Annotated in this window: 230 protein-coding genes, 1 tRNA gene, 1 other RNA gene, 2 pseudogenes and 1 riboswitch (2 of these 235 cut by a window edge); of the genes and pseudogenes, 97 read left to right on the top strand and 137 right to left on the bottom strand. The window is 64.0% G+C overall.

Annotated features, from left to right (window positions below):
- The 4 genes from FJ972_RS06330 to FJ972_RS06315 all read left to right on the top strand — a co-directional run.
- Positions 1-884, top strand: the 3' portion of a protein-coding gene (locus FJ972_RS06330) for a phosphoglycerate kinase (RefSeq protein WP_140500542.1). The gene continues 313 nt to the left of window position 1, outside the view; the window shows 884 of its 1197 coding nt (coding positions 314-1197); its start codon lies beyond the left edge, outside the window; it ends in the stop codon at positions 882-884.
- A 125-nt stretch (positions 885-1009) separates the two neighbouring features.
- Positions 1010-2035, top strand: coding sequence for a class I fructose-bisphosphate aldolase (locus FJ972_RS06325; protein ID WP_140525464.1), 1026 nt, complete (start codon positions 1010-1012; stop codon positions 2033-2035).
- Positions 2036-2202: 167 nt separating this feature from the next.
- Entirely contained in the window at positions 2203-2934 is a 732-nt protein-coding gene (locus FJ972_RS06320; RefSeq protein WP_140517874.1) for a DUF899 domain-containing protein, read from the top strand.
- Between the two features lie 98 nt (positions 2935-3032).
- Complete coding sequence (locus tag FJ972_RS06315) at positions 3033-3749, top strand: SGNH/GDSL hydrolase family protein (RefSeq protein WP_140500537.1); 717 nt, start codon at positions 3033-3035, stop codon at positions 3747-3749.
- An 81-nt stretch (positions 3750-3830) separates the two neighbouring features.
- On the opposite strand, the gene FJ972_RS06310 is transcribed toward FJ972_RS06315, so the two are convergent.
- Together FJ972_RS06310 and FJ972_RS06305 are read right to left on the bottom strand one after the other, a co-directional pair.
- Entirely contained in the window at positions 3831-4010 is a 180-nt protein-coding gene (locus FJ972_RS06310; protein WP_181165425.1) for a hypothetical protein, read from the bottom strand.
- Positions 4011-4107: 97 nt separating this feature from the next.
- Positions 4108-5055: a ring-cleaving dioxygenase gene (locus tag FJ972_RS06305; RefSeq protein ID WP_140525463.1), complete on the bottom strand. Its 948-nt coding sequence runs from the start codon at positions 5053-5055 to the stop codon at positions 4108-4110.
- A gap of 309 nt (positions 5056-5364) precedes the next feature.
- Here FJ972_RS06305 and FJ972_RS06300 point away from each other — a divergent pair, with 309 nt between their 5' ends.
- The 4 genes and pseudogenes from FJ972_RS06300 to FJ972_RS06285 all read left to right on the top strand — a co-directional run bounded on the left by FJ972_RS06300 (position 5365) and on the right by FJ972_RS06285 (position 7507).
- On the top strand, positions 5365-5532 hold the full coding sequence (locus FJ972_RS06300; RefSeq protein WP_140500534.1) for a hypothetical protein: 168 nt from the start codon (positions 5365-5367) through the stop codon (positions 5530-5532).
- 83 nt (positions 5533-5615) lie between these two features.
- Positions 5616-6206, top strand: coding sequence for a DJ-1/PfpI family protein (locus FJ972_RS06295; RefSeq protein WP_140525462.1), 591 nt, complete (start codon positions 5616-5618; stop codon positions 6204-6206).
- Between the two features lie 55 nt (positions 6207-6261).
- Positions 6262-6705, top strand: a complete 444-nt coding sequence (locus tag FJ972_RS06290) for a hypothetical protein (RefSeq protein WP_224655904.1) — start codon at positions 6262-6264, stop codon at positions 6703-6705.
- Between the two features lie 80 nt (positions 6706-6785).
- Positions 6786-7507, top strand: a pseudogene (locus FJ972_RS06285) (helix-turn-helix transcriptional regulator).
- 62 nt (positions 7508-7569) lie between these two features.
- Here the strand turns inward: FJ972_RS06285 and FJ972_RS06280 are convergent.
- The 3 genes from FJ972_RS06280 to FJ972_RS06270 form a co-directional block, all read right to left on the bottom strand.
- Complete coding sequence (locus FJ972_RS06280) at positions 7570-8262, bottom strand: DUF1013 domain-containing protein (protein WP_140517606.1); 693 nt, start codon at positions 8260-8262, stop codon at positions 7570-7572.
- A gap of 324 nt (positions 8263-8586) precedes the next feature.
- On the bottom strand, positions 8587-8727 hold the full coding sequence (locus FJ972_RS06275; protein ID WP_140500528.1) for a DUF1127 domain-containing protein: 141 nt from the start codon (positions 8725-8727) through the stop codon (positions 8587-8589).
- A gap of 195 nt (positions 8728-8922) precedes the next feature.
- Positions 8923-9933 (bottom strand): NAD(P)H-quinone oxidoreductase, encoded by a 1011-nt coding sequence (locus FJ972_RS06270; protein WP_140525762.1) that lies wholly within the window; start codon positions 9931-9933, stop codon positions 8923-8925.
- Positions 9934-10054: 121 nt separating this feature from the next.
- Between FJ972_RS06270 and FJ972_RS06265 the strand changes: the two genes are divergently transcribed.
- The 3 genes from FJ972_RS06265 (at position 10055) to FJ972_RS06255 (ending at position 11876) form a co-directional block, all read left to right on the top strand.
- On the top strand, positions 10055-10249 hold the full coding sequence (locus FJ972_RS06265; protein WP_140500525.1) for a DUF1192 domain-containing protein: 195 nt from the start codon (positions 10055-10057) through the stop codon (positions 10247-10249).
- An 84-nt stretch (positions 10250-10333) separates the two neighbouring features.
- Positions 10334-11581 (top strand): MFS transporter, encoded by a 1248-nt coding sequence (locus FJ972_RS06260; RefSeq protein WP_140500523.1) that lies wholly within the window; start codon positions 10334-10336, stop codon positions 11579-11581.
- A gap of 31 nt (positions 11582-11612) precedes the next feature.
- Entirely contained in the window at positions 11613-11876 is a 264-nt protein-coding gene (locus tag FJ972_RS06255; protein WP_140500522.1) for an ArsR/SmtB family transcription factor, read from the top strand.
- Positions 11877-11911: 35 nt separating this feature from the next.
- Here FJ972_RS06255 and FJ972_RS06250 read toward each other — a convergent pair whose 3' ends face one another.
- Together FJ972_RS06250 and FJ972_RS06245 are read right to left on the bottom strand one after the other, a co-directional pair.
- Positions 11912-12568, bottom strand: coding sequence for a glutathione S-transferase family protein (locus tag FJ972_RS06250; protein ID WP_140517605.1), 657 nt, complete (start codon positions 12566-12568; stop codon positions 11912-11914).
- A gap of 50 nt (positions 12569-12618) precedes the next feature.
- Positions 12619-13503, bottom strand: coding sequence for an alpha/beta fold hydrolase (locus FJ972_RS06245; protein ID WP_140517604.1), 885 nt, complete (start codon positions 13501-13503; stop codon positions 12619-12621).
- An 89-nt stretch (positions 13504-13592) separates the two neighbouring features.
- Between FJ972_RS06245 and FJ972_RS06240 the strand changes: the two genes are divergently transcribed.
- The 3 genes from FJ972_RS06240 (at position 13593) to FJ972_RS06230 (ending at position 15045) form a co-directional block, all read left to right on the top strand.
- Positions 13593-14114 carry a winged helix-turn-helix transcriptional regulator gene (locus FJ972_RS06240; RefSeq protein ID WP_140525761.1) on the top strand — a complete coding sequence of 174 codons (522 nt, stop codon included), beginning with the start codon at positions 13593-13595 and terminating at the stop codon, positions 14112-14114.
- Positions 14115-14190: 76 nt separating this feature from the next.
- A complete protein-coding gene (locus FJ972_RS06235) occupies positions 14191-14424 on the top strand; it encodes a hypothetical protein (RefSeq protein WP_140500515.1) in 234 nt (77 codons plus the stop codon).
- Positions 14425-14613: 189 nt separating this feature from the next.
- A complete protein-coding gene (locus tag FJ972_RS06230; RefSeq protein ID WP_140525760.1) occupies positions 14614-15045 on the top strand; it encodes a GlcG/HbpS family heme-binding protein in 432 nt (143 codons plus the stop codon).
- 2 nt (positions 15046-15047) lie between these two features.
- Here the strand turns inward: FJ972_RS06230 and FJ972_RS06225 are convergent, their stop codons facing one another.
- The 8 genes from FJ972_RS06225 to FJ972_RS06190 all read right to left on the bottom strand — a co-directional run bounded on the left by FJ972_RS06225 (position 15048) and on the right by FJ972_RS06190 (position 20834).
- Positions 15048-15449 carry a hypothetical protein gene (locus FJ972_RS06225; protein WP_140500511.1) on the bottom strand — a complete coding sequence of 134 codons (402 nt, stop codon included), beginning with the start codon at positions 15447-15449 and terminating at the stop codon, positions 15048-15050.
- A gap of 180 nt (positions 15450-15629) precedes the next feature.
- A complete protein-coding gene (locus FJ972_RS06220) occupies positions 15630-16583 on the bottom strand; it encodes an agmatinase (RefSeq protein ID WP_140525759.1) in 954 nt (317 codons plus the stop codon).
- 31 nt (positions 16584-16614) lie between these two features.
- Positions 16615-17289: an amino acid ABC transporter permease gene (locus FJ972_RS06215; protein WP_140658565.1), complete on the bottom strand. Its 675-nt coding sequence runs from the start codon at positions 17287-17289 to the stop codon at positions 16615-16617.
- On the bottom strand, positions 17286-17945 hold the full coding sequence (locus tag FJ972_RS06210; protein ID WP_140525757.1) for an amino acid ABC transporter permease: 660 nt from the start codon (positions 17943-17945) through the stop codon (positions 17286-17288). Before FJ972_RS06210 ends, FJ972_RS06215 begins: the two co-directional genes overlap by 4 nt.
- Before the next feature lie 101 nt (positions 17946-18046).
- Positions 18047-18904 (bottom strand): transporter substrate-binding domain-containing protein, encoded by an 858-nt coding sequence (locus tag FJ972_RS06205; protein WP_140517600.1) that lies wholly within the window; start codon positions 18902-18904, stop codon positions 18047-18049.
- Positions 18905-18906: 2 nt separating this feature from the next.
- The gene (locus FJ972_RS06200; RefSeq protein WP_140500504.1) at positions 18907-19401 is read right to left on the bottom strand and encodes an Lrp/AsnC family transcriptional regulator; all 495 of its coding nucleotides are present in this window, start codon (positions 19399-19401) and stop codon (positions 18907-18909) included.
- A 346-nt stretch (positions 19402-19747) separates the two neighbouring features.
- Positions 19748-19930 (bottom strand): 50S ribosomal protein L32, encoded by a 183-nt coding sequence (gene rpmF, locus FJ972_RS06195; RefSeq protein ID WP_008834724.1) that lies wholly within the window; start codon positions 19928-19930, stop codon positions 19748-19750.
- A 142-nt stretch (positions 19931-20072) separates the two neighbouring features.
- Complete coding sequence (locus tag FJ972_RS06190) at positions 20073-20834, bottom strand: transglycosylase domain-containing protein (RefSeq protein ID WP_140500502.1); 762 nt, start codon at positions 20832-20834, stop codon at positions 20073-20075.
- Between the two features lie 78 nt (positions 20835-20912).
- Between FJ972_RS06190 and FJ972_RS06185 the strand changes: the two genes are divergently transcribed.
- From FJ972_RS06185 to FJ972_RS06165, 5 genes are all read left to right on the top strand, one after another.
- Positions 20913-21830: a polyprenyl synthetase family protein gene (locus tag FJ972_RS06185; protein ID WP_140525756.1), complete on the top strand. Its 918-nt coding sequence runs from the start codon at positions 20913-20915 to the stop codon at positions 21828-21830.
- Between the two features lie 70 nt (positions 21831-21900).
- Positions 21901-22656: an SDR family oxidoreductase gene (locus FJ972_RS06180; protein WP_140525755.1), complete on the top strand. Its 756-nt coding sequence runs from the start codon at positions 21901-21903 to the stop codon at positions 22654-22656.
- A 207-nt stretch (positions 22657-22863) separates the two neighbouring features.
- Positions 22864-23082 carry a hypothetical protein gene (locus FJ972_RS06175; RefSeq protein WP_140525754.1) on the top strand — a complete coding sequence of 73 codons (219 nt, stop codon included), beginning with the start codon at positions 22864-22866 and terminating at the stop codon, positions 23080-23082.
- A 13-nt stretch (positions 23083-23095) separates the two neighbouring features.
- Complete coding sequence (locus FJ972_RS06170; RefSeq protein ID WP_140525753.1) at positions 23096-23338, top strand: hypothetical protein; 243 nt, start codon at positions 23096-23098, stop codon at positions 23336-23338.
- A 178-nt stretch (positions 23339-23516) separates the two neighbouring features.
- Positions 23517-25856: a response regulator gene (locus FJ972_RS06165; RefSeq protein ID WP_140525752.1), complete on the top strand. Its 2340-nt coding sequence runs from the start codon at positions 23517-23519 to the stop codon at positions 25854-25856.
- Here the strand turns inward: FJ972_RS06165 and FJ972_RS06160 are convergent, their stop codons facing one another.
- The 4 genes from FJ972_RS06160 to FJ972_RS06145 form a co-directional block, all read right to left on the bottom strand.
- Complete coding sequence (locus FJ972_RS06160; protein ID WP_224619784.1) at positions 25857-26669, bottom strand: Stf0 family sulfotransferase; 813 nt, start codon at positions 26667-26669, stop codon at positions 25857-25859.
- A gap of 64 nt (positions 26670-26733) precedes the next feature.
- Complete coding sequence (locus tag FJ972_RS06155) at positions 26734-27582, bottom strand: lytic transglycosylase domain-containing protein (RefSeq protein ID WP_140525751.1); 849 nt, start codon at positions 27580-27582, stop codon at positions 26734-26736.
- Positions 27583-27587: 5 nt separating this feature from the next.
- Complete coding sequence (gene ispG, locus FJ972_RS06150) at positions 27588-28838, bottom strand: flavodoxin-dependent (E)-4-hydroxy-3-methylbut-2-enyl-diphosphate synthase (RefSeq protein ID WP_140517596.1); 1251 nt, start codon at positions 28836-28838, stop codon at positions 27588-27590.
- A gap of 569 nt (positions 28839-29407) precedes the next feature.
- On the bottom strand, positions 29408-29587 hold the full coding sequence (locus FJ972_RS06145; RefSeq protein ID WP_097571999.1) for a YdcH family protein: 180 nt from the start codon (positions 29585-29587) through the stop codon (positions 29408-29410).
- A 240-nt stretch (positions 29588-29827) separates the two neighbouring features.
- On the opposite strand from FJ972_RS06145, the gene FJ972_RS06140 reads away from it, so the two are divergent.
- Positions 29828-30031, top strand: a complete 204-nt coding sequence (locus tag FJ972_RS06140) for a YdcH family protein (protein ID WP_140500489.1) — start codon at positions 29828-29830, stop codon at positions 30029-30031.
- 2 nt (positions 30032-30033) lie between these two features.
- Here the strand turns inward: FJ972_RS06140 and FJ972_RS06135 are convergent, their stop codons facing one another.
- The gene (locus tag FJ972_RS06135) at positions 30034-30828 is read right to left on the bottom strand and encodes an IclR family transcriptional regulator (protein WP_140500488.1); all 795 of its coding nucleotides are present in this window, start codon (positions 30826-30828) and stop codon (positions 30034-30036) included.
- Positions 30829-30957: 129 nt separating this feature from the next.
- Between FJ972_RS06135 and FJ972_RS06130 the strand changes: the two genes are divergently transcribed.
- The 13 genes from FJ972_RS06130 (at position 30958) to FJ972_RS06070 (ending at position 41635) form a co-directional block, all read left to right on the top strand.
- Entirely contained in the window at positions 30958-31839 is an 882-nt protein-coding gene (locus FJ972_RS06130; RefSeq protein WP_140500486.1) for a transporter substrate-binding domain-containing protein, read from the top strand.
- 90 nt (positions 31840-31929) lie between these two features.
- Positions 31930-32595, top strand: coding sequence for an amino acid ABC transporter permease (locus FJ972_RS06125; RefSeq protein ID WP_140500485.1), 666 nt, complete (start codon positions 31930-31932; stop codon positions 32593-32595).
- Position 32596: 1 nt separating this feature from the next.
- Positions 32597-33247, top strand: coding sequence for an amino acid ABC transporter permease (locus tag FJ972_RS06120; protein WP_140500483.1), 651 nt, complete (start codon positions 32597-32599; stop codon positions 33245-33247).
- A gap of 2 nt (positions 33248-33249) precedes the next feature.
- Entirely contained in the window at positions 33250-34044 is a 795-nt protein-coding gene (locus FJ972_RS06115) for an amino acid ABC transporter ATP-binding protein (RefSeq protein WP_140525750.1), read from the top strand.
- A gap of 38 nt (positions 34045-34082) precedes the next feature.
- Positions 34083-34544 carry a RidA family protein gene (locus FJ972_RS06110; protein WP_140525749.1) on the top strand — a complete coding sequence of 154 codons (462 nt, stop codon included), beginning with the start codon at positions 34083-34085 and terminating at the stop codon, positions 34542-34544.
- Positions 34545-34568: 24 nt separating this feature from the next.
- Positions 34569-35774 (top strand): aminotransferase class V-fold PLP-dependent enzyme, encoded by a 1206-nt coding sequence (locus FJ972_RS06105; protein WP_140525748.1) that lies wholly within the window; start codon positions 34569-34571, stop codon positions 35772-35774.
- Positions 35775-36176: 402 nt separating this feature from the next.
- Positions 36177-36716, top strand: a complete 540-nt coding sequence (locus FJ972_RS06100) for a sigma-70 family RNA polymerase sigma factor (RefSeq protein ID WP_140525747.1) — start codon at positions 36177-36179, stop codon at positions 36714-36716.
- Entirely contained in the window at positions 36713-37609 is an 897-nt protein-coding gene (locus FJ972_RS06095; protein WP_140517591.1) for an anti-sigma factor family protein, read from the top strand. The genes FJ972_RS06100 and FJ972_RS06095 overlap by 4 nt, the downstream gene beginning before the upstream one ends.
- A 94-nt stretch (positions 37610-37703) precedes the next feature.
- Positions 37704-38201, top strand: a complete 498-nt coding sequence (purE, locus tag FJ972_RS06090) for a 5-(carboxyamino)imidazole ribonucleotide mutase (protein ID WP_140517590.1) — start codon at positions 37704-37706, stop codon at positions 38199-38201.
- On the top strand, positions 38198-39274 hold the full coding sequence (locus FJ972_RS06085) for a 5-(carboxyamino)imidazole ribonucleotide synthase (RefSeq protein WP_140500470.1): 1077 nt from the start codon (positions 38198-38200) through the stop codon (positions 39272-39274). The genes purE and FJ972_RS06085 overlap by 4 nt, the downstream gene beginning before the upstream one ends.
- 274 nt (positions 39275-39548) lie before the next feature.
- Positions 39549-39674, top strand: coding sequence for a type B 50S ribosomal protein L36 (gene ykgO, locus FJ972_RS06080; protein ID WP_125004464.1), 126 nt, complete (start codon positions 39549-39551; stop codon positions 39672-39674).
- 108 nt (positions 39675-39782) lie between these two features.
- On the top strand, positions 39783-40421 hold the full coding sequence (locus FJ972_RS06075; protein ID WP_140500468.1) for a tetratricopeptide repeat protein: 639 nt from the start codon (positions 39783-39785) through the stop codon (positions 40419-40421).
- 146 nt (positions 40422-40567) lie between these two features.
- The gene (locus FJ972_RS06070; RefSeq protein WP_140525075.1) at positions 40568-41635 is read left to right on the top strand and encodes an alpha/beta fold hydrolase; all 1068 of its coding nucleotides are present in this window, start codon (positions 40568-40570) and stop codon (positions 41633-41635) included.
- Positions 41636-42163: 528 nt separating this feature from the next.
- On the opposite strand, the gene pyk is transcribed toward FJ972_RS06070, so the two are convergent.
- Both pyk and FJ972_RS06055 read right to left on the bottom strand, forming a co-directional pair.
- On the bottom strand, positions 42164-43597 hold the full coding sequence (gene pyk / locus FJ972_RS06060) for a pyruvate kinase (protein WP_140493391.1): 1434 nt from the start codon (positions 43595-43597) through the stop codon (positions 42164-42166).
- Entirely contained in the window at positions 43594-44058 is a 465-nt protein-coding gene (locus tag FJ972_RS06055) for a DUF1036 domain-containing protein (protein ID WP_404928014.1), read from the bottom strand. Before FJ972_RS06055 ends, pyk begins: the two co-directional genes overlap by 4 nt.
- Positions 44059-44328: 270 nt before the next feature.
- Here FJ972_RS06055 and FJ972_RS06050 point away from each other — a divergent pair, with 270 nt between their 5' ends.
- The 3 genes from FJ972_RS06050 (at position 44329) to FJ972_RS06040 (ending at position 46757) form a co-directional block, all read left to right on the top strand.
- Positions 44329-45126: an N-formylglutamate amidohydrolase gene (locus tag FJ972_RS06050; RefSeq protein ID WP_140525074.1), complete on the top strand. Its 798-nt coding sequence runs from the start codon at positions 44329-44331 to the stop codon at positions 45124-45126.
- A gap of 10 nt (positions 45127-45136) precedes the next feature.
- On the top strand, positions 45137-45445 hold the full coding sequence (locus tag FJ972_RS06045) for a DUF1244 domain-containing protein (RefSeq protein WP_140517585.1): 309 nt from the start codon (positions 45137-45139) through the stop codon (positions 45443-45445).
- A gap of 130 nt (positions 45446-45575) precedes the next feature.
- Positions 45576-46757: an MFS transporter gene (locus FJ972_RS06040; RefSeq protein WP_140525073.1), complete on the top strand. Its 1182-nt coding sequence runs from the start codon at positions 45576-45578 to the stop codon at positions 46755-46757.
- On the opposite strand, the gene FJ972_RS06035 is transcribed toward FJ972_RS06040, so the two are convergent.
- Positions 46715-47629 (bottom strand): LysR family transcriptional regulator, encoded by a 915-nt coding sequence (locus FJ972_RS06035; protein ID WP_140525072.1) that lies wholly within the window; start codon positions 47627-47629, stop codon positions 46715-46717. The genes FJ972_RS06040 and FJ972_RS06035 overlap by 43 nt on opposite strands.
- A 116-nt stretch (positions 47630-47745) precedes the next feature.
- Here FJ972_RS06035 and FJ972_RS06030 point away from each other — a divergent pair, with 116 nt between their 5' ends.
- Both FJ972_RS06030 and FJ972_RS06025 read left to right on the top strand, forming a co-directional pair.
- Positions 47746-47955 (top strand): DUF680 domain-containing protein, encoded by a 210-nt coding sequence (locus FJ972_RS06030; RefSeq protein WP_140493372.1) that lies wholly within the window; start codon positions 47746-47748, stop codon positions 47953-47955.
- A 68-nt stretch (positions 47956-48023) separates the two neighbouring features.
- Positions 48024-48983 (top strand): SDR family oxidoreductase, encoded by a 960-nt coding sequence (locus tag FJ972_RS06025; protein WP_140525071.1) that lies wholly within the window; start codon positions 48024-48026, stop codon positions 48981-48983.
- A 56-nt stretch (positions 48984-49039) separates the two neighbouring features.
- On the opposite strand, the gene FJ972_RS06020 is transcribed toward FJ972_RS06025, so the two are convergent.
- From FJ972_RS06020 to FJ972_RS06000, 5 genes are all read right to left on the bottom strand, one after another.
- Entirely contained in the window at positions 49040-49198 is a 159-nt protein-coding gene (locus FJ972_RS06020; RefSeq protein ID WP_140493366.1) for a DUF3309 family protein, read from the bottom strand.
- A 97-nt stretch (positions 49199-49295) separates the two neighbouring features.
- Complete coding sequence (locus FJ972_RS06015) at positions 49296-52472, bottom strand: efflux RND transporter permease subunit (RefSeq protein ID WP_140525070.1); 3177 nt, start codon at positions 52470-52472, stop codon at positions 49296-49298.
- A gap of 75 nt (positions 52473-52547) precedes the next feature.
- Positions 52548-53723, bottom strand: a complete 1176-nt coding sequence (locus FJ972_RS06010; RefSeq protein WP_140525069.1) for an efflux RND transporter periplasmic adaptor subunit — start codon at positions 53721-53723, stop codon at positions 52548-52550.
- A gap of 773 nt (positions 53724-54496) precedes the next feature.
- Entirely contained in the window at positions 54497-55627 is a 1131-nt protein-coding gene (locus FJ972_RS06005) for a patatin-like phospholipase family protein (RefSeq protein ID WP_140525068.1), read from the bottom strand.
- A 212-nt stretch (positions 55628-55839) separates the two neighbouring features.
- The gene (locus FJ972_RS06000; RefSeq protein ID WP_140525067.1) at positions 55840-56928 is read right to left on the bottom strand and encodes a citrate synthase/methylcitrate synthase; all 1089 of its coding nucleotides are present in this window, start codon (positions 56926-56928) and stop codon (positions 55840-55842) included.
- A gap of 91 nt (positions 56929-57019) precedes the next feature.
- Between FJ972_RS06000 and FJ972_RS05995 the strand changes: the two genes are divergently transcribed.
- A complete protein-coding gene (locus tag FJ972_RS05995; protein ID WP_140525066.1) occupies positions 57020-58162 on the top strand; it encodes a citrate synthase in 1143 nt (380 codons plus the stop codon).
- Positions 58163-58186: 24 nt separating this feature from the next.
- On the opposite strand, the gene phaR is transcribed toward FJ972_RS05995, so the two are convergent.
- Together phaR and FJ972_RS05985 are read right to left on the bottom strand one after the other, a co-directional pair.
- A complete protein-coding gene (gene phaR, locus FJ972_RS05990; RefSeq protein WP_140493348.1) occupies positions 58187-58795 on the bottom strand; it encodes a polyhydroxyalkanoate synthesis repressor PhaR in 609 nt (202 codons plus the stop codon).
- Positions 58796-58912: 117 nt separating this feature from the next.
- Positions 58913-59110: a hypothetical protein gene (locus FJ972_RS05985; RefSeq protein ID WP_140493345.1), complete on the bottom strand. Its 198-nt coding sequence runs from the start codon at positions 59108-59110 to the stop codon at positions 58913-58915.
- Here FJ972_RS05985 and FJ972_RS05980 point away from each other — a divergent pair.
- The 6 genes from FJ972_RS05980 (at position 59091) to FJ972_RS05955 (ending at position 67055) form a co-directional block, all read left to right on the top strand.
- A complete protein-coding gene (locus FJ972_RS05980) occupies positions 59091-60275 on the top strand; it encodes an acetyl-CoA C-acetyltransferase (RefSeq protein ID WP_140493342.1) in 1185 nt (394 codons plus the stop codon). The two genes, FJ972_RS05985 and FJ972_RS05980, sit on opposite strands and share 20 nt — an antisense overlap.
- A 119-nt stretch (positions 60276-60394) precedes the next feature.
- Positions 60395-61120 carry an acetoacetyl-CoA reductase gene (gene phbB / locus FJ972_RS05975; protein ID WP_140493339.1) on the top strand — a complete coding sequence of 242 codons (726 nt, stop codon included), beginning with the start codon at positions 60395-60397 and terminating at the stop codon, positions 61118-61120.
- A 718-nt stretch (positions 61121-61838) separates the two neighbouring features.
- Entirely contained in the window at positions 61839-65153 is a 3315-nt protein-coding gene (locus FJ972_RS05970; RefSeq protein ID WP_140525065.1) for a helicase-related protein, read from the top strand.
- Between the two features lie 14 nt (positions 65154-65167).
- Positions 65168-65563: an RNA-binding S4 domain-containing protein gene (locus FJ972_RS05965; RefSeq protein ID WP_224518929.1), complete on the top strand. Its 396-nt coding sequence runs from the start codon at positions 65168-65170 to the stop codon at positions 65561-65563.
- A gap of 204 nt (positions 65564-65767) precedes the next feature.
- Positions 65768-66106, top strand: a complete 339-nt coding sequence (gene fdxA, locus FJ972_RS05960; RefSeq protein ID WP_140493333.1) for a ferredoxin FdxA — start codon at positions 65768-65770, stop codon at positions 66104-66106.
- Positions 66107-66473: 367 nt separating this feature from the next.
- Positions 66474-67055, top strand: a complete 582-nt coding sequence (locus tag FJ972_RS05955) for a CarD family transcriptional regulator (protein ID WP_006327799.1) — start codon at positions 66474-66476, stop codon at positions 67053-67055.
- Positions 67056-67156: 101 nt separating this feature from the next.
- On the opposite strand, the gene FJ972_RS05950 is transcribed toward FJ972_RS05955, so the two are convergent.
- The 4 genes from FJ972_RS05950 to FJ972_RS05935 form a co-directional block, all read right to left on the bottom strand.
- On the bottom strand, positions 67157-68068 hold the full coding sequence (locus tag FJ972_RS05950; protein WP_140525064.1) for a patatin-like phospholipase family protein: 912 nt from the start codon (positions 68066-68068) through the stop codon (positions 67157-67159).
- Between the two features lie 111 nt (positions 68069-68179).
- Positions 68180-68971, bottom strand: coding sequence for an amino acid ABC transporter ATP-binding protein (locus FJ972_RS05945; RefSeq protein WP_140517572.1), 792 nt, complete (start codon positions 68969-68971; stop codon positions 68180-68182).
- A complete protein-coding gene (locus FJ972_RS05940) occupies positions 68968-69648 on the bottom strand; it encodes an ABC transporter permease subunit (protein WP_140517571.1) in 681 nt (226 codons plus the stop codon). The genes FJ972_RS05945 and FJ972_RS05940 overlap by 4 nt, the downstream gene beginning before the upstream one ends.
- 108 nt (positions 69649-69756) lie before the next feature.
- Positions 69757-70530, bottom strand: a complete 774-nt coding sequence (locus tag FJ972_RS05935) for an amino acid ABC transporter substrate-binding protein (protein WP_140493318.1) — start codon at positions 70528-70530, stop codon at positions 69757-69759.
- Positions 70531-70852: 322 nt separating this feature from the next.
- On the opposite strand from FJ972_RS05935, the gene FJ972_RS05930 reads away from it, so the two are divergent.
- A complete protein-coding gene (locus FJ972_RS05930; protein ID WP_140493315.1) occupies positions 70853-71719 on the top strand; it encodes an RNA polymerase factor sigma-32 in 867 nt (288 codons plus the stop codon).
- A gap of 70 nt (positions 71720-71789) precedes the next feature.
- Here the strand turns inward: FJ972_RS05930 and FJ972_RS05925 are convergent, their stop codons facing one another.
- From FJ972_RS05925 to thiB, 4 genes are all read right to left on the bottom strand, one after another.
- Positions 71790-73253 carry a M48 family metalloprotease gene (locus tag FJ972_RS05925; RefSeq protein WP_140493312.1) on the bottom strand — a complete coding sequence of 488 codons (1464 nt, stop codon included), beginning with the start codon at positions 73251-73253 and terminating at the stop codon, positions 71790-71792.
- Between the two features lie 257 nt (positions 73254-73510).
- A complete protein-coding gene (thiQ, locus tag FJ972_RS05920) occupies positions 73511-74293 on the bottom strand; it encodes a thiamine ABC transporter ATP-binding protein (protein ID WP_140525063.1) in 783 nt (260 codons plus the stop codon).
- Positions 74293-75906: a thiamine/thiamine pyrophosphate ABC transporter permease gene (gene thiP, locus FJ972_RS05915; protein WP_140525062.1), complete on the bottom strand. Its 1614-nt coding sequence runs from the start codon at positions 75904-75906 to the stop codon at positions 74293-74295. The genes thiQ and thiP overlap by 1 nt, the downstream gene beginning before the upstream one ends.
- Positions 75907-76143: 237 nt before the next feature.
- Positions 76144-77142: a thiamine ABC transporter substrate binding subunit gene (gene thiB / locus FJ972_RS05910; protein ID WP_140525060.1), complete on the bottom strand. Its 999-nt coding sequence runs from the start codon at positions 77140-77142 to the stop codon at positions 76144-76146.
- 42 nt (positions 77143-77184) lie between these two features.
- Positions 77185-77299, bottom strand: a riboswitch (TPP riboswitch).
- Positions 77300-77387: 88 nt separating this feature from the next.
- On the opposite strand from thiB, the gene FJ972_RS05905 reads away from it, so the two are divergent.
- The 4 genes from FJ972_RS05905 to FJ972_RS05890 are packed head-to-tail and all read left to right on the top strand — an operon-like array spanning position 77388 to position 80299.
- Positions 77388-78032: a thiamine diphosphokinase gene (locus FJ972_RS05905; protein ID WP_140525059.1), complete on the top strand. Its 645-nt coding sequence runs from the start codon at positions 77388-77390 to the stop codon at positions 78030-78032.
- Between the two features lies 1 nt (position 78033).
- Entirely contained in the window at positions 78034-79851 is a 1818-nt protein-coding gene (locus tag FJ972_RS05900) for an ABC-F family ATP-binding cassette domain-containing protein (protein WP_140525058.1), read from the top strand.
- A gap of 44 nt (positions 79852-79895) precedes the next feature.
- A complete protein-coding gene (locus FJ972_RS05895; RefSeq protein ID WP_140525057.1) occupies positions 79896-80117 on the top strand; it encodes a type II toxin-antitoxin system CcdA family antitoxin in 222 nt (73 codons plus the stop codon).
- A 20-nt stretch (positions 80118-80137) separates the two neighbouring features.
- Positions 80138-80299 carry a CcdB family protein gene (locus FJ972_RS05890; protein ID WP_319023023.1) on the top strand — a complete coding sequence of 54 codons (162 nt, stop codon included), beginning with the start codon at positions 80138-80140 and terminating at the stop codon, positions 80297-80299.
- 106 nt (positions 80300-80405) lie between these two features.
- Here FJ972_RS05890 and FJ972_RS05885 read toward each other — a convergent pair whose 3' ends face one another.
- Together FJ972_RS05885 and FJ972_RS05880 are read right to left on the bottom strand one after the other, a co-directional pair.
- Positions 80406-82091: a hypothetical protein gene (locus FJ972_RS05885; RefSeq protein WP_140525056.1), complete on the bottom strand. Its 1686-nt coding sequence runs from the start codon at positions 82089-82091 to the stop codon at positions 80406-80408.
- A gap of 74 nt (positions 82092-82165) precedes the next feature.
- Positions 82166-83464 (bottom strand): adenylosuccinate synthase, encoded by a 1299-nt coding sequence (locus FJ972_RS05880; RefSeq protein ID WP_140493285.1) that lies wholly within the window; start codon positions 83462-83464, stop codon positions 82166-82168.
- Positions 83465-83678: 214 nt separating this feature from the next.
- Between FJ972_RS05880 and FJ972_RS05875 the strand changes: the two genes are divergently transcribed.
- The gene (locus tag FJ972_RS05875) at positions 83679-84581 is read left to right on the top strand and encodes a DMT family transporter (protein WP_140525055.1); all 903 of its coding nucleotides are present in this window, start codon (positions 83679-83681) and stop codon (positions 84579-84581) included.
- Positions 84582-84722: 141 nt separating this feature from the next.
- Here the strand turns inward: FJ972_RS05875 and serA are convergent, their stop codons facing one another.
- The 5 genes from serA to glmM form a co-directional block, all read right to left on the bottom strand.
- Positions 84723-86321 (bottom strand): phosphoglycerate dehydrogenase, encoded by a 1599-nt coding sequence (serA, locus tag FJ972_RS05870; protein ID WP_140493279.1) that lies wholly within the window; start codon positions 86319-86321, stop codon positions 84723-84725.
- A 156-nt stretch (positions 86322-86477) separates the two neighbouring features.
- Positions 86478-87653: a phosphoserine transaminase gene (locus tag FJ972_RS05865; protein ID WP_140525054.1), complete on the bottom strand. Its 1176-nt coding sequence runs from the start codon at positions 87651-87653 to the stop codon at positions 86478-86480.
- A 202-nt stretch (positions 87654-87855) separates the two neighbouring features.
- Positions 87856-88620: an outer membrane protein gene (locus FJ972_RS05860; RefSeq protein WP_140525053.1), complete on the bottom strand. Its 765-nt coding sequence runs from the start codon at positions 88618-88620 to the stop codon at positions 87856-87858.
- Positions 88621-88804: 184 nt separating this feature from the next.
- Positions 88805-89638 (bottom strand): outer membrane protein, encoded by an 834-nt coding sequence (locus FJ972_RS05855; protein WP_140493269.1) that lies wholly within the window; start codon positions 89636-89638, stop codon positions 88805-88807.
- Positions 89639-89885: 247 nt separating this feature from the next.
- Positions 89886-91238 carry a phosphoglucosamine mutase gene (gene glmM / locus FJ972_RS05850; protein ID WP_140493266.1) on the bottom strand — a complete coding sequence of 451 codons (1353 nt, stop codon included), beginning with the start codon at positions 91236-91238 and terminating at the stop codon, positions 89886-89888.
- Between the two features lie 368 nt (positions 91239-91606).
- On the opposite strand from glmM, the gene FJ972_RS05845 reads away from it, so the two are divergent.
- On the top strand, positions 91607-92473 hold the full coding sequence (locus FJ972_RS05845) for a hypothetical protein (RefSeq protein WP_140493263.1): 867 nt from the start codon (positions 91607-91609) through the stop codon (positions 92471-92473).
- Between the two features lie 485 nt (positions 92474-92958).
- Here FJ972_RS05845 and ftsH read toward each other — a convergent pair whose 3' ends face one another.
- From ftsH to ybgC, 11 genes are all read right to left on the bottom strand, one after another.
- Complete coding sequence (gene ftsH / locus FJ972_RS05840) at positions 92959-94884, bottom strand: ATP-dependent zinc metalloprotease FtsH (protein WP_140493260.1); 1926 nt, start codon at positions 94882-94884, stop codon at positions 92959-92961.
- A gap of 133 nt (positions 94885-95017) precedes the next feature.
- Positions 95018-96376 (bottom strand): tRNA lysidine(34) synthetase TilS, encoded by a 1359-nt coding sequence (gene tilS / locus FJ972_RS05835; protein ID WP_140525052.1) that lies wholly within the window; start codon positions 96374-96376, stop codon positions 95018-95020.
- Between the two features lie 58 nt (positions 96377-96434).
- Positions 96435-97556 carry a tol-pal system protein YbgF gene (ybgF, locus tag FJ972_RS05830; protein ID WP_140525051.1) on the bottom strand — a complete coding sequence of 374 codons (1122 nt, stop codon included), beginning with the start codon at positions 97554-97556 and terminating at the stop codon, positions 96435-96437.
- A 212-nt stretch (positions 97557-97768) separates the two neighbouring features.
- A complete protein-coding gene (gene pal / locus FJ972_RS05825; protein WP_140493251.1) occupies positions 97769-98275 on the bottom strand; it encodes a peptidoglycan-associated lipoprotein Pal in 507 nt (168 codons plus the stop codon).
- Between the two features lie 221 nt (positions 98276-98496).
- Complete coding sequence (locus FJ972_RS30105; protein WP_246672548.1) at positions 98497-98640, bottom strand: four helix bundle protein; 144 nt, start codon at positions 98638-98640, stop codon at positions 98497-98499.
- On the bottom strand, positions 98619-98738 hold the full coding sequence (locus tag FJ972_RS30100) for a hypothetical protein (protein ID WP_246672549.1): 120 nt from the start codon (positions 98736-98738) through the stop codon (positions 98619-98621). Before FJ972_RS30100 ends, FJ972_RS30105 begins: the two co-directional genes overlap by 22 nt.
- A gap of 168 nt (positions 98739-98906) precedes the next feature.
- Positions 98907-100217: a Tol-Pal system beta propeller repeat protein TolB gene (gene tolB / locus FJ972_RS05815; RefSeq protein ID WP_140493245.1), complete on the bottom strand. Its 1311-nt coding sequence runs from the start codon at positions 100215-100217 to the stop codon at positions 98907-98909.
- A 41-nt stretch (positions 100218-100258) separates the two neighbouring features.
- Positions 100259-101413 carry an energy transducer TonB gene (locus tag FJ972_RS05810; protein ID WP_140493242.1) on the bottom strand — a complete coding sequence of 385 codons (1155 nt, stop codon included), beginning with the start codon at positions 101411-101413 and terminating at the stop codon, positions 100259-100261.
- 7 nt (positions 101414-101420) lie between these two features.
- Positions 101421-101873 (bottom strand): protein TolR, encoded by a 453-nt coding sequence (gene tolR / locus FJ972_RS05805; RefSeq protein WP_140493239.1) that lies wholly within the window; start codon positions 101871-101873, stop codon positions 101421-101423.
- 11 nt (positions 101874-101884) lie between these two features.
- Positions 101885-102595 carry a protein TolQ gene (gene tolQ, locus FJ972_RS05800; RefSeq protein ID WP_140493236.1) on the bottom strand — a complete coding sequence of 237 codons (711 nt, stop codon included), beginning with the start codon at positions 102593-102595 and terminating at the stop codon, positions 101885-101887.
- Between the two features lie 267 nt (positions 102596-102862).
- Entirely contained in the window at positions 102863-103333 is a 471-nt protein-coding gene (gene ybgC / locus FJ972_RS05795; protein ID WP_140493226.1) for a tol-pal system-associated acyl-CoA thioesterase, read from the bottom strand.
- A 57-nt stretch (positions 103334-103390) separates the two neighbouring features.
- Here ybgC and FJ972_RS05790 point away from each other — a divergent pair, with 57 nt between their 5' ends.
- Positions 103391-104659, top strand: a complete 1269-nt coding sequence (locus FJ972_RS05790; protein ID WP_140525050.1) for a glycoside hydrolase family 5 protein — start codon at positions 103391-103393, stop codon at positions 104657-104659.
- Between the two features lie 107 nt (positions 104660-104766).
- On the opposite strand, the gene ruvB is transcribed toward FJ972_RS05790, so the two are convergent.
- The 7 genes from ruvB to FJ972_RS05755 form a co-directional block, all read right to left on the bottom strand.
- Entirely contained in the window at positions 104767-105804 is a 1038-nt protein-coding gene (gene ruvB / locus FJ972_RS05785; protein ID WP_140493220.1) for a Holliday junction branch migration DNA helicase RuvB, read from the bottom strand.
- A 43-nt stretch (positions 105805-105847) separates the two neighbouring features.
- Positions 105848-106468 (bottom strand): Holliday junction branch migration protein RuvA, encoded by a 621-nt coding sequence (ruvA, locus tag FJ972_RS05780; RefSeq protein WP_140525049.1) that lies wholly within the window; start codon positions 106466-106468, stop codon positions 105848-105850.
- Positions 106469-106495: 27 nt separating this feature from the next.
- Positions 106496-106915, bottom strand: coding sequence for a type II toxin-antitoxin system VapC family toxin (locus tag FJ972_RS05775; protein ID WP_140493214.1), 420 nt, complete (start codon positions 106913-106915; stop codon positions 106496-106498).
- Positions 106893-107162, bottom strand: a complete 270-nt coding sequence (locus tag FJ972_RS05770; protein ID WP_140493211.1) for an AbrB/MazE/SpoVT family DNA-binding domain-containing protein — start codon at positions 107160-107162, stop codon at positions 106893-106895. The genes FJ972_RS05775 and FJ972_RS05770 overlap by 23 nt, the downstream gene beginning before the upstream one ends.
- A gap of 55 nt (positions 107163-107217) precedes the next feature.
- Positions 107218-107727, bottom strand: a complete 510-nt coding sequence (gene ruvC, locus FJ972_RS05765) for a crossover junction endodeoxyribonuclease RuvC (RefSeq protein ID WP_140525048.1) — start codon at positions 107725-107727, stop codon at positions 107218-107220.
- A 93-nt stretch (positions 107728-107820) separates the two neighbouring features.
- Positions 107821-108354 carry a DUF1465 family protein gene (locus FJ972_RS05760; protein ID WP_140525047.1) on the bottom strand — a complete coding sequence of 178 codons (534 nt, stop codon included), beginning with the start codon at positions 108352-108354 and terminating at the stop codon, positions 107821-107823.
- Positions 108355-108737: 383 nt separating this feature from the next.
- The gene (locus FJ972_RS05755) at positions 108738-109118 is read right to left on the bottom strand and encodes a cbb3-type cytochrome c oxidase subunit I (RefSeq protein WP_140493202.1); all 381 of its coding nucleotides are present in this window, start codon (positions 109116-109118) and stop codon (positions 108738-108740) included.
- 321 nt (positions 109119-109439) lie between these two features.
- Between FJ972_RS05755 and FJ972_RS05750 the strand changes: the two genes are divergently transcribed.
- Entirely contained in the window at positions 109440-109991 is a 552-nt protein-coding gene (locus FJ972_RS05750; protein ID WP_140525046.1) for a DUF2269 family protein, read from the top strand.
- Positions 109992-110012: 21 nt separating this feature from the next.
- Here the strand turns inward: FJ972_RS05750 and FJ972_RS05745 are convergent, their stop codons facing one another.
- From FJ972_RS05745 to FJ972_RS05735, 3 genes are all read right to left on the bottom strand, one after another.
- Entirely contained in the window at positions 110013-110783 is a 771-nt protein-coding gene (locus FJ972_RS05745) for a sulfite exporter TauE/SafE family protein (protein ID WP_140493196.1), read from the bottom strand.
- 116 nt (positions 110784-110899) lie between these two features.
- Positions 110900-111628 (bottom strand): class I SAM-dependent methyltransferase, encoded by a 729-nt coding sequence (locus FJ972_RS05740; protein ID WP_140525045.1) that lies wholly within the window; start codon positions 111626-111628, stop codon positions 110900-110902.
- 87 nt (positions 111629-111715) lie between these two features.
- Positions 111716-112156: an Lrp/AsnC family transcriptional regulator gene (locus FJ972_RS05735; protein ID WP_140525044.1), complete on the bottom strand. Its 441-nt coding sequence runs from the start codon at positions 112154-112156 to the stop codon at positions 111716-111718.
- Between the two features lie 130 nt (positions 112157-112286).
- Here FJ972_RS05735 and FJ972_RS05730 point away from each other — a divergent pair, with 130 nt between their 5' ends.
- The 11 genes from FJ972_RS05730 to FJ972_RS05680 all read left to right on the top strand — a co-directional run bounded on the left by FJ972_RS05730 (position 112287) and on the right by FJ972_RS05680 (position 120760).
- On the top strand, positions 112287-113192 hold the full coding sequence (locus FJ972_RS05730; RefSeq protein ID WP_140525043.1) for a DMT family transporter: 906 nt from the start codon (positions 112287-112289) through the stop codon (positions 113190-113192).
- A 131-nt stretch (positions 113193-113323) separates the two neighbouring features.
- Positions 113324-113971 (top strand): thiamine phosphate synthase, encoded by a 648-nt coding sequence (locus FJ972_RS05725; RefSeq protein WP_140493183.1) that lies wholly within the window; start codon positions 113324-113326, stop codon positions 113969-113971.
- 1 nt (position 113972) lies between these two features.
- Complete coding sequence (locus FJ972_RS05720; protein WP_140493180.1) at positions 113973-115013, top strand: tetratricopeptide repeat protein; 1041 nt, start codon at positions 113973-113975, stop codon at positions 115011-115013.
- Positions 115014-115049: 36 nt separating this feature from the next.
- A complete protein-coding gene (locus tag FJ972_RS05715) occupies positions 115050-115223 on the top strand; it encodes a hypothetical protein (RefSeq protein ID WP_181165380.1) in 174 nt (57 codons plus the stop codon).
- A 1-nt stretch (position 115224) separates the two neighbouring features.
- Entirely contained in the window at positions 115225-115542 is a 318-nt protein-coding gene (locus FJ972_RS05710) for a UBP-type zinc finger domain-containing protein (RefSeq protein ID WP_140525042.1), read from the top strand.
- 112 nt (positions 115543-115654) lie between these two features.
- Entirely contained in the window at positions 115655-116221 is a 567-nt protein-coding gene (efp, locus tag FJ972_RS05705) for an elongation factor P (RefSeq protein ID WP_140493174.1), read from the top strand.
- An 87-nt stretch (positions 116222-116308) separates the two neighbouring features.
- Positions 116309-117109: an inositol monophosphatase family protein gene (locus FJ972_RS05700; protein ID WP_140493170.1), complete on the top strand. Its 801-nt coding sequence runs from the start codon at positions 116309-116311 to the stop codon at positions 117107-117109.
- Positions 117110-117233: 124 nt separating this feature from the next.
- On the top strand, positions 117234-117920 hold the full coding sequence (gene trhA / locus FJ972_RS05695; RefSeq protein WP_140493526.1) for a PAQR family membrane homeostasis protein TrhA: 687 nt from the start codon (positions 117234-117236) through the stop codon (positions 117918-117920).
- Positions 117921-118025: 105 nt separating this feature from the next.
- Complete coding sequence (locus tag FJ972_RS05690; protein ID WP_140493167.1) at positions 118026-119051, top strand: MotA/TolQ/ExbB proton channel family protein; 1026 nt, start codon at positions 118026-118028, stop codon at positions 119049-119051.
- A gap of 1 nt (position 119052) precedes the next feature.
- Positions 119053-120084: a peptidoglycan -binding protein gene (locus tag FJ972_RS05685; RefSeq protein ID WP_140493164.1), complete on the top strand. Its 1032-nt coding sequence runs from the start codon at positions 119053-119055 to the stop codon at positions 120082-120084.
- Positions 120085-120334: 250 nt separating this feature from the next.
- Complete coding sequence (locus FJ972_RS05680) at positions 120335-120760, top strand: hypothetical protein (RefSeq protein WP_140493161.1); 426 nt, start codon at positions 120335-120337, stop codon at positions 120758-120760.
- Between the two features lie 77 nt (positions 120761-120837).
- Here FJ972_RS05680 and FJ972_RS05675 read toward each other — a convergent pair whose 3' ends face one another.
- On the bottom strand, positions 120838-121191 hold the full coding sequence (locus FJ972_RS05675) for a DUF1304 domain-containing protein (RefSeq protein ID WP_140493158.1): 354 nt from the start codon (positions 121189-121191) through the stop codon (positions 120838-120840).
- Between the two features lie 142 nt (positions 121192-121333).
- Here FJ972_RS05675 and FJ972_RS05670 point away from each other — a divergent pair, with 142 nt between their 5' ends.
- Positions 121334-122821, top strand: a complete 1488-nt coding sequence (locus FJ972_RS05670; RefSeq protein ID WP_140525040.1) for a carboxypeptidase M32 — start codon at positions 121334-121336, stop codon at positions 122819-122821.
- Between the two features lie 18 nt (positions 122822-122839).
- Here the strand turns inward: FJ972_RS05670 and FJ972_RS05665 are convergent, their stop codons facing one another.
- Positions 122840-124639: an ABC transporter transmembrane domain-containing protein gene (locus FJ972_RS05665; RefSeq protein ID WP_140493152.1), complete on the bottom strand. Its 1800-nt coding sequence runs from the start codon at positions 124637-124639 to the stop codon at positions 122840-122842.
- Between the two features lie 208 nt (positions 124640-124847).
- Here FJ972_RS05665 and rpmE point away from each other — a divergent pair, with 208 nt between their 5' ends.
- On the top strand, positions 124848-125069 hold the full coding sequence (gene rpmE / locus FJ972_RS05660; RefSeq protein WP_006327661.1) for a 50S ribosomal protein L31: 222 nt from the start codon (positions 124848-124850) through the stop codon (positions 125067-125069).
- A 210-nt stretch (positions 125070-125279) separates the two neighbouring features.
- Here rpmE and FJ972_RS05655 read toward each other — a convergent pair whose 3' ends face one another.
- Entirely contained in the window at positions 125280-125915 is a 636-nt protein-coding gene (locus FJ972_RS05655) for a TetR/AcrR family transcriptional regulator (RefSeq protein ID WP_140517544.1), read from the bottom strand.
- Positions 125916-126136: 221 nt separating this feature from the next.
- Between FJ972_RS05655 and FJ972_RS05650 the strand changes: the two genes are divergently transcribed.
- Entirely contained in the window at positions 126137-126616 is a 480-nt protein-coding gene (locus FJ972_RS05650; protein ID WP_181170859.1) for a DUF1772 domain-containing protein, read from the top strand.
- A gap of 63 nt (positions 126617-126679) precedes the next feature.
- A complete protein-coding gene (locus FJ972_RS05645; RefSeq protein ID WP_181165385.1) occupies positions 126680-126841 on the top strand; it encodes a hypothetical protein in 162 nt (53 codons plus the stop codon).
- A 21-nt stretch (positions 126842-126862) separates the two neighbouring features.
- On the opposite strand, the gene FJ972_RS05640 is transcribed toward FJ972_RS05645, so the two are convergent.
- From FJ972_RS05640 to FJ972_RS05630, 3 genes are all read right to left on the bottom strand, one after another.
- Entirely contained in the window at positions 126863-127159 is a 297-nt protein-coding gene (locus tag FJ972_RS05640) for a SelT/SelW/SelH family protein (RefSeq protein ID WP_140493146.1), read from the bottom strand.
- A gap of 12 nt (positions 127160-127171) precedes the next feature.
- Positions 127172-127921, bottom strand: coding sequence for a YebC/PmpR family DNA-binding transcriptional regulator (locus tag FJ972_RS05635; protein ID WP_140525039.1), 750 nt, complete (start codon positions 127919-127921; stop codon positions 127172-127174).
- A gap of 211 nt (positions 127922-128132) precedes the next feature.
- The gene (locus tag FJ972_RS05630; protein WP_140525038.1) at positions 128133-128456 is read right to left on the bottom strand and encodes an ArsR/SmtB family transcription factor; all 324 of its coding nucleotides are present in this window, start codon (positions 128454-128456) and stop codon (positions 128133-128135) included.
- Between the two features lie 51 nt (positions 128457-128507).
- Between FJ972_RS05630 and FJ972_RS05625 the strand changes: the two genes are divergently transcribed.
- From FJ972_RS05625 to FJ972_RS05615, 3 genes are all read left to right on the top strand, one after another.
- Positions 128508-128990, top strand: coding sequence for an SRPBCC domain-containing protein (locus FJ972_RS05625; RefSeq protein WP_140493137.1), 483 nt, complete (start codon positions 128508-128510; stop codon positions 128988-128990).
- A gap of 38 nt (positions 128991-129028) precedes the next feature.
- On the top strand, positions 129029-129397 hold the full coding sequence (locus FJ972_RS05620) for a VOC family protein (RefSeq protein WP_140525079.1): 369 nt from the start codon (positions 129029-129031) through the stop codon (positions 129395-129397).
- 218 nt (positions 129398-129615) lie between these two features.
- Entirely contained in the window at positions 129616-130083 is a 468-nt protein-coding gene (locus tag FJ972_RS05615; protein WP_140525037.1) for an SRPBCC family protein, read from the top strand.
- 6 nt (positions 130084-130089) lie between these two features.
- Here FJ972_RS05615 and FJ972_RS05610 read toward each other — a convergent pair whose 3' ends face one another.
- The 6 genes from FJ972_RS05610 to ssrS form a co-directional block, all read right to left on the bottom strand.
- Positions 130090-130377, bottom strand: a complete 288-nt coding sequence (locus tag FJ972_RS05610) for a BrnA antitoxin family protein (RefSeq protein ID WP_140525036.1) — start codon at positions 130375-130377, stop codon at positions 130090-130092.
- Positions 130358-130645: a BrnT family toxin gene (locus FJ972_RS05605; protein WP_140525035.1), complete on the bottom strand. Its 288-nt coding sequence runs from the start codon at positions 130643-130645 to the stop codon at positions 130358-130360. Before FJ972_RS05605 ends, FJ972_RS05610 begins: the two co-directional genes overlap by 20 nt.
- 80 nt (positions 130646-130725) lie before the next feature.
- A complete protein-coding gene (locus tag FJ972_RS05600; protein WP_140525034.1) occupies positions 130726-131493 on the bottom strand; it encodes a TerC family protein in 768 nt (255 codons plus the stop codon).
- 70 nt (positions 131494-131563) lie between these two features.
- Positions 131564-132388, bottom strand: coding sequence for a YmdB family metallophosphoesterase (locus tag FJ972_RS05595; RefSeq protein WP_140493122.1), 825 nt, complete (start codon positions 132386-132388; stop codon positions 131564-131566).
- Between the two features lie 61 nt (positions 132389-132449).
- The gene (locus tag FJ972_RS05590; protein ID WP_140525033.1) at positions 132450-133037 is read right to left on the bottom strand and encodes a 5-formyltetrahydrofolate cyclo-ligase; all 588 of its coding nucleotides are present in this window, start codon (positions 133035-133037) and stop codon (positions 132450-132452) included.
- A 95-nt stretch (positions 133038-133132) separates the two neighbouring features.
- Positions 133133-133287: non-coding RNA, 6S RNA (ssrS, locus tag FJ972_RS05585), on the bottom strand.
- Positions 133288-133446: 159 nt separating this feature from the next.
- Here ssrS and FJ972_RS05580 point away from each other — a divergent pair.
- Positions 133447-134286: an AAA family ATPase gene (locus FJ972_RS05580; RefSeq protein WP_140493116.1), complete on the top strand. Its 840-nt coding sequence runs from the start codon at positions 133447-133449 to the stop codon at positions 134284-134286.
- Between the two features lie 40 nt (positions 134287-134326).
- On the opposite strand, the gene FJ972_RS05575 is transcribed toward FJ972_RS05580, so the two are convergent.
- Positions 134327-135889 (bottom strand): MFS transporter, encoded by a 1563-nt coding sequence (locus FJ972_RS05575; protein WP_224704225.1) that lies wholly within the window; start codon positions 135887-135889, stop codon positions 134327-134329.
- A 143-nt stretch (positions 135890-136032) separates the two neighbouring features.
- Here FJ972_RS05575 and FJ972_RS05570 point away from each other — a divergent pair, with 143 nt between their 5' ends.
- From FJ972_RS05570 to msrB, 5 genes are all read left to right on the top strand, one after another.
- The gene (locus FJ972_RS05570; protein ID WP_140525031.1) at positions 136033-136896 is read left to right on the top strand and encodes a LysR family transcriptional regulator; all 864 of its coding nucleotides are present in this window, start codon (positions 136033-136035) and stop codon (positions 136894-136896) included.
- A gap of 65 nt (positions 136897-136961) precedes the next feature.
- Positions 136962-137408: a GNAT family N-acetyltransferase gene (locus FJ972_RS05565; protein ID WP_140525030.1), complete on the top strand. Its 447-nt coding sequence runs from the start codon at positions 136962-136964 to the stop codon at positions 137406-137408.
- A gap of 7 nt (positions 137409-137415) precedes the next feature.
- Positions 137416-138606: a vWA domain-containing protein gene (locus tag FJ972_RS05560; RefSeq protein ID WP_140525029.1), complete on the top strand. Its 1191-nt coding sequence runs from the start codon at positions 137416-137418 to the stop codon at positions 138604-138606.
- Positions 138607-138630: 24 nt separating this feature from the next.
- Complete coding sequence (locus FJ972_RS05555; protein WP_140525028.1) at positions 138631-139428, top strand: MBL fold metallo-hydrolase; 798 nt, start codon at positions 138631-138633, stop codon at positions 139426-139428.
- A gap of 113 nt (positions 139429-139541) precedes the next feature.
- A complete protein-coding gene (gene msrB, locus FJ972_RS05550; RefSeq protein WP_140525027.1) occupies positions 139542-139943 on the top strand; it encodes a peptide-methionine (R)-S-oxide reductase MsrB in 402 nt (133 codons plus the stop codon).
- Between the two features lie 63 nt (positions 139944-140006).
- On the opposite strand, the gene FJ972_RS05545 is transcribed toward msrB, so the two are convergent.
- The 13 genes from FJ972_RS05545 to FJ972_RS05485 form a co-directional block, all read right to left on the bottom strand.
- Positions 140007-140306 (bottom strand): hypothetical protein, encoded by a 300-nt coding sequence (locus FJ972_RS05545; RefSeq protein WP_140525026.1) that lies wholly within the window; start codon positions 140304-140306, stop codon positions 140007-140009.
- 7 nt (positions 140307-140313) lie between these two features.
- Positions 140314-140754 carry a hypothetical protein gene (locus FJ972_RS05540; RefSeq protein ID WP_140525025.1) on the bottom strand — a complete coding sequence of 147 codons (441 nt, stop codon included), beginning with the start codon at positions 140752-140754 and terminating at the stop codon, positions 140314-140316.
- A 32-nt stretch (positions 140755-140786) separates the two neighbouring features.
- The gene (locus FJ972_RS05535) at positions 140787-141047 is read right to left on the bottom strand and encodes a DUF2312 domain-containing protein (RefSeq protein WP_140493089.1); all 261 of its coding nucleotides are present in this window, start codon (positions 141045-141047) and stop codon (positions 140787-140789) included.
- A gap of 165 nt (positions 141048-141212) precedes the next feature.
- A complete protein-coding gene (gene pyc, locus FJ972_RS05530) occupies positions 141213-144671 on the bottom strand; it encodes a pyruvate carboxylase (protein ID WP_226880506.1) in 3459 nt (1152 codons plus the stop codon).
- Positions 144672-144943: 272 nt separating this feature from the next.
- Positions 144944-146062 carry a branched-chain amino acid ABC transporter substrate-binding protein gene (locus FJ972_RS05525; protein WP_140493083.1) on the bottom strand — a complete coding sequence of 373 codons (1119 nt, stop codon included), beginning with the start codon at positions 146060-146062 and terminating at the stop codon, positions 144944-144946.
- A 137-nt stretch (positions 146063-146199) separates the two neighbouring features.
- On the bottom strand, positions 146200-146547 hold the full coding sequence (locus FJ972_RS05520) for a DUF6867 family protein (RefSeq protein ID WP_140493080.1): 348 nt from the start codon (positions 146545-146547) through the stop codon (positions 146200-146202).
- A gap of 17 nt (positions 146548-146564) precedes the next feature.
- Positions 146565-147293 carry an ABC transporter ATP-binding protein gene (locus tag FJ972_RS05515; protein WP_140493077.1) on the bottom strand — a complete coding sequence of 243 codons (729 nt, stop codon included), beginning with the start codon at positions 147291-147293 and terminating at the stop codon, positions 146565-146567.
- Positions 147293-148795 (bottom strand): ATP-binding cassette domain-containing protein, encoded by a 1503-nt coding sequence (locus FJ972_RS05510; protein ID WP_140493073.1) that lies wholly within the window; start codon positions 148793-148795, stop codon positions 147293-147295. The genes FJ972_RS05515 and FJ972_RS05510 overlap by 1 nt, the downstream gene beginning before the upstream one ends.
- The gene (gene livM, locus FJ972_RS05505) at positions 148795-150345 is read right to left on the bottom strand and encodes a high-affinity branched-chain amino acid ABC transporter permease LivM (RefSeq protein ID WP_404928016.1); all 1551 of its coding nucleotides are present in this window, start codon (positions 150343-150345) and stop codon (positions 148795-148797) included. Before livM ends, FJ972_RS05510 begins: the two co-directional genes overlap by 1 nt.
- Before the next feature lie 52 nt (positions 150346-150397).
- Positions 150398-151300: a branched-chain amino acid ABC transporter permease gene (locus FJ972_RS05500; protein ID WP_140493067.1), complete on the bottom strand. Its 903-nt coding sequence runs from the start codon at positions 151298-151300 to the stop codon at positions 150398-150400.
- 335 nt (positions 151301-151635) lie between these two features.
- Complete coding sequence (locus FJ972_RS05495; protein WP_140525023.1) at positions 151636-152637, bottom strand: 4-hydroxyproline epimerase; 1002 nt, start codon at positions 152635-152637, stop codon at positions 151636-151638.
- A gap of 16 nt (positions 152638-152653) precedes the next feature.
- A complete protein-coding gene (locus tag FJ972_RS05490; RefSeq protein WP_181173481.1) occupies positions 152654-153946 on the bottom strand; it encodes an NAD(P)/FAD-dependent oxidoreductase in 1293 nt (430 codons plus the stop codon).
- A gap of 48 nt (positions 153947-153994) precedes the next feature.
- Positions 153995-154888, bottom strand: coding sequence for a dihydrodipicolinate synthase family protein (locus tag FJ972_RS05485; RefSeq protein ID WP_140517527.1), 894 nt, complete (start codon positions 154886-154888; stop codon positions 153995-153997).
- A gap of 116 nt (positions 154889-155004) precedes the next feature.
- Here FJ972_RS05485 and FJ972_RS05480 point away from each other — a divergent pair, with 116 nt between their 5' ends.
- Complete coding sequence (locus tag FJ972_RS05480) at positions 155005-155649, top strand: GntR family transcriptional regulator (protein WP_224518934.1); 645 nt, start codon at positions 155005-155007, stop codon at positions 155647-155649.
- Positions 155650-155734: 85 nt separating this feature from the next.
- Here FJ972_RS05480 and FJ972_RS05475 read toward each other — a convergent pair whose 3' ends face one another.
- Together FJ972_RS05475 and FJ972_RS05470 are read right to left on the bottom strand one after the other, a co-directional pair.
- Positions 155735-156034: a hypothetical protein gene (locus FJ972_RS05475; protein ID WP_140517526.1), complete on the bottom strand. Its 300-nt coding sequence runs from the start codon at positions 156032-156034 to the stop codon at positions 155735-155737.
- 341 nt (positions 156035-156375) lie between these two features.
- Positions 156376-157872 carry a CoA-acylating methylmalonate-semialdehyde dehydrogenase gene (locus FJ972_RS05470; protein ID WP_140517525.1) on the bottom strand — a complete coding sequence of 499 codons (1497 nt, stop codon included), beginning with the start codon at positions 157870-157872 and terminating at the stop codon, positions 156376-156378.
- Between the two features lie 351 nt (positions 157873-158223).
- Between FJ972_RS05470 and FJ972_RS05465 the strand changes: the two genes are divergently transcribed.
- Complete coding sequence (locus FJ972_RS05465) at positions 158224-159105, top strand: LysR family transcriptional regulator (protein WP_140525022.1); 882 nt, start codon at positions 158224-158226, stop codon at positions 159103-159105.
- Between the two features lie 224 nt (positions 159106-159329).
- Here FJ972_RS05465 and FJ972_RS05460 read toward each other — a convergent pair whose 3' ends face one another.
- The 10 genes and pseudogenes from FJ972_RS05460 to rsfS form a co-directional block, all read right to left on the bottom strand.
- A complete protein-coding gene (locus FJ972_RS05460) occupies positions 159330-160586 on the bottom strand; it encodes a D-amino acid dehydrogenase (RefSeq protein ID WP_140525021.1) in 1257 nt (418 codons plus the stop codon).
- A 123-nt stretch (positions 160587-160709) separates the two neighbouring features.
- Positions 160710-161297 carry a nucleoside-diphosphate kinase gene (locus tag FJ972_RS05455; RefSeq protein WP_140525020.1) on the bottom strand — a complete coding sequence of 196 codons (588 nt, stop codon included), beginning with the start codon at positions 161295-161297 and terminating at the stop codon, positions 160710-160712.
- Positions 161266-161688 (bottom strand): nucleoside diphosphate kinase regulator, encoded by a 423-nt coding sequence (gene rnk, locus FJ972_RS05450; RefSeq protein ID WP_140493045.1) that lies wholly within the window; start codon positions 161686-161688, stop codon positions 161266-161268. Before rnk ends, FJ972_RS05455 begins: the two co-directional genes overlap by 32 nt.
- A gap of 275 nt (positions 161689-161963) precedes the next feature.
- The gene (gene alr, locus FJ972_RS05445; protein ID WP_140517520.1) at positions 161964-163103 is read right to left on the bottom strand and encodes an alanine racemase; all 1140 of its coding nucleotides are present in this window, start codon (positions 163101-163103) and stop codon (positions 161964-161966) included.
- A gap of 92 nt (positions 163104-163195) precedes the next feature.
- A pseudogene (locus FJ972_RS05440) lies at positions 163196-163719 on the bottom strand (RNA pyrophosphohydrolase).
- Between the two features lie 30 nt (positions 163720-163749).
- On the bottom strand, positions 163750-164925 hold the full coding sequence (locus FJ972_RS05435; RefSeq protein ID WP_140525019.1) for a divergent polysaccharide deacetylase family protein: 1176 nt from the start codon (positions 164923-164925) through the stop codon (positions 163750-163752).
- A 198-nt stretch (positions 164926-165123) separates the two neighbouring features.
- Positions 165124-166455, bottom strand: coding sequence for a S41 family peptidase (locus tag FJ972_RS05430; RefSeq protein WP_181165202.1), 1332 nt, complete (start codon positions 166453-166455; stop codon positions 165124-165126).
- A gap of 1 nt (position 166456) precedes the next feature.
- A complete protein-coding gene (locus tag FJ972_RS05425) occupies positions 166457-167836 on the bottom strand; it encodes a murein hydrolase activator EnvC family protein (protein WP_140525018.1) in 1380 nt (459 codons plus the stop codon).
- Between the two features lie 167 nt (positions 167837-168003).
- Positions 168004-168486 (bottom strand): 23S rRNA (pseudouridine(1915)-N(3))-methyltransferase RlmH, encoded by a 483-nt coding sequence (rlmH, locus tag FJ972_RS05420; RefSeq protein ID WP_140525017.1) that lies wholly within the window; start codon positions 168484-168486, stop codon positions 168004-168006.
- 84 nt (positions 168487-168570) lie between these two features.
- Positions 168571-168951 carry a ribosome silencing factor gene (rsfS, locus tag FJ972_RS05415; RefSeq protein WP_413466337.1) on the bottom strand — a complete coding sequence of 127 codons (381 nt, stop codon included), beginning with the start codon at positions 168949-168951 and terminating at the stop codon, positions 168571-168573.
- A gap of 239 nt (positions 168952-169190) precedes the next feature.
- On the opposite strand from rsfS, the gene FJ972_RS05410 reads away from it, so the two are divergent.
- Positions 169191-170042, top strand: coding sequence for a mechanosensitive ion channel family protein (locus FJ972_RS05410; RefSeq protein WP_140525015.1), 852 nt, complete (start codon positions 169191-169193; stop codon positions 170040-170042).
- Here the strand turns inward: FJ972_RS05410 and FJ972_RS05405 are convergent, their stop codons facing one another.
- The 5 genes from FJ972_RS05405 to obgE form a co-directional block, all read right to left on the bottom strand.
- The gene (locus FJ972_RS05405; protein ID WP_140517515.1) at positions 170043-171341 is read right to left on the bottom strand and encodes an MFS transporter; all 1299 of its coding nucleotides are present in this window, start codon (positions 171339-171341) and stop codon (positions 170043-170045) included. It abuts the gene before it with no gap.
- Between the two features lie 101 nt (positions 171342-171442).
- Positions 171443-172030 carry a nicotinate-nucleotide adenylyltransferase gene (locus FJ972_RS05400; protein ID WP_140525077.1) on the bottom strand — a complete coding sequence of 196 codons (588 nt, stop codon included), beginning with the start codon at positions 172028-172030 and terminating at the stop codon, positions 171443-171445.
- Positions 172031-172278: 248 nt separating this feature from the next.
- Entirely contained in the window at positions 172279-173565 is a 1287-nt protein-coding gene (locus FJ972_RS05395; RefSeq protein ID WP_140525013.1) for a glutamate-5-semialdehyde dehydrogenase, read from the bottom strand.
- A 3-nt stretch (positions 173566-173568) separates the two neighbouring features.
- Positions 173569-174708 (bottom strand): glutamate 5-kinase, encoded by a 1140-nt coding sequence (proB, locus tag FJ972_RS05390; protein ID WP_140525076.1) that lies wholly within the window; start codon positions 174706-174708, stop codon positions 173569-173571.
- A 7-nt stretch (positions 174709-174715) separates the two neighbouring features.
- Entirely contained in the window at positions 174716-175747 is a 1032-nt protein-coding gene (obgE, locus tag FJ972_RS05385; protein WP_140493021.1) for a GTPase ObgE, read from the bottom strand.
- A 129-nt stretch (positions 175748-175876) separates the two neighbouring features.
- On the opposite strand from obgE, the gene FJ972_RS05380 reads away from it, so the two are divergent.
- Positions 175877-176746, top strand: a complete 870-nt coding sequence (locus FJ972_RS05380) for an endonuclease/exonuclease/phosphatase family protein (RefSeq protein ID WP_140525012.1) — start codon at positions 175877-175879, stop codon at positions 176744-176746.
- 194 nt (positions 176747-176940) lie between these two features.
- On the opposite strand, the gene FJ972_RS05375 is transcribed toward FJ972_RS05380, so the two are convergent.
- The 3 genes from FJ972_RS05375 to FJ972_RS05365 all read right to left on the bottom strand — a co-directional run bounded on the left by FJ972_RS05375 (position 176941) and on the right by FJ972_RS05365 (position 178704).
- Positions 176941-177528 carry a GNAT family N-acetyltransferase gene (locus FJ972_RS05375; protein WP_181173480.1) on the bottom strand — a complete coding sequence of 196 codons (588 nt, stop codon included), beginning with the start codon at positions 177526-177528 and terminating at the stop codon, positions 176941-176943.
- A gap of 137 nt (positions 177529-177665) precedes the next feature.
- Positions 177666-177935 (bottom strand): 50S ribosomal protein L27, encoded by a 270-nt coding sequence (rpmA, locus tag FJ972_RS05370; protein ID WP_140493012.1) that lies wholly within the window; start codon positions 177933-177935, stop codon positions 177666-177668.
- A 100-nt stretch (positions 177936-178035) separates the two neighbouring features.
- Positions 178036-178704: a 50S ribosomal protein L21 gene (locus FJ972_RS05365; RefSeq protein WP_140525010.1), complete on the bottom strand. Its 669-nt coding sequence runs from the start codon at positions 178702-178704 to the stop codon at positions 178036-178038.
- 574 nt (positions 178705-179278) lie between these two features.
- Between FJ972_RS05365 and FJ972_RS05360 the strand changes: the two genes are divergently transcribed.
- Positions 179279-179368 (top strand) — tRNA-Ser (locus tag FJ972_RS05360).
- 79 nt (positions 179369-179447) lie between these two features.
- On the opposite strand, the gene recQ is transcribed toward FJ972_RS05360, so the two are convergent.
- A complete protein-coding gene (gene recQ / locus FJ972_RS05355; RefSeq protein WP_140525009.1) occupies positions 179448-181289 on the bottom strand; it encodes a DNA helicase RecQ in 1842 nt (613 codons plus the stop codon).
- Positions 181290-181479: 190 nt separating this feature from the next.
- Between recQ and FJ972_RS05350 the strand changes: the two genes are divergently transcribed.
- Positions 181480-182901 (top strand): coniferyl aldehyde dehydrogenase, encoded by a 1422-nt coding sequence (locus tag FJ972_RS05350; protein ID WP_140525008.1) that lies wholly within the window; start codon positions 181480-181482, stop codon positions 182899-182901.
- A 238-nt stretch (positions 182902-183139) separates the two neighbouring features.
- Here the strand turns inward: FJ972_RS05350 and FJ972_RS05345 are convergent, their stop codons facing one another.
- The 7 genes from FJ972_RS05345 to FJ972_RS05315 all read right to left on the bottom strand — a co-directional run bounded on the left by FJ972_RS05345 (position 183140) and on the right by FJ972_RS05315 (position 188798).
- Positions 183140-183478 (bottom strand): cupin domain-containing protein, encoded by a 339-nt coding sequence (locus FJ972_RS05345; protein ID WP_140525007.1) that lies wholly within the window; start codon positions 183476-183478, stop codon positions 183140-183142.
- A gap of 10 nt (positions 183479-183488) precedes the next feature.
- A complete protein-coding gene (gene kduD, locus FJ972_RS05340; RefSeq protein ID WP_140525006.1) occupies positions 183489-184253 on the bottom strand; it encodes a 2-dehydro-3-deoxy-D-gluconate 5-dehydrogenase KduD in 765 nt (254 codons plus the stop codon).
- Positions 184250-185101, bottom strand: coding sequence for a 5-dehydro-4-deoxy-D-glucuronate isomerase (kduI, locus tag FJ972_RS05335; RefSeq protein ID WP_140525005.1), 852 nt, complete (start codon positions 185099-185101; stop codon positions 184250-184252). Before kduI ends, kduD begins: the two co-directional genes overlap by 4 nt.
- A gap of 22 nt (positions 185102-185123) precedes the next feature.
- Entirely contained in the window at positions 185124-185900 is a 777-nt protein-coding gene (locus FJ972_RS05330; RefSeq protein ID WP_140525004.1) for a FadR/GntR family transcriptional regulator, read from the bottom strand.
- 8 nt (positions 185901-185908) lie between these two features.
- Positions 185909-187189, bottom strand: coding sequence for a TRAP transporter large permease (locus FJ972_RS05325; protein ID WP_140525003.1), 1281 nt, complete (start codon positions 187187-187189; stop codon positions 185909-185911).
- Positions 187190-187741 (bottom strand): TRAP transporter small permease, encoded by a 552-nt coding sequence (locus tag FJ972_RS05320; RefSeq protein WP_140493500.1) that lies wholly within the window; start codon positions 187739-187741, stop codon positions 187190-187192.
- Between the two features lie 79 nt (positions 187742-187820).
- The gene (locus FJ972_RS05315) at positions 187821-188798 is read right to left on the bottom strand and encodes a TRAP transporter substrate-binding protein (RefSeq protein WP_140525002.1); all 978 of its coding nucleotides are present in this window, start codon (positions 188796-188798) and stop codon (positions 187821-187823) included.
- Positions 188799-189162: 364 nt separating this feature from the next.
- On the opposite strand from FJ972_RS05315, the gene FJ972_RS05310 reads away from it, so the two are divergent.
- Complete coding sequence (locus FJ972_RS05310) at positions 189163-190653, top strand: mannitol dehydrogenase family protein (RefSeq protein WP_140525001.1); 1491 nt, start codon at positions 189163-189165, stop codon at positions 190651-190653.
- 53 nt (positions 190654-190706) lie between these two features.
- On the opposite strand, the gene FJ972_RS05305 is transcribed toward FJ972_RS05310, so the two are convergent.
- The 7 genes from FJ972_RS05305 to FJ972_RS05275 form a co-directional block, all read right to left on the bottom strand.
- A complete protein-coding gene (locus FJ972_RS05305; RefSeq protein WP_140492977.1) occupies positions 190707-191114 on the bottom strand; it encodes a F0F1 ATP synthase subunit epsilon in 408 nt (135 codons plus the stop codon).
- Between the two features lie 114 nt (positions 191115-191228).
- Positions 191229-192815 (bottom strand): F0F1 ATP synthase subunit beta, encoded by a 1587-nt coding sequence (gene atpD, locus FJ972_RS05300; RefSeq protein ID WP_181165201.1) that lies wholly within the window; start codon positions 192813-192815, stop codon positions 191229-191231.
- 70 nt (positions 192816-192885) lie between these two features.
- Positions 192886-193770: a F0F1 ATP synthase subunit gamma gene (locus FJ972_RS05295; RefSeq protein ID WP_140492974.1), complete on the bottom strand. Its 885-nt coding sequence runs from the start codon at positions 193768-193770 to the stop codon at positions 192886-192888.
- Between the two features lie 46 nt (positions 193771-193816).
- Positions 193817-195346, bottom strand: a complete 1530-nt coding sequence (gene atpA, locus FJ972_RS05290; protein ID WP_140492971.1) for a F0F1 ATP synthase subunit alpha — start codon at positions 195344-195346, stop codon at positions 193817-193819.
- A complete protein-coding gene (locus FJ972_RS05285) occupies positions 195346-195906 on the bottom strand; it encodes a F0F1 ATP synthase subunit delta (protein WP_140492968.1) in 561 nt (186 codons plus the stop codon). The genes atpA and FJ972_RS05285 overlap by 1 nt, the downstream gene beginning before the upstream one ends.
- 235 nt (positions 195907-196141) lie before the next feature.
- Positions 196142-196537, bottom strand: a complete 396-nt coding sequence (locus FJ972_RS05280) for a DUF4345 family protein (RefSeq protein WP_140518245.1) — start codon at positions 196535-196537, stop codon at positions 196142-196144.
- 95 nt (positions 196538-196632) lie between these two features.
- Positions 196633-197328 carry an aspartate/glutamate racemase family protein gene (locus tag FJ972_RS05275; protein ID WP_140525000.1) on the bottom strand — a complete coding sequence of 232 codons (696 nt, stop codon included), beginning with the start codon at positions 197326-197328 and terminating at the stop codon, positions 196633-196635.
- 62 nt (positions 197329-197390) lie between these two features.
- Here FJ972_RS05275 and FJ972_RS05270 point away from each other — a divergent pair, with 62 nt between their 5' ends.
- Positions 197391-197564 carry a type II toxin-antitoxin system Phd/YefM family antitoxin gene (locus FJ972_RS05270; protein WP_140524999.1) on the top strand — a complete coding sequence of 58 codons (174 nt, stop codon included), beginning with the start codon at positions 197391-197393 and terminating at the stop codon, positions 197562-197564.
- A 38-nt stretch (positions 197565-197602) separates the two neighbouring features.
- Here FJ972_RS05270 and FJ972_RS05265 read toward each other — a convergent pair whose 3' ends face one another.
- Positions 197603-199786: a primosomal protein N' gene (locus FJ972_RS05265; RefSeq protein ID WP_140524998.1), complete on the bottom strand. Its 2184-nt coding sequence runs from the start codon at positions 199784-199786 to the stop codon at positions 197603-197605.
- 90 nt (positions 199787-199876) lie between these two features.
- Here FJ972_RS05265 and fsa point away from each other — a divergent pair, with 90 nt between their 5' ends.
- Positions 199877-200533, top strand: a complete 657-nt coding sequence (gene fsa / locus FJ972_RS05260) for a fructose-6-phosphate aldolase (protein WP_140518241.1) — start codon at positions 199877-199879, stop codon at positions 200531-200533.
- 73 nt (positions 200534-200606) lie between these two features.
- On the opposite strand, the gene FJ972_RS05255 is transcribed toward fsa, so the two are convergent.
- The 3 genes from FJ972_RS05255 to leuS all read right to left on the bottom strand — a co-directional run bounded on the left by FJ972_RS05255 (position 200607) and on the right by leuS (position 206621).
- On the bottom strand, positions 200607-203168 hold the full coding sequence (locus FJ972_RS05255) for a DNA translocase FtsK (protein ID WP_140524997.1): 2562 nt from the start codon (positions 203166-203168) through the stop codon (positions 200607-200609).
- A 263-nt stretch (positions 203169-203431) separates the two neighbouring features.
- Entirely contained in the window at positions 203432-204010 is a 579-nt protein-coding gene (gene lptE / locus FJ972_RS05250; protein WP_140518239.1) for an LPS assembly lipoprotein LptE, read from the bottom strand.
- Positions 203997-206621, bottom strand: coding sequence for a leucine--tRNA ligase (leuS, locus tag FJ972_RS05245; protein ID WP_140524996.1), 2625 nt, complete (start codon positions 206619-206621; stop codon positions 203997-203999). Before leuS ends, lptE begins: the two co-directional genes overlap by 14 nt.
- A gap of 153 nt (positions 206622-206774) precedes the next feature.
- Here leuS and FJ972_RS05240 point away from each other — a divergent pair, with 153 nt between their 5' ends.
- From FJ972_RS05240 to FJ972_RS05230, 3 genes are all read left to right on the top strand, one after another.
- On the top strand, positions 206775-207437 hold the full coding sequence (locus FJ972_RS05240; RefSeq protein WP_140524995.1) for a YggS family pyridoxal phosphate-dependent enzyme: 663 nt from the start codon (positions 206775-206777) through the stop codon (positions 207435-207437).
- A gap of 100 nt (positions 207438-207537) precedes the next feature.
- On the top strand, positions 207538-207792 hold the full coding sequence (locus FJ972_RS05235; protein ID WP_140524994.1) for a type II toxin-antitoxin system Phd/YefM family antitoxin: 255 nt from the start codon (positions 207538-207540) through the stop codon (positions 207790-207792).
- Positions 207793-207909: 117 nt separating this feature from the next.
- Entirely contained in the window at positions 207910-208959 is a 1050-nt protein-coding gene (locus FJ972_RS05230; protein ID WP_140524993.1) for an aldo/keto reductase, read from the top strand.
- Between the two features lie 154 nt (positions 208960-209113).
- Here FJ972_RS05230 and FJ972_RS05225 read toward each other — a convergent pair whose 3' ends face one another.
- Positions 209114-210019, bottom strand: coding sequence for a LysR family transcriptional regulator (locus FJ972_RS05225; RefSeq protein ID WP_140492931.1), 906 nt, complete (start codon positions 210017-210019; stop codon positions 209114-209116).
- Between the two features lie 124 nt (positions 210020-210143).
- On the opposite strand from FJ972_RS05225, the gene FJ972_RS05220 reads away from it, so the two are divergent.
- Positions 210144-211325 (top strand): MFS transporter, encoded by a 1182-nt coding sequence (locus tag FJ972_RS05220; RefSeq protein WP_140524992.1) that lies wholly within the window; start codon positions 210144-210146, stop codon positions 211323-211325.
- 58 nt (positions 211326-211383) lie between these two features.
- The gene (locus FJ972_RS05215; protein ID WP_140492924.1) at positions 211384-212418 is read left to right on the top strand and encodes an aldo/keto reductase; all 1035 of its coding nucleotides are present in this window, start codon (positions 211384-211386) and stop codon (positions 212416-212418) included.
- A 232-nt stretch (positions 212419-212650) separates the two neighbouring features.
- Here FJ972_RS05215 and FJ972_RS05210 read toward each other — a convergent pair whose 3' ends face one another.
- On the bottom strand, positions 212651-212923 hold the full coding sequence (locus FJ972_RS05210) for an usg protein (protein ID WP_140492921.1): 273 nt from the start codon (positions 212921-212923) through the stop codon (positions 212651-212653).
- A gap of 304 nt (positions 212924-213227) precedes the next feature.
- On the opposite strand from FJ972_RS05210, the gene acs reads away from it, so the two are divergent.
- Positions 213228-215183 carry an acetate--CoA ligase gene (acs, locus tag FJ972_RS05205; RefSeq protein WP_140524991.1) on the top strand — a complete coding sequence of 652 codons (1956 nt, stop codon included), beginning with the start codon at positions 213228-213230 and terminating at the stop codon, positions 215181-215183.
- 8 nt (positions 215184-215191) lie between these two features.
- Positions 215192-215932, top strand: a complete 741-nt coding sequence (locus FJ972_RS05200; RefSeq protein WP_140524990.1) for an MOSC domain-containing protein — start codon at positions 215192-215194, stop codon at positions 215930-215932.
- On the opposite strand, the gene FJ972_RS05195 is transcribed toward FJ972_RS05200, so the two are convergent.
- The 3 genes from FJ972_RS05195 to FJ972_RS05185 all read right to left on the bottom strand — a co-directional run bounded on the left by FJ972_RS05195 (position 215933) and on the right by FJ972_RS05185 (position 220202).
- Positions 215933-217195, bottom strand: coding sequence for an SAM-dependent methyltransferase (locus FJ972_RS05195; RefSeq protein WP_140524989.1), 1263 nt, complete (start codon positions 217193-217195; stop codon positions 215933-215935).
- A gap of 367 nt (positions 217196-217562) precedes the next feature.
- Positions 217563-219041 (bottom strand): TadE/TadG family type IV pilus assembly protein, encoded by a 1479-nt coding sequence (locus FJ972_RS05190; RefSeq protein WP_140524988.1) that lies wholly within the window; start codon positions 219039-219041, stop codon positions 217563-217565.
- Positions 219042-219332: 291 nt separating this feature from the next.
- Positions 219333-220202, bottom strand: coding sequence for a transglutaminase-like domain-containing protein (locus FJ972_RS05185; protein WP_140524987.1), 870 nt, complete (start codon positions 220200-220202; stop codon positions 219333-219335).
- A gap of 213 nt (positions 220203-220415) precedes the next feature.
- On the opposite strand from FJ972_RS05185, the gene FJ972_RS05180 reads away from it, so the two are divergent.
- On the top strand, positions 220416-221090 hold the full coding sequence (locus FJ972_RS05180; RefSeq protein WP_140492904.1) for an HAD-IA family hydrolase: 675 nt from the start codon (positions 220416-220418) through the stop codon (positions 221088-221090).
- Between the two features lie 60 nt (positions 221091-221150).
- Here the strand turns inward: FJ972_RS05180 and FJ972_RS05175 are convergent, their stop codons facing one another.
- Positions 221151-221369 carry a DUF1674 domain-containing protein gene (locus tag FJ972_RS05175; protein ID WP_140524986.1) on the bottom strand — a complete coding sequence of 73 codons (219 nt, stop codon included), beginning with the start codon at positions 221367-221369 and terminating at the stop codon, positions 221151-221153.
- Positions 221370-221494: 125 nt separating this feature from the next.
- Here FJ972_RS05175 and htpX point away from each other — a divergent pair, with 125 nt between their 5' ends.
- Together htpX and FJ972_RS05165 are read left to right on the top strand one after the other, a co-directional pair.
- Entirely contained in the window at positions 221495-222508 is a 1014-nt protein-coding gene (htpX, locus tag FJ972_RS05170; protein ID WP_140524985.1) for a zinc metalloprotease HtpX, read from the top strand.
- A protein-coding gene (locus FJ972_RS05165; RefSeq protein WP_140518223.1) for an RsmB/NOP family class I SAM-dependent RNA methyltransferase crosses the window boundary here: on the top strand, positions 222466-222689 show its beginning. Its footprint extends 1198 nt past the window's final position; 224 of the gene's 1422 nt are visible here — the first part of the coding sequence; the start codon lies at positions 222466-222468; its stop codon lies off the right edge, out of view. The genes htpX and FJ972_RS05165 overlap by 43 nt, the downstream gene beginning before the upstream one ends.

The raw sequence follows: 222689 nt of genomic DNA, 5'->3' as shown, positions 1-222689 counted from the left end.
TCGCCGCCATGAACAAGGGCGACGTGCTGCTGCTCGAGAACACCCGCTTCTACAAGGCCGAGGAGAAGAACGACCCGGCCTTCACCGAACGGCTCGCCGCCAATGGCGATATCTTCGTCAACGACGCCTTCTCCGCTGCCCACCGGGCGCATTCCTCGACCGAGGGACTGGCGCATCTGTTGCCAGCCTTTGCCGGCCGCACCATGCAAGCCGAACTGGAAGCGCTGGAGAAGGGCCTTGGAAATCCTGTTCGCCCGGTGGTCGCCATCGTCGGCGGCGCCAAGGTCTCGACCAAGATCGACCTGCTGATGAACCTGGTCAAGAAAGTCGACGCGCTGGTCATCGGCGGCGGCATGGCCAACACCTTTCTCGCCGCACGCGGCACCGATGTCGGCAAGTCGCTGTGCGAGCACGACCTCGCCGCTACCGCCAAGCAGATCATGATCGAGGCGGCCGAGGCCGGCTGCGCCATCATCCTGCCCGTCGACGGCGTCGTGGCGAAGGAATTCAAGGGGGGCGCGGCCAGCGAAACCGTGGCCATCGCCGACGTGCCTGCGGATGGCATGATCCTCGATGTCGGCGAAAAGACCGTGAGGGCCGTTGCCGACTGGATCGACCGTGCCGCGACCTTGGTCTGGAACGGGCCGCTCGGCGCGTTCGAGATCGAACCCTTCGATCGCGCGACGATGGCGGCAGCCAGGCATGCGGCGGCGCGCACCAAGGCCGGCAAGCTGGTTTCGGTGGCCGGTGGCGGCGATACCGTGGCGGCGCTCAACCAGGCCGGGGTTGCCGACGATTTCACCTATGTCTCGACTGCCGGCGGCGCCTTCCTCGAATGGATGGAAGGCAAGCCGCTGCCGGGCGTCGACGTGCTCAAGCATTGAGACGATCAACTCGAGGCGAGCGCGCGGCGTTGCCGGGACTTTCGATCGATTGGAGCTTTCCGGCGTCATTCCTTTGGCGGTAGTGTTCTGTCAGGCGCAGAACAACACCGTCAAGGAGAAGCACGATGAGCGAACGTCTTGAAGACATTGCCGCCGCGATGGTGGCCAACGGCAAGGGCCTGCTGGCCGCCGACGAAAGCTCGGGCACCATCAAGAAGCGCTTCGACGTCATCGGCGTCGAATCGACTGCGGACAGCCGGCGCGACTACCGCGAGATGATGTTCCGCACCAGCGATGCCATGACCAGGTATATTTCCGGCGTCATCCTTTACGACGAGACTATTCGGCAGAAAGCGGCCGATGGCACGCCGCTGGTCGATATCATCAAGGCTTCAGGCACCATCCCCGGAATCAAGGTCGATGCCGGCGCCAAGCCCCTGGCCGGCTTTCCCGGCGACACGGTCACCGAGGGCCTCGACGGCCTGCGCGAGCGGCTCGCCGACTATTACAAGCTCGGCGCCCGCTTCGCCAAATGGCGTGCCGTGATCGACATCGACAAGGCAAAGGGCGTGCCGTCGGTCACCTCGATCAGCGCGAACACCCATGCGCTCGCCCGCTATGCGGCCCTTTGCCAGGAAGCCGGCATCGTGCCGATCGTCGAGCCGGAAGTGCTGATGGACGGCGCCCACGACATCGACACGTGCTATGAAATCTCGAGGGCGACGCTGACGAAGCTCTACGACGAGCTCTACGCGGCCCGGGTGGTGCTCGAGGGCACGATCCTGAAGCCCAACATGGTGCTGGCGGGCAGGAAGTCGGGCGCGGTGAGCAGCCCTGAAGAGGTCGCGGAAAAGACCATAAAACTGTTCCGTGAGGCCGTGCCGGCGGCGGTGCCGGGCATCGCCTTCCTCTCCGGCGGCCAGGAGGACGAGGAAGCGACCGCCAACCTCAACGCCATCAACGCCATCGGCCCGCATCCGTGGAAGCTGACCTTCTCCTATGGCCGCGCCCTGCAGGCTGCCCCGCAGAAGGCCTGGAGCGGCAAGGCATCCAATGTTGCCGCGGGTCAGGCCGCCTTCACCCACCGTGCCCACATGAACCATCTGGCGGCGCTTGGACAATGGAAGCCGAGCCTGGAGCAGGCTGCCTGACCACGGTTTTCCGTCTCTATCGGACCCGGGCCATGCGCCCGGGTTTTGCTGCGCTCCGCCGGACTTGGGATGAAGCGCCTCCATCCCTATTTCTCTCCAGCGCAGCCGGCGCGATGTCGGCTCATGCCCGTCCCGAACGTCCTTGGGATGAAGCCAGGGAGAGGTTCATGCATCGCAACAAGGTCGTTTCACGCGAGGATTGGTTCCGGGCACACAAAGCGCATCTGGCGCGCGAGAAGGAATTGACGCGATTTCGCGAGCGCATCGCGGCGGAACGGCGCGAACTGCCTTGGCTGAAGGTGAGAAAGGACTACGTCTTCGAAACCGAGCAGGGTCCAAGATGCCTGGCCGAACTGTTCGCCGGCCGCAGCCAACTGATCGTCTATCATTTCGTGTTCGGGCCCGGCTCGACCCATCATTGCGAAAGCTGTGCGTTCGTCGCCGACCACATGGACGGTGCCAATCAGCATCTGAGACACCATGACGTGTCGCTTGTCGCGGTGTCACGCGCGCCGCTCGCCGAGCTGCTGCCCTACCGAGAGCGCATGGGTTGGAAATTCGACTGGGTCTCATCCTATGCCTCGGACTTCAACTTCGACATGCAGGTGTCGTTCACCGACAAGCAGATCGCATCCGGTGAAGCGATCTACAACTTCGAGACGCCCGTTCTGAAATCGAAAGACCTGCCGGGCACCACCGTGTTCTACCGGGACGAGACCGGCGACATCTTCCTGACCTTCATGTCGCGCGCCCGCGGCAGCGAACAGCTGATCGGCGCCTATCAATATCTCGACCTTGCGCCGAAAGGCCGCGACGAGACCGGGCCTTATAGAACCTTGATGGACTGGGTGCGGCTGCATGACCAGTATGGAAACAGGTCGCAAGCGGACAGGGCTTAGGCATTCAGCGATCCCATCGAACATTGGACGCTTGAAGGCGTCCGCCACCGGTGCAAGGATCGTTCACCTCCGGCGCAACATGCGTTAATTGCTGCTCGATGCGACGCTTTCCGGCTCTCCTCACCTGGCTCGCCTTCCCTGTCTATGTCTGGCAAGGGCTTGGCGTACGCCGACGCACCTCGCGCATGCTGCCCGCGCAAGGCCCGGTCATGCATGAGATCGCCGGCGGCCAGCCGGCGGTCTGGCTGCTGGTGCTGGGCGATTCCTCCGCCGCCTCGGTCGGCATCGAAAAATCCGAGAATGGCCTGGCCGCGCAGCTGGCCGTCCTGATCTCGCAGCGAACCGGCCGCGCCGTGCGCTGGCGCGCCGCCGGGTTCAATTCGGCGACGTCGGGGCAGATCCGCGACCACGTCCTGCCCAATCTCTCGGCCGATCCGTGGACGCATATCGTGCTCGCCATTGGCACCAACGACACCAAGAATTTCCACTCCGTGCCCCGCTTCAAGAGGGCGTTCGGCGGTCTGCTCTACGCCCTGCGCGCTAAATGGCCTGAGGCCCGCGTGGTGTGGTCTCCTGTGCTGGAGTTCACGCAAGCGCCAGCCATGCCGCCGCTGCTCGGCAAGATCCTGGAAATTCGCGCCGGTGAGATGAACCGGATGGGCAAACGTCTTTGCCTCGAACGCGGTGCGGTGCCGGCGCCGCGCTTGCCGATCACCAATCCCGAAGCCGGCTTCGCCTCGGACGGATTTCATGCATCGGAAGCCGGTTACCGGGCCTGGGCCGAGCACCTCGTCGGCTGCGTGATCGAAGAGTGATTGCCGCCGGCTCGTGCCGGCCCGATATTCCATCCTGCGCATTCCAGGCGGGAAACCGCCAGACACCTTCCTGGAACTGCGCTACGTCCAATGTCCAAGCACGGCCGTTATCGAAATGGCCGCCATGGCCAGGAGCGCCAGCTTCCAGAAGTCGCTGCGCCGTTTCAGCCCCGGCCAGCCGAGCGGCTTGATCAACTGGATGACCATGATGCCAAGGATGACGAGGGCGAGGAGTTTCGACATGCCGCCTTTGACCAGCATCGCGGTCGGCTGTCAAAGCGCGTCGTTCGTCGCTCGAAAAAAATAGGCGCCGCGATCCGGACTGGAACGCGGCGCCAGCCTTTGATCGGAGAACGATCTACTTCAGCGGCTTGAGGCCGGCCTCGATCGAAGCGCGCTTCGATTCCAGGAATGGCGGCAGGGCCAACTTTTCGCCCAGCGTCTCCAGCGGTTCGTCGGCGGTGAACCCCGGCCCGTCAGTGGCGATCTCGAACAGGATGCCATTCGGCTCGCGGAAATAGAGGGAGCGGAAATAATAGCGCTCGACCTCGCCGCTCGACGGCAGACGGAATTCGGCGAGCCGCGCCGTCCATTGATGCAGCGTCTCCTGGTCCGGCGCCCTGAAGGCGACGTGATGAACCGCACCGGCACCTTGCCTTGCCGGCGCCAGTCCCGGCTGCACCAGGACGTGCAATTCCGCCGCCGGCCCACCCTCGCCCATTTCAAAGACCTGAACCTGGCCCTCCGGCGAGGCATAGTCTCGGACCTTGCGCATGTTCATCACTTGCGTCACCACTGCTTCGGTATTGGTGAGGTCGGGAACGCTGATGACGATCGGCCCGAGCCCGCGGATCTGGTGTTCGACCGGCACGGGGCTTTGCGCCCAGGGGCGGCTGTCGCCCTTGCCGTCATCGCTGACGAGGCGCAGACGCTGGCCCTCGGGGTCCTCGAAATCCAGGCTGGCGTAGCCACCGATGTCGGCAATCTCACTCGTGACGACATTTTCGTCAGTCAAGTGTTGCTTCCACCAGGCAAGGCTGTCCTGGCCACCAACCCTGAGGCTGGTCCGGACAATGCTGTGGGTGCCGCGTCGCTCGCGGCCGACCGGCCAGTCGAAGAAAGTAAGGTCGGTGCCCGGCGTCGCTTCGCCATCGGCATAGAAGAGGTGGTAGGCTGAGGTATCGTCCTGGTTCACCGTCTTCTTGACCAGCCGCAAACCCAGCACCCTTGTATAGAAATGAAGATTTCCACGCGCATTGGCGGTGATGGCGGTCAGATGGTGAATTCCTGTCAGTTGAAGGCTCATGGTCGTCTCCCTGTTTTGGGGAAGAATTTTCTCCCTCCATATCAGAACTTCGGATCCCTGGCTGGAGACCACGTATCCTGACAGTCCGTCGCCAAACGCTGAACAATGGATCATGACCAAGCATTGCATTAGTGAACAATCTCGGCCTTCTAAACCTGCTTCGGGCCGCGGTCTGATGCAGTGAAAACGGTACCTTCACAGGGATAACGCACCGATCGCAACTATTATCAAGGCCCTGCCATCCTCCTGACAGACTGCTGTCAGGAGGGGTGTGCGATACTGTCTTCATTCACAGAGAGGAGACTAGCCATGACCGGTTCCACCATTCTGCGCGGCATGCAGCACTATGTCGGCAAGATTCGTACGATGCGCAACGAGATCCGCACCCAGCGGTTCATCAACTCGCTGCCGGCGGACATTCGCAAGGATATCGGCTGGCCGGACATGTATGCCGAACGTCGCCTTCGCGACAATTGAGACGAATTTTTCGGCAAAGCGGTTGGATGTAGGCGCCCAACGCCCAGATGATAAGTCCGGCACGCGAGGGGCGGAGCGAGCGTATGCCCAAGCAGAAGACAATCGGCCTTCTTTTCATAGACGGCTTCGCCGACTGGGAATATGGCCTGCTGGCGGCCTCGGCGGTCGAATGGTTCGGCGCCCGCGCGGTTTCGCTGACACCCGATGGCACGCCGGTGAGCGGGATCAGCGGTTTCCGGCTGACGCCCGACCGCTCGGCCGGCGCCGATGAAAATGCCGATCTCGATGCAATCGCCGTCATTGGCTCCGACCGATGGGCGGGCGAGGCGCCGCCCGAGGTGGCGGAATTGCTCAGGGATGTTGCGATGCGGGATGGTGTCGTCGGCGGTATCTGCGCTGGAACGCTGGCGCTGGCCCGGGCCGGCATGTTCGAGAAGGCGAGGCACACCAGCAATGGCCGTGACTGGATCAACCGCCACATTGCTGGCTATGCCGGCGATCACAATTATCAGGACGTGCCGCATGCCGTGTCCGATGGCAAGATCGTTTCCGCGCCAGGTTCGGCGCCCGGCACCTTCGCGCTGGCTTTCCTGAAGACGCTCTATCCTGAACGAAACGGCGAACTTGCCGAGATGCGGACGCTGTTCGCCAGGGAGTATGCTGAACCCTCCTGACAGAATGGTGTCAGGAGCGCCATGCCATAGATGCGAGCGGTGAACAGGACGAGCGATGAAGAGCTGGACCGACAGATTGAACACGCCGGGGGTCAACGGCATCAGACCGGCCCCGCGCACGGTGGCAGATGGAGTCGAAGACCAGACGACGCTGGTGCCGACGGCGCAACAGGTCGACGAATTCATCCGCTCGATTCCCGAAGGCGTCGAGATGGACGTTCGCGTGCTGCGCACGGCGCTTCCCTTTGAACGTGGCGCCGAAGTGACATGCCCGGTCGCGATCGGCTATCATCGGCGTACCGTTGCCGAAGCAGCCATTGAGTATCTCGGGCGCGGCATGACGCTGAGCGATGTCGCGCCTTTCTGGCGCGAGCTCGATGCCAATGACGCCGACAACGAGGAAATTGTCCTTCGGCGCGGAATTTGTGGCCGCGCAGCGCAAGTGCGAAGGCTTGAAACCATGATGCATGCCGCCGAGTGTTCTGCGGTTTCGGAATAAAGGCATGCGCAAGAACACGATGCATGCAGCCCAACCGGTTTTGGGCGACATGCATAGGAACAACATCGAGGGACCATACGATGCGACGCGCCGACAGGCTCTTCCAGATCGTGCAGCATTTGCGCGGTGGCCGTCTGGTCACCGCGCAGAAGCTTGGCACATGGCTCGAGGTTTCCGAGCGAACCATCTATCGCGACATAGCCGACCTTCAGTCGACCGGAGTGCCGATCGATGGGGAAGCGGGCGTCGGCTACATGATGAGGGAGGGTTTCGACCTTCCACCGCTGATGTTCACGCGTGACGAGATCGTGGCGCTGGTCGCCGGCGCCCGCATGGTGCGTGCCTTTGGCGGTGCGGCCATGGCCCGGGCCGCTGATGAGGCTTTGGTCAAGATCGGCGCGGTGCTGCCCGATGCCGAAAAGGACCGTATCGCTCGCACCGAGATCCACACGCCGATGTGGGTGTGGTGAGCGATGCCGCGCGCGAGGCGATCGACCTGATCGAGCGCGCCATCGAGAAGCGCCAGGTGCTGACCATCGACTATTCGGACGAAGCCGGCCGCGGCACCGCCCGCGACATCAGGCCCTTGGGCCTTTGGTTCTGGGGCAAGGTGTGGACGCTGGTCGCCTGGTGCGAGATGCGCGACGATTTCCGCGCCTTCCGCATCGATCGCATCGCCTCGGTGGTCATCGCAGGCCGCGTCTTCAAGCCGGAGCGCGGCAAGCAGCTCGCCGATTTTTACCGGGCGGTGGAACGCAGCGAGGATTACGGCATGGCGCCGGACCGTGCGGCGCGAAGCTGAGGTCTCCCAACCCGTAAAAAAGCCCGCTCGAAGCGGGCTTTTCGGTCGAGTTCGCGAGAATTCTACTCCTCGTCGTTATCCCTGTCCTTCGACTTCAGAGCCGAGAGCTTGGCGAACACGGCGTTGGCGTCGAGTTCGGCATCCTCGTCCTTCGGCTTTTCGGGAGCCGGAACCAGGCGCTCGGTCAGCGCCGCCGGCAGCAATGTGTCGCCGACCGGCTGTGCCTGCTCGCGGCCGCGCGATGCGCGGTTGACTTCCATGTCAAGATCGATCTGCGAGGCGAGACCGAGCGTCACCGGGTCCATCGGCTGCAGGTTGGCAGAGTTCCAGTGCTTGCGCTCGCGGATCTGCTCGATCGTGGACTTGGTGGTGCCGACGAGGCGCGAGATCTGCGCGTCCTTCAATTCGGGATGGTTGCGCACTAACCAGAGAATGGCGTTCGGTCGGTCCTGACGCTTCGACAGCGGGGTGTAGCGCGGCCCCTTGCGCTTGGATTCCGGCACCCGCACCTTGGGGTCCGAAAGCTTCAACCGCTGGTTCGGATCCTTCTCGGCACGCGCGATCTCGTCGCGGGTCAACTGGCCGGTCATGATCGGATCCATGCCCTTGATGCCTTGCGCCGATTCGCCGTCGGCGATCGCCTTGACCTCGAGCGGATGCAGCCCGCAGAACTGTGCTATCTGCTCGAAGGAAAGCGCGGTGTTGTCGACCAGCCAGACAGCGGTCGCCTTTGGCATCAGCAGCGTATTGGCCATTTTAAAAATCCTTCTCGTTCGCCCGCGTTCCCGCGCGGGCGGTGGTTTAGAGCCACCAAAATGGGAAATTCGCAGGTTATATAACCGCTCTCCGGCGGTTCCGCAATGTTTTTGGGAAGGCGTTTTTGGGAACGCCCGTCGATCTGGCAACCACACCGGGGCAGATCAATCGCGGGCGGCATGAAAATGGTGCCGCGAATATGTTTGGGGTCCAGAAAGACAAAACCCGCCGGACAGGTCCGGCGGGTTCGGAACCGGCGACGAGCAAGCGTCTGCGGCGGCTCTGCTTTGCGACCCCGCCTTGCGGCGGGGCGGTTCTTGAAGTCAGATCGCCTGGCGGGCGATCTTTTCGATGTCGGCGCGGTTGATGCCGAGATCGCTGAGCTGGCGCGCGTTGAGGCGGTTCAGTTCGCGCACGGTCTCGTTGTACATACGCCAGTTACGGAAAGCGCGGATCGGGTTCATGTCAGTCCTCCAAATGGGGTGTCCGTTTCGATGATGCTCAAATAGTCATCATCGAGCGGCACTTGAATGGCTGATTTTGCATAGCAATGATGCAAATGCTGCATTGCACCATTAAGCTTTTGTTCAGCTTGCAGGCAGGGGCCGGGTCGCGGGTATGAGCCCGCCTCGGCCAGCCGGGCATCGGCAATGTTGCCGTCAGCCGACGTCGAGCACGATCTTGCCGATATGATCGCCTTCCTCCATACGCTCATGCGCCCGCCAGGCATCGGCAAGCGGGAAGATCATGTCCATGACGGGCGCGATCCGGCGCGTGCCGAGCAACGGCCACACCTGCGCTTCGAGCGCGGCTGCCAGCGCCGCCTTGAACTCGACGGTGCGCGGCCTCAGTGTCGAACCGGTATGAACAAGCCGCTTGACCATGATTTTCGAGAAATCGGCGCTCGCCACCGCGCCGCCTTGCAGGGCGATCTGGACGATCCGGCCCTCGACCGCCGCGGCCTCGTAGTTGCGCGCCACATAGTCGCCGCCGACCATGTCGAGGATGACGTCGGCACCCTTGCCGCCCGTCGCTTCCTTGACCGCCGCGACGAAATCCTCCTCGCGGTAGTTGATCGCCCGGTCGGCTCCGAGCTTCAGGCAGGCATCGCATTTCTCCTTGTTGCCGGCCGTAGTGATGACATAGGCACCGAAGGCCGATGCAAGCTGGATCGCCGTTGTGCCGATACCCGAAGAGCCGCCATGAACCAGCAGCGTTTCGCCTTTCTTCAAGCCGCCGCGCTCGAACACATTGTGCCAGACGGTGAAATAGTTTTCCGGCACGGCCGCCGCTTCCGTGTGGGTGAAGCCGGCCGGCAGCGGCAGCACGCTGCCGGCATGAACCTTGACATATTCGGCGTAGCCGCCGCCGGGAGTGAGCGCGCAGACGCGCTCGCCAAGGCGCCAGCGAGAGATCTCGTCGCCGAGCGCGGCCACTTCGCCCGACGCCTCCAGGCCCGGCAGGTCCGACGCACCGGGCGGCGGCGGATAGGCGCCCTTGCGCTGCTGCACGTCGGGCCTGTTGACGCCGGCGGCGCGCACCTTGATCAATATCTCGCCGGGACCGGGCACAGGCACATCGCGCGTCTCCGGTTTCAGCACCCTGGGCCCACCCGGCTCGGAGATCGCGATGGCCGTCATCCTTGCCGGAATTTTAGATCCGCTCGCCATGAAATCTCCCGTCTTTCCTCGCCGCATTCTTGCCGGCTGTTTGCATCGACGCCCCTGCCCTATGTATGCTCATTGGCAAATCAGGCAAATGGCCAATCGGTATGGCGGAGGAGGAGCACAAATGGCGATCTTCGACGACGAACCCAAGAAGAAGGCGCGTCCGCACGAGATCGGGCAGGACCTGTCGCTGCTCTCCGTCGGCGAGTTGTCGGAACGGATCGGCATCCTGCGTGACGAGATCGCCCGGTTGGAGGCTGAACTCAAGTCGAAGGACAGCACCAAATCCGCGGCCGAGGCGCTGTTCCGCCGCGGATAAGGCCGAAAAGACCCGCCTCCGAAAAGCCCGAATGCGACTGTCTTCAGACTCTGCGTCTCTCCTCGATTTCAGCCGGATCAAAAAATGCTCGCAGCCTACAGACCGATCCTTTCGCTGCTTCGGGGCACCGCCTTCCTTTTGGCAGCGTCGGGATTGCACGGCTTGCTGTTGCCGCTGCGCGGCCAGGTGGAAGGCTTCTCCACCGCATCGCTTGGCCTGATGGGCACAGCCTGGGCCGGCGGCTTCGTCACCGGCTGCTTCTTTGCACCACGTATCGTGCGCCGTGCCGGCCACGTGCGCGCCTTCGGCGCCTTCGCCGCGTCCGGCGCCATCGTTGCGCTGCTCACCGGACTGGTCATCGACGAATATGTCTGGATCCTGTTGCGCGCCTTCACCGGCTTCACCATGGCCGGCGCCTTCATGGTCATCGAAAGCTGGCTGAACGAAAAGGCCACCAACGAGAATCGCGGCACCGTTTTCGGCCTCTATATGATGGTCACCTATGCCTCGATCATGGGCGGGCAGATGATCGTCGCCGGCGGCGACGTGAAATCGGCCTCACTCTTCATGATCACCGGCATCCTGTTCTGCCTGTCACTGATCCCGACCGCGGTATCGACCGCCTCGCACCCCAAGCCGCTCCAGGACGTCAAGCTCGACGTCAAGGGGCTCTACGCCAACTCGCCGGTCTCGGCCATCGCTTGCGTCCTCATCGGCATCGCCAACGGCGCATGGGGCACGCTTGGCGCCGTCTATGGCGCCCGCATCGGCATCTCCACCGCTGAGATCGCCTTGATGATGAGCCTGGTGGTGGTGGCGGGTGCCGCCATGCAGCTTCCGGCCGGGCGTTTCTCCGACAAGACCGACCGGCGCTTCGTGCTGGCGGGTGCCGCTTTCGGCGCTGCGCTGTTCGCGCTCTTGATCTTCCTGTTCGAGCCGCGCTCCGGCGTCTTCGTCATCGTCTTCACCGCCGCCTACGGTGCTTTCGCCTATACGCTCTATTCGATCGCCGTGGCGCATGCCAACGACCACGCCAGTGCCGAGGACTTCGTCAAGGTTTCGGGCGGCCTGCTGCTGCTCTATGGCTTCGGCACCATGATCGGACCCTTGCTGGCGGCCGCCCTGATGGGCTGGATGCGTCCGGAGGGCCTGTTTCTGGCGACCGCCTTCGCGCATCTTTCCCTGGCAGGCTACACGCTGCTGCGCATCAGCCGCCGCGCGCCGGTGCCGATCGAGGACCGCGACGCCTTCAAGACGCAGCCCGCCGACCGTTCGGTGACGCCGGAAGCATTGCGGCTTGACCCACGAAGAAAAGCAGAAGCAAACGGTTGAGATTCGAAGAACTTTGCCCCACAAATGAGGCATGATGCTTTCCGACGCCTTCATGGCGATCGCCGATCCCAACCGGCGCCATCTCCTGGAAGAACTTCGACGCGGTCCCAAAACCGTCAATCAACTGGCAGCCGGGCTGCCGGTCTCACGTCCGGCCGTATCGCAGCATCTGAAGGTGTTGCTCGATGCCGGCCTTGTCCACGCCAAGGCCGAAGGCACGCGGCGCGTCTATACGGTGAGCAATGCCGGCTTCCTGAAACTCAACATCTGGCTCGACCAATTTTGGGAGACTTGATCGTTCCTGTTCAAACGACCGGTCACGCACCACGATCAGCCATCATTATAGGGGAAGAGCTTGAAATAGGGCTGCGCCTCCTCAATCACCTGGGCGAAGGCCGGCCGCTGCAACAGCCGGTCATGGTAGCGACTCACGGCAGGATATCTGTCGCCGAATGGCTCGACCTTGTTGGCGTAGAACAGGGCCGGCGAGGCCGCGCAATCGGCCATGGTGAAGGCGTCGCCCACAGCCCAGTTCCTCGACGCCATCTCCTGCTCGATGATCGCATAGGAATTGCGCAACTGGTCGCGCGCCTGTTCGACGCCGAACGGATCGGTCCTACGTTCCGGGCGCAGCCGGTCCCCGACGATCTTCTGCATCGGTTCCTGCACATAGAGATCGTAAAAGCGATCGGCCTGGCGAACCGCGATTGCGAGGTCGATATCGGCGGGGACGAGGTCGACCGGTCCGGGATAGTGCGCGGCCAGATACTCGATGACGAGGGTCGACTCCAGCACGGTGCGGTCGCGCGCATCGTCACGCAAAGCGGGCATCTTGCCCCAGGGCGCTATCTTCAGGAAGGCCGCTCGCGACTGCTCGTCGCCGAGATCGACGATGACGGACGCGAACGGCGTGCCGTTCTCGTAGAGCGCGATCAGCGGCTTCCAGCAAAACGAGGCCAGCGGATGATAGTGAAGCGTCAGGGACATTTTTGCTCACCTGTCTCGGGGTTCACGTCGTCTAGTACCGAAATGTTTACTTAACTATTGCCCAAACTTGTGGCGTCAGGACCGCGCTTTGAGTGCCAATCGGCCCGGATATGAGCAACGATGCCGGTGACGATCACATCCCAATCGTCCGGATGCAGTTCGTGGCCACCGCCTTCAACCCGGAGGAGTTTCGCGCCGGCGACCGCCCCGGCCAGCGCTTCGCCATGCTCGACCGGAAAGATGGGATCGGCCGTACCATGGATTACCAGCAGCGGCGCGTTCATCTCGTGCAGTCGGCCCCTCCATCGATCACTATCGCCCTTGAGCAGGAAATGATTGGTCGCGCTGAGCAGGCCGCCGGAGCGATCATAGTCCCGCTCGATGAAGGCTCTCATGCGGCCCTCGTCGAAGGGATGCGCTGTGCTGGCGATCGCCTTGGCATCTTTGATCATGAAGTCCATGACCTGGCGGCGATCCGACCAGTCAATGTGCGCGCCTTCAGCCGAATGTTTGATATAGGCATCGCTGGTCTGCGGCAGGTTCGAGGTGTCCACTCCCATCGGCGAGCTGCTGATCACGGTCAGCGACGCGACGCGGGACGGATGCTTGAGCACCACGAGCTGCGTGATCATGCCGCCCATCGACATGCCGGCGATATGCGCCTTGTCGAGGCCGTGGCTGTCGAGAACGCCGATCGCATCGTCGGCCATGTCGTCGAACGTGTAGGGCGGCTCTCCCGGCGGATATTTGGTCGAGCGGCCGGTATCTCGATTATCATAGCGGATTACGAACAGTCCCGCGGCGGCGAGTTTCCGGCAAAACGCCTCCGGCCACCACAGCATTGAGGCCATCGCTCCCATGATCAGCAGCAGAGCGGGGTCGGCGGGGTCGCCAAAGGCTTCGGATATGATAGTGGGGCGTCCAGTCTTCGTCATCGCGTGGCCTCCTCATCTGCTTGCATTCTGCAATCGGTTGCACCATAATAAAACCGATACAATAATGCAACCGGTTTTGGAGAAGTCGAATGAACATCGATCGCCGCTCGGGTTGCCCGATCAATCTCTCGCTGGAAGTGTTCGGCGACCGCTGGAGCCTGATCATCCTTCGCGACATGATTTTTGGCGGCAGGCGCCATTTTCGCGAGTTGCTCAACGGGTCGATGGAAGGCATTGCTTCCAACATACTGGCCGACCGGCTGAAGCGGCTGATGGATCTGGGCATGCTGACCAAGGCCGACGATCCTTCGCACAAGCAGAAGGCGATCTACAGCCTGACCGAAATGGCGATCACCCTGGTGCCGATCCTGGCCCATCTCGGCGCCTGGGGCCGCGTCTGGCTGCCGGTCAGCGAGGAATTGTCGATCCGGGCCGAGCTTCTGGAAAAGGGCGGGCCGCCGCTATGGGAGAAATTCATGGATGAGTTGCGCCACGAGCATCTCGGCACGCCCCTCGATGCAGCGTCCGGCCCCTCTGTACGCGCGACCCTGAAGGCCGCCTATGAGGCCGTGCTCGCCAGCAAGGCTCTCGGCGCCAATCCGGCCGCGTGACCAACTATTTTCCCCGTTGAATGGCCGGCTCTGCTACAAGAGGCCGAAAATCACGTCACGAGATTGGAACAGACTCTTGGTTGAGAACTCTAGGGATACTGCCCGCGCGCGCGCCGATCTGCGCTTCAAGAAGCAGGAGGAAGCGGCCACGGTCCGACAGAAGGCGATGGCCGAGTATGTCGCCGAGAGCGATGCCCGCAAGGTCAAGACCGACAAGCTGCGGGCGCTGCGGCTGGCCAAGGAAGCCGAAGACCTTGCCAACGCGCCGGCAGTGCCCGCCAAGAAGCCCGCCCGCGCCAAGAAGAAGTAGCACGCCGCTCCCGGTTGCTTCGTTGCCGGCCCTGAGCCGGTGGCCGTTGACCGCATTTGGTGGATCGCGGCATAGGCGCGATCCGGATCGGCGCGTTCACCCCGCTTTCCACGAAGCAATTTCAACCGGAACCTGGATTGCCTCGTTCGGCTGGCTGCCGATGATATCCGTTTCAAACAGGAGATCGCCATGACCGCACTGCCGCTCGACAAAGCCCTCGAGATCATCGACGCCGCCTTCGCCAAGGGCGCGGAGCTCAAGCTCAGGCCGCTCGGCGTCTCGGTGCTCGACGCCGGCGGCCATCTCGTCGCCTTCCAGCGCCAGGACGGCGCCTCGTTCCTGCGCCCGCAAATGTCCGCCGGCAAGGCTTATGGCGCGCTCGCCATCGGCATGGGCTCGCGCCGCGTCGAGGCCTTCGCCAAGGAGCGCCCGCATCTCATGACCGGCATCTCCGACGTCTCGGGCGGACGCGTGTTGCCGGTCGTGGGCGGCGTGCTGATCCGCGACAAGGCAGGCAGCATCATAGGCGCCGTCGGCATTTCCGGCGACAGCTCGGACAATGACGAAGCCGCCGCCATCACCGGCATCGAGGCCGCCGGCTTCACCGCCGATCCGGGCTAAGGCTAATTCAGGTTGATATCCCTGCTCGCCGACCGCATCGACACCGAGAAGCCGGCGAGCACGTCGAACAGCGCGATGATCATCAGCGTGAAGAAGACCGAGTGCGCGGCGCCCTTGACCAGCAGGAACTCGACCAGGAAGGCCACGAAGACCAGCGTCGACAACAGATGGTCCATGATCGAGGCGTTCGTAGTGCGCGCCGATTTCACGATCTCGACGAAGAGGAAGATGAGCCCGATCAGCACCATAAGGTCGCCGAGCGTCATCGAGAACACCCCGCCGGACATCATGCCGACGGAAAAGACCTCGCTTGCCCAGGGATCGTCACCGCTGCCGAATATTCCGAGCAGCCCGAGATTGTAGAGGACAAAGGGCACGATCAGCAGCGGGACGGCACCGAACATCTGGCGTCTCCATTTGGGGGCACCCCTTTGTAGAGTGCGCAACCGGCACGCCGTCAAGAATTTTCGCAGCACGCCCCAAACACGCTAGAAGACCGAATGCAACAACGATGTCAGCCGGTTGTCCGGCCGACATCTTTGAAATCGAGCCGCGGGATGCGTGACCGCGCACCCCGCTCGCGATCAGCGCTTGAAGTAGCCGGCGCGCACGGCCGCGCCGATGACGTTGAGGATGATATGGCCGGCCGTCATCGAGGTGATCTCGTTGACATCGCGCGCCGGCGCGATCTCGACGATATCCATGCCGACCAGCCTTCCTTTGCCGACCAGCCCCTTGATGAGTTCAATCGTCTGCCGGTAGCTGACGCCGCCCGGCTGTGGCCCCTCGACCGCCGGCATCACCGCCGGATCGAGGCCGTCGGCATCGATGGTGAGATAGTAGCGGCCGCCGTCGGGAATTCGCTTCAGGAGCGCCGCGGTGCCGATGTCCTGCCATTCATTGGTGGTGATGATGTTGGCGCCATAGGCGCGGGCGGCCTCGACCTCCTCGGTGCGCGCGCTGCCCTGGCCGCGAACGCCGACTTGGAAAATGTCCTTGATATGCGTCATTTCCGAGGCCCGGCGGATGGTGCTGGAATAGCCCTCCTTGACCCCGTTGACGTTGTCACGCCAGTCGAGATGGGCATCGAGCTGAACCAGCGTGATCGGACCCTCGCCGTCAAGCGCCCGGAAGATCGGGATCGGAATGCCGTGGTCGCCGCCGATTGTGATCGGCAGTGCGCCCGCGGCGCGGATCTTGCGAATCGCCGCTTCGGCTCTGCCGTAGTGCCCGACATGATCGGCCGCCGCGCCGGGAACATCGCCGACGTCTACCACCTTGATGTCCTTGCCGTCGAAGACTGGCCCACCGATGTCGAAATCATAGCGGTCGAGCGCCTGGCTGATCCGCTGCGAGGCGCGCCGCACCGCGGTCGGCGCATTGGTCTGGTCGTTGATCAGCTCGTCGATCGTGTAGGGATCGCCATAGGGCATGCCGATGATGGCGACATCGGCCTTCAGCGTGTCGAGGTCCTCGACCATCGGGAAGTTCATGAATGTCTGGAAGACATCGCGCGGCGCGGTGGTGAGTTTGGACATGGGGTCTCCTCTGCGTTGAAGCTTTTTTGGATCAGGCGCCACGGCGGGCTGCGAGATGGGGCTGCAGCCTATGCTCCAGGCTGCGCGAGATCGCTGCCACGAAGGCCGTCAGCCCCCAGTACAGCAATGCGATGGCGGTGAAGATCTCCACCGGCGAGAAGGTGCGGCCAATGATGTTCTGGGCCATGTAGGTGAGTTCCGGTACGGTGATCGCCGACAGGATCGCCGATTCCTTGATCAGCGTAATGGTGAGATTGGTGGCCGCGGGCAGGATGTAGCCGAGCACCTGCGGAACCAGTATCTTACGGAAGATAGTCAGGTAGCGCAGCCCCAGCGCGTAGCCGGCCTCGACCTGGCCGTACGAAATCGACTGGATCGCGCCCCTGATGATCTCGGCCGAATAGGCGCTGGCATAGGCTGACAGCGCGCCGATCGAAACGACCACGGGCGAGAGCCTGACACCGAACATCGGCAAGGCGTAGAACAAAAGGAATATCTGGATCAGGAACGGGATATTGCGGAATATTTCGACATAGGCCGAGACGATCGCCGTCGGCACCCGCCCGCCGCGCAGCCGGATAAGCGCCAGCACGGTGCCGAGCGCGAAGCCGAACGGCAATGCGACAGCGCACATCAGCACCGTGTTGCCGAAGCCCTTGGCGAGGATCTGCCAGTTGTCCGCTATGACGGAAAAATCGAAGCTCATGCGCGTGCGCCTCGCGCCTTGAGTTCCAGATGCCTGGTCAGCAGGCTGCATGATAGCAGCACGACGAAATACAGCACCGCCGCGATGCAGAAGGCCTCGACCGGCCGGTAGGTGACGTTCATGATGTTCTGCGCGGTGCGGGTCAGTTCCACCACCGCGATCACCGACAGGATCGAGGATGCCTTCACCAGCATGGTGAACTCGTTGACCATCGGCGGGACAATGGCGCGGAAGAGCTGCGGCAGGATGACCTTGAACCAGGTCACGGCAGGCTTCAGCCCGAGCGCCTTGGCCGCCTCGTACTGGCCGGCGGGAATGCGCGTCAGTCCGGCGCGCAGGATTTCGGCGACGAAGGCCGCGCTGTTGAAGCTGAGCGCCAGCACGCCGGCCAGGAGCGGCGGCAGGTCGATACCGACGAGGCCCGGCAGCACGTAGTAGACCATGAAGATCTGCACGATCAGCGGCGTGCCTCGGATGAAGCTGGTGTAGACCGCGCCGATCCAGCGGATCACGCGCCAGCGCGACCTGCCACATGCGAGCAGGCCGAAGCCGATCAATGTCCCCACCAGAAACCCCAGCGCCGAGACGCTCAGCGTGATGCCGGCGCCGGCCAGGAATTCCGGCAGGAAGGTCAGCGTCTTTGAAAAATGGAACATTTTTCAGCTCGAATGATCCCTGGACGTCCGGGCCATCCGAGACCGGCGCGTCCAATGACTGGAACCACCGGTCCGGCAGCGCCGGGCGCCTGGTTGGGGGCTTAGAGCGCGCCAGGCGGCAGATAACCCTCGTCGGGCGTCTTCATCTCGAACCCGAACCATTTGAGCTGAAGCTCCTTCAGCTTGCCGCTGTCCTTCAAGTCGCCGATTTTGGCGTTGATGAAGGCGCGCAGATCCTTGTCCTCCGGCCGCACCACCCAGGAGAGATAGGAGAATTCGCCGATCGAGCCGACGACCTTGTAGGTATCGGGAACGTTCTTCATCAGAACGGCCGCCGAAGGCGAGGCGATGACGATGGCGTCGACCTGGCCGGAGGCCAGAGCGACATGGGTCTCGGGGAAGGAGGTGAACAGCTTCATCTCGCCGACACCCTTGCCGCCTTTATCCTTGAGCTCCTTGTCATAGGCCTCGATGATGGGCTGCACGGAGGAGGCGAGTTGCGTGGCCACCACCATGCCGTTGATGTCCTCCGGCTTCTTGATGCGCTCCTCGTCGACGCGCACGACGACGACGTTCTCGAACGAACCGGTCGGCCGCGTATAGGCGTATTTCGCCGCCCGCTCGGCGTTGATGCCGGTCGAGGTCGCCATCAGGTCGAACTTCTTGGCCAGCAGCCCTGGCAGCAAGCCTTGGAAAGGCAGGTTGAGCTGGTCGAGCTTCACGCCGAGCTGGCTGACCACATAGTCGAGAATGTCCTTGTTATAGCCGACGATCTGGCCGTCGCGGACGAATTCGAACGGCTCGAACGCGGCCTCGGTTCCGACGAGGATGGTGCCGCGCTGCTTGATTTGGTCGACCAGCCCATCGGCATGGGCGGTGGCAGCGAACGGCAGGAGGAGCGGCGCGGCGGCAAGAAGGGTCAGGACGCGGCGGCGCGAAGCGGAAAGAAACTCACCCATTGTTACCCTCTTTTTTCTTCGGTTTTGCTGTGCTGGTAAGCCCGGCCGCTATGCTTGAAGACGCGACCGATCATGTAGCTCTCGGAATCCTTGATCCCGGGAACGTTGGCCAGTTCACTGACGAGGAAATCGTGCAGGCTGGTCGTGGATGGCAAAGTGAGCTGGATGATGATGTCGAACGGCCCGGTCATGGCGTAGACGCTGTCGACGAACGAGTATTCCGACAGTTTTCGAGCAACGCTGATGATGTGCTCGCGGTCGACGTCGAGCCCGACAATGGCCGCAATGCCGACATCGCTGCGCAAAGGGCGCACGACCGCCTGGATGCAGATATCCGGGTCCTCGAGCACACGGGCCATTTTCCGCCGCACCGTCGCTTCGGTGACGCCGATGCGCTTGGCGATATCCACACTCGACATCCGCCCATCGACTTTGAGTTGGGAAAGGACGGCCTGCTCGGTATCGTCGAGATCACTTGTGCTGACGAAATCCCACATCGAATTCCCAATCTGTGTCGATTTCCGACTATAAATTCAAAAATCGCATAAGAAACCGTCTATGGCAATCCCACAGATTGCGAAAAACACCAGCGACGCTGCCTCCGGCGATTGCCGCGCATCGGGCTCACGGTTCGATCATTGGGAAAAGTCGTGTCGACCGAGTCGAAGGCGATGTGCGGTATGCAATCGGCCATGCCTCGAGGATGCACGATGAGGCGGCGTCCGGGCCGATCGGAGATCAAGGCCTGGAGACGCAGCTACGCTGTCGGTCGTCGGTCCCGCCAGACGCAAAAAGACCGGCCAGCGGCCGGTCTTTTTAGCTCAAACATCAGGAAAGCTGGTCTCAGCTTTCCTTGGGCGTCAGCACCTGGCGGCCGCGATACATGCCGGTCTTCAGGTCGATATGGTGCGGGCGGCGCATTTCGCCGGAGTTCTTGTCCTCGACATAGGTCGGGGCCTTGAGGGCGTCTGCCGAGCGGCGCATGCCGCGCTTGGACGGAGAGGTTTTTCGTTTCGGAACGGCCATGGATATGCTCCACTACATGGTCAAAAGCCCCGCCCGCCCTCGTGAAAGGGCCGTGTCAGGGGCCGGAATCTGAGAAAGTCGGGTGCCTATACACGCCCGGTGCCGTTTTGGCCAGCGCTGCCCGCGAATTTTTTTATGTCGGCTACTGGAGGCAGCCGACATAAGCGCCGGATCGGCCGGCGCGCCGCTCGATCAGGTTGGCCAGCCTCCTCAGCCCCGGCCCGGGCTTGGCCGGGTTGCGGGCGATCGGATTTGGCAAGCTGACGGCAAGCAGCGCGGCCTGACGGCGCGACAGCTGTTTTGCCGAAATACCGAAATGGTGCCGCGCCGCCGCCTCGATGCCGTATATGCCCGGCCCCCACTCGGCGATGTTGAGGTAGATTTCCATGATGCGCCGCTTCGACATCACCGCGTCGAGATACACGGCCAGCGGCAACTCGACCACTTTACGAACCGTGCCCAGCGGACGAGACCACAAAAACAGGTTCTTCACCGTCTGCATGGTGATGGTCGAGGCGCCGCGCGTCCCCTCGCCGGCCAGCGCGTCGTCGACGACACCCCGCAATTCGCCGAGGTCGACGCCGCGATGGAAACAGAACTGTCCGTCCTCCGACATGATCACCGAATTGGCCAGCACCGGTGCCACGTCGTCGATCGACACCCAGCGGCGGTCATAGCCGGAGAAGGTGGCAAGATCCTTCAGCATCAGCGTCGACACCGGATGCACGAAAGACGGCAGATAGAGAAAGGTCAGCACCGTAGGGATAAGCGCCAGCACGGCAGCCACGACGATACCGCGCCGGACCCAGCGTTTGAGAGCACGACGGTTCACGCCACGGGATCTCGTCGCCATGTCCAGCTTTTCGGTTTCATGATCGACGATCGGTTCCGCCAAGTCGCCCAACCCGTGTCTCTCCCTCCCCCGGCATAATGGCGCTTGTCTTCTTGCGCAACGTCTGAGTGTCGGCTACCGGTCCGGGCCATGACGAATGACGATGAAATGGCGTTCGAAACGGCGCTCGTCGCACGGGCCGCCGCCGTCGAGACGTTGCTGCGGCGATTGCTCGACGACCGCGCGCTCACGGGCGAGATCGCGCGGCCCGAGCGCCTTATGGCGGCGATGCGGCACGGCGTGCTCAACGGCGGTAAGCGCCTGCGCCCCTTTCTGGTGATGGAAAGCGCGGCCCTGTTTTCCGCCGACGGCGAAGCGGCACTGCGCGTGGCGGCCGCACTGGAATGCCTGCACTGCTATTCGCTGATCCATGACGACCTGCCGGCGATGGACGACGACGATCTGCGCCGCGGCCAGCCTACCGTGCACAGGGCCTTCGACGAGGCGACTGCCATCCTCGCCGGCGACGCCCTGCTGACGCTTGCCTTCGACATCCTCGCCGACGAGACTACGGCGCTGCCGGCGGAGCGGCGGGCCGCCCTTGTGCTGGCGCTCGCCCGCGCCGCCGGGGCCGGCGGCATGGTCGGCGGCCAGACGCTGGACCTCGAGGCCGAGCGCATCGCGCCGGACGAGGCCGGGATCATCCGGCTGCAGGCGATGAAGACCGGTGCGCTGATCCGCTTTGCCTGCGAGGCGGGCGCGGTCGTCGCCGGCGTGCCTGCCGGGGATCGCGAAAGACTGGCCGAGTTCGGCTCGGCGATCGGGCTTGCCTTCCAGCTTGCCGACGATCTTCTCGATTTGACCGCGGATGCCGCACAGATGGGCAAGGCGACGGGCAAGGACGCCGCCGCCGGCAAGGCAACGCTGGTGGCGCTGCACGGGGAGGCATGGGCACGCGCCCAGTTGCATGGCCTTGTCCATCAGGCGCATGCGCTGCTCGAACCCTATGGCGAGCAGGCCGGCCTGCTGAAGGCAGCCGCGACCTTCGTGGCGACGCGCAACAATTGAGATCGGGGCAGACCCCGAGGCTTGGCGTGAAGGTTTCTGTTTAACGGGCCAATCGGGAGGATCAGGTTCGATGTCGACCAAATTGTTCGATCTCAGCGGGCGCACCGCCCTCGTAACCGGCTCCTCGCAAGGCATAGGCTTCGCCTTGGCCAAGGGTTTGGCCGAAGCCGGCGCCAGGGTGATCCTTAACGGCCGTGACGAGGCAAGGCTCGCCACCGCGATCAGGCAGATTCCCGGAGCGGAAAAGCTGGCCTTCGATGCTACCGATCATGAAGCGGTTCGCTCGGCGGTCGACGGTTTCGAACTGGACGGCGGAGCGATCGACATTTTGGTGAACAATGCCGGCATGCAATTCCGCGCGCCGCTCGAGGAGTTTCCCGCCGATGCGTTCGAGCGCCTGCTGCAGACCAACGTCGCCAGCGTCTTCCATGTCGGCCAGGCCGTGGCGCGCCATATGATCAGGCGCGGCCGCGGCAAGATCATCAACATCGCCAGCGTGCAGACCGCGCTCGCCCGTCCGGGCATCGCGCCCTACACGGCGACGAAAGGCGCGGTCGGCAACCTGACCAAGGGCATGGCTACGGATTGGGCCAAACATGGCCTGCAATGCAATGCCGTTGCACCCGGCTATTTCGATACGCCGCTCAACGCTGCCCTTGTCGCCGACCCTGCGTTCAGCACCTGGCTGCAAAAGCGCACGCCAGCCGGCCGCTGGGGAAAGGTCGAGGAACTGGTCGGCGCCTGCGTCTTCCTGGCCAGCGAGGCCTCCTCTTTCGTAAACGGCCATATTCTCTATGTGGACGGCGGCATCACAGCGTCGATCTGATCCGCCGCGCCGAACAGGCAGGCGCGCCAAATGCTGCCCGATCGATAGCCGGTTGACGCGGAGCTGACATCACTCGTGGCAGCATTCCGCTGTTTGGAGATACGCGGCTGCGGTGGTCTCACTCCCGGCCAGAGCGTTTGGGGACCTTGCGTTTCGGGAACAATTGCACCCGTCGCGACGTTCGGGACCAGAAGCAGGAGGCAACCCATGAACGACAACAAGCATCGCAAACAGCCGAGGCCAAGCGATCGCGACTTGCGCAACGATCCCGGCATCGGCGCATCCAAAGGCACCATCAAGGGTGGCGACATTCTTGACGACGACGAGGAACTCGATGGCGAAAATACCTTTCGGGGCGATGTCGAGAACGACACCACCTCGCAAGGCGGTGTGAACCCCGACCAGACCGGCCGGACGAACAAATAGAGGGAGATATCCCATGACCGGCAAGAAGACCCACGAACAGCAGGTGCAAATCATCGAGGAGCGGGTGAACACCAAGAATGCGGACAAGAATTTCAACGCCGAGGACGAACTGAAGCGGTCGAAGCGGGAAAGAACGGCTCGCCAGCAGGGCCAGTCGCTCCGGGGCGGCGACGTCGATCTGGTCGATGCCGATGACCGTGAAATGCTTCGCGGCTCGAACCAGGAATCCCGGCATCACAAACGGCCCGCGGATTGAAATAATATCCGAAGCTTGACCGTCCCTTGAAGTGGCCGCGGCCCTTCATCTCGGCGCAGCCGGCAGGCTACATGGGAGGCTGCGGGAATCCGAAATTCTCGGTCGCCAGAACGAAATCTTAATGTAAATCAAGCGTAATCCCGACCGTTAAAATAATGCGTATGTGTTGGGGTTGCGCATGCCGGAATATTCTTCCTTCATACGGTCCATCCGGAGCCGTTATCTCTCAGGATTGCTGATCTTCGCGTTGGCTTCGCTGGCGATCATGCTCGCACTTGATCGCGTCAATTCCTTCCGCCACCAGATCGATACACTGAGCAGCAACCTTGTCATCTTTACCCGCGATCTGCGCAACGCGACCAGCTTCGCCGAGACGACGGGAACCGCCTGGCGAGCGGAGACGCGCGATGCGCTGACCGCGTCGGCGCGCGGCCATTCGGAACGCCTGACCAGCGAGATTGGGACGCTTGCGGCCCAGATCGCCGCATTGCGTCCACGCCTGTCGGCAAAGACGATCAACGAGCTCGAATCCGCTTCGGTCAATGGCGACCTGTTCTGGTCTCCGCGCGACATGATTCGAAACTTCAACCTGATGTCGGTGGCGCAGAAGGTCGATGAGTGGAGCTATCGCGAAATCCGCAACCAGAACGACCTGTTTGCCCAGCCGATGCTGGTCCGCGTCCGCACCGCCATGGACGACGAGCGCCATTTGGCCGATGCCTCCAGTGACCGGCTGCTGCTGTGGGCGAGCGGATTGCTGTTCGCGGTGCTCTCCATCGCCGCTTTCTGGATCTTCCGGCCGATGGAGCAAGCCATCCGCCGCGCCTTCGCCGAATCCGCCGAGTCGCTGTTCAAGGCCGAGGCGGCCGACCGCGCCAAATCGGAATTCCTCGCCAATATGAGCCACGAAATCCGCACGCCGATGAATGGCGTGCTCGGCATGGCCGAGCTGCTGGCCAAGACCGAACTGACCGCGCGCCAGAAGACCTTCACCGACGTCATCGTCAAATCCGGCAACGCGCTGCTCACCATCATCAACGACATCCTCGATTTCTCCAAGATCAATGCCGGCCAGCTCACGCTCGACCCGGCGCCGTTCCGCCTTGCCGAGGCGGTCGAGGATGTGGCCACGCTCGTCTCCGCCCATGTCGCAGAAAAGAACCTCGAACTGATCGTGCGCGTCGACCCGCGCCTGCCGGCCTACGTCGTCGGCGACGCCGGGCGGTTCCGCCAGATTGTCACCAACCTGCTCGGCAACGCGGTGAAGTTCACCGAGAAGGGCCATGTGCTGATCGACGTCGGCGGCGAAACCGTCAACGACGTCGTCCAGCTCAAGTTGCGCGTCGAGGACACCGGCATCGGCATCCCGGCCGAAAAGTTGCAGAACGTGTTCGAAAAATTCGCCCAGGTCGACGGCTCCTCGACCCGCCGTCACGAGGGCACCGGCCTTGGTCTCGCCATCGCCGCCCGCCTCGTCGACCTGATGGCCGGCAAGATTGGCGTCGAGAGCGAGATCGGCCGCGGCTCCGTATTCTGGTTCGCGGTGCCCCTGCCCGTGCATCGTGCCGGGGCTCGCGACGAGATCGTGCCGGTCGACGTCACCGGCGCCCGCGTTCTGGTCATCGACGACAATCCGGTCAACCGCGAGATCCTGCTCGAACAGCTCAGGAGCTGGAGCTTCGACTGCGCCGCCGCCGAAAGCGGTGCGGTCGGCCTGGCTTTCCTCGACCGCGCCTGCCAGCTGGGGGCCGCCGTCGATTGCATCATCCTCGATTACCAGATGCCCGGTATGAACGGCGCCGATGTCGCGAAAGCCATCGCCGCCGACAGCCGGCTGTCGGCCATACCGGTCGTGCTCCTGACCTCGGTCGACCAGGTCGATTTCGGCAAGATGATCATTGATTTCGGCATTGCCGCGCACCTGACCAAGCCGGCGCGCTCCGCGGTCCTGCTCGGCACCGTCATCTCGGTCGTCCAGAAAGCCCGCTCGCAGGTCGGCAGGGCGCAGTTCGTTCGCGAACCTGTACCGGCGCTGCCGCAGGCGGCGCCGCCCGCCTTTACCGTCATCCGCGGCCCGGCAATGCCGGCCGTCCCCGTGCCGGAACCGACGGTCGCGCCGAACGGTCCGATCGACATCCTCATCGCCGAGGACAACGAGGTGAACCAGTTGGTGTTCGGCCAGATTCTCAACGGGTTGGGCTTGAGCTATCGCATAGCCGGCAACGGCCGCACGGCGGTCGAGATGTACCGCTCGTTGCGCCCGAGGCTGATCCTGATGGACGTCTCCATGCCGGAGATGAACGGTTACGAGGCGACCCGCGCCATCCGGGCGACGGAGGCCTCGGATGGCAGCCACATTCCGATCATCGGCGTCACCGCGCATGCGCTGAAGGGCGACCGCGACAAGTGCATCGAAGCCGGCATGGACGACTATCTGCCGAAGCCGGTTTCACCCGACCGCCTCGGCGCCAAGATAGGCACCTGGCTCAGCGAAACGGTGGTGGCGAAGACGGCATAGCTATACCGTCGACGCCTCGGACGCCGCATCCAGATGATAACGGCGCATCCAGTCGAGGCTTGTCTCGTCGGCAAGCCTTGCGACGCCGGGTCTTATATCCCCAGCATCCGGTGCCTGAACCCCCAAGGCGTCGCAAACGGACGCCAACGTTGCAACCGGATCGCTCGACAGGCGCTCATAGCCGATCCGCAGCGGGATTACCTCTTGCTCCGCGAACCACATGTTCCAGGCAGTGTCATAACCATCGAGCCCGGCAACCTCATCCTTGATCCGCCCGAAATCATATCGAGGTTCTCCGGGAGGTCCCACCCTTTCCAGTTCGGTGCCATCGGGAGCGACATGCCAAAGGCCGGTTTGCTGCGCCTTGACCAGCGATACGGCCTGCGCAAGCTTGTCCTCGCGTGACAGATGTATGTAGAGAACACGGCCAAAAGCCCTCTCGAAACGAGCTTTATCCGAGACAAGCCCCGGGAAAATCCGGTCGAGTATCGCTGAAAGCTCATCCAGATTCTCTCGCATCAGGCGCAGGCCGAAAATGCCGGTCCCACCCTTGCCGGCGGCGATGGCCGCATTGAGATAGGCGGCATTGAATTCGAGTTCGCCCATCGTGTCGCGGCCGGGCAGCCCCCACTCTTCGGCCCATTCGGGCACGTCCTGCCGCCGATAGAACGAATGAGGATCGCCCGCCGCCTTCGTGGAGGCCAGGAGCTTGCACAGCAAAGTGCTTCCGGTCCTGGGCGTGCCGCAGATAACATATGCGTCGACCATCCTGCGGCCCTCATTGCTCGTTGAAGGCAGGGCAATGCCGGCCAATCCAGGGTCGCCTATAGCCGCGGCCGTCATTTTTATCGCCCCTTCACCCGCAACGACACACCCGCTATCGGTTGCGCACCACCACGCATGCCCCGCCGACACTTTGCAGTTTCTGGCAGATAGCGCCGGCGGCGGCACGGTCGTCGACCCCGATCCTGACCGCGTAGATGCCGCGCCGGCCGATCGGCGTGCGCACCCGGCTGACCACCGGATCATGCCCGCCTAGCAGGGCCGGGAAGCGGCCTCTCACCCTGAGCCACTGGTTGATCGCGGCGCTGCGGCGGAAATTGCCGGCCACCTGGATTCCCCAGGGCTTTATGTTGATGGAAGCCATCGCCACCGTCCGCGACATGATCACCGGGAGCTTACGGCAGGCCGCGACGAAATCGGATTTCGCGTCGAGCGGTCGCACGCTTCCGGCATAGGCGCGGTCGGCGAACTTATCGACCGGCTCGCCCATGATGTCGAAGACATAGCTTTCGGTTTCCATCGGCAGGAAGCCGCCCGAGCCCAGCCAGCGCGAGACCCGGTTTTCGCCGGCATTGTAGGCGGCGGCCGCCAGGCCGAGATTGCCATAGCTGGTCTTCATCTCGGCGAGGTATTTCGCCGAGGCCGGGATCGCCTGGTTGATGTCGAAGGAATTGGCGAGCCCGCGCATCTTGGCGGTCCCCGGCATGAACTGGGCGATTCCTTCGGCGCCAACCGGACTGACGGCGTTGGGATCGAACCGACTTTCCTTCCAGATCAGCCGGGCGAAGAAATCCCTGGGCAGACCGTTCTGGTCGGCATGGGCCTGGATCAGGTTGCAGACCTTGTCGATCAGCCGCTGCTTGGCCGATTGCGGCGGATCGGCCTGGGCCAAGGTGGGCCACCCGCACAGCAGGATCAGCGCCACCGGGAGGAAGCGCAGCATTCGACCTACTCTGCCGCGGCCTTGCCGCGACCAAATCGTTGTTCGATATAGTCGGCGACCATCTTTTCGAAATCCTGCGCGATCGACGGTCCGCGCAGCGTCGCCGCCTTCTTGCCGTCGACGAAAACGGGCGCCGTCGGCGTCTCGCCGGTGCCTGGCAGCGAAATGCCGATATCGGCATGTTTGGACTCGCCCGGGCCGTTGACGATGCAGCCCATCACGGCGACCTTGAGGTTCTCGACCCCTGGGTATTTCTCACGCCACGCCGGCATGTTCTTCCTGAGATCGGCCTGGATGTTCTGGGCCAGTTCCTGGAACACGGTCGAGGTTGTGCGGCCGCAGCCGGGGCAAGCGGCGACGATCGGCACGAATTGCCTGAAGCCCATGGTCTGCAGCAATTCCTGCGACACCTGCACCTCGCGCGTGCGATCGCCGTTCGGCTCCGGCGTCAGCGATATGCGGATGGTGTCGCCGATGCCTTGCTGCAACAGGATGCCCATGGCGGCGGATGAGGCGACGATGCCTTTCGAGCCCATGCCGGCTTCGGTGAGGCCGAGATGCAGCGCATGGTCGGAACGGCTGGCGAGCTCGGTGTAAACGGCTATCAGGTCCTGCACGCCGCTGACCTTGGCCGAGAGGATGATCTTGTCGCGGCCAAGGCCGATCTCCTCGGCCATCTCGGCCGAGAGGATCGCCGACTGCACGATCGCCTCGCGCGTCACTTGCTGTGCAGTTAACGGAAAGCCGCGAGCCTGGTTGTCGTCCATCAGCCGGGTCAGGAGTTCCTGGTCGAGCGAGCCCCAGTTGACGCCGATGCGCACCGGCTTGTCATGTTTGATCGCCATCTCGACGATTGCCGCGAACTGCCGGTCCTTCTTGTCCTTGAAGCCGACATTGCCGGGATTGATGCGGTATTTGGCCAGCGCCTCGGCGCAGGCCGGATGATCGGCCAGGAGCTTGTGACCAATATAGTGGAAGTCGCCGACGATGGGCACGTTGATACCGAGCCGCGCCAGCCGCTCCCGGATGCGCGGCACGGCGGCGGCGCTTTCATCGCGGTCTACGGTGATGCGCACGATCTCGGAGCCGGCGCGATGCAGCGCCGCGACCTGGGCGACCGTCTGGTCGACATCGGCGGTATCCGTATTGGTCATCGACTGCACGACGACGGGAGCACCGCCGCCAACCACCACGCCGCCCACATCGACGCCAACCGAGGTGCGGCGCGGGAAGGGAAAGGAATAATATCCGGTCATGCCGGCAGCCTTTAATCTCTGGAGCGCCGCGCGTCCACTTGGACGCACAAAAGCGCGCTCCGGGCCGATGCGCTGAAGTCCGGGCATGAGGTGGAGGAGCAAAGATGGCTTGTCAATGGCGACAGGTCGCCACTGGCCGCAATCGATGCCGCCGCCGGTTGCTCGGCGCCCGACTTTTATCGCTCGCTTGCGTCGGCCAATCGGCTACCTGGCGATTGGCAGGCCCCATCGCTTTGTCTTTCCCGGAACGAGTCCGTCATTTCGGGGAGGAGCAAGGAGAAGAGCGACGCAGCGCAGTCCCAGAAACCAAGCCCTGACCTCAGAGCGCCGCGGCAAGGCGGAATTCTGCTCCGCTGCACTCTTCGGTCAAGGGTTATGGCATAGATTAAAGGAGGGGCCCGCGCCGAGCTTCGTCCCTGCTCGTCCTGGGACTAGGAAGTCGGAAGGCCTCTGCCTGGTACGAATATCTGTGATGGTCGACCTGAAACCGAAGATCAAAACCACCAGTCCGGCGGCAATTGCCGCCGGCAGGAAAGACCCGAATGGTGAGCGGTTATGTCAGTGGGGCATCAATGCGTCGTGGGTTTGGCCCTCAGTTTTTCAATCTCGTCCTTGATTGCCAGCTTGCGTCGCTTGAGATTCACGATTTCCAGGTCGTCCACCGACGGGTGATTCATCGCGTCATCGAGCTCGCGTTCGATGTCGCCGTGTTTCCGCTGCAACTCATCAAGATGGGATGCAAGAGACATGATTGGTTCTCCCTTTCATGATTTCCTCGATTGCAGCCGCCAAAGGCGCGTCCACCGCAGGCTCGCTCTGTGACGGCACAATGACAGTGTGCCACCTTCGCGCAGCGATGTCGAATGATCCGTGGTAGCATTCCACGACAACGTGAAATGTGATATGGGCTGCGCGCCGGTGGCAGAGAGTGCCACCCCCCGCCCAATCAGGCCCAGCTTTGGGCGCCGCAGACGTGCAGACGGTAGAGAATGTCCGATCAGGAACAGGCCGATATTCGCCTCGAATTTTCCCGGCTGAAGCAGGAACACGCCGATTTCGACGCCGCGATCAATGCGATGATCGCCATGAACTGCGACCCGCTGCAGATCCAGCGCATGAAGAAGAAGAAGCTTGCGCTGAAGGATCGGCTGATGAAGCTGGAAGACAGGATCATCCCGGACATCATCGCCTGACTTCAGGTCCAGGCCGCGATCGAAAGCCGCGCCGCGCGTTCGCGCAACAGGGCCAGGAGTTCGCCTGTCTTCTCCTGCGACGTGTCGATGGGCACCACCAGGCACATCGTCGCCTCGACGGTGCCGGGTGCTGAAAACACCGGCGCGGCGAGGCATTTCGTATAGGCGTCGACGAGCCCCGAAGTGATGCAATAGCCGGTGGCTCGCGCCGTCGCTATGTCGGCGATGAAATCGTCCAGACGCAATCTGCGGCCATCGGGCAGCATAAGGTCGTCTTCCGATATCATGGCTTCGATCCGGGCCTGTTCGAGGCCGGCGAGCAGCAGCCTGCCTGACGCGGTCCAGGGCAGCGGGATCTGCAATCCGGTGGCGGAGCTGATGCGGAACGGCCGGGTGCCCGGGCTCGAGTGGACGATCGTGTAGCGGCCGCTCTGCAGCATGCACAGTTCGGAGGTCTCACCGGTCTCGCGCGACAGGTTGTCGACCTCCTGGCGTCCTCGCCTCAAGAGGTCGTTGCCGCGCACATAATCCATTCCATAGAGATAGAGCTTCTTACCGAAATAGACGCGGTTGCCGTCGCCGGCCATCTCCAGGAGGCCCGCATCGACCAGCGATCGCACCAGTGTGTAGGTGGTCGAACGCGGCGCGTTGACCCCCTTGGCGAGGTCGCCGATACCGATGGCGCGCTGCGTCGAATGAAGGAACTCCAGAATCTCGAGCACCCGGTTGAGGCCCTTCTCCCGAGAGACCGAAATCTTTGCGTCCGCTGAGACCGCCAAGGCGCTGCCATCTTGCATTGTCGATTCCTGATGTTAGTATCTGTCTTGTACAGGATACACTCGTCCCTTGTAAGAGACAATTTCTGTAACGATCCGGGTGCGCGTATTGCCTGTGCGTAGGGGAACACAACACGAAAGGAGGTCGCTGTGGACGACACATCCAAAAGGCGTGATTTTCTGAAACTGGGCATGGCCGGACTGGCAACGGCCGGCGTCATGAGCGCGGCGGCAACGGTCGACGTCCAGAAGGCGGCGGCGCAGGCTGCGCCCGATAGCTTGCTACGCACCGTGCTGGAGCGCGGCAAATTGATTGTCGGCACCGGAAGCACCAATGCGCCATGGCATTTCGAGAACGATGCCGGCGAACTCGTCGGCATGGACATCACCATGGGGCGCATCCTGGCAAAGGGCTTGTTCGATGACCCGGCCAAGGTCGAGTTTGTCATGCAGGACCCGGCGCAGCGCATTCCGAACGTGACGACGAACAAGGTCGACATCACCATCCAGTTCATGACCATGACCGCGCAGCGCTCGCAGCTGATCAACTTCTCCAGGCCCTACTACGTCGAGGGCGTCGCCTTGCTGACTTTGCCCGGCGCCGAGAACAAGACCTTCGACAAGCTGCTTGCCGCAGGCTCCGCGACGCGCGTTTCCATCCTGCAGAATGTCGACGCCGAATCTTCGGTGCATTTTGCCTTGCCGGAGGCGCAGGTGATGCAGATCGATACACAGGCCAACGTGCTGCAGGCATTGGAATCCAAGCGTGCCGATGCCGCTGCCGTCGACCTCTCCACCGTGCGCTGGCTCGCCTCGCGCAATCCGGACAAATACTTCGATGCCGGCAAGAGCTGGTACTCGATGCTTTATGGCGCGGCGCTCCGGCAAGGCGATCTCGATTGGCTGACCTTCGTCAACCAGACCTTCACCATCGCCATGTTCGGCCATGAAACGGCGCTCTATGACGCCGCGTTCAAGGACTATTTCGGGCAGGAGCCGCCGGCGCGCCACCCCGGCTTCCCGGTTATCTGACGTCATCGGCGGAAGGGCGCCGACCCTTCCGCCTTTTTTCCTGGCGACGCGGCCAGCTTTGCGTCACATCGGGAGCACTGAGGCCGACGCATGGGTTATGCGCTCAATTTCAACCTGATCTGGCGGCATTTCGACAAGCTGTGGGGCGGTCTGCTGCTCAGCCTGGAGCTCGCCGTCATCTCGATCGCCATCGGCATCGTCATCGGCCTGGTCCTGGCGGTCTGGTACGTGTCGGCCGGACGCATGGTGCGCGGCATCATTGCCGCCTATGTCGAATTCATCCGAAACGTGCCGCTGATCCTGCTCGTCTATCTCGTCTTCTACGGTCTGCCGACCGTGGTCGACATCGCCTACAGCGCGCAAACCTCGTTCGTCGCCACGCTGGCGCTCTACAGCGGCGCCTATCTGGTCGAGGTGTTCCGCTCCGGTCTCGAAGCGGTGCCGCGCGGCCAGCTAGACGCCGGCAAGGCGATCGGCCTGACGCCTTGGCAAAGGCTGCTCCATGTGCGCCTGCCGACCATGCTGCGCATCACGCTGCCGGCGCTTTCCAACACTTTCATATCGCTGTTCAAGGACACCTCCGTCGCTTCGGTCATCTCGGTGCCCGAACTGACCTTCGGCGCGCAATGGATCAACTTCAACACCTTCCGCATCGTCGAGGTCTATCTCGTCGTGACGGCGATGTATCTGCTGACCGGCTACGCCCTGCTTTACGCGCTCCGGCTCGTCGAACGCTGGTTCAAGGTGGTGCACTAGCATGCTTGGCCAGATCGCCTACGCCTTGCCTTTCCTGGCTCAGGGTTTTGCGCTGACGCTTTGGGTGTCGCTGCTGGTCGTGACGTTCTCGCTCGTCGCCGGTGTCGTCCTTGGCGTCGGCCTGGTCTATGGCCCGGCGCCGGCGCGCTGGGCGGTGCGCATCTTCAGCGACACTATTCGCGGCATACCGATCCTGGTGCTCATCTTCTTCGTTTACTACGGGATGCCGGCCGTCGGGCTTCACCTGCCGTCCTTCTGGGCTGCCGTGCTGGCGCTGACCTTGTTCAAGACAGCCCAGGTCGTCGAATATCTCCGGGGCGCCGTCGGCTCCATCCCGAAGGGACAATCGGAGGCGGCAATGGCGATCGGCCTGACCTTCCGCCAGCGGCTGGCCCATGTCATTTTTCCGCAAGCGTTCAGGCGTTTCCTGCCGCCCTGGATCAATGGCGTCACCGACGCGGTCAAGGGCAGCGCGCTGGTCTCGCTGCTCGGCATCACCGATCTCATGCAGGCCATCAACCAGGTCATCGGCCGCACCTATGAGGCCATGCCGCTCTACATCCTTGGCGCCCTCATCTACTTCGCCGTCAACTATGCGCTTTCGCTTGCCAGCAGGCGGCTGGAGCGGCGTTTCTCCTTCATCCGGGAATAGCAATGTCCACAAGCTCGAACGATGCCCCGGCCCTTCTCGACATCCGCGATGTGTCCAAATCCTTTGGCGCCGTCCAGGTCCTGCGCTCGGTCAGCCTGCGCGTGGCGCGCGGCGAGGTGGTGACGGTCATCGGGCCCTCGGGCAGCGGCAAGACCACGCTGCTGCGCTGCGTCAACTTCCTGGAGAGCTATGACAGCGGGTCCATCCGCATCGACGGCAAGGAGGTCGGCTTCCGAGAAACCGGAGCCCGCCAGCGCCGCAGCGAACGCGACCTTGCCGCGATGCGCGCCGAGACCGGCATGGTGTTCCAGAGCTTCAACCTGTTTCCGCATCTCACCGCCGCCGGCAACATCATGCTCGGCCTCACCAAGGTGCGCGGCAAAAGCACCGTGGAGGCGCGCACGATTGCCGAACACTGGCTCGGCCGCGTCGGTCTTGCCCATAAGGCCGACAGCCTGCCGGCGGAGCTCTCCGGCGGCCAGCAGCAGCGCGTCGGAATTGCGCGCGCCGTGGCCATGGGGCCGAAAATCCTGCTGCTCGACGAGATAACCTCCGCCCTCGATCCGGAACTCGTCGGCGAGGTGCTTGAAGTGGTGCGCAGCCTCGCCGAGGACGGCATGACGATGGTGATGGTCACGCATGAGATGGCCTTTGCCCGCGACGCCTCGAGCCGCATCGTCTTCATGGCCGATGGCGGCGTCGGCGCCGTCGGCCCGCCGAAGGAGATCCTTGCTGCGGACGCCGACAATGAGCGTCTGCGCAATTTCCTGGCGCGCTTCCGCGCCTCGCACTTCTGACATCGGATGGTTGACACCATCCCAAGGAGCCTTCTTCCATGACGCCTTACACCAGGCTCGCCGAACTCGGCCTCACATTGCCCGAGCCGCCGACGCCCATCGCCAACTTCGTTACCCATGCCGAGAGCGGCCGGCTGATCTTCCTGTCCGGCCAGGGACCGCTGCGGGCCGACGGCTCGCTCTGCACCGGGAAGGTGGGCGAGGATGTGACGGTGGAGGAGGCTTATCAGCATGCCCGCCTCACCGGCCTCAACCTGCTTGCCGTCATGCATGCTGCCGCCGGCGATCTCGGCCGCATCGTGCGCGTCGTCAAGCTGCTCGGCTTCGTCAACGCCACGCCGACCTTCAGCGACCACCCCAAAGTGGTGAATGGCTGCTCCGATCTTTTCGCCGACGTTTTCGCCACGATCGGCGGGCATGCCCGCTCGGCGATCGGCGTCGGCTCCTTGCCGGGAAACATCACCGTCGAAATCGAAGCGGTCGTCGAGATCGCTGCCTGATCTGTCATCCACGGGATTGCTCACATGAAAACATATTCAGACACCGGCTCCAACACCACGATCCGCGAACGGCTCGGCCTTCGCCCGATCATCAACGTCTCCGGCACGATGACGGCGCTCGGCGCGTCGATCATCGTGCCTGAAGCGATCAGCGCCATGTCGGAAATGGCATCGCAATGGGTGGAAATGGACGATCTGCAGCGCGCCGCAAGCGCCGTCGTCGCGCGCCTCACCGGTGGCGAGGCCGGCTTCATCACCGCCTGCTGTGCCAGCGGCATCACCATGGCGATCGCCGGCGCGATGACGGAAACCAACCTGCTCGCCATCGAACGCCTGCCGGACGACACCGGCGACCTCAAGTCGGAGGTGATCATCCAGCTTGGCCACATCGTCAACTACGGCGCCCCGATCGACCAGTCGGTCCGCGTCGCCGGCGCCAAGGTGGTGCCCGCCGGCACGGTCAGCGTCACGCAGGACTATCATGTGCGCGACGCGATCAACGAGCGAACGGCGGCAGGGCTCTATGTCGTCGCGCATCACACGGTTCAATACGGCATGCTGTCGCTGGAGGAGTTCTGCGAAATCTGCCACGCCAGGGGCGTGCCGGTGATCGTCGACGCGGCTTCCGAATATGACCTGCGCGGCTTCCTGGCGCGTGGCGCCGACATCGTCATCTACAGCGGCCACAAATTCCTGAGCGGCCCGACCAGCGGCATCGTCACCGGACGCAAGGATCTGGTGCGCGCCGCCTATCTGCAGAACCGCGGCGTCGCCCGCGCCATGAAGGTCGGCAAGGAAAGCATCGCCGGCACCATGGCCGCGCTCGAGGCATGGGAGAAGCGCGACCACGCCGGCATCCGCCGGCGCGAAGAGGCCGCCCTCAACCTTTGGAAGGATGCTCTGCAGGGTATCCCGGGCATTGGCGCGGAGATCATTCCCGACCCGACCTCCAACCCGCTCGACCGCCTGCAGGTCTTCGTGCTGCCGGAAAGCCGCTTCACCGCCGCCGGCCTTGCCTCGGCGCTTGCCGGTGGATCGCCGCCCATCATCGTGCGCAATCACGAGGTCGAACGCGGCCATTTCTTCCTCGACCCCTGCAATCTTCATCCCGGAGAGGCGGAAATCGTCGCCGAACGGCTGCGCGCCCTGTTGACCGCGAAGGACCGGCCCGCCGACGCCATGAAGATTGCTCGCAAGGTCTCTTCCGGCGCCTTGCGCTGGCCGGATTGAGCGCCAAGCGGACCAACGAACCCAAAGCACCGGCTGATCACGTGACTGTGAACAGCCGGATGCGTACGCGGCGGGAATAAATCTCGGCCGCAACGGGTCTCCTCGACATAGGCCGCCACAGGCGTTGAGGAGATCCGCATGTCCGTCATCATGAACACGACAGCGAACATGGCCGCGGCGTCGGCCGCCATGTGCTGGAGCGCATGACCTCAACCGGCCTCTCTCCCATGATGCACGGCTTTCCCATTGCGCTTGACACTGGTGACGCAGATGAATTCACTTTCGCCACGGCAGGCGGCTTTGCCTGTTGCCGAGGGTTTCGCCCGCACGGGCGGGGCGAGACCGCCGGTATTGCTTGAAAGCGCACGGCCTGTTCCTCGTGGAGTATCGGATGGTGCTGCTTTGAGCGAGAAGGCCGGAGCCGAGCGCTTCAGCGAGGTGGTGCTGCCTCATCTCGGTGACGCGCTGGCGCTTGCCCGCTGGTTGACCGGCAATGACGCCGATGCCGAGGACGTCGTGCAGGACGCCTGCATAAAGGCGCATACGGGCATATCAGGCTATGCCGGCGGCAATGCCCGCGCCTGGCTGCTGACCATCGTGCGCAACACCGCCTATACCTGGATGTCGCGCAACCGGCCGCGCGGCATGTTGGCCGTCGGTGATCTCGGCGATCTCGACGAGATGGCGGCGGCACACGGCATCAGCGTGCCGGACGAATATGGTCCGGAGGCAAGCCTGATCGCCAAGGCCGACACGGTGGCGCTTGAAACGGCGATAGCAGCCCTGCCGCAGCCGTTTCGCGAGACGCTTGTGCTGCGCGACATCAGCGGCCTCAGCTATCGCGAGATAGCGGCCATGCTCGGCGTGCCGATGGGCACGGTGATGTCCAGGCTGGCTCGCGCGCGGAGCCTGCTTATGTCTGACCTGGGGAGAGCGCCATGACCATGCATGACGATGGACTGCCCAATGATCCGGAAGGCATCAGGCTGATGATCCACGCCCTCGTCGATGGCGAACTTGATGCAGCGGCCGCGCTTGCGGTGGAGCGGCGCATTGCGGCCGATCCGCGGCTTGCCTCGGAGCATGCCCGCATCGTGGCCTTGCGGGGCGCGGTCAGCCGCCTGCCGCGCCCAGATGTCGGCGACGCCTTTCGCGCGCGCATCGCGGCCATTGGCACTGCGGCCACCGCGCAGCCGGAGTCAGGCGAAACGGCCAAGCCGCAGCAGGGCCGGCCGGCGCTCCCGGGGGTGCTTGCCCCGGGCGGGAGAGGCCAGAGGCGAAACGCCGATACGCGGCTGTCGCCAAGTCGAGCGCGCCGCTTCGGTTCGTTCGACTGGCGCGCTCTTGCCGCCTCGATCATGATCAGCGCGGTGCTGGCCAGCGGGGCAACGCAATGGGTGATGGTCAACGGCGCGTCCGACAGCTTCGCCGCGGCGGTCGCCAGCGGCCATCGCCGCAGCCTGCTTGCCGCCAGCCCGATCGATATCGTCTCGTCGGACCGCCACACGGTAAAGCCCTGGCTCGACGCCCGGATCGGCGTGTCGCCGCCGGCACCGGATCTTGCCAAGGACGGTTTTGCGCTGATCGGCGGCCGGGTCGAGGTGATTTCCGGCCGCCCGGTGCCGGCACTTGTCTACCGCCACCGCGAGCATCTGATCACGCTGGTCGCCGAACCGCAGCAGGGCGGCAAGGTCAGCGAGCCTGACGATCTTTCCTCGGGCGGCTTTTCGCTGGTGCAGTGGAGCGACGGCGCCTTCTCCTACTGGGCGATCTCCGACATGGAGCGGCCCGAACTCGACGATTTCGTTGCCCGCTTCCGCAAGGCTGCAGCATAGGCCGATTTCCCGGCCGGACCCCGGCAATGCCCCGCATCCTTGCCGCCGCCGCCGAATTCCGCTAAGGCGCGCCTTTGTCGCCGGGAGCAGAAGCTTGGACGATCAACGCGCCGACGTCGCCATTATCATGGGCAGCCAGTCCGACTGGGCGACCATGCGCCATGCCGCCGAGACACTGGAGGCGCTTGGCATCCCGCACAAACGGCTGATCGTCTCGGCGCACCGCACTCCCGACCGGCTCTACGCCTTCGCCAAGGGCGCCAAGGCCGCCGGCTACAAGGTCATCATCGCCGGTGCCGGCGGTGCGGCGCACCTGCCCGGCATGACGGCGGCGATGACACCGCTGCCGGTGTTCGGCGTGCCGGTGGAATCCAAGGCCCTGTCGGGACAGGATTCGCTGCTGTCCATCGTCCAGATGCCGGCCGGCATTCCGGTGGGAACGCTGGCCATCGGCAAGGCCGGTGCGGCCAATGCGGCTCTGTTGGCCGCCGCCGTGCTGGCGCTCAACGACGACAAGCTTGCCGGGCGGCTCGATGCCTGGCGCGCCTCGCAGACCGCCAAGGTCGCGGCCGAACCCACGGACACGCAATGAGCCTGCCCGCCGGATCGACCATCGGCATCATCGGCGGCGGCCAGCTCGGCCGCATGCTGGCAATGGCGGCCGCTCGCCTCGGCTACCGCACCGTGGTGCTGGAGCCGCAGCCGGATTGCCCCGCGGCACAGGTCGCCAACCGTCAGGTCACGGCCGCCTACGATGACCCCGCCGCGCTTGCCGAATTGGCCGAGGCAAGTGCCGTCGTCACCTATGAATTCGAGAACGTTCCGGTTGCCGCCGCCGAGGCGCTCGCCGCAAAGGTGCCGGTCTATCCGCCTGCGCGCGCGCTTGATGTGGCGCAGGACCGGGTGACCGAAAAGACATTTCTCAACGGCATCGGCATTGCCACGGCGGATTTCCGCGCGGTCGACAATGACGGCGAGCTGACCGCAGCGCTGAAATCCTTTGGCGGCAGCGGCATATTGAAGACGCGGCGCATGGGCTATGACGGCAAGGGCCAGCGCGTCTTCCGTGACATGCAAGCCGGCGGCTTCGCCGGCACCTGCGAGGCCATGGGCAGCGTGCCGCTGGTCCTCGAGGCCTTCGTTTCCTTTGAGCGCGAAGTCTCCGTCATCGCCGCGCGCGGCATCGATGGCGTCGTCGCCGCCTACGATCCGGCCGAGAACGTCCACCGCAACGGCATTCTCCACACATCGACCGTGCCGGCCGCGATCGCGCCCCGGACAGCCGAGGCGGCCCGGACAGCGGCGGTGAAGATCCTGTCGGCGCTCGACTATGTCGGCGTCATCGGCGTCGAGTTCTTCGTGCTGGCCGATGGCTCGCTGCTGGCCAACGAGATCGCGCCGCGCGTCCACAATTCAGGCCACTGGACGGAAGCCGCCTGCACCGTTTCGCAGTTCGAGCAGCATATCCGCGCCGTGGCCGGCCTGCCGCTCGGCGACCCGCGACACCATTCCGACTGCGTGATGGAGAACCTGATCGGCGACAATATCTCGCGCGTTCCGGAATTGCTGGCGGAGCCCGACCTGATGCTGCATCTCTACGGCAAGGCCGCAGCGCGGCCCGGCCGCAAGATGGGCCATTTCACCCGGATCAGCCGCCGCGCCTGACAGCAATCTCGACGCCGCGAGCTACCGGGCAGGAAAACTCGGCGCATGGCGTTCTCAAGTCACGTGGCGACCACCACATCATACCAGCCGGTGCCGAGCCATTGGCCGATTGCGGATATTTGACGACACCGGGCATTCATCTCCGCTACCGGGCATGCTTGCGGTTGACACGGACAAGGCTCCTCGTTTATGAGCCACCCACAGTTCAAAGGCGCGTCTTCTGGCGCGCCTTAAAATTTCGACCCGGACCGGGTCCACACCGACAGGCAAGACCATGAAGATCAAGAATTCGCTCAAGGCGCTGAAGGCGCGTCATCGCGACAACCGTCTGGTTCGCCGCAAGGGCCGCGTCTACATCATCAACAAGACCGCCCCCCGCTATAAGGCGCGCCAGGGCTGAGCTTCGTCGCGAGGCTTTTGCCTCCGCAGTTGGTGTTTATCGTCGGTCCGCCGGCCGTTCACGCTAAAATCAGTTTGACGTTCCGCCGCCCGCGACTAGATTCGGGCGATGCGGATTCTTTTTGCATTTTTGACGGTCCTTCTCTTTTGCAGCGCCATCTCGTTGCCGGCGCGGGCCGATGATCGGGCGGTCGTGCAAGCGGCCCCGGAGCCGGCGCCTCCGGATGCCCAGCCAGTGCCGCAAGCCGCGCCTCCCGCAATGAACAGGGAAGCCCGCCTCGACAAGCTGTTTGCCGATCTCAAGCGCGAGCGCAACGAAAAGGCGGCAGAGCGTATCGCCGGCATCATCTGGAGCGAATGGTCCCAGTCGGGCAGCGCCTCGATCGACCTGATGATGCAATGGTCGCAGAAGGCGCTCGAGAACCAGAAATTCGACGTAGCGCTCGATTTCCTCGACCAGGTGGTCACCTTGCAGCCGGCCTATGCCGAGGGCTGGAACCGGCGCGCCACGGTGCATTTCATGATGAAGAACTACGGCAAGTCGATGTCCGACATCGACCATACGTTGCAACTCGAACCACGCCATTTCGGCGCGCTGTCGGGCCTGGCACAGATCATGACCGTGACCGGACGCAAGCAATCGGCGCTCGAGGCCTGGCAGAAGGTCCTTGCCATCTATCCGATGCTGCGCAGCGCCCAGGATCAAGTCGGCACGCTTTCGGAAGAGCTCGCCGGCGAAGGCATTTGATATTTTAAGGCAGTAGGGAAATAGGGCAGTAAGGCAGTAGGAAAGAGATCGCCCGGAAATACTTGCCCTACTCCCCTATTCCCCTATTCCCCTATTCCCCTACTCCCCTACTCCCCTACTCCCCTACTCCCTCTCGTATATCCCACATGAACCTGCTCTATGCCGTCTTCGCCTTCCTTCTGGCGCTCGTCTTTGGCTTTGTCGGCATCACCCGCGTCGGCTCCTGGCTGATCGAGCGCCGCAACCCGGCCGTCGGCGAATTCATCGACATCGATGGCGCGCGCATCCATTATGTCCACGTTCCTGGCCACGCCAAGGCCGACCTGCCGCCTGTTGTCTTCATCCACGGCGCCAGCGCCAATCTCAGGGATCAGATGCTGCCGCTCAGGCCGTTGCTCGAAGGGCGCGCCGAATTGCTGTTCTTCGACCGGCCGGGATTCGGTTGGTCGGGACGCGGGCCCGGCAACAAGGAGGATCCGTGGTCGCAGGCCGACACCGTCGCCGCGCTGATGGACCATCTCGGCATGAAGCAGGCTATCATCGTCGGCCATTCCTTCGGTGGCGCGGTGACGACCGCCTTCGGCCGCGAGCATGCCGACAAGACGCTCGGGCTGGTATTCCTGGCACCGGCAACCCATCCGTGGCCCGGCGGCGCAACCGCCTGGTACTACGACCTGACCACCATTCCGGTGATCGGCCGGCTGTTCTCCGAAACGCTGAGCTATCCGGCAGGAATGCTGCGGATCGCCGACGCTACGACCTGCGTCTTCTCGCCCAACAAAGTGCCGGACAATTATGTCGCCGAGGCCTCGATCCCGCTGGTGCTGAGACCGTCGGCCTTCCGCGCAAATGCCAGCGATGTCGCCGGCCTCTACCGCTATGCGCTTGGGGCCGCGCCGCGCTACGCCGAGATCAAGGCGCCGACCGTGGTCATCTCGGGCGATCGAGACAAGGTCGTCTACGCCCATATCCATTCGGTCGGCCTCGAGCGCAACATTGCCGGCGCCGAACTGGTCTGGGTGCGCAATCTCGGCCACAAGCCGGACTGGATCGCGTCTGATCTGGTCGTTGGCGCCATCGAGAAGGCCGCCGGCAGGAGCGTGGATCTGGAGGCGATGGCAAGGGCGGTGGAAGCGCGGATCGCCGGCGATGCCTATGGCGTCGGCAAATGCGCCGACCTCAAGGAACCCGAAGCGGAGTTGGCGCCGACCTGATGTGCGTCTTCCGAAAACGGTCGTCGAAAAACGGTATCGGGGCCAGAGCGGCATGTACGTCCTGAAACACGGCATAAAGAAAAATCCCGAAAAATTCTGGGCGCTGCCGATCGCATCTTCTTCGGTTACGGCGCCTGCCCCATCCTTGCGGGCGTCTTTCTTAGTTATCCTCCCCTGGACGGATTTTACGGCGAGCGGATCATTCCAAGCGGGAACCATTACGGAAACCATATCTATGTGACCAACGGCGTGATCGCCTTCGACTACCATGGCTATTCCAGCCGCGAACGGCTTCTGGAACACCACAAACGAGGATGGGTTCGCACAGCGCCGACTGGCACTGCACGCTGGAAAAGGTCGATTTCGATCTGCTCGACACTGCCGAACTTAATCGGCGAAAGATGCGGGGACCGGATCAACATCTGCAAGATCCCATACCCCGCGCGTCGCTTGCTTCAGCGCATTGACCACGCCGCAGCGGCAACAAGAGCTCTCAAGATCGCAACGCGGTGAAGCCCTGGGGCGGGCTTATCGGGTGCCCAAGTCCGATCCGACATAGGCGATGCGCAGCATATTGGTCGAACCGGGCGTCCTTAGCGGCACGCCGGCGGTGATGATGACGCGGTCGCCGGGCTTGCCGAATTCCTCTTCAAGCGCGATGCGGCAGGCGCGATCGACCATGTCGTCGAGATCGGTGGCATCGGGGGAGACGACGCAGTGCGTGCCCCACAGCAGCGACAGCCGCCGCGCCGTGTTGACGATCGGCGACAGGGCCACGATCGGCACCTGCGGGCGCTCGCGCGCGGCGCGCAGGCCCGTGGTGCCGGAAGCCGTGTAGGTGATGATCGCCGACAGTTTCAGCGTCTCGGCGATTTCGCGGGCCGCCAGCGAGATCGCATCGGCGCCGGTTGCTTCAGGCTCGGAACGCTGGGCGTTGATGATGCCTGCATAGGTCGGATCGGTTTCCACCTTGGTGGCGATGCGGTTCATCATCGCCACCGCTTCCACCGGATAGGCGCCCGCGGCCGATTCGGCCGAAAGCATGATGGCGTCGGCGCCTTCGAAGACGGCGATCGAAACGTCGGAGACTTCCGCGCGGGTCGGCACGGGCGCGGTGATCATCGATTCCAGCATCTGCGTGGCGACCACCACCGGCTTGCCGGCGCGGCGCGCTGCGCGCGTGATCTGCTTCTGGATCCCGGGCACGGCTTCCAGCGGCATCTCGACGCCGAGATCGCCGCGCGCGACCATCAGCGCGTCTGAGAGTTCAATGATTTCGGCCAGACGGGCAACCGCCTGCGGCTTCTCGATCTTGGCCATGATCAGCGCCCGGCCGCGTGCGATCTTGCGCGCTTCGGCCAGGTCCTCCGGCCGCTGCACGAAGGACAGCGCTATCCAGTCGACGCCGGTGGCGAGCACCGCGTCGAGATCCCTGCGGTCCTTCTCGGTCAGCGCGCCGACCGGCAGGTCGGTATCGGGCAGGCTGACGCCCTTTCTGTCGGAAATCGTGGTGCCGGCAACGACGGTGCAGACGATCGCCTTGCCGTTGGCCTTCACCGCTTTCAGCTCCAGCTTTCCGTCGTCGATCAGCAGCCGGTGGCCGGCCTCGACCGAACTCAGGATTTCGGGATGCGGCAGATAGACCCTGGCCGCGGTGCCGGGCTCGGGATTGTCGTCGAGCGTGAAGGTCTGGCCGACGGTCAGCACCTCCTTGCCGTTGGCGAACTTGCCGACGCGCAGCTTGGGTCCTTGCAGGTCGGCAAGGATGCCGATCGGCCTTCCGACCGTCTCCTCGACGGCGCGGATGCGTCCGACCAGCGTGCGCATCAACTCGTGATCGGTATGGCTCATGTTGATGCGGAACACATCGGCGCCCGCTTCGAACAGCTTCTTCAGCATTTCCTCGGAAGAGGAGGCCGGACCGATGGTGGCTAGGATCTTGACCTTGCGGCTGCGTCTCATTGACTGTTTGTTCCCGGGGCGGCTGGCGCGCCTCCCGTTGCGGGGTCGTCGGTTAGCTGGACCATCCAGCTTGCCTGCTCGCCCGTGTCGTATTCCTGGAATCCGGCGCGCTGGAAGCCCCGGGCGACGCAATCGGTGACGCCGGCGATCTTGAACTCTTTTTCAGCCACGCACATGTTGATCGGGCCGTCCCAGCGTCCGCCGCGTTCGGCGTCTTCTGCATAAAGATAGTAAAACCTTGATGACAGCGGCCCTTCGATCAGCGTCTTGCAACTCGATCCTTCGATGTGCCACCAGCCCTCGGTGATCCAGCCGGCCTTGGCACGATAGCCGATGCCGACGCCGACCAGGTTTTGCGTCGCGTTGCAGACGCGGAAATCAGCGCGGGCGGGCGAGGCCGCAACCATCGCGGACAAACCCACGGCGAGCGTCAGGAGCGGCATGGCGAAGGCGAAGCGCACGCGCCGCCCGCCGGCGGAACTCATCCTGAAACCCCTCAAGAACCACATCAGCATCTCTCTGCGCCCCTTTTCGGAAAAGTCCGGGCGCATGTCAACGCGCCGTTTTGTCCAATTCCAATCGATTTAAGAAGGCTCCCGGCGCGCGATCCGTCGCCCCTTGCCAGATTTCAGCGGAAACCTTGGCCAAACAACGGCATTGCGCCCGCGTCGTCTTCGTGGAAAGACGATAGCATCCTCCCCGGAAGCCAGCGAACAGACCATTTCCCGCCAATGACCCGATCCACAGTTTTCGCGCCTTTCGACGTCGTCGAGGGCGACCGCAAGCGGGGCATGGTGCTGTTGGCCGACCATGCCCGCCGCGACCTGCCTGAAGACTATGGCAGCCTTGGCCTGCCGGCGGCCGCATTCGACCGTCACATCGCCTATGACATCGGCGTCGAGGCGGTGACGCGCGAACTCGCTGCCTTGCTCGATGTGCCAGCGGTGCTCGCCAATTTTTCGCGGCTGCTGATCGATCCCAATCGTGGTGAGGATGATCCAACGCTGATCCGTCAGCTCTATGACGGCACCGTCGTGACGGGAAACTATCCACTCGCCCCGGAGGAGCGCGAAAGGCGGCTTGACCGCTTCTACCGGCCCTATCACGACGCCGTCGGCGCCATGATCGCCTCGGTCGCGCAGGCTTCCGGCAAGGCACCCTTCATCTTCTCCGTGCATTCCTTCACGCCGGTCATGCAGGGCAGGCAGCGGCCGTGGCATGTCGGCGTACTGTGGGACCGCGACGACCGCGTGGCGCGGCCGCTGATCGACATGTTGGCCGCTGACAAAAACCTCGTTGTCGGCGACAACGAGCCCTATGACGGCGCGCTGCGGGGCGACACCATGTTCAGGCACGCCATCGTCAACGGCTATGCCCACGCGCTGATCGAAATCCGCCAGGACCTGATCGCGACCGACGGGGATGCGCTTTCGTGGGCTGAGCGTCTGGCGCCGATCGTTGACGCGATCGATCGCCGTCCCGATATACACCAAGTGAAGATGTTCGGCTCACGCACCGGGCCGTTATGAGGAGGTTTCGATGACCGAACTCAGCGACGAACAGAAACGTGACTTCGAGGCCGCCGCCTTTCGCAGGCTGGTGGCGCATTTGCGTGAGCGCGGCGACGTGCAGAACATCGATTTGATGAATCTCGCCGGCTTCTGCCGCAACTGCCTGTCGAACTGGTATCGCGAGGCCGCGGAAGCCGAAGGCGTCGATCTCAGCAAGGACCAGTCGCGCGAGATCGTCTACGGCATGCCTTACGCGCAATGGCAGGCGCTGCACCAGACCGAAGCCTCCGACGCCAAGAAGGCCGAATTCGAGGCCAGGCGACCCAGAGACCACTAGGTGGTCTCTCACGTCCTCGATTACCCTTGAGCGCTCGGTTTGGCCCAAATGCTTCCCGAGCGCAGCGCTTGACTGGAAATTGAATCGATCTAATTTGCCGCGCAAAGTCACTTTCTAACCGGATTCGCCTATGAACGCGTCGAATGCAATGCAGACCGCCATTCGCGGCCGCTGGGCCGTGGCGGCCATCTTCCTCGCCAATGGCTTCCTGACCGGCAGCTGGGCGCCGCAGATCCCGGTGTTCCTGACCCGCCTGGACATTTCCAAGTTCACTCTGGGGCTTTTGATCCTGCTGTTCGGCGCCGGCGCCGTCTCCGCCATGACCTGGTGCGGTCACCTGATTTCGAAACACGGCTCGCGCACCGTGCTGCGCTGGTTTGGCCTCTGCGGTAGCCTCGGCCTGCTGGTCGTGGCGCTGGCGCCCAACGTGCCGCTGGCTGCCGTCGCCATGTTCATCTTTGGCGGCTCCATCGGCGGCATGGATGTCGCCATGAACGCCAATGCGGTGGTGGTCGAGCGGCGGCTGTCGCGCGCGATCATGTCCTCCTCGCATGGCTTCTGGAGCCTCGGCGGTTTCGCCGGCGGTGCCCTTGGCGGCTTTGCCATCCAGAATTACGGCCACCTCGCCCACGCCGCGGTCGTGACGGCGCTTGCCTTAGCGGCGATCGCGGCGGCGGTGCCCTATATCGTCGCCGAGGGCAGGCCGCAGGCTGCCGAGCATCATAAATTCACCTTGCCGGGAAACCCGCTGGTCTACCTCGTGGGCCTGATGGCGCTGCTGACGATGGTCTCTGAAGGCGCCGTACTCGACTGGGCAGCGCTTTATCTCAGGCAGGAACTCGGCGCCGATCTCGCCATTGCCGGTCTCGCCTACGCCGCCTTTTCCGGTGTCATGGCGATCATGCGTTTCTTCGGCGACGGCGTGCGCAATCGTTTCGGGGCCGTGACGACGTTGCGCGGTTCGGCGATCATCGCTGCCGCCGGCATGCTGATCGCAGGCCTGTCGCCCTCACCGTGGCTTGCCATCTCCGCCTTCGCTCTGTGCGGCTTCGGCATCGCCAATATGGTGCCGATCATCTTTTCGGCCGGCGGCAACCAGGAAGGCATGTCGTCGGGCACCGGCATGAGCGTGGTCACCACTATGGGCTATTCCGGCATCCTCGTGGCGCCCTCCGCGATCGGCTTTGTCGCCGAGCATTCCAGCTTCGGCCCGATCTTCGTCGCCATGTCGGGCCTGCTGATCGTCGTCCTGCTGATGGCCGGATTGGCTCACCGCGCCGAATTCGCTCCCGACGCGGCGCCGGCCGAATAGCGTTTCAGTTCCTCGTTAAGGAAATCCGCCACGCGTCGGATGCGCACGCTGGTGCGCACGTCGCGATGCATGGCCAGCCACACCGGCAGCTTGGGCAGCGGCAGGCCCGGCAGCACATCCTCCACCAGGGGGTCCCGCTTGGCCAGCGGCTCCTGGCCGAGGCCGATGCCGATTCCCGCCCGCACCGCCTCCCAAAGCACGATCTGGTTGTCGGCCCGGAAGCGAAAACTGTTCCGCGTGACCGATATGCCGAAATGCGTAAAGCCTCGGATCATCTCGTCGCTCCGGTCGAAGCCGATCAGCGCGTGGTCGAGCAGGTCGGCCGGCTCGCGCGGGCGGCCGCACCGGTCGAGATAGGCTAGGGAAGCACAGGCGCAGAGCGCGATATCGCAGACCTTGCGCGCCACCAACTCGTTCTGTGTCGGCTTGACCATGCGGATGGCGATGTCGGCATCCCGGCGCAGCAGGTTCTCGACCTGGTTGGAAGCGACGATCTCGACCTCGATGCCGGGCTCCTCGATGCCGAGCCGCGCCATCATGTCGGGCAGCACATAGGCCGCCACCACCTCGCTGGCGGCGATGCGCACCGTCCCTTCGATCGCTTCGACCGAACCCAGCGCCAGCCGTGAAAAAGCGCTCGCCTGCTCGCTCACCGCCTTGCCGCGCTCTAACAGAGTGGCCCCGGCTTCCGTCAGCGCGTAGCCGCTTCGCCCGCGCCGGAAAAGGGTGACGCCGAGCGCCTGTTCTAGTTCCGAGATGTGGCGGCCAAGCGTCGGCTGACTTGCCGACAGCTTTCTCGCCGCGGCCGACAGGCTGCCGGTCTCAGCGACCGTGACGAAGCTTTTGATCAGGTTCCAGTCGATGTCAGCCATTCACAACTGAATATCAGAACTGCACACATGGTCAATTTCAATTCATTGGTGAGGCAATCATATTCGGCCTGCAAACATCGATACGCCCTGCAACAAGCCAATCAGGAGTAACCCAAATGACCAAGATTGCACTCACCGCCGCTGCCCTCCTCATCGCCGCCAACGCCGCTTTCGCAAGCAGCGACAAGTTCGGCTCGAACAATGCCAGCCAGACGCCTGTCGCCAGCAAAGACAAGACGATCACCACATCGATCGAGAAGTCGAATGCAATCATCCGGAAGCCGGTCGTCCAGGGCAGCAACCGCGACCTCTTCGGCAACCGCTGAACAGACGCCGAGATATCCCCAAGGCGGTGGGCTTGTCCCGTCGCTTCACAGCAAACAGGAGACGAAGAATGACCAAGATTGCAATCCTCGGCGCCAATGGCCGGCTCGGCCGCGTGGTCGCCAAGGCCTTCATCGACGCGGGCTATGATGTCCGCGCCATCACCCGCACCGGCAAGGTGCCGGCTGAGCTTGCAGGCGCGACGGCCGTCGCCGGCGATGCGCTGGACCGCGAGTCTCTGATCCGCGCGACGCAGGGCGTCGACATCATTTTCAACGGCCTGAACCCGATCTACACCGACTGGGGCAAGTGCCTGCCGATGGCCGAGAATGTCATGACCGCCTGCCGAGCCAACGGCACGCTGCATCTCTTCCCCGGCACCGTCTACAATTATGGCTCGCCGATGCCGGCGGTGATCACGGAAGACACGCCGTTCCATCCGACGACCGAGAAAGGGCGGATCCGCTGCGCCATGGAGGAGCTGTTCCGCCGTGAAGCTGAGGCGGGTCGGGTGCGCACGATCATTCTGCGCGCCGGCGATTTCTTCGGCGGCACCGGCAACGGCTCCTGGTTCGACCTCGTCGTCGCCGCCAAGATGAGCAAGGGCATCTACACTGCGCCCGGCCCGGCCGATCTGGTGCATGAATGGGCCTATCTGCCGGATTTCGCTGTCGGTTTCGTCGCACTGGCGCGCAATCTCGACAAGCTCGGCTCTTACGAGGCGCTGAATTTTCCGGGCCATGCCGTCACCGACATCGAGATCAAGACGGCCGCCGAAAAGGCGCTCGGACGCAAGCTTAAACTAAGCTTCATGCCCTGGTGGGTGCTGCGCGCCGGCAGCCCGTTCGTGGCGATGTGGCGCGAGATCGTCTCGATGTCCTATCTGCGTTTCGAGGCGCACCGGCTGGCCTCGGCGCGGCTGAACGAGATCATCGGTGAAATCCCGCACACCCCTCTGAACCAGGCGGTGCACGAAGCCTTGCAGGATATCGGCGTCGCCGTCGCGCCGGCCTGGCACCAAGCAGCGTGATTGCCGAGCGTGCCGAAAAGACGGGAACGGCGGGCCCGGCCGCAGATCGTTGCCGGTCAGATCCGGCCCATCAGAAGCAGGATAAGCACCACGACGAGGACGACGCCGACGATGCCCGACGGCCCGTAGCCCCAGGAGCGCGAATGCGGCCATGCCGGCACCGCGCCGATCAGGATCAGGATCAGGATGATGATGAGAATCGTGCTGATCGTCATTTTAGAGCCCTCGCCGTCTGGTTGAATCCGAGGGAACAATGCAAAAGGCCGCCCGGTAGTTCCCGGGCGGCCTTTTGACCTGCCTTGCGAAACCGCTCTATTCGGCGGCCTTCGGGAAGGCGACTGCCGGCTCGGCGTCGCCATCGGCCGCTGGCTCCTGCGGCGAGATCTCTCGCTTGCCGCGTCGCAACAGCCGGCTGAACCACCCTCGCCGCGCGCCGGGCTTGACCTTGGCGCGGGTGAACACCATCAGCATCGACGGCGTCACCACCAGCGTCAGCACGGTGGCGAAGGACAGGCCGAACACGATCGCCGACGACAGCGAAATCCACCACTGCGTCGAAGGCGCGTTGATCGTCGTCTCATGATGGAAGATCTCGAGACCGAGGCCGAAGGCGATCGGCAGCACGCCCAAGATAGCCGAAACCGCCGTCAGCACCACCGGGCGGGCACGCTCGCGGCAGGTCTGCAGCACCGCTTCCATCTTGTCCCAGCCCTCCTCGCGCAGCCGGTCATAGGTGTCGATCAGCACGATATTGTTGTTGACCACCACGCCGGCCAGCGCGATGACGCCGATGCCCGACATGACGATGCCGAACGCTTCGCCTGTCAGAAGCAGGCCCAGGAACACGCCGATCGTCGCCATGACCACGCAGGACAGCACCAGCCAGACGCTGGTGAACTTGTTGAACTGCGCCAGCAGCACCAGGAAGATCAGGAAGATCGCCGCGCCGAAGGCCTTGCTGAGGAAGGCGCTCGCTTCCGCGCTGTCTTCGTTGGAACCGGCGAGCTTCCAGCGGATGCCGCTGCCGAGGTCCATGTCCGAGACCGCCTTGGTCACCTGCTCCTGTACAGCTGCGACCTGCGCTCCGGCGGCGACATTGGCCTGCACGACGACGGTGCGCGCGCCGTCGATGCGGTTGAGAATGCCGACCGTCGGCTCGGGCTTGCGCACGACGAAGTTCGAGATCGGCACCGACCCTTGCGACGTCTGCACTCTGAGTTCGTCGAGCGTCGACAGCGTGCGCCGGTCTTCCGGCAGGCGCAGGCGGATGTCGACGGCATCGTCCGCGCCCGCCGGCCGGTATTCCGACAGCTTCAAGCCGTTGGTCACCAGCTGCACCACGGTGCCGACCGAGGTCGGGCTGATGCCGTATTGGGCGGCCTTGGCGCGGTCGACCTCGAGCGCCCAGTCGACGCCGGGCGGCGGCAGGCCGTCCGAAATGTCGATGACGTTGGGCACCTTGGCGATCCGCGCCGCCACTTCGCGCGCCTTGTCGTCGAGCCCGGCGGGATCGGCGGCCGAAAGCCTGATCTGGATCGGCTTGCCGGTCGGCGGGCCGGCCTCCGGCACGCGCACCTCGACATCGACGCCGGGAATGCCGGCCATGACGCCGCGCAGGTCGCTGAGGATCTGGTTGGCGGATTTGCGCTCGCGCCAGTCGACGAACTCGTACTGGATCACGCCGACGACGTCCTCGGGAATGTCCTGGCCGCCGCCCTGAGTCTTGCCGGCGCGTGTATAGACCGATTTTACGCCCGGCCAGCCGAGCAGCCTGTTCTCCGCCGTCCTGGTGGCGGCATCCATCTCGGCCAGCGAAAGATTGCCGCGCGCATGCACGTAGAGCAGGCCGTAGTCCGGCTCGACGCTGGGGAAGAACTCGACGCCGGCGCCGTATTTCGAATAGGCGTAGCCGACGCCGAACAGCAGCGCCACGGTGAGCACCAGGACGGTGATCGGGAAGCGCACCGCCTGCTTGACGATGGCCATGTACCAGCCGTCGCGGTTGTCGTCCTCGTGATGCTTCGGCGCCTTGGCGAAGATCGCGCCCAGCGTCGGCGCGAACACCAGCGCATAGAGCATCGAGGCCGACAGCGTGACGATCAGCGTGATCGGCATGTATTTCATGAAGTCGCCGATGATGCCGGGCCAGAACAGCAGCGGCGAGAACGCGGCGATGCGCGTCATCGTCGCCGCGATGACCGGGCCGGCCATGCGCTTGGCGGCGAGCGCGAAGGCATCCGCCTTCGGCATGCCTTCGCTCATGCGCCGCTCGGCGAACTCGGTGACGATGATGGCGTCGTCGACCAGCATGCCGACAGCCAGGATGAGGCTGAACAGCACGATCATGTTGATCGTGTAGCCCATCATGGCAAGCAGCAATATGCCGATGAGGAAGGACGATGGTATGGCCAGCCCGATGAGCAGCGAGGCGCGGCCCGACAGCGCGTAGAGAATGACGATGAACACCAGGATCACGGCGATCATGACGTGGTTCTGGAGGTCACCCAAGAGCTGGTTGACGAAGACCGACTTGTCCTGCGTGTAGGTGACATGCATGCCTTCGGGCATCGTCTTGATGAAGGTGTCGGACACCTCCCTGACATGGTTCAGCGTGTCGATCAGGTTGGCGCCGATGCGCTTCTTCACCTCGATGGCGATGGCCGGCTTGCCGTCGAGGCGAGTGACCGTCTCGGCGTCCTTGAAGGTCGAGCGTATGGTGGCGATGTCCTTGGCCTGCACCACGGCGTTGGGTGTGGCGACGACCGGCAGGTTGGCCACGTCCTCGGGCGTCTCGATCAGCGACGGCACCTTGACCGCGTATTTGCCTTCCGAGCCTTCGAGATTGCCGGCGGCGACCAGGCTGTTGGAGGCGCCGACGCCTTGCATCAGCTGGTCGAGCTGCAGCCCGTAGGAGGACAGCTTCACCGGATCGATGACCACTTCGACCAGATCGTCGCGCGCGCCCTGCAGCGAGCCTTCCAGCACGCCCGGTACCTCTTCGATACGGTCGCGCAGTTCGCGCGCAGCCGCCGTCAGCAAGCGCTCCGGCACGTCGCCCGACAGAGTGACGACGAGGACCGGAAACTCGGAAACGTTGACCTCGTTGACCGTCGGCTCCTCGGCCGCCTGCGGCAGGTCGGCCTTGGCGTCCTGCACCTTGCTGCGCGTGTCCTGGAGCGCCGTGGCCAGATTGGTTTGCGGCTGGAACTCGACAAGCACGTAGCCGCCGCCCTGGAAGGCGGCCGAGCGCATCTCCTTGAGGCCCTTCAGGCTCTTCAGCTTGCTTTCCATCGGCCGCAGGAGAAGGCGTTCCGAATCCTCCGGCGAAATGCCCTGGTAGATCAGGCTGATATACATCATCGGGATCGGAACGTCGGGTTCCGCTTCCTTGGGCGTCGACTGATAGGCGACCCAGCCCGCCGCCAGCAGGAACAGCAGGGCGGATATTGTGAGGCGGGCATTGTGGATTGCGAGTCTGACGATATCCATGACTTGATGCCTGCTGTTTCTTCGGAAGCGGCGAACTGGCGGGAGGCGCCGGAGATCCCGACGCCGGGCTTTGCGCTACTGCGTACCGGCGGTGGCTTCGCCGATCAGCTTGTTGATGGTCGCCTGGTCGGCCTCGACGGGCTTGACGATATCGCCTTCCTTCACCAGTTCCTGGCCGGCGACAATGATGCGCGCATCTTTCGGAATTCCGCCGAGCACGAGACCGTTCGGCGTGTCGTCCACCAGGTCGATCGGGTAGAAGGCCACCTTGTCGTCGCTGCCGACGGCGCGGATGCCGAGATCACCCTTGTCACCCAGCGTCACCACCGAACGCGGCAGCAGAACCGCATCGGTCGGCTCGGCGCTGAGCGTGATCTCGGCCGTCATACCGGCGGGGATGCTGCCATCCGCATTGGGGATCGCCACTTCGACACGGAAGGTGCGGGTCTGGGAGGAGGCGTCGCGGCTGATATACCGCACGGTGCCGGTGACCTTCTGGTCGTTGACCAGGCGCACATTGGCCTCTTCGCCGATCTTGATGTAGCGCAGGTCGCGTTCGCTGATTTCGCCGCGGGCGATCACCGGATCGAGCTTGAGGATGGTCGCCACCTCGCCGCCTTGCATGACCGAGCTGCCGAGTTCCACCGGCACCCTGTCGATGACGCCGTCGAACGGCGCCTTGACCTCGTTGCGGTCGAGCTCGGCCTGCGCGGTCTCCAGCATTGATTGCGCCGAGGTCAAATTCGAGCGCGCCGTGTCGAGCTGCAGCTTCGGCAGATTGCCGGTCTTGGCCAGCCGTTCGGCGGCGTCGAGCTCGGCCCTGCGTTGCGCCAGCAACTGCTTGGCGTTGTCGACATTCGAGATTTTCTCTTCGGCCGCCAGCATCAGAACCAGATCGCCCGTCTTGACGTGCTGGCCTTGGCTGACCGGCAGTTTGTCGATGACACCGGCGACGCGCGTTGCCAGCACCGCGCGCTTGTCGGCCTCGGTCAGCCCCGAAATGCGGATAGCGCGCGCATAGGTCTTGCGCGGCGGCGTCACCACCGCGACGGTGCGCGGCGCGGCTTTCGGCTCGGCTTGCGCCGTGTTCGGCTTGCCGGCCTCCGGCGTCTTGGCCTTTTCGGCCTCTGCCGCCCTCTGGGCGTCGGCGGCGGCACTGCCAACGGATGAAAACTCGCCCGTCGCCATCCAGGCGGCGAAACCGATGAGCACAACAACGGCAGCAAGCTTGTGAAACCTGATTTTCGGCATCGTCGTTTTTTCCACTGCGGGGTTTGGCCGGGACTGCGTCCTCCTCGAGGAGCGCGTCGCCGATATGGGTGCGCGCCAGGCCGTGTTCAAATTGCCGTGATCGGCGAAGCGCGCTTCTACATCAAGTTTGCAACGCAATATAGTCGGAAAGTTGCAGCAGCATTGCGAAGCTGGACAGAGTATAGCCCTCGCGAAGCATTTTTTTGCCCAAATAGGGTGCGGCTTTAGCGGGGCTCGTTGGCGACCGATGATCGGCCGTTGAAGGCCCGGTGCGGCCGGGCCTGCGTCTGCTCTCGGAGGCACGACGCCGGCGCGAGGCGATTTTCAACCCCACGCGGGTTTCGAGCACGATGATAACCTCGGCCTGACGGACCATCCCGGCGTGCGACATTTCACGCAACACACTGGAATTGCTTGAAGAACTGACCGTTCAACTCTGATCCAGATCGTCGTTCCCTGGTCAAGCCGGATGCTCCAGGAGCGAGGACGGGTCGCCTCGATGCGTCTGCTCCATCGCGTTCCGCCGTCTAGGCTTGAGACATGATATAGCCTCGAACAAAACGCCTGCTGGTGCTGTTCGTGGCAGTATTCCTCGCCCGCCAGTCACCGTTCCGGATACGGTCGAGGGATGGCGCCCAACAGCGGCGCCCGCACGACACTGGCAGCAGGCGTCAGCATGATGATGCGCGCCTCACACGCGATGGTTGTTGCTGGCGCCGGAAGGAACTTGCTGGCACCGCGCGGCAGATCACGCCCGTGTGACGGATGCGGGTTCAGGCCCGGCGACGCTCCGCTTCGGGGTTCTTGCGCGCGGCCAGGAATTCCTTCACCCGTCGGCCAGGTGCCGGACCCCGCACCGGCTTGAAGCCGTCGTCGAACTCGCCGGAGAGGTCGAGCGTCGGCCGCTTGCCGACGGCATCGTAGTTCTCCTCCAGCCAGTCGCTGGCGGCGGTGCGGCCAAGATCGCGCAGATAGGCCAGGAATGCCCATTCGGCATTGACCTTCGATGATGCCGACAGGTCCTTGAAGGCCTCATCGGCGTCGATGCGGTGCATGCGGATGTCCCGGTACTCGCCCCGCGGCAGGCGGCCGGCGGCGATCAGTTCCTTGACGAAGGCGATCGAACGGAATTCGCGCAGCAGCCCGGCGTTGAAGGTGATCTCGTCGATGCGGTTCTGGATCTCATTGGCGCTTTTGGGCGTTCCCTCGCGCACGACCGGATTGATCTGCACCAAAAGCACGTCCTCGGTGGCAGCCGTCTTGAAGAACGGATAGAGCGCCGGATTGCCGCCATAACCGCCATCCCAATAGGGCACGCCCTTGATCTCGACGGCGCGGAACAGTTGCGGCAGGCAGGCCGAGGCCATCACTGTGTCGAGGTCGATCTCGCCATCGGAAAACACCCGCAACTGCCCTGTCTCGACATTGGTGGCCGAGATGAACAGTTCCATCGACTTGCAGGCGCGTACATTGTCGAAATCGATCCCCTGCGCGACCACGTCGCGCAGCGGATTGAGGCCGAGCGGGTTGGCGACATAGGGCGAGAACACGCGCGACATGGTGTCGAAGAAGACATAACCCGGCGTGTTCTCGATCGACCAATTGCCCCAGGCGACGTCCCACGGCATGCGCTGCACCGGGCTGAACCGGCCCTTCGCCGCCACCGCATGCCAGAAGTCGTCGAGCTTCTTGCGCGCGCCTTCGACGCCGCCGCGAACGAAGCCGTCGGCCAGCGCCACCGCGTTCATCGCGCCCGCGCTTGTGCCGGACACCGCTGCGATCTCCAGCCGGCCATCCTCCAGAAGCCGGTCGAGCACGCCCCAGGAAAAAGCCCCGTGGGAACCGCCGCCCTGAAGCGCGATGTTGATCTTCTTTACTTCCTCCGCCTTGCCGTTCTTCGTCATGCGTTCCTGTCGATCCCGGTGCCTGGCTTATTGCGTGCCCGGGAATCGGGACGTCAGCGTCACGGCAGACCTATGTTGCAGTGCAGCATATAAGGACGCACCAAGGCAAGAACACGAGCACGGTCGCGTGATGGCATGAAATTTCGATCATGCGGAAACGCCCTCCGCCTTGTGGCGGAGGGCGCGGTGTATCTTCCAAACAGGTTTGATGCTCAGGCGACGAGGTCCGGCATCGGTCCGACATAGCGCGACAGCGGCCGGATCAGCCGTCCCGTCGTCTGCTGCTCGCGCGCATGCGCGACCCAACCGGCGACGCGCCCGGCCGCGAAGACATTGCTGAAGGCTTGGCTGGGAAAACCCGCCGCTTCCAGCACCAACGCGGTGTAGAACTCGACATTGGTCTGCAGCGAGCGCTGCGGCTTGGCAATCCGAAGCACATCGAGCGCAGCCTGTTCGACTGTCTCGGCGAAGGCCAGCCGGCGACCGGTCTCGCCCTCCCCGCCGAGTTGCCGCACCACCGCCTTCAGCACATCGGCGCGCGGATCGCGCACGCGGTAGATGCGGTGGCCGAAGCCCATGATGCGTTCACCACGCGCGATCTCGCCGCGCAGCCAGCCGGCGGTGTCGCCATGCGCCTGGATGGCGTCGAGCATCTCGATGACAGGGCCGGGCGCGCCGCCATGCAGTGGGCCCTTGAGCGCCCCGAGGCCAGCCAGCACCGACGATGTCAGCCCGGCCTGCGTCGAAGCGACGATGCGCGTGGCGAAGGTCGAGGCATTGAGGCCGTGGTCGCAGACGGTCACGAGGTAAGTGTCGAGTGCCTTTGCCAGAACCGGCGTCGGCACGGAACCGTCGAGCATCCTCAGCATATCGGCGGCATGATCGGCCTTCCCATCCGGCGCGACCGGCTGCTCGCCGTGCAGCAGGCGCAAGAGCGCCGGCGTCAGCACGGCGGGCGCCGCGATCAGCCCAAGCGCGTCCGTCAGCGTCTCGCCGTCCGGCAGCAGCGCCATGCCGGCGCGCATGGCGCTATAGACGTCGAGCGGCGCCAGCAGGGGCAGGCAAGGCAAGAGCCGGTCGAACACCTCGACGCGCGCCTGGCCCAGTCTCGCGGCCAGTTCCGCGTCTCCGGGAACGTCGTCGAAGAAGCCGTCGAGAAGCAGGCGAACGACCTGCGGATAGTTCCATCGCCCGGCCAGTTCCGGCAGGGAGTACCCCCGGATCGTCAAGCGGCCGCCCAGCCCATCCACGTCGGACAGCACCGTTTCCGCCGCCACCACATCATCGAGCCCGTTCGCCATGGCTTAGTCTCCTTGAGCTTTTTCGACATCAAGGATAAGGATGGGCAACACGCGCATCAATCTTGATCAATAGAATCAACATGGGACCGACATGTCCGAATGGCTGTCGCGGGACGAGGCACTGGAACGGCTCAAGGTGCGGCCGCAGACGCTCTACGCCTATGTCAGTCGCGGGCGCATCGGCATGCGCCCGGACAGTGCCGATCCACGCCGCAGCCAATATCGCGCCGACGATATCGCGGCCCTGATGATGCGAAGAGAGCGCGGACGCAGCCCATCGGCCATCGCCGAAAGCGCCATCGCCTGGGGCGAACCCTCGCTCGTCACCTCGATCTCGACCGTTTCGCACGGCCACCTTGTCTATCGGGGCCGCGACGCCGTTGCGCTGTCCGAACATGCCACGCTCGAAGAGACCGCCGCCGTGCTGTGGGCCCTGCCTGAGCCGGTGAGTTTCGAGGCTCCGGCCTCGGATCAATCCCAACAACTCGGCCGAGCCCCGGCCTTCATGCAACTTGCCATGCTCGCCGGCCAGGCGCGGCCTTCACTAGGGCGCGGCGCCGCCTCGCTGTGCGCCGACGCCGCGCGCGCGATCGGCGTGCTGGCCGGCGCTCTTGGCGCCTCGGCGGGATCAGATCCGGTGCACATGCGGTTGGCGCGAGGCTGGTCGGTGGATGAAGGCGGGGCGCAGGCTATCCGGCGCGCCCTTGTGCTGCTTGCCGATCACGAACTCAACGCATCGACCTTCGCGGCGCGCGTCGCGGCCTCGACCGGAGCCTCGCCCGCCGCCTGCCTGCTCGCCGGTCTGGCGACACTTTCCGGTCCGCGGCACGGTGGCGCCGGCGAGGCGGTGATGCAACTCGCGGACGATGCGGCGCGGCACGGCGCCGATGCGGCGATCCGGCGCTGGCTCGGCCATGACAGGCCTTTGCCAGCGTTCGGCCATCCGCTCTATCCCGAAGGCGATCCCCGCGCCACGGCGCTTTTGGCGGCCATCGACAACACCGACAGAACATTGCGATCGCTGGAAATCGCCGCCATTGCCGCGACCGGCGCCCGCCCGAACGTCGACTTTGCCCTGGCCGTTCTGACGCGCAGCCTCGACCTGCCGCGCGATGCGCCGTTCCAGCTGTTCGCGCTTGGACGCAGCGTTGGCTGGGCCGCCCACATGGTCGAACAGGCAATGAGCGGCGGCAGCATCAGGCCGCGCGGTCGCTACGAGGGATTATTGCCGTAGGATCGGAAGAAAAGCGCTGCGCGCTCACGACATGGTGTCGAGCTTGCGCTGCATGGCCGCGATCTGGTCCTTCAACTGCTGCAGATCGTCGGGTTTTTCCGGCGTTTCCTTCCTGGCCGGTTCGGCGGGGGCCGCCGCAGGTGCCGAGCCTGCCGGCGGGAAAGGCGTGAACAGCCGCATGGCATTCTGGAACATTTCCATGTTGCGGCGCGTCTGCTCCTCCAGCGCCTTGATCGGCGTGGCCATCTTCATCATGTCGAGTGGTGACTTGCCGATGGCGCCCTTCATCTGCTCGCGGAAGCGCTCCTGTTCCTTGGAGAAGGCGATCATCGACTGTTCGAGGAAGCTCGGCACGATCATCTGCATCTGGTCGCCGTAGAAGGCGATCAACTGGCGCAGGAACGGGATCGGCAGCATGTTCTGCCCGTCCTTGTTCTCCAATTCGAAGATGATCTGGGTCAGAACCGGATGCGTGATGTCGTCGCCGGTCTTGGCGTCCTGCACCGTGAACTCTTCGCCCTTCTTGACCATTTCGGCCAGGTCCTCGAGCGTCACATAGGTGCTGGTGCCGGTGTTGTAGAGCCGGCGATTGGCATATTTCTTGATGACGATCGGATCGTCTTTCGCAGCCATCTGCATCCTCCCCGGACACCGGCGCGCCTGAGTAAGCCGCCGGTAACGATTGCGCCCGTTCAAAGGATATGCGCAAAAGCGTCACAATTCCAAGCAGTTTGTGCAGTGCGGGATTAATTATCGCTGCATGGCCGGTGAAATATGCTGCGCAGCAGCGGACAGCTTGATGTCGCGGCCATGCGCAGCTTGCTTGCGACGCATGGGTGCCCTGCCGATTTCCGGTTTGACTCGGGGTTGGGAAAGGGCAAGAAAAGTCTTCAATGACAGAACATCAGCTTGAAGTTTGGAGAACAGAATGCCCGCTTCCAATGCCATCGTCGTCGCCAGCGCGGCGCGCACACCGGTCGGTTCCTTCAACGGCGCTTTCGCCGCCACCCCGGCTCACGAGCTTGGCGCCGTCGTCGTAAGGGAATTGTTGTCGCGCGCCGGCGTCGAGGCGGCCGAAGTCGACGAGGTCATTCTTGGCCAGGTGCTGACCGCGGCCCAAGGGCAGAACCCCGCCCGCCAGGCTTCGATCCTCGCCGGGCTGCCCAGGGAGACCACCGCCTGGGGCCTCAACCAGGTGTGCGGCTCGGGCCTGCGCGCCATCGCGCTCGGCATGCAGCAGATCGCCACCGGCGATGCCAAGGTGGTTGTCGCCGGCGGCCAGGAATCGATGTCGATGTCGCCGCACGCCCAGCATCTGCGCGCTGGCGTCAAGATGGGCGACTACAAGATGATCGACACCATGATCAAGGATGGACTGTGGGATGCCTTTAATGGCTATCACATGGGCAACACGGCCGAGAACGTCGCCCGCCAGTTCCAGATCACCCGCGAGGACCAGGACCAGTTCGCGCTGGCCTCGCAGAACAAGGCCGAGGCCGCGCAGAAGGCCGGCCGGTTCAAGGACGAGATCGTCGCCTTCACCATCAAGGGCAAGAAGGGCGATACAATTGTCGACCAGGACGAATACATCCGCCATGGCGCGACGCTGGATGCCATGACCAAACTGAAGCCGGCCTTCGACAAGGACGGCACTGTGACCGCCGCCAATGCCTCCGGCATCAACGACGGCGCCGCCGGCGCGCTTTTGATGAGCGAAGCGGAAGCTGCCAGGCGGGGCATCACCCCGCTGGCGCGCATCGTCTCCTGGGCGACCGCGGGCGTTGACCCGGCGATCATGGGCACCGGTCCGATTCCCGCCTCGCGAAAAGCGCTGGAAAAGGCCGGCTGGTCGGTCGGCGATCTCGACCTGATCGAGGCCAACGAGGCTTTCGCCGCGCAGGCCTGCGCGGTCAACAAGGACATGGGCTGGGATCCCTCGATCGTCAACGTCAATGGTGGCGCCATCGCCATCGGTCATCCGATCGGCGCCTCTGGCGCGCGCATTTTCAACACGCTGGTCCACGAGATGCGCCGAAGAGGTGCCAAGAAGGGTCTCTCCACCCTGTGCATCGGCGGCGGCATGGGCGTCGCCATGTGCGTCGAAGCGCTCTAAAAGAGAAGTGAATGGGGAGTAGCGAATAGGGAAGAACGGCGTCGGCGCAATGGGATATCTGATCCCTACTCGTCATTCGCTACTCCCTGTTCACTCTCCCAACCAAAGGGAGGGAGCGCATGACCAAGGTTGCAATCGTCACGGGCGGATCGCGCGGCATCGGCGCGGCAATATCGATGGCGCTGAAGGAAGCCGGCTATTCGGTTGCCGCCAACTACGCCGGCAATGATGAGGCGGCGAGCAAGTTCACGGCCACAACCGGCATCAAGACCTACAAATGGTCGGTCGCCGACTACGACGCCTGCGCCGCCGGCATCAAGCAGGTCGAGGCCGATCTGGGCCCGGTCGCGGTGCTGGTCAACAATGCCGGCATCACGCGCGACGCCATGTTCCACAAGCTGACGCGTGAGCAGTGGAAGGAGGTCATCGACACCAATCTCTCCGGCGTTTTCAACATGACGCATCCGCTGTGGAGCGGCATGCGCGACCGCAAGTTCGGCCGCGTCATCACCATCTCCTCCATCAATGGCCAGAAGGGCCAGGCCGGCCAGGTCAACTACTCCGCGGCCAAGGCCGGCGACATCGGTTTCTCGAAGGCTCTGGCCCAGGAAGGAGCCCGCGCGGGCATCACCGTCAACATCATCTGCCCAGGCTATATCGCCACCGAAATGGTCCGGGCGATCGATGAGAAGGTGCTCAACGAACGCATCATCCCGCTAATCCCGGTCGGGCGCCTCGGCGAGCCGGAGGAGATCGCGCGCTGCGTCGTCTTCCTCGCCTCCGAGGACGCCGGCTTCATCACGGGATCGACCATCACCGCCAATGGCGGCCAGTACTTCGCCTGAGGTCTCGCCGGGCTGCCGGCTTCCCGGTGCCGATTGAAGGAGGGCTCGTTCGCCATCCGCTTCGGATGTCCGTGACGCCGTCCGATGACGGCTGTCGGCCTACTGTTCCAATCCGGCACGCAAAGGTTAATCGCGGCAGCGGGTATTGTGCAAAACTGCCTGGATAAGCTGTGCATTGTCGGTGGAAAACCTATGCGTAACACTACATCTTGTCGTGAACAAACAGGGAAAATCCCGACATCGCCGATTCGTCGCCCTTTCGTTCCATGTTTGGCCGCAATGTTAACGAGAGCAGTTGCAATCGCCTGTCAAACTGTTAATTTCTATTAAGAAAGTTCAACAATTTCATAAGCTTGGATGAAGCAAGGCGGGCTGCCACACGGCTTTGCCAGCGAAAGTTAACGGCGGCTCTCGCCTAGCATGAAACGGGCCAATTCCGTGATTCAGCATGTGGTAAGGATCATCAGCCAAAACTCCACATCTAGCCGTGAACAAAACCTGAATCCGGGCGAGTCAGCGATTCGTCGCCGATTCGTTCCAGACTCGTTCCAACCCTTAATCAGCAGCCGAACCGAAGCTCGACGGAGGTGACTTCGAACCGCCAGCGGAACATTCCGCTTTCGCTTCGCGCCTGAAATCCCTATGTGTCGCCTGTCATACGCGCCACCCGAGGCGTGCTCCCGACAATGAGAGGCCAGAAAGCCTTATTTCCGAGCCGATGAACATCCATCCGAAACCCACCGAGCCGCTGATCCTATCGGGTCGCGACGTGACTGCCGTGCTTGGGCCGACCAACACAGGCAAGACCCATCTCGCCATCGAGCGCATGGTGGCGCATGAAAGCGGCATCATCGGCCTGCCGCTCAGGCTCTTGGCGCGAGAGGTCTACACCCGCGTCTGCGAAAAGGTCGGTGCCCACAAGGTGGCGCTCATCACCGGCGAGGAGAAGATCCAGCCGCCAGGCGCCAGATATTCGGTCTGTACCGTCGAAGCCATGCCGCGCGAGACCGATGCCGCCTTCGTCGCCATCGACGAGGTGCAGCTTGCGGGGGACCTCGAGCGCGGCCACATCTTCACCGACCGCATCCTGCATCTGCGCGGCCGCCAGGAGACGCTGCTGCTCGGCGCCGCCACCATGCACGGCATCTTGCAGCGCCTGTTGAAAGGCGTCTCGGTGGTGACACGACCGCGGCTGTCACATCTGGCCTATGCCGGTTCGAAGAAGCTGACCCGCTTGCCCCGGCGCACAGCGATCGTCGCCTTCTCCGCCGACGAGGTCTATGCCATCGCCGAACTGATCCGCCGCCAGCAGGGCGGTGCGGCCGTCGTGCTTGGCGCGCTCTCGCCCCGCACCCGCAACGCCCAGGTGGCGCTGTTTCAGTCGGGCGACGTCGACTATCTCGTCGCCACCGATGCCATCGGCATGGGCCTTAACCTCGATCTCGACCATGTCGCCTTCGCCCAGAACCGCAAGTTCGACGGCTATCAGTATCGCAACCTGACGGCGGCCGAACTTGGCCAGATCGCCGGGCGCGCCGGCCGGCACCTGCGCGACGGCACCTTTGGCGTCACCGGCCAGGTCGACCCGCTGGACGAGGAATTGGTCAAGAAGATCGAAAGCCACGACTTCGACCCCGTGAAGGTTCTGCAGTGGCGCACAGCGCGTTTCAATTTCGCCAGCCTCGACGCGCTGAAGCGCTCGATCGAGACCAATGCCCCGGTGGAAGGCCTGACCCGTGCGCTGCCGGCAGTCGATGCGCAGGCGCTTGAGCACCTGTCGCGTGACGAGGACATCAGGGCGCTCGCCACCGACGCAAGGCGCGTCGCGCTGCTGTGGGAGGCCTGCGCGCTCCCCGACTACCGCAAGATAGCGCCGGCCCAGCACGCCGACCTCATTGCGTCGATCTACATGGACCTCGCCAGGCATGGCCATGTCGACGAGAATTACATGGCCGAGCAGGTGCGCCGCGCCGACACCACCGAGGGCGACATCGATACGCTGTCGCATCGCATCGCCCAGATCCGCACCTGGACATTCGTGTCGAACCGGCCCGGCTGGCTGGCCGATCAGGCACACTGGCAGGAAAAGACGCGCGAAATCGAAGACAGATTGTCGGATGCGCTGCATGAGCGGTTGACGAAACGCTTCGTAGACCGCAGGACTTCCGTCCTCATGCGGCGCCTTAGAGAAAATACCATGCCTGAAGCCGAAATAAGCCCAACCGGAACCGTCCTCGTCGAAGGCCACCATGTCGGCGAGTTGCAGGGGTTCCGTTTCACCGCCGATCAGAGCGCTGGCGGCGAAGACGCCAAGGCCGTGCGCGCGGCCGCCCAGAAGGCGCTGGCGGCGGAGTTCGAGGCACGCGCCGAACGCTTCGGCGCATGCGCCAATGGCGACATCGCGCTCGGTTCCGACGGCACGCTGCGCTGGATCGGCGCGCCGATCGGCACTCTGGTTGCCGGTGAAGACGCGCTGAAGCCGCGCCTGGTGCTTTTGGCCGACGAACAGCTGACCGGCCCGGCGCGTGACAAGGTCGCCGCGCGCGCCGAGCGCTTCGTCAATTTCCAGATCGAATCCCTGCTGAAGCCGCTGGTCGATTTAAAGAATGCCGAGCAGATATCGGGTATCGGCCGCGGCATTGCCTTCCAGCTGGTCGAGAATTTCGGCCTTATCAATCGTCGCGACATCGCCGAGGAGATGAAGTCGCTCGACCAGGAAGGCCGCGCGGCATTGCGCCGGCTGGGCGTGCGCTTCGGCGCCTATCATGTCTTCGTGCCGGCGCTGATCAAGCCGGCGCCCGCGGGATTGGTGACGTTGCTGTGGGCGCTGAAAAACGATGGCAAGGACAAGCTCGGCTTCGGCGACGTCGTCCATGCGCTGGCATCGGGCCGCACCTCGGTGGTCATCGATCCGGCTTTCGACAAGGCCTTCTACAAGCTTGCGGGCTACCGAAATCTCGGCCGCCGCGCCGTGCGCATCGACATTCTGGAACGGCTGGCCGACCTGATCCGCCCGGCGACCAACTGGAAGCCCGGCCTCGGCCAGCGTCCGGATGGCGCCTATGATGGCCAGTCTTTCATGGTGACGCCGCCGATGATGTCGATTCTCGGCGCCACGGCCGACGACATGGAAGAAATCCTGAAAGGTCTTGGCTATCGTGCCGAGCCGAAGCCGGCGGCCGAAATCAAGGCACGGCTGGAAGCGCAGGACAATGCCGCCCGGGAAGCCGTGGCGGCCAAGCTGGCAGCGGAAGAGGCCGCGCGCACCGAGCAGGCCAAGGCGGCGGAGGCGGCTGCGACGGACACGCCTGAGGAGACATCAGCGGAAGATCCGGAAACTGCGACTGCCCAGACCGCCGTCGAAATTCCTGCTGAACCCATTGCGGAACCGGCCGAAACTGTTGCGGAAGAACAACCCGAAGCTCCAGCCGAAGCTACGGAAGAGGTTGCGTCTGTAGCAGAAGCCGTGCCTGAGACTCCTGCCGCCGAAAGCGCCGACGCTCTCACTTCCCCCTCGACGGGGGAGATCGCGGAGCGAGGCGAGGAGGGGGACAGCGCCGACGCTCCCCAACAGGGACCCGCTGCGGAAGCCGAAGAGCCTAAGCCGATCCTGTTGTGGCGGCAGGGCCGCTTCGACCAGCGGCCTCGTCACCGTCACCACGAGAACCGCGCCCGGCCGCGCAACGGCCAGGCGGCGCGCTCCGATGCCCCGGCGGATGCCGCTGTCGGCCAGCCCGGCACCCGGCCCGCCCATGAAGGGCGCCGCGATGGCGCCGGCAAGCCGCGTTTCGATCGCTCGAAGTTCAAGCCCAGGCCGCAAGGCGAAGGCGGGGAACGGCGGGAGGGAAAGCCGCAGGGCGAGCGTTCTGACCGCCGTGAGGGCCGGCCGGGCGGCAGTCCGGAAGGCAAGGGCGGCCCGCAAGGCGGCAAACCCTCGTTTCAGGCAAAACCGCGCGAGGAGCGCCCGGTGCGCTTCGATCCCGACTCTCCCTTCGCCAAGCTCGCCGCTTTGCGCGACCAGCTGAAGAAATAGCCGCACAGGATCCGATGGTCGCCCCGATGGCCACCGACCGCCAGCGTATCGACAAATGGCTGTTCTTCTCGCGCGCGGTGAAATCGCGCTCGCTGGCCGCCAAACTGGTCGTGGCCGGCCGGGTGCGCATCAATCGCGACAAAGCAGCGCAGGCCTCCGACCTGGTCAAGCCTGGCGACGTCCTGACCATCACGCTGGAGCGGCGCATCTTCATCTGGAAGGTGCTCGATGCGGGAAGCCGGCGCGGCCCCGCCGTGGAGGCACGCACGCTCTACGAAGACATGTCGCCGCCTGCCGCACCGACGGGCGAGGCGCCTCCCGACGCGATCCCAGGGCTGCGCGAGGCCGGAAGCGGCCGCCCCACGAAGAAGGAGCGCCGCGAGACCGACCGCTTGCTTGGCGACGACTGACCGCCGGTGCACGGAGGCATGTATGTTCTTCCACGCCGCCGACACAACGGTCCGAGCACATGACCGATGCCCGCCATTGCCGAGCCGTTGGAATTCCATTCCGGCAATGCCGGCATGGCCGGAATGGCCGCCCTTGCAAGCGGGCGCCAAAGGCGTTACCTCACGGAAAAAGCCAACAAAAACGGGACGTCCCGGAGCAGATCGATGACCTATGTCGTGACCGACAATTGCATCAAATGCAAATATATGGACTGCATCGAGGTCTGTCCGGTCGACTGTTTCTACGAGGGCGAGAACATGCTCGTCATCCATCCCGACGAGTGCATTGACTGCGGTGTCTGCGAACCGGAATGCCCCGCCGACGCGATCAAGCCCGATACTGAGTCGGGCCTCGACAAATGGCTGCAGATAAACACCGAATACGCTGAGAAATGGCCTAATATCACCGCCAAGAAGGAGCCGCCGGCCGACGCCAAGGCCTTCGATGGCGAGGCCGGCAAGTTCGAGAAATATTTCTCGGCTGAACCCGGAGAAGGCGACTGACAGCGCTGCCGTTTCAACCGGCATGACGCGGCGTAAGAGGTACGGCCTATTAACCGCCTTGACAGGCGGCGTGAACCTGTGGCCTTCGCTTATGCAGCAAAACCTTGATTCTTCCGACTTTTTGTGTTACATGAGCGAAACATGCCGGTGACACAACGTCGATTTATGGCGCTAACGCCCCAAATCACTGAAAGGTGAAAATCCCATATCGGACCAGAGCGATCTGGGCCAGGCGATCGCAATCGTGCGGTTTGCCGGTCCCGGCTTTTCCGGTGGGTTCATCTGTTGTGCGGCTAATGATCGGTAACCCGATCGCGCGAGTTCAGCCGGCACCGCCGCCGGCCCACAACAAGGAGTTCAGGGCGTAATGGCAACGATCACCCCGCAGAAGAAGTCCACCGCTGCACGTCACGGTTTCAAGACCGGCGAGTACATCGTCTATCCGGCGCATGGTGTCGGCCAGATCGTCTCGATCGACGAGCAGGAAGTGGCCGGGCACAAGCTGGAACTGTTCGTCATCGATTTCCAGAAGGACAAGATGCGCCTCAAGGTGCCGGTCGCCAAGGCAACCTCGATCGGCATGCGCAAGCTGTCGGAAGAGGATTATGTCGAACGCGCACTGAAGGTCGTGCAAGGCCGCGCCCGCGTCAAGCGCACCATGTGGTCGCGTCGCGCGCAGGAATATGATGCCAAGATCAATTCCGGCGACCTAATCTCGATCTCGGAAGTTGTTCGCGACCTCTACCGCGCCGACAACCAGCCGGAGCAGTCCTATTCCGAACGCCAGCTCTACGAAGCCGCGCTCGACCGCATGGCCCGCGAGATCGCCGCTGTCAACCGCATGTCGGAAACCGAAGCCGTGCGTTTGATCGAGGTCAATCTCAACAAGGGCCCTAAGCGCGGCGCCAAGGCCGACAATGAGGAAGCCGAGCAGGAAGAAGCTGCCTGAGGCCTTGCGCCTTTTGAGTTTTTGAAAAACCCGGTCTTGCGCCGGGTTTTTTGTTGCAGGCAATATTTGGAAAGTTGGTGCACGCCCTCGGCGTGCAATCGTCACAGGAACGTTACGCGGGTCGCTTCCTTCTTGCCTTGGGCGAAACCGGCACGGGCCGCGGGGATGCGGGTCGCCAGATCCATCTGGTTGGTGCCCATTGCGGCGCGGGAATCGACGTCAGGCGTGATCACCACCACCCGGCTGCCCTGCTGGCGCAGGGCTTCGACCTCGCTTGCAAGGTCCGCGCCCGGCGGTCTGCGCAGGCCCTCGAACTGGCCTTCCGGTAGCGGCCCGCTCCGTCCGCTGAACGGCGAGAGCACGATCACGTTCGCATAGCCCGAGGCAAGGTCGGCATTATCGGCGGAGCGCACGCCACCGGAGATGTAGCGGACGCCATTGATGCTGTGCGTGGGCCCCGCACCGGGCAGCGCGGTGCTCGCGGTGGCCGCGTCAACCAGATCGACGCCGGAATCGCGGTCGAACGCAGCCAGTTCACCGGTAAGCGCGTCGACGGCCACCAAGATCATCGGCCTTTCCGGCCATTCATGGCGAGGCAATCTGGCGGCGACCAGCGCGCGCCGCTGTTTGGCCACTTCCGGTCCGAATTTGACATCGCTCTCCAAACCGAATGCCCCCATCGCCCGTTGCAGATCGGCTGCCGAGATAGCGGCGGCGGAGATGGCACGCATCCGCTCGAACACACTATCCATCGAAGCGAACGGCGGTTGCTGGCGGCTCTGTCCGGCCGGTTGAACCGGCAGCGGGGACAGCACCGCGGCCAGCAGCTCGCCCGGCGGTATGCCGCTGCGCACCTGCACTGCCGCATTGGCGCCTGCCGAGGTTCCGATCACCAGATCGGCGGCCTCGGTCAGATCGACACCAGTGTCGGCGAGGCCCGCGATGATGCCGATCAGCCAGGCATTTCCGGCGGCCCCGCCACCACCGAGAACAAGAGCAACGTTGCGAACCATCGGCCCCACTATTGCAGCGCATGGACACGCCCGTCCATCGAAATAGAAACACCGTGCCTGACGGCGGCTCACGAGGATAAATGCCCGGCAGGGAGCAAGCGCAGCGCAGGCCTAGGACGAGAAATTGCCGCCTTCTCCCCCACCCTCCTTCTCCGCCATTTCCTGCTTTAGCGTCGCGATGAACCGTCTTGTCCGTTCGCGCTCCGGATTGCCGAACAGCACCGCCGCGGGGCCCTTTTCGACGACAATGCCGGCCTCGAGGAACACCACCTCGCGAGCGATCTTTGAAGCAAGCCGCAGATCGTGCGTGGCCATCACCATCGTCGTCCCCTCGCTGGCGAGCCGGCCGAGCACGTCGACGACTTCCTGCGCCAGTTCCGGGTCGAGCGCGGAGGTCGGCTCGTCGCACAAAAGCACCTTTGGCGACGGCGCCAGCGCCCGGGCGATCGCTACCCGCTGCTGCTGGCCGCCCGACAGCGTTGCCGGCCAGGCATCGACCTTGTGCGCCATGCCGACCTTTTCCAGCAGCGCGAGCGCCCGTTCGCGCGCCCGTGCCTGGGGCCACTTCAGCACCGTCACCAGCCCTTCCATGACGTTCTCGATCGCGGTGCGATGCGGGAACAGTTGGAAGTTCTGGAACACCATGCCGGTCTGCAGCCGCAGCCGCTGAATGTCCCGGGCCGCCACCTTCGCTCCCGGATGGAACTCCAGCGCCTGATCGCCGATACGCACTGTGCCCGAAGTTGGGATCTCAAGCAGGTTGATGCAGCGCAGCAGCGTACTTTTGCCACCACCCGAAGGACCGACCAGCGCGGTGACGCTGCCTTCGGCAATGGCAACCGTCACGCCCTTCAGCACGAGATTGTCGCCGAAGCGCTTTTCGATGTTGGCAAGGTCGATCACGAGCGCGCCTCCAGGAACCCGCCATAGCGATTGAGCCGCGCCTCCAGCCGCGTCTGCAAGGCCGACAGCACCGAACTCATCGCCAGATAGAGGATCGCCGCCTCGACATAGAGGATCAGCGGCTCATAGGTGGTGGCGACGATGCGCTGCGCGGCCTGGAACATTTCCGGCACGGTGATGGCGGCGGCCAGCGACGTGTCCTTGACCAGCGAGATGAAGGTGTTGGAGAGCGGCGGCACCGCCACGCGCCCAGCCTGCGGCAAGATGGTGCGGCGCATCGCCTGGCTCCAGGTCATGCCGATCGAATAGGCCGCCTCCCATTGCCCCTTTGGCACCGCGCCTATCGCCGCGCGAATGATTTCCGACGAATAGGCGCCGATATTGAGCGTGAAGCCGATCAACGCCGCGGGGAACGCGTCAAGCAGGATGCCGACCGAGGGCAGGCCGTAGAAGATCAGGAACAGCTGCACCAAGAGCGGCGTGCCGCGGAATATCCACACGTAGAAGCGCGCCACCGCGACCAGGGGCATTGGCCCGAAGAGCCGGATCAGCGCGGTTCCGAGACCGACGCTCAAGCCAAGCACAAAGGACAGGAGCGTCAGCGGTACGGTGAAGATCAACGCGGCCCATAGCAGCGAAGGCAGCGATTCCAGCATGAGTTGCAGCCAGTGCGGCACGAAAGGCTCCTTCTTGCGACTGCCGTATATCACGCGAAAGGCGGCGGGCCGTCAAAACGGTCCGCCGCCGGGCGATGTCGCGCGGGCCGCCAACGGCCCGGCCGTAAATTACTTCGAAACGTCCTGGCCGAAATACTTGTCTGCGATCTTCTGATAGGTGCCGTCTGCCTTGATGTCGGCCAGCGCCTTGTTGATCGCGGCAACCAGTTCCGGGTCGCCCTTGCGAACGATGACGCCGGAATAGTCGGCGTTCTCTTCCTGGGCCGCGATCTTCACATTGGCATCCGGCTTGTGCTTCTTGAAGTCGAGGAAGGACAGGCTGTCATTGATGGTTGCGTCGGCGCGGCCGGTCAGAAGCAGCTGGATCGACTGGTCGAACCCGTCGGTGCCGACCAGTTCGGCGCCGTTGGCCTCGGCCAGTTTGCCGAAATTCGAAGTCAGCGACTGCGCCGACTTCTTGCCCTTGAGATCGGCGAAACTCTTGATGTCGGTATTGTCGCCGCGCACGATCAGCACTGCCTTGGAGGCGATGTAGGGGTCGGAGAAATCGTATTTCGCCTTGCGGGCGTCGGTGATGCCGACTTCGTTGATGACCGCGTCATAGCGATTGGCATCGAGGCCCGCGATCAGCCCGTCCCATTTGCCCTCGAGGAACTCTACCTTCACGCCGAGCTTGTCGCCGATCGCCTTGGCGATTTCGACATCGAAGCCGACCAGCGCTCCGCCGGCATCATGATAGGTAAAGGGTGCGTAGGTGCCCTCCGTGCCGACCTTGATGACGCCGGCCTGCTTGATCTGGTCGAGATTGGCGCCGGCATAGCCTGCGGTAACAGCCAGAACCTGCAAAGTTCCGGCGACGATGAGCGACTTGAGCCATTTCATTTTTCTGTGATCCCGTCCTGGCCTGATATCCGGCATGGTGTGTGAGCGCTGGAAATTGACAGATGTGAGTTGAAAAAATAAGGAATGAGATTTCAAAAACATCCATTATTCGGAATCGGATTCTACCACTGACGTTTCTGGCGGTGCCTCGAACCCGCCCGGAGTTTTTTCGCGCAGCCTCCACGCCGCGCCGCCGGCGGCGGAACCTTTCCCGCGCATGGCACGTTTTGCGTTCGTTGTAGGGCAGGACGCCGTCATTTCAAGTCGAGCGGCTGCCGGGTTTCGAAATGACATCCGTATCGCCAGAGCCAGGGAGTGCCTCATGATGGAAGACACGGCAGGACGGATCATGGTCCGCGCGGCAATGAGGGCTCCCTATCTCGAACGCGACGAGGAGTTGCGGCTGGCGCTGCGCTGGAAAAAGGACAACGACCAGAACGCGCTGCACAGCATCACCGTGGCGCATATGCGCCTGGTCATTTCCATGGCCTCCAAATTCCGTCATTACGGCCTGCCGCTTGGCGATCTGGTCCAGGAGGGCCATGTCGGCCTGCTCGAGGCCGCGGCCCGTTTCGAGCCGGAGCGCGAAGTGCGGTTTTCGACCTATGCGACCTGGTGGATCCGGGCCTCGATGCAGGACTACATCCTGCGCAACTGGTCGATCGTGCGCGGCGGCACCAGCTCGGCGCAAAAGGCTCTGTTCTTCAACCTGCGGCGCCTGCGCGCCCGGCTGGCGAACGGCGCCGCGGAGCCGCTGTCGAACAGGACGTTGTACCGCGAGGTTTCAGCGGCCCTCGGCGTCTCCGAAGCCGATGTCGCGCTGATGGATTCGCGGCTCTCGGCGCCCGACTCCTCCCTCAATGTCCCGCTTGCCGACGATGGGGGCGCGACCGAGCGGATGGACTTCCTCGTGTCGGACGATCCCTTGCCCGACGAGGTCGTCAGCGACACCATCGATATCGAACGCCGCTCGATATGGCTGAAGGCGGCGCTTGCCGCACTCAACGCGCGTGAGCTGCGCATCATCGAGGAGCGTCGGCTGAGCGACGAGGGCGCGACGCTCGAAGCGCTCGGCGAGACGCTTGGCATTTCCAAGGAACGCGTGCGCCAGATCGAGGCCCGCGCCATGGAAAAGCTGAAAGTGGCGCTGGTGAAGCAGAACCCGGAATTCCTCGCCACCGCCGCCTAAGTGGGAAAGTGTGTAACGGTTCCCGTCCGGGAATTGCGAAAACGGGAGAGCGAGTTAGCGCCGACAATAGCTATTTGTCGGTGACGATCTTGACCTTGTCGCCGGCCGAAACCGCAGCCCCCGGCGACAGCGCGTTGAGCACCCGGAACAGGTCGAGTTTGCGGTCGACGCCGACCATCTGCGCCGAAAGCGAACCCATCGTCTGCCCCGGCTGGACGGTGACCACGCGGATATGCAGCGGCTTCAGCGCCGCCTTTTCGGCGGCACTCAGAATGCGGAACGAGCCGCTGACGGAACGCGCCACGGTGTCGAGCGACGTGCTGGCGGATGGTGCCGCCGTCAGCAGCCGGTAGACCTGGCCGCCGGCGCGGATTACCGCGATATCGAACTGCCAGCCTTCGGCGCCTGCATGCGCCGTCGCCGCCTCGTTGCCGTTGATCGTTTCCTGCCTGACGCTCGCGTCGTCGAGACCGGCCACCCAGCCGCTCCTGATATAATCGGTCAGCGCACGGTTCTTGTCGATCGACACGCCGTCGAAGCGGATCGCAATGTCGCCCGGCCCGGTCGCCGTCACGGCGGCGGCCGAATTGTCGATGATGAAGCCCTCCGGCACCGAGAAGGACACGCCCAGGCCCGGATGCAGAAAGGTCTCGCCGCGCACATACCCTTCTTCCGGCGTGTCGCCGTAGAGCAGGCCGTCTATCCCGGCGAGGAAGGCGTCGCGATCGCGGGTGCCGACGCCCGGCGGGCCGAACTGGCGGGCATGGCGTTGCGCAAGGTCGATACGCTGCGGCGTATTGGGATGCGTTGCCAGGAAATCGAGGCTGGCGTCGGTGGCGCCGCTGATCGAGCGGAAATCGGTGTAGGCCGACATGGACTGCAAGAAGCGGCCGGCGGCGTAAGGATCGTAGCCGGCTTCGCCGATCGACTTGATGCCGATCGCGTCGGCTTCCAGTTCCTGGTTGCGCGAAAACTGCGCCAGTCTCAGCTTGCCGCGGATCAGCGCCGCCTTGGCGGTCGGGCTGTCGCCGAGCACGTCGGAAACAACCTTGGTGGCGAGCCCCTCCTCGGCCTCGAGCTGCTGGCGCTGCAGGCCGTGGTTGGCGGTGACGTGGCCCATCTCATGCGCGATGACGGCGGCGAGCTCGGCCGAATCATTGGCCAGGGCCAGCAGGCCGCGCGTGACGTAGAGGTAGCCGCCCGGCAGTGCGAAGGCATTGACGTTGGGCGAATTGAGGATGGTGATACGATAGGTCTGGGTCGGGTTGGCCGACACCACCGTCAGGCTGCCTACGACCTTGGCGACCATGCGCTCGAGCTTGGGATCGGAGTATTCGCCGCCATAGGTCGCCAGGATGCGTGGATGCTGCGCCTTGGCCAGTTCGGCCAATTTGTTATTGGCCGCGACATTGTCGACCGTGATCGGTTTGTCGGAAGGCTGGAAGCCGGATTCCTGGACTTCCGGAGGTGTGAACATCTGGCAGCTTGCCAGGGCCACGACAAAGCCGGCCAGCGCCAGAAAGCGCGCCAGCATTTTCCCTCTTGGTCTTTCCGTGCCGGTCGGCAGAACGGCTTCCTTTCGGGTCTGGCGCATGCCCGCGAAAATCGGGGCGATCCTCGCAAGGGCTCATGCGCAAATCAAAGCATTACAGCATCCACGCCATACCAACGCGCGGCGGATGCCGCAGGCAAATCACGGCCTGCACCGGACCGGTACAGGGCGGACCTAGCCACACTACCTCTGTCAAGGCAAGCAATCGCCCCGTCGCCAGGAGCCGGTTTGAGCGTAAATTATGTCCGCTTCCGGGCAATATCTCGTGATCCAGCCTCCCAGGCGCTTGTGCCAACATAGCGCCGGAAAACTTCAGGACCAGCCCCGGCAAAGAAATCATCCGCCTTGCCCTTGGCGGCAACCATGCCGTTGTCGAGGAACACCACCTCCTCACAAATACGGCGTGCGTCCTGTGGCTGGTGCGTAACGAACAGCAGCGTCATGCCCCGCTCGGCATGCACGTCGGCGACAAGATCGAGCATGTCGTCGCGCAAGGCCGGTCCGAGTGAAGCGAAAGGCTCGTCCAGAAGAAGCACCGGGCGGTTGCGAACCAGCACGCGCGCCAATGCGACACGCTGGCGTTCGCCTCCCGAAAGTTCGCGCGGCAGGCGTCTTTCCTTGCCCGCGAGGCCGGTGCGCGCGATCGCCTCCGCGATGTCAGCGCCGTCGGCCTCGGTCAGCCGCAGCGAGGGCGAGCGGCCGAGCCCGACATTCTCTTCGACCGAAAGATGGGCAAAAAGATTGTTTTCCTGGAACACCATCGACACGGGCCGCGCCGAAGGCGGCGCCGCGCCGACATCGGCGCCGCCGATCAGCACGCGGCCAGCCTGCGGCGTCTCGAAGCCCGCCACCAGATTGAGCAGCGTCGACTTGCCCGAGCCGCTCGGCCCCATGATGGCGGTAATTTTCGACGCGGCGAAATCGACATCGAAAACGAGCGGCGCGTCGCCGTAGCTGAACGAGACCGTGTCCAGCCGCACCTCGGCTCCCCTTGTCGCACCATTGGTGGCGCCCGCAGCCATCAGTCTCGTTCTCCCCTTCCCAGCCCGCTCGCCGCCACCACAAGCGCAAGGCAGACCAGACCGAGCAGCAGCGCCAGGCCGGCGGCGTCCTCGGTACGGTAGCTGCCCATGCGCGCCAGGAGAAGGTAGGGCAAGGTCTGCACGGAATCACTGCCGAACAATGCGATGACGCCGAGATCGCCAAGCGACAGCGCCATGGCAAACGCGAAGGCGGTGGCCAGCGGCCGTCGCAGCGAGGGCCAGTCGACCAGCCGCAACCGGGCCCAGCCCGCTATTCCCAGAAGCGCGCAGAGCCGCTCATGGCGCTCGCTCGCCGCATCATAGGCGGGGCGGATGGCACGGATGGCGAAAGGCATCGCCATGACTGCATTGACAGTGACGACCATGACCGGGGCTATGGCAAAGACATCGCCGACATGGCGCAGCAGAAGGAACCAGCCGGCGCCGATGACGATGGGCGGCACGACCAGGACGAAGCCGGCACCGGTGTCGGTGGCGTGTTCGAGCACGGTCCGCGGACCGGAGCGGCGCTTCAGGGCCAGCACGCGGCGCGCCATGGTGAGCGAAAGCGACAGCGCAACCGACAGCAGCGCCGACAGGAAAGCCAGCACGGCGCTGGTCAGCGTCGCCTGCCGCACCGCCGCTTCGCCGGCGAGACGACCGAGGTCGGCGCCGAGGCCTGACATCACCGTCGCCGTCATCGGCCCGGCGACGAACAAAAGGGCCAGCACGACGAGCGCGGCATTCAGCGCGGTCTCGGTCCTGCCGGCCGAGACGTAGCGGCGCGGCGCCACCGGCAGATTGGCGTCACCGGTGGTGTTGGCGCCGAGCCGCGTCAACGCCAGCACCACGACAAAGGTCAGCGCGATCTGCAGCAGCGTCAGCGCCACCGCCCGCGCGGGATCGAAATCGAAACGCAGCGCCTGGTAGATGCCGACCTCCAGCGTCGTCGCGCCGGGGCCACCGCCCAGCGTCAACACGATCGTGAAGGATGTGATGCAGAGCATGAACACCAGGCCGGCGACGCCCGGCAGAGCGGCGCGCAGTGTCGGCCACTCGATCAGCCGGAAAGCCGGTGCGGCACCCATGCCGAGCTGGCTCGCCAGCCGCCATTGGTCGGCTTGGATGGTTTGCAGCGCTTCGAGGAACAGCCGCGTGGCCAGCGGCAGGTTGAAGAAGACATGAGCAACGAGGATGCCGGAGAGGCCATAGATGCCCGGCCAATTGTAACCGCCGACGGCACCAAGAAAGCCGGCGAAATAGCCGGCGCGGCCATAGAGCGCCAGGATGCCGAGCGCCGCCACGATCGCCGGCAGCGCCAACGGCAGGGCGAAGAGCTGGAGGATGAAGCCGCGGCCGGGAAAGTGCGGATGCCGCGACAGCGCGCGAGCCACGAACAGGGCCGGCGCCACCGACAGCAGCGTCGAAAGCGCCGCCTGCCACAACGTAAAGCGCACGACGCGCAGGAGATAAGCATCGAAGGCTGCCCAGGCTCCGGAGAAATCGTTCGCGCCTTCGAAAAGAAGACCCGCAAACGCGCCGCCGATCAGCAGCGCGATCGCCGCAAGCGCGAGGATGCCGGCGGAGATGCGGGGGTCAGACGCGCGCTGCACGCTGCGCCACCCAAAGGACCTTTAGCGAGCGTCGCGTTCCTTCGCGCCCCCCTCTGTCCTGCCGGACATCTCCCCCACTTGGGGGGAGATTGGCTGCTTCAGCGCTCCACCCTCTCCTGTGACGTCGCCAATTGGCGAAAGCCGTCGTGACGGCCAATCTCCCCCCTTGTGGGGGAGATGTCCGGCAGGACAGAGGGGGGCGCCGTAGAGCACTCATCATTCGATCATACGACCAAACTACTTGCTCATCACCGCCAGCCATTCATCCACCCATGCCTTGCGGTTGGCCGCGACCTCCTCGGGGCTGAACAGCAAGGTCTTGGTCGGTTTGACCAGTCTGTCGAAGGCGGGATTGAGCGGCTTGTCCGTCTTGCCGGCCGGGAACATCCAGTTGGTCTCGGGGATGGCATCCTGGAATTTCGGCCCCGTCATGAAGGCAATGAACTTTTCCGCCAGCGGATTTTTGGCTCCCGTCGTGGTGATGCCGGCGACCTCGATCTGCAGATATTCGCCCTCCTCGAAGGAAGCGGCCTGGTAGCGCTCGGTGTTCTCGGCAACCATGTGGTAGGCGGGCGAGGTCGTGTAGGACAACACCATCGGCACCTCGCCCTTGGTGAACAGGCCGTAGGCCTCGCTCCAGCCCGGCGTCACGGTCAAGACCTTTGCCTTGAGCTTGGCCCAGGCCTCCGGCGCCTTGTCGCCATAGACCGACTTCACCCACAACAGCAGGCCGAGGCCCGGCGTCGATGTGCGCGGATCCTGGATGACGATCTTGTCGTCGGCACTGCCCTCGACCAATTCCTTCAGGCTCTTGGGCGGCGTCTTCAGCTTCTGCGTGTCATAGACGACGGCGAAATAGCCATAGTCGTACGGGACAAAGATGTCGTCGTTCCAGCCGCCCGGCACATTGAGCCCGGTCACGGCGCCATGCGGCGCAAACAGGCCAGTGGCCTTGGCATCGGCGGTGAGATTGGTGTCGAGGCCAAGCACGATGTCGGCCTTAGTCGCGGCCCCTTCCAGCTTGACGCGGTTGAGCAGCGCGACGCCGTCGGCAACCGAGACGAAGTCGACATCGCAGCCGCATTCGGCCTCGAATTCCTTCTTCACCACCGGGCCGGGGCCCCAGTCGGCGGTAAAGCTCTCATAAGTGTAGACGGTGAGCTTGTCCTTGGCTAAGGCCGGCCCGGACAGAACCACGACCATTGCAGAGACAAGGGCGTATAAAAGCGTGCGCATCGGCGCCTCCTTCGTTCGGGTTAAAGGAATTGAGGCGTCGGACTGTCCGAAACGTCTAATCCCTCCGCCGGTACAAACCGGATCAGGTTCAGCGGGTTGGCGAGACTGCCTCTCAGCCGGTCCGCGAATATCGCGTCCGGCACCCCGTTAGAGCGCCTCGACACATAGGCCCGGCCGGTGAACCGCGCAAGTGGCTGTTTGCCGGCCTTCCGTTTCCGCTGTCGGGCTGGTAAGGGCCACACGATATGAGCACATTCACCATCCTGCTTGGCGGCGACCTCATCCGCACGCCACGGCTCGACCGTCAGGTCGAGGGGACCCGCGTCATCGCCGCCGATGCCGGCATCGGCCATGCGAGGACGCTCGGCCTTGTGCCGGAACTGTGGGTCGGCGATTTCGATTCCGTGCCCGCCGGCCTGCCGGATGAGTTGGCCGCCGTGCCGCGCCGAACCTTCCCGGCAGAGAAGGACGCCACCGATGGCGAACTCGCGATATCGGCCGCCCTGGAGCGCGGCGCGACCAGCCTCGTGCTTGCCGGCGCCTTCGGCGGCAAACGCGCCGACCATGCCTTCCTGCACATGGCGCTCGCCCTGCGGCTGGCCGGGGCCGGGACAAAGGTGCTGTTGACCAGCGGCGCGCAGGAAGGCGTGCCCCTGGCGCACGGCACGGTCCACTTCGACTATACAGACGGCACCCTGTTCTCGATCCTGGGTTTTTCCGAGCTTGCCGGGCTGACCGTCGCCGGCGCGAAATGGCCGCTTGACCGCGTCAAGGTCGCGTTCGGCTCATCGCTGACCATCTCTAATGAGGTCAAGGGCAGGCTCGAGATCGCGCTGGGAGCGGGGCGCGCGCTGCTGCTCGCCCATCCCTATCCCTTGCCAGAAAGCTGACATGGCGCCGCCTCTTCTCAATCTCGACGGAATAAAACTGACGTTCGGCGGCACGCCCCTGCTCGACGGCGCCGACTTGGCTGCGTCGGCAGGCGACAAGATCGCGCTGGTCGGCCGCAACGGGTCCGGCAAGTCGACGCTGCTCAAGATCGCCGCCGGCCTGATCGAGCCGCAGGACGGCGAGGTGTTCCGCCAGCCATCGGCGACCGTCCGCTATCTGCCGCAAATGCCCGACATGGACGGCTTCGCAACCGTGCGCGCCTATGTCGAGGCCGGGCTCGGTCCCGCCGACGATCCTTATCGCGCCAGCTACCTGATGGAGCACCTCGGCCTCTCGGGCGAGGAGCAGCCGGGCGACCTCTCCGGCGGCGAGGCCAGGCGCGCCGCCCTTGCCCGCGTCATGGCGCCCGAGCCTGATATCCTGCTGCTCGATGAGCCGACCAACCACCTCGATCTCTCGGTGATCGAATGGCTGGAAGAGGAACTCGTCCGCACCTCCTCGGCCCTCATCGTCATCTCGCACGACCGCCGTTTCCTTGAGCGCGTCTCGCGCGCCACCGTGTGGCTCGACCGGGGCCAGACGCGCCGGCTGGATAAGGGCTTCGGCCATTTCGAGGAATGGCGCGACCAGGTGCTTGAGGAAGAAGAGCGCGAACAGCACAAGCTCGGCCGCCAGATCGTGCGCGAGGAACACTGGCTGCGTTATGGCGTGACGGCGCGGCGCAAGCGCAACATGCGCCGCCTGGGCGAATTGCAGACCATGCGCCAGCGTTTTCGCGGCCATCGCGGCGCCGAAGGCACCGCGACCATGGTGGCCAGCGACGCCGCCGAATCCGGCAAGCTGGTGATCGAGGCCAGGAACATCGAGAAGAGCTTTGGCGACCTCACCGTGGTCAAGGGGTTCTCGACCCGCATCCAACGCGGCGACCGCGTCGGCCTCGTCGGGCCGAACGGCGCCGGCAAGACGACGCTTCTGAAGATGCTGACCGGAGAATTGCAGCCGGATGCCGGTTCGGTGCGGCTCGGCACCAATCTGGAGATCGCCACGCTCGACCAGAAGCGCGAGGCGGTCGATCCGCAGGAGACGCTGGCTCAGTATCTCACCGACGGGCGCGGCGAGAACCTTGTCATCAATGGCGAGCAGCGCCACGTCGTCTCCTACATGAAGGATTTCCTGTTCAAACCGGAACAGGCGCGCACGCCGGTGCGCGAGCTGTCCGGCGGCGAACGCGCGAGGCTGATCCTGGCGCGTGTGCTGGCGCGGCCGGCCAACCTTCTGGTGCTCGACGAGCCCACCAACGATCTCGACATGGAGACGCTGGAGTTGCTGCAGGAACTGGTCGCCGGCTTTGCCGGTACGGTCATCCTGGTCAGCCACGACCGCGATTTCCTCGACCGCACCGTCACCAGCATCATCGCGCCGGACGGCGGCGGCCGCTGGGTCGAATATGCCGGCGGCTATTCCGACATGCTGGCGCAGCGCGGCGGTACCAGGCTCGACGACCGCAAGGCGCGCGCGAAGGCGGATGCAAGCGAGGCCCCGACGGCCAAGGCGGACAGCGCCACCGCCAAAGCCCCGGCAAAAAAACTCTCGTTCAAGCAGAAATTCGCGCTGGAATCGCTGCCCAAGAAGATCGAGGCGGTCACAGCCTCGATCTCGCGGCTGGAGAACAACATCGCCGATCCCGCCTATTACGAGCGCGATCCGGCCTCGTTCCAGAAGACCATCGCCGCCCTCGACAAGGAGCGCGCGACACTGGCGGCACTGGAGGAAGAGTGGCTCGAACTGGAGATGTTGCGCGAGGAGATGGAGGGGTGAGGATGGTATGCGCTACGTTATGCGCTTAAAAGAGGGCTGTCTCCGTGCTTCAATCGACGACAAAACCTCAGCGAAAGTCTGTCAATACATCCATTGACGCTCAGCTGATCAAAGACGCCAAAGCGTCGGGTATCAATCTCTCGCGCGCCGCCGAGGCGGGTATTGCGAAGGCCATCGCGGCGGAAAAAACGCGTCGGTGGCAAGAGGAGAACTTTGAGGCGATTGTGAGCTCCAACGCCTATGTCGAGCGGAACGGGTTGCCATAGGCCACACGCCCGCTGTTTTGATGGCCCGTTACGATCTCCATCGGAATGCCGGAGGCAGTGGTTACCTTGTCGATGTTCAGTCCGACCTTCTTGAGAGGCTGAACACGAGAGTCGTCATTCCGTTGATGCCGCCCGACACAGCCCCCGTTCCTGGCCGCCGGCTCTGCCTTGATGGCCACTGAATTGCCGGATGCCGAGGGAAATCTCTCCAAGCACCACGACGACATCGTCGCCGCGCTCGACATGCTGTTCCAAGGCTTCTGACCGGAGCCGACCGTTGCCGTCGGCTCAGCCCGCCGTCTTCGCCTGCCAAGCCTTGATCGCCTCGTCGAACACCTTCTCGCCGGGAATGCCTTTTTCCATCGTCAGCAACGCTCGTCGTCCGGTCTTGTAGACGACCGGCACGTCGATCCAGTCCTGTCCCCGAAGCAACGTCAGGTTGGCGTCCTCGTCGGCCTTGGTGTCGTTGAGCGCGACGAGGAAGAAGCCGTCGGCGATCTTGGCCGGAATGCCGATCAGCGGGCTGCCGGCATCCTGCTCGGAACTCTTCATGGCCACGCGCAGGATGTTGTCGACGCCGCCGCCTTCGAACCCGTCGGGCGTCAGGAAGATCATCTCGATGATGTGGCTGGCCGGCAGAGTCTGGTCAGTGTTGCGGCGAATGGTCATGCGCAACTGGATGTCCTTGCCGGGAATGGTTGCCTCGGCGCGGATCGCCGGCTCAGGCGGCAGGTCGCCGCCGGGCGATTCCTGCACCAGCGACCAGACGATGTTGCCCGGCTCGGCCGAACCCTGCGCGGTGCTGGTGCGCTCCTCATAGAAGATCGCCTTCTGGCCGACCGGCAGAGAGGTTTGCGTCGGCGCACCGGCAGGCGAGGGCGGCGTGGCGGCGTTGTCAGCCGGCGCCGCGGGTGCGGTCCCATTGGCGGGTGGCGCCGCCGGCGCAGCGCCCGGTGCAGGGGGCGTGGTCCCGGCGGGCGCGCCTGCGGCCGGCGTGCCTCCTGCCGGAGCCGACAAGGCCGGGGTGGTCGTGGCTGAAGGCGGCGTCGTCAGCGCCGCGACGGACTCGCCCTCGCCCACGCCGCTCTGTCCGCCGGCCGGGCCAGGATCGACCTCGCTTCCTTGCGGTGTCAGTCTTTGAGTGAACTTCGGTGTCCCTTCGGGCTCGGCACCGCTAGCCGCAGGTGCCGGGGGCGTTGCCGCCGCATCGCTCGCCGGCTTGGCGGGTGTCGATTTGACCGGCTCGGTCGTCGCGACCTTGCTGCCGCCGCCCAGACCCAGCATCTTGCCGAAGGCATCCTTGTTCAGCCAGATGCCATAGCCGCCGCCGGCAATGACCAGCAACGCAACGGCAGCGGCAATCAGCCCGCCATAGCTGCGCTTGCGTTCAGCCGGACGCAAGCGCTGGAAAGTGTCGGCGGCCGCAGCCTCTTCGTCGCTCGCAAAGACATCGGCATGCTCGTCGTCCTGACCCACATCCATGCCAGGCTGAGCCCTGTCGTCGAACTCCGGGGCCGGCTGCACCGGTACGGGCTTTTGCCAGTTCGGCTCGACCTCGGCGGCAGGCGATGCAGGCCTGGAGATGTCGGGCGCCGGAGCGGGGGGCGCCGGCTTGTAGGGTTCAGCCTTCGAGGCGGGCGCTGCCGGCCAGGCCGGCTCCGCCTTTACCGGCTGTTTGGTATGGTTCGACTGGTTCTTGTTGCGATCGATGGAGGAAAATATGTGCTCCAGTTCGGCAAGCGGATCGGTCTCCGGCACGCTTTTGGCATATTCGCGCTCGAGCCTCGATATGGCGTCTTCCAGGCCGCGCTTCTGCCTTTCGGCTTCCGACGGCGAAAGCGGCGGCTCGCGCTCGGCAATCTTCTTTGCAATCGTCGAGCGCGCTTTGTCGTAGACTTTGGCCCGCAGCTCCGGCGTAGGATCGCCAAAATTGTTTATCGTATCCCTCAGAGCAGAAACGAAATCTTTCGCCATGCGTCAGTCGACCTGTATTGTGCTCCGGACCGGCCTCCGCAAATCAGCCGTAACGCCCGGAAAGGCTTGAGAAACTAGTCTTGAAACGGATCGGTCACAAGTATCGTGTCGTCCCGTTCCGGGCTGGTGGAGAGGAGCGCGACCGGCGCGCCGATCAACTCCTCGATATGGCGGACATATTTGACGGCCTGGGCCGGAAGGTCGTTCCAGCTGCGCGCGCCGGCGGTGGTGCCTTTCCACCCCTCCAGCGTCTCGTAGATTGGCTCGACGCGGGCCTGCGCGCCCTGGCTGGCGGGTAGATAGTCGATCGTCTCGCCGTCGAGGCGGTAGCCGGTACAGACCTTGATCTCGTCCAGCCCGTCAAGCACATCGAGCTTGGTCAGGGCGATGCCCTTGATGCCGTTGACGGCGACGGCCTGGCGCACCAGCACCGCGTCGAACCAGCCGCAGCGGCGCTTGCGGCCGGTGACGACGCCGAATTCATGGCCGCGCGTGCCGAGGAATTCACCGATCTCGTTCTGCTGCTCGGTCGGGAACGGACCTTCGCCGACGCGCGTCGTATAGGCCTTGGTGATGCCAAGCACATAGCCGATGGCGCCCGGGCCCACGCCGGCACCGGCTGCCGCCTGGCCGGCGACGGTGTTGGACGAGGTGACAAACGGATAGGTGCCATGATCGATGTCGAGCAGCGTGCCTTGCGCGCCCTCGAACAGGATGCGCTCGCCGGCCCGGCGCTTGTCGTCGAGCACCTTCCAGACCCGGTCCATGTAGGGCAGGATTTCGCCGGCGACCGAGGTCAGCTCTTGCATGACCGCGTCATGCGTGGCTTCGGCATGGCCAAGGCCGCGACGCAGTGCATTGTGATGCGTCAACAGCCTGTCGACCTTCAAGGGTAGTGTTTCCAAATCCGCCAGATCCATCACCCGCACCGCGCGCCGGCCCACCTTGTCCTCATAGGCGGGGCCGATACCGCGGCGGGTCGTGCCAATCTTGGTCCCGGAATTTGAGGCGGCGTCCTCGCGGAAGCCGTCCAGTTCCCGGTGCAGGGACAGGATAAGCGCTGTGTTTTCGGCTATTTTCAGGCGCTCCGGCGTTACCTCGACGCCTTGCCCCTTGAGCTTCGCCACTTCGGCGACGAATGCGTGCGGATCGAAGACGACGCCATTGCCAATGATGGACAGCTTGCCCTGCCGCACGACGCCCGACGGCAACAGCGACAGCTTGTAGACCTTGCCGTCGACGACCAGCGTGTGGCCGGCATTGTGGCCGCCCTGGAAACGCACCACGACATCGGCGCGCTCCGACAGCCAGTCGACGATCTTGCCCTTGCCTTCGTCACCCCATTGCGAGCCGACGACCACCACATTGGCCATGTTTCTTTTCCTTCGAGGCGCCGCCGCGCGGCTTGGATACGGTTCGAAACGACAGGCCTCTATAACGTCAAGAGCAGGCCGATGCGACCTTTCTTTGCCGCCGAAAATGGGCTGAGGCACAACAATTTTCAGCTTTGACATCATTTACTTGTCCAGGCGCGGGCAATAGGCCGGCGGGCACGCCCCATTCACCTCCTCCCCGCTGCGACCCGCCATGCACCGAAGCGCCTACATGTTCCTGCTGCTCACCACCTTGCTGTGGGGCGGCAACTCGGTGGCCGGCAAGCTGGCGGTCGATCACGTCTCACCGATGACGCTGGTCTTCCTGCGCTGGGTGTTGGCGGTGGCGATCCTGCTGCCGATCGGCTGGAATGCGCTGAAAAGAGATTGGCCCGTGGTGCGCAGGCACTGGTTCGTGCTCGCCGCGCTTGGCGCCAGCGGCTTCACCTTGTTCAACACGATCTTCTATACGGCGCTCAATTACACGACCGCGATCAACGTTTCGATCGAGCAGGCGGCGATGCCTATCCTGATCATCGTAGCCAATTTCATCTTCTTCCGCCTGCGCGTGAACTGGGCGCAGATCGCGGGCGTGGTGCTGACGATCTTCGGCGTCATCCTGACCGCCTGCCACGGCGATCCGCGCCGGCTGTTGACATTGGAGCTCAATTTCGGCGACGCCATCATGCTGGTCGCGGTCATTCTCTACAGTGGCTATTCGGTCGGGTTGCGGCTGAAGCCGGCCATGCAATGGCAGAGCCTGATGCTGGCCATGTCGCTCGCCGCGCTCATCACCTCGCTGCCGTTCTTCCTATGGGAAATCGTGGCCGGCAAGGTCATCGTTCCCGACGCGCGCGGCTGGGCGGTGATCGTCTATACCGCGATCGGCGCCTCGGTCGTCTCGCAGATATTCTACATCAGGGGCAATGAGCTGATCGGCGCCAACCGGGCCGGCCTGTTCATCAACCTGGTGCCGATCTTCGGCACCCTGCTTTCGGTGCTGATCGTCGGCGAGACATTCCAGCTCTACCAGGCGTTGGCGCTCGTCCTCGTGCTGGGCGGCATCGCGCTTGCCGAATATAGCGGCCGCAAGGCAGCCATGCCGAGGCGCCAGTAAACTCACTTCGCGCCCCGATCGTCAGCCTTGAGGAGAGCGTCGGCTCGCCCGGCAATTCGCAGGACTACTGCAATTCCTTGCGCACCGCCGCCACGTCGTCGGACGAGACTGCCGGGGCGGCATTGCCCCAGCAGACAAGCCCTACACGCTGCCGACCTCGAACTGCAGCCGCTTGGCCGAATCGATCGATTTGTGCGCCCGCACCTGCTCCAGCACTTTTTCCGGAAACGGTGCGTCGAGATAGAGCAGCGCGATGGCATCGCCCCCCGGCCGGTTGCGGCCGAGCTGGAAGTTGGCGATGTTGACGCCGTTCTCGCCGCACACCGTGCCGAGCAGGCCGATAATGCCCGGCGCGTCGGCATTGGTCGTGTAGAGCATGTGCTGGCCGACCTCGGCATCGAGATTGATGCCCTTGATCTGGATGAAGCGCGGCTTGCCGTCGGAGAAGCAAGTGCCGGCGATCGAGCGCGTCATATGCTCGGTCTTGACCGTCAGCTTGATATAGCCGTCGAACACGCCCGATTTGTCGCGCTTGACCTCGGCGACGATGATGCCGCGCTCCTTCACCATGATCGGCGCCGACACCATGTTGACGTCGGCGACCTGCGGCCTGATCAGCCCGGCAAGGGCCGCGCTGATCAGCGCGCGCGTATTCATCGTCGCGGTCGAGCCGTCGAACAGGATTTCCACCTCCTTGATCGGGTCCTCGGTGACCTGGCCGACAAAGGCGCCAAGCACTTCGGCGAGCTTGACGAAGGGCTTGAGCCGCGGCGCTTCCTCCGCGGTGATCGACGGCATGTTGATGGCGTTGGAGACGGCGCCCTTGATCAGGTAGTCGGCCATCTGTTCGGCGACCTGCAGCGCGACGTTCTCTTGCGCCTCCGCCGTCGAGGCGCCGAGATGGGGGGTGGCCACCACATTCTCCATGCCGAACAATGCGTTCTGTTCGGCCGGCTCGGCCTCGAACACGTCGATGCCGGCGCCGGCCACCTTGCCGCTTTTCAGCGCCGCCACCAGGTCGGCTTCGACGACCAGCCCGCCACGGGCGCAGTTGATGATGCGCACGCCGTCCTTCATTTTGGCGATCGCGGCGGCATCGATGATGTTGCGCGTCTTGTCGGTCAGCGGCGTGTGCAGCGTGATGAAGTCCGCGCGCGCGAAGAGCTCGTCCAGTTCAACCTTGTCGACGCCAAGTTCCTCGGCGCGTTTGTCCGACAGGAACGGATCGAAGGCGACGACATGCATCTTCAGGCCGACGCCGCGCGTGGCGACGATCGAGCCGATATTGCCGCAGCCGATGACGCCGAGCGTCTTGCCGGTGATCTCGACGCCCATGAAGCGGTTCTTTTCCCATTTGCCTGCATGCGTCGAGGCGTTGGCTTCCGGGATCTGGCGGGCGAGCGCGAAGATCATTGCTACCGTATGCTCGGCCGTCGTGATCGAATTGCCGAACGGCGTGTTCATCACGATAATGCCCTTGCGGCTGGCCGCCGGTATGTCGACATTGTCGACGCCGATACCGGCCCGGCCGACGACCTTGAGCCTGGTGGCGGCATTGATCAGCTTCTCGGTAACCTTGGTCGCCGAGCGGATGGCGAGGCCGTCATACTGGTCAATCACTTCAAGCAGCTTCTCCTTGTCCTTGCCGAGATCTGGAAGATAGTCGACCTCGATGCCGCGATCCCTAAAGATCTGAACAGCGGTGGTGGAAAGTTTATCCGAGACGAGAACGCGAGGCATGGGATTGGTCCTTGTTGCTTACCCCACCCGCCTTCGCTTCGCTCAGGCACCTTCTCCACGGGGGAGAAGGTCGGGCGCCGATCTTTCTCCCCTTGTGGGAGAAGGTGGCCGCGAAGCGGCCGGATGAGGGCTGTTCCAGAAAATAACTGTTGAGTTTCAGGCCGCCGCTTTCAGCGACGCCTTCTGGCCGGCGAAGGCCCAGTCGAGCCAGGGCAGCAGAGCTTCGAGATCGGAGGTCTCGACCGTTGCGCCGCACCAGATGCGCAGGCCAGGCGGCGCGTCGCGATAGGAACCGATGTCATAGGCGACACCTTCCTTGTCGAGCGCTGAAACCAGACCCTTGGCGAAGGCCGCCTGTGCGTCGGCGTCGAGTGCAGCGACTTGTCCGTCGGTGAAGGACAGGCAGACGGACGTGTTCGACCGCGTCGCCGGCTCTACGGCGAGATGGCCAAGCCAGGAGGATTTCGCGACGAAACGGTCGAGCACGGCCGCGTTGGCGTCGGCCCTGGCGACCAGCGCATCGAGGCCGCCGATCGATTTCGCCCAGCTGAGCGCGTCGAGATAGTCCTCGACGCACAGCATCGACGGCGTGTTGATGGTTTCGCCCTTGAAGATGCCTTCGATCAATTTGCCGCCCGAGGTCAGGCGGAAGATCTTCGGCAGCGGCCATGCAGGCTTATAGCTCTCCAGCCGCTCGACGGCGCGGGGCGACAGGATCAGCATGCCATGCGCGCCTTCGCCGCCCAGCACCTTCTGCCAGGAGAAGGTCACGACATCGAGTTTCTCGAAGTCGAGCTTCTGCGCGAAGGCGGCCGATGTCGCGTCGCAGATGGTCAGACCCTTGCGATCGGCCGGGATGAAATCGCCGTTCGGCACGCGCACGCCCGAGGTCGTGCCGTTCCAGGTGAAGACCACGTCGCGGTCGAAATCGATCTTGCCGAGATCCGGCAGTTCGCCGTAACCGGCCTCGAGCTTGCGCACATCGGCAAGCTTCAACTGCTTGACCACGTCGGTGATCCAGCCGGAGCCGAAACTCTCCCAGGCGACCATGTCGACGCCGCGCTCGCCCAGCAGCGACCAAAGCGCCATCTCGACGGCGCCTGTGTCGGACGCCGGCACGATGCCGATGCGGTAGTCGGCAGGAACCTGGAGAATTTCGCGCGTCAGCGCGATCGCCTGTTCGAGCTTGGTCTTGCCGATCTTGGCGCGATGGGAACGGCCGAGCGCGGCAGCTTTCAGCGCCTCGACCGACCAGCCGGGACGTTTCGCGCAGGGACCTGAGGAAAAATTGGGGTTTGCCGGACGGAATCCGGGCTTCGTATGCGTCGTCATCGTGGTCTATCCTTCCAGATAGTGGCCCCTCGTTGGGGAGGGGTGGCCCACGGACGGCGATATGCGCTCGGGCTTCGGGCGTCAAGGGGAAAGTTTTTGTCGCGGGCAGGATACTGGCGACCCGCGATCAGGATCTCGTGAGCTTCAAACGCAAACGGCGGACCGAAGAGATCCGCCGCCAGGGTTCATGTATGCCAGCCTACTACCAGAGATCGTAGCGTAGCCCGAGCTTAACCTGATGATTGCTGATTCCCTTGTGGACCGGAAACGAGGTCAGGCTCTCGGCCGTCACATATTCGGCGTCGGGCGCCGAGAAATACTGATAGCCGAGATCGACGGAAACATTCTTCGACACCTGATAGGCAAGGCCGGCATTCAGCGTGTAAGCGAAGGAATACTTGGTCTTGTCGTCACTCAGTCCGAAGTCGTCGGTTGGATCGCCATTGTCGGTGAAATAGCTCGCCGAGAGCTTGTGCGTGCTCCTGACGATGCCGATGCCGGCGCCGAGATAGGGTGTTATGCCGACATAGGTTCCAAGGTCGACATAGCCGTTGAGCATGCCTGAAAAGGCATAGTTCTTCAGGGACGCCGACGCCAGGGTCGCCTCTGCCGCGGTCGCTGAATCGTCATAGCCAATGCGGATCTTGTTGCCGGGCAGGTAACCCAGATTGAGATCGGCACGCAGATAATCGTTGAAGTGGTAGCCGAAGCCGATGCTGGCGAAGACCGGGTCTTCCTCGTTGTCGAAGCTCGCCGGCGTGAAGGCGAAATCCTCATTCTTGAAGCTCTTCTCTACCAGGTAGGAGACATCGCCGCGCAGATACCAGCCCGAGCCGACCTCGACCGGCACGTAGTCGGGCGCCTGGTCGACATAGACCGGGGGCTCATAGTCGGCGGCCAGCGCAGGCGTCAGCGGCATGATGGCGAATGTGGCAAGCACCGGCGCCATACGCGATGTGAGTTTCATGATCCCCTGCTCCCGATTTCGGCGCCACCAGACGGCAGCCATCGTTTCAGGAAGCATTGTTAACCATAGTGGTTAAGTCGGGGTTAAGGCTAACAGAGCGTTAGCGAATGATTTTCGGGCAGCCAGACAAGCGAAAACCGCCCGGCTGATGCCGGGCGGTTTCGGACCGTTGGATGGTCGGATGTTACTTGGTGTAGATCGGCTCGGGTTCGGGCTGATAGGCCACCGTCGGCGCGGCGCAACCGTTGTTGCCGCCGAACTGGTACCGCAGGCCGCCGCGCACCTCATGCGTGTCGATGCCGCGGTCGAAGCCCGGCCCGGCGCTGCTGATATCCCACTCGAACATGCGGCCACCCTGGATGTGGCTGTAGCGATAGCCCGCGTCCAGGATCAGCTTGTCGGTCAGGCAGTAGGAAGCGCCGGCCATGAGCGCGTAGGCAAAGCGCCAGCTTTTCGCACCGGGGTTGAACTCGGTGGTGTTCGGGTCCCTGACATCGTCCCATCTGACATGCGCGCCGCCGATGCCGGCGCCGACATAGGGCGTGATGCCGTGATAGGTGCCGAGATCGACATAGGCGTTGGCCAGCAGCAGCAAGGCGCTCATTTTCGACACTTCGGTCGACGTCGAGAAAGCGTCCGAGGTTCCGCCGTCGAAGTTCGACTTGAACCAGTAATCGGCGGTCAAATCCGTACGAAAATGATCGTTGATCTTGTAGCCGACGCCGGCGCCGAGCGAGAAGCCGCCCTTGAGCTTGCCGAAATCGAAGCTCCTGTCGCCGGGAATGACGTTACAATTACAGGGATCGATGGTGTAGGTCGTGTAATCGATGCCGCGCACTTTCGACTTGTGGTAGTCGAGATCGCCGCGAATGTACCAGCCGCCGACATCGACTGGCTGCTCGTATACCGGCGGCGGCGCCTCTTCGACCACCGGCTCCGGAAGGTCGGCCGCGAACACCGGCCATGCCAGGCCCGCGAACAGCGCGGCGAACAGGGCCTTTCTTGCTGTATTGAACATGCTTGTCACCCCTAGAAACCCTCGGAACAGCGGTCGCGTCCGAATGAGATTGGCTTTCAGGCGTGGATAATGAATTGCAAAGGTTAAAAGGCATTTAACCCTGTCTATTAACCACGAATCTCGAGCATTTGAGGAATTCGGATGGTTCCATGTGTCTCGAGCCAGTTCCGCAGGCAAACAAAAGCCCGCCGGACGGGCGGGCTTCGAAGCAATCAGAGCGGCGTCGGCCCTCCGGATGCTCCTGAGATTAGGCGGCGCTGCGTGTTTCCGAGATGACCTCGACGATGTCGTTGACGACGGCCTCGACCAGCTGCGGGTCGTCGCCCTCGGCCATGACACGGATCAGCGGCTCGGTGCCGGACGGCCGGATGACGAGCCGCCCCGCCTTGCCGAGGCGTTGACGGGCGTCCTCGATCGCAGCCTTGACCGGAGCTTCCTCGAGCGGCTTGCCGCCGGCGATGCGGACGTTCTTGAGGAGTTGCGGCACCGGCTCGAACTTCTTCGACAATTCGCTGACCGGCCGGCCCTGCCGCTTGATGCAGGCCAGCACCTGCAGCGCCGAAACCAGGCCGTCGCCCGTGGTCGAGAAGTCCGACAGCACGATGTGGCCCGACTGCTCGCCGCCGACATTGAGCCCGTGCGCGCGCATATGCTCGACGACATAGCGGTCGCCGACCTTGGTGCGGTGCAATTGCAGCTTCATGTCGCCGAGGAAGCGTTCGAGGCCGAGATTGGACATGACCGTCGAAACGACGCCACCGCCGGCAAGCCGCCCGCTCTGGTGCCAGGACTCGGCGATCATTGCCATGATCTGGTCGCCGTCGACGATCGCGCCGTTCTCGTCAACGATGACGACACGGTCGGCATCGCCGTCGAGCGCGATGCCGATGTCGGCGCGCACCTCGTGCACTTTCTTCTGCAGGCCTGCCGGATGGGTCGAGCCGCATTCCTTGTTGATGTTGAAGCCGTTGGGCTCGACATTGATGGCCACCACTTCGGCGCCCAGCTCCCAAAGCGCCTCGGGGGCAACCTTGTAGGCGGCGCCATTGGCGCAATCGACGACGATCCTCAAACCTGAAAGCGACATCGAACGCGGCAAGGTGCGCTTTGCAAACTCGATGTAGCGGTCATGCACGCCATCGACGCGCTTGGCGCGACCAAGTCCGTCGGAATCGGCGAGTGCCAGTTCGATATCCTTGTCCAGCATGCTCTCGATGCGCTCTTCGATCTCGTCGGAGAGCTTGTAGCCGTCGGGACCGAATAGCTTGATGCCATTGTCGTAATAAGGATTGTGCGAGGCCGAGATCATGACGCCGATATCGGCGCGCAGCGAACGCACCAACATGGCGACCGCCGGCGTCGGGATGGGGCCGAGCAGGAACACGTCCATGCCGGCGGCGCAGAGGCCCGCCACCATGGCGTTCTCGATCATGTAGCCGGAAAGTCTGGTGTCCTTGCCGAGCACCACACGGTGACGATGGCTGCCGCGCTGGAAGGACAGGCCGGCCGCCATGCCGACCCTCATCGCGATTTCCGCCGTCATTGGAAACTTGTTGGCGCGCCCGCGAATACCGTCCGTGCCGAAATAATTTCCTGCCATGCTAGTCAGTGTCCCCGGTGGTTCTTGCCCGGTACGTCATGCCATAATTGGCCGGCGCACTACGATCACATTTCGTGATTATCTGTTACCAATCCTTTAGAAAACCCTTGTTGTGCATTGCACACAGACTGGCGCAACCTAGCGTGATGGCGCTGCCTCGCCACAATATACCATGCCTGTGGACCATTCGACATGGATTTACCCACAAATTCTTGTCTTCCAGCCGGCAACAGGCAACGATTTCATCACCTTGCCGGCAGAAGCCGGGTTTCGGCGATGTATACGCCACTTAGCATCTGGCGCAACCGACCGTTGAGCGTTATTGATTTGCTGGGACGTATAATGGGCTGCTGCAACGGAGAAACGCTATGCTCATCCACCGACTTGCCACTTTGACCGGCCTTGCGGTCGCGACGTTATTCCTGGCCGCGCCAGCCAACGCGCTGACGATGGCCGAGTGCAGCACGAAGTATAACGCGGCCAAGGACGCGGGGACACTTGCCGGCCAGACCTGGAACCAGTTCCGCAAGGCGCAGTGCGGCACTGATGCCGCCGCGACAGCCAAGCCCGACGCCAAGGCAGCGGACACCAAGGCGGCCGATACGAAGCCGGCCAAGGCGACCAAGGCTGCGGCCGCCGCCGACGACGGAGCCAAAGGCCTGACCGCAAAGGAATGCAGCACCAAGTACCAGGCGGCCAAGGCCGCCGGCACGCTCAACGGCATGAAGTGGAACGACTTCCGCAAGAGCGAATGCGCCACCGGCGCGTCCGCTGCCGCCGGCGCATCCGCTGCCGCCGCCACCAAACCGGCGACCACCAAGGCGGCGACCACGGCTGCGGCGACCGACAGCTCGGGCAAGGGCCTGAGCATGGCCGACTGCAGCAGCAAGTACCAGGCTGCCAAGACCGCCAATACGCTCAACGGCATGAAGTGGAACGACTTCCGGAAGGCCGAATGCGGCGCCAGCGCCTCGGACGATGACACCGTCCCGGCTCCAACAGAGGCGACCTACACCAAGGAGCCGGCAAAGCCGACTGTCGCTGCGCCGAAGGGCGTGAGTTTCCCGACCGCAATCTCGCCGAAATTCGCCACCGAAACCCCGGCCAAGGCCCGCATGCATACCTGCCTCCAGCAGTACTATGCCAACAAGGACGCCAACACGCTTGGCGGCTTGAAGTGGATCCAGAAGGGCGGCGGCTTCTACAGCCTGTGCAATGCCAAGCTGAAGAGCTGAGCGACAGCACTATTTGAGGAAAGTAAGGCCCGCGAGCCGCAGGGTTCGCGGGCTTTTTTGCCCGCAGCTTCAGCAGGAATCCCCGCTGACGAGAGGCGCGTTGCCGGCGACGCTGCAAACTCCCCTCGTGGGGGAGATGGCCGGCAGGCCAGAAGGGGGGGGCACGAAGGATCGTTGCCTGCTCCCGGCCAGGTTGCCTCGCATTCACGAAAAGCTGGGCGAGGGTGGCTCGAGGAATCGTCGAACGGCAAGAGAGATCCTCCCCCGCAGCCCGGAAGGCCTAACTCGATTTGTCGGCGGACGCTGCCCCCGCTGAGCTGCCCGGCATCTTCCACAAAGTGGGAAGATTGGCTGCTGCCACGCCGGCTTCCGCCAATCGCCTAACCAACCTTGCAGGCGCAGGCCACGGAGAAACTCAGCAGCCTGCCCCAAACAAAAACGCCGCGGTCGAACCGCGGCGTTTCTCAATTTGTTCTTGGCCGAGTTCAGCTCGACGGCTGCGGTTCCATGCCGCCCTCGGGCTCGGGACCCTTTTTGCGGCGGCCCGACTTCGGCACGGCCGAACCACGGCTCGGCGGCGTGTCGTCGCCGAGATCGCGCGCGGGCTTCTCGCCGGCGATCAGCTGCTTGATCTCGTCGCCCGACAGCGTCTCGTATTCGAGCAGGCCCTGCGCCAGCGCGATCCATTCCTTCTTCTTCTTGGTCAGCACCGACCTCGCGGTCGAATAGGCCTCGTCGATCAGGCGCCGCACCTCGGCGTCGATGATCTGCGCGGTTTCTTCCGAGATGTTCTGCGTGCGCGCCACCGAATGGCCGAGGAACACTTCCTCCTGGTTGTCGCCATAAGCGACATGGCCGAGCTTGTCGGAAAAGCCCCAGCGCGTGACCATGGCGCGCGCCAGCTTGGTCGCCTGCTCGATATCGGAGGAAGCGCCCGACGTGATGTTCTCCTTGCCGAACTTGAACTCCTCGGCGACGCGGCCGCCCATCATGATGGCAAGCCGTGAGATCATGTACTTGTAGCTCATCGAATAGCGGTCGCCTTCCGGCAACTGCATGACCATGCCGAGCGCGCGGCCGCGCGGAATGATTGTCGCCTTGTGCAGCGGATCGGCCGACGGCACGTTGAGCGCCAGTATGGCGTGACCGGCCTCGTGATAGGCGGTCAACTCCTTCTCGGCCTGGGTCATGGCCGAGGAGCGGCGCTCGGCGCCCATCATGATCTTGTCCTTGGCGTCCTCGAACTCGGCCATGGTCACGAGGCGCTTGTTACGCCGCGCCGCCATCAGGGCGGCCTCGTTGACGAGGTTCATCAGATCGGCGCCGGAGAAGCCCGGCGTGCCGCGGGAGACGACCTTGAGGTCGACATTGGGCGCCAGCGGCACGTTGCGCACATGCACTTTCAGGATCTTCTCGCGTCCGACGATGTCGGGGTTCGGCACCACCACCTGGCGGTCGAAACGGCCGGGCCTCAGCAGCGCCGGGTCGAGCACGTCGGGCCGGTTGGTGGCGGCGATCAGGATGATGCTTTCGTTGGACTCGAAGCCGTCCATCTCGACCAGCAGCTGATTTAGCGTCTGCTCGCGCTCATCATTACCGCCGCCGAGACCCGCGCCGCGGTGACGGCCGACCGCGTCGATTTCGTCGATGAAGATGATGCAGGGCGCGTTCTTCTTGGCCTGGTCGAACATGTCGCGCACGCGGCTGGCGCCGACGCCGACGAACATCTCGACGAAGTCCGAACCCGAAATGGTGAAGAACGGCACGTTGGCCTCGCCGGCGACCGAGCGGGCGAGCAGCGTCTTGCCGGTTCCCGGAGGGCCGACCAAGAGCACGCCGCGCGGGATCTTGCCGCCGAGCCGCTGGAATTTCTGCGGATCGCGCAGGAACTCGACGATCTCCTCCAGGTCTTCCTTGGCCTCGTCGACGCCGGCGACGTCCTGGAAGGTGACGCGGCCATGCGCCTCGGTCAGAAGCTTGGCCTTCGACTTGCCAAAGCCCATGGCACGACCGGAGCCGGACTGCATCTGGCGCATGAAGAATATCCATACGCCGAGGATCAGGATCATCGGCAGCCACGAGATCAGGTAACCGAACAGCGAGTTTGAACCGTCGGTCTCCGGCCGCGCATTGATGGTAACGTTCTTGTCCTGCAGCCGCGAGACCAGCGACGGATCGCCGGGCGAATAGGTCTGGAAGCCGCTCGAATTGTCGGTGTAGGTGCCGGAGATGCGGGCGCCGGCGATGGTCACCGTCTTGACCCGGCCCGCCGCGACATCCTGCAGGAACTGCGAATAAGGTACATCGCTCGAAGCCCCACGCGTCTGCGGCGTCTGGAACAGATTGAAGAGGGCGATGAGCAGGACCGCTATGATCGCCCAGAGCGCGAGGTTGCGATAGTTCGGATTCATCAATTGTCCCGTTGGCGTCCGCGGGCGGACACGCGTCGTGAGAGGAAACTTGAGCCTAACATAGGGAGAGCGCCCCCCCTTGCCAAGCAGAACAGCACGTGTGGGTTAAGCTTTCGCCCATGACCGACCGGCGCTATGGCCGCTTGAAAGGCGGCGCGGGAAGCAACGGTGCGCCGATCAATTCGGCGACGACCCGCGCCGGCGCCAGGTCGAAGGACGGCAGGAAACGGACAAAGGGGGCGACGACGGCCTGTGCCGTGAACCCCGGCGACGCCTGCCCACCCTGAGGCAGGCCAGGGTTTTCAACGGCTTGCCGCGATGCCGGCTCGCAGGCCAGGGCGGCGCGCACGAGGCTGCGCGGCGTCTCGCCTTCCGCGATTGCCAGACGCTTCGCCGCCGCTGCCCCGAACGGCGCGATCAACAATGCACTGCCGCCGTCGTCCAACGTGATGTTCCGGCGGCCGTCCCAGAGCAGCCCGCCGGTGGCCGCGACCACAGGCGGCAAGCCTCGCGTCTCGCGGCGCAGAAAGATGCCGGCGCGCCTGGAATCGACCACCGTCCGCGACAATGTGGCGCAAAGAAATCCAGCCTTCAGCCTACCGAACAGCGCCTCGCATCGCGCCTGGTCCGGCAGAAACGCAACGCCCCCGCTTATGGCGAGGAGGATGCGCAGCGCATAGACGGCCGCCGGATCGTCGCCGGCCGAAAGCAGGGTCGGATCGAGGCGGACAAGACCCGGCGCCGGCTGGCTGGCGAAGCGCGCGATTAAATCCGCGGCGCGGATGCCAAGCCGGCTGCGCGCCTCGCTCTCGCGCGCCGCCAGCGTCAATGCGTCATCGATGCGCTGCGCACCGTCAGCGCCGGCCAGTGCCGCGCGCATGCGCGGTCGCTCGAAGGCCGCGTCGGCATTGGTCGGGTCCTCGGCCCAGCCGACATGCTCGCGCCGCAGGAAGTTGCGCAAAGCCGAGCGTCGAATGCCAAGGAGCGGCCGCACGATCCATTCGTGCCAGTCGTGCAAGGTGACCGGTGCCATGCCGGCGAGGCCGCGCCCGTCCTCGCGGGCGCCCTTGCCTCGGACTAGCCGCATCAGCACCGTCTCGGCCTGGTCGTCCGCCGTATGACCGGTCACGATCAGACCGAGGCCTTCCTCCCGCGCCGCCTCGGCCAGCAGCCGGTAGCGAGCCTCCCGCGCGGCGGCCGGCAGCCCGGTCGACGGCTTGCGTCCGGACCAGGCGACGATGCGGTGCGCGATGGCGTGCGCGGCGCAAAGCCTGGCCACCGCTTCCGCTTCGGCCGCCGCGCCCTGCCGCAAACCGTGGTCGATCGTCACCGCCAGCAGCTTCGCGGACGGCGCGGTTCGGTCGAGATGTCGTTTGAGAAGGAGAAGTAGGGCGGTCGAGTCGCTGCCGCCGGATACGGCCGCAACGGCGCCGCTGGTAAAGTCGATGTGCGAAAAAAGGTCTTTCGAAAGATCAGGCTCGGTGTCGAGCATCAATGCATGTCGCCCGAACACGGCTCCGAGGGCAAGGCAACGGCAGGCAGGAGAAGGGCTAGCACGCCGCCAGGGCCTTTTCCTGCTTCACGCGCTCCTTGAGCGTGTTGGAAATGTCGGGGTAGCGCTTGCCGACCTCGCTGAAGGTGGCGCAGGCCACGTCGTGCTGCTTCAGGCCGACCAGCGACACGCCGAGCTTCAGCAGCATGTCGGGGGCCTTCTTGGCCTTGGGATAGTCCTTGCTGGCGGCGAGGAAGACCTCCGCGGCATCGCGGTATTTCTGCTGGCCAAGCAGCGATTCGCCCAGCCAATAGTGCGCATCCGCCGTTTTCGCGTCACGGGGAAAACGCGCGATGTGGTCACGAAAACCCTGTTCGGCGGTGCCGTAGTCGCCCGAAAGGATGAACTGGTAGGAGTTGCGGTAGAGCTCCTCGGGATCGTTCGTGGAAGGCAGCGCCGCAACCACCGTGCCGTCGGACTTGCCGCTCTTGGCCGGAGCGCCGGTGGCTGGAGCGACATCCTGCGCCGGTGCGGTCGCCTGCGTGCTGCCGCCGGCATCGACCACATTGCCGTTCTTGTCGACGGTGATGCTGCCGAAGGTCTTTTCGGGCGCTCCCCTTCCGGGGATCACCTTGCCCGGATCACCGTCAGAGGATTCGACGATGACGTCCTCGACGCTCTGGCCGCCGCCAGCCGACTGGCCGGCCGCTGCCCGATTGTCGGCCTCCGCGGGCGGTTGCGTGGCCGGCGCCTCGGCCACGCTGTCATCGCTGTCGGCGGGCGCGGCCTGTGACTTCTTCTGCCCGGCCGGCTGCTGCGCACCCTGCGTACCGCCTTCGAGCTGCTGGAAGCGGAACTCGTTGTCTTCCTGCTGTTTGCGGATCTGCTCCTGCATTTGCAGGATCTGGAAGTTCAGTTCCTCGATCTTGCCGTTCATCTGGCGCAGTTGGTCCTCGAGCCCGGTGGCGCCTGTGCCAGTCGACTGCTGCGCGAACTGAACCTGGTCCGACTTCTTCTTTTCGCCGAAAACGCCAGGCAACTCGATGCTGGGCAGATGGAACGAGAAGCCGCTGTCGGCTGGCTGTCCCGTGCCATCAGTCCCTAAGCCACCCGCCATCGCGGTGACGCCTGAAAGGAGCAGCAGCGCAAGCGTGCCGCTCAGAACTGATCTCAAATGCATATGCCTCTCGCCGTGTCGTTAGCTTGTTCGCGCCTTCCAATCGGTATGGGACCAGCCAAGCGCCCTCGGCTCATAGCAGGACGCGAGACTTCGGCCAAATTTTGTTTGAAGGGACCAAACATGAAAAAGGCGGCCTTTCAGCCGCCTTTCGCAAGCCTGTGTTGCATTTTTGCCGTCGTGTTTTTCGCGCGTCGCTCGACGCGCGAAAAATGTCAGGAGCCGGCGCCGCTGAGCGTGGTGACCGCGCGGCGGTTCTGCGACCAGCAGGAGATGTCGTCGCAAACCGCGACCGGCCGTTCCTTGCCGTAGGAAATGGTCTTCAGGCGGTTGGCGGAGACGCCCTTGGAGACCAGGAAGTCGCGCGTGGCGGCGGCGCGGCGGGCACCGAGCGCCAAATTGTATTCGCGCGTGCCGCGTTCGTCGGCATGGCCTTCAACGACAATCGCATACTGCTTGTACTGGTTCAGCCACTGCGCCTGGCGCGACAGGGTCGTCTGGGCGTCGGCGCGGATCGAGGAGGAGTCCGTGTCGAAGAAGATGCGGTCGCCGATATTGACGGTGAAGTCCTGCGCCGATCCGGGCGTTGCGGCACCGGCGCCGTTGAGGCCGAGATCGGCGGCGCTGTTGGGCGTCTTCTTCGAAGCGCAACCGGCAATGGCGAGCATCGCCACCAGCGCGATCATGACGGGATTTCTGGTAAGTGCTGCGATACGGCTCATGCCGCCTCTCCTTCGCATTCGAGTGATTTCGTTGATCACCCAGTAACCACGTTTGGGTTAACCGGCATTCAAGAAACACGGTTAAAATTTGGTTTAGGCCGCCCGTCCGCAGCCCTTTGATCCGGGCCACAGTTGGCGCGGACCCTAGGCGGAAATGCGGCCAAAACGCGACAAAGAGGTGGAAATGGAGAATTGAGGAATTGAAGAAATGAGGAAAAGGGTCATTTCAACTTCTTCCTGAGATTCACCAGCATTCCATAGATATGGACATAGGATTGCAGCCATTCATCGCGCTGCGCGTGGGTGATGTAGCCAAGGTCGAACGCATACGAAATCCACGTCTCTACTTCGCTGCATGATCCCATGGCCATCGAAATGAAACGCGCAAATCGGGCCTGGAATGGGTCTGTTTGGCAAATCCTTCAGCCAGATTGGCACAGATCGCCTTGCTGGATCGCCGCATTTGGTCAGCCAACGCGTATTGTTTTTCGGAAAAACAAGCGTGGCCTTGTGGACGTCGAGGGAAACCCCATAAGCGTGCCTATAGACATCCAAATCCTTCGCGCGCTTGATGTAGCCCGCTTCTCTCTCCATCCCTCAATTCTTCATTTCTTCATTTCTCCAATTCCTCTCACTCCAGCAGCGGCGACCAGGCCGGATCGGAGGCAAAGTTCGCGGTCGGGATCGACTGCTCGTTGCGGCCGGTGAGATCGACAGAAACCAGTTTCGGGCCGCCGGCGGAATCGCGGAAGAACATCAGCACGCGGCCGTTCGGCGCCCAGGTCGGTCCTTCCTGCTGGAAGCCGGATGACAGGATGCGCTCGCCCGAACCGTCGGTCTTCATAACGCCGATCTGGAATTCGCCGCCGGTCTGCTTGGTGAAGGCGATGAGATCGCCGCGCGGCGACCACACCGGCGTCGAATAGACCCCGTCGCCGAAGGAGATGCGGGTCTGGCCCGAACCGTCGGCGCCCATCACATAGATCTGCGCGCGGCCGCCGCGGTCGGAGGTGAACACCACCTTGCTGCCGTCGGGCGAATAGGAAGGCGAAGTGTCGATGGCGGTCGAGTTGGTGAGCCGGGTCGTCGAGCGGCTCCTGAGGTCCATGGCGAAGATGTTGGAATTGCCGTCGTCGCGCAGCAGGCTCATGATCACCTTCTGGCCATCCGGCGAAAAGCGCGGCGCAAACGTCATGCCCGGAAAATTGCCGACCAGTTCGCGCTGGCCGGTCTCGATCTGCAGGAGATACACCCGCGGCTGGCCGCTCTCATAGGACATGTAGGTGATTTCCTGCCGGTTCGGCGAGAAGCGCGGCGTCAAGACGATCGCCCTGCCGTCCGAGAGATAGCGCACATTGGCGCCGTCCTGGTCCATGATGGCGAGGCGCTTCTTGCGCGCATTCTTGGCGCCGGACTCGTCGATGAAAACGACGCGCGTGTCGAAATAGCCCTTCTCGCCGGTCAGCCGCTCGTAGATGGCGTCGGCGATGATGTGAGCGACGCGTCGTTGATTGGCGTCGTTGGCGAAGAATTGTTCGCCCGACATCTGCTGTCCAGCGAACGTGTCCCACAGCCGATACTGCGCGCGGATGCGCCCGTCGGCCTCCTTGCTGACGCTGCCGGTGACCAGAGCCTGGGCATTGATCACCTTCCAGTCGTCGAAGCGAGGCGCTGCGTCAGGATTGGCGATCTTCTCGATGAAGGCGCTTTTGTCGATCGGTGCGAACAGGCCCGAGCGCTTCAGGTCGGCGGTGACGATGCCGGAAATCTGCGCGCCAAGCCCATCGCCCGACTGGAAATCGGTGATGGCGATCGGCAGCGGCTCGACATTGCCCTTGTTGACGTTGATCTCGACGAGCGCCCACGCAGGCATGACGGCGCCGGCCATCGAGCCCAGCGCCATTGTCGCGACCATCAGGAGCGGCTTGAGGATGAATTTCATGTCTTCTCGCTTCTCTTCACTGATTCTGCGGAGGGCAGGCCTCAAAGGCCAAGCATTTCCCTCGGATCGAAAGTGACACGGACCTGGGCCCAGATGTCCTGTTTGCCCGCCGGAACCTGAAGGCCGGCCATGTTGCATTTCTGAACCGCACGCACGGCGCTTTCATCGAATTGGCGATTCCCGCTCGATTTCTCGACGGTGGGCCGGCCATCCAGCTTGCCCGAGGGGTCGAGGTTGAACATGACCACGGCGACGAAATTCTCCGAGCCCTCCAGCCCCGCCGGCAATGTCCAGCAACCGCCAAGCTGATCCGACAGGGCGCCCAGTTCTGATCTCGACAGCTTCTGGCCCTGGTCCTTCTCGCCGCCGAGCGAAGCCTGCTGTGTCGAACGCTTGGCGCCGCCGCCGGAGGGCTTCTGCTTGTCCAGCAGGGCCGAGATCTCGTCGGAATTGAACTGCTTGTCCTCCGATTTCGGCTTGGATGAAGCCTCCTTGACCGGTTTGTCGGCGTCCTTGCGCTCCGGCGCCTTGGCGCTTTCGGCCTGTGCCGGCTGCGGCTTCGGCCGCGCCTGAGGCGCGGGCGCGGAGTCCGGCAGTTGGGCATCGTCAGGCTGGTCCTTGGCGATCGCCTGGGCGACCGCGTCCGGCTTCACCTCGGGCGTCGGCTCGATGGCCGCGGTCTTGTCCTGTGGCGGTGCGGGCGTCGGCTCCTTGGCCGGCGCCGGCTTCGGCTCGGTCTGCTTGACCGGCTCGGGCTTGACCTCTTCCTTGGGCTGCGGCGCGGGAGCCACTTCCGTGGCCGGCGTCGGCTTGGGCTTTTCCTGCGGCTTCGGCACGTCCTCGGTCTTCGGCTTTTCGATCGGCGTTGGCGCCGGCGGCGGAGCCGACGTCATGTCGACCGGCTTCGGCTTGGCCTCGGGCGTTATCGGCTTGTCGGTATCGACGCTGTTCTCGCCGACCTTCTGCGCGTCCGGCACCACATCGGGACGCTGCGTGGGCAAGGGCGCCGGCTTTTCATGCACCACCGATTTCTTGTCGCCCTGCAGCACCTGGGCAGTGGCTTCGATCGGCACGATGTCGACAGCGACCGACTCGACGTCGGCCGACGGAAGCGCGGCCGGTGCCGACAGCGTGAACAGGCCGAAGCCAATCAGCGCCGCATGCATGATCACCGATGTGGTGAGGCCGGTCCTCATAGTGGGTCTATTGATCCTGTTCCTGCAGTGAAACCAGGCCGATATTCTTGTAGCCGGCGGCCGAAATGCGGGCCATCACCTTCATCGCCGTGCCATAGTCGGTGGACTTGTCGCCGCGGATGAAGATGCGCTCGTCATAGCCGGTCTTCGAGATCGCCTGCAGCTTCGCCACCAGTTCCTCGATCGGGATTTCGGTCTCCTGGAGATAGATCTGGCCGGCGGCATTGATCGAAACGGTGATCGGCTGCGTGTCGGCATTCATCGCCTTGGCCTGCGTATCCGGCAGATCGATCGGCACGCCGACCGTCAAAAGCGGCGCCGCGACCATGAAGATGATCAACAGCACCAGCATCACGTCGACCATCGGCGTGACGTTGATTTCGGCGATGAGGCCATGATGGCGGCCGCGCCGCCTATGGCCGCGTCCGCCGCGTCCAGCCATGCCTACGGACATTCCCATCGGCTTACTCCTCAGGCCTTCGGCGCTACTTTTTCATCGATTTGGCGCGAGAGTATGGCGGAGAACTCGTCGGAGAACCCTTCCATGCGCACCGCGATCTTGCTCGCATCCGATGACAGCTTGTTGTAGGCGATGACGGCCGGAATGGCGGCGAGCAGGCCGATGGCGGTCGCCAGCAGCGCCTCGGCGATGCCGGGCGCGACCACCGACAGGCTGGTGTTCTTGGAGCCGGCGATCGCCTGGAACGACGTCATGATGCCAATGACGGTGCCGAACAGGCCGATGAACGGGGCCGCCGAGCCCGTGGTTGCGAGGAAGCCGAGGCGGCCTTCGAGCTTCTCCATCTCGCGGGTCAGCGCCAGGTCCATCGCCTTATCGATGCGGGTTTGCAAGCCGAGCGGCGTCTTGGCGCCTTTTTCGAAACTCTTCTTCCACTCGCGCATGGCAGCAACGAAGATGGCGCCCATGCCCGATGTCTTGCGGTCGGCCAACGTGCGGTAAAGCTCCTCCAGCGACTGCCCCGACCAGAACACCTGCTCGAACCGGTTCAGCGCCAGCCGCATGCGGGCATAGGATACGAGCTTGTCGACGATAATCGCCCAGGTCCAGACCGAGGCGCAGAGCAGCCCGATCATGACCAGCTTGACCACCCAGCTGGCCTGCATGAACAGCGCCCAAATCGACAATTGCGCGCCCGGTTCGGCGAGTGCGATATTTTCCATCGTAACGTCCTTAAGATTTCCGAGCGAAGCTGGCGGCTGGCCCCTGGCATCCCTTGTGGTCGGTTCGCGCGAAGCTACCGGAACAACCCCAAAACGTGCCTTTCGCGGCCTTTTCGGGGCAAATGTTGGTGAAAGGAAGGCGCTGGATAGCGCCAATCTTCACCAATCTCTTCATGAACCGTTATGGTTAAGGATGGGTTAGTCCACCAGACGCGGCGCATTGCCGCGCTTCAAGCCGGCGCCGGCGATACCAACGACGTCGGCCTTTTAGCCCGCCTTGGGTATGAACGCTGCTATCCACTCCCTGGGGAAGCGGCGTGGCCGGCCATTCTCGCCTATGATCGCCGCCTCCACCCTGGCCTCGACCAGCACCTCGTCGCCGCGCTTGAGCTGCTGGGCCATGAAGATGCGCGCGCCGGAGATTTCCTCGGTCCGGGTGTCGATCGTCAGGATGTCGTCCATGCGGGCCGGGATGCGGAAGTCGATCTCCATGCGACGCACCACCCAGACTATTCTTTCGCCATGCTTGCCATCGGCAAGTTCGGTGTGGTGGACGCCGCTCAGCCTCAGATAGTCGGAGCGGCCGCGCTCGAGGAATTCGAGATAGCGGGCGTGGTAGACGACGCCGGAGAAATCGGTGTCGGCATAGTAGACCCGCGCCATCAGCCGATGGCCGAACGCCGTCAGCGCACCGGAAATCCCCGCCAGCAAGGTCGCGGATTCACCATGATCGTCCATTGCGCTTCCTTTTTCAGTCGCGGCAAGGCACCTGTGCCGCGCGTGACATGGCATCGGATGGCACTGTTGACGGCGATGATCAAGACCTTGGTGACGGCGCTGTTCGTGGTGATGGCTCTGTTCGTCGTGATGGCTCTGGCCGGGCCGAGCCAGGCCGCGACCTTCTCCATGAAGCGCGGGCTCAATCTCGACCAGTGGGTGACCTGGCCGGGCGAAGACCAATGGGGCAACGCCAAGGCCATCCTGCCCTACCCGGAATGGCGCAAATTTCTCAAGGACGACGATCTCGAGGCTTTGAAGCATGCAGGCTTCGATTTCCTGCGCATGCCGGTCGATCCTTCGCCCTTCCTTTCCGAAAATACGATGGCCTTGCGCGAGGATCTCTATGCCAGCGTGCTGGACTCTGTCCGCATGATCAACCGCGCCGGCCTGAAGGTTGTCGTCGACATGCATCTGATCCCCGCCGGCAGTGGGCGCAAGATCGGCATGGCCGAGGTGATGAACAACCCGGTGACATTCGATGCCTATGTCGAGGTGGTGCGCAAGATGGCGCACACGCTCGCCGGGGAAGATCCGGGGCAAGTGGCCTTCGAACCGATGAACGAACCGATCGTCGACTGCGACGCCGACGGCACCAGCCTGTGGCCGCAACGCCAGCAGAGGTTGTTCGCCGCGGCGCGTTCTTCGGCGACGAGATTGACGCTTGTGCTGACCGGGGCCTGCTATTCCGCGGCGTCGTCGCTGGAAAAAATCGATCCGATGGCGATCCCGGACGACAACGTCATCTGGACCTTCCATTCCTACGATCCGTTCCTGCTTACCCATCAGGGCGCGACCTGGGCCGGCGATTTCATTCCCTATGTGACCGGCCTGCCCTACCCGCTGACCGCGGTGCCGCCGGCTGAGCTCGACGTCACGCTCGACGCCATCCGCGCCAGGATCAAGACCGAGGCACCTTGGGCGCGGCAGGGCGGGCTGCTTGTCTATCTCGACGAGCAGGTAGCCAGCATGGACACCGACGCCAAGCTGCTTGGTCTCATGGACGCCCCATTCAAGGCCGTCGATGCCTGGGCGAAGGCCAACCGCATCAGGCCGGAAAACGTCACGCTGGGCGAGTTCGGCATGATCCGCCAGGAATACGGCAATCCCTATGTGATGCCGGCCGGCTATCGTGCCGCCTATGTCCGGGACATGATCGCGCGCGCCGAGGCGCATGGCTTCTCCTGGTCGGTGTGGAGTTACGGCGGCGCTTTCGGCATCGTCGATGCTTTCAACGGCGAAAAGGCCGAACCCGATGTGCTGGACGTGATCCGGTCGCTTCACTGAGCGCCGTTGCTCCACGGCGCCGGCACCGATCAGCAAGATCTCCGGTCGCACGCCGCAAAGCGGTTGCGGACGCTTGATCGCCGGCCCGAACGCCGCCGCCGGGGCCGCTATTCTTCCTGGAACAAATTGATCTGCTGTTGCGCCAGGTCCTTCGGCGCGTCGAGACCGAGATGGCGCCAGGCATTGGCCGTCAGCACACGGCCGCGCGGCGTGCGCTGGATGAAACCCTGCTGGATGAGATAGGGCTCGATGATGTCCTCGATGGCATCGCGCGGCTCGGACAGGCCGGCGGCGATCGTCTCGATGCCGACCGGCCCGCCGCCGAAATTGCGCGCGATCATCGAAAGATACCGGCGGTCGAGCGCATCGAGGCCGAGCGCGTCGACCTCCAGCCGGGTCAAGGCCTCGTCGGCGATCAAGCGGTTCACATGACCATCGCCGGCGACCGAAGCGAAATCGCGCACGCGCCGCAACAGCCGGCCGGCGATGCGCGGCGTGCCTCGCGCGCGCCGCGCGATCTCCAGCGCGCCGTCATCGCCGAGCGGCATTTGCAGGATGCGTGCGCCGCGCCGCACGATCTGCTCCAGTTCCTCGACCGTGTAGAAGTTGAGCCGCACCGGGATGCCGAAGCGGTCGCGCAGCGGATTGGTGAGCAGGCCGAGCCGCGTGGTGGCGGCGACCAGGGTGAAACGGGCAAGATCGATCTTGACCGAGCGCGCCGCCGGCCCCTCGCCGATGATCAGGTCGAGCTGGAAATCCTCCATCGCCGGATAGAGGATCTCTTCCACCGCAGGATTCAGCCTGTGGATCTCGTCGATGAACAGGACGTCGCCTTCTTCGAGATTGGTCAAGAGTGCGGCGAGATCGCCGGCTTTGGCGATGACCGGTCCGGAGGTTGAGCGGAAGTTGACGCCGAGCTCGCGCGCCATGATCTGCGCCAGCGTCGTCTTGCCTAGACCTGGCGGCCCGACGAACAGCACATGATCGAGCGCCTCCTTGCGCCCCTTGGCGGCCTCGATGAACACTTTGAGGTTGGCCCGCACCGCCGCCTGGCCGACGAAATCGTCAAGCGTCTGCGGCCGCAAACTCTGGTCGGCATCCTCGCCGCGTTTTTCCGGAGCGATCAGACGGGGGGAAAGGCTCATGCCGCCTTCCTTGCATATGGCCGGGAACCGAACAAGCGTGCGCTCATCGCGCCAGTTCCTTGAGCCCGAAGCGAATCAGCTTCGACGCGTCCGCCTCCTCGCCCGCCGTCTTCAGTGCCGCCGCCACCGCATTGGCGGCGGTGTCGCGGGAATAGCCGAGATTGACTAGGGCCGAGACCGCGTCTGTGATCGGCGCGGCTGCGACGCCTTCGCCGAGCTCCTGCTTGAGACCGATCGTGCCCGCCGCTGAACCCGCATAGGCCGGCGCCTTGTTCTTCAATTCGGTAACGATGCGCTCGGCCACTTTCTTGCCGACGCCGGGCGCGCGGGAGACCATAGCGATGTCGCGCAGCGCGATCGCGTTGGCAAGGTCGGCCGGCGCCAGCGTCGACAGGATTGCCAGCGCCACCTTGGCGCCGACGCCCTGCACATTGCTCATCAACAGCCGGAACCATTCACGCTCCAGCACCGACTGGAAGCCGTAGAGCCGGATCATATCCTCGCGCACATAGGTCTCGACGAACAGCACCACCGCTTCGCCGGGCGAAGGCAGCGCGGCAAGCGTCCGCGCCGAGCAGTAGGCGACATAGCCGACGCCATGCACGTCGACGAGGCAGTGGTCCTCCTCGATCTCGTCGAGCATACCCTTGAGCTTGCCGATCATGCCAAATCTTTCATGGAAGATAGGCCCTCATGGGTGCGTTTCAGGAGAAATGATGTCAAGGTCCGGGAAATAACTGCGATAACGCGCGGCGTCGCGCGTCAAAAGACGATGTCCGGCAACGGTCGCATGAGCGCCAATAAAGAAGTCCGGCAAGGTTCGTTCGCGGATTCCACCAGCACGGCGATAACGGGAATGCGTCACACCTGCAAGGAAGGCCGCATCCCAGGGCAGAAACTCGCGATCGATCTCGAGCATGTCGACCGCTTTTCGAAGCGCTGCCTCCGAGGCGATCAGCGGCGCCAGTTCAGACCAGATGATCGTATTGACCACCAAGTCGCCGTCGCGGCGGCATGAGGCGATTGCAGACGCCGACCATTTTGTCAGCGGTCCGGCCGGCCCCCAAACGTCGATCAGGACATTTGTGTCAATCAACGTCGAGATCTTCACGCGGCCCCCTCAGCCACTCCATATACTCGTCGGTCGTCATGCCACCCAGATCCAACGTCCCCTCCATCCGGTCAAGGACATTACTGAACCTGCGCAATTTCTCCTCCTCGGGGAGATTCTCGTTGACGGCCACAAGCCGAGCACCCTCATCGGTGGCCACGAATTCCACCTCGGAGCCCGGGCGGATACCCAGGTGATCCCTTATCTGTTTGGGGATCGTGACTTGGCCTTTGGTGGTGACGCGCATGGTAATACCTCAAAGTATTACCTACGACAGACAAGGGAACAAGTCAAGAACATCGTCAACCGGCAAGTGCCATCCGATAGGCGACGCTTTGCCGGTGATGCGCGTGGCAAATGGCTATGGCGAGCGCGTCGGCGGCATGTTCGGTGTCGAAGGTCGCTTTCGGCAGCAGCACCTTCACCATCATGTGGATCTGCTTCTTGTCGCCATGGCCGACGCCGATCACCGCCTTCTTGACGGCATTGGGTGCATATTCGGCAACGACCAGGCCGGCGCGTGCCGGCACCAGCATGGCGATGCCGCGCGCCTGGCCAAGCTTCAGCGTCGCCACCGCATCCTTGTTGACGAAGGTCTGTTCGACGGCCGCCTCATGCGGCATGGCCGTATGCAGGATTTCAGCCAACCCGTCATGCAGCTGGCACAGCCGCGTCGCCAGCGCCGCCTTGTCTTCGGAACGCACCGTGCCGGACGCGACGAAGCGCAGCGAATTGCCGAGGCTTTCGACAATGCCCCAGCCGGTGCGCCTGAGCCCCGGATCGATACCGATGATGCGAATCGTGTCCCCCATCCGGTTACTCTACCTCCCGGAGACAGCGATGCCAGCGAAATGTGAACAAACCGGAAACAGCAGCCTGCCGGGGCCAGAAATGCTCCGAACCCCTTAGTTGCGGGCGAAAGCCGTGTTGAGCAGGCTGATCTGGTCCGAGACCGGATTGGGCCGGCGGCTCAAGGGCTGCATGTCGACCACCGCGCCGGCGCCGTAGATCTCCTCGTCCATGCGGCGCACCAGTGCCTGCAGGCGCAGCGACCGGTTGACGAGGTCGAGGAAATCCTTGGGCAGTTCGGCCCAGCCGGCCGCCTCGTCATGGGCGGAGGCAGTGTCGAGGCGCACCTTGGACTTTTCCGACGCGACCTGGTCGCGGGTCATCTCGCCGGAATTCGCGGCGCGCTGCAGAAGCAGCCACGAGGCGACCTGCATCAGCCTTGTGGTTAGCCGCATCGATTCGGCCGCATAGAGCGTGGCCGCCAGCCGCGACAGCTTCTTGGCCTCGGCCCGGCCCTTGCCGTCGAGATACTCCGCCGCCTGTTCGACCAGCCCCATGCCTTCCTGATAGAGCGGTTTGAAGGAGTGCGAAAAGACCCGACGTTCCGCCAGCTTGACGGTTTTCGCGCTGCCCTTCGAAGGCTCGTTCATCGATACGCCCCTGCACTTGCAACCGGCCGATTCGGCTTACTGCCGATACACCCGGAACCCTACATAACTGAAGCTTGAAAATGCGCCTCGTCCGGGGTGAAGGCAAGCACATGTTTAACAGAAGGTTAACGTGATCCGGTGCGGACCGTGTCGCTGGAAAGCGGACAAAAAAAGAGCCGCGGATAAGGCGGCTCTCAGGAGTTTAACAGGGAGGCGTCAAACAAAGTGGCTCCAACCACTCGGTAAGAATCCAGATCACTGGATGCGCATAGTAAACGCCTGTAAAGCTTAATGAACCCTTAACGGCGCCGATGTTTTTTGAGCGAACCCCGCGCCACTGTGCCGTAACAGCACAGTTCCTGAAGGATGTGCCGAGACTCGGCTCAGGCCGTTTTCCAAACCGCCGGCAAGGCAATGAAGGCAAACAGCAGCAAGGCCGCGTAGAAACCCATCGAAGACGCCGCCACCAGCGGTTCGATCGCGGCATCGCCGCCAAGCAGGAAGTAGAGCCCGATCAAAAGGCCGATGCCGCTGATTGCGGTCAGCCAGAAGTGAACGACGGCAACCGTCTTCTGTCCGACCGCCGGAAACAGGTGATAGAAGAAGGCGAAGACCGCCGACATCAGCCAGCCAGCGACCATCGTATGGGCGTGGGTCGGCATCTGGCCATGGTCCTGGCTGATCGCCATGTACAGGCCGAGCGCCATGCCGCACAGCGCATAGATAACGGCCAGCGTGAAGAAATTCCGTGCTACCCCTTGCATATCTTTCCCCCGAGTTGCCTTTCCCGTGTTCGGGAAAGGGTTGATCGTCAGGCGATTGCTCTCGCCACCGGGCTCCCGGCGCGGGCGCACTAGCATCGGCACTGTTTCTGGACGATGTCGCGCCCCCGGACGCCCCTCATAATAGCAGAAAACCGAATGGCGCGCTCGCAATATCAGTGGCTCCTTACGTTAGCCGGCACTTGAAACAGAACTGGTTTTTTCACGACATCGTTCCGAAACAGGCGCGGCGATAAACGCTTGGCCATCGAAGCGGCAGGCGAGGATTCGCTCCTTCCGCTACATCAGGCGCCGGGGAGAAGCATGGACTGGTATTCGATCGTTAAATTGCTGCACATTCTTTCGGCGACCCTATGGGTCGGCGGCGGTTTCGCGCTGATGGTGCTGGCGACGCTCGCCGATCGGTCGGGAAACATCCAGGGAACGCTGCAGGCAATGCGGGCTACGGGCGAATTGGGAAACCGCTTCTTCGCGCCGATGTCGATGCTGACATTGGCCTTCGGGCTAATCATGTGCTGGTTCTGGGTCGGCTTCTCGCAACTGTGGATCCTGATCGGCCTTGCCGGCTACGCCACCACCTTTTCAATCGGCATGTTCGTCTTCAAGCCGAGCGCCGACCACATGGGCGCGATGATCGCCAGGGATGGCGTGACGCCGGCCGCCCTTGCCTCTGGCCAGCGCATCTTGCGGGCGGCGCGCTTCGACTATGCGGTAATGCTGATCATCATCGCCGACATGGTGCTGAAGCCGACCATCGACGACTTCACGGTCCTTGCCGCCATGGGGCTTGTGTTGGCGGCTGGCGCCACCCTGGCGCTCGGCCGACCAAGGCGCATGGTGCCGAGCGTCGCCTGAGGCAGGCGAAAACGGTCCCGGCTACATCAGGCCGGCGATCCCGTCCCACAGAAGCTTCACCGCGACGACGGCCACCGTCGCATAGGTGAAGGGATAGAAGATCTCCGGACGCATGCGGCGCACCAGCCAGGCGCCGGCGATGGTCGATAGCGGCGCCAGCGGCATCAGCACCGCCGACGCGGTCAGATTGGTGCTGTCGAACTGGCCGAGCGCGAAATAGGGAACGAGCTTCAGCGCGTTGGTGGCGGCAAAGAAGATCGCCGCCGTGCCGGACAACACCTTCGGGTCGAGCCGGATCGGCAGCGCGTAGACCTGAAAGGGCGGGCCGCCGACATGGGCGACGAAGCTGGTGAAGCCGGCGACCGTGCCCCAGAGGGCCGCGGCGACGCGGTTGGGCTGCGCCGCATGGTCGGCGCCGTGGCGGTACTTCAGATAGAGCCAGCGCAGCACGAAAATGATGGCGACGGCGCCGACGATCAGCCGCACGGCCTCCTCGGTGACCAGTGCGGCCGTCAGCCAACCGAGACCGATGCCGATCACCGCGCCGGGCATCATGTCGACCAGCATCTTCCTGTTATAGACGCCCCACCATGTCCATACCGAAACGATGTCCATCAGGCACAGGATGGGCAGCAGGATGGCCGCCGCCTGCACCGGCGGCATGGTCAGCGCCATCAGCGGCACGCCGACGAAACCGACCGCGCCGCCAAACCCGCCCTTGGACAGGCCGACCAGAATGACCGCCGGGACGGCGGCCGCATAGAACCACGGATCGGAAAGCAGGCCTGACATGGAGGAGGGACTGGTCTGGAGGGAAAGCGAGTCAACGCCTGAATAGCCCAGATTCCCGAGCGGAGCGACAGCAAATGTGGGCGTCGCCACAGCAAGGCCGGCCCATTCTGCTCTGCCTATCGCCGGGCCGAGACCAGCAGGAACATCGGCCGCTCGAGCTCTTCCGCCAGTTCGGGCTTGGCCGCGATCTGCGCGTCGGTCGGACGGAATTCCTCGACATGCTCGATGGTGAAGCCGCACCGGATCAGCGTGTTGAGCGTGGTGCCGATGGTGCGGTGATGTTTCACAACTCCCTTGGCCAGCCAGTCCGTCTTGCGCGGTCCCTCCACCAGATACCGGTCGACGGGCCATGTCTTGCGGCCTTCGGCATCGACAGACCAGCCGGGATGGGTCGGAGCCATATAGATCGGATGCTCCGTCGAGAAGACGAAATGCCCGCCGGGGACTAGGCACCGGTGCACGGTCTGGAACAGCCGCGCGGCATCGCTGACATAGTGCAGGGCAAGCGAGCTGTAGGCGAGATCGAAAGCCGTCGGCGGCAGGCTGAGTTCATCGAGATCGGCGCGTTCGTAGACGATGCCGGCGTCCGGGCCGGCGGCACGCGCCCGGGCGAGCATCTTTTCCGACAGGTCGAGACCCAGAACCTCCTTGGCCCCGTGTTCAAGAGCCCAGCGGCAGAACCAGCCGAAACCGCAACCAAGATCGACGATTCGCAAGCCGCCGAGGTCGGGAAGCATCGCGCGCAACGCCGGCCACTCGGCGGCGCCGTCCAGCCCTTGGATGGACCGGCCGAGCTGGCTGTAGCCTGCGAAGAAATCCGGCTGATCGTAGACATTCTGCGCCATGTTCTTTCCTCGTTGTTCATATGCCTGACTGGCGGAGCCGCCACGCATTTCCACCACCGCCAAGCAGAGTCAAGAAAGGCCGACCGGTCATGCGCCGAGCGGTGGCGGCCGCCGCCGGATCGGCTGCGCCTTGATGATGGCGGTGCTGGTCTCGGCCTTGTCGGCGATGCGATCGAGGATACCGTCGAGGTCGCCGATCGAGCGCACGAACAGCCTGGCCACGAAGCAGTCGTCCCCCGTGACCTTGTCGCATTCGCCGAACTCAGGGATCTCCTCGATCAGCTTCTGGACGATGTGCAGCTTGCCCGGCAGCGGCTTGATGCGCACGATCGCCTGCAATGTATAGCCGAGCGCCAGCGGGTCGATCTCGACGGTGAAAGCCCTGATAACCCCGCGCTCCTCGAGCCGCCTCAGCCGCTCCGAAACGCTCGGCGATGACAGCCCGACCTGGCCGGCCAGCTCCTTCAATGAAGTCCGCGCATCCCTCACCAGGATTTCGAGGAGACGTCGGTCGAGATCGTCAAGCATTTCACATTCTCAGGATTTCCGGGTATTTGCCTATTTTTAATAGGCAAAACCAGCATGTCACCTTTCTCGCTGGGTGGAAAGCTCAGGATCAGCATGAGATTATGCACAAGCAACGATCTGGAGATTTGTCGTGAGCGATACAGCACGTGGGACGATCGAAATGTCCGCCGCAATGGCGATCCTGGGAACGATCGGATGGTTCGTCGTCCTGTCCGGCCAGCCTATCATGGATGTGGTGTTCTGGCGCTGCGCTTTCGGCGCGGTGACGCTGCTCTTCATCTGCGTCGGCCTCGGCCTGTTGCGCAACAGGCTGTCGCTTCGCGTTTTCGCCATCGCGGCCCTCGGTGGCGCCGCTATCGTCGTCAACTGGCTGCTGCTGTTTAGTGCATTCTCGCGCGCGTCGATCTCGATCGCCACCGCTGTCTACAATACCCAGCCTTTCATGCTGGTCGGCTTCGGCGCGCTCTTCTTCGGCGAGCGGCTGACCCTGACGAAATTGACTTGGCTGGCAATCGCCTTCGCCGGCATGGTGCTGATCGTCGAGGCCGCCCCTGACGCCGGCGATATCGGCACCAACTATTTCGCCGGCATCGTCATGGCGCTGGCCGCTGCCTTCTTCTGGGCCGTCGCCGCCATCGTCACCAAAAAGCTCAAGGGCACGCCGCCGCATCTCATCGCGCTCGTCCAGGTCTGCGTCGGCGTGTTGATGCTGGCGCCCTTCGCCAATCTCTCGCATCTTCCGACCGACGCAAGGAGCTGGGCCATGCTGGCGACGCTCGGCATCGTCCACACCGGTCTGATGTACATCCTGATGTACGGCGCCATCCAGAAGCTGCCGACGCACCTGCAGGGGTCGCTGTCCTTCATCTACCCGATCGTTGCGATCCTGGTCGACGTCACGGCATTCGGCCATCGCCTGCATCTCAGCCAACTCGTCGGTGCCGCCGCCATCCTGATCGCGGCCGCCGGCATGAATCTCGGCTGGAAATTGTGGAAGCCAAGGCCTGCCGCGGCAGGTGCGCAACCGATCGAGTAACGCCAATCGCCGGCGCTTCGGCGGTCAAAAATAGCGATCCCGCCTGCCCGCCTGTTCAAAGCGGGCACTTTGCTCTATGCCGCAATCCAACCATCTTCGCCCGGCATAGGCGAAACCCGGGATCGAAGACCATGAACGACGCAACGCCCCCCAATCGCTGCCGCATCGTGCTGATCGCGCCATCTCGCGTGCCGGCCGCCCGTATCGTCTCGGCGTTCGAGGGCGGCGACGTCGCCTCGCTCATCCTGCCGCAGAACGACATGGACGAAGCTTCCTTCCAGGCCTTCGCCGCCGAAATCGTACCGGCGGCACAGGCGGCCGGCATCGCGGTCGTCATTGCCGGCGATACGCGCATTGCCGGGCGTGTCCAGGCCGACGGCATTCATGTCGAGGTCTCCAAGGCCGAGCTCGCCGAGACGGTCGAGCATTTCCAGGCAAAAATGATGGTCGGCGCCGGCGGCGCCAAGACGCGTGATGACGCGCTCGAACTCGGCGAAGTCAGGCCCGACTATATTTTCTTCGGCCGCTTCGGCTACGACAACAAGCCCGATCCGCATCCGCGCAACGTGGCGCTGGGACAATGGTGGGCGCAGATGATTCAGATCCCCTGCATTGTCATGGCCGGATCGGAGCTCGCTTCGATCGAAACCGTCGCAGATACGGGCGCCGAGTTCGTCGCCCTGTCGAGTGCGGTGTTCGCCGACGGTGTCGATCCCAAGGCGGCGATCGCGCAGGCCAATGCGCTGCTCGACGAAACCGCACCGCGTTTCGAGGACTGACGTGTCTTCGGCAAGGCTTCCCCTTCAGGCCCTGCTTGCTGCGGTCATGATCCAGGCCGCTGCCGCCGAAACGATTCCTTTACCGCACCCTAAGCCGGATGCCGGCGTGCATACCGACAAGCCGATCGAAAAGCAGCTGCCGCAGCCCGCCACCACCGCCGAGCCAGCGCCATTGCCTTCGGCCGACGCGATCAATCCCGACCGCTTCGGCGCCAAGCCGGCGGATGCGGCCTACGGCGCTTTCCAGCGCGGGCTCTACAAGACCGCCTACAACCTCGCGCTGGTGCGCGCGCAAAACGGCGACCCGGCGGCGCAGACGCTGGTGGCCGAGATCCTGTCGCGCGGACTGGGCGTGCCCCTTAATGCGGCCGAAGCGGCGAAATGGTACGCAGCCGCCGCCGAGCAAGGGGTGCCGGAATCGCAGTTCCAATATGCGCTGATGCTGCTCGACGGCCGCTACGTCAAAAAGGACGAAAAGGAAGCTTATGCGCTGATGCAGGCCGCCGCCGAAGCGGGCAACCGGCTGGCACAATTCAATTTCGCGCAGATGCTGGTCCAGCAGGACCCCGGCGACGCCGGCATCGCCAAGGCCGTGACCTATTACGAGCGCGCCGCGGCGACCGGCCTCGCCGACGCCCAGTATGCGATGTCACAGATCTATGCCAACGGCGTCGGCGGCAAATCGCGCGACGACGCCCAGGCCCGGCGCCTGCTGGCTCAGGCCGCGCGGCAAAACTATGACACCGCGCAACTCGACCTCGCCACCTGGATGATCGAGGGCCGCGGCGGCGGGCGTGATTTGAAATCCGCCTTCGGCTGGATGAAGCAGGCCGCCGAAGGCGGCAATGTCGCCGCCCAGAACCGCCTGGCGAAACTCTATATGCAAGGCATCGGCACCGAGCCGGACCTCGTGCTTGCCGGCGCCTGGTACATCGTCGCCCGCCGCGCCGGCCTCATCGACCCCGAGATGGACGATTTCCTGCAAGGATTGAGCGACGACCAGACCAAGCAGGCACTGCAGAAGGCAAACCGCCTGCCCTGACGCGATCAGCGGAAATCCAGCGGAAGTCATCGCGCGATGCTCGTCGAGGCAAGTGACCTCGATCTTTCCATGCAGATGGCTATCATGCGGTCGTCGCAGATCCGTCGGCTGGCAAAAGTCTTCGATATCATTACCGAAGCGGTCGCCGCGGTTTCGATGAGAGCGGTTGAGGGTTTATATCGCGGCATCGCTTCTCCAAGGAGGCAATGAAATGGCTTCGCCCGACAAACGATGCACGCATGGCAGCTTCATCCTCGAGGTAACGCCAAGCGCCGAAGGTTGCGAGGAGTGCCTGAAGACCGGTTCCTGGTGGGTGCATCTGCGGCTGTGCCGCACCTGTGGCCATGTCGGCTGCTGTGACAGTTCTCCGAACCGTCACGCCACCGGCCACTACCGGGCGACCGGCCATCCGGTCATCGAGGCCTACGACCCGCCCGAGACGTGGGGCTGGTGCTATGTCGACGAGGTCATGCTCGATTTCTCGCAGGACAAGACGCCGCAACGCGGCACCATCGTGCGCTTCGATTGAGCCGCCGCCACGGGACACCCGATCAGCGCCAGCTTGCCTCTTCGGGCGATTTGTGGTCTTGGAGGCCCGAAATCGCTGTCTTGCGAACATCTCATTCCCGGATCACATCATTATGGCCAAGATCAACGGCAACGAAATCCGTCCCGGCTACGTCATCGAGCACGATGGCGGCCTGTGGGTGGCCGTCAAGACCAACACGGTCAAGCCGGGCAAGGGCGGCGCCTATAACCAGGTCGAATTGAAGAACCTCATCAACGGCACAAAGCTGAACGAGCGCTTCCGTTCGGCAGAGACGGTCGAGCAGATCCGGCTCGATCTCAAGGATTTTTCCTTCCTCTACGAGCAGGGCGACGCCCTGGTGTTCATGGACACCGAGAGCTACGAGCAGCTCGAGCTGGCGAAGGACTTCGTCGGAGACCGCGCCGCTTTCCTGCAGGACGGCATGATGGTGACGGTCCAGCTCTACGAGGAAAGGCCTATCGGCATTTCGCTCCCCGACCAGGTAACGCTGACCATCACCGAAGCGGACCCGGTGGTAAGGGGCCAGACGGCGGCCTCTTCCTACAAGCCCGCGGTGCTGGAAAACGGCATTCGCGTGCTGGTGCCGCCATTCATCGGCGCGGGGGAACGCATCGTCGTCGACACCAATGAAATCACTTATATGCGCCGCGCCGACTGATGCATGTCGCCCAGAGGTGGCCCAGGTTTCGGGTCACCGACATGCATCAGGACAAAGGTTAAAGCGCGTGCAGCAGGAAGAGTTACGATGGCACGCTCAGCCCTTCTCAACGTCATGGTCCAGGCCGCAATGAAGGCCGGCCGCTCGCTGTCGCGCGATTTCGGCGAGGTCCAGAACCTGCAGGTCTCGATGAAGGGACCGGGCGACTATGTCAGCCAGGCCGACCGCAAGGCCGAGGATATTGTCTTTGCCGAACTGTCGAAGGCGCGGCCCGGTTACGGCTTCCTGATGGAAGAGCGCGGCACGATCGCCGGCGATGACAGCCAGCACCGCTGGATCGTCGATCCGCTCGACGGCACCACCAATTTCCTGCACGGCATTCCGCTTTTCGCTGTCTCGATCGCGCTCGAGCGCCAGGGCCAGATCGTGGCCGGCGTGATCTACAATCCGGCCATGGACGAGCTCTATACGACCGAGCGCGGCGGCGGCGCCTTCATGAACGACCGCCGCCTGCGTGTCGCCGGCCGCACCAAGCTCATCGACACCGTCATCGGCTGCGGGGTGCCGCATCTGGGGCGTGGCCAGCATGGCAATTTCCTGATCGAGTTACGCAATGTCATGGCCGAGGTTTCCGGCGTCCGGCGCCTGGGTTCGGCCTCGCTCGATCTCGCTTACGTCGCCGCCGGCCGCATGGACGGATTCTGGGAAGTCGGCCTGTCGCCCTGGGACATCGCAGCCGGCCTGTTGCTGATCCGTGAAGCAGGAGGGTTCGCCTCCGACATGGACGGCGGTCAGGACATGCTCGACAACGGTTCGGTCGTCGCCGGCAACGAGATCATCCAGCGCGCCCTCCTGAAGGCCGTGAAAAAGCCGCTCGCTGCCCGCTGAAGCAGGAATAAGCGCGGAGTAATGTCAAATCCCCGCCGCGCTGAAGCGCCGCAGTCGCAAAACCGCAAACAAAGCTTGAAATACTGTCCGGCGCTTGCCCAGATAGGGTTGACGCAGGATGATGATGATCAAGACGCCGCCGCAGATCGAGATCCCCTTTGTCGGACGATGGCACTATTCGCGTGCCGAGATGATCGCCGACGGCATCGTCCATGCCGTCGGCATCGTGCTGGCGATCGCGGCCGGTTCGGCGCTGCTGGCGCTGGCCGCCTTTCGGGTCGGACCGGGCGAATACATCGCCGCCGCCTTCTATGTCGTGTCGCTGCTCACCGTGCTCTCGGTGTCGCTGACCTACAATCTATGGCCGGTGACTTCGCCGGTGAAATGGATTTTGCGGCGTTTCGACCACGCTGCGATCTATCTGCTCATCGCCGCCACCTACACGCCCTTTCTCGCGCAGCTCGACGGCTCGGCGCTGGCCGGCTGGATGATCGTCCTGGTCTGGACCGCGGCCATTATCGGCATCGCCATAAAGGTGTTTTTCCCCGGCCGCTTCGACCGGCTGGCGATCGTCTTCTATCTCGCCATCGGCTGGAGCGGCATCGTCCTGGTCGAGCCGCTCGTCGCTACCTTGCCGACGACGGCGATCGTGCTCATCGTCGCCGGCGGCGTCGTCTATTCCTGCGGCGTGATCTTCTTCGCCTGGAAGGGGCTGCGCTTCCACAACGCGCTGTGGCATGGTTTCGTGGTCACCGGCGCAGGCCTGCATCTGGCGGCGATGGTCGATTGCCTGGTCATCAACCGTCTCTGAAACTGCTGGCGGCAATATTGCCAAGCACCATTCAATTTGGTCACAATTCCGTTTAGAGTCGCCGACGACGTGATCGGCGGCAGCGGCATCGGAAACGGGGCACGGATGGCTTTTCTCAGATCCTTCGGCATGGGCAGGCGCTCCGACGTGCTGATCTACGACCCACACAAATTGTCGAGCCCGCAGGTCTTTCTCCTGACCATGGTCATCTTCCTGGCCATCGTCGCCTTCATCGCAGCGATCCTGACACGGCAGATCTCGACCGCCTTCGTCACCAATCCGGGGCTCAACGGCCTGATCATCGGCGTGCTTGCCGTCGGCATCCTTTTGGCCTTCGTCCAGGTCGGGCGGCTGTTTCGCGAAGTGCGCTGGGTCAACTCCTTCCGCGCCGGTTCCGAGATCACCGAACCGGTGCTGCTGGCGCCGATGAAGGCGATGATCGGCCGCTCGTCGAGCATGGCGTTTTCGACCAGCTCGATGCGCACCATGCTCGACTCCATCGCCACGCGGCTCGATGAAAGCCGCGACACCTCGCGCTACCTCGTCGGCCTCCTGGTGTTCCTTGGCCTGCTCGGCACCTTCTGGGGCCTGCTGAACACGATCGGCTCCATCCGCGAGACCATCGAGTCGCTCGATCCCGGCACCGGCGATGCCGCCGCTGTGCTGGATTCGCTGAAGCAAGGGCTGTCGGCGCCGCTCGCCGGCATGGGCACGGCCTTCTCGTCCTCGCTGTTCGGCCTGTCCGGCTCGCTCGTTCTCGGTTTCCTCGACCTGCAGGCCGGCCGCGCGCAGACGCGCTTCTACACCGAACTGGAGAACTGGCTGTCCTCGGTCACCGACCTGTCGTCCGACATCGTCGTCTCCGACGCGGTCCGGACCGAGCCTTCCGATGAAATCCGCCTGCTGTCGGAGCGGCTGCGCAGCATGCAGGAGAATGGCGGCGGCTCCAATCCGCGCGTCGCCACCGCCATGGCCAATCTCGCCGACGGCATTTCCGGCCTGGTCAAGAACATGCGCTCCGAGCAGCAGATCATGCGCGACTGGGTCGAAGCACAGTCGGATGAACAAAAGGCGATGCGCAACACGCTGGAAAAGATCGCCGACGCCCTGAAGAAGACCGGGGTGCACTAGCATGGCGCTCGCCAGGAGCCGGCGCGCCGACCGCCGCATCGACTATTGGCCGGGCTTCGTCGACGCGTTGTCGACGCTGCTTCTGGCCATCATGTTCCTGCTCACCGTCTTCGTGCTGGCGCAGTTCCTGCTCGGCCGCGAAATCTCCGGCAAGGACGCCGTGCTGTCGCGTCTCAATTCGCAGATCAACGAACTGACGCAGCTTCTGGCGCTGGAGCGTTCCACGACACAGGACAAGGAGGATTCGCTCGCCAATCTGCAGGCATCGCTGTCGGCGGCCGAAGCGGAGAAGAGCCGGCTCCAGCAGCTGCTGGCGCAAGGTGCGGGCGCCGGTGATGCGGCCAACCAGCGCGCGGCGGCGCTGACGGGCGAGCTCGACAGCCAGCGCCAGATCAGCCAGCAGGCGCTGAGCCAGGTCGAGATCCTCAATCAGCAGATCGCGGCCTTGCGCAAGCAGATCGGCGCGCTCGAGGACGCGCTCAACGTCTCCGAGGCCCGCGACCGGGATTCCAACACCAAGATCGCCGACCTTGGCCGCCGCCTCAACGTGGCGCTGGCGCAGCGCGTGCAGGAACTCAACCGCTACCGCTCCGACTTCTTCGGCCGCCTGCGCGAAATCCTCGCCGACCGCGAGAACATCCGCATAGTCGGCGACCGCTTCGTCTTCCAGTCGGAAGTGTTGTTTCCGACCGGCTCGGAGGTGATCAACGATGCCGGCAAGGTCGAGATGAAGAAACTTGCCGACGCCATCATCGAGTTGCAGAAGGAGATTCCCCCGGAGATCAACTGGGTGCTGCGCGTCGACGGCCATACCGACAACAAGCCGCTGTCCGGCACCGGTCGGTATCGCGACAATTGGGAGCTGTCGACGGCGCGCTCCACTTCCGTGGTGAAGTTCCTGATCGAGAACGGCGTGCCGGCCAACCGGCTGGTCGCCGCCGGCTTCGGCGAGTTCCAGCCGCTCGATCCCGCCGACACCGAAGAGGCGCGCAACAAGAACCGCCGGATCGAACTGAAGCTCACCGAACGGTGATCCATCATCACGCGATCTCACGCGAATTTGTTCGCCGGCTCAACTCTAGGGCGCAGTTGTGCACCGGCAAGGCCTGAAAAGATTATCTTTTTTTAATTACACTTCGCCGCAAAGCGCTCCTAGCGTGCTGCGCAGGGCCGAGAACCGCCGGCGATGCCTCCCATCGCGACGCGACGGAACTGGACGGCCCGCATCGTCCGGAAGCGGAACGGCAGAGCCGTTCTTTTCCGCAGCAAAAGGAGGCGCCGTCATGCGCTCTTCAGCATCTCTCAAGACTGCAACCCTTGCCGCGATTCTTGTCGCCGCCCCGCTTGCCGGCGCCTACGCCGCGGGTCACCACAAGGGCGCGCTCGACGCGACCGACCCAACCGACATGACCGGCCCGCGTGTCGAGGCTCTCATTGAACAGGTTCAAGGCGTGCATCAGGGCATAATCACCGCCAGACAGGCCAACAACATCACCCCGGCCGCGGCGGAGCGCCTGGAGATGCGCACCGCTCGCATAGGTCAGGCGGCGGAGAAGATAGCCTCGTCGGATCACGGCAGGATACCGGCCGCACAATATCATGACCTGCTGCGCCGTCTCGACAATGTCGACCAGCGGCTGAGGGTCGACATCGGTAGCGGTTTCCTGATGGGCGACGGCGCCGACGGCGGGAACTATCCGAACGGCTGAGGCCATTCTGATCGCGGCCCAAAAGGAAGGGACCACCTGGCGTCTACGGGACCCAATCCCGCAGGCGCCTCTTTTCCTCACCAGCCGAGCCAGACCGCTACCAAGGCAGCCGCTGCCGGCGCGGCCTGCACGAACAGGATCTTGCGACCGACCGTTGCCGCCCCGTAGAGCCCGGCAACGGCCACGCAGAGCAGGAAGAAAACCTTGACCTGGAAACCGGCCGTGCCGAGGTAGAGGGCCCAGATCAGGCCGGCGGCGAGAAAGCCGTTATAGAGACCCTGATTGGCGGCAAGCACCTTCGAGGCGCTGGCGAATTCCGGCGTCAGCCGGAATGCCTTGTGCCCGCGCGGCGTATCCCAGAGCACCATCTCCAGATAGACGATATAGACATGGATCAAAGCCACCAGCCCGACCAGGATGTTGCCGATCATCGTATTCCCTCGTGATGTATCGTCGGGCAGCATTTCACGCGTCGGCTCGCCAGCGCAAGGCGCATCTGCCGGACGGCGCGTGAGGGTTGCAAACGCGCCGGCGTTGGTATCTTTTTCGCCCTTCCCAATCACGGAAGCCGCCATGTCCTTTCAAAAACTCGATGACCTCGGCCACAAGCTCGAAGCCCTGGAGCACGCGCTGGCCATCCTCGGCGCCGATGAAGCGACCCACATGGCCGTCGGTGGCGGCGAGAAGCGCGCCGAGGCCATGGCGGCACTTGCCGGCATGTACCACACCAGGGCGACCGCGCCGGAAATAGCGGACTGGATCGCCGCCGCCGAAGGCGAGGCGCTTGACGATGAACAGCGGGCGGCGCTGGCCGAACTGCGGCGGCAATACACCAACCTGACCTGCCTGCCGGTCGAATTCGTCGAACGCCAGACGACCGCCCGCATGCGCTGCGAGCAGCTGTGGCGCGACCTGCGGGCCAAGAACGACTGGGCGGGCTTCCTGCCGGCGCTTGAAGGCGTGGTGGCGCTGGTGCGCGAAGAGGCGGCCCTGCGCGCCGACATCCTCGGCCTCGCCCCCTACGACGCGCTGATGGAGCAATACGACCCCGGCAACCGCACCGCCGACATCACCCCGGTGTTCGCCGACTTGAAGGCTTTCCTCAAGGGGTTCGTGCCGGAAGCGCTGGCGGCGCAGGAAGCGCGGCTGCGCAAGCATCCGCTGAAGCCGCTTGCGGGCAGCTACGCGATCGACAGGCAGCGTGAACTCGGCCTTGCCATGATGGCGGCGGTCGGCTTCGACCTGACGCACGGCTCGCTGTCGGTGTCGCACCATCCGTTCTGTGGCGGTGTGCCGAGCGACGTGCGCATCACCACCCGCTACAAGACTTCCGATTTCTTGTCGGCGCTGATGGGCGTGCTGCACGAGACCGGCCACGCACTCTACGAGCAGAACCTGCCGAAGGCCTGGTCGCACTGGCCGCTCGGCAAGGCGCGCGGCATGGCCGTGCATGAAAGCCAGAGTCTGTTCGTTGAAAAGCAGATCGGGCGCAATCCCGCCTTCTGGCGTTGGGCATTGCCGGTCGTGGAAAAGCATCTCGGCGAAATCTGGTCGCTCGACGACATCCTGCCGCATGTCCACCATGTCGAGCGCGGCCTGATCCGTGTCGATGCCGACGAGGTGACGTATCCGCTGCATGTCATCCTGCGCTATGAACTGGAGCAGGAGCTCGTCTCCGGCAGGCTCGAGGTGGCCGAACTGCCCGAGGCCTGGGACGCCAGGATGCGCGACTATCTCGGCCTCTCAACCATCGACAACCCCGCGGACGGGCCGATGCAGGACGTGCATTGGCCTGCTGCCGCCTTTGGCTACTTTCCCTCCTACACGCTGGGCGCGATAATGGCGGCGCAGCAATGGGCGGCGCTGACGCGGGAGCATCCGTCGGCCGATGACGATCTTGCCATGGGGAATTTCGGTGCCATCAACGATTGGCGCCGCAAGAACATATGGTCGCACGGATCGCGCTGGTCGACGCCCGACCTGCTCGAACGCGCCACCGGTGAAAAGCTCAATGCCGTCTATTTCACCGACCACCTGCGCAAACGGTATGGAGCCGCGTGAGCACGCCCAGCGTCGCCGCTACTCAGCCGCGCCCCTGAAGGCGCTGGCGCCGGTCTCGAACTGCAGCTTGGCCAGCCGGGCATAGATGCCGCCCTTGGTCACCAGGCTCTGATGCGTGCCTTCCTCGACGATGCGGCCGCCATCCATCACCAGGATGCGGTCGGCCTTCAGCACCGTCGCCAGGCGGTGCGCGATGACGATCGTGGTGCGGCCCCGCATCAGCCGCTCCAGCGCCATTTGCACCAGCGTCTCGCTTTCGGCGTCGAGTGCCGAGGTCGCCTCGTCGAGCAACAGAATCGGCGCGTCGCGCAGGATGGCGCGGGCGATCGCCACCCGCTGGCGTTGCCCGCCCGACAGCGTCACGCCGCGCTCGCCGACCTGGCTGTCATAGCCCTTCTCGAGCTTGAGGATGAATTCGTCGGCCAGCGCGTCCTTTGCCGCCGCTTCGATCTCTGACTCGCTGGCGCCCGGCCGGCCGAAGCCGATATTGTCGCGCGCGCTGGCCGCGAAGATGGTGACGTCCTGCGGCACGATGGCGATGCGCTGCCGTATCGAAAGGGGGTCGGCTTCGCGGATGTCGACGCCGTCGATCAGGATCCTGCCGGTCTCCGGATCGTAGAAGCGCAGGATCAGCGAGAACACCGTGCTCTTGCCCGCTCCCGAGGGACCGACGATCGCCACCGTCTCGCCAGGCTTGACCGAGAAGCTCAGGCCGTGGACGGCGGCGCGGTCGGGCCGGGCCGGGTAGGAAAAGGACACGGCCTCGAAGCTGATCGCTCCCTTGCTCGCCACCGGCAGCGGCCTGGGATTGGCAGGCGCCACGATCGCCGGCTCCTCGGCGAGGATTTCGGTCAGCCGTTCGGCGGCACCTGCTGCCTGGGCCAATTCGCCCCAGACCTCCGATAGCGCGCCGAGCGCACCGGCGGCGAATACCGAATAGAGCAGGAACTGGCCTAGCGTGCCCGGCGACAGATTGCCGTCGAGCACGTCGCGCGAGCCGAACCACAGCACCGCCACGACCGAGGAGAAAATCGTGAAGATGGCGAAGAAGGTGAGGAACGAGCGCGCGAAGATCGAGGCGCGCGCGGCCTCGAAGGCGGCCTCGACGGCACCCGAAAAACGCCCGGTGACCAGCGTCTCATTGGTGAAGGCCTGCAATGTGCGCACCGCGCCGATCTGCTCGCTGGCATAGGCGGTGGCATCGGCCAGCGTGTCCTGCGCCTGCCTTGACTTGCGCCGCACCGAGCGGCCGAAGGCGACCAGCGGCAGCACGATGATTGGAATGGCTGCGATGACCAGGCCGGACAGTTTCGGGCTGGTGAAAACCATCATCGCGACCGCGCCGAGGCCAAGGATGACATTGCGCAGCGCCACCGAAGCGGTCGCCCCGACCGCCGATTTGACCTGCGTGGTATCGGCGGCGAGCCGCGACACGATCTCGCCCGACTGGGCAGTGTCGAAGAAGGCCGGCGACAGTTTCGTCACATGGGCAAAGACATCGCGCCTGATATCGGCGACGACGCGCTCGCCGAGCGTGATGACGAAATAGTAGCGGCCCGCCGATGCCGCCGCCAGCAGCGCGGCCATCGCCACCAGCGCGGCGAAATATTCGGCGATGAAGGAGGAACCGGACGGCGTGAAACCATGATCGATCATGCGCCGTACCGCCAGCGGCAGCGCCAGCGTCGTCACCGCCGCGACGATCAGCGAGATGACGGCGCCCGCCACCAATGTGCGGTAGCGGCCGATGTAGGGAAACAGGCGCCTGAGCGGCTTGAGCGAGCGCCGGCGCTCGTCTGCGCTGCTGGTTTGCGCCATCCTGGTCTTTCCTCTTGGCCGCCTTCAGCTATGCGCCTCAATATGCGCTTGCCGCGGCCTTGTGATTCAATTCCGGCTGATGTATAGGCTCGCCGACCGTTTTAGAAGCCGTGGCTCCTCAATAGCTGCGGCTTCGAGTTTTAAAAAGGGGCGCATCGACGCAGGCTTTCAGCCCGTCAGCCGCGCCCGGCAAACCAGGAACCGAGCCATGAAGACCGATATCCATCCCGACTACCACACCATCAAGGTCGTCATGACCGACGGCACCGAGTACATGACCCGTTCGACCTGGGGCAAGGAAGGCGATACGATGAACCTCGACATCGACCCGACCACGCACCCGGCCTGGACCGGCGGCCAGCAGACCCTGCTCGACCGCGGCGGCCGCCTGTCGAAGTTCAAGAAGCGCTTCGAAGGTTTCGGCCTCTAGGCCTCATCAGCTTTTCGCAGACCAGAGAACCCGCCCCCGTGGCGGGTTTTTTGTTGGCCAATGCACGTCCCTTCACGCTGGCGCTTGCCCCCACCTCCGCCTTGTCGGTCCCGTGTGGGAGGTCGGACCGAAGGTCGGGGTGGGGGTCGGCGCTGCCCCACCCCGCTGCTTCGCAGCGACCCTCCCCACGAGGGGGCGGGTGAGAGCATCCTATTCCGCAAGCAATTCCCTGAGCGCCATGCGCTTGTAGGCGGCGACCAGCCTGTCGCCCTCCTTCCGCTCGACCGAGATCGCCAGCCGCATGGCGGCCTCGCCCATCTGCCAAACGAGAAACGCCGTCGTCTCCAGCGCGACGGCATCGGCATCGGGCCGCAGGCGTTTGAGCGTCGCAGTGAGAAATTCGGCGTTCGCACGGCTGTCGGCGAGTTCCAGTTCGCGCAGCGCTTTGTCGGCCTGCGTGCCCGACCAGATATCGCGCATCACCGGCTCCGCCAGGAACAGGTGGTAATAAATGTCCACCAATTCCGAGAACGCCCGCCGAAGGCCCTCGGCGTCGCCGACGTCCTTGAGCGTGGCTGAAATGCAGGCCTGGCTTTCGGCGGTGTAGCGCTCGGCCAGCGCCCAGACGATCGCCCGCTTGTCGGGGAAGAACTGGTAGAGCGAGCCGATCGACACCCCAGCCCGCTCCGCCACCTCGCCCATGCGCATGGCATCGCTGCCTTGCTCCGCAATCAGCGCCGAGGCGGCGGCGAGCATGCGCTCGACCCGTTCACGGCTGCGCTGCTGGCTCGGCGCGCGGCGTGGCGTGGCGACCTGTTCCGGTGGGGACGTGGCGGTTTTTTCCATGGCTCTTCAACAGACGCCGGGCGGCAATGCCACCCAGAAATGACTTGACTCGCAAAATACGAGGGTTTATCACGTTTTGCAAATATGAGGATTTCTCATGTTTTGAAAGAAGCAGACGGGATAATTGATTTGAAGGCGTCGAACAGGTGGCCGGCCATCCCGCAAAACTTTTCTGCCCATTGCGGCTGAAACCGCCGCAACCGGCATCTGGAGCAACTGACATGATCGCGAAACTACTTCCCAGCCTCATCTTCATCGCCGCTATCGGCTCGGGCGTTGTTGGCGGCGTGTTCTTCGCTTTTTCCAACTTCGTCATGCCGGCAATGGCTCGCCTGCCTCCGTCGGGCGGCATCGCCGCCATGAACTCGATCAACATCACCGTCATCACGCCGATGTTCATGACCGCCTTGTTCGGCACCGGCCTGATCTGCCTTGTCTTGATCGCCGGCGCCATCATCGGCTGGCAGCAGCCAGGCTCCTTCTGGCTGCTGGCCGGCGCAGTCATCTATCTCGTCGGCAACCCGATCGTGACGATGGTTTTCAACGTGCCGCTCAACGACGCGCTGGCCGCCGTCGATCCGGCGAGCAGCAACGGCGCTGCTGTATGGACCACCTATCTCAGGGACTGGGTGATGTGGAACCACGTGCGCGCCATCACCGCCATCGCCGCGCTGGCATCCTTCTGGTTCGCCGCGCGTTGACGTGTCTCGGTCCGCCGCGTTCGGCATCGCGGCGACCGAGGCGTGTTTATCGGGAGAAGCGCCGTGAACGACCCGTATTCCACCATGGCCTTGGGCATTGCCGCGGGGATCGGCCTCGGCGCTGTCTGTGGCGCAGCGATGGATGACCCTGCCGTCGGCATCGGCATGGGCATAGCAATCGGCGCGGGGATCGGCGCGATTTTCGGGCAGAGGCGAGGAAAATGACGTCCGGCTTCTGCGGAAGTCTCAGCTCTTCGCCTTGCGGTCGGAATGACCGAGATCGCGGTCCGGGTCGATGACGTCGCGCACCAGTTGCTTGAGTTTTGCCGCATCCGGAAAGCCGCCGTCGCGCTTGCGGTCCCAGACCAGCACCTCGTTGCACGATATGGTGAAGACGCCGCCGGTGCCGGGCACCAGCGTCACCTCGCCCAGATCGGTGCCGAATGTCGATAGCAGTTCCTGCGCCATCCAGCCGGCACGCAGCAGCCACTGGCACTGCGTGCAATAGGTGATGCGGATGGTGGGCAGCGGTTTTTCGATCATGTCAGGCTTTGCTCACGCAGCGCTGAGCTTGGCCATGGTCTCCTCGTCGACCTCGAAATTGGCGTAGACGCTTTGAACGTCATCGTCGTCCTCGAGCGTGGCGACCAGCTTCATCAGCGACTGGGCGCGTTCTTCATCGACCGGAATATTGTTCTGCGGTTTCCAGATCGGCTTCACCGATTCCGCCTCGCCGAGAGAGGCTTCGAGTGCCTTCGACACCTCGCCGAGGTTTTCGAAGGCGCAATAGATGGTGTGGCCTTCCTCATCCGACTCCACGTCATCGGCGCCGGCTTCGATTGCCGCGTCCATGACCTTGTCGGCGCTGCCGGCCGATGCTGGATAATAGATCTCGCCGACCCGATCCCACATGAACGACACCGAGCCGGTTTCGCCCATCGCCCCACCGGCCTTGGTGAAGGCGGCGCGCACATTCGAAGCCGAGCGGTTGCGATTGTCGGTCAGCGCCTCGACGATTACGGCGACGCCGCCGGGACCGTAGCCCTCGTAACGCACGGCTTCGTAATTTTCGGCGTCGCCCATCGACGCCTTGTTGATGGCGCGCTGGATGTTGTCCTTCGGCATCGACACCGCCTTGGCGTTCTGCACGGCAAGGCGCAGGCGCGGATTCATCGACGGATCGGGGGTCCCGCTCTTGGCCGCGACGGTGATTTCGCGCGCCAGCTTGGAAAACATTTTCGACCGCACCGCGTCCTGACGGCCCTTGCGGTGCATGATGTTCTTGAACTGTGAATGGCCAGCCATGGCACCCCTGTCGTGTTCGGCTAGAGCATCGCGCGGCGAGATGCATGACCCGCCTTCCGCAATGCTCGAATTCAAAATGTCAGAACGTCCCTGCTGCGTCCGAATGGACGTATGGCGCTCTTTGTCGGAATGGCCGGCTTATAGATAAATCGGCTCAATTCGTCCAGCCGCGCCGCGCTTTGCCACGCACGGCAAAAGCCGTGACGGCTGTTCACCCCTCCAGATCCGACTTCAGCCGGTCGATGATACTAAGCGCATGGCCGGCGTACTGGCTGATCCAGCGGTCGTGTATCTGCTTGATCGGCAGCGCATTGAGATTGTTCCAGCGCTCGCGCCCCTCGCGCCGCGCCACGATGAGATCGGCCTCTTCCAGCACTTTGAGATGCAGCATGACGGTGCAGCGGTCGATGTCGGAAAACGCCTCGCACAGCATGCCGGTCGTCTTTGGCGCGTCCTTCAGCAGATCCAGCATCTCGCGCCGGCGCGGATGCGCCAGCGCCTTGAAAACATTGTCGTCTTGCGATCGGCTTGACATGTTATTTTTTTATAACATAAGCTCCTATCAATCAAGGAAGGAACTGTGGATATGTCTCTTGGTTTCAGGGTTTCAGGACGCATCGGCAAACCGGTCGCCGACGTCTTCGACGCGGTCGTCAATCCGAAGAAGCTCAGCTCCTATTTCACCACCATCGGCGGTGCCAGCGCGCCCTTGGTGCCGGGCGCCAATGTCGTGTGGTGGGGCAAGGTGCCGGTCGAAGTAGACGAAATCGTCAGGGACAGCCGCATCGTGCTGCGCTGGGATGCCACCGACGAAGAGGGAAAGCCGGCCTACAAGACCCGCATCGAGATGAATTTCGAGCCGCTCGACGACGGCGGCACCTTCGTCACCATCGCCGAGGCCGGCTGGCACGAGGACGCGGTCGGCCTGAAGAAGTCCTATCTCAATTGCGAGGGCTGGTCGCAGATGCTGGCCTGCATGAAGGCCTATGTCGAACACGGCATCAATTTGCGCGAAGGCTACTACCGCAGCGAGATGAAGGGCGAGCCTGCCAACGAGACCAACATTTGAGCGAAGGGAGGCCTGCCGTGAAAGTAACTCCGTTCCTGATGTTCGAAGGCAAGGCCGAGGAGGCCATGGCCTTCTATTGCGAAACCATCCCGGAGAGCCGTGTCCTCGACCTCACGCGCTACGGTGCAGGCGAGGACGGACTCGAAGGGGCAGTCAAGCTGGCCCGCGCATCCATCGGCGGCACGGAGGTCATGATCTTCAACAGCCCTGTGCACCACGCCTTCACCTTCACGCCGTCGGTCTCGCTCTTCGTCGACTGTTCCACCGAAGAAGAGCTGGAACGCATCGTCGAGGCCCTGTCCAAAAACGGCACGTTTCTGATGCCGACCGGCAATTACGGCTTCAGCCGCCGTTTCGCCTGGCTGAACGACAGGTTCGGCGTTTCCTGGCAGATCAATCTGCCGTAGCAGGACCGGGCCAGGCCGAGATCCTGGCTGGGACTGTTCACCGGGGATTTCCCGGGCGCCGCCGATCATCTCGCCAAGGCCGGCGTCGAGCGATGCGACGTCATCGAGCCGCTGGGAGAGGGCTTCCGTGGTTTCTGGATCACCAGCCCCGCCAACATCGTTCACATGGTGCGGGAGCCCGACGCCTGGTGAAGGCGTGTTCGGCAGGGGAGAACGCTATGGAAATCCGCGAGACACCGACGGCCGAAGCCGCCATGCTGATCCGGCGGCCGGTCTCCGACGTTTTCGAGGCCATCGTCGACCCGGAGATCACCACGAAATTCTGGTTCACCCATTCCAGCGGCAGGCTGGACGGCGGCAAGCCGGTTCAATGGGAGTGGCGCATGTATGGCGTCTCGACGACGGTGGTCGCCAGCGAGATCGTCGTCAACGAAAAGATCGTCATGCAATGGAGCGATCCGCCGACCACGGTGATCTGGACCTTCACCGAAATGCCAGGTGACGCGACCTTCCTGGAGGTCCACAATTTCGGCTTTGCCGGCAATGGCGACGAACAGGCGAAACAGGCGGTCGATTCAACCGGCGGCTTCACGCTCGTTCTGGCCGGCGCCAAGGCCTGGCTCGAACAAGGCCTGACACTAGGCCTGATCGGCGACCGTCACTCGAAGGGCGCACCGGGGAGTTGAACCGGCTCAGGTTTTACGCTTTTCCTGCTCGATCACGTGATGGCGGAGCACACGATTGATTTCGGTCTGGTAACCACCACCCCCGACATGCTCCTTGAACCACGATAGCACGTCAGTATCGAGTCTGATTGTCACTGGCTGCTTGAGTGGTCTGTAAAGATGTCCACGACGAGCATGAATCCAATTCTCCGCCGGAACTTCTGGGATGTCGGAAGTATTAATTTCGCTGTCAGGCAAACCAGCCAGCTTGGCGAGCTGGTTGCGCTGATCCTGACTAAGGTCCTTCTTGCTCATAGCGCCTCCTTTCATGCGCTGTCGCTTTCCGGGCACCAACAATCCTAACTCGTCCTTCATCTTCGCGATCAGGATATGTGTGGACAACCAGCATGACCACTACGGCATCGATCGTCCCGATAGCGTGCCAACGCTGCTCACCATCTTCAAACCGGTCGGGCACGATGAGATAAAGCGGATCATCGAACACCTTCTGCGCGAGATCGAATCCGATGCCGAGCTTGGCAAGTTTGCGCCTGGCTCTTTCAGCATCCCATTCGAACCGCAAAGCAGCACCATCGATTACGATATTGTACGTACAATTTCGTAAAAGTCAGCCTGAACTCGGCATTGGCCATGTCGTCAGGCTCAATGCCCGCCGCCGGACTTCGCCTTCTTGCGGTTCCGCGCCAGCATGTTGAGGCCTTCGACGAGCGCCGAAAAACCCATAGCCGCGTAGATATAACCCTTGGGCACATGGTAGCCCATGCCGTCGGCGATCAGCGTCATGCCGATCATCAACAGGAAGCCCAGCGCCAGCATGACGATGCTCGGGTTCCTGGCTATGAAGTTCGCCAACGGCGTAGCCGCCAGCATCATCACCGTAACCGCCACGATGACGGCGATGTACATGATGGCGATCTCGTCGGTCATGCCGACGGCGGTAATGATGGAATCGATGGAGAAGACAAGGTCGAGAAGCAGTATCTGGAAGATGGCGCCGGCAAGGCTCATCTGCACGGTCTCGCCCAGCATCGTGTCCTGGTGGTCGTCGGGGTCGACCGTGTGATGGATCTCCTTGGTCGCCTTCCACACCAGGAACAGGCCACCGGCGATCAGGATCAGGTCGCGCCAGGAAAAGCCGTGGCCAAGGGCGGTGAAGACCGGCGCCGTCAGTTGGACGATGATCGAGATGGTGGCGAGCAGCACCAGCCGCATGACGAGCGCCGCCGAGATGCCGAGCCGGCGGGCGCGGGCTCGCTGTGCTTCCGGCAGCTTGTTGGTCAGGATCGAGATAAAGATCAGGTTGTCGATGCCGAGCACGATCTCGAGCACCACCAGGGTCAACAGCGCGACCCAGGCGGTGGGATCGAACACGAAGGCGAAGTGCGGCGCCAGGAACTCGATAAGCTGCATGGAGGTCGTCCCCTCTACGATCTAGAGCAGTGTCGCCGGCAGTTAGGTATTGAGAGCCCCTATATCAATGTCACGTCCAGAAGGACGGCGCCGTTTCCTCGAGCCGCGGCCCGCGGCGAAACGGCGCGATCTTCTCGGTCAGCCCCGTGCGGTCGGAAATATCAACGCCGACGCCGCACAAGGTCGCGGGTCCGGTCGCCGCCTCGAAACGCCCCTTCGGCACTTTCGACAGGAACCGGTTGAGCGGCTCCTCCTTGTCCATGCCGAGCGACGAATCATAATCGCCGCACATGCCCGCGTCGGAAATGTAGCCGGTGCCGCCATTGAGGATATGGTGATCGGCGGTCGGCTGGTGGGTGTGAGTGCCGACCACGAGGCTGGCGCGACCGTCGACGAAATGCGCGAAGCACATTTTTTCGGAGGTCGCCTCGGCGTGGAAGTCGATGACCACGGCATCCGCCTGCTCGCCGAGCGGACAGGCGGCAAGCTCGCGCTCGCCAGCCTGGAAGGGATCGTCGAGCTCGGGATGCATGAACACCCGGCCCATGATGTTGGCGACCAGCACGCGCGCGCCGCTCCTGGCGATGTAGACGCCCGAGCCGCGCCCGGGCGTGCCCTTGGGAAAATTGGAGGGGCGCAGGAAGCGCTCTTCGCGCGGCGCGAAGGCGAGCGCATCGCGCTGGTCCCAGACATGGTTGCCGGTGGTGACGACATCGGCGCCGGCCGCGATGGTCTCGCGAAAAATCTCCTCGGTGATGCCGAAGCCGCCGGCCGCGTTTTCGCCGTTGACGATGACGAAATCGAGCTTGAAGTCCGAGATCAGGCCCGGCAATTGCTCCCACACCGCCGTGCGGCCTGTCTTGCCGACCATGTCGCCGAGGAAGAGAAGCCTCATCACGCTTGACCCCGAAAAGTGGCATGACTTTCGGCAAAGATCATGCGTTCCAAAGAACTATCTACAATTCTGGCTCGAACCGGCGCAACCCGCTCTCGGTGAGTATTTCCGGGATGATGACGTCATGGTCCTCATTGGGAACCATCGTCACTTCCTGGCAGTCGAAAGCAATGCCGATCAGCCGGGGCGCATGCCCCTTGTCGACAAGCTTGGCGATCGCACGGTCATAATAGCCCGCGCCGTAACCGATGCGGTGGCCGCGCGCGTCGAAGCCGGCGAGCGGCACCAGCATGACGGAGGGGTCAAGAACTTCGGCTTCCTCATGCGGCCCGACGGTGCCAAATCCCATATCGATCATCGGCGCGCCGCGTACCAATTCGCGAAAGACGATGGTCGTCTTGTCGAGGATCGCCGGAAGGCAGAGCCGTGCGCCCTTTTCGCGCAAGGCGAACATCAGCGGCCGGACATCGACTTCCGAGCGCATTGGCCAGAAGCCGGACACGATTTGGCCTGGCTCGATGGCAAGCTGGTCGCGCGCGGTTTCGGCCATGTCGAGCGCGACTTCCACCCGCCAGAATTCATCGAGCGCGTCGCGGCGGCCAAGTGCTTCCTTGCGCAGCTGTTTTTTCAGGTCTTTTGAGGATGTCATGCGCAGACGCTAGAAAAAGCCAGACCTGAATGGACGTTTTGGGAGCGACGCTTTCCATCGCATGATCCACGAAATACGTGGATGTGGCGAATAAGTGACGATCCACACAACCGGTGGAGAAGTCGATCCCGGGTGCCTACAAGTAGGTGGGCGCCGTGTGAGAAAACCCACGGGTCTTCCCAGGGACAGCTCCCTAAGGATCGTTAAGGCCCCGGGGAAAAGTGTCTCCTGCCGGGAAGCGCAGACCGTCAGCCCCAATATAGGCCGATGCCCTCCCAAGCGCCAGAGACTTGGCGCCAGAGAGTTGGCGCTCTTTCCCTGCCGGCTTCACATTTCGCCGCCGCCAACCCACCCTTGCATGGGCCAAGCCGTCTCCTTACGGTCGTCCGTACTGAACCAAGGAGCAAAAATGCGTTTCGAAGGCACTGCGGCCTACGTCGCCGACAAGGATCTGATGGTGGCGGTCAACGCGGCGATCGCGCTGGAACGGCCCTTGCTGGTCAAAGGTGAGCCCGGCACCGGCAAGACGGAGCTTGCCAGGCAAGTGGCGGCGGCACTCGGGCTGGAACTCATCGAATGGCACGTCAAATCGACGACGCGGGCGCAGCAAGGCCTCTACGAGTACGATGCAGTGTCGCGGCTGCGCGACAGCCAACTTGGCGATACCAGGTTCAACGATATCAAGAACTACATCAAGCGCGGCAAATTGTGGGAAGCCTTCGCCGCCGGCAAGAAAGTCGTCCTCCTAATCGACGAGATCGACAAGGCCGATATCGAATTTCCCAACGACCTCTTGCAGGAACTCGACCGGATGGAGTTCTTCGTCTACGAGACCGGCGAGACGATCCGCGCCGCGGTGAGGCCGATCGTCATCATCACCTCCAACAACGAGAAGGAGCTGCCGGACGCCTTCCTGCGTCGCTGCTTCTTCCACTACATCCGCTTTCCCGACGTCGAGACGCTGCACAGGATAGTCGATGTGCACTATCCCGGCATCAAGCAGAATCTGGTGCGGGCGGCGCTCACTCAGTTCTACGAAATCCGCGACGTGCCGGGGCTGAAGAAGAAGCCGTCGACCTCCGAGGCGCTTGACTGGATAAGGCTGCTGGTCGCCGACGACATCGCGCCCGAGGATCTGCGCGCCGACCCGAAGAACGCGCTGCCCAAGCTGCATGGCGCACTGCTGAAGAACGAGCAGGACGTGCATCTGTTCGAACGGCTGGCCTTCATGGCGAGACGGCAAGGGTGACGAGCGGCTCGGCGTCCTGAGGCCGAGCCGCAAGGCATTGCTAGGAGCGCACCTCGCCAGCACCCTGCGCAGGACGCCCGCTTCGCTGCTGCGGCGCGACATGTTTTGGACCGAAGATAGCAAAGCTGATGACGGCAAGAGCCAGAACGCCGATCCCGCTATAGAGCATGACCCAGCCAAAACCGTTGACCAGGGCGGCATGAACGATGGCGCCCGTCGGGTCGAGGGTCGCAAGCTTGGGCGAGTATTGCGCCAGGCCGTCGAGATTGCCGGCTGCGATCTTCTCCGCCAGGGCGCGCAGTTCGTTCGGGTCGACAGCCGTGCCGAATGCGTTGCGCAGATAAGAAACGATCCCCTGCGTCAGCAGCAGTCCCAGCACCGCGATGTTGATGGCAAGCGTGATCAGCCGCGCACTGATATCGATGCCGGACGCCATGCCGGCACGATCGGGTGGCACCGAGCCGGTCGTGGTGTTGGTGGTCGGCGAATTGGTCAGGCCGATGCCGATGCCGGCGATCAGCGTGCCGGGCAGCATGGTCAGCCAGTTGCCCTCGAGCCCGGACCCTATCCACATGGCGATGAAACCGACCCCCAATGTCAACAAGCCGAGCGGGATCGCCACCCGCGCCTGATAGCGTGCCCGAAGGCGCTCGGCGATCGACGGCATCAGCATGAAGGGTAGCGTGTAGACGAGCAGCAACAGCCCGGTCGTGGTGCTGTCGTAACCGAGGACCCCCGAAAAATAGATCGGCAGATAGATGATGAACGGCCAGTAGCTGAAATTCATGCCGATGCCGCCCATGATCGCTCCCGAGAATTGGCGGATGCGGAAAACGGAGAAATCGAACATCGGATAGGGATTGATCTTCTCGGCTACGAGGAACGCGACGAAGGCCAGCACGGCCGCGCTTGCCACGCCGGTGCGCGCGCCAGCGCCCAGATCGGCCCCTTGCGTGATCAGATAGGAGAAGCCGAACACCGCGAACGACAGTGTCAGTATGCCGGCCCGGTCAAGCTTCTGCGCGTTGCGATCGCGCGATTCGGTGACACCGGCGCCGATGAAGGCCAGGGCAAGAACGGCAAGCGGCACATGGATGAGGAACACCCATTGCCAACTCGACAGCGTCACAATCAATCCGCCAATGGCGGGGCCGAAGCCAAGCCCGATGCCCGAGACGACGCTCCAGGCGACGAAGGCTTTGCCGCGTTCACTGCCGTCTTGAAACTGGTGAGACAACACCGCCACGCTGCAGGTAAACATCGCTCCGCCCGCCAGGCCTTGCAGAAAGCGCGCGATGATAAGGAGCGAAGCGCTCGTTGCGAGACCGCATAGCAGGGAGGCGAGGCCAAAGGCGACGGTGGTGCCCACCATCACGCGTTTGCGGCCGAGACGGTCGGCCAATGTCCCCGTCGCCATCAACACCGTGGTGCAGGCAATGGTGTAGGCATTCATGATCCATTGCAGATCCTTGAAATCAGCGCCAAGCACGGTTTCCAGTTTCGGCAGGATCACCGGGACGCTGGAGATTTCGAGGCCGAACAGCAGCGAGGCGAGGCAGACCCCCGCAAGAGCAACGGTGTTTCGGTCGATTGGAAACGTCATGTCGGTCACTTTCAGTCGGAGCATTCGGAAGTGGCTGCGAGCGTCGCTCTTCACACAGCGGTCGACATGACTTAAATGACCCCCCATCATGAAAAAAGACTATGCGTTTCTATTTCAGAAATGACAAAATGGAATGATTAGAGATGACCAGTCTTGACGTCGATGCCGTGCGGACCTTCGTCATGGTGGCCGACCTGCAGAGCTTCACGCGTGCGGCTGCCGCGCTGGGCAGCACCCAGGCGACGATCAGCGTTAAGCTGCGTCGGCTGGAAGAGAAGCTCGGCGCGCGTCTGATCGAACGAACGCCGCGCCGCGTGGCCCTCTCGGCAAGGGGAGCGGCTTTTCTCACGGCGGCGCGTGAATTCCTTGCCGCCCACGAACGAGCCGTTACGGAATTTTCCGACGCGCCGTGTCGGCTTGCTCTCGGCTTTGTCGATCACGTCGCCGGGCCTGAGCTGTCCATATTGATAGCCCAGTTGCATGCCCATGATCCGTCGCTCGCGCTCAACATCAGGATCGATACGAGCTCCATGCTGGAGGAGGCTTTCGATCGCGGTGAGCTCGATGCGGTGATTGTCCATCAGGAAGACGACAGCCGCCGCGGCGAAGCCTTGTCGCGCACTCAATATGGCTGGTTCGCCGCCCCGGCCTTCGAATGGCGGCCGGGAACGCCATTGCGCCTGGCGCTGCTAAGCACCGTATGCAATTGCCCTGACCGCGTGAGAGCTGTCGAGACGCTGGATAAGGCAGGCATTGCCTGGAACGAGGCTTTCGTGGGCGGCGGCGGCGCAGCCGTCAATATCGCGGTGTCGGCCGGCTTCGCCGTCGCTGCGCTCGCCTACCGTGTCGCGCCGCCCGGCCTGGTCGAGGTGGGCCGCAAACTCGGCCTGCCGCCAATTCCCCCTTCCGAGATCGTTTTGCATTCGCACAGCTTGGCGCCAAGGGCACGAGAGGCGCTGCACATGCTCGCGACCGCTTTTCGCGAGTATAATTCGCCGGCGGGATAGGCAAGGGTGTTCCTGATCCCGATTCTGTTGGTATGGATTGAGTTCCAGACCTCAGAGGGAACGAAATGGCCGAGATCACTATCCGCCCGCTCGCAGAATCCGACCACGCCGACTGGCGCAGGCTTTGGACCGCTTACCTTGCTTTCTACGAGACGAAACTGCCGCAAGAGGTCTACGAGGTCACCTGGAAGCGCCTGTTCACGCAAGGCGAGTTCGAACCTAAGGGCTTTATCGCCGTCCTCGACGGCAAGGCTGTCGGCCTCACCCATTACCTGTACCATCGCTCTTGCTGGTCCGAGAAAAACAACTGCTACTTGCAAGATCTGTTCGCCGACCCCGAAGTGCGCGGCAAGGGGATTGGCGCTGCGCTGATCGAAGCCGTGAAGCAGGAAGCCGGCAAGATCGGCGTCAGGAATGTCTACTGGATGACGCACGAAACCAACGCCACGGCGCGCAAGCTCTATGACCATGTCGCGCGCCGCACCGGCTTCATCGAATATGATCTTCTATAGGTAGAAAATGTTCATCCCCTTCTTCCTCGAACTGAAGGCAGCGCGCGTTCCCGTTTCACTCAGGGAATACCTGTTGCTGCTGGAGGGGTTGGAAGCCGGGCTGGTCGACTACGACGTCGAAGGTTTTTACTACCTCGCTCGCGCAGCGCTGGTGAAGGACGAACGCCATATCGACCGCTTCGACCAGGTGTTCGCGCATGTATTCAAGGGTGTGGAGGCGCTCAGCGGTCCGAATGCCGTCAACGTCGCTGATATCCCCGAGGAATGGCTGCGCCGGCTGGCCGAAAAGCACCTGACCGAGGAAGAGAAAAAGCTGGTCGCGGCGCTCGGTGGTTTCGAGAAGCTGATGGAGACGCTGAAGCAGCGGCTCGAGGAGCAGAAAGGCCGCCACCAAGGCGGCTCGAAATGGATCGGCACTGGCGGCACCTCGCCTTTCGGCGCCTATGGCTACAATCCCGAAGGCGTGCGCATCGGCCAGCATGAGAGCCGCAACCGCCGGGCCGTGAAGGTTTGGGACAGGCGCGAGTTCAGGAATTTCGACGACGCCGTCGAGCTCGGCACCCGCAACATCAAGATCGCGCTCAAGCGGCTGCGCCGCTGGGTGCGTGAAGGCGCCGAGGAGGAGTTCGACCTGCCCGGCACCATCCACGCCACCGCCGAGCACGGTTATCTCGACGTCAAGACGCGGCCAGAGCGGCGCAACGCGGTGAAGCTTTTGATGTTCTTCGATGTCGGCGGCTCGATGGACGACCACATTAGAAGCGTCGAGGAATTGTTCTCGGCCGCCCGCGCCGAATTCCGCCAGCTCGAATATTTTTATTTCCACAACTGCCTCTACGAGGGCGTGTGGAAGGACAATCGCCGCCGTCATGCCGAGACGATCCCGACCTTCGACCTCCTCCACAAATATGGACCTGACTACAAGGTGATCGTGGTCGGCGATGCCTCGATGAGCCCTTACGAGATCGCGCATCCCGGTGGCTCGGTCGAGCACTGGAACCCGGAGGCGGGCGCCGTCTGGCTCGGCCGTCTGCTGCGGCAGTGGCCGAACGCGGTATGGGTGAACCCCGAGAGCCAGAAGAACTGGGATTTCACCCATTCGATTGCTATGATCCGCGACATGTTCGGCGGCCGCATGTTTCCGCTGACGCTGGCCGGGCTGGAAGGCGCAACGAGGCAATTGTCGCGCAAGCACTAAGCCGGGACAATGACGGGAGGTTCCATGACCTGTTTCCTGTGCCTGCAATGCGGCGTCCAGTTCGCGCAGAGCGAAGCGCCGCCTCGGCATTGTCCTATCTGCGAGGACGAGCGGCAATATGTGCGCTGGGAAGGCCAGGCCTGGATCACACCGGAAGAGCTCGCCGCCGGGCATCGGCTCGTGATGAAGGATGATGCCGGCGTTCTCGCCTTCGGCATCGAGCCGCGCTTCGCCATCGGTCAGCGGGCGCTGCTGGCGCAGACGCGGCACGGCAACGTTCTGTGGGACTGTATCTCGCTTGTGACCGACGAGGCGGTGGCCGAGATCAAGCGCCGCGGCGGCCTTGCCGCGATCGCCATCTCGCACTGCCACTACTATTCGGTGATGGTCGAATGGAGCGAGGCGTTTGGCGGCGTGCCGATCTATCTCCATGACGACGACCGGCAGTGGATCATGCGGCCGCACCCGTCGATCGTCAGTTGGCAAGGCGAGACACTGGACCTGAACCCGGCGTTGACGCTCATCCGCTGCGGCGGCCACTTTGCTGGCGGCCAGGTGCTGCACTGGAAGCGCGAAGGCGGCAATGCTCTCTTGGCCGGCGATATCTTGCAGGTGACGCCGACCCGCCGCCACGTCAGCTTCATGTACAGCTATCCCAACTACATCCCGCTCAATGCGGCCGCCGTGCGCCGCATCGCGGCCGCGCTGGAGCCCTTCACATTCGATGACATCTACGGCGCGTGGTGGAACCAGAACGTTATCGGTGGCGCGAAAGAGGCGCTGGCGGCCTCCGTTGCGCGCTATCTCACGGCGATCACATGAGGATTGCAGAAGGCACGCTCGAAAATGCGGGCAAATCTCGTAACAAACGCCTATCTTGTTGCGAATAGACATTGCGATCAACAATGAGCCGTCAAGGCCGAGGAGTTTTCTGCATGGACACCCACACCTATCCCGTCACCCGCACCGACGCCGAATGGCGCGCCCGGCTGACGCCTGAGCAATATGCCGTCATGCGCAACCATGGCACCGAACGCCCGGGCAGCTGTGCGCTGCTTCACGAAAAGCGCGCCGGCACTTTCTTTTGCGTCGGCTGCGACCAGCCGCTGTTCGAATCCAAGCTGAAGTTCGAGAGCGGCACCGGCTGGCCGAGCTTCAACGACCCCGTTCCCGGTTCCATCGAGACCACGACCGACCGCAGCTACGGCATGGTCCGCACGGAATGCCATTGCGCTCGCTGCGGCAGCCATCTCGGCCACGTCTTCGAGGACGGCCCGCCGCCGACCGGGCTGCGCTACTGCATCAACGGCGTGGCGCTGAGATTCGAGCCGGCCTGAGCGAGGCCTCGCCAATGTTTTCTGCGAAGGGCGGCCTCGGCCGCCCTTTTTCGTGCAGCATTGTCAGACGACGACTGTTGCGATCAGCCAGAGCGCCGAACCCAGCATAGCAAGGGAGGCCTTGGCGCCACCGGTTCGCTCCGCCGTCCGCCAGACGGCCGAAGTCAGGAAGATGTTGTAGGGCACCGGCGCGAAATGCACCGCCAGCACAAGACCGAGCGGCATCTTCAACCCCAGCAGAATGAGCGCCGCCACGGACGATGCAACGTTGATCGCCGTGCCGACGAGCACCATATCGCGCCAGAACAGCCGGTCGAGCCGCACCTGGCCATCCCAACGCGAGCGGAAGAAATCCGCGAGCATCGGCGGTCTATCCCTGTCCCAGAACTTCGGTGACGGCGCACTCGAACCGCGAGCATTCGGTCACCAGCCAGTCGGTCATGGCCGGCCAATTGTCCTCGGCAAAGCAGTTGACCCGCCACTGTGAATTGATGCCGAGGTTTTGTGCGCTCTGCTCCGGCCTGAGCTTCAGCCGTTCCTCGATCGCCGGCTGAAACGGCTTGAGGCGCACCCAGACGTCGGTTGCGCCAAGCTTCTCGTTACGGCCGAAGAAGATGCCGACCACATTCTCGCTCGGCGCCACATACATGGACAGCACCAGCGCGAATTCCGGCAGCCCGCGCTGCCAGAACCAGGGCCCTCGCCTCGCCAGCCGGGTTCTTTCTTCCGGGTGACGCCCGGCAAACAGCGTCCAGAAGCCGCGTTGGCGGAACTCTGAGGCCCTTCGGCCACCGAAGTCGAACTCACTCATCGCCGACCCCGGACATCACGAGATGCCTCGCCTTACACCATGCCGAGAGCGGCCTTGTAGAGGTCCAGGATGGACTCCTCCTCCTGGCGCTCGGCCTGGTCCTTCTTGCGCAGCCGGATGATCGCGCGCATCGCCTTGGTGTCGAAGCCGGTGCCCTTGGCCTCGGCGAACACTTCCTTGATGTCGTCAGAAATGGTCTTCTTCTCCTCCTCGAGCCGCTCGATGCGCTCGATGAAGGCACGCAACTGGCCGGCGGCAACAGTCTGGCTGGTCTCTGTGATATCGTCGGCCATGTTTTTCTCCAAAAAAATCGATGCTTCGCCGCGACTCGGCAACCGTGCCGCCGCAAATTTCTGCGGTTCGATGCCCGACCGGGGACGGCGGGTCAAGCGGTTATCGAACAGGCTGGCAGGGCTGCCGACAGAAGCCGACAGTCTGTGGCTCTCTCTTGCGAGATCTCAATTGAAGGCGATCAGCAGGTCCTTGGCATCGATCTGGTCGCCGGCCTTGACCAGCACCTCGGCGACCGTGCCGTCACGCTCGGCATGCAGCGCCGTTTCCATCTTCATCGCTTCGATGGAAAGCAGCACGTCGCCGGCCTTGACGGCCTGGCCGGCGGCCACCGCGAGCGCCGAGACGACGCCCGGCATCGGCGCCCCGACATGCGCCTCGTTGCCGGGTTCGGCCTTGCGCCTTGCCTTCGCGGCGGACGCGCCATGCGCCCGGTCGGGCACCTTGACGCGGCGCGGCTGGCCGTTGAGTTCGAAGAACACGGTGACCATGCCCTTGTCGTCCACGTCGCCGATCGCCTGGCAGCGCACGACCAGCGTCTTGCCCTTCTCGATGTCGACGAACACCTCGTCTTCCGGCTTCATGCCGTAGAAATAGGTCGGCGTCGGCAGCACGCTGACGGGACCGTAGGTTTCCTGCGCGGCCGCGAAGTCCGAGAAGACCTTCGGATACATCAGCCAGGAAGCGAACTCGTATTCGCTGAGCTTGCGCTCGAGCTTCCGTTCGATCTCCTTGCGGCTGGCCTTGAGGTCTGCCGGCTTGAGCAGCGAGCCCGGCCGCGCCGTGATCGGCCTGTCGCCCTTCAGCACTTTCTTCTGCAGCGCCTGCGGCCAGCCGCCAGGCGACTGGCCGAGATCGCCGCGCAGCATCGAGACGACCGAGTCCGGGAAGGCGATGTCCCTCACCGGGTTCTCGACGTCGGCGACGGTGAGATCCTGGCTGACCATCATCAGCGCCATGTCGCCGACCACCTTGGACGACGGGGTCACCTTGACGATGTCGCCGAACATCAGATTGACGTCGTGATAGGTCTGCGCCACCTCGTGCCAGCGCGTCTCCAGCCCAAGCGAACGCGCCTGTTCCTTGAGGTTCGTGAACTGTCCGCCCGGCATCTCGTGCAGGTAGACTTCCGACGCCGGCCCCTTGAGGTCGCTTTCGAAGGCGGCATACTGGTTGCGCACCGCTTCCCAGTAGAAGGAGATCCTCCGGATCCATTGCGGGTCGAGCCCGGGATCGCGCTCGGTGCCCTTCAGCGCCTCGACGATCGAGCCCAGGCAGGGCTGCGAGGTGTTGCCGGAGAACGCATCCATCGCCGCGTCGATGGCGTCGACGCCGCTCTCCACCGCCGCCAGAACCGTTGCCGCTGAGAGCCCCGATGTATCGTGCGTGTGGAAATGGATGGGCAGGTCTGTCGCTTCGCGCAGCGCCTTGAACAGCACGCGCGCGGCGCTCGGCTTCAACAGCCCGGCCATATCCTTGACCGCTATGATATGGGCGCCGGCCGCCTCGAGCTCTTTCGCCAGCCCGACATAATATTTCAGGTCGTACTTCGCCCGCGCGGGATCGAGAATATCGCCGGTATAGCAGATCGCCGCCTCGATCAGCTTGCCCTCGGCGCCGACCGCGTCCATGGCGACGCGCATGTTCTCGACCCAGTTCAGGCAGTCGAACACCCGGAACAGGTCGATACCGCCTGATGCCGCCTGTTTGACGAAATGCTGCACGACATTGTCGGGATAGTTGGTGTAGCCGACGCCGTTGGCGCCCCGCAGAAGCATCTGCAGCAGGAGGTTGGGCGCCGCCTCGCGTACCAGCGAGAGCCGCTCCCAGGGATCCTCGGTGAGAAAGCGCATGGCGACGTCGAAGGTGGCGCCGCCCCAGCATTCAAGCGAAAGCAACTGCGGCAGGGCACGCGCATAGGTGCCCGCTATGCCGGCGATGTCGTGCGTGCGCACACGCGTCGCCAGCAGGGATTGATGGCCGTCGCGCATCGTCGTGTCGGTGACCAGCACCTCTTTTTGCGTGCGCATCCAGGCGGCGAATTTTTCCGGACCGAGCACGTCAAGCTTCTGCTTGCTGCCGCCGGGCACATTGCCGTTGAGGTAGGGCACCACGGGTGCGGCGGCATCGGCTTTCGGCTGCGGCCGGCCGCGCGTCTCGGGATGGCCGTTGACGCTGACGTCGGCAAGATAGTTGAGCAGCTTCGTGGCGCGGTCCTGGCGCTTGACCTGCTCGAACAGCTCCGGCGTCGTGTCTATGAACTTGGTCGTGTAGGAATTGTCGGCGAAGCTCGGGTGGTTGATGATCGCTTCGAGGAAGGTCAGGTTGGTGGCCACGCCGCGGATGCGGAATTCGCGCAGCGCCCGGTTCATACGTGCGATTGTCTCGGCCGGCGTCGGCGCCCATGCGGTCACCTTTTCCAGCAACGGGTCATAGAAGCGGGTAATGACCGCGCCCGAATAGGCGGTGCCGCCATCGAGGCGGATGCCGAAGCCGGTGGCGCCGCGATAGGCAGTGATGCGGCCATAGTCCGGGATGAAATTGTGCTCGGGATCCTCGGTGGTGATGCGGCACTGCAGCGCGTGGCCGTTCAGCCTGATGTCCTTTTGTGCCGGAACGCCCGATTCCGGCGTGCCGATGGCGAAGCCGTCGAGAATGTGGATCTGCGCCTTGACGATGTCGATGCCCGTCACCTGTTCGGTGACGGTGTGCTCGACCTGGATGCGCGGATTGACCTCGATGAAATAGAACTTGCCGGTGTCGGCGTCCTGCAGGAACTCGACCGTGCCGGCGCCGATATAGCTGGTTTCGCGCGCGATCTTCAGCGCATGGCCGCACAGCTCCTGGCGCAGCTCCTCGCTGAGATAGGGCGCGGGCGCCCGCTCGACGACCTTCTGGTTGCGGCGCTGGATCGAGCAGTCGCGCTCGAACAGATGCACCGCATTGCCACTGGTATCGCCCAGGATCTGCACTTCGACATGGCGGGCGCGCTCGATCAGCTTTTCGAGATAGACCTCGTCCTTGCCGAAGGCGGCTTTCGCCTCGCGCTTGCCCTCGGTGACCTCGCGGGCGAGATCGGCCTCGGCACGGATGGCGCGCATGCCGCGCCGCCGCCGCCCCCACGAAGCCTTCAGCATCAGGGGATAGCCGATCTCCGTGGCAAGTTTCTTGACCGCCTCCATGTCGTCCGGCAACGGATCGGTGGCGGGAATGACAGGCACGCCGACCTCGATGGCCAGATTGCGCGCCGCGACCTTGTTGCCAAGCCGGCGCATCGTCTCCGGCTTGGGTCCGATGAAGGTGATCCCGGCTTCGGCGCAGGCCTCGGCGAATTCGGGGCTTTCCGAAAGCAGCCCGTAACCGGGGTGGATCGCATCGGCGCCCGACAACCTGGCGACGCGGATCACCTCCTCGATCGAGAGATAGCTTTCGATCGGCCCCATGTCCTTGTTGAGATGCGGCCCGCGCCCGACCTGGTAGCTCTCGTCGGCCTTGAAGCGATGCAACGAATATTTGTCCTCCTCGGCCCAGATCGCCACCGTTTTGAGGCCGAGTTCATTGGCCGCGCGAAACACGCGGATGGCGATTTCGGACCGGTTGGCGACGAGGATCTTCGTGATGGCCAAGGATTGGGCTCCAGCAGCGGAAGGAAGAGCAGAAGCGCCATGATTAGCGTGAAAATGCTGCAGTGCAAACAAAATTTGACGCGCGTTTAAACCGATTTAAACCCGAGTCTTCGCCTTGAGCGTGGCCCCAAACGGCTGAACATCAGTGGAAAGCCGCCGCTGTCCTCAAAACGAGGATCTTTGCCAGATAATAAACGCGCGATCGCTGCTTCCGTAAAAGAAAATGCCCGGCGCGAGGCGCCGGGCATTCCGTGAAGTCAATTCGGACAGGCTTACATCTTCTGGACGTAGGTGTACTTGCCGTCGTCGCCCTTCTTCCACTCGTACATGACGTAGCCGGGCAGCGTCGGGTCACCCTTGGCGTCGTAGGAGAGGTCGCCGAGCACGGTCTTGAACGGACCCTTCTCATGCAGCGCCTTGGCAACTTCCTGCGGGTCGTTGGACTTGGCAGAGGTGGCTGCCTCGGCGATCGCCTGCATGGCCGCGTAGGCGTAGAGCGTGTAGGCCTCCGGCTCGAAGCCCTGCGCGCGGAACTTCTCGACCAGTTCCTTGTTGGCCGGGATCAGGCGAGGGTCCGGGCCGAACGTGTTGAGTGTGCCCGCGACCGCGTCGCCAGCGATCGAAGCCAGTTCGTTCGACACGATGCCGTCGCCGGAAACCAGCGTCGCCTTGAGGCCCTGGTCGGCCGCCTGGCGGATGATCAGGCCGGCTTCAGTGTGCAGGCCGCCCCAGTAGATGATGGAGACGCCGGCTTCCTTCATCTTGGCGATCAGCGCCGAGAAGTCCTTGTCGCCGACATTGACGCCTTCATACATGACTTCCTTCACGCCCTTGGCGTTCATAGCCTTCTTGGTCTCGTCGGCAAGGCCCTGGCCGTAGGTGGTCTTGTCGTGCACGACGGCGATCTTGGCGTCCTTGAAATTGGCCGCCAGATAACCGCCGGCGATGCCGCCCTGCTGGTCATCGCGTCCGCAGGTGCGGAACACGTTCCACAGGCCGCGCTCGGTGAACTGGGGGTTGGTCGCGGCAGGCGTGATCTCGACGATGCCGTTTTCCGCGTAGACTTCCGACGCCGGAATGGAGACGCCCGAGTTGAAGTGGCCGACCACGAACTTGACTCCGTCGCCGACGAACTTGTTGGCGACCGAGATGCCTTGCTTCGGATCGGAGACGTCGTCGCCGACTTCGAGCTTGATCTGCTCGCCGTTGATGCCGCCCGCCGCATTGATGTCGGCGACCGCCTGCTCCGCGCCCTTCTGCAACTGTGCGCCGAAGGCGGCATTCGGACCCGTGATCGGGCCAGCAACGCCGACCATTAGATCAGCCCACGCATTGCCGCTGAACGCGATCAGCGCGGTCAGGGCGACGGCGGACAAAAGTGATTTTTTCATTTAAACGCTCCCATTAACGGAGTGGGCGTGGATGAAGCTTTCATGCGATGCCCACCCTTATCGCAGAAAGCATAGTTTGCCGATTTTCAGGCACTTGTCACGCCGATTCATCCCCGAAACGGCGTTAATGATGAACGTCAACCTTTCGGTTTCCAGCTCAAGATTGAAGCTCTTTCGTAGAGCCAATTATACTGTGTCACCATCTGGTTGGTTCGTGTGTATTGATAGCCGACGAAGCCGAGGATCATCAGTACGATGGTGTCGACGACATAGTAATGCAGCGAGAACATCGTGCCGTTGAACAGCGCGTGATGGATGAAGCGGATGCCGATGCCGAGACCCAGCAGATAGGCGAACAGCTGGACGAAGCTGCGCCAGGTCTGGGCACTGGCCTTGCCGGTCATCCATGCCGCCCAGCCGCCGAGCAGGCAGGTGACGAAGAAGAACTGCCAGATGGACGGTTCCTCGTAGAGAATGCCTTGCATGGTAAGGACTCCTGAACTCAGTGATGGCCGCCTTCGAGATAGGCGGCGCGCACTTCCGGATTGGCGAGCAGTTCCTTGCCGGTGCCGCTCATGGTCACATTGCCGTTGACCATGACATAGCCGCGCGTCGCCAGCTTCAGCGCGCCGAAGGCGTTCTGCTCGACCAGGAACACGGTCAGCCCCTGCGTGCGGTTCAGCTCGCGAATGGCATCGAAGATCTGTTTGACGATCAGCGGCGCAAGACCGAGCGACGGCTCGTCGAGCAGAAGCAGCTTCGGCCGCGCCATCAGCGCGCGCCCGATCGACAGCATCTGCTGCTCGCCGCCCGACAGCGTGCCGCCGCGCTGGGCGATGCGCTCCTTCAGGCGCGGGAACAGTGCGAACACCTTCTCGACGTCCTCGTCATAGTGCTTGAGGTTGTCGAGGCTGGCGCCCATCTGCAGATTTTCCATCACCGTCATGCGCGGGAAGATGCGCCGGCCTTCCGGCGACTGGGCAATGCGCAAGCGCGCGATCTCGTGCGTCGGCAATTGGGTGATGTCGGCGCCGGCGAAGGTGATGGTGCCCGCGCGGGCGCGCGGCGCTCCAAAAATGGTCATCATCAGCGTCGATTTGCCGGCGCCGTTGGCGCCGATCAGCGCCACGATCTCGCCCTCGTTGACGGTGACGTCGACGCCGTTCAGCGCACGGATGTTGCCGTAATAGGTCTGCACGCCCTTGATATCGAGCAGCGTCTTCCCGGCCATCACTTGCCCCCTCCGCGCTTGGCCCGAACGGGCTTGCCCGCTCCTGTCGCGGGCTTTGCTGCCTGCTTACCGGAAGCATGGCTCGTCGCCACCTTGCCGGCGTCGACGCGGCGCGAGAATTCCGTGTCCTTGCCCTGGCTAAGCAGCCTGGCCTGCTTGACCCATTCTTCGCGGGCGATGCGTCCGTCAAAGGCGAGATACGCTTCGACGGCCTCGACATCGGCCTTCTTCCAGGCGCCGATCTGGTCGAAGTGGAAGATGCCGTGTTCGTTGAGCTTCTTCTCGTTGACCGCGCCGATCCCCTTGATGCGGGTGAGATTGTCGGCTTTGCCGCCGCGGGGCGCCGTGAGGCGGTTCGAGATGCCCGCGGCCTTCGCGGCCGGCGTCTTGGCCCCTGTCTTGACACTCGCCTTGGTGGCCGGCTTCGCCGCCGGCTTGGTCCGCGAAGCAGGTGCTGGCGCGACAGCCTTGGCCGCAACGCTCGCCGCCCGCGCATCGACCTGCGCCGCCTTCGAGGCGCCCTTCGACACCGTGATGCGCTCGCCTTCGCTGTGGCCGACCGTGTCGCTCACCGGGCCGGCGAGATAGGACGACGATGTTCCCGGACCATGCGCGGCATCGGGACCGGTATCGAGTTGCTCGATGACGTCCTCGTCGCCGACTTCAGTCAGCACGGTCTCGACCTCCTCGTCGTCGACGCCGAGATAGGCGGCGATGACGCGCGGATCGGTGCGCACCGACTGCGGATTGCCGTCGGAGATCTTGCGGCCGTATTCCAGAACCACGACGTGATCGGAGATCTGCATGACCACCGACATGTCGTGCTCGATCAGCAGGATCGAGGTGCCGGTGTTGTTCTTGATGTCCATCAGCAGGTCGTTGAGCGCGGCCGATTCCTTTGGATTGAGACCGGCGGCGGGCTCGTCGAGGCACAAAAGCTCCGGGCCGGTGCACATGGCGCGCGCGATCTCGAGGCGCCGCTGCGCGCCATAGGGCAGGTCGCCGGCCGGATCGTCGGCGCGGTCGACCAGATCGGCTTTCTCAAGCCAGTGCTTGGCAAGTTCGACGGATTCGGCCGAGGCCTTGCGGTAACCGCTGAAGCCGAACAGGCCGAGCACCGTATAGCCCGAAGCCTTCATCAGCTTGTTGTGCTGGGCAACGAGCAGGTTCTCGAGCACCGTCATGCCCGAGAACAGGCGGATGTTCTGGAAGGTGCGCGCCACCTTGGCGCGCGCCGGGATCTCATGGTTGGGCAGCCGTTCGAGCAGGTAGATCGAGCCGTCCTGCCGGGTGAGAGTGATCATGCCTTCCGACGGCTTGTAGAAGCCGGTGATGCAGTTGAACACGGTGGTCTTGCCGGCGCCGTTGGGCCCGATCAGCGCGGTGATCTCGCCGCGCCTGGCGGTGAAGGACAGGTCGCCGATCGCGACCAGGCCGCCGAACTTCATCGACAGGTGTTCGACGTTCAGGATGGCGTCGTTCATGGAGGGGTTCGCGTTCATCAGCCGTGCCCCTCCTTGGTGAAGGAACTGGAGACAGCCCTTCGCACCTTGAGGAAGGCGGTCGGCTCACGGCTGCCGACAAAGCCGCGCGGCTTCCACAGCATGACGATCACCATGGCCATGCCGAACAGCAGCATACGGTAGAGTTCCGGCGTGAAGTCGGGTCCGAAGACCTGCTTGAGGAAGTCGAGTTCGCGCAGCACCTCGGTGCCGCCGATCATGACCAGAGCCGCGACGGCAATGCCGACCAGTGATCCCATGCCGCCAAGCACGACGATGGCCAGGATGATGGCCGATTCCAGGAAGACGAAGGATTCGGGGCTGACGAAGCCTTGCCGGGCGGCGAAGAACGAGCCGGCAAAACCGCCGAACATGGCGCCGGTGGCAAAGGCGGTCAGCTTGGTGGTCGTGGTGTTGATGCCGAGCGAGCGGCAGGCGATCTCGTCCTCGCGCAAGGCTTCCCAGGCGCGGCCGACCGGCATGCGCCTCAGCCTGACCGTGACGAAGGCGGTGAGCAGCGCCAGCCCCAGGATGAGGTAATAGAGGAAGATCTTGTAATAGGCGCTCGATGTGGCGATGTTCAGCACCTTGCCGATGTAGTTCGGATCCGAGACGTTGAAGCTCATCAGGCCGAAGAAGGTGACCTTCGGGATGCCGGAAATGCCGGCCGAGCCATTGGTCACCTCGCGCCAGTTGATGATCACCAGCCGGATGATCTCGCCGAAGGCAAGCGTCACGATGGCCAGGTAGTCGCCGCGCAGGCGCAGCACCGGAAAGCCGAGCAGCACGCCCCAGAAGGCGGCCATGGCGCCTGCGGCCGGCAGGAGGATCCAGAAGGAGAGGCCGTAATGCGTGCCGAGCAGCGCATAGGCATAGGCGCCGACCGCATAGAAGGCGACATAGCCGAGGTCGAGCAGGCCGGCCAGACCGACGACGATGTTCAGCCCCCAGGCCAGCATGACATAGATCAGGATCTGGATACCGAAATTATCGACCCATTTCAGCGACCCTTGCAGCCCGCCGACGAGCGACCACGACATCAGCGACAGCATGCCCACGACAATGATCGGATAGAGCACCAGTGCGGCGATGCCGAGTTTTGTGAAGTTGGCATGGATGAAGCCGCGGAAATAGTAGATCACGCAGGCCAGCGCGTAGATGACCGCAAGGGCGCGCAGGAATTGCAGATAGCCGGCCGGCTCCGCCCCTACCCAGCCGGCGAGAGACCTGCTGAAGACGAACAGCAGCGCCGCGACGATGACGGCCACGATGAAGGCTGGAAAGAGGAAGAAGCGCGACGCCACGCTGGCCGGCAGCAAGCCGGTGGCGACGTCGGCGATCTTCTGGTTGGCCAAAAAGGGCTGGCCGTAGGCGACATAGAGGAAGCGGCCGACGGCGGTGGCGATGACCACTGCGGCGAGCAACCCCCAGCGCTGCACCAGGATCAGCTCGTTTGAGATGTTCTGGTCGGTCTTGAGCCCGATAAACAGCACGAACAGGCCGAGCGCGATGGCACCGGCATAGAAGGCCTCGCGCAAGGCGCGCTGCATGGGCGTGGCTGCGACGGTGTCGCGCTCGGGAGATACGGTGACGGCCATGATCTCAGACCTTTTCGACTTCTGGCCGGCCGAGAATGCCGGAAGGCAGGAAGATCAGCACGATAGCCAGGATCGAGAAGGCGGCGACATCCTTGTAGTCGATCGAGAAATAGGCCGACCACATGCTCTCGATGAAGCCGATCAAAAGACCGCCCAGCACCGCGCCCGGCAACGAACCGATGCCGCCCAGCACCGCTGCGGTGAATGCCTTCACGCCGGGCACGAAGCCGTCCGAGAAGGCGATGACGCCGTAATACATCAGGAACAGCGTGCCGGCGACGGCGGCAAGTGCCGCGCCCATGATGAAGGTGATCGAGATGGTGCGGTCGACATCGATGCCGAGCAGCGCCGCCATCTTGCGGTCCTGCTCGCAGGCGCGCTGCGCCCGGCCAAGCGAGGTCTTGTTGACCAGGTACCAGAACAACACCAAGAGCAACGCGGTGACGACGACGATGATGATCTGCTTCAGCGACACGCTGATGCCTTCGATGTTGTAGACCTTCGACACCATCGGCGGGATCGGCTTGTTGCGCGGGCCTTGCGTCACCTGCACGAAATTCGACAGCGCGATCGACATGCCGATGGCGGTGATCAGCGGCGCCAGCCGGAACGAGCCGCGCAGCGGCCGGTAGGCCACCTTCTCGATCGTCCAGTTGTAGAGGCTGGTCAGCAGCATCGCCACGATCATCATCACCAACAGCGCGATGACCACGGGAACCGAATAGAACAGAGCGCCCAGGATGAGGAAAACGATCAGCGCCGTGAAAGCGCCCACCATGAAGATATCGCCATGAGCAAAGTTGATCATGCCGATGATGCCGTAGACCATCGTGTAGCCGATCGCGATCAGCCCATAGATCGATCCCAGCGTCAGCCCATTGATAAGCTGCTGGACAAAATACTGCATGTGTACATGGCTCCCCTGGAATGTCGCCCATGCAGACGCATTCCTTTTCGTATTTCCCCTAGTCGTAAGGTTTCGAGGCGGGATTGCAACGTCATTTTTTGAACGTCATGCGTGTTTCCGACTGCACGCCGTTCGATTGCCCGTTTTTTCGCACCCGCCCCCTGGACTATCGCGGACCCTATCATTGGCATAACGCAATGTCTTTGACGATTAAGCGTCATCATGCGCTCCATTTCGAAGAAATCGCCGTCAAAATAAGTTGATGAGACGATTCGTTGCGCTCGTGACAGCAATCCTTTTTGTCCTTCCCGACCTTCCGCAGCGTGATGAATCGCCTATTTGACGACGAAGCCGTGCGCGAACGGATCGCGGTCATCGATGAAGATCGTGTTGAGCCCGGTCATGCGCGCCCAGCCGCCGATCGAGGGAATGATCGCCGGCTTGCCTGCGACCGTGACGTCTTTTTCAACCTTGCCCTTGAACAGCGAGCCGATGATCGATTCATGGACGAACGCATCGCCGGCCTTGAGCTTGCCCTTGGCATGGAGCTGCGCCATGCGCGCCGAGGTGCCCGTGCCGCACGGTGAGCGGTCGATCGCCTTGTCGCCGTAGAAGACCGCATTGCGCGCGTCCGCACCCGCCACCGTCGGCTCGCCGGTCCACAGCATGTGCGACAGCCGGTTGATGCCCGGATTCTCCGGATGCACGAATGAGTATTTCTCGTTGAGCCGCTGCCGCACCACCGGGCTCCAGGCGATGAGGTCGCCCGCGGAATGATCAGCCATGTCGCGATAGTTTTTCTGCGGCTCGACGATGGCGTAGAAATTGCCGCCATAGGCGACGTCGACGACGATCTCGCCGAGCCCGGGGCATTCGACCGTCAACCCCTCGGCATGGAGGAAGGAGGGCACGTTGGTGATGCGCACCTCCTCGACATATTCGCCGACCTGTTTGTATTCGGCGATGACCAGGCCGGCCGGTGTGTCGAGCCTGAGCACGCCGGGCGTCTTCGGCTTGATCAGCCCGTGCTCGATGGCCATCGTCACCGTGCCGATGGTGCCGTGGCCGCACATTGGCAGGCAGCCCGAGGTCTCGATGAACAGGATGGCGATGTCGCAATCCTCGCGCGTCGGCGGGTAGAGGATCGAGCCGGACATGACATCGTGGCCGCGCGGCTCGAACATCAGGCCGGTGCGGATCCAGTCATATTCGGCCAGGAAATGCGCGCGCCGCTCCATCATCGTCGAACCCTGGAGCAGCGGGCCGCCGCCGGCGACCAGTCGCACCGGGTTGCCGCAGGTGTGGCCGTCGATGCAGAAGAAGGATTTCCTGGCCATGACGCTCCTCGAAAAATCAAAACCGTTGTGGACTGAAGGGGGCCACGTCGATCGGCGGAGTCTGCCCCAGGACAAGCTCGCGGATCAACCGTCCCGTCGCAGCAGCCTGAGTCAGGCCAAGATGGCCGTGGCCGAAAGCGTAGACCACCGGCCGGCTTCCCGATGCGCGGCCGACGACAGGCAATGAATCCGGCAGCGAGGGACGAAACCCCATCCATTCGCGTCCGCCCGAAGGATCGAGGCCCGGCAGGAAGTCTTGCGCCTTGCGCAGCAGCGCCTTCGAGCGCGCGTAGTTGGGCGGCCGCTCGATGCCGCCGAGCTCAACCGCGCCGCCGATGCGCAGGCCCGTGTCGAGCGGCGTGATGACGAAGCCTTGGCCGGAGAAGATCAGCATCCGCTTCACCTCGAAGGCGGCCTTTGGCAACGTCGTGTTGTAGCCGCGCTCGGTTTCGAGCGGAATGCGATCGCCGAGCTGCCGCGCCAGCAGATGCGACCAGGCGCCGGCGGTGACGACCAGGTGCCGGGCTTGCCGCGTCGTGCCGTCGGCCAGCGTCAACGTCGCGCCGTTCCCGTCCGCGGCGACGCCGGCGATGCGGGCCTTCTCGAACCGCGCGCCCTTGGATTGCGCATAGTCCCAGATCGCCTTGCCGAGCAGTTTTGGATCGGCGATTGTCTTCCAGCCCGGCACGAACGTGCCTTTGCCGAAGCGCGGCGACAGGCCGGGCTGCAGCTCCGCCAGCTCCTCGCCGCCGACATGGCGGAAGCCGATGCCGAAGCGCTGGCGCGCCGCCCAGCCGGACAGCGAGGCCTGGAATTCGGCCCCGCTTTCGTAGAGTTCGAGCGAGCCATCCTCGCGCAGCATCCGCCTCGTGCCGGAGCGGTCGAGCAGGCCCATCCATTCGGCCTCGGCGAGCGCCATCATTGCGGCCTGCGCCGCCAGGCCAGCCTCGTAGTGCTTCGCCGAGCCGGCACGCCAGAAGCGGATCAGCCAGGGCAGCAGCTTCGGCAGGTAGGTGGGCGGGATGGCGAGCGGGCCGAGCGGATCGGCCAGCCATTTCGGCAATTGCCGGAGCATGCCCTTGTGCGCCAGTGGCAGCACGTCGGAAAAGGCGAAGGCGGCGGCATTGCCGGAGCTCGTCTCCTCGCAGATGCCGGTGCGGTCGTAGACCGTGACGTTTCGCCCCGCCTCGGCAAGAAACGCCGCCGCGCAGATGCCGATGATGCCGCCGCCGACGATGGCGATATCTATTTCTTCTCCCTGTTCACGGGGAGAAGACGCCCGCAGGGCGGGGCGCCGCCGCGCTTCCATCGATTTGGAACTTCCTGTCACCTGGGCGCCGCCTCTCGGAAGAAAGCCTCAGAACGCCGGTAGTGTCGGCCGCACCGCCAGTGCGTCCTTGACGATCTTCTCGACCGCCTTGCGGCGCTCGCCCGACAGCGGCTGGCGCGGCATGCGGACGCGGTCGTTGGTTTGAATGGCGAACACCTCGGCAAGCTTGATGTTCTGCACCAGATAGGTCGAGACGTCGAGATCAAGCAGCGGCCGGAACCAGCGATAGATGGCGAGCGCCTCTTCGCGGCGGCCCCGCTGCATCAGCTGGTAGATCGCCACCGTCTCGCGCGGGAAGGCGGTGACGAGACCGGCCACCCAGCCGATGGCGCCCACCGACAGCGCCTCGAAAGCGAGATTGTCGACGCCGGTAAACAGGTCGTAGCGGCTGCCCAGGCGATTGATGATCTCGGTCGAGCGCCTGATGTCGTCGGAGGATTCCTTGATGGCGACGAAGCGCTCGTCCGACGCCAGCTCCTCCATCTGGTCGACGGTGACATCCACGCGGTAGGCGAGCCGGTTGGAATAGATCATGACCGGCAAGTCGCCGGCCTCCGCGACGGCGCGCAGCGCCGCCACCGTCTCTTCCGCATTGGTATGGTAGATCGGGCTGGGCACCACCATCAGGCCGTTGGCGCCTTCCTTGGCGGCGCGGCGGGCGATGCTGGCGGCCTCGCGTGTCCCCGCCTCGTTCACCGTCAGCAGCACCGGTTTCTTGCCAGCCACCTTCTGCGCGGTTTTCAGCACTTCAATCTTTTCGTCATGGGACAGCATCGGCCCTTCGCCGAGCGATCCGCAGACGATGATGCCGTCGCAGCCGGCCTCCATCTGCAAGCCGAAGCAGCGCTCCATCTCGGCATGGTCGAGGCGGTCGTCCGTGGTGAATTTAGTCGTGACGGCTGGGAAAACTCCGGTCCACATGGTCATCGCTCCTCTGATATATCAGCCGTATATCTATTAAGAAAGCCGCTGTCAACACGGATTCTCCTATGATATATGCAAAATATATCAGGAGACTGCCTTTGATATCCATGCAAATGAGCGCTGCGTTCGAGCCGGCTGCGACCAAGGCCTATCGCATGCTCGAGCATATGATTGTCACGCTCGAACTGGCGCCGGCGAGTTTCGTCACTGAAGGCGGCCTGATCGAGAAGCTGGCGCTCGGCCGTACGCCGGTGCGCGAGGCGATCCAGAGGCTGGCCTGGGAAGGACTGCTCGACGTGCGGCCGCGCGCAGGCATCGCCATCGCGCCGCTGCACCCCGGCGACTGGCTGCGCGTCCTCGACGCGCGCCGCGGCGTCGAGGTGGTGCTGGCCCGCTCCGCGGCGCGCTTCGTCACCCGCGACGCAGCCGACCTCTTCCACGATGCCGCGCTTGCCATGCAGAAGGCTGTCATCTCCGGCAACGTGCTTGCCTTCATCCAGGCCGACAAGACGCTGGACGAGGCGCTGGCGCGGGCTGCCGACAACCCGTTCGCGGCCAGGCTGGCTGCCCCGCTGCAGACCCATAGCCGCCGCTTCTGGTTCCGCTACAAGGCCGATACCGGCCTGGCGGAATCGGCCGAACATCACGTCGCGCTGATCCGCTCGATTGTCGACGGTGACGAGGAAGCCGCCGCGAAGGATGCCAAGCGGCTGATGGCATTGCTGCGCGCCCATGCCGAGGCGGCCGCCACACGTTGAAGCATACCGCCCGACACCGACCTCGGTTCAGGACAGTGCATGCCCAAGACTACGCGTCGCCTGAACCGCTTCGACGCGATGAGGCTCAGGCTCCTGGCAAGGCCGCCTTGATCGTCGGGCTGTCCCAGCCCTCGCCGACGGACAGGATGCAACTCTGGCCCTTGGTGTCGGAGGCGAGGACGGTCCAACTGCCCTGTTCGGAAACGAACACCTCAAGCACCACGTTGGGATTGATCAGACCACGCCCGGCCTCGCTTTCGTGGAAATTCTCGCCGAGCGCCTTGACGATGTCGGCGCGTGCCGCACATTGGCCGGCTGCATTCGCCGGCCCTATCGATAGCGCCGCCGCGGCGCATAGCAGCATGGACATAAGACGTTGTGCCATCGGACACCTCCTTGCGCCCGACGATGCGATGCTAACGGTCAGCCGTCGGCGCTCTGGTTGCCTTCCATGCCTCCTCCAGGGCAGGATCGTAGCTCTAAGTCCTGGCGCCCTCGCCGGTTCCATCACATTAGCGTTTGCAAAATAAACGGCCCGAGCCAGGGGACTCGGGCCGTAGATTTTTGGGTGGTCCTGCCGGCCCGCGCGGCCGCAGCCGAAGGACGCGCAAGCGGACAAGCGTCCGGCTAGTTCATCGTCGGGATGACGAACTCGGCCCCGTCCTTGATGCCGGCCCGCGCGCCCCGCAGCCGAAGGCGAGGACGCGCAAGCAGACAAGCGTCCGGCTAGTTCATCGTCGGGATGACGAACTCGGCCCCGTCCTTGATGCCGGACGGCCAGCGCGAGGTGACCGTCTTGGTCTTGGTGTAGAAGCGGAACGCGTCCGGACCGTGCTGGTTGAGATCGCCGAAGGACGACGCCTTCCAGCCACCGAACGTGTAGTAGGCGATCGGCACCGGGATCGGCACGTTGACGCCGACCATGCCGACCTGAACCCTGGAAGCAAAGTCTCGCGCGGCGTCGCCGTCGCGCGTGTAGATGGCGACGCCATTGCCCATCTCGTGGTCATTGGCGAGCTTGATGGCGTTCTCGTAGGTCGGCGCGCGCACCACCGACAGCACCGGCCCGAAGATCTCTTCCTTGTAGATGCGCATGTCCGACGTGACGTTGTCGAACAGGCAGCCGCCCATATAGTAGCCGTTCTCGTAGCCCTGCATCTTGAAGCCGCGACCGTCGACGACCAGCTTGGCGCCTTCCTTGACGCCGATATCGACATAGCCCTTCACCCGCTCCAGCGCCTGAGCGGTGACCAGCGGGCCAAAATCGGCGGCGGAATCCGTCGAGGGGCCGACCTTCAGGCTTTCGACGCGCGGCACCAGTTTTTCCATCAGCCGGTTGGCGGTGTCGTTGCCGACAGGGACCGCCACCGAGATCGCCATGCAGCGCTCGCCGGCCGATCCGTAGCCCGCGCCGATCAGTGCATCGACGGTCTGGTCCATGTCGGCGTCGGGCATGATGATCATGTGGTTCTTGGCGCCGCCGAAGCACTGCACGCGTTTTCCCGACGCAGTGCCGCGCGAATAGATGTAATGAGCGATCGGCGTCGAGCCGACGAAGCCGATAGCCTTGATATCGGGGTCGTCAAGGATGGCGTCGACGACTTCCTTGTCGCCGTTGACGACATTGAGGATACCGGCAGGCAGGCCCGCCTCGATGAACAGCTCGGCGATGCGGATCGGCACGCCCGGGTCGCGCTCGGAAGGCTTCAGGATGAAGGCGTTGCCGCAGGCGATCGCCGGCGCGATCTTCCACAGCGGGATCATCGCCGGAAAGTTGAACGGCGTGATGCCGGCGACGACGCCGAGCGGCTGGCGCATCGAATAGACGTCGATGCCGGGGCCGGCACCGTCGGTGAATTCACCCTTCATCATGTGCGGCGCGCCGATGCAGACCTCGACCACTTCGAGGCCGCGCTGGATGTCGCCCCTGGCATCGGCGATCGTCTTGCCGTGCTCTCGCGCCAGGATGTCGGCCAGTTCGTCATAGTCGCGGGCGACCAGTTCAAGGAACTTCATAAGGACGCGCACGCGGCGCTGCGGGTTGGTCGCGGCCCATTTCGGCTGCGCCGCCTTGGCGTTCTCGACCGCCGCGCGCAGTTCCGCCTGCGAGGCCAGCGCCACCGTGCCGCGCACGGAGCCGTCCATCGGCTGCATCACGTCCTGCTTGCGGCCGCTGGTGCCGGCGACACGCTTGCCGCCGATGAAATGACCGTATTCGATCATGATGTCTCTCCCTGTGTTTATGATGGTGCATTGTCCGCCTTTGGCACGCCGATGGCAACGCGAGGGAGAACGCAACCGTTGTGCAGAAAATAGACAGCGGTTGACGGGAGAGCATCAATTCTCGCAAATGAGAAGGGTCACAAAGATGACGTTCACGGATTGATAGATTGAGTTCCTTCACGCCCCTCTGTCCTGCCGGACATCTCCCCTGCCTTCACCCTCCCCCTTGTGGGGAGGTCGGCGAGCCGTCGGAGCGGAGCGGAGATCGTTCGACGGGGTGGGGATCAAGCGCCGGCGTCGCCCCTACCCCGCTCCGCTACGCGGATCGACCTCCCACAAAGGGAGGGTAAAATGAACTGGGATGACGTCCGCATCTTTCTCGCCGTGGCGCGCGCCGGGCAAATCCTTGGCGCCGCCAGGCGGCTGGAACTCAACCACGCCACCGTCTCGCGCCGCATCGCCGCACTTGAAGACGCGCTGCGCACGAAACTCTTTCGCCGGCTGACCACCGGCAGCGAGCTGACGCCCGCCGGCGAGCGTTTCCTCGATATTGCCGAGCGCATGGAGGGCGACATGATCGCCGCCCGCTCGACAATATCGGGCGAAGGCGACGACGTTTCGGGCACGGTGCGGATCGGTGCGCCGGACGGGTTTGGCGTCGCATTCCTCGCCCGGCGCCTCGGCGCACTGACCGCGCTGCACCGTGAATTGACGATTCAGCTCGTACCGGTGCCGCGCTCCTTCTCCCTGTCTCGCCGCGAGGCCGACATTGCCATCACCGTCGAGCGCCCGACCGAGGGCCGGCTGGTAGCGGGCAAGCTGGTCGACTACTCGCTCGGCCTGTTTGCCTCGCGTGCCTATGCTGAAGCCCACGGCCTGCCCCAGACCGCTGCCGAGCTGGGACGGCATAAATTGATCGGCTATGTGCCGGACCTCATCGTCAGCCCGTCGCTCGACTACGCCGCCGAATTCAGCGCTGACTGGCGCACCAGCTTCGCCATTTCCTCCGCGCTCGGGCAGGCCGAAGCGGTGCGGTCGGGCGCCGGCATCGGCATCCTGCACACTTTCGTCGCCCGCTCGATGCCGGAATTGGTGGCCGTCGACGTGGTGGCGCCCATCCGCCGTGCCTACTGGCTGGTCTATCACGAATCGGTCAGGCCGCTGCGCCGCGTCCAGATCGTCGCCTCCTTCATTACAAAGGCGGTGGAGCGGGAGAGAAATCTTTTCGTCTGACGCATGTCGGCCATCGCAGCTTCTTCCACGACACGGAGAACGGCATGATGGTGCTCGACCCCGCCTTCTTCGCCAGATGACGAGTATCTCGCCCATTCCAATCGGTCGCCACCGAAGTGACCATCCCGTGGGCTTACCGGCTGCTGTTCGACGAGGGCTGGGTGAAACAGGCGTTCTGACGCGATATCCCCCGGCCGCACCCGCCGATGGCGAGCGGGCGGCGTCTATTTCAGATAGCGCTCCTGCGCCAGCGCGCGGGCGTCGATATCGGGCACTTTGTTCGAGATGATGTCGGCCAGCACCTTGGCCGAGCCGCAGGCCATGGTCCAGCCGAGCGTTCCATGGCCGGTGTTGAGGTAGAGATTGGAAAGCTCCGTGCGCCCGATCAGCGGCGGCCCGTCCGGCGTCATCGGCCGCAGGCCGCACCAGAACGTCGCCTCCCGCATGGCGCCGGCTCCCGGGAACAGGTCGCCGACCGAGTGTTCGAGCGTGCGCCGTCGCGATTCGTGCAGCCGGAGGTCGAACCCGGAAATCTCGGCCGTGCCGCCGACGCGGATGCGGTCGCCGAGCCTCGTGATCGCGACCTTGTAGGTTTCGTCCATCACCGTCGACACCGGTGCGGCGGCGGCATCCTTGATCGGCACCGTGATCGAATAGCCCTTGACCGGATAGACCGGGATCGGCCGCTTCATCCGGCGCATGAAGTCCGCCGAATAGCTGCCCAGCGCCATCACATAGGCATCGGCGGACAGCCAGCCCTTGCTGGTGCTCATATTGTTGACGCGGTTGCGGCTGCGGATGACGCGCCATATCGTCGTGTCGTATTCGAACTTGACCCCGCGTGCCACGCAAAGCTCGGCCAGCCTGTCGGTGAACATCTTGCAGTCACCGGTCTCGTCGCCCGGCAGCCTCAGGCCGCCGACGAATTTTTCGCGCACCGCGGCCAGAGCCGGTTCCGCCGCGATGCAGCCGTCTTGGTCGAGGATTTCGTAGGGCACGCCATATCTCTTCAGCACCTCGACATCGCCTGATGTGCCGTCGAGCTGCTTTTGCGTGCGAAACAGCTGCAGCGTGCCCTGCGTCCGCTCGTCATAGGCTATGCCGGTCGCCTCGCGCAGCGCCTTCAGCGTGTCGCGGCTGTATTCGGCCAGCGGCACCATGCGCGATTTGTTGACCGCGTAGCGTTCGGCGGTGCAGTTGCGCAGCATCTTGACCAGCCACGTCCACATATGCGGATCGAAGGCCGGCCGCACCACCAGCGGACCATGCTTCATCAGCAGCCATTTGATCGCCTTGAGGGGGATACCGGGCCCGGCCCAAGGCGAGGCATAGCCGGGCGAAATCTCGCCGGCATTGGCGAAGCTGGTTTCCAGTCCCGGCCCTTTCTGGCGGTCGATCACGGTCACCTCGTGGCCAGCCTCGGCGAGATAATAGGCCGTGGTCACCCCGATCACGCCACTGCCCAGCACCATGATTTTCATTCATTCACTCCTTGCCGCGCCGAGCGTCCTCAGGACGCCCGTGGACGCGGCCGTATTTTCGATTTGCGCATGATCCCGAGCGAAAATCGATGTCGATCTTCGAGACCACGCGCCGTTGCCCATTCACGCCGCCGAGGGACCGGGGTCGTCTTCTTCTGTCTGCCGCATTCCGGCCGTCTCGCCAAGAGGCCGCCAATCGGCTGCGGCACTGTAGACGAGCCTGGGCCCGTGCGGTCGCCGCGCGTCAGCCTGGTCTTTCTGCTTGATCGTGCGCCGGGCAGCTTCCGGCTGGTAAAGCACGGCCTTGATCAGGATCGACTCCCGCCTGCCGTCGGCGTGTTCGACCGTTGCCGTCTGGCCTTGCGCCATGCCAAGCATGCAGAGCCCGCGCCTCGTTGCGACCGACAGGCTCGAGCCGACCGGCCCGCGCACCTCGTGCTGCACCAGGGTTCGCGTCTCGGCGGGACCGGCATCGACGCCGAACACCACCCTGCTGTTCAGCGTAACGATGTCGGGGCCGACCGAATCGATCGGCACGACATCGGCGCCTGAAAGCTTGTGTTCGAGCATGCGCACGATCGGATCCGCGAACGCCCGTCGGCGCTCCAGCATGAATTCGAGAACGGCGAAGTCCTTCGTCGTCAGGCAACAATTCGTGCTCGTCATCACCGCCTCGCCATCAAGCTCGTTGCGGGCCGGAAGCCGGCGCATCGACGGCCTCGACGGTCACTGACAGTTCCCGACCGCCACGACCGTTCCAGCAAACCGCCTGCCCAACACTCGCGCCAATGAGCGCGGTTCCCATCGGCGTCAGCACCGAGATGCGGTTCTCGGCTATGTCGGCCTCACCCGGGTAGACCAGCATGATGCGCTGGGCGTCGCCGCTTTCGCCGCGCACGATCACCGTCGAACCCATTCGCACCACACCGGCCGGCATCGCCGCCGCGTTCGTGACGACGGCCCTGTCCATTTCCGAAAGCAGCTCCTCGGCCGTCTCGGGCGCGCGATCGAGCAAAGCCCTCGCCAGCCCCGTTAGCCTGTCATGGTCGGCGTCGCTGATCAGAAGATGGCTGTTTGGACGCAGTTCTTTCGCGTGTTGCATGGCAAACCTCATGGACCGGCGCATCGAGCGGATGCGCGCCTGCCGGCGCGCTGGCGGCGGCGTGATGAAAGGCCGGCAGCCGCGAAGGGCTGTTCGGCTTGATGGCGATTGTGGATGGATGGATGCCCCGGTACGGACGGACGCCGGAAGGCGGCCGCGCCGGGGCTACGATCCCGCGATCGGGCAGACCCTGAAGAAGGTTTTGATATAAGCGAGCTTGCTCATGTGCCAAAGCTTGCCGAATGGCGCCCGCTTGTCAAGCGCGGCCAAACCGCTCAACCGCCCAGATAGCGCCGGTGAAAACGCGTTCCGAGGCTGGCCAGGATTTCATACCCGATGGTGCCGGCATGGTCGGCAGCATCATCGACGCTCTGTGAGGGCCCTAGCAACTCCACCAGGTCGCCCTCTCCGAGCCGGCCGGGCGGCAAGGCGGAAATGTCGAGAATGATCGAATCCATCGACACGCGCCCGAGGAAAGGCAGGCGCACCGCCTCGAACCATGCGGCCGAAGCGGAGCGGCGCAGCCAGCCGTCCGCATAGCCGAATGAAATCGTCGCCAGGCTGAGCGGGCCCTGCGCATGGTAGCTGTGGCCATAGCCGACGCCAGTGCCCTTTTGGACACTGCGCGTCTGCGCCACCTTGGCCTGCAGCCCGACCACGGGCAGCATCGGGTTGGCTTCGCCAGGCGTCGGGTTGATGCCGTAGAGGGCGGCACCGGGCCGGGCGAGATCGCAATGATAAAGCGGGCCTAAAAAGATGCCGGAGGAGTTGGCGAGCGAGGCCGGCGCCACGGGTAGCATGGCACGCAACCGCGCGAATGCCAGCCTCTGCTGTTCATTGGCTGGGTGGCGCGGTTCATCGGCGCAGGCCAGGTGGCTCATCACATATCTGACGTCGATGCCATCGAAAGCGCCGAGATCCCCGGCCACCGCCTCGACCTCGGCTGGCGCCATCCCAAGCCGCGACATGCCGCTGTCGACCTGGACGGCAGCCGGGAGCCGGCGCCCGGCGCGGTGTGCCGCTGCGCGCCAGGCTTGCAACTGTGCGCCACTGTTGATGACAGCGCACAAGCCAGCCGCCACCGCTTCCGGCTCGGAACCCGGCGGCAGCCCGTTCAGCACGTAGATGTCCGGTCCGGCCCCCACCGCCTTGCGCAGCGCGATGCCTTCGGACAGCAGCGCGACGAAGAAGATGTCGCAGCCTTCCTTCATCAGCGCCGATGCCACTTGCGCGGCGCCGAGACCGTAGCCGTCGGCCTTGACCACGCCCGCGCAGCGCACGCCGCCCAGCCGCGCCTTCAGCCGCCGGTAATTTTCGCGGATCGCGCCAAGGTCGATGGTGAGGATGGCCCCGGCAGCAGCCTCGCTTGTGGCGTCGGCTTCCTCGGGCAGCGATCTTTTGGGGGCGTCGTGCATGGCGGCCCTTCTTGTGGCGGATGGACATCAATAAGACGGTCGAACCGGCGCGGCAACCGCTGGCGTTTGAACCGCGGCCTCGGCCCGTCCAGCTATGGCACAAGGTGACGGAACGCCGTCACCACGTCTTCATAGACCTTGCGCTTGAACGGCACGATCAGGTCGGGCAGCTCCTGCATCGGCCGCCACGACCATTTGTCGAATTCGGCGGTGTGGCCGCCGGGCGGCGGATTGATCTGGATCTCGCTGGTATCGCCATGGAAGCGGAAGGCGAACCATCGCTGCGTCTGACCCCGATAGCGCCCCTTGAAGGCGACGCCGACCAGGTTGTCCGGCAGATCATAGTTGATCCAGTCCGGCGCCTCGGCGAGCAGCGAGACGCTGCGCATGCCGGTCTCCTCATAGAGCTCCGCTCCTCCGCCGCCTGCAGGGGCTCCTCGCCCTTGTCGATGCCGCCTTGCGGCATCTGCCAGAGCTGCGTGGTGCCGGCGAATTCGCTGTCCGGCTCGGCTATGCGATGGCCGACCCAGACCAGGCCCTCGGCGTTGAGGATCATCAGCCCGACACAGGGACGGTAGGGCAGCGTCTCGCGGTCGACCTTCTTCGTCTTCGGCATCATTCAGTCTTTCAAGCTGTTTCCCGGTGGCTAGCCCTTTTGCGGATCGATCGCCACCGCTGAAATCGGCACGATCTCGATGCCGCGTTTCTTGGCCTCGGCCGCCCATGACGACACCGTGTCGACCGTCAGGTCGAAAGCGGAGCCGATGCCGACCGCGGTTCCCTTGGCACGGGCGGTCGCCTCCAGGCTGTCCAGTTTCTTCAGGATGGCGCCGCGATCCTGCACGGCGTCGATCGCCGTGTCGCCGGAGACGAAGGGCACGCCGTCCTTCAGCGCCAGATCCGGCGCCAGGCTACGCGCCGACGAGCCGTCGTCGATATAGGCGAGCCCGCGTTTGCCGAGCTCGGCCATGAAGGGTTCCATTGCCGCCGGGTCGGCGGAAAACCGCGCGCCCATATAGTTCATGACACCGGTATAGTTCGTCGTCCGCGACAGTGCCCAGCGCAGGTTCTTCAGGTTCTCTTCCGCGCTCGCCGCCACCGTCAGCGTGTTGCGCCCGGGGTTGACATTGGGATAGTCGAACGGTTCGAGCGGCACCTGCATGACGATCTCGTGGCCGCTCTGCCGGGCGGCCTGCATCCAGCGGCCGATGCTGTTGCCTTGCGGCGCGAACGCCAGCGTCACTTCCGCCGGCAGCTTGGCGATGGCCGCCTGGGTGCCGGTCTGTGAAACCGCGAGCCCGCCGATGACGATCGCCACGCGGGCGCCGCGCGCGCCTGACCACGGCCGCGCGTAGACATCGAAGGGCCGCCGGCCGTCTGCGGCGCGCACCGGCAAGGGGCCGGCATCGCCGGCCTCGATCAGCGCCCTGTCGGGAATATGCGCGATCTTCAGGTTTTGGCCGATGGTCGACGGATCGCGGATGACGATTGCCGCCTTGGGCGGACCATCGCCTTCCTCTGTCTGCACATGGATGATCTGCGGGCCCCCAGCCTTGGCCGGCATTTCCGCCTTTGGCGTCGTGACCGGCGCCAAAGCGGACGGCGCAGCGGTCGGCTCCGGCACCACTTTCGGCGTCGAAACCGCGACTTCCTGCGGCTTGCGAAACGGCTTGTCCCTGAGCGCGATCGCGCCGGAGACGCCGACAACGGCCAGCACGACGAACGCAGCCACGAGCGCACCCACGCTGACCTTGCCGGCGGCGCGCGGCGGACGGACAGTCAGTCCGAGCGGTCGTTCGATGTCCTTGCCGATATCAGCCAAGCCCTGTCCCCGTCCGCATGGCTTCGAACATGGAACCTTTCGAAGAGACATGCGCGAATTCTTCAACCCCGGCGCACCCCTGGCGCCCTGTATCGAGGGATTCGCGTTACCCCCGAATCAAACTGCCGGAACCTTTCGGTCCCGGCAGCATCGCATTGCTTCCATCGGGCGGCCAGACCCGTTGTTGGCCGCCACCTGTTACTGGTTGAGGACAGCCTTCTGCGGATTGGGCGGGAAGGACGGATCGGTCTTCTGGCCGCGCAGAAGCTGCTCGGCATAGATGAGCTGGAGGTCGTTCTTCGGATCCGGCGGCACATAGGCTGCCGAGCCCGAACCGGTCGAGCTCTCGTCGGCACCCTTGATGTGGCCCTTGAGGTCGGATTCGCCGCGCGTCAGGTCCCTGCCCTGCAGTTCCGGCGGCAGCGGCTGGTCGACCTTGATGTCGGGCGTGATGCCCTTGCCCTGGATCGACTTGCCGGACGGCGTGTAATAGAGCGCCGTCGTCAGCCTGAGCGCGCCGTTCTCGCCAAGCGGGATGATGGTCTGCACCGAACCCTTGCCGAAGGACTGCGTTCCGACCACCGTGGCGCGGCGTAGGTCCTGCAGCGCGCCAGCGACGATTTCGGACGCGCTCGCCGATCCGCCATTGACCAGCACGATCAGCGGCTTGCCGCCGATATCGTCGACCTGCTTGGACTTGGCGTCGAAGCGGGTAACGTCCTTGGGATCGCGGCCGCGCGTCGAAACGATCTCGCCACGGTTGAGGAAGGCATCCGATACGCTCACCGCCTGATCGAGCAGACCGCCGGGATTGAGGCGCAGATCGAGCACATAGCCCTTGAGCTTGTCGTTCGGCACCTGCTTCTTGATGGTGTCGATGGCATTCTCGAGGTCGTCATAGGTCTTTTCGGTGAAGGAGGTGATCTTCATGTAGCCGATGTCGTTCTCGACCCGAAACTTGACCGCCTTGACCTTGATGATGTCGCGCACGACCGTCAGCTCGATCGGCTTGTCGGCGCCCTGGCGCAGGATGGTGAGCTTGATCGGCGTGTTGACCAGGCCGCGCATCTTGTCGACCGCGTCGTTCAGGGTCAGGCCGCGAACCTCCTCGCCATCGATCTTGGCGATGTAATCGCCTGCCAGCACGCCCGCCTTGGCGGCCGGCGTATCGTCGATCGGCGTGATCACCTTGACCAGGTCGTTCTCCATGGTGACCTCGATGCCGAGGCCGCCGAATTCACCCTTGGTCTGCACGCGCATGTCCTGCGCCTGCTCGGCGTTCATGTACGAGGAGTGCGGGTCGAGCGAGGCAAGCATGCCGTTGATGGCGTTCTCGACCAGCGATTTGTCGTCGGGCGGTGTCACATACTGCGCCCGCACCCGCTCGAAGATATCGCCGAAGATCGCCAGTTGCTTGTAGGTCTCCGACCCCGCAGCGTTCGCTGCCGAGCCGGGCGCGCCATAGACCAGGCTCATGGCGGACGCGCCCATCAGCGCACCGGCAAACAGAAGCGACAGTTTCCGCATCATTTCACGTCCTTCCAGAAAAACGGTCCGCCCACCATGGGGTCGGATCGACGGGTTTTCCATCCTTGCGGAACTCGACATAGAGCTCCGGCGTGGCATTTCCATTCTTCGAAGCCGAGGTGCTTGCCACCCGGGCCTCTCCCATCGCACCGACCGGCTCTCCTGCGAGCACTGATTGGCCGGTTGCGACGCTGATTCTGCTCATCCCCGCCAGGACGACATGATAACCGTCGCCGGCATTCAGGATCAAGAGTTGACCGTAGGAGCGAAACGGCCCCGCATAAAGCACATTCCCATCCGCCGGTGCGGTGACGATGGCGCCCGATTGTGTCGCAACCATGTCCCCAAGCATCACCGCGCCGTTACCGTCTTCGGCGCCGAACCGGCGTTTGATGCGGCCGATGACCGGCAGCGCGATCTGTCCTTGCAGCGCCGAGAAGGGTGCCGCAGCGGCAAGCCGGTTGGCCTCGGGAACCGGCAGCGACGCCGTCATATCGCCGCCCGCCTTATCCCTGCCCGCCTTGTCGCCGCCCGCCTTGTCGCCGCCGGCTTGGCCGGCCTCCGCGGCCTTTGCGGCATCCGCGGCCTTGCGGTTGCGTTCGGCCTGGGCTTCGAGCGAGGCGATCAATTCCTTCAGGCTGCTGGCCTTGGCCGCGAGCGCCTCGGAATGCTGTCGCTCGGCCGACAACTGCGCCTGCGTGTCGGCTTCGAGCTTCTGCTTGGCTTCCAGCAGCATGCCGAGCCGCTTCTTTTCCGCAGTCTGCTCGCCGACTGCCGCCGTCAGCCGTGCCCGCTCGGCCTCGATCGAGGCCGTCACTCTTGTCTGCTCCTTGAGGTCGGCCAGGAGCCTGTCGGTCTGCTGGCGCAATTCAGGCACCACGGCGCCAAGCAAGATGGCGCTGCGCACCGACGACAGCGCGTCCTCCGGCTTGACCAGGATCGCCGGCGGCGGGTTCAGCCCCATGCGCTGCAATGCGCCCAGCACCTCCGCCAGCACGTCGCGCCGCGCCATCAGCGAGGCGCGGATCTTCTGCTGCTGGGTCTTCAGCCCCTCCAGCTTGGCGCCGATGTCCTCGATATCCTGCCCAAGCTTTTGCTCGGTCATTGCCGACTGGATCAGCGCGGCGGTGATCGAGGCGTGGTCCTTCTTGACTGCGGCGATGTCGGCGGCCAGCTTGGCCAGCCGCTCGGACGACAGGCTTATCTCCTTGGAGATCTGTTCGTATTCGGCGCGGCTCTGGCCCGGATCGGGGGCCGTGTCGAGCGTGTTCTCGGCCCACGCGGCATTGAGCGACAGGATGACCACCGCCGCCGCGATGCCGCAGCGCGCGCGCCAGGAGCCCGCTGTCGATGAGCCCGTCGTCGATTTCCAGCCTTCAGCCATGCGGGATGGACTCTATCTGCGGCTTCGTTAACGAACCATCAACCATATTAATGCGCATCGCCCAAAACTGTGCAGCGGTTTCGCACACCGGTGAGCAAAATAGGGAAAGCCGGCCCGAAGCGGTGATCTTGCGCGGCATTGGGGCGGAATTCGGTGCGATGCGACCTTCAGGCTCTGTGATAGGGGTGGCCGGACAGGATCGTCGAGACCCTGTAGAGCTGCTCTGCCAGCATCACCCGCACCAATTGGTGCGGCCATGTCAGCGCACCGAAAGACATCACCAGCTCGGCCTGCGCGCGCAACGACGGATCGTGGCCGTCAGCGCCGCCTATAGCCAGCGCCAGCGCCTTGCGGCCGGCGTCGCGCAACTGGCCGATGCGGCCGGCGAAATCTTCCGAGGACAGGTTCTTGCCGCGCTCGTCGAGCAGGATCAGCGCCGAGCCGGGCTGCAACTGCGCCTGCAGCCTTGCGCCTTCATCGCGCCGGCGTTCATCGGCGTTCTGGGCGCGGCCTTCGGCGATCTCGGCGATGCCGGAGAATTCGAGGCCGACAGCCGGGCCGCTCTTGGAGAAACGCTCGAAATAGCGGTCGGCGAGTTCTCTCTCGGGGCCGCTTTTCATCCGGCCCACGGCATGAACGGTAATCTTCATCCTCGCCTCAGAGGGCCGCCGATGCGTGTCGCCCGAAAATCGTCAATGGGCCAGGAACCACGGCACGCATCCAAACCAACCGGCTCAGTGCAAGGTCTCTTCCTCGAGGTCCGGCGCCTGCCACATCTTTTCGAGATTGTAGAATTCGCGGATTTCGGGGCGGAAGACATGGACGATAATGTCGCCTGAATCGATCAGGACCCAGTCGGCGCCGGACAGCCCCTCGACACGCGCCGTGCCGAGGCCGGCATCCTTCAACGCCTTGAGGAGATGATCGGCAACAGCCGAGACATGACGGTGCGATCGACCCGACGCGACGACCATGTAGTCGCCGAGGCTCGATTTTCCCTGAATGTCGATTGAGACGATGTTTTCGGCCTTGGAGTCTTCCAGACTGGCAAGGACTGTCTTGATGGCGCGGGACACGGCGTCGTTTACGCTGATCCCGGCCGGCGAAGGCACGATGTCGGCCTTCTTCCGCAGTGCTGTTCTCAGTGTATTTCCTTTCGCAGCAAGAACAACCAAATCACCCCTGAAAGCGGGTGACACCGCTTAGATAGGCAGAGTTCCGTTGCAGTTTCAAGACGGAGCCCCGCTTCCATGCGAACTCATTGAGGCTCCGCTTGTTCCGCGCGACACTCAAAAGATCGGAACCCAGGCGTTCCGCAGGGGTTATCGGCTGATTGATCAACCGGAATCCCATTATGCCGATCGACCCGCAAAATGCCCTCCTGACCGTGCAGGCGGGGCTCTCTCAGCTCAGCGCGCTCATTGTCTCCTATTCCCTTTCGGCGGTCGGCGCCGTCATCCTTCTGGTTGTCGGCTACATCGTCGCCGGCTTTGCCGAGCGCTCGATCTTTGCCGGCCTGGGCCACATCCACGGCTTTGACCAGACGCTGCGGCACTTCTTTTCCAAGATCGTCCGCTATGCCATCCTCGTCCTGGTCGTCATCATGGTGCTCGGCCAGTTCGGCGTGCAGACGGCCTCGATCATCGCCGCGATCGGCGCCATCGGCCTGGCCATCGGCCTGGCGCTGCAAGGCACGCTGCAGAACATTGCCGCCGGGATCATGCTTTTGGCATTGCGGCCGTTCCGCATCGGCGAATCCGTCGAAGTCGGGTCCATTGCCGGCTCGATCGAGGAAATCGGCCTTTTCGCCACCAAGCTCCGGAGCGCCGAAGGCGTCTACATCCTGGCGCCCAACTCGACGCTGTGGAACCAGCCGGTGCGCAATTTTTCGCGCAACGGCGTGCGGCGCGGCGACATCACCCTCTCGATCGGCTCCTGGAACGACATCGACCGCGCCCAGAAGACGCTGCTTGCGATCGCCGCCGCCGAGCGCCGCGTCAAGCGTGAGCCGGCGCCGACCGCCTTTGTCGCGGCATTGGGCGAAAGCACCGTCTCGATCACCTTGCGCTACTGGACATCATCGGCGGATTTCTTCGCCGCCCAGGCCGACCTCACCAAGCGGGCCAAGCAGGAGTTCGACCGCGAACGCATATCGATCCCGCTGCCGCCACCGCAGGTCCCGGCGCCGGAAACCCGCCGGCAATAGTCAATCGCCCCTGTGCCGGTGCTGTTCGTCCGGCGCGAAGGCGAGTTCCACCGGCAATGGCGCTTGCGCCGTCATCGGCGCGAAGCTGCCGGTTTCGGTTGCCGGCACCGGCCGCGCGGTGAACACGCGCAAAAGCACGAACAGGCAGAAGACGCAGGCGATGACCACTGTTACATAGATGAAGGCCTGCGTGCCGAAGACGGCTGACAGCGCGGTCACGATGCCCGGCACGATGAAGCCGGACAGCGACCAGGCAAACAACAAGGAACTCGACAGCGCCACCATGTCGTCCTTGCCGGCGCGGTCGGCGGCGTGGGCACTGGCCAACGAGTAGATCGATTCCGAGGCGCCGTCCCACATCACATAAATCACCAGCAGCACCGCCAGCGTACCGCCGTCGAAGCCGAGCGCAAACATCCCTGCCGCCGCGGCGATCGCGGATGCCGCGACCAGCACATAGCGGCGATCGGTGCGATCGGAAATCCAGCCGAGCGGAACCTGCAGGATCAGCGTGCCGAGCGGCATCACCGAAAGCAGCAGCGCCACGTCGGCCTGGCTGTACCCCTTCGCGGTGGCGTGGATCGGCGCAAAACCGGAAATCGACATGGACAGGCCACCGACCGCCAGCATGCCGGCGACGCCGACCGGCGAAATCCGCCAGGCCCGGCGCAGCGCCACCGATGCCGCCTGCGGCGCCGGCGGCTGGGCCAGCCGGGTCATCCCGACGGGCAGGATGGATAGCGCGGTGAAGGCTATGCCGATCAGCGATGCATCCGCCGTCCTGATGTCGACCAGCGCCAGCGTCGCATAGCCGATGCCGAGCCCGCCGACATAGGCGACGTAGAAGACGGCCATTACCCTGCCGCGTATGGCGTTGGCCACGGCATCGTTGAGCCAGCTCTGCGCGACGATGAAAAGCCCACATATGGCAAAGCCGTAGAGAGCGCGCGCCGCGATCCACAACAGGGGGTGCGGCCCGGCGCCGATTGCGGCATTCGACAGCGCGATCAGCGCCGACAGCACCATGAAGGCACGGGCATGGCCAACCCTGCGCACCAGCGGTCCGGTCAGGATGCAGCCGGCGAGACCACCCGCCGACAGACCGGTGACGATCAGACCGGCCCAGGTCGGATCGAAGCCTTCCACGCCGAGCCGGACGGGGATGTAAGCGAACATCAGCCCGTTGCCGATGGCGATCAGCGCCATCGACACCACGACGCTGGCAATCGCGATCAGCGGCGTGGGCGTGTCGCCGTGCCTCGGTTCCGTTTCGGTTTGGCTTTTCACGAGAGTGGTCATATCAGCGCAAGATCATCCATTCGATGACGAAAGGCCGCCGCAAAAGCGACATTGCCGGACTTGCCTTCCTCCTTGCGAAGAAAGGGCGCTGTGCGTACCGATCAGCCCTTCGCCTGCTCGCGGATAGCCGTCGACGACAGCGACGAGCGCGGGCCGTGGATGAAGGTCCACGCGGGCGCCTTCATGCGGGCGAGCCTTGGCGCATCGCCTTCGTCGACGCGGGCATAGTCGAAGGTCTTGGCCACGACCGACGACAGGAACGACAGCGTCGCGCCCGGACGGTCGATGACCGCGATCGGGAAGGTCATGACGATTTCGCGCCAGCGCTGCCAGCGGTGGAAATCGCGCAAGCTGTCGGCGCCCATGATCCAGACGAAGTCGACGCCGGGATTGCGCGCCTTGACCAGCGCCAGCGCGTCGGCGGTGTAGCGCACATGATGCGCCGCTTCGAAGGCGGTTACCTTGATCTTCGGGTTCTTGGCGATCCGTTCGGACAGGCGCAGCCGCTCGGCCAGCGGCGCCAGCTCGTGCGTGTTCTTCAGTGGATTGCCCGGGGTGACCATCCACCACAGCTGATCGAGCGCCAGCCGCCTGAGCGCGATCTCGGCGACCAGCGCGTGGCCGGCATGCGGCGGATTGAACGAGCCGCCGAACAGGCCGACGGCAAGGCCTTTGCCGGCATGCGGCATTTTGAGGTAGCTGGACGGGATAGCTTGCTCAGGCAGGGAAAGCATTCGCTAGGCACCCCCCTCTGTCCTGCCGGACATCTCCCCCGCTAGGGGGGAGATTAGCAGCTTCGGTGAAGGCACAAATCTTGCAGCATTGAAGATCGGCGAAACCAAAAATATCAGCCGATCTCCCCCCTTGCGGGGGAGATGTCCGGCAGGACAGAGGGGGGTGGCTGGGCGCAAGCTTCAAGCCCTTTGGACGAAAAGCGTCAAGGCCTCACCTGTCCCGAGCCGCGCACGCGGTATTTAAACGAGGTCAGCTGCTCGACGCCAACGGGCCCGCGCGCGTGCATCTTGCCGGTGGCGATGCCGATCTCGGCGCCCATGCCGAACTCGCCGCCATCGGCGAACTGCGTTGAGGCGTTGTGCAGCAGGATCGCCGAGTCGATCTCGTTGAAGAACCGTTCCACCGCCTGCGCGTCCTCGGCGACGATCGCCTCGGTGTGATGCGAGGAGAAAGTCTCGATATGCTCGATTGCGCCAGCGACACCGTCGACCAGCTTCACCGCGATGACGGCGTCGAGATATTCGGTGACCCAGTCGGCATCGGTCGCCGGCTTGGCGTCGAAGAACAGCTTCAGCACCTCGGCATCGGCATGGATCTCGCAGCCGGCGGCGCGCAAGGCGTCGAGGATCGGCACCAGGTGGGTGGAGGCAACCGCACGGTCGACCAGCAGCGTTTCGGCAGCGCCGCAGATGCCGGTGCGCCGCATCTTGGCGTTGACGGCGATGCCGACCGCCATGTCGAGCTTGGCCGAGCGGTCGACATAGAGATGGCAGATGCCTTCGAGATGCGCGAAGACCGGCACGCGGGCCTCGGTCTGCACCCGCTCGACCAGGCTCTTGCCGCCGCGCGGGATGATGACGTCGAGATTGCCGCCGAGGCCCTTCAGCATTTCGCCGACGGCGGCGCGGTCGGCGGTCGGCACAAGCTGGATGGCGTCCTGAGGCAGGCCGGCTGCCTTCAAGCCGTCGACCAGGCAGGCGTGGATCACCGACGACGAGTTCAGCGAATCCGAGCCGCCGCGCAGGATCACCGGGTTGCCGGCCTTGAGGCAGAGCGCGCCGGCATCCGCCGTGACGTTCGGCCGGCTCTCATAGATGACGCCGATGACGCCGAGCGGCGTGCGCACGCGCTCGATCCTGAGGCCGTTCGGCCGCTCCCAACTGGCGATCACGTCGCCGACGGGATCGCCGAGTTCGGCAATTTCGCGAATGCCGTCGGCCATGGCGCGGATGCGGGCTGGATTGAGCTTCAGCCGGTCCATGGAGGACGCCGACAGACCGGCTTCATGCCCGTTCGCGATGTCGATGGCATTGGCGTCAAGTATGGCTCGCTCGCGGGCGATGATCGCCTCCGCCATGGCGGCAAGTGCCGCGTTCTTGGCGGCTGTCGTGGCGATGGCCAGCGGTCGTGCGGCGGCGCGGGCACGGCGGCCGAGGTCGGCCATCGTCGCCACTGTATCGTTCCGGGATTTTTCATGCAGCTTCAGCATGGCTCATCCTCCGCCCGTTACTTGGTCGCCCGCGAGGCTGACCACAAGGTCGTCGCGGTGGATCATCGCCGAACGCGCCTCGTAGCCGAGCACGGTCTCGATTTCGGTTGTCTTCAGGCCTGCGATCCTTACGGCATCCGCGGCATCATAGGCAACCAGCCCGCGGGCGATCTCGCGGCCCTCGGGCGACAGGATCGCCACCGTATCGCCGCGCGAGAAATTGCCGCTGACCAGCTTCACACCGGCCGGCAGCAGCGACTTGCCCGACGTCAGGGCCCCGACGGCGCCGGCATCGACGGTCAGCCTTCCCGCCGGTTCGAGCTGGCCGGCGATCCAGCTCTTGTAGCCTTTCACCGGATGGGCGCTCGGGCGGAAGAAGGTGGCGCGCTCGCCGCGCTCGATCGCCATCAGCGGCGAAAGCCGCGTGCCAGAGGTAATGATCATGGCGGTGCCGGCCGCGGTGGCGATCTTGCCGGCGTCGAGCTTCGTGCGCATGCCGCCGCGCGACAGTTCGGAAGCCGCTGCGCCCGCCATCGCTTCGATCTCAGGCGTGATGCGATCGACCACCGCGACGAATTTGGCCTCCGGGTCACGCGCCGGCGGCGCGGTGTAGAGACCGTCTATATCCGAGAGCAGCACCAAAAGGTCGGCGCCCATCATCGTCGCCACCCGCGCGGCCAGCCGGTCATTGTCGCCATAGCGGATCTCGGAGGTCGCCACGGTGTCGTTCTCGTTGATGACCGGCACCGCCTTCATCTTCAAGAGCGTCGAGATCGTCGCCCGGGCGTTGAGGTAGCGGCGGCGCTCCTCGGTGTCGCCAAGCGTGAGCAGGATCTGGCCCGATTTCAACCCGCCCTTGCCGAGCGCATCCGACCAGGCGCCGGCCAGCGCGATCTGGCCGACGGCTGCGGCCGCCTGGCTCTCCTCGAGCTTCAGCGCCCTTTTTCCAAGATCCAGAATGGTACGGCCCAGCGCGATGGCGCCCGACGACACGACCAGGATTTCCGCGCCGCCTTGAGCCAGCACGGCGATGTCGTCGGCCAGCGACGCCAGCCAGTCGCGCTTCAGCCCAGCGGTGCGGTCGACCAGAAGCGCCGAACCGATCTTGACGGTGATGCGTCGGTATTTCTTCAGCGACTGCACGGTCATGCTATTTTTCCCAGCGCGTGTCGACCGGCGCCGCGATCGCGTCGCGCGCTTCGGCCACCACCGCCATCAGCGCGCGCAGCACCGCTTCGACCCCTTCGCCGGTGACCGCCGACAGAAGCATCGGCGCACGGCCGGCGGCGCGCTTCAGCGACGCGACCTTCTTCTTGCGCTCATCCGCATCAAGCGTGTCGACCTGCGAAAGGGCCAGTATCTCGGCCTTGTCGGTCAAGCCATGGCCATAGGCTTCGAGTTCGGCGCGCACGGTCTTGTAGGCCTTGCCGGGGTTCTCCTCCTGCGCCGACACCAGGTGCAGCAGCACGCGCGTGCGCTCGACATGGCCAAGGAAGCGATCGCCGATGCCGACGCCCTCATGCGCGCCTTCGATGAGGCCGGGAATGTCGGCGATGACGAATTCGCGCGCATCGATGCGTGCCACCCCCAGGCCGGGATGCAGCGTGGTGAAGGGATAGTCGGCGATCTTCGGCTTGGCGGCGGTGACGGAGGCGAGAAAGGTCGATTTGCCGGCATTGGGCAACCCGACCAGCCCGGCATCGGCGATCAGCTTCAGCCTGAGCCAGATGTTGAGCTCCTCGCCGGGCTGACCCGGATTGGCGCGGCGCGGCGCCTGGTTGGTCGAGGTCTTGAAATGCTGGTTGCCGAAGCCGCCATTGCCGCCCTTGGCCAGCAGGAAGCGCTGGCCGACCACGGTGAGGTCGCAGATCAGCGTCTCGTTGTCCTCTTCGAACACCTGCGTTCCAGCCGGCACTTTCAGCGTGACGTCGGCGCCCTTGGCGCCGGTCATGTTGCGGCCCATGCCATGAGTGCCGGTCTTGGCCTTGAAATGCTGCTGGTAGCGGTAGTCGATCAGCGTGTTCAGCCCGTCGACCGCTTCCAGCCAGACGTCGCCGCCGCGGCCGCCATCGCCGCCGTCCGGTCCGCCGAACTCGATGAATTTCTCGCGCCGGAACGACACGGAACCCGCGCCCCCGTCGCCGGAGCGGACATAGACCTTGGCTTGATCGAGAAATTTCATCGGACAGCAGTTTCTTTATTGGCCTTGCGGCATTGCTCTAAACCTTGCGCCTTGCTCTAAACCAAGGCGCGGCGAAGGGCGAGGCCGTTTTGTGACAGTGGCCGCGTGGGGTTGGCCGGAGATGTCGGCATGAAGCTTGTAACCTACAACATCCAGTACGGCATCGGCCTCGATGGGCAGTACGATGTCGGGCGTATCGCCGACGCCGTGCGCGGCGCCGATGTCATCGCGCTGCAGGAGGTCACCCGCAACAATCCCAGGAACGGCGGACGCGACATGGTCGCCGAGATCGGCGAGGCGCTGCCCGACTATTTCGCCGTCTATGGCAGCAATTTCGAGGCCAATATCGGCTCGCGCATCGAAAACGGCCGCGCCATCACCACCACCTTCCAGCTCGGCAACATGGTGCTGTCGAAGACGCCCATTCATCTGTCGCGCAACCTGCTCCTGCCGCGAAGCCGCAGCTTCGAGATGATGAACTTCCAGCGCGGCGCGCTGGAGGCGCTGATCGAGACGCCGCTTGGTTTCATCCGCTTCTATTCCATCCATCTCGATCACCGCAGCCCGGTCGAGCGCGCCAGCCAGATCCAGTTCCTGCGCCGGCGCCTGTTGAACTATGCGCTTGAAGGCGGCGCGCTGTCCGGCGTCGCCGAGATCGGCCTGCCGGAACTGCCGCACCCCGAGGCCTTCGTCGGCATGGGCGACTTCAACATGCTGGCCGGATCGCCCGAATATGTCGAACTCGCCGGCCGGCCGGACCACGAATTCGGCATGCCGCTGACCGCCGACTTCGCCGTCGATGCCGCCCTGCGCCTCAATGTCGCCGGCGACGATCTCGTCAGCTGGGTCGACCCCAAGGACCCCGGCAATACCGACCGCCACAAGCGTATCGACTATATCTTCACCAGCGCCTCGCTTGCCCGGTCGCTGAAGCGCCTGTGGGTCGACCGAAAGGCTGTTGGCTCGGACCATCTGCCGGTATGGGCCGAACTGGGCTGAGCCCAAATCGATGCACGTTTCTTTCCGAACCTTTGACCAGAGGCCCAGCGCCGATGTGTGCTGAGATTCAGGTCAGGCCGAGCCGAAAACGTTGGTTTTCGAGAACCGGAGCGGAGCGTACTTAAGGTACGCGAGCACCGGAAGCGCAGAAAATCAGCGTTTGCAGGCCGGCCTCACCTGAATATCGGCACACATCAAAAATGTACCCAGTTGCGCAGGCTGGTCCATGTCTTCCGGTCGAGGCGGTAACGCTCGACGGGCACCTGGCCGGCGACGATCGAGTTCAGCATGCCCTGGCCCGCATACTGGAAGCCGCATTTGTGGATCACCCGGCGCGAGGCCGGATTGATGACCCGCGTCGAGGCATGAAGCACCTGGATGTTTGTCCGCTGGAACGCGAGATCGACCAGGGCGTGCGACGCCTCGGTGGCGAAGCCGCGCTTCCAATAGGGCTCACCGATCCAGTAGCCGAGCTCCAGTCCGCGGTCGGTGGTATTCAATCCGGCGCAGCCAACGAAGGTTTCGGTGCCCGCCAGCGTCAGCGCATAGGCGATGCCGGCGCGGCGCGACTTGGTCATGGCCAGGAAAGCGCGTGCCTCGGCCTCGCCATAGGGATGCGGCATGCGCGCCAGCATCTCGGCGACATGACGATTGTCGGCGAGCTCGACCAATTGCGCGATATCGCTTTCGCGCGGAGCCCGCATCACCAGCCGCTCGGTGGCCAGCACCGGGCAATCGATCGCATAACTTTCGTCTTCTGAGTCTTCCGCTTCGGCAACCATGTCAAAGTCCTCCAGGCACAAGAAAAAAGGGAGATGGAAACCCATCTCCCCTGATCCTTTTCCTGGCTTTGCCAAACCTTCTGGCTTCCAGACACCGGTTCCCGAGATGGGCTGCCGGTGTTGTGGTGCGGAACCGGCTACTCCGCTGCTTTGGTAATCGGGTTGACCGATACGTAGGTTCGGCCGTTGGCTTTTTTGTTGAACGTCACGGCGCCGGCTTCGAGCGCGAAAAGGGTGTGATCCGTGCCCATGCCGACATTGACGCCGGGATGCCAGGTGGTGCCGCGTTGACGAATGATGATGTTGCCCGGGATGACGGCTTCGCCGCCGAACTTCTTCACGCCCAGACGCTTGGAATGCGAGTCGCGACCGTTGCGCGACGAGCCGCCAGCTTTCTTGTGTGCCATCTAACTAACTCCGATGCGCCCAAGGGCGCTTGAATGGTCTTATGAACGCGTTCGCGTTCCGTTTCAAGTCCGATCCGGCGACGTTTCGCGCCGGTTCGCCTTACTTCTTTGCCAGTTCCTTGGCCTGCTCGCGCCAGTCCTTGATCTGCTCGGCGCTGAACGGCATGTTCTCGTCGATCTTGGCCACATCCTTCTCGGTCAGCTTGGCGAGCTGGGCGAAGGTGATGATGCCCTGTTCGTTGAGATCCTTGGCGGCGACCGGGCCGATGCCCTTGATCACGGTCAGATCGTCCGGCTCGCCCTTCGGCGCCTTGAACAGCGGCGCTGCCGCGGTCTCGGCCTTTGCCTCTTCCTTCGGGGCATCCTTCTTGGCCTTGGCTTCCTTCGGCGCCGCGTCGGCGGCTACCTCGGCCTTGGCTTCCGCCTTGGCAGCGGTCTTCTTGGCCGGCTTGGCGCCGCCCAGCAGGATCTCGGAGATCCTGACCGTGGTCAGCAACTGGCGATGGCCGATCTTGCGGCGCGAATTCTGGCGGCGGCGCTTCTTGAAAGCGATGACCGTGCGGTTCTTGCCCTGCTCGACGACTTCGGCGGTGACGACCGCGCCGTCGACGAACGGCGCGCCGAACGTGACATTCTCGCCCTCGCCATGCGCGAGCACGTGGCCGATCTCGACGATGTCGCCGACATTGGCTTCGACTTTTTCGATCTTCAGGAGATCGTTGGCGGCGACGCGATACTGCTTGCCGCCCGTTTTGATGACTGCGAACATTTTTTGCCTTTCGCTGTTCGGTCGGCCTCGATGAACCGCCTGTGGCGGTTCGGCCGTCTTTTTGTCAGTCTGCGGGTTCAAAAAACAAGCGGCGCGGAAGAACCCTCCACGCCGATTGCGCGCTGTCCCTAACCGAAGGTTTGTTGCGAGTCAAGGCAAACGGCCAGATTCTCAGGGCAACGAATCCGGGCTAACGGGTTCCTTCGGAGCTTTCGTCGGCGCGCTGTTGATGGAGCCTTGAACGGAAAAACCCGCCTGTGCGGCGGGTCCCTGGCGCAACTCAGCACCATAACCAGATCTCTACCATAGTTGCCTTCATCCCGTCAAGAAAAAATTCCTATCAGGAGGTCGCCGGCACCGCCGGACTGGCGTCCCTATGCCTCGTTAATCGGAGTTCGAAATCTTGGCCGGTTTCCTGGCCGGCGCAGTGTCCGGCATCGTCTACCGCGGTCGGGACGGCGTCGCTCCGGGCCAGCCTCTGACGCAAGCTGAGTTTCCGGCCGATTTGGCCTTGTAACCTGCCCGTTCAGCCGTTATCTAGTGCGCCGCGCCGGCAACGGCCGACCATGACCGCGGAGAGGTGGCAGAGTGGTCGAATGCACCGCACTCGAAATGCGGCATGGGTGCAAGCCCATCGGGGGTTCGAATCCCTCCCTCTCCGCCATCCTGCTTCTGTACAGCCCGGAGACATGGGTAACAGTTTACCCGCTGTAGCCTGGGCGTGACGCGCCAACCGGTTCAGCTCAATTCGGATGATGTCCCGCGATTGCGCCCAGAAAAATTTCCCCGAATTCCCTAAGCTTTGCCGCTCCCACGCCATTCACCTCGGCGAACGCGTCGAGGTCGCGCGGGCGGCGTTCGGCCATGTCGATCAGCGTGCGGTCGGAGAACACGACATAGGCCGGCACCTGCCGCTCCTTGGCCAGCCGCAGCCGCAGCGCCTTGAGCGCGCCCAGCAGCGATGCATCCACACCCTCGGCGCCGGCGGCGGAGCCTTCCCCGGATCGCTTCCTGCCGCGCGCGAGAGGGTCCCGCATCTCGACGCGATAATGGAACGCAACCTCGCCGCGCCCGAGGGCGCGGCCGCTTTCGGAAATGGCGAGGCCGCCATGGCCGTCCGGATCCGGCACAAGGAACCCGCCGGCGACCAGTTGCCGGATAAGCGACAGCCAGACCGTTTTCCTATGCGCCGCGCCGGCCCGGAAACTGGTCAGCGTTTGATGGCCTCTCGCCAGTACTTTCTCCGTCTCGTGGCCGAGCAGGATGTCGATGACATGGGCGGCGCCGAAGCGCTCGCCGGTCTGCGCGACGGCCGTCAGGATGATCCGCGCTTCCGTTCCGCCATCGGCACGCGGCGCCTGGTCGAGGCAATTGTCGCAATTGCCGCAGGGCGCTGCCTGTTCGCCGAAATAGCCGAGCAGGATCTGGCGGCGGCACTGTACCGCCTCGCAATAGCCGATCAACGTATCGAGCCGGCGATGCCCGCGCCTCTTGTGTTCAGGTGATGATTCTTCGTCGTCGATGAACAGGCGCCGCATGCGGATGTCGCCGAGCCCGTAAAGCATATGCGCCTCGGCCGCCCGCCCGTCGCGGCCCGCGCGACCGATCTCCTGATAATAGGCTTCAAGGCTGCCCGGCAGGTCGGTGTGGAAGACATAGGCGACGTCGGGCTTGTCGATGCCCATGCCGAAGGCGATGGTCGCCACCATGACGACGCCGGAGAGCGTCATGAAGGCGTTCTGATTCGCCTCACGCGTCTCCTTGCTCATCCCGGCGTGATAGGCGAGCGCGGTGACGCCGTTCTTCTCGAGGAAGGCCGCCATCTCCTCGGTCTTCTTGCGTGACAGGCAGTAGACGATGCCGCTTTTGCCCGCGTGACGCTCGACGAAGCGCAGCAACTGGCGCTTGCTGTCCTGCTTGGCCTCGAGGGCAAGCTTGATGTTCGGCCGGTCGAAACCCAGCACCACGGTTTCGGCGCGCCCGGCAAACAGACGCGCTTCGATATCGGTGCGGGTAGCCTCGTCCGCCGTCGCCGTCAGCGCGATGATCGGCACTCGCGGGAAGATGGAGCGCAGCCGCGACAGATCCTCATATTCGCGCCGGAACGCCGGGCCCCATTGCGAGATGCAATGCGCCTCGTCGACGGCGATCAGGCTGACGTCGAGCCTGGCCAGCGCGTCGAGCATCCGCTCGGTCATCAGCCGCTCCGGCGCAAGGTAGAGCAGGCGCGTCTGGCCGGAGGCGACACGGCGCCATGCCGCCACATTGGCCTCGCGCTCGATCGAGGAGTTGATCGTATCGGCTGACACGCCGGCAAGGCGCAACGCCGCGACCTGATCCTGCATCAGCGCCACCAGCGGTGAGACGACGATCGCAAGGCCGCCCAGGACCAGCGCCGGAACCTGGTAGCAGAGCGATTTGCCCGCACCCGTCGGCATGACGGCCAGCACATGGCGTCCGCCCAGCAGCGCGTCCATGATTTCGGCCTGGCCGGGACGAAAATCGTCGAAGCCGAACACGTCCTTCAGCACGCGTTGCTTGCGGTCTGGTGCATCCGGCGGAACACTTGCCGTCGATATTGGCATCTCGCAATGGTCCCCGGTTTGGCTGAGGCAACGTTCTTAAAGCGAAGATCGCCGGAACGCTATCCGTGGATGCGCGGGGTGGCATGTCCACCGGCTCCAATTCGCGCCTTCCCCTGCGACATCAGCACCCCTGCTGGATTCCCTCACGTGCTGCGATGTAAGCTTGCCCGGGACGACCAGGGAGAGAGCGATGCTGCAGACCAGACAGGATGCTCTCGGCGAACGCTTCAAGCAGCAGCGCGCCGCATTCGAGGCGCAGCCCTTTCCGGGCCTCGATGTCCGCAAGGATCGCCTCGCCCGGCTGCTGGCGCTCACGGAAAAGCATGAGGCTCACATCTGCGCTGCGATCGACACCGACTTTGGCGGCCGCTCGGCGCATGAGACCCGCCTTGCCGAACTGTTCGTGGTGCGGGCCGGCATCCGCCACGCACTGTCCCACCTAAAAGGCTGGATGCGGGAACGCCGCGTCGCCACCACCTTGCCCTTCCTGCCGGGCAGGAACCGCCTCGTCGCGCAGCCGCTCGGTGTCGTCGGCATCGTATCGCCCTGGAATTACCCTTTCCAGCTCGCCGTCGCGCCGGTCACCGCGGCGCTCGCCGCGGGCAATCGCGTGCTGGTCAAACCATCCGAATTGACGCCCGCCTTTTCAGCGCTGCTGGCGCGCCTGGCCGCCGAGCATTTCGCACCGGACGAACTCGGCGTCATCACCGGCGACGCGGAGGTCGGCAAGGCTTTCGTGTCGATGCCTTTCGATCACCTGCTGTTCACCGGCTCGACGGCCGTCGGCCGCCAGGTCGCATTGGCCGCCGCGGCCAACCTGACCCCGGTCACGCTGGAACTCGGCGGCAAGTCGCCGGCGATCTTCGACCCCTCATGCGACCTCGATGCGGCGGCGGCCAGCGTCGCCTATGGCAAGCTCCTCAATGCCGGGCAGACCTGCATCGCGCCGGACTACCTGCTGGTGCCCAAGGGACAGGCGGAAACGGTCGCCGCCAAGCTCGCAACGGCTATGGCGAAGCTCTACCCCAGCCTGCGCGACAATCCGGACTATACCGCCATCGTCAGCGACCGACATTATCAGCGCCTGCGGGCCATGATCGCGGAAGCCCGCGACGCCGGCGCCGATGTCACCGAAATCAACCCGGCCGGCGAGGCGTTCGGCGCCACAGGCCGCAAATTGCCGCCGACCCTGGTCAGGAACGCCGATCCCGACCTGCGGCTGATGCGCGAGGAGATTTTCGGGCCGGTGCTGCCGATCCTCGAATATGCCGGGATCGACGACGCCATCGCCCATGTCAACCGGGCCGACCGGCCGCTGGCGCTCTACTGGTTCGGGCGAGACGGCGGCAACCGGCAACGCATCCTGCACGAGACCATCGCCGGCGGCGTCACCATCAACGATTGCATGCTGCATCTGGTGCAGGAGAACCAACCCTTCGGCGGCGTCGGCGCCAGCGGCATGGGCGCCTATCACGGGGAATGGGGCTTTCGCACCTTCAGCAAGGAGAAGCCGGTTTTCCTGCAGTCGCGCTTGAGCGCGGGAAGCCTTCTGCGTCCGCCCTACGGCAAGACCTTCGAACGGCTTTTCGGCCTGCTCAGGCACATGACTTGAACGACGTGCACCGCCCGCCGCCGGCAACGCGATCACATGCCTGCGCGATCACATGGCGTCCGCGCGTTAAGCCTATCTTCACCATGATTCGGCAGGCTCCATTTCCTGCGGCCACGTTTCGAGTACCGCGGCGCGCAAGCGCCCAGGCAACAGACCCGCGCCTCTCCGGAGGCGCGGGTTTTTCATTTGGAAACAGCGCGTCAAAATGAGCATCCATCGCTCATCGCATGGCCGGCCCTCAGGCGAGGAAATCGGCGCGGTGCGGCGTAAAGCTGTCGACGAGCCGGCCGGCTTCGAGCGCCTTGACGCCGTGCACCAGGCCTGACGGCACGATGAAGCTGCCGCCTGTCTCGAGGATTTCGGTCCGGCCGTCGATGGTCACCTCGAAGCGGCCTTCGGCGACGTAGCTTGCCTGTACATGCGGATGCGAATGCAGGGCGCCGACGCCGCCCTTGTCGAAGGCGAACTCGACCATCATCAGTTCATCCGTGTGCAGGAGAACGCGCCGCCTGTTGCCGTCCGGCGTCGCCGTCCAGGCGCCCGCGCCGGCCTGGGAGAAGATTTTCGTTTCGCTCATCGCAATATCCTCATCGCGCCAGCCAGCCGCCATCCACCGGCACCACCGCGCCATGCATATAGTCCGACGCCGGCGCCAGCAGGAAGGCCACCGCATCGCCAACATCTTCCGGCCGGCCCCAGCGGCCGGCCGGGATGCGCGCCAGGATAGAGGCGCTGCGGTCGGGATCGGCGCGCAGCGCCTGCGTATTGTTGGTTTCGATATAGCCCGGCGCGATGCCGTTGACGTTGATGCCTTTCGCTGCCCATTCGCAGGCGAGCAGCCGGGTGATGCCGAGCACGCCGTGCTTCGAGGCGGTGTAGGACGCGACGCGGATGCCGCCCTGGAAGCTCAGCACCGAGGCGATGTTGACGATCTTGCCTTTGCGTCCGCCGGCAAGGACGCGCCTGGCAAAGCCTTGGCAGAGCAGAAAAGCCGTCTTCAGGTTGAGGTCGAGCACCTCGTCCCAATCGGCCTCAGAAAGGTCGATTGCATCGGCGCGCCGGATGATGCCGGCATTGTTGACCAGCCCGTCGAGCGGCCCGCTTTCGTCCCACACGCGCTCCAGCATCGGACCTGCGGCAGATGTGTCGGCAAGGTCGGCCGCGACCGCCTCGAACCGCCCGCCCGCCGCGGCGATCCTTGCGGCCGTCTCATCCATCGAGGAACGGCCGACACCGACGACCGTGCCGCCGGCGCGCGCGATCGAGACGGCAATGCCCTGGCCGATGCCGGTGTTGGCGCCGGTGACGAGGATGCGCCGGCCGGTCAGGCTGAAGGCGGAAAGATCGCTCACCGCAGGTCTTCCATCGCCACCGGATCGACATCGGTATAGTCGACATTGTCGCCGGCCATCGCCCAGATGAAGGCATAGCTGGAGGTGCCGGCGCCTGAATGGATAGACCAGCCCGGCGACAGCACGGCCTCCCCGTTGCGCATGACGATGTGTCGGGTCTCGTCCGGCTCGCCCATGAAATGGAAGACGCGCGCCGCCTCCGGCAGGTCGAAATAGAGATAGGCCTCCATGCGCCGGTCGTGCACATGGCACGGCATGGTGTTCCAGATGGAGCCCGGCGCGAGTTGCGTCATCCCGACGACGAGCTGGCAGGTCCTGGCCCCGTCGGCATGGATGAACTGGAAGATCGAGCGTTCATTGCAGGCCTCCTTGCTGCCGAGATCGAGACGCCGGGCGTCACCGATGCGGATCAGCCGGTTGGGAAAGGTTTGATGCGCCGGCGCGCTGAGCAGATAAAACTTTGCCGGCGCCGCCTTGTCGACTGAGGCGAATGACACATCCTGCGTGCCCATGCCGAGATAGAGCATGTCGCGCGCCTGCAGCTCATGGAGCTGGCCGCCGGCTTCGATCGTGCCGGCGCCGCCGATATTGACGGCGATCAACTCGCGGCGCTCGAGAAAGCCTTTCGTTCCGGTCGGCTTGATTGCCTCCAGCCGAAGCGGCGCGCCGGCCGGCATCGCGCCGCCCACGATCATGCGGTCGTAATGTGTGTAGGTCAGGCTGACGCGGTCGGGCTGGAACAGGTCTTCGATGTGGAAATTGTGGCGCAACTCGTCGGTCCCCATGGCCGCGGCGGCGGCGGGGCCGATGGCAAAACGCGATGTATAGTCGGTATGGTTCTGGCTCATTGCTGTCCTGACTTGAGATGGATCATTCGCCGCCGGCCGCCTTGACCGAGTCGGAATAATAGACCTGCCGCGCATGCAGGCGCTCGCGATAGCGCTGCTGGCTGGCCGAGAGATGCGTGCGCATCGCCTCGCGCGCGGCTTCGGCATCGCCCGATGTGATCGCGTTCAGGATCACCAGATGCTCGCGCTGCAGCCCGCGCTGATAGCTGTCGGACTGCACAAGCTCGGTCGACCAGGGCGAGGTCACGTCGCACGGAATGGCACGCCGGCCGAGCACGTCGAGCATTTCGACATAGAACGGGTTATTGGTGGCGCTGGCGATGGCGCGATGGAAGGCGAGATCGGCCGGACCGGTCGGCTCGCTGGCGAGCAATAGCCGCTCGAAGTCGAAGAAGGCTTCCTGGATCGCCGCCTCCTGGGCCGCGTTGCGGCGGATAGCGGCGAGCCCGGCCGATTCGATCTCGATGGCGAGCCGCACTTCGAGCACGTTGAGTGCGATCGAATCCTTGCTGCCCATATCGGCCGCGAGCGCGCCGAACATCGTCGAGATGTGCTCTGTGACGAAGACGCCGGCACCCTGCCGCGGCTCGACCAGGCCATCGGCGGCGAGCTTGGCCAGGGCTTCGCGGATGACGGTGCGGCTGACGCCGAAGGTTTCGGTCAGCTGGCCCTCGGTCGGCAGTTTGTGGCCGGGCAGGATCTCGCCGGCCTGAAGCTGCCTGCGGATTGCCGCGACGACGGTCTCCGACAGTTTGGGTTTTCTCTCGACCCTGAGGTCGGTTGCGCTATCCAATGCCATGTCGTCCTCTATTTGAACACGCTCGGCAACCAGAGCGAGATGGCCGGAATATACGTCACCAGCCCGAGAACCATGATACCGGCGCCATAGAACGGCCAGATCGAGCGCATCGCTTCCCAGACCGTGATCTTGCCGACGGCGCAGGCGACGAACTGCACCGTGCCGACCGGCGGCGTGTTCAGCCCGATGCCGAGATTGAGAATGGTGATGACGCCGAAATGCACAGGATCCACGCCATAATGCGTGACAAGCGGCAGGAAGATCGGCGTGCAGATGATGATCATCGGCCCCATGTCCATGAAGGTACCGAGCACCAGCATCAGGACATTGAGCAGCAGCAGCACGACGAGCGGATCGGTGGAGATCGCATTCATGCCGGCGATCAGCAGCACCGGCACTTTGAGATAGGCCATCAGCCAGCTGAAAGAAGCCGCCGTGCCGATGATCAACAGCACCATCGAAGTGGTGCGCACGGCGCCCTTGGTGGCGTGGACGAAATCGCTCCAGCCCATCGAACGGTAAACGAGGACGGTAACAAGCAAGGCGTAGAGAATGGCGATGCACGAACTCTCCGTCGCTGTGAAGATTCCGGAGCGGACGCCGCCGAAGATGATGCCGATCAGGAGCAGTCCCGGAATAGCGATGAGCGCCAGCTGCCCGACGCGCGAAAAACCGGGGAAGGCCTCGACCGGATAGCCGCGGCTGCGGGCGACGAAATAGGCGGTGACCATCAGCGAGGCGGCGAACAAAAGGCCCGGTAGTATGCCGGCGGTGAACAGGTCGGCGATCGAAATCTTGCCGCCCCCTGCGATCGAATAGATGATCATGTTCTGCGATGGCGGCAAAAGCAGCGCGATCAGCGCCGCCATCGAGGTGACGTTGACGGCATAGTCGGCGCCATAGCCGCGTGCCTTCATCTGCGGGATCATCAGCCCGCCGACGGCCGCGGCCTCGGCCACGGCCGAGCCGGAAATGCCGCCGAACAGCGTGCCGGCGATGATGTTGACTTGGCCGAGACCGCCTCGGACATGGCCGACCAGGGAGCCGGCAAAGGAAACGATGCGCTGCGCGATGCCGCCGCGCACCATCAGATCGCCGGCATAGATGAAGAACGGGATCGCCATCAGGGAGAACACGCTCATGCCCGACTTCATTTGCTGGAACACGACCAGGGGCGGCAGGCCGAGATAGAGCACGGTGGCGAAGGAGGCCGCACCGAGGCAGAACGCGATCGGCGTGCCGCCGAACATCAGCAGCGTGAAGACGCCGAACAGGATCCAGAGTTCCATCTAGGCCTCCTGCACCGCCGGCATCTCCGGCACGTCCTCGAGATTGATGTCCTTGTCGATATCGACGCCCGACCAGCGCAGCGCGATGCGCTCGGCCGAGAACAGGCAGATCAGCACGCCGCCGGCGACCAGCGGCAGATAGTCGAAGCCGCCCGGCAGCTCGAGCGCCGGGATGATGGTGTGCCAGGTCAGGCCGACAAGCTTGCAGCCGTACCAGACCATGCCGAATCCGAAGCCGAGCACGATCAGGTCGGACAGCGTGCGCAACGCTCCCTTGCTGCCTTTCGGCAGGACATAAAGCAGCACGTCGAACCCCATATGGTAGTTCTCCCGCACGCCGACGGCGGCGCCGAGGAAGATGAACCAGTTCATCAGCATGATGGCGCTGGTTTCGGTCCAGCTCGGCGACGAATTGAGCACGAAGCGGAAGAAGACCTGATAGGCGACGAGCGCGGTCATGGCGACCAAGCCGATGCCGGCCAGGTAGAGTGCCCCGTCGCAGATCCTCGAAAGCACGACGCTGAACCGTGGCGGCGCCGCGCTGCTTGTCATTGTCGCCATCTGATCCTCCCGATCGCCGGCCGGTCACGAAGGCGCGGGACGGCGTGCATTGCCCGTCCCGCGGCCGACTTCACTTGGTTGCCTGGACGCGGGCGGCGAGGTCCTTCAGCGCCCGCGTCGACAGGTATTTGTCGTAGACCGGCTTCATCGCGTCGATCAGCGGCTGCTTGTCGATCTCGCTGACCTTGACGCCTGCCTTTTCGACGATATCGCGGGATTTCTTCTCCTGCGCGTCCCACAGTTCGCGCATCTTGACGACGCTGTCCTTGGCCGCCTGGCGCACGATCGCCTGGTCTTCCGGCGAGAGCTTGTCCCAGCTCGCCTTCGCCATCACCAGCACCTCCGGAACGATCTGGTGCTGGTCGAGCGTGTAGTGCTTGGCGACCTCATAGTGCTTGGCGGATTCGAAGCTCGGCCAGTTGTTTTCCGCGCCGTCGATGACGCCGGTCTCAAGTGCCGAATAGACTTCGCCATAAGCCATTGGCGTGGCGTTGGCGCCCAGTGCGTTGACCATGTCGACGAACACGTCCGACTGGATGACGCGGAATTTCATGCCCTTCAGATCGGCGATCGAGGCGATGTCCTTCTTGGTGTTGTAGAAGGAGCGCGCGCCGGAATCGTAGAAGGCCAGACCGACCAGGTCATGTGCCTCGAAAGCTTTCAGGATGTCGTCGCCGATCGGCCCGTCCATGACATGGCGCATATGTTCGACCGAGCGGAATATGTAGGGCAGCGACGGCACCGCGGTTTCCGGCACGATGCCGTTGAACGGCCCCATCGAGACACGGTTGAGGTCGATGACGCCGGTCTGGGTCTGCTCGATCGTGTCCTTCTCCTCGCCGAGCTGCGCCGAATGATAGACCTCGACCGAATAGCGGCCATCGGTGCGCTGCTTGATCAACTCGCCCATGTATTTCACCGCCTCGACCGTCGGATAGCCGTCGGGGTGCGTGTCGGCCGACCGCAGCACGGTTTGCGCGTTGGCGATGCCAATCAGCAGCGAGCCGAACGCGAATGTAGCCGCCGTCAATTTCGAAAAATGCAACATGACTTTCCTCCCTTTTTCAAAAATCAAGGCGCCGGCTCAGAGCCGGCGCATCACCAGCCCGTCATCCCTGCTCAATCTTGGCCATTTCGGTCAGCATCCGGTGCGGGCGAGCGAGCGTGGACGCGCGTCGGTGCTAAGCAGCAAATCCGCATCTGTCACTGCCACGGTGATCCTCCCCATGAGGCGTTATCGGTAGGGTCGCAAGGAAATAATGTCAACATACAAAAGATTGATTGTTGTATGATGACTTTGACCCGGGAACCGGCCATTGTGCCGGACGGCAGTGGATGTTACGCCGCTGCCGTTTTCCTTCGCCGACCCTACGGGGCGGCTCCCAAAGGCCAATCGGGGACTTCGCACAGCAATGAACAGGCGTCTTTCGAAGGATACGATCGCGACGTTGCCGGCCAGGATCGCCGTGCCGCGTTTTGATCGCGCATCGGTCACGCAAGGCATCGTGCATCTGGGGGTCGGCGCCTTTCATCGCGCCCACCAGGCAGCCTATGTCGACGATTGCCTGGCTGCCGGAGAGACGGATTGGGGCATCGTCGGCGTGTCGCTGCGCAGTGCCGACACGCGCGATGCGCTTGCGCCGCAGGACGGGCTCTACACGCTGGCGATCCGCAGCGGGGGCGAGGAAAGTCTTCATGTCATCGGCTCCATCGGCGCGATGCTGGTGGCGCCGGAAGATCCCGCCGCCGTGCTGGCCGCGCTGACCGATCCGCGCACCCGCATCGTGACGCTGACCATCACCGAGAAAGCCTATCTGCGGGCCGCCGGCGGCGGGCTCGACGCAGCCCACCCTGACATCGCCCACGATCTGGCGAACCCGCATCTGCCGAAGACCGCGCACGGTTTTCTGGCCGAGGCGCTTGCACGCCGTCGCGCGGCCGGCTTGCAGCCCTTCACCGTGCTCTGCTGCGACAACCTGCCTGCCAACGGGACGACCTTGCACAGGCTGCTGGTGGAATTCGCCGCGCTGCGCGATGCCAGCCTCGGTGAGAAGAGCGCTACCAGGCTTGCCGGCCATATCGCCGACGAGGTCGCGTTTCCCTCGAGCATGGTCGATCGCATCGTGCCGGCCACGACCGATGCCGACCGGGCGCGGATCGCTCTCGAGCTCGGCGTCGACGACGCCTGGCCGGTCATGACCGAGCCGTTCCGCCAGTGGGTGGTCGAGGACAATTTTCCGGCAGGCCGCCCGGCCTGGGAAAAGTTCGGCGTCACCATGGTCGGGGATGTCAGGCCCTTCGAGGACATGAAGCTGAGACTGCTCAACGGTGCGCATTCGGCCATTGCCTATCTCGGCCTGCTCAGCGGACACGCCACCGTCGACCGCGCCTTCGCCGATCCGGCGATCAGGCGCTTTGTCGATGCGCTGTGGGCCGAGGCAATCCCGACGCTGCCCACCGATGCCGGGCTGGATACCGCGAGCTATACGGCAGAGCTTGCCCAGCGTTTCTCCAACACAGCACTTGCCCACCGCACCGCGCAGATCGCCAATGACGGCAGCCAGAAACTGCCGCAGCGCATCATGGCCTCCGCGATCGAGCGCCTCCATTCAGGCGCCGCGCCCGGACATCTCATGCTGGCGGTTGCCGCCTGGATCGCCGCCTGCGAAGCGCGCGGCAAATCCCTGCCCGACGGCCATTTTACCGACCCGCTCGACATGCCGATGACGGCGATCATTGACCGGAATCTGCCCGCTGCCGAAACCGTCGCGGCAGTGTTCGATCTCGCTGGCTTCGCGACCGGGGCGCCTGAGCGGCCAGGATTGATGGACCTTGCGGCCGTCCATCTCGAGCAGTTGCGCCGTGGCGGACCGACTCAGGCCTTCGCGGCATTGGGCATTTAAAAACAAAAAAGCGAGGCAAGGCCCCGCTTTTCAGTCGAGTACTGGTGCCAGCCTCAAGCCGGCAGGATGGCGCCTTCCAGCGTGGTGAGCTGGCTGAGGAATTGTTCGGCCTTCGTGCGCGACCGGTCGTCCTTGGCGTCGGCGGCGTCTTCCCTGGCTTCCTGGATGCGGCGCGCGAGATCGGCGCGGTCGACATCCTTCACCGCGACAGCCGATTCCGCCAGCAGCGTGCAGCCGGCCGGAACGATGTCGGCGAACCCACCGAACACCACATAACGCTCTTCACCGCCCGAGGCGGCCTTCACCGTCACGACGCCTGGCTTGATGGTGGTCATGACCGGTGCGTGATGCGCCATGACGGTCATCTCGCCCTCGGCACCCGGAATGACGACGGCCTCGACCTCTGCGGAAACCAGCAGGCGCTCCGGCGAGACCAGTTCGAACTTGAAAGCTTCAGCCATGTCGATTTAGCGAGTAGGCAATAGTGAGTAGGGAAGTAGGGAGAAGGGGCAATTTGCCCCCGGTCACCTGCCTGCCATTCACTACTGACTACTGACTACTCCCTATTCCCTTGATTAAGCCGCTTCAGCCGCGAGACGCTGTGCCTTCTCGACCGCTTCCTCGATGCCGCCGACCATGTAGAAAGCGGCTTCCGGCAGGTGGTCGTAGTCGCCGTTGCAGAGGCCCTTGAAGCCCTTGATGGTGTCGGCGAGGTCGACCAGTTTGCCCGGCGCGCCGGTGAACACTTCGGCGACGAAGAAGGGCTGCGACAGGAAGCGCTCGATCTTGCGGGCGCGGGCCACCGTCTGCTTGTCCTCTTCCGACAGCTCGTCCATGCCCAGGATGGCGATGATGTCCTGCAGCGACTTGTAGCGCTGGAGGATCGACTGCACCTGGCGCGCGACGGCATAATGCTCTTCGCCGACCACCAGCGGGTCGAGCATGCGCGAGGTCGAGTCCAGCGGATCGACGGCCGGATAGATGCCCTTTTCGGCGATCGAGCGGTTGAGCGTCGTCGTCGCGTCGAGGTGGGCGAACGAGGTCGCCGGCGCCGGGTCGGTCAAGTCGTCGGCCGGCACGTAGATGGCCTGCACCGAGGTGATCGAGCCCTTGGTGGTGGTGGTGATACGTTCCTGCAGGGCGCCCATGTCGGTGGCGAGCGTGGGCTGATAGCCCACGGCCGACGGGATACGGCCGAGCAGCGCCGACACTTCGGAACCGGCCTGCGTGAAGCGGAAGATGTTGTCGACGAAGAACAGCACGTCCTGGCCCTGGTCGCGGAAATATTCGGCGACCGTCAGGCCGGTCAGTCCGACGCGGGCACGCGCGCCCGGCGGCTCGTTCATCTGGCCATAGACCAGCGCCGCCTTGGAGCCTTCGCCGCCGCCCTTCTTGTTGACGCCGGATTCGATGAACTCGTGATAGAGGTCATTGCCCTCGCGGGTGCGCTCGCCGACGCCGGCGAACACCGAATAGCCGCCGTGCGCCTTGGCGATGTTGTTGATCAGTTCCTGGATCAGCACCGTCTTGCCGACGCCGGCGCCGCCGAACAGGCCGATCTTGCCGCCCTTGGCGTAAGGTGCGAGCAGGTCGAGCACCTTGATGCCGGTGATCAGGATCTGTGCTTCCGTCGACTGTTCGATATAGGCCGGGGCCGGCTGGTGGATCGAGCGCAACTCGACCGCGTCGACCGGGCCTGCTTCGTCGACCGGCTCGCCGATGACGTTGATGATGCGGCCGAGCATGCCCGGACCGACCGGCACGGCGATCGGGCCGCCGGTGTCGCGCACTTCCTGGCCGCGCACCAGGCCTTCGGTGGAATCCATGGCGATGCAGCGCACGGTGTTTTCACCCAGATGCTGGGCAACTTCGAGAACCAGGCGGTTGCCGACATTGGTGGTCTCGAGCGCATTCAGGATCGGCGGCAGGTGATCGCCGAACTGCACGTCGACCACGGCGCCGATGACCTGCCGGACCTTGCCGACGATGCCGGTGGCTTTGCTGGCCACGGCCGGGGTTTTTACCGCGGCGGCCCTGGTCGGCGCTGCCGCTTTCTTGGCCGGAGCCGCCTTAGCTGCTGCGGCCGGAGCCTTTGCCGGTGCCGCCTTGGCCGGGGCTGCTGCCTTGGGAGCCGCCGTCTTGGGGGTCGCTGCTTTCGCCATCGTCTTTACCCTTTTCGTCCTTTGTTTCTCGCGCGGTCGGATCGAGGTCGTTGACCCCGGGAAACCGTGCCTAGAGCGCCTCGGCGCCCGAAATGATTTCGATCAGTTCCTTGGTGATCTGCGCCTGGCGCTGGCGGTTATAGGTGATCGACAGCTTGTTGATCATCTCGCCGGCGTTGCGCGTGGCGTTGTCCATCGCGCTCATCTTGGCGCCCATTTCGCCAGCCGCGTTTTCGAGCAGCGCGCGGAAAATCTGCACCGCGATGTTGCGCGGAATGAGCTCGGACAGGATTTCACCCGGCTCGGGTTCGTATTCGTAGACGGCGCTGGCGCCGTCAGCAGCCTCGGCCGGAGCTGACGAAGCAGCGGCCGGAATGATCTGCTGCGCGGTCGGAACCTGGCTGATCACCGACTTGAACTGCGAATAGAACAGCGTGCAGATGTCGAAGCCGCCCTCGTTGAACAGGTGGATGACCTTGCGGGCGATCGTGTCGGCATTGACGAAGCCGAGCGTCTTGACCTCGCGCAGGTCGATCCGGTCGAGGATCATCGACGCATAGTCGCGGCGCAGGATATCGAAACCCTTCTTGCCGACGCAGATGATCTTGACCTGCTTGCCGTCGGCCAGGAGCCTGCGGATGTGGTCACGGGCAAGACGGGCGATCTGCGAATTGAAGCCGCCGCACAGGCCGCGCTCGGCCGTGCAGACAACAAGCAGGTGCACGTCGTCCTTGCCGGTGCCGGTCATCAGCGCCGGGGCATCGCCACCGCCGCCGATCGCCTGGGTGATGTTGGCCAGCACGGAACCCATGCGCTCCGAATAGGGGCGCGCCGCTTCCGCGGCCTCCTGTGCACGGCGCAGCTTCGCCGCGGCGACCATCTGCATCGCCTTGGTGATCTTCTGCGTCGCCTTGACCGAGGCGATACGGTTACGAAGGTCTTTTAATGAAGGCATGCTTCAAACCTGATCCCGTCTTGTCTCATCCGGACTGGCGCTTCGCTCAGGCGAAGGTCTTGGCGAAAGCGTCGATCTCGGCCTTCAGCTTGCCGCGCAGATCGTCCGACAGCGCCTTTTCCTTGCGGATTGCGTCGAGGACGTCCTTGCCGGCCGAACGCATGTGGCTGAGCAGGCCATGCTCGAACTTGCCGACCTGGTTGACCGGCAGCTTGTCGAGATAGCCGTTGACGCCGGCGAAGATCACCGCGACCTGCTCTTCCGTCTTCAGTGGCGAGAACTGCGGCTGCTTCAGGAGCTCGGTCAGGCGCGAACCGCGGTTGAGCAGGCGCTGCGTGGCGGCATCGAGATCCGAGCCGAACTGCGCGAAGGCCGCCATTTCGCGGTACTGCGCGAGCTCGCCCTTGATCGAGCCGGCAACCTGCTTCATCGCCTTGATCTGCGCCGAGGAGCCGACGCGCGACACCGACAGGCCGACATTGACGGCTGGACGGATGCCCTGGAAGAACAGGTTGGTTTCGAGGAAGATCTGGCCGTCGGTGATCGAGATCACGTTGGTCGGGATATAGGCCGACACGTCGTTGGCTTGGGTTTCGATGACCGGCAACGCCGTCAGCGAACCGTTGCCCATGTCGTCATTGAGCTTGGCGGCGCGCTCGAGCAGGCGCGAGTGCAGGTAGAAGACGTCGCCCGGATAGGCTTCGCGGCCCGGCGGGCGGCGCAACAGCAGCGACATCTGGCGATAGGCGACGGCCTGCTTCGACAGATCGTCGTAGCTGATCAGCGCATGCATGCCGTTGTCGCGGAAATACTCGCCCATGGTGCAGCCGGCGAACGGCGCCAGGAACTGCATCGGCGCCGGATCAGAAGCGGTGGCGGCGACGATGATCGAATATTCGAGCGCGCCGCGCTCTTCCAGCACCTTGACGAACTGCGCCACGGTCGAGCGCTTCTGGCCGACGGCGACGTAGACGCAGTAGAGCTTTTCCTTCTCGGGGCCGTTGTCGTGCACCGACTTCTGGTTGAGCATCGTGTCGAGGATGATGGCGGTCTTGCCGGTCTGGCGATCGCCGATGACCAGCTCGCGCTGGCCGCGGCCGACCGGGATCAGCGCGTCGATGGCCTTGAGGCCCGTCGACATCGGCTCATGCACCGACTTGCGCGGAATGATGCCGGGCGCCTTGACGTCGACGCGCTTGCGTTCGGTCGCCTTGATCGGGCCCTTGCCGTCGATCGGGTTGCCGAGCGCGTCGACGACGCGGCCGAGCAGGCCGGGACCGACCGGAACGTCGACGATCGCGCCGGTGCGCTTGACGGTGTCGCCTTCCTTGATGTCGCGGTCGGCGCCGAAAATGACGACGCCGACATTGTCGGCTTCGAGATTGAGCGCCATGCCGCGGATGCCGCCGGGGAATTCGACCATCTCGCCGGCCTGGACATTGTCGAGGCCGTAGACGCGGGCGATACCGTCACCGACGGACAGCACCTGTCCAACTTCGGAGACCTCGGCCTCCTTGCCGAAATTCTTGATCTGGTCTTTCAGAATTGCGGAAATTTCCGCGGCGCGGATGTCCATCAGCCGACCTCTTTCAGTGCAAGCTTGAGCGAATTGAGTTTGGTTTTGAGCGACGTATCGATCTGGCGCGAGCCCATCCTGACCACCAGCCCGCCGAGCAGCGACGGATCGACGGTGACGGAGATGGAAACGTCCTTGCCGGCAACGCTCTTCAGCGCCGCCTTGAGTTCAGTCTGCTGGGCAGCGCTCAATTGGTGAGCCGACGTTACCTCGGCGGTCGTCTCGCCACGATGTTCGGCGGCGATCTGGCGGAATGCCCTGATCATGCCGGGCACGGCGAACAGCCGGCGGTTCTTGGCGACGACGCGCAGGAAATTGCCGGTCAGGCCGGTGATCCCGGCCTTGTCGGCGATCGCCGCGATGGCCTTGGCCTGGTCCTCGCTGGAGAACACCGGGCTGTTGATCAGCCGGGTCAAGTCGGCGCTGCCCGCGAGCATCGCCTCGAAACTGTTGAGGTCGGCTTCGACCTTGGCGACGGAATTCGCCTGCGATGCCAGTTCGAACAGCGAACCCGCATAGCGTTCTGCGACACCTGAGATTGGCGATGACGATTGGGCCACGGACCGTCTTTTCTCTTGTCTGACAGGCCGCAGATTGTTGGCGCGAGCGAAAACTCTGGCTAAATCTTTGACCTTACTGCATTTTTTCAAGCACGGAGGCGCGGCTTCCGCTATCCCCGGCCGAAAGTCGATTGCCGTCTAGCACAGGCCTTTTAAGACCGCAATGCGTCGTTCCGCATGGTTTTCAGGCACTATTGTCGCATCCGGGGACGAAGTCCCTGGATTGCCTGCGGATTCAGGGCAGGAAGCCGAAGGCAAAGGCAAGCGGCAACGCCGCCAGCGCCAGTTCCACGACGATGGAAACCCAGTTGAAGGGCGTGTTGGCGCCATCCGACATCATCGACAGCAACCGGCCGAAGGCGGTGAACAGCCAGGAGAAGCCGAGCGCCATGTAGATCAGCGGCTGCGCCAGCAGGATGCAGCACAGGCCGACGCCGAGATAGAAGCCCGACATGCGGCCGCGCCCTTCGGCGATCGCCGCCGCCTTCTCCGGCTTGACCTGCAAGCGCAGAATGCGGAAGGCAAGCCCCGGCGCCAGGAAAAGCACCAGGCCGAGCAGCACCGTGACGACGGCGCTCGACCAGGCCAGCCATTCGCCCTGGCTCACCGGCCATGGAAACGCAAAATCCATAGTGTCCCCTCGTAAATGCCGCTCTGAAATCGCGGGCATTCTAGCGGAGGAAAAGCCGCGCGCCAGATGGCGGCCAGCACTTTAGGCCAAACGCATCAGGAGAGCGCGAAGGCGACCGCCGCTTCAGCATGGATGCGCGTCGTGTCGAAGACCGGAATGTCGAAATCCTGCTGGCCGATCAACATCGTGATTTCGGTGCAGCCCATGATCACGCAGTCGACATTTTCATCGCGCCGCAGGCGGTTGATCTCGGCGATATAGGCGGTTTTCGATGGCTCGGTGACGATGCCCTGGCAGAGCTCGTCATAGATGATGCGATGGACCATGTCGCGTCCTGCCTGGTCCGGCACGATCGGCTGCAATCCATATGTGTCGGCAAGCCGGCGCTTGTAGAAATCCTGCTCCATGGTGAACCGTGTTGCCAGCAGCGCCGGGCGCCGCATGCCGGCCGCCTTGACAGCGGCTGCGGTGGCGTCGGCGATGTGGGTCAGCGGGACCGATACCGAGGCCTGCACCTGGTCGGCGAGCTTGTGCATGGTGTTGGTGCACAAAAGCAGGCCTTCCGCGCCAGCTGACTCGAGCTTGCGCGCGGCATCGACCAGAAGCGCGCCGGCGCCGTCCCAGTCCCCGTGATGCTGCAGCTCGGCGATCTCGGCGAAGTCGAAGGACCACAGCAGCAATTTCGCCGAATGCAGCCCGCCGAGACGCTGCCTCACGAGATCGTTGAGCAGGCGATAATAGATCGCCGTCGATTCCCAGCTCATGCCGCCCAGAAGGCCAAGGGTTTTCAAAACGGTTTCCTTTCCTTGCAGCGACTTATGATACAGTCCAAGGCGATGTTGAGGGCTACTCGATGAAAACAAAATCCAGCAGCAAAGCACGCAGCGAACTGTGCGCCGTGGTCGCTGAAGCCAGCAAAGGCAGCCCGACAACAATCACCAAGCGGGGACGCCCCGTGGCCATAGTGATATCGATCGAGACGCCCGTCGACTCTATCCTGAAGAGTTTAGGCAACGTCCCGAACTGAAGGACACGACCAGCAATCCGCGCGAACGCTGAGCGACCTTACAAAAAGCTCTGCGGATCGATGTCGACCTGCACCCGGACCGAGCCGCGCTGCTTCGGCCCGTTGGCGAGCATGGTCCGGATAAACCTTTGCATGTCGGCGCGGCGCTCGCCCTGGATCAGCAGGCGGAAACGGTGACGGCCGCCGAGCAGCGACAGCGGCGCTTCGGCCGGCCCGAGCACGAACAGGTCGGATGCCTCGGGCGCGGCACGGCGCAGGGCGCGGGCATGGCCCTCGGCTTCCGCCCGCGTCACCGCGCTGACGATGACGCCGGCGAGCCGGCCGAAGGGTGGCAGAGCCGCCCGCTCGCGCTCGGAAATCTCGCGCTCGTAGAACGCATCGGCATCGCCGGAGACGATCGCCCGCATCACCGGATGGTCGGGCTGGAAGGTCTGCAGCAGGCCGAGACTCTTCTTGCCGGTGCGCCCGGCGCGGCCGGTCACCTGGCTGAGCAGCTGGAAGGTGCGTTCGGCGGCGCGCGGATCGCCATTGGCAAGGCCGAGATCGGCATCGACGACACCAACCAAGGTCATGTTCGGGAAATTGTGGCCCTTGGCGACGAGTTGCGTGCCGATGACGATATCGGCCTCGCCATTGGCGATGGCTTCCAGCTCCAGCCGCAGCCGCCGCACGCCGCCCATCAGATCCGACGACAAAACGATGGTGCGCGCATCCGGGAAATGTGTGACGACTTCCTCGGCGATGCGCTCGACGCCCGGCCCGCAGGCGACCAGATGATCGAGCGTGCCGCATTCCGGACAGGCTTCCGGACGGCGCTCATTGTGCCCGCAATGGTGGCAGACGAGCTGGCCGCGAAAGCGGTGCTCGACCAGCCAGGCCGAGCAGACCGGGCAACCGAAGCGGTGACCGCAGACGCGGCACAGCGTCAGCGGCGCATAGCCGCGCCGGTTGAGGAACAAAAGCGATTGTTCCTTCCTCTCCAGCGTCCGTCGCATATGGTCGAGCAGCACCGGCGACAGGAAGCCGCCGCGCGCCGGCGGCGCGCGCCGCATGTCGATCGCTTTCAGGTCGGGAAGTGCCGCCTCGGCGAAGCGGGCGGACAGCACCGCCCTGGCGTAGCGGCCCTGGCTGGCATTGACGCGGCTCTCGACCGATGGCGTCGCCGATGCCAGCACCACGGGGAAGCCACCTATATGGCCGCGCACGACAGCCATGTCGCGGGCATTGTAGAAGACGCGGTCTTCCTGCTTGTAGGCGGGGTCGTGCTCCTCGTCGACGACGATCAGGCCAAGCTCCTTGAACGGCAGGAACAGCGCCGAGCGTGCGCCGGCCACGACCCGCACGCCGCCTTCCGCCACCTGCCGCCAGACGCGTTCGCGCATCCTCGGCGGCAGGTCGGAGTGCCATTCGGCGGGCTTGGCGCCAAAACGCTGCTGGAACCGTTCGAGGAAAGCGTGGGTCAATGCGATTTCGGGCAGCAGGATCAGCACCTGCTTGCCCCGGTCGAGTGCCGCCGCCACCGCCTCGAAATAAACCTCCGTCTTGCCCGAACCGGTGACGCCGTCGAGCAGTGCGACGTTGAAGCCGCTGCCCGCGACATTGGCGCGCAGCAGCCGCGCGGCTTCGTTCTGGTCGGGCATCAATTCCGGCGCGGCGTAGGCTGGGTCGGGCTCCGCCACCACGGGCTGCGGCGGGATCATCACCGTTTCGAACACGCCTTGCGCCTTCAGCCCTTCGATTACCGTCGACGACACGCCGGCCGCATGGGCAAGGCCGGATCGCGTCCAGGCCAGTCCGCCTTCGGCCGTCTCCAGCACGCGGGCCCGCGCATCCGTCATCCGGTCCGGAACGGCCGCGGTTCGCTGCAATCCCTCGATCCACGGTTCCGGATCGAAGGCCTCCGGCGCCCTCAGCAGCATGCGCGCCACCATGCCCGGCGCCGACAGCGTATACTGCGCCACCCAGTCGACGAAACGGCGCATCGCCCGATCGATCGGCGGACAGTCGAAGACCTGTTCGATCGGGCGCAGCTTTTTCGCGTCGACCGTCTCGACCGCGCCGTCCCACACGATGCCGGCGACCTGGCGGGGGCCGAGCGGCACGCGCACGATCGAGCCCGGCACCACCCGCATGCCGGCGGGCACGGCATAGGTGTAGGGGCGTTCGGCCGGCATCGGCACCAGCACCGGTGCGGCTGCGACAAAGGGCGAATCTTCGATCATGAGGCGTGACCTTGCCCCGACTTTGCTCTAGATCAAAGGGCAACGCTGAACGTGCCTTCCCAAGCACGAGGAAATCGTCAGGAGACCGCCATGAAATTTTTTGCCGACACCGCCGACATCAAGGAAATCCGCGAACTGATTGATCTGGGGCTGCTCGACGGCGTCACCACCAACCCGTCGCTGATTCTCAAATCGGGCGGCAAGATCTCCGAGGTCACCAAGCAAATCTGCGACATCGTCGAAGGTCCGGTTTCGGCCGAGGTCGTGGCCACCGAATACAAGCAGATGATGGCGGAGGCCGAGGTGCTGGCCAAGATCGCGCCGAATGTCGCCATCAAGGTGCCGTTGACGCTGGATGGATTGAAGGCCTGCAAGACGATCCGCACCCAGATGAACCGCATGGTCAATGTCACGCTCTGCTTCTCGGCCAACCAGGCGCTGCTCGCCGCCAAGGCCGGCGCCTCCTTCATCTCGCCCTTCGTCGGCCGCATCGACGATACCGGCTCGGACGGCATGGAAGTGATCCAGGAGATCCGTCAGATCTACGACAATTACGATTTCCAGACCGAGATCCTGACGGCTTCCGTGCGCACCGTGAACCACGTCAAGCAGGCGGCGCTCATCGGCGCCGATATCGTCACCGCGCCGCCCGCGACACTGAAGGCGCTGGTCAACCACCCGCTGACTGACAAGGGCCTTGCCGCCTTCCTCGCCGACTGGGCCAAGACCGGCCAGAAAATCGGCTGAGCGAGCTTATATCCGACACGAAAAAAGGCCGGGCAACCGGCCTTTTTTCGTGCGCTGCGGATCAAGAGGCCGGTCAGTCCGTGCCGTCATCCTCAGCTGCGGTTACCGGCGGGCGCCGGCCCATGATGATCTCGCGCTTGCCGACATGGTTTGGTGCACCGACCAGACCCTCCTTCTCCATGCGCTCGACCAGGGACGCGGCGCGGTTATAGCCGATGCCGAGGCGGCGCTGAATGTAGGACGTCGAGCACTTCTTGTCGCGCAACACCACCTTGACCGCCTCGTCATAGCTGGTATCGCCGTCCTCCGACGCAACGGCGCCCTTGTCGAATACCGCGCCCTCATCGCCTTCGTCTTCCTCTTCCTCCTCGTCGGCCGTCACGGTTTCCAGGTATTCGGGGCGACCCTGCGCCTTCAGATGCGCCACGACATGCTCGACCTCCACGTCGGAGACAAACGGGCCGTGCACGCGGGCGATGCGCCCGCCGCCCATCATATGCAGCATGTCGCCCTGACCCAGCAGCTGCTCGGCGCCCTGCTCGCCAAGGATGGTGCGGCTGTCGATCTTGGAAGTGACCTGGAAGGAAATCCGGGTCGGGAAATTGGCCTTGATCGTGCCCGTGATGACATCGACCGAGGGGCGCTGCGTCGCCATGATCAGGTGGATGCCGGCCGCGCGCGCCATCTGCGCCAGGCGCTGGATGGCGCCTTCGATCTCCTTGCCGGCGACCATCATCAGGTCGGCCATCTCGTCGACGATGACGACGATGTAAGGCATTGGCGCGAGGTCGATTTCCTGCTGCTCGAAGAGCGGCTCGCCGGTGCCTTTTTCGAAGCCCGCCTGCACGGTCATGACGACCGTCTCGCCGTTTTCGCGGGCTTGGGCGGCGCGCTGATTGTAGCCGTCGATATTGCGCACGCCGAGCCGCGCCATCTTGCGATAGCGGTCCTCCATCTCGCGCACCGCCCATTTGAGCGCGGTAACGGCCTTTTTTGGATCGGTGACGACCGGGGTCAGAAGATGCGGGATGCCGTCATAGACGGAGAGTTCGAGCATCTTGGGATCGACCATGATCAGCCGGCATTCCTCCGGCTTCAGCCGGTAGAGCAGCGACAGGATCATCGTGTTGATGGCAACCGACTTGCCGGAACCGGTGGTGCCGGCAACGAGCAAGTGGGGCATCTTTGCCAGTTCGGCGATGACAGGCTCACCGCCGATCGTCTTGCCGAGGCAGAGCGCCAGCTTGCAGCCGGTCTTGCGGAAGCCCTCCGATTCGATCAGCTCGCGGAAATAGACGGTTTCGCGCGCCTCGTTCGGAAGCTCGATGCCGATGACGTTGCGGCCCGGCACGACGGCGACGCGCGCCGAGATCGCCGACATGGAGCGGGCGATGTCGTCGGCGAGACCGATGACGCGGGAGGATTTCACGCCCGGCGCCGGCTCGAATTCATAGAGGGTGACGACCGGACCGGGGCGAACATGGATGATCTCGCCGCGCACGCCGAAATCCTCGAGCACGCTTTCCAGAAGATCGGCATTCTGCTCGAGCCGCTCCTGCGACATGTAGAAGCCTTGTCCCTCCGGCGGCTGCTGCAACAATTCTTCCGAGGGGAGTTCGTACGTCTCGCCCGTCGCGGTCGGCACGATCCTGCCGACCAGTGGCGCTCGCGACGATGCGCGCGCAGCCGGAGCCGGGACGGCTTGCTCCAGACTTTGCGTGACCTGGGCCGGAAGGGCGTTGCTCGCGACGGCGGCAATTGCGGCCTTCGCCCGGGCTTGCTGCGGCACACGGTTCGCCGCCGTCTGAACCGCGGCCTGGTTGGAGTTGGCCGGACGGACATCCGGCGCGGCGGACGGAGCTGGCGACCCGGGAAGGCATTCGATGACACGGAACAACGCGGTCGGATCGGCCGTTGGCGCGGGGCGGTTGTCGGTCCGCTCGGTGACCACGGGCGCGGTCGTGCGTGCAACCGGAACGGCCCGGGGCGCGGGTGACGGGCCTTCGACCAAATAGGGCGCCATGACCTCGAAAAAGACGTGATCCGACAGATAGGGCCAGCGCACATTTTCGCGGCCTGTCGTCTTGACCGGGGCTGTCGCTGCTTGGGCGGACGCTGCCGGTGCGGACGCCCGCGCCGCCGCAGTCATCCTGTGGCCCGCAGGCGTAGCGGCGGCCCGCGCCTTTTCGCCGGCATGCCCTGACGGAACGGGGGCCGGGGCCGGTTGCACCACCGCTCTGTTGCCGACGGGCGGCCTGGCGGCGCCCGAAGAAAGGTTTCGGCTTGGTATCGGCGCCGATGAAGACGTCCCAGCCGCGGTGGATTGGCCAGGTGCCTGCGGTGCTGGTGATTCGCTTTGCTCGACGGCAATCGCCTCGTCCCGCGGACGGCGCGTGCTGGCTTCATAGTCCGGCGTGCGCGTAAACCGCACATTGGGCGCCAGGAAGAAATAGTCTTGCCAGGCAGGGCTTTCGTTGCCGCCGAGATCGACAGGGGATGGGGAAGGGCCGGCTCCTGCTGCTCTTGCCCGCTGGCTGTCCGCCTTGTTGTCCACACCCGTGAAACGCTTCACCCCGGGGTCATCGGGCGACGCTGCCTTCAATGAACTGACCCGAGGAAAACGCTTGGATTCCATGCTCAAGACTCACGCTGAAATGTCTGCTGAGCAATAGAGAGCGAGTGGTTAACAGTTGCTTCCCGTCGGCCCCCCAAGAGCGGCGAAGCGTGACTTTCACAGCGGTGTCGGACGATCGGATCCGTGCGGCCGATCGTCATCCCACGATCCTCAACACACCCGCGCGCTTCGGCTAAAGGCGAACGGAGAACCGGCTCCGGAGCCGTGGCAAAGGCGGCCTTCAGGCACCAGATTGTTATGCCACCATGAAACGGAGAGCGGCGCTAACCGGCCGTCTTGCCGTGCCGTGCGAGATCCTGGGCGATGGACAGTTGCAGCGCGTTGGCAAGCTCGCGCGCGGCGCGGTTCTCGGCATCGATCTGTGCCCGGTACGCGGCGAATTCCTGGCGCGGCCTGTCGAAGGACGAAGTGATCGCCCGCTTGCCGGTCGCGATCACCGCCCCGGTTTTGGCATCGGTCAGCCTGTAGCCGGCGGTCAGCGTCACCGAACCGGCGGTCGGCTCGTCCTGGTCGGTTCCGACCTGCACGAGCGCCGAGGATTCAACGGCTTCGGTCACGCCGAGGTCGAGCGAGTAGGCCGGCGATGCCGGTTCGCCGGCGCCGCGCCCAAATCCGAAGATCAAATTGTTGCGCACCTGCTGGCCGTAACGCGTCCTGACCGGTTTGATGGCGATCGACGCCAGTTCGGCATTGGCGCTCGAGCCGGTCGACAGCGGCGCGCTCGAGTAGAGCGGCCGCACCTGGCAGGCCGAAACGAGCGCAAGCGAGCCGACAAGGCCGGCAAGCGCGGCACGGCGCAGCAAACGGCTCAGCTCTGTCTTTTCCCGATCAGGCAACGACATTGACGATCCTCTGCGGCACGATGATCACCTTGCGCGGAGCCTTGCCTTCGAGCGCCTTCTGCACGAAGTCGAGAGCGAGCACGGCTTTTTCGACCGCACCTTGGTCCGCGTCGCGGGCAATTGTCAAATCCCCGCGCTTCTTGCCGTTGACCTGGACCGGATAGGTGACCTCATTGTCAACGACCAGCGCCGGGTCGAAGATCGGCCACGGCCGTTCGGCGACCAGATCGGCACCGCCGAGCGCCTCCCAGCATTCCTCGGCCAGATGCGGCATGATCGGCGCGATCAGGTGCACGAGCACCTCCACGGCCTCCCGGCAGGCGCCTTTGAGCGCGGTATCGGCCTTGCCTTCGGCCACGTCATTGAGCGGCGTGGTCAGCACGTTGGCGAGTTCATAGATGCGGGCGATGGCGCGGTTGAATGCGAGTTTCTCGATGTCCTCGCCGACCGCTTTCAGGATCTTGTGCGTGGCCTTGGAAACCGCCCCGGCTTCACCGCCACCGCCCGCTATGGGTGCGATGCCGGCCAGCGATTCGGCCGCGGTCGAGACCAGGCGCCAGATGCGCTGCATGAAGCGATGCGCGCCGGCGGCGCCATCGTCGGTCCATTCGACGTCGCGTTCGGGCGGCGAATCCGACAGCATGAACCAGCGCGCGGTGTCGGCGCCGTAGCCGTCGGTGATGTCTTCCGGGCTGACCGTGTTCTTCTTCGACTTCGACATCTTTTCCAGGGAGCCGATCTCCGCCGTCTCGCCCGTGGCGATCTCGACGGCGCGGCGCTTGCCGTCGACGTCCTCCAGCCGCACCTCGGTCGGCGCCAGCCAGCGCCCGTTCGATGCCGATCCCACGCGATAGGTCTCGTGCACCACCATGCCTTGCGTGAACAGGCCCTTGAACGGCTCGGCCAGGTCGAGATGGCCGGTCTCGCGCATGGCCCGGGTGAAGAAGCGCGAATAGAGCAGATGCAGGATCGCGTGCTCGATGCCGCCGATATACTGGTCGACGGCCAGCCACTCGTTCGCCGCCTTCGGGTCGGTCGGCTCGTTCGCCCAGGGCGCGGTGAAGCGGGCGAAATACCAGGACGAATCGACGAACGTGTCCATCGTGTCGGTTTCGCGCCGCGCATCCTTGCCGCATTGCGGGCATTTGACGTGCCGCCAGGTCGGGTGGCGGTCCAGCGGGTTGCCTGGGCGGTCGAACTCGACATCGTCGGGCAGCTTCACCGGCAGGTCTGCCTTCGGCACCGGCACCACGCCGCAATCCTCGCAATGGATCATCGGGATCGGGCAGCCCCAGTAGCGCTGGCGCGAAATGCCCCAGTCGCGCAGGCGGAAGTTGACCTTGCGCTCGGCCATCGGCCGGTTGCCGATCGTCTTCTGCTCCAGCAGCTTCGCCACCTCGTCGAACGCCCGCTCCGGCTTCATGCCATCGAGGAAGCGCGAATTGATCATCACGCCGTCGTCGACATAGGCTTCCTCGATGACCTGGAAGGTCTTGGGCTCAGCCCCTTCCGGCATCACCACCGGGATCACCGGCAGGCCGTATTTGTTGGCGAAGTCGAGGTCGCGCTGGTCGCCGGACGGGCAGCCGAAGATGGCGCCGGTGCCGTAGTCCATCAGCACGAAATTGGCGACGTAGACCGGCAGCGTCCAGTTCTCGTCGAACGGATGCACGACGCGGATGCCGGTGTCGAAGCCCTTCTTCTCGGCCGTCTCCAGCGCCGCCACCGAAGTGCCCATATGGCGGACTTCGTCAATAAAGCTCGCCAGCGCCGGATTGGTCTCGGCGGCCTTCCGGGCCAGCGGATGGTCGGCGGCGACCGCCATGAAGGAGGCGCCGAAGATGGTGTCGGGCCTGGTCGTATAGACTTCCAGCTCTTGCTCGCCGGCGACGGGAGCCGCCAGCGGCCAGCGGATCAGCAGGCCTTCCGAACGGCCGATCCAATTGTGCTGCATCAGCTTGACCTTCTCGGGCCATTCGTCGAGGCGATCGAGCGAATCCAGGAGATCCTGCGCAAAGTCGGTTATCCTGAAGAACCATTGCGTCAGCTCGCGCTGTTCGACCAGCGCGCCCGAGCGCCAGCCGCGCCCGTCGATGACCTGCTCGTTGGCGAGCACCGTCATGTCCTCCGGATCCCAATTGACCTTCGAGGATTTGCGCGTCACCAGGCCTTTCTCGACAAAGTCGAGGAACAGCATCTGCTGGCGGTGGTAGTAGTCGACATCGCAGGTCGCGAATTCGCGCGCCCAGTCCAGCGACAGGCCCATGACCTTGAGCTGCTCGCGCATGGTGGCAATATTCTGATAGGTCCATTCCTTGGGATGGACCTTGTTCTGCATCGCCGCGTTCTCGGCCGGCATGCCGAAGGCGTCCCAGCCCATCGGATGCAGTACGTTGAAACCCTTGGCCCGCTTGTAGCGCGCCACCACGTCGCCCATCGTATAGTTGCGCGTATGCCCGATATGGATGCGTCCCGACGGATACGGGAACATCTCCAGCACGTAGTATTTCGGGCGCGGATCATCGTTGTGCGCCTCGAACAGCTTCCTGTCGGCCCAGGCCTTCTGCCATTTGGGCTCTGACGCGCGCGGATTGTATCGTTCGGTTGCCATGGGACGTTTTTCACTTAAAAAGCATGCGGACTGCGGGCGACAGCTCGGCAGTCCATTGGATGTGGTCCGGGTGTTCACCATGGTTTGGCAAACCCGTCAACCATATGGGTATCGCGTCTGGAAAAAACGCGGTCAAAACAGCGGGATTTGGACATGGACGATGCCGTTCAGCAGTTTTTCGCGGTCAAGGCGCAGATCGCCGCCGCCGAGCGCGAAGCCCGGCGCGACGCTGGCGCGGTGACGCTGGTCGCCGTTTCCAAGACCTTTGACGCCGCCGACATCAGGCCCGTCATCGAGGCCGGCCAGCGCGTCTTCGGCGAGAACCGGGTGCAGGAAGCGCAGGGCAAGTGGCCGGCGCTGAAAGAGGCTTTCCCCGATGTCGAACTGCATCTGATCGGACCGCTGCAATCGAACAAAGCCAGGGAAGCCGTGGCGCTGTTCGACGTCATCGAGACGGTCGATCGCGAGAAGATCGCCGCCGAACTCGCCAAGGAGATCGCCCGACAAGGCCGGGCACCAAAGCTCTACGTCCAGGTCAACACCGGCTCCGAGCCGCAGAAGGCCGGCATCGAGCCGCGCGACGCCGTGACCTTCGTCGCCCGCTGCCGCGATGTCCACGGCCTCGCCATCGAAGGCCTGATGTGCATCCCGCCGGCGGACGAGAACCCCGGCCCGCATTTCGCCCTGCTGGAAAAATTGGCGCGGGAGGCAGGCGTCGCCAAACTGTCGATGGGCATGTCCGGCGATTACGAGACGGCCATCGCCTTCGGCGCCACCAGTGTCAGGGTCGGTTCGGCGATCTTCGGCAGTCGATAAAGCCGTCCGCCCTGGGTTGGCCCTGTCGTCTGTGAGTTCTAAGCCCATGATACACAGACGGACTGAACACATCTTGCGAGTTAAGCGAGGAGTAGTCTTCTTGAGCTGGCAGCTGCGGGACGCAAGAAACAACCTCTCGAAGCTGGTAAGACAGTCGCGCGAAAAAGGGCCGCAAACCATTACGGTGCGAGGGCAGCCATCTGCCGTGGTGCTAGCGGTTGAGGACTACGAACGGTGGGTTGGCGCAAAGCCCTCCCTTGCGCAATATCTTCTCTCCGGCCCCGTCTGGGATGACGAGTTTGTCGAGGAGGTCAATCGCCGCCCGAACACAATGATCCGAGCGGTCCATCTCTGACAAGTTTCTGTCACCGGCAAGATGGTCCAGTTCTACCGGCTGATTACGCCAGCGCTGGAAACGAAACGTACCGTTCCTATTTGATCTGTGTCATCACAAATCTTTGGAGCCTTCGCCATGCGTTACAACCAGCTTGGAAATACCGGCCTGTTCGTCTCCGAACTCTGCCTCGGCACCATGACCTTCGGTGCAGCCGGCCAGAATGCCCAATGGGGCCTGATCGCCAGTCTCGACCAGAAAGGCGTCAACGAGATCGTCGGCCGCTCGCTCGCCGCCGGGGTCAATTTCTTCGACACGGCCGATGTCTATTCCTTCGGCGAATCCGAGCGCCTGCTCGGCCAGTCGCTCAGGGATCTCGGCGTTGACAGGTCGAGCGTGGTCGTCGCCACCAAGGTTCACGGCGCCATGGGCGAAGGCCCGAACCAGCGCGGCTCCTCGCGCGGCCACATCATGGACTCGGTCGATGCCAGCCTGGAACGGCTGCAGCTCGATCATATCGATCTCTATCAGTTGCACGGAACCGACGCGGTGACGCCGATCGATGAGACGCTCAGGGCACTGGACGATCTCGTCGCCAGCGGCAAGGTCCGCTATGTCGGCGTATCCAACTGGCAGGCCTGGCGCATCGCCAAGGCGCTTGGCATAGCCGACCGCAAGGGCTTTGCCCGCTTCGAGACCATCCAGTCCTATTACTCGATCGCCGGTCGTGATCTCGAGCGCGAGATCGTGCCGCTGATCAACGAGGAGAAGCTCGGTCTGATGGTCTGGTCGCCGATGGCCGGCGGCCTGCTGTCCGGCAAATACGGCCCTGGTGCGCCCGGCAATGGCCAGGGCCGCCGCGCCTCCTTCAACTTCCCACCGGTCAACGAGGACCGCGCCTGGGCGGCGGTCGCGGTCATGCGCGAGATCGCCAAAAAGCATGACGTCAGCGTCGCTACCGTGGCACTAGGCTATGTCCTGGCCAAGCCCTTCGTGATGAGCGTGATCATCGGCGCCAGCCGCATGGATCAGCTCGAACAGAACCTTGCCGCCACGAACCTCAAACTTGATACCGATGATCTCGCCAGACTGGACGAGGTGAGCGCGCTGCCGGCCGAATATCCCGGCTGGATGCTGGAGCGGCAGGCGGCCGGCCGGCGGCCGGCGCCGTTCGTGCCGAAGGCCTGATCGCTTTTCGAGCTTGCTTCGAAGCCGCGTGCCTTAGGTACGCGGCTTCTCAGTTAGAGCAATTCCAAGAAAAGTGTGTGCGGTTTTCTGTCCAGAATTGCGTCAAAACAAAGAGTTAGAGCGGTTCGCCGTTTCCACGAAACGGTGAACTGCTCTAGAGGCGAACGGCCTCCGAGAGAAAATCGAGAAAAGCCCGCACCCGCGCAGGCAGATGCTTGCCCTGGCCGACATAGACGGCATGGGTGGCCTCCTCGTCGCCTGGGTTGAATTCCTCCAGCAACGGGACGAATGCCCCGGCGTCGATGTCCGGCTGGACATGCCAGCGCGCCAGCCTAGCGATTCCGCCTCCCGCCAGCGCGATCCGCCGCATCGCCTCGCCGTCGGTCAGCGTTGCGTTTCCGACAACCGGGACGATGACCGGCGCACCTGCCGCATCGACAAAAGGCCAGCCGTCTATATGCCGCGCAAAGCCGAAGGCCAGCATATTGTGACGCCCGAGATCGGCCAGCGTGCGCGGCGTCCCACGCGCTTCGACATAGGAGGGTGCCGCGACCAGCACCATCCGGCTCTGCCCCAGTTTGCGCGCTACCAGCCGTGACTCGCGCAAGGGCCCGGCGCGTATCGCCACATCGGCGCGCTCCTCCAGAAGGTCGATCACGCTGTCTGTCAGCACGGCGTCGACGGAAATCTCGGGATAACGCTCCAGAAACCGAGGCAGCAGCGACATCAGCCGGTGGTGGCCGAACGGCACGTAGCTGTTGACCCTCAACCGGCCGCGCGGCGCCGCCCCGGCGGCCGCCTCGCGCTCGGCCGCGTCCATGTCGGCGAGGATGCGCATGCCGCTGTCGTAGAAAGCAGTGCCTTCCGGCGTCAGTTGCAGCTTGCGCGTCGAGCGGGTGACCAGCCGCGCGCCGAGCCTGGCCTCCAGCCGCGCGATCAATTTGCTCACCGCGGACGGGGTCATGCGCAAGGCACGTGCCGCCGCCGAAAAGCTGCCCGCCTCGACGACGCGTACAAACACTTCGATCTCGCCGGAACGGTTGATGTCGGATCTCGCCATCTGTGAATCTATTTCACAGAAAGTATGCCTGGAGCAAGTCTGGTTCACATCGCATGGCCACACGATCTTCCCGTTCGGGGCGCGGCCTGGACAGGGCGCCCGTCACCGCCGAAGTGGAAACATCATGCCTCTCGCTCTTTATGCTCTCGCCGCCGGCGCCTTCGGCATCGGCGTCACCGAATTCGTCATCATGGGCCTGCTCATCGACGTCAGCAAAGATCTCGGCGTCTCGATCTCGGCCGCCGGCCAACTGATTTCCGGCTATGCGCTGGGCGTCGTCATCGGAGCACCTCTGCTGACGATCGCCACCGGCAACTGGCCGCGCAAGACGGTGCTTCTGGCGCTGATGGCGATCTTCACCATTGGCAACCTGGCCTGTGCGCTGGCGCCTGATTATTGGACATTGATGGGCGCGCGCGTCATCACCGCCTTTGCCCATGGCACCTTCTTCGGCGTTGGCTCGGTGGTCGCCACCGGACTCGTCGCTCCCAACAAGAAGGCGTCGGCGATCGCGCTCATGTTCACCGGCCTGACCATCGCCAACATTCTCGGCGTTCCCTTCGGCACCTGGCTCGGCCAGGCTTTCGGCTGGCGCGCCACCTTCTGGGCGGTGACCGCGGTCGGTCTCGCGGCCTTTGCCGTCATCCTGGCACTGGTGCCGCGCAGCCAAGCAACTCCCGTGAAGAGCGACCTGCGCGCCGATCTCGCCGTGCTGCGCCGCACGCCCGTCCTGCTCGGCTTCGCCACCACCGTTCTCGGCTATGCCGGCGTCTTCGCCGTCTTCACCTACATCGCCCCGTTGCTGACCGAGATCAGCGGCTTCAAGGAAGCGGCCGTTTCGCCGATCCTGCTCGTCTTCGGCGGCGGCCTCATCGCCGGCAATATCGCCGGCGGCAAGATCGCCGACCGCTGGCTGGTGCCGGCGGTGCTCGGCAGTCTTGTGGTGCTCGCCCTGGTTCTGGCGACCATGAGCTTTGCTATCCACAGCCAGGTGTTGGCCGTGATCTATGTCGGCCTGCTGGGCGCCGCCGCCTTCGCCACCGTGGCGCCATTGCAGATGTGGGTGCTGGAAAAGGCCCAAGGTGCTGGCCAGAGCCTCGCCTCGTCCTTCAACATCGCCGCCTTCAACCTCGGCAACGCGGCCGGCGCTTGGCTCGGCGGCGCGGTCATTGCCCAAGGTCTTGGCCTGGGTTCGCTCACCTGGGTCGCCGCGCTGCTGCCGGTCGCGGCACTCGCCGTGGCGGGACTGGCCCTGCGTCTCGACCGCGGCACCGCGCTCGGCGCGCCCGTCTGCGTTCGGTCGTGAAGCTCGCCGGCAAAGCCGGATCGATTCGACTTCTTTCAAAATCACAAGGAGTAAGAAAATGGACTATCGAAATCTTGGCGCATCGGGCCTGAAGGTGCCGGTGCTCTCGTTCGGAGCGGGAACCTTCGGCGGTTCCGGCCCGCTGTTCGGCGCATGGGGCAACAGCGACGCCAGGGAAGCGCGGCGGCTGGTCGACATTTGCCTCGAGGCCGGCGTCAATCTGTTCGACACCGCCGATGTCTATTCGAACGGCGCCTCGGAAGAGGTGCTCGGCGAGGCGATCAAGGGCCGGCGCGATGCCGTGCTGATCTCGACCAAGACCTCGCTGCCGATGGGCGACGGGCCGGCCGACTATGGTTCCTCGCGTTCGCGGCTGATCAAGGCCGTCGACGCCGCGCTGAAGCGGCTCGGCACCGATTACATCGACCTGTTGCAACTGCACGCCTTCGATGCCGGCACGCCGATCGAGGAAGTGCTATCGACGCTGGACGGCCTCGTGCGCGCCGGCAAATTGCGCTATGTCGGGGTCTCCAATTTCTCCGGCTGGCAGGTGATGAAATCGCTCGGGCTGGCCGACAGGCACGGCTATCCGCGCTATGTCGCGCATCAGGTCTACTATTCGCTGGTCGGCCGCGACTATGAATGGGAGCTGATGCCGCTCGGCCTCGACCAGGGCGTCGGCGCGCTGGTCTGGAGCCCGCTCGGCTGGGGCCGCCTGACCGGCAAGATCCGTCGCGGCCAGCCATTGCCCGACAAAAGCCGGCTGCACGACACCGCGAGCTTCGGACCGCCGGTCGAGGACGAGCATCTCTACCGGGTCATGGAGGCCCTCGATGCGGTGGCGCAGGAGACAGGCAGGACCGTGCCGCAGATCGCCATCAACTGGCTGTTGCAGCGCCCGACCGTGTCGTCCGTCATCATCGGCGCCCGCAACGAGGAGCAGTTGCGCCAGAACCTCGGCGCCGTCGGCTGGACGTTGACGCCGGAGCAGATCGGGAAGCTCGATGCGGCAAGCGAGGTCACCGCGCCCTACCCTTATTTTCCCTACCGCCGCCAGGAGGCCTTCGCCCGGCTGAGCCCGCCGGCGGTTTGAGCGTGTCCGACCGCTAGAGCCGAAGGTTAGCGGGGCAGCGCCCGCCTCTGTCCTGCCGGACATCTCCCCCACGGGGGGAGATTGGATGTCACCTCGGCTTTCGCCAATTTCCAACGTGAAGGGATGGCGCTGTTAGCAAAGCTGCCGATCTCCCCCCTCGTGGGGGAGATGTCCGGCAGGACAGAGGGGGGCGCCGTAGAGTGCCGACCTTACGGCCTCGAAGCAGCGGCCCCTAATGCAGCACGAATTCGCCGTCGACCTTGCGCCACTCGTTGGGCGCGATGAGCTTCTGGTGCGTGTAGCTGACCGAATGCAGCGGCCCCTCGAGCTTGGTCTTCCAGAACTCGATGAAGCGGATCAGCACCGGAAACTTCGGCGCGATGTCGTAGTCCTGCCATATGAAGCTCTGCAACAGATGCGGATGGTCTGGGAAATGATAAAGGATATTGGCCGTAGTCAGGCCATAGCCCCGCAGCATCAGGTCCATTTCAAGCTGGTCGCGCATTTTTGCTCCCCGGGTTGATTCTCCTTCCTCCCAACAATGGATTGTGCGCGCAGTTGCTTAACCGTCTATTGATTTTTTCTTGATCGAAACCGGCTTTAGCACGCGAAAACATGAAGTTAGCAGCGGTCCGGTGCAAGTGCTGACAGCAGCCGCGGACCCATGTGCGGCATCCCGCCGCGCAAACCCAACGTCTAATGTTGCCGTCATCGCGGAACTGTTAATAATGCGCGCGAATTCGCGGCCGCGTCGCCGCGATCCCGCTGGCGGTTCAAGCCGGCGTTAGTTTCGGGAGGAAAAGCAGGAAATGTCCGAGGTTCATGTCCACCGCGTTCAGCCGGCCTGGAAGAAGAATGCGCTGATCGACAACGACACCTATCTCAAATGGTACGCCGACAGCGTGAAGAATCCGGACAGGTTCTGGAGCAAGCACGGCAAGCGCATCGACTGGTTCAAACCCTTCTCCAAGGTCAGCAACGCCTCCTTCGACGGCAAGGTCTCCATCAAATGGTTCGAGGACGGCCAGACCAATGTTTCCTACAACTGCATCGACCGCCACCTGAAGAAGCGCGGCGACCAGACCGCCATCATCTGGGAAGGCGACAACCCCTACGACGACCGCAAGATCACCTACAATGAGCTCTATGCGCATGTCTGCCGCTTCGCCAACGTGCTGAAGAAGCACGGCGTCAAGAAGGGCGACCGCGTCACCCTCTATATGCCCATGATCCCGGAAGCGGCCTATGCGATGCTCGCCTGCACGCGTATCGGCGCCATCCACTCGGTCGTCTTCGGCGGCTTTTCGCCCGACGCGCTCGCCGGCCGCATCGACGATTGCAAGTCAACCATCGTCATCACCGCTGACGAGGGCCTGCGCGGCGGCAAGCCGATCCCGTTGAAGGAGAACACCGACAAGGCAATCGAGATCGCGGCAAAAGCCGGTACCAGGGTCGAAAAGGTAGTGGTGGTCCGCCGCACCGGCGGCAAGATCGGCTGGGCGCCGGGCCGCGACGTCTGGTACCACGAAGAGGCCGCGACCGTTAAGGCTGAGTGCAAGCCGGAGAAGATGAAGGCGGAGGATCCGCTGTTCATCCTCTATACGTCGGGTTCGACCGGCAAGCCGAAAGGCGTGCTGCACACCACGGCCGGTTATCTCGTCTACGTCTCGATGACGCACCAATATGTCTTCGACTATCATGATGGCGACATCTACTGGTGCACCGCCGATGTCGGCTGGGTCACCGGCCACAGCTACATCGTCTACGGGCCGCTCGCCAACGGCGCCACCACGCTGATGTTCGAGGGCGTGCCCAATTACCCCTCGCAGTCGCGCTTCTGGGAAGTCATCGACAAGCATCAGGTCAACATCTTCTACACCGCGCCGACGGCGCTGCGCGCCCTGATGGGCGCCGGCGACAACCATGTGAAAAAGGCCTCGCGCAAATCGCTGCGCGTGCTGGGCTCGGTCGGCGAACCGATCAATCCGGAGGCCTGGGAGTGGTATTTCAACATCGTCGGCAACGCCAAGGTGCCGATCGTCGACACCTGGTGGCAGACCGAGACCGGCGGCATCATGATCACGCCGCTGCCGGGCGCCACCGACCTCAAGGCCGGCTCGGCCACGCGGCCCTTCTTCGGTGTCAAGCCGCAACTGGTCGACGGCGATGGCAAGGTGCTTGAAGGAGCCGCCGACGGCAATCTGTGCATCACCGAGTCCTGGCCCGGCCAGATGCGCACCGTCTATGGCGATCACGACCGCTTCGTGCAGACCTATTTTTCGACCTACAAGGGCAAGTACTTCACCGGCGACGGCTGCCGCCGCGATGCCGACGGCTATTACTGGATCACCGGCCGCGTCGACGACGTCATCAACGTCTCCGGCCACCGCATGGGCACGGCCGAGGTCGAATCCGCATTGGTCAGCCACGACAAGGTTTCGGAAGCCGCCGTCGTCGGTTATCCCCACGACATCAAGGGCCAGGGCATCTACTGCTACGTCACCCTGATGGCCGGCGAGACGCCGAGCGAGGACTTGCGCAAGGAGCTCCTCGCCCATGTCCGCAAGGAGATCGGCGCCATTGCCACGCCCGACAAGATCCAGTTCGCACCGGGCCTGCCCAAGACCCGCTCGGGCAAGATCATGCGGCGCATCCTGCGCAAGATTGCCGAGGACGATTTCGGCGCCCTTGGCGATACCTCGACGCTCGCCGATCCGGCCGTCGTCGACGACCTCGTCGCCAACCGCCAGAACAAGAAAGGCTGACACCGGCCATGGCCGCGATAGGCAGCGTTGCCGAACTCTGGCGCTATCCGGCGAGTTCGCTCGCCGGCGAACGCCTGGAGATGATCGCGGTCGGCACCGAGAGCATCGAGGGCGACCGCATGTTCGGCCTGGTCGATGCCTCCGACAATGAGATCGCCCGGCCCGATCGCGAGCCGAAGTGGCACAAGGTGCCGCGCATCCGCACCCGGTTGACGGGCGACCGCAGGCTCGAGATCGCGATTCCCGGCGCAGATTGGCTGGCGGCGCCCGGCGCCGAAAGCGACCGTGCCGTTTCCGACTATCTAGGCTTTCCGGCCTCGATCCGTCCGTTCGGCCTGGAGAACGCCCCGCCGGCCTATGCCGGCCCGTTGACCGAGGCGCGCTACCGCAAGGCGCCGATCCATCTGTTGACCACCGCCTCCCTGGCGCGCCTGAAGGCGCTGCATCCGCAAGGCACTCCTGATCCACGCCGCTTCCGTCCCAACATCGTCATCGACATGGGGGCGGTCGAAGGCACTTTCCCCGAAACCGAATGGATCGGCAGGAAGCTCGCCGTCGGCAACCTGCTGTTGACCATCTCCGAGCCGTGCCGCCGCTGCGGCTTCACCATCATCGCCCAGGACGGTTTCGACGACGATCCGGCGATCCTGCGCAATCTGGTGCGTCATAACGCGCACAATCTCGGCGTCTACTGCACCATCGACCGCGCGGCCAACGTCAAGGTCGGCGACGGGATGCGATTCGCCTGACTACCGGTACAAATCCGCCCGCGTCGGCGGCAGGCCGCTCGGGCCCCGTGTCCGCTTGGTGGCGACCGTCTGGAAAATCTGCGCCGAGGCGCGATCGAAGGCGATCGAACAGCCGGCCAGGTAAAGCAGCCACAGCCGCGCCTTGGCTTCTCCCACTTCGGCGATGGCCTCGTCGAAGCGCGCATGCAGGCGCTCTGCCCACAGCCGGCAGGTGCGGGCGTAGTGCTCGCGTAGATTCTCGACGTCGTGGACGAGGAAGCCGTGTGCTTCCAGATTGCCGCACGTCATGCCGATCGTGTCGATTTCGCCACCCGGGAAGATGTATTTGATCAGCGCCTTGTATTCCGAGCCCTTGCGCAAGGTCTTCTTCATGCTGCCCTTGCTGCGCCTGGTGATGGCATGATGCAGATAGACGCCGCCCGGCTTGAGCAGGCGATGGACGGTCGAGAAGTAGGCGGCGTGGTTGGCCAGCCCCAGATGCTCGAACATGCCTATCGAGGATATCTTGTCGAAGCTTCCGGTGAGCTCGGCATAGGATTTTATCTCGACGGTGATCCGGTCCTCCAGCCCCTCGGCCCGAATGCGTTCGCGGGCGAGTCCGGTCTGGGCCTCCGACAACGAGACGCCATGGCCGACGACGCCATGATGCTTCACCGCATGGATCAGCATCGCGCCCCAGCCGCAGCCGATATCGAGCAGGCGGTCGCCAGGCTTCAGCCGGAGCTTGCGGCAGATATGCTCGAGCTTGTCGGCCTGGGCCTGGTCGATGTCATTGGCGAAATCCTTGAAATACCCGCAGCTGTAGACCATGCGCTCGTCGAGGAAGAGCCGGTAGAAGGCGTTCGATATGTCGTAATGATGCTGGATCGCCTGCTTGTTGGAGCCGCTGACAAAGGGATTTTGCCCGGCGAGGTCGGCGCGTTGCGTCATCTGCCTTCGCGAGAACAGCACGGCCGGCAGGTCGCGCATGATCGCGAGCTTCGGCAGCGCCTTGAACCGCAGCTTGCCCTGCGAAGGCAGCGCATAGAGATCAAACAGCGACCCCTCCTCCACATCGACCGCCTTGGAAATCCACATCTCGACAAGCGTCGAGAAATTTGGCCGGCGGGCCAGTTGCCAGACGATGTCCTGGTCGTTGATGGCAAGCACCGGGCCGCCGGCCGGACCGATGCGCTCGCCGGTCCAAAGCCTGACGGCAAAGCCCGGCTTCAGCGCCTGGACGACCGTGCGAACGATGCGTGCTGCTCTTTCGGTAGCGTCCATGCCGTCCCCCCACTACATTCGGTAGGCCGATCTTGTCCGCTTGAACCCCTGGCCGCAACCCGATTGCACGAAAGGACGCGGCCAAGCCGGAAAAACGTCTTTTTCCATCCGGCGTCTTGTCTTTTGCTGCAACGCACCCCATCATCAGTGCGTGTTCAACAAACTGAAAGGAGGTGATCCGATGTCGAGTGATTTCGTTTTCCAGAACGTGGCCTCAGCGGATTGCACTTTCGGGAAGCAGTCTTCCCGTTAAGGCGCGAGATGCGCGGCGGGCGACCCCTCGGGTTGCCGCCAGGAGCCGCGCCATGGACGGAAACACGGAAGGCCGCCGGCTTCGAAAGAAGCGGCGGCCTTTTCCTTGTGCGGCTTACTGCGTCAGCGCGACCTTTTCGGTGTTGCGGATGATTTCCTGAAAGGCGACGTCCAATTCCACCCCGGTCGACACTTCGAAATAATGTTTTTGAGCGGTGGAGGCATCTTTCGACGAACAGTCCTTCAGCACCGCCTTTGCCTGATCCCGCTCGGTTGCCGACATGTCCTTGTTGTTCAGGTCGAAGCCGATGGTGAAAATCTCGATGCCGTCATTTTTCATGTTGCCGCACAGCGTTTCGGCGTTGCCGCGCGCAAGATTGCCCTGGCTGTTGTAGCGGCCCCCGGTACCGGCGAAGGCGGTATTGAACTGGCCATCGGTCATCAGGATCGCGACCTTGACGATCTTCTTCGCGTTGACGTCCGAGGCGCCGTCGCCGAGGCCGGCATTCTTGATCGCTGCGCGCCATTGCGGCGACAGCATATAGTAGGTCCACTGAATGGCGATCGCGCCGGCGGTATAACCGTCAGCCTGGAAGTCGTCGATCGAACCAAGCAATGCGCCGGAATCGGCGGTCAGCGGGATCACTTCCGCATCGGGACACTTGTTCATTCCGCCGCCATCGAGATGATCATCCCGGTTGACCAGGGCATAGTACTTCTTGCCGTTCTTATCCATGCGAACAGCATCTGGGCCGTCGGCGCTTAAATCCGCATCGCCATTTTTGTCCTTGCGCTCCGTGGCGCAATTATCGGGGCGTGGCATCGCCGCGCCGACAATGGAGATGTAGTCGCTGAAGGACGGCAGCAAATTTTTGCCCGTCTTGGCGACGAGAAGCGAACTGCCGGCGACGGGTGGCAGCTCAGAGCTCCCTGGCTTCTCGGCATAGACGTTTTCGGCCAGCTTGCCGGCGTTCACGCCGGATGCGTAAGGCACAATCGCGACGCGGATGCGGGGGTTCTTCGGATCCTGGTTCCGGAGCATCGTCCGAACGGCGTTTTTCGCTGCTGCTTTCAGATCGCCGATCTTGTCGACCTTGCCCCGCTTCGCCATCGAGCCTGTTATGTCGAGCATCATGGCCACCTCGATCTGCTTGTCCGAATAGAGCGCTGTCGTCGAGGCGGGAACGCGCTGCATGTCGCGCGTGCCGAACAGCGGGAAATAGAAGGCGACGTCGGCATGGGCCTCCGCCTGCACCGTCCTGGCGGTCCTGTCGACCGTCAGCCTGTCGAGCACGATCTGGTTGGCCTGCAGGATGCCGGCCGTGCTGTTGGCGTCGAGGAAGGCCTGCACCGATTTGTTGGCATCGGCCTCCTTGATGACGCCGGTCGTCAGGTCCCGCGCCGTCGACGTCACCGCGGCGTCGACCACGCTCTGCAGGCTCGATTTGGCGTTGTAGAGCTGGGTGATGTTGACGGCGAAGCCGACGCCCAGCACCAAGACCGAGGCGGCGAATCCGAACAGGATGGCGAAATTCCCGCCGCGATGCCTGGCAAAGTCGCCGGCCGCGTCCACAAGACCCCCGAAAATCCGCATCGTTCTCTCTCCGCTCGCCCCGGCCTCGTCGCCGGGCAAACGGATCGATGCAGGATTCCGGCCGGGCGCGGCCAGCGGCCGCGCACCAGGGACTAGACACTTGTTTTTACTTCGCTTTCAAGGATGGAAAGGTGAATGACCGGTAAACGCCAATGCTGCGTTCGCGCGGCATTTACGAAGCGCTTACCAAGATCCTGCATGTCGCGGCACAGGGCGCGCGGCCGTGTCCCGCCGCGGCACAGCGGCACCTGTGCCAGAGCGAGGCAGTATGGGGATGCATGGAAACCCGGATCAGGCCAGCATCTGCGCGGTGACCGTCCTGTCGATGGCGTGGTAGGGCGGGTTGAACAGATTGTTCTCCTGTTCGTAGGTCCATACCTTGAACAGGCTGAGCCGGTGCGGGCCGAAACTGTGCAGCAACGGCACGTCGGTGGCATCGCGTCCGCGCGCGATGACGATGCGGCCGATCCTCGGAACATTGTGGCGGGGGTCGAACGTGTACCACTTGCCGTCGAGAAACACTTCCATCCAGGCCGAGAAATCCATCGGCGCCGGATCGGCCGGCACGCCGATGTCGCCGAGATAGCCATTCACATAGCGTGCCGGAATGTTCATGCAGCGGCAGAGCGTGATCGCCAGATGGGCGAAGTCTCGGCAGACGCCGACCTGCTCCTCATGCGCCTGCGCCGCGGTGCGGGTCGAGCGGGCATAGCCATAGCCGAAGGACAGCCGGTTGTGGACGTAATCGACGATCGCCTGCACCCTCGCCCAGCCGGACGGCAAACGGCCGAAAAGCTCCCAGGCGAGCTGGCTCAGGTGATCGGTCTCGCAATAGCGGCTGCCCAGCAGATAAAACAGCACCTCGTCGGGCAGCTCGGCCACCGGCACCTCGCGTGCCAGCGTGTTGACCTCGTCCGTCTCGCCGCTGTCCTCGACCACGGCATCGTAGAGGATGCGAAAAGTGCCGGCGGGTGCGGTAAAGCGGCGGCACGAATTGCCATGCAAATCGCTGTAGAGCCTGGTCGGAACCGCGGGCGACGTCAGCATGCGCGTCTGCCGCTTGATGTCGGCCTGCCTGTCCCTGTGGATCTCGAGCATTGAAATCACCGGCGTGGCTCCAGCGCATTCAATGGCCATTTCGTAGCCGAGCCGAATCAGCATCGCGTCCCCCTTCGATGGTCGTGGAAAAGCAGCGAAGTTGAAACGCCGGAGGCGGATCGCGGTTCCCTGACTTGCGGAAAAGGGGACTTGCCGAAAAGGGAAATGGCCGAAAAGGGGAAATGCCGAAAAGGTGGCCGCGCGGCTTCCAATGCCGGCGCCGGGAAGTTACCATCGGCGCTCCCTCGAAAGACCTCCCCGAAATCAAGGAAAATCATGTACGCAGGCAGAAAATTCGCCGCCTTCCTCTTCGACATGGACGGCACGCTCATCAATTCCATTGCCTCGGCCGAACGGGTGTGGAGCGACTGGGCGCGGCGGCAAGGGCTCGACGTCGCCGCCTTCCTGCCGACGATCCATGGCGTGCGGGCGATCGAGACGATCGCCGGTCTGGCGCTCCCGGGCGTCGATCCGGCGCATGAGGCCGACCTCTTGCTCAAGGCCGAAGCCGCCGATCTGGAGGGCATTGTTCAGATCGCCAGCGCCGCCGCGTTTCTCAACGCGCTCCCGCCGGGGCGCTGGGCGATCGTAACCTCGGCACCGCGCGAACTGGCGCTCTTGCGCATGAAGGCCGCCGGCATCCCCGTCCCTGCCGTGCTGATCGCGGCGGAAGATGTTTCACGCGGCAAGCCGGCGCCCGACTGCTTTCAGCTCGGCGCGACGCGGCTCGGTGTCGATGCGCGCGATTGCCTCGTGTTCGAGGATGCCCCGGCGGGCATCACGGCGGCCGAGGCGGCGGGCGCAGCGGTCATGGTCATAAACGCCACCCACCGGCATCCCTTGGCGACGCGGCATGCCGCGATCGCTGGCTACGACGCCATCGGCGTCACCGTCGACGAGCGCGGCTGGATCGCGCTCGAGCCGCAGCGAGCGGCGGCAGCGGCCTTCTAGGCTCTGGCGACAATCAAACACCCGATTGCCAGCAAATTAGCTGTTTGCTGGGCCGGCATATTAGAAATCGCTGGTCAGGCCCTTGATCTCCCAGTCGCCGTAGCGGCCGGGCTCCTTGCCGCCGCGGCCGCCGACTTCCTTCGGCACCGCGGCTTCCTTGCGGCGGTAGTCCTCGCGCCGCGCCGCGGCCTCTTCAAGCGCGCGGTGGGCGGCGGGCGTCAGCGTCTTCAGCCGCGCTTCGTCATCAGTGGCAGGTGTTTTACTGGTCTCGTCGTTCATGCGATATTCCGGCGGATTGAAACAGGCCGATTGAAACGGGTACCGGCGTTTCCCATCATATAGCATATAGCGATGAGCCCACGAGGATCGACCCCCTTACATCACGACCAGGACGGGAGCAGACGATGAACACACTTCGCACCGCCATGCTTCTTGCCGCGATGACCGCGCTGTTCATGGGCGTCGGCTTCCTGATCGGCGGCACGGGCGGCATGATGATCGCCTTCCTGATCGCCGCCGCCACCAATCTGTTTAGCTATTGGAACGCCGACAAGATGGTGCTGTCGATGAACCGCGCCGTCGAGGTCGACGAGAAGAACGCGCCCGAATATTACGCCATCGTGCAGGCACTGGCCGAGCAGGCAGGCCTGCCGATGCCCAGGACCTACCTGATCGACAATCCGCAGCCCAACGCCTTCGCCACCGGCCGCAACCCGCAGAACGCGGCTGTCGCCGCTTCCACCGGCCTTTTGCAACGGCTGACGCATGAGGAAGTGGCCGCGGTGATGGCGCACGAGCTCGCCCACGTCCAGCACCGCGACACCTTGACGATGACGATCGTCGCGACCTTCGCCGGCGCCATCTCGATGCTTGGCAATTTCGCCTTCTTCCTCGGAGGCAACCGCGACAACAACAGCCCGTTCGGTTTTGTCGGCGTGCTGGCGGCGATGATCGTGGCGCCCTTTGCCGCGATGATCGTGCAGATGGCGGTCAGCCGCACCCGCGAATACGAGGCCGACCGGCGCGGCGCCGAAATCTGTGGACACCCGCTATGGCTGGCCTCGGCGCTTGACAAGATCGCCCGCGGCGCCGAACGCATACCCAACCCGGACGCCGAGCGCAATCCGGCGATGGCTCATCTCTTCATCATCAACCCGCTGCACGGCGAGCGCATGGACAGTCTGTTCTCCACCCATCCGAGCACCGAGAACCGCATCGCCGCGCTGCAAGCGATGGCGCAGCGCATGGACGGGGGCGTATCGCGGTCCCCGCAGCGCCAGGCGCCAGTGCCGCCGCAGGCCGACGAGCCGCAATCGGCAGGACCGTGGGGCAAGCCGGCCGCGCCGGAACCCTCGGCAGAGCCCAAATCCAATCCATGGGGTCGCAATCCGACCGGGCCCAAGGGCCCGTGGTCGTGAGCGCGGCGGGCAGAGCACCTCGACGCACAGGTGGTCAGGAACACAAAAAGGACGGCGAGTTCGTTGCCGGCCTTGCCGCCCGCAAGGCGGCTGCGCGGCTGCTGGCCGCCGTCATCGATGCCAGGACGCCGCTCGACGGCCTGACCGACCATGAAAACGGCCATCCGCAGTACAAGGCGCT

The sequence above is a fragment of the Mesorhizobium sp. B2-1-1 genome (assembly GCF_006442975.2).
In the GTDB taxonomy this organism is placed as follows: domain Bacteria; phylum Pseudomonadota; class Alphaproteobacteria; order Rhizobiales; family Rhizobiaceae; genus Mesorhizobium.
Note: the sequence above shows the minus strand (reverse complement) of the source record. Positions and strands in the feature narration are given on the sequence as shown.

What these genes read in the sequence shown, in the direction of transcription:
- FJ972_RS05615 (WP_140525037.1), top strand. Translation starts at nt 129,616, where the DNA reads ATGGAAATCCGCGAGACACCGACGGCCGAAGCCGCCATGCTGATCCGG.
- htpX (WP_140524985.1), top strand. Translation starts at nt 221,495, where the DNA reads ATGAACACACTTCGCACCGCCATGCTTCTTGCCGCGATGACCGCGCTG.
- FJ972_RS06070 (WP_140525075.1), top strand. Translation starts at nt 40,568, where the DNA reads ATGAACCTGCTCTATGCCGTCTTCGCCTTCCTTCTGGCGCTCGTCTTT.
- FJ972_RS06110 (WP_140525749.1), top strand. Translation starts at nt 34,083, where the DNA reads ATGACGCCTTACACCAGGCTCGCCGAACTCGGCCTCACATTGCCCGAG.
- ruvC (WP_140525048.1), bottom strand. Translation starts at nt 107,727, where the DNA reads ATGGGGGACACGATTCGCATCATCGGTATCGATCCGGGGCTCAGGCGC.
- FJ972_RS06145 (WP_097571999.1), bottom strand. Translation starts at nt 29,587, where the DNA reads ATGTCTCTTGCATCCCATCTTGATGAGTTGCAGCGGAAACACGGCGAC.
- rpmE (WP_006327661.1), top strand. Translation starts at nt 124,848, where the DNA reads ATGAAGACCGATATCCATCCCGACTACCACACCATCAAGGTCGTCATG.
- ispG (WP_140517596.1), bottom strand. Translation starts at nt 28,838, where the DNA reads ATGACCGGATATTATTCCTTTCCCTTCCCGCGCCGCACCTCGGTTGGC.
- leuS (WP_140524996.1), bottom strand. Translation starts at nt 206,621, where the DNA reads ATGGCAACCGAACGATACAATCCGCGCGCGTCAGAGCCCAAATGGCAG.
- FJ972_RS05665 (WP_140493152.1), bottom strand. Translation starts at nt 124,639, where the DNA reads ATGGCGCAAACCAGCAGCGCAGACGAGCGCCGGCGCTCGCTCAAGCCG.
- FJ972_RS05455 (WP_140525020.1), bottom strand. Translation starts at nt 161,297, where the DNA reads ATGCGCCGGCTTCCGGCCCGCAACGAGCTTGATGGCGAGGCGGTGATG.
- FJ972_RS05570 (WP_140525031.1), top strand. Translation starts at nt 136,033, where the DNA reads ATGACCAGTCTTGACGTCGATGCCGTGCGGACCTTCGTCATGGTGGCC.
- FJ972_RS06025 (WP_140525071.1), top strand. Translation starts at nt 48,024, where the DNA reads ATGACCAAGATTGCAATCCTCGGCGCCAATGGCCGGCTCGGCCGCGTG.
- tolR (WP_140493239.1), bottom strand. Translation starts at nt 101,873, where the DNA reads ATGGGAATGTCCGTAGGCATGGCTGGACGCGGCGGACGCGGCCATAGG.
- FJ972_RS06005 (WP_140525068.1), bottom strand. Translation starts at nt 55,627, where the DNA reads ATGACGAAGAACGGCAAGGCGGAGGAAGTAAAGAAGATCAACATCGCG.
- FJ972_RS05380 (WP_140525012.1), top strand. Translation starts at nt 175,877, where the DNA reads ATGAAGCTTGTAACCTACAACATCCAGTACGGCATCGGCCTCGATGGG.
- FJ972_RS05845 (WP_140493263.1), top strand. Translation starts at nt 91,607, where the DNA reads ATGCTCATCCACCGACTTGCCACTTTGACCGGCCTTGCGGTCGCGACG.
- FJ972_RS05935 (WP_140493318.1), bottom strand. Translation starts at nt 70,530, where the DNA reads ATGAAATGGCTCAAGTCGCTCATCGTCGCCGGAACTTTGCAGGTTCTG.
- FJ972_RS05195 (WP_140524989.1), bottom strand. Translation starts at nt 217,195, where the DNA reads ATGGACGCTACCGAAAGAGCAGCACGCATCGTTCGCACGGTCGTCCAG.
- FJ972_RS05590 (WP_140525033.1), bottom strand. Translation starts at nt 133,037, where the DNA reads ATGACATCCTCAAAAGACCTGAAAAAACAGCTGCGCAAGGAAGCACTT.
- FJ972_RS05525 (WP_140493083.1), bottom strand. Translation starts at nt 146,062, where the DNA reads ATGAAAAAATCACTTTTGTCCGCCGTCGCCCTGACCGCGCTGATCGCG.
- FJ972_RS05240 (WP_140524995.1), top strand. Translation starts at nt 206,775, where the DNA reads ATGGACGATGCCGTTCAGCAGTTTTTCGCGGTCAAGGCGCAGATCGCC.
- FJ972_RS05310 (WP_140525001.1), top strand. Translation starts at nt 189,163, where the DNA reads ATGAACAGGCGTCTTTCGAAGGATACGATCGCGACGTTGCCGGCCAGG.
- FJ972_RS05425 (WP_140525018.1), bottom strand. Translation starts at nt 167,836, where the DNA reads ATGGCTGAAGGCTGGAAATCGACGACGGGCTCATCGACAGCGGGCTCC.
- FJ972_RS05930 (WP_140493315.1), top strand. Translation starts at nt 70,853, where the DNA reads ATGATGGAAGACACGGCAGGACGGATCATGGTCCGCGCGGCAATGAGG.
- FJ972_RS06015 (WP_140525070.1), bottom strand. Translation starts at nt 52,472, where the DNA reads ATGGATATCGTCAGACTCGCAATCCACAATGCCCGCCTCACAATATCC.
- FJ972_RS05515 (WP_140493077.1), bottom strand. Translation starts at nt 147,293, where the DNA reads ATGGCCGGGAAGACGCTGCTCGATATCAAGGGCGTGCAGACCTATTAC.
- FJ972_RS06115 (WP_140525750.1), top strand. Translation starts at nt 33,250, where the DNA reads ATGTCCACAAGCTCGAACGATGCCCCGGCCCTTCTCGACATCCGCGAT.
- FJ972_RS05365 (WP_140525010.1), bottom strand. Translation starts at nt 178,704, where the DNA reads ATGTTCGCAGTCATCAAAACGGGCGGCAAGCAGTATCGCGTCGCCGCC.
- FJ972_RS05230 (WP_140524993.1), top strand. Translation starts at nt 207,910, where the DNA reads ATGCGTTACAACCAGCTTGGAAATACCGGCCTGTTCGTCTCCGAACTC.
- FJ972_RS05510 (WP_140493073.1), bottom strand. Translation starts at nt 148,795, where the DNA reads ATGAACGCGAACCCCTCCATGAACGACGCCATCCTGAACGTCGAACAC.
- FJ972_RS05575 (WP_224704225.1), bottom strand. Translation starts at nt 135,889, where the DNA reads ATGACGTTTCCAATCGACCGAAACACCGTTGCTCTTGCGGGGGTCTGC.
- ruvB (WP_140493220.1), bottom strand. Translation starts at nt 105,804, where the DNA reads ATGAGCCTTTCCCCCCGTCTGATCGCTCCGGAAAAACGCGGCGAGGAT.
- thiB (WP_140525060.1), bottom strand. Translation starts at nt 77,142, where the DNA reads ATGCGCACGCTTTTATACGCCCTTGTCTCTGCAATGGTCGTGGTTCTG.
- FJ972_RS05790 (WP_140525050.1), top strand. Translation starts at nt 103,391, where the DNA reads ATGGCACTGTTGACGGCGATGATCAAGACCTTGGTGACGGCGCTGTTC.
- obgE (WP_140493021.1), bottom strand. Translation starts at nt 175,747, where the DNA reads ATGAAATTTCTCGATCAAGCCAAGGTCTATGTCCGCTCCGGCGACGGG.
- FJ972_RS05625 (WP_140493137.1), top strand. Translation starts at nt 128,508, where the DNA reads ATGTCTCTTGGTTTCAGGGTTTCAGGACGCATCGGCAAACCGGTCGCC.
- alr (WP_140517520.1), bottom strand. Translation starts at nt 163,103, where the DNA reads ATGCACGACGCCCCCAAAAGATCGCTGCCCGAGGAAGCCGACGCCACA.
- FJ972_RS06245 (WP_140517604.1), bottom strand. Translation starts at nt 13,503, where the DNA reads ATGACGAAGACTGGACGCCCCACTATCATATCCGAAGCCTTTGGCGAC.
- FJ972_RS06315 (WP_140500537.1), top strand. Translation starts at nt 3,033, where the DNA reads ATGCGACGCTTTCCGGCTCTCCTCACCTGGCTCGCCTTCCCTGTCTAT.
- FJ972_RS06260 (WP_140500523.1), top strand. Translation starts at nt 10,334, where the DNA reads ATGCTCGCAGCCTACAGACCGATCCTTTCGCTGCTTCGGGGCACCGCC.
- FJ972_RS05865 (WP_140525054.1), bottom strand. Translation starts at nt 87,653, where the DNA reads ATGACGACGCATACGAAGCCCGGATTCCGTCCGGCAAACCCCAATTTT.
- FJ972_RS05190 (WP_140524988.1), bottom strand. Translation starts at nt 219,041, where the DNA reads ATGCGGATTTTCGGGGGTCTTGTGGACGCGGCCGGCGACTTTGCCAGG.
- FJ972_RS05880 (WP_140493285.1), bottom strand. Translation starts at nt 83,464, where the DNA reads ATGGCCAATGTGGTGGTCGTCGGCTCGCAATGGGGTGACGAAGGCAAG.
- FJ972_RS05855 (WP_140493269.1), bottom strand. Translation starts at nt 89,638, where the DNA reads ATGTTCAATACAGCAAGAAAGGCCCTGTTCGCCGCGCTGTTCGCGGGC.
- kduI (WP_140525005.1), bottom strand. Translation starts at nt 185,101, where the DNA reads ATGAGCCAGAACCATACCGACTATACATCGCGTTTTGCCATCGGCCCC.
- lptE (WP_140518239.1), bottom strand. Translation starts at nt 204,010, where the DNA reads ATGTCGTTGCCTGATCGGGAAAAGACAGAGCTGAGCCGTTTGCTGCGC.
- FJ972_RS06220 (WP_140525759.1), bottom strand. Translation starts at nt 16,583, where the DNA reads ATGTCCAAACTCACCACCGCGCCGCGCGATGTCTTCCAGACATTCATG.
- pyk (WP_140493391.1), bottom strand. Translation starts at nt 43,597, where the DNA reads ATGAGACGCAGCCGCAAGGTCAAGATCCTAGCCACCATCGGTCCGGCC.
- FJ972_RS05400 (WP_140525077.1), bottom strand. Translation starts at nt 172,030, where the DNA reads ATGCCGCATGCCGGCAAAGGCCTTGCCGTCGGCCTGTTCGGCGGCTCG.
- FJ972_RS05745 (WP_140493196.1), bottom strand. Translation starts at nt 110,783, where the DNA reads ATGTCAGGCCTGCTTTCCGATCCGTGGTTCTATGCGGCCGCCGTCCCG.
- rpmA (WP_140493012.1), bottom strand. Translation starts at nt 177,935, where the DNA reads ATGGCACACAAGAAAGCTGGCGGCTCGTCGCGCAACGGTCGCGACTCG.
- FJ972_RS06040 (WP_140525073.1), top strand. Translation starts at nt 45,576, where the DNA reads ATGAACGCGTCGAATGCAATGCAGACCGCCATTCGCGGCCGCTGGGCC.
- FJ972_RS05315 (WP_140525002.1), bottom strand. Translation starts at nt 188,798, where the DNA reads ATGTTGCATTTTTCGAAATTGACGGCGGCTACATTCGCGTTCGGCTCG.
- tolQ (WP_140493236.1), bottom strand. Translation starts at nt 102,595, where the DNA reads ATGGAAAATATCGCACTCGCCGAACCGGGCGCGCAATTGTCGATTTGG.
- FJ972_RS05710 (WP_140525042.1), top strand. Translation starts at nt 115,225, where the DNA reads ATGGCTTCGCCCGACAAACGATGCACGCATGGCAGCTTCATCCTCGAG.
- FJ972_RS06000 (WP_140525067.1), bottom strand. Translation starts at nt 56,928, where the DNA reads ATGGCGAACGGGCTCGATGATGTGGTGGCGGCGGAAACGGTGCTGTCC.
- FJ972_RS05680 (WP_140493161.1), top strand. Translation starts at nt 120,335, where the DNA reads ATGCGCTCTTCAGCATCTCTCAAGACTGCAACCCTTGCCGCGATTCTT.
- FJ972_RS05210 (WP_140492921.1), bottom strand. Translation starts at nt 212,923, where the DNA reads ATGCGCGACCAGCTTGAAATGGACCTGATGCTGCGGGGCTATGGCCTG.
- FJ972_RS06135 (WP_140500488.1), bottom strand. Translation starts at nt 30,828, where the DNA reads ATGCAAGATGGCAGCGCCTTGGCGGTCTCAGCGGACGCAAAGATTTCG.
- FJ972_RS06230 (WP_140525760.1), top strand. Translation starts at nt 14,614, where the DNA reads ATGACCGCACTGCCGCTCGACAAAGCCCTCGAGATCATCGACGCCGCC.
- FJ972_RS05725 (WP_140493183.1), top strand. Translation starts at nt 113,324, where the DNA reads ATGAACGACGCAACGCCCCCCAATCGCTGCCGCATCGTGCTGATCGCG.
- FJ972_RS06240 (WP_140525761.1), top strand. Translation starts at nt 13,593, where the DNA reads ATGAACATCGATCGCCGCTCGGGTTGCCCGATCAATCTCTCGCTGGAA.
- phbB (WP_140493339.1), top strand. Translation starts at nt 60,395, where the DNA reads ATGACCAAGGTTGCAATCGTCACGGGCGGATCGCGCGGCATCGGCGCG.
- FJ972_RS06265 (WP_140500525.1), top strand. Translation starts at nt 10,055, where the DNA reads ATGGCGATCTTCGACGACGAACCCAAGAAGAAGGCGCGTCCGCACGAG.
- FJ972_RS06030 (WP_140493372.1), top strand. Translation starts at nt 47,746, where the DNA reads ATGACCAAGATTGCACTCACCGCCGCTGCCCTCCTCATCGCCGCCAAC.
- rnk (WP_140493045.1), bottom strand. Translation starts at nt 161,688, where the DNA reads ATGCAACACGCGAAAGAACTGCGTCCAAACAGCCATCTTCTGATCAGC.
- FJ972_RS05965 (WP_224518929.1), top strand. Translation starts at nt 65,168, where the DNA reads ATGGTCGCCCCGATGGCCACCGACCGCCAGCGTATCGACAAATGGCTG.
- FJ972_RS06225 (WP_140500511.1), bottom strand. Translation starts at nt 15,449, where the DNA reads ATGTTCGGTGCCGTCCCGCTGCTGATCGTGCCCTTTGTCCTCTACAAT.
- FJ972_RS06200 (WP_140500504.1), bottom strand. Translation starts at nt 19,401, where the DNA reads ATGTGGGATTTCGTCAGCACAAGTGATCTCGACGATACCGAGCAGGCC.
- tolB (WP_140493245.1), bottom strand. Translation starts at nt 100,217, where the DNA reads ATGAAATTCATCCTCAAGCCGCTCCTGATGGTCGCGACAATGGCGCTG.
- FJ972_RS05620 (WP_140525079.1), top strand. Translation starts at nt 129,029, where the DNA reads ATGTTCGAAGGCAAGGCCGAGGAGGCCATGGCCTTCTATTGCGAAACC.
- FJ972_RS05180 (WP_140492904.1), top strand. Translation starts at nt 220,416, where the DNA reads ATGTACGCAGGCAGAAAATTCGCCGCCTTCCTCTTCGACATGGACGGC.
- FJ972_RS06020 (WP_140493366.1), bottom strand. Translation starts at nt 49,198, where the DNA reads ATGACGATCAGCACGATTCTCATCATCATCCTGATCCTGATCCTGATC.
- FJ972_RS05985 (WP_140493345.1), bottom strand. Translation starts at nt 59,110, where the DNA reads ATGGCATTGGAAGCGGGCATTCTGTTCTCCAAACTTCAAGCTGATGTT.
- FJ972_RS05675 (WP_140493158.1), bottom strand. Translation starts at nt 121,191, where the DNA reads ATGATCGGCAACATCCTGGTCGGGCTGGTGGCTTTGATCCATGTCTAT.
- FJ972_RS05395 (WP_140525013.1), bottom strand. Translation starts at nt 173,565, where the DNA reads ATGCTGAAGCTGCATGAAAAATCCCGGAACGATACAGTGGCGACGATG.
- FJ972_RS05185 (WP_140524987.1), bottom strand. Translation starts at nt 220,202, where the DNA reads ATGCTGATTCGGCTCGGCTACGAAATGGCCATTGAATGCGCTGGAGCC.
- FJ972_RS06050 (WP_140525074.1), top strand. Translation starts at nt 44,329, where the DNA reads ATGACCCGATCCACAGTTTTCGCGCCTTTCGACGTCGTCGAGGGCGAC.
- FJ972_RS06290 (WP_224655904.1), top strand. Translation starts at nt 6,262, where the DNA reads ATGAAGAGCTGGACCGACAGATTGAACACGCCGGGGGTCAACGGCATC.
- FJ972_RS06140 (WP_140500489.1), top strand. Translation starts at nt 29,828, where the DNA reads ATGTCCGATCAGGAACAGGCCGATATTCGCCTCGAATTTTCCCGGCTG.
- FJ972_RS05280 (WP_140518245.1), bottom strand. Translation starts at nt 196,537, where the DNA reads ATGGATTTTGCGTTTCCATGGCCGGTGAGCCAGGGCGAATGGCTGGCC.
- FJ972_RS06305 (WP_140525463.1), bottom strand. Translation starts at nt 5,055, where the DNA reads ATGAGCCTTCAACTGACAGGAATTCACCATCTGACCGCCATCACCGCC.
- FJ972_RS05555 (WP_140525028.1), top strand. Translation starts at nt 138,631, where the DNA reads ATGACCTGTTTCCTGTGCCTGCAATGCGGCGTCCAGTTCGCGCAGAGC.
- FJ972_RS05430 (WP_181165202.1), bottom strand. Translation starts at nt 166,455, where the DNA reads ATGATGCGGAAACTGTCGCTTCTGTTTGCCGGTGCGCTGATGGGCGCG.
- FJ972_RS05375 (WP_181173480.1), bottom strand. Translation starts at nt 177,528, where the DNA reads ATGGTTGCCGAAGCGGAAGACTCAGAAGACGAAAGTTATGCGATCGAT.
- acs (WP_140524991.1), top strand. Translation starts at nt 213,228, where the DNA reads ATGTCCGAGGTTCATGTCCACCGCGTTCAGCCGGCCTGGAAGAAGAAT.
- FJ972_RS05255 (WP_140524997.1), bottom strand. Translation starts at nt 203,168, where the DNA reads ATGGAATCCAAGCGTTTTCCTCGGGTCAGTTCATTGAAGGCAGCGTCG.
- FJ972_RS05490 (WP_181173481.1), bottom strand. Translation starts at nt 153,946, where the DNA reads ATGGAAGCGCGGCGGCGCCCCGCCCTGCGGGCGTCTTCTCCCCGTGAA.
- FJ972_RS05545 (WP_140525026.1), bottom strand. Translation starts at nt 140,306, where the DNA reads ATGCTCGCGGATTTCTTCCGCTCGCGTTGGGATGGCCAGGTGCGGCTC.
- FJ972_RS05520 (WP_140493080.1), bottom strand. Translation starts at nt 146,547, where the DNA reads ATGCAAGGCATTCTCTACGAGGAACCGTCCATCTGGCAGTTCTTCTTC.
- FJ972_RS06255 (WP_140500522.1), top strand. Translation starts at nt 11,613, where the DNA reads ATGATGCTTTCCGACGCCTTCATGGCGATCGCCGATCCCAACCGGCGC.
- FJ972_RS05565 (WP_140525030.1), top strand. Translation starts at nt 136,962, where the DNA reads ATGGCCGAGATCACTATCCGCCCGCTCGCAGAATCCGACCACGCCGAC.
- FJ972_RS05770 (WP_140493211.1), bottom strand. Translation starts at nt 107,162, where the DNA reads ATGCGCGTCACCACCAAAGGCCAAGTCACGATCCCCAAACAGATAAGG.
- FJ972_RS30100 (WP_246672549.1), bottom strand. Translation starts at nt 98,738, where the DNA reads ATGCGGCGATCCAGCAAGGCGATCTGTGCCAATCTGGCTGAAGGATTT.
- FJ972_RS05500 (WP_140493067.1), bottom strand. Translation starts at nt 151,300, where the DNA reads ATGCAGTATTTTGTCCAGCAGCTTATCAATGGGCTGACGCTGGGATCG.
- ruvA (WP_140525049.1), bottom strand. Translation starts at nt 106,468, where the DNA reads ATGATCGGCAAGCTCAAGGGTATGCTCGACGAGATCGAGGAGGACCAC.
- FJ972_RS06085 (WP_140500470.1), top strand. Translation starts at nt 38,198, where the DNA reads ATGAGCCTGCCCGCCGGATCGACCATCGGCATCATCGGCGGCGGCCAG.
- recQ (WP_140525009.1), bottom strand. Translation starts at nt 181,289, where the DNA reads ATGCCAATATCGACGGCAAGTGTTCCGCCGGATGCACCAGACCGCAAG.
- FJ972_RS05470 (WP_140517525.1), bottom strand. Translation starts at nt 157,872, where the DNA reads ATGATCGAATACGGTCATTTCATCGGCGGCAAGCGTGTCGCCGGCACC.
- ybgF (WP_140525051.1), bottom strand. Translation starts at nt 97,556, where the DNA reads ATGCATTTGAGATCAGTTCTGAGCGGCACGCTTGCGCTGCTGCTCCTT.
- FJ972_RS05220 (WP_140524992.1), top strand. Translation starts at nt 210,144, where the DNA reads ATGCCTCTCGCTCTTTATGCTCTCGCCGCCGGCGCCTTCGGCATCGGC.
- FJ972_RS06270 (WP_140525762.1), bottom strand. Translation starts at nt 9,933, where the DNA reads ATGGCGAGCGGATCTAAAATTCCGGCAAGGATGACGGCCATCGCGATC.
- FJ972_RS06275 (WP_140500528.1), bottom strand. Translation starts at nt 8,727, where the DNA reads ATGAACCCGATCCGCGCTTTCCGTAACTGGCGTATGTACAACGAGACC.
- FJ972_RS05670 (WP_140525040.1), top strand. Translation starts at nt 121,334, where the DNA reads ATGTCCTTTCAAAAACTCGATGACCTCGGCCACAAGCTCGAAGCCCTG.
- FJ972_RS05630 (WP_140525038.1), bottom strand. Translation starts at nt 128,456, where the DNA reads ATGTCAAGCCGATCGCAAGACGACAATGTTTTCAAGGCGCTGGCGCAT.
- FJ972_RS05485 (WP_140517527.1), bottom strand. Translation starts at nt 154,888, where the DNA reads ATGTGGACCGGAGTTTTCCCAGCCGTCACGACTAAATTCACCACGGAC.
- tilS (WP_140525052.1), bottom strand. Translation starts at nt 96,376, where the DNA reads ATGCTCGACACCGAGCCTGATCTTTCGAAAGACCTTTTTTCGCACATC.
- atpD (WP_181165201.1), bottom strand. Translation starts at nt 192,815, where the DNA reads ATGGCGAAAGCAGCGACCCCCAAGACGGCGGCTCCCAAGGCAGCAGCC.
- ykgO (WP_125004464.1), top strand. Translation starts at nt 39,549, where the DNA reads ATGAAGATCAAGAATTCGCTCAAGGCGCTGAAGGCGCGTCATCGCGAC.
- FJ972_RS05270 (WP_140524999.1), top strand. Translation starts at nt 197,391, where the DNA reads ATGAAAACAAAATCCAGCAGCAAAGCACGCAGCGAACTGTGCGCCGTG.
- FJ972_RS05345 (WP_140525007.1), bottom strand. Translation starts at nt 183,478, where the DNA reads ATGAGCGAAACGAAAATCTTCTCCCAGGCCGGCGCGGGCGCCTGGACG.
- FJ972_RS05480 (WP_224518934.1), top strand. Translation starts at nt 155,005, where the DNA reads ATGAGCGCTGCGTTCGAGCCGGCTGCGACCAAGGCCTATCGCATGCTC.
- glmM (WP_140493266.1), bottom strand. Translation starts at nt 91,238, where the DNA reads ATGGCAGGAAATTATTTCGGCACGGACGGTATTCGCGGGCGCGCCAAC.
- FJ972_RS06045 (WP_140517585.1), top strand. Translation starts at nt 45,137, where the DNA reads ATGACCGAACTCAGCGACGAACAGAAACGTGACTTCGAGGCCGCCGCC.
- phaR (WP_140493348.1), bottom strand. Translation starts at nt 58,795, where the DNA reads ATGGCTGCGAAAGACGATCCGATCGTCATCAAGAAATATGCCAATCGC.
- FJ972_RS05580 (WP_140493116.1), top strand. Translation starts at nt 133,447, where the DNA reads ATGCGTTTCGAAGGCACTGCGGCCTACGTCGCCGACAAGGATCTGATG.
- FJ972_RS05970 (WP_140525065.1), top strand. Translation starts at nt 61,839, where the DNA reads ATGAACATCCATCCGAAACCCACCGAGCCGCTGATCCTATCGGGTCGC.
- FJ972_RS05600 (WP_140525034.1), bottom strand. Translation starts at nt 131,493, where the DNA reads ATGCAGCTTATCGAGTTCCTGGCGCCGCACTTCGCCTTCGTGTTCGAT.
- FJ972_RS05295 (WP_140492974.1), bottom strand. Translation starts at nt 193,770, where the DNA reads ATGCCTTCATTAAAAGACCTTCGTAACCGTATCGCCTCGGTCAAGGCG.
- FJ972_RS05925 (WP_140493312.1), bottom strand. Translation starts at nt 73,253, where the DNA reads ATGCTGGCGCGCTTTCTGGCGCTGGCCGGCTTTGTCGTGGCCCTGGCA.
- FJ972_RS05995 (WP_140525066.1), top strand. Translation starts at nt 57,020, where the DNA reads ATGTCCGAATGGCTGTCGCGGGACGAGGCACTGGAACGGCTCAAGGTG.
- ybgC (WP_140493226.1), bottom strand. Translation starts at nt 103,333, where the DNA reads ATGGACGATCATGGTGAATCCGCGACCTTGCTGGCGGGGATTTCCGGT.
- pal (WP_140493251.1), bottom strand. Translation starts at nt 98,275, where the DNA reads ATGAGCCGTATCGCAGCACTTACCAGAAATCCCGTCATGATCGCGCTG.
- FJ972_RS05330 (WP_140525004.1), bottom strand. Translation starts at nt 185,900, where the DNA reads ATGGCATTGGATAGCGCAACCGACCTCAGGGTCGAGAGAAAACCCAAA.
- FJ972_RS05980 (WP_140493342.1), top strand. Translation starts at nt 59,091, where the DNA reads ATGCCCGCTTCCAATGCCATCGTCGTCGCCAGCGCGGCGCGCACACCG.
- FJ972_RS05495 (WP_140525023.1), bottom strand. Translation starts at nt 152,637, where the DNA reads ATGGCCAGGAAATCCTTCTTCTGCATCGACGGCCACACCTGCGGCAAC.
- rlmH (WP_140525017.1), bottom strand. Translation starts at nt 168,486, where the DNA reads ATGAAGATTACCGTTCATGCCGTGGGCCGGATGAAAAGCGGCCCCGAG.
- FJ972_RS06295 (WP_140525462.1), top strand. Translation starts at nt 5,616, where the DNA reads ATGCCCAAGCAGAAGACAATCGGCCTTCTTTTCATAGACGGCTTCGCC.
- FJ972_RS06185 (WP_140525756.1), top strand. Translation starts at nt 20,913, where the DNA reads ATGACGAATGACGATGAAATGGCGTTCGAAACGGCGCTCGTCGCACGG.
- FJ972_RS06210 (WP_140525757.1), bottom strand. Translation starts at nt 17,945, where the DNA reads ATGTTCCATTTTTCAAAGACGCTGACCTTCCTGCCGGAATTCCTGGCC.
- FJ972_RS05405 (WP_140517515.1), bottom strand. Translation starts at nt 171,341, where the DNA reads ATGACCACTCTCGTGAAAAGCCAAACCGAAACGGAACCGAGGCACGGC.
- trhA (WP_140493526.1), top strand. Translation starts at nt 117,234, where the DNA reads ATGATCAAGACGCCGCCGCAGATCGAGATCCCCTTTGTCGGACGATGG.
- FJ972_RS06325 (WP_140525464.1), top strand. Translation starts at nt 1,010, where the DNA reads ATGAGCGAACGTCTTGAAGACATTGCCGCCGCGATGGTGGCCAACGGC.
- FJ972_RS05475 (WP_140517526.1), bottom strand. Translation starts at nt 156,034, where the DNA reads ATGGCACAACGTCTTATGTCCATGCTGCTATGCGCCGCGGCGGCGCTA.
- atpA (WP_140492971.1), bottom strand. Translation starts at nt 195,346, where the DNA reads ATGGACATCCGCGCCGCGGAAATTTCCGCAATTCTGAAAGACCAGATC.
- FJ972_RS05175 (WP_140524986.1), bottom strand. Translation starts at nt 221,369, where the DNA reads ATGAACGACGAGACCAGTAAAACACCTGCCACTGATGACGAAGCGCGG.
- FJ972_RS05885 (WP_140525056.1), bottom strand. Translation starts at nt 82,091, where the DNA reads ATGGCGAAAGATTTCGTTTCTGCTCTGAGGGATACGATAAACAATTTT.
- FJ972_RS06175 (WP_140525754.1), top strand. Translation starts at nt 22,864, where the DNA reads ATGAACGACAACAAGCATCGCAAACAGCCGAGGCCAAGCGATCGCGAC.
- FJ972_RS06095 (WP_140517591.1), top strand. Translation starts at nt 36,713, where the DNA reads ATGACCATGCATGACGATGGACTGCCCAATGATCCGGAAGGCATCAGG.
- FJ972_RS05595 (WP_140493122.1), bottom strand. Translation starts at nt 132,388, where the DNA reads ATGAGGCTTCTCTTCCTCGGCGACATGGTCGGCAAGACAGGCCGCACG.
- FJ972_RS05955 (WP_006327799.1), top strand. Translation starts at nt 66,474, where the DNA reads ATGGCAACGATCACCCCGCAGAAGAAGTCCACCGCTGCACGTCACGGT.
- FJ972_RS05540 (WP_140525025.1), bottom strand. Translation starts at nt 140,754, where the DNA reads ATGAGTGAGTTCGACTTCGGTGGCCGAAGGGCCTCAGAGTTCCGCCAA.
- FJ972_RS06180 (WP_140525755.1), top strand. Translation starts at nt 21,901, where the DNA reads ATGTCGACCAAATTGTTCGATCTCAGCGGGCGCACCGCCCTCGTAACC.
- FJ972_RS06075 (WP_140500468.1), top strand. Translation starts at nt 39,783, where the DNA reads ATGCGGATTCTTTTTGCATTTTTGACGGTCCTTCTCTTTTGCAGCGCC.
- FJ972_RS06170 (WP_140525753.1), top strand. Translation starts at nt 23,096, where the DNA reads ATGACCGGCAAGAAGACCCACGAACAGCAGGTGCAAATCATCGAGGAG.
- FJ972_RS05655 (WP_140517544.1), bottom strand. Translation starts at nt 125,915, where the DNA reads ATGGAAAAAACCGCCACGTCCCCACCGGAACAGGTCGCCACGCCACGC.
- FJ972_RS05465 (WP_140525022.1), top strand. Translation starts at nt 158,224, where the DNA reads ATGAACTGGGATGACGTCCGCATCTTTCTCGCCGTGGCGCGCGCCGGG.
- FJ972_RS05535 (WP_140493089.1), bottom strand. Translation starts at nt 141,047, where the DNA reads ATGGCCGACGATATCACAGAGACCAGCCAGACTGTTGCCGCCGGCCAG.
- FJ972_RS05200 (WP_140524990.1), top strand. Translation starts at nt 215,192, where the DNA reads ATGGCCGCGATAGGCAGCGTTGCCGAACTCTGGCGCTATCCGGCGAGT.
- FJ972_RS05740 (WP_140525045.1), bottom strand. Translation starts at nt 111,628, where the DNA reads ATGGCGCAGAATGTCTACGATCAGCCGGATTTCTTCGCAGGCTACAGC.
- efp (WP_140493174.1), top strand. Translation starts at nt 115,655, where the DNA reads ATGGCCAAGATCAACGGCAACGAAATCCGTCCCGGCTACGTCATCGAG.
- FJ972_RS05225 (WP_140492931.1), bottom strand. Translation starts at nt 210,019, where the DNA reads ATGGCGAGATCCGACATCAACCGTTCCGGCGAGATCGAAGTGTTTGTA.
- FJ972_RS05215 (WP_140492924.1), top strand. Translation starts at nt 211,384, where the DNA reads ATGGACTATCGAAATCTTGGCGCATCGGGCCTGAAGGTGCCGGTGCTC.
- FJ972_RS05900 (WP_140525058.1), top strand. Translation starts at nt 78,034, where the DNA reads ATGGCGCCGCCTCTTCTCAATCTCGACGGAATAAAACTGACGTTCGGC.
- FJ972_RS05305 (WP_140492977.1), bottom strand. Translation starts at nt 191,114, where the DNA reads ATGGCTGAAGCTTTCAAGTTCGAACTGGTCTCGCCGGAGCGCCTGCTG.
- FJ972_RS05810 (WP_140493242.1), bottom strand. Translation starts at nt 101,413, where the DNA reads ATGAGGACCGGCCTCACCACATCGGTGATCATGCATGCGGCGCTGATT.
- FJ972_RS05685 (WP_140493164.1), top strand. Translation starts at nt 119,053, where the DNA reads ATGGCGCTCGCCAGGAGCCGGCGCGCCGACCGCCGCATCGACTATTGG.
- FJ972_RS06155 (WP_140525751.1), bottom strand. Translation starts at nt 27,582, where the DNA reads ATGCTGCGCTTCCTCCCGGTGGCGCTGATCCTGCTGTGCGGGTGGCCC.
- FJ972_RS06205 (WP_140517600.1), bottom strand. Translation starts at nt 18,904, where the DNA reads ATGGGTGAGTTTCTTTCCGCTTCGCGCCGCCGCGTCCTGACCCTTCTT.
- FJ972_RS30105 (WP_246672548.1), bottom strand. Translation starts at nt 98,640, where the DNA reads ATGGGATCATGCAGCGAAGTAGAGACGTGGATTTCGTATGCGTTCGAC.
- FJ972_RS05735 (WP_140525044.1), bottom strand. Translation starts at nt 112,156, where the DNA reads ATGCTTGACGATCTCGACCGACGTCTCCTCGAAATCCTGGTGAGGGAT.
- FJ972_RS05610 (WP_140525036.1), bottom strand. Translation starts at nt 130,377, where the DNA reads ATGAGCAAGAAGGACCTTAGTCAGGATCAGCGCAACCAGCTCGCCAAG.
- fsa (WP_140518241.1), top strand. Translation starts at nt 199,877, where the DNA reads ATGAAATTTTTTGCCGACACCGCCGACATCAAGGAAATCCGCGAACTG.
- FJ972_RS06120 (WP_140500483.1), top strand. Translation starts at nt 32,597, where the DNA reads ATGCTTGGCCAGATCGCCTACGCCTTGCCTTTCCTGGCTCAGGGTTTT.
- FJ972_RS06215 (WP_140658565.1), bottom strand. Translation starts at nt 17,289, where the DNA reads ATGAGCTTCGATTTTTCCGTCATAGCGGACAACTGGCAGATCCTCGCC.
- FJ972_RS05750 (WP_140525046.1), top strand. Translation starts at nt 109,440, where the DNA reads ATGGACTGGTATTCGATCGTTAAATTGCTGCACATTCTTTCGGCGACC.
- FJ972_RS06125 (WP_140500485.1), top strand. Translation starts at nt 31,930, where the DNA reads ATGGGTTATGCGCTCAATTTCAACCTGATCTGGCGGCATTTCGACAAG.
- FJ972_RS06310 (WP_181165425.1), bottom strand. Translation starts at nt 4,010, where the DNA reads ATGCTGGTCAAAGGCGGCATGTCGAAACTCCTCGCCCTCGTCATCCTT.
- FJ972_RS05460 (WP_140525021.1), bottom strand. Translation starts at nt 160,586, where the DNA reads ATGAAAATCATGGTGCTGGGCAGTGGCGTGATCGGGGTGACCACGGCC.
- FJ972_RS06250 (WP_140517605.1), bottom strand. Translation starts at nt 12,568, where the DNA reads ATGTCCCTGACGCTTCACTATCATCCGCTGGCCTCGTTTTGCTGGAAG.
- FJ972_RS05350 (WP_140525008.1), top strand. Translation starts at nt 181,480, where the DNA reads ATGCTGCAGACCAGACAGGATGCTCTCGGCGAACGCTTCAAGCAGCAG.
- FJ972_RS05560 (WP_140525029.1), top strand. Translation starts at nt 137,416, where the DNA reads ATGTTCATCCCCTTCTTCCTCGAACTGAAGGCAGCGCGCGTTCCCGTT.
- livM (WP_404928016.1), bottom strand. Translation starts at nt 150,345, where the DNA reads ATGCAGCGCGCCTTGCGCGAGGCCTTCTATGCCGGTGCCATCGCGCTC.
- FJ972_RS05325 (WP_140525003.1), bottom strand. Translation starts at nt 187,189, where the DNA reads ATGGAACTCTGGATCCTGTTCGGCGTCTTCACGCTGCTGATGTTCGGC.
- serA (WP_140493279.1), bottom strand. Translation starts at nt 86,321, where the DNA reads ATGCCTCGCGTTCTCGTCTCGGATAAACTTTCCACCACCGCTGTTCAG.
- FJ972_RS06010 (WP_140525069.1), bottom strand. Translation starts at nt 53,723, where the DNA reads ATGCCGAAAATCAGGTTTCACAAGCTTGCTGCCGTTGTTGTGCTCATC.
- FJ972_RS06280 (WP_140517606.1), bottom strand. Translation starts at nt 8,262, where the DNA reads ATGGCCAATACGCTGCTGATGCCAAAGGCGACCGCTGTCTGGCTGGTC.
- FJ972_RS06300 (WP_140500534.1), top strand. Translation starts at nt 5,365, where the DNA reads ATGACCGGTTCCACCATTCTGCGCGGCATGCAGCACTATGTCGGCAAG.
- FJ972_RS05760 (WP_140525047.1), bottom strand. Translation starts at nt 108,354, where the DNA reads ATGAACGAGCCTTCGAAGGGCAGCGCGAAAACCGTCAAGCTGGCGGAA.
- ftsH (WP_140493260.1), bottom strand. Translation starts at nt 94,884, where the DNA reads ATGAATCCGAACTATCGCAACCTCGCGCTCTGGGCGATCATAGCGGTC.
- msrB (WP_140525027.1), top strand. Translation starts at nt 139,542, where the DNA reads ATGGACACCCACACCTATCCCGTCACCCGCACCGACGCCGAATGGCGC.
- FJ972_RS05650 (WP_181170859.1), top strand. Translation starts at nt 126,137, where the DNA reads ATGATCGCGAAACTACTTCCCAGCCTCATCTTCATCGCCGCTATCGGC.
- FJ972_RS06320 (WP_140517874.1), top strand. Translation starts at nt 2,203, where the DNA reads ATGCATCGCAACAAGGTCGTTTCACGCGAGGATTGGTTCCGGGCACAC.
- FJ972_RS05410 (WP_140525015.1), top strand. Translation starts at nt 169,191, where the DNA reads ATGCCGATCGACCCGCAAAATGCCCTCCTGACCGTGCAGGCGGGGCTC.
- FJ972_RS05320 (WP_140493500.1), bottom strand. Translation starts at nt 187,741, where the DNA reads ATGACAAGCAGCGCGGCGCCGCCACGGTTCAGCGTCGTGCTTTCGAGG.
- FJ972_RS06165 (WP_140525752.1), top strand. Translation starts at nt 23,517, where the DNA reads ATGCCGGAATATTCTTCCTTCATACGGTCCATCCGGAGCCGTTATCTC.
- FJ972_RS05715 (WP_181165380.1), top strand. Translation starts at nt 115,050, where the DNA reads ATGCTCGTCGAGGCAAGTGACCTCGATCTTTCCATGCAGATGGCTATC.
- FJ972_RS05640 (WP_140493146.1), bottom strand. Translation starts at nt 127,159, where the DNA reads ATGATCGAAAAACCGCTGCCCACCATCCGCATCACCTATTGCACGCAG.
- FJ972_RS05950 (WP_140525064.1), bottom strand. Translation starts at nt 68,068, where the DNA reads ATGGTTCGCAACGTTGCTCTTGTTCTCGGTGGTGGCGGGGCCGCCGGA.
- FJ972_RS05690 (WP_140493167.1), top strand. Translation starts at nt 118,026, where the DNA reads ATGGCTTTTCTCAGATCCTTCGGCATGGGCAGGCGCTCCGACGTGCTG.
- FJ972_RS05905 (WP_140525059.1), top strand. Translation starts at nt 77,388, where the DNA reads ATGAGCACATTCACCATCCTGCTTGGCGGCGACCTCATCCGCACGCCA.
- FJ972_RS05635 (WP_140525039.1), bottom strand. Translation starts at nt 127,921, where the DNA reads ATGGCTGGCCATTCACAGTTCAAGAACATCATGCACCGCAAGGGCCGT.
- FJ972_RS05860 (WP_140525053.1), bottom strand. Translation starts at nt 88,620, where the DNA reads ATGAAACTCACATCGCGTATGGCGCCGGTGCTTGCCACATTCGCCATC.
- FJ972_RS05700 (WP_140493170.1), top strand. Translation starts at nt 116,309, where the DNA reads ATGGCACGCTCAGCCCTTCTCAACGTCATGGTCCAGGCCGCAATGAAG.
- FJ972_RS05875 (WP_140525055.1), top strand. Translation starts at nt 83,679, where the DNA reads ATGCACCGAAGCGCCTACATGTTCCTGCTGCTCACCACCTTGCTGTGG.
- FJ972_RS05890 (WP_319023023.1), top strand. Translation starts at nt 80,138, where the DNA reads ATGGCCCGTTACGATCTCCATCGGAATGCCGGAGGCAGTGGTTACCTT.
- FJ972_RS06035 (WP_140525072.1), bottom strand. Translation starts at nt 47,629, where the DNA reads ATGGCTGACATCGACTGGAACCTGATCAAAAGCTTCGTCACGGTCGCT.
- fdxA (WP_140493333.1), top strand. Translation starts at nt 65,768, where the DNA reads ATGACCTATGTCGTGACCGACAATTGCATCAAATGCAAATATATGGAC.
- FJ972_RS05755 (WP_140493202.1), bottom strand. Translation starts at nt 109,118, where the DNA reads ATGCAAGGGGTAGCACGGAATTTCTTCACGCTGGCCGTTATCTATGCG.
- thiQ (WP_140525063.1), bottom strand. Translation starts at nt 74,293, where the DNA reads ATGGCTGCGGGCGCCACCAATGGTGCGACAAGGGGAGCCGAGGTGCGG.
- FJ972_RS06105 (WP_140525748.1), top strand. Translation starts at nt 34,569, where the DNA reads ATGAAAACATATTCAGACACCGGCTCCAACACCACGATCCGCGAACGG.
- rpmF (WP_008834724.1), bottom strand. Translation starts at nt 19,930, where the DNA reads ATGGCCGTTCCGAAACGAAAAACCTCTCCGTCCAAGCGCGGCATGCGC.
- FJ972_RS05265 (WP_140524998.1), bottom strand. Translation starts at nt 199,786, where the DNA reads ATGATCGAAGATTCGCCCTTTGTCGCAGCCGCACCGGTGCTGGTGCCG.